Annotated in this window: 225 protein-coding genes, 3 tRNA genes and 1 pseudogene (1 of these 229 only partly in view); 87 read left to right on the top strand and 142 right to left on the bottom strand. The window is 66.2% G+C overall.

What is annotated here, in order from left to right:
- The 8 genes from CEX87_RS05705 to CEX87_RS05670 all read right to left on the bottom strand — a co-directional run.
- Positions 1-19, bottom strand: partial view of a dihydrolipoamide acetyltransferase family protein gene (locus CEX87_RS05705; RefSeq protein ID WP_064427574.1) — the 5' portion only. 1,154 nt of this gene lie to the left of the window's left edge; the window shows 19 of its 1,173 coding nt (coding positions 1-19); it begins with the start codon at positions 17-19; its stop codon lies beyond the left edge, outside the window.
- Entirely contained in the window at positions 16-1,014 is a 999-nt protein-coding gene (locus CEX87_RS05700) for an alpha-ketoacid dehydrogenase subunit beta (protein ID WP_416171887.1), read from the bottom strand. Before CEX87_RS05700 ends, CEX87_RS05705 begins: the two co-directional genes overlap by 4 nt.
- A 61-nt stretch (positions 1,015-1,075) precedes the next feature.
- On the bottom strand, positions 1,076-2,176 hold the full coding sequence (pdhA, locus tag CEX87_RS05695) for a pyruvate dehydrogenase (acetyl-transferring) E1 component subunit alpha (protein ID WP_094286326.1): 1,101 nt from the start codon (positions 2,174-2,176) through the stop codon (positions 1,076-1,078).
- 101 nt (positions 2,177-2,277) lie between these two features.
- On the bottom strand, positions 2,278-3,093 hold the full coding sequence (locus CEX87_RS05690; protein WP_064419669.1) for an HpcH/HpaI aldolase/citrate lyase family protein: 816 nt from the start codon (positions 3,091-3,093) through the stop codon (positions 2,278-2,280).
- A complete protein-coding gene (locus CEX87_RS05685; RefSeq protein WP_094286324.1) occupies positions 3,093-3,596 on the bottom strand; it encodes a MaoC family dehydratase in 504 nt (167 codons plus the stop codon). The genes CEX87_RS05690 and CEX87_RS05685 overlap by 1 nt, the downstream gene beginning before the upstream one ends.
- Positions 3,593-4,756: an acyl-CoA dehydrogenase family protein gene (locus CEX87_RS05680; RefSeq protein ID WP_064426215.1), complete on the bottom strand. Its 1,164-nt coding sequence runs from the start codon at positions 4,754-4,756 to the stop codon at positions 3,593-3,595. Before CEX87_RS05680 ends, CEX87_RS05685 begins: the two co-directional genes overlap by 4 nt.
- Positions 4,753-6,747: an acetyl/propionyl/methylcrotonyl-CoA carboxylase subunit alpha gene (locus CEX87_RS05675; protein ID WP_094286322.1), complete on the bottom strand. Its 1,995-nt coding sequence runs from the start codon at positions 6,745-6,747 to the stop codon at positions 4,753-4,755. Before CEX87_RS05675 ends, CEX87_RS05680 begins: the two co-directional genes overlap by 4 nt.
- Before the next feature lie 4 nt (positions 6,748-6,751).
- Positions 6,752-8,302, bottom strand: coding sequence for a carboxyl transferase domain-containing protein (locus tag CEX87_RS05670; RefSeq protein WP_064419673.1), 1,551 nt, complete (start codon positions 8,300-8,302; stop codon positions 6,752-6,754).
- Between the two features lie 91 nt (positions 8,303-8,393).
- Here CEX87_RS05670 and CEX87_RS05665 point away from each other — a divergent pair, with 91 nt between their 5' ends.
- Positions 8,394-9,026, top strand: coding sequence for an SACE_7040 family transcriptional regulator (locus CEX87_RS05665; protein ID WP_094286320.1), 633 nt, complete (start codon positions 8,394-8,396; stop codon positions 9,024-9,026).
- 27 nt (positions 9,027-9,053) lie between these two features.
- Here the strand turns inward: CEX87_RS05665 and CEX87_RS27330 are convergent, their stop codons facing one another.
- The 3 genes from CEX87_RS27330 to CEX87_RS05650 form a co-directional block, all read right to left on the bottom strand.
- Positions 9,054-9,209 (bottom strand): DUF6131 family protein, encoded by a 156-nt coding sequence (locus CEX87_RS27330; protein ID WP_094286318.1) that lies wholly within the window; start codon positions 9,207-9,209, stop codon positions 9,054-9,056.
- A 33-nt stretch (positions 9,210-9,242) separates the two neighbouring features.
- Positions 9,243-9,452 (bottom strand): hypothetical protein, encoded by a 210-nt coding sequence (locus tag CEX87_RS05655; protein WP_064396951.1) that lies wholly within the window; start codon positions 9,450-9,452, stop codon positions 9,243-9,245.
- A gap of 91 nt (positions 9,453-9,543) precedes the next feature.
- Complete coding sequence (locus tag CEX87_RS05650; protein WP_094286316.1) at positions 9,544-11,385, bottom strand: alpha/beta hydrolase family protein; 1,842 nt, start codon at positions 11,383-11,385, stop codon at positions 9,544-9,546.
- A gap of 125 nt (positions 11,386-11,510) precedes the next feature.
- Here CEX87_RS05650 and CEX87_RS05645 point away from each other — a divergent pair, with 125 nt between their 5' ends.
- Positions 11,511-12,305, top strand: a complete 795-nt coding sequence (locus tag CEX87_RS05645) for an MmpS family transport accessory protein (RefSeq protein WP_064426218.1) — start codon at positions 11,511-11,513, stop codon at positions 12,303-12,305.
- Here the strand turns inward: CEX87_RS05645 and CEX87_RS05640 are convergent.
- Positions 12,302-13,609, bottom strand: a complete 1,308-nt coding sequence (locus CEX87_RS05640) for an MFS transporter (protein WP_064396957.1) — start codon at positions 13,607-13,609, stop codon at positions 12,302-12,304. The genes CEX87_RS05645 and CEX87_RS05640 overlap by 4 nt on opposite strands.
- Positions 13,610-13,635: 26 nt before the next feature.
- Here CEX87_RS05640 and cmrA point away from each other — a divergent pair, with 26 nt between their 5' ends.
- On the top strand, positions 13,636-14,442 hold the full coding sequence (cmrA, locus tag CEX87_RS05635; protein ID WP_064426220.1) for a mycolate reductase: 807 nt from the start codon (positions 13,636-13,638) through the stop codon (positions 14,440-14,442).
- A gap of 81 nt (positions 14,443-14,523) precedes the next feature.
- Here cmrA and CEX87_RS05630 read toward each other — a convergent pair whose 3' ends face one another.
- Complete coding sequence (locus CEX87_RS05630; RefSeq protein WP_094286314.1) at positions 14,524-16,107, bottom strand: helicase HerA-like domain-containing protein; 1,584 nt, start codon at positions 16,105-16,107, stop codon at positions 14,524-14,526.
- A gap of 83 nt (positions 16,108-16,190) precedes the next feature.
- Between CEX87_RS05630 and orn the strand changes: the two genes are divergently transcribed.
- Together orn and CEX87_RS05620 are read left to right on the top strand one after the other, a co-directional pair.
- Entirely contained in the window at positions 16,191-16,838 is a 648-nt protein-coding gene (gene orn / locus CEX87_RS05625) for an oligoribonuclease (RefSeq protein WP_064397416.1), read from the top strand.
- A gap of 41 nt (positions 16,839-16,879) precedes the next feature.
- Positions 16,880-16,952: transfer RNA gene (locus CEX87_RS05620), tRNA-His, on the top strand.
- Positions 16,953-17,133: 181 nt separating this feature from the next.
- Here the strand turns inward: CEX87_RS05620 and CEX87_RS05615 are convergent.
- Complete coding sequence (locus CEX87_RS05615) at positions 17,134-18,351, bottom strand: L,D-transpeptidase (protein WP_064396962.1); 1,218 nt, start codon at positions 18,349-18,351, stop codon at positions 17,134-17,136.
- Positions 18,352-18,509: 158 nt separating this feature from the next.
- Between CEX87_RS05615 and CEX87_RS05610 the strand changes: the two genes are divergently transcribed.
- Positions 18,510-18,582: transfer RNA gene (locus tag CEX87_RS05610), tRNA-Lys, on the top strand.
- Between the two features lie 520 nt (positions 18,583-19,102).
- On the opposite strand, the gene CEX87_RS05605 is transcribed toward CEX87_RS05610, so the two are convergent.
- Positions 19,103-19,330 (bottom strand): DUF3618 domain-containing protein, encoded by a 228-nt coding sequence (locus CEX87_RS05605; protein ID WP_064397418.1) that lies wholly within the window; start codon positions 19,328-19,330, stop codon positions 19,103-19,105.
- A gap of 110 nt (positions 19,331-19,440) precedes the next feature.
- On the opposite strand from CEX87_RS05605, the gene bcp reads away from it, so the two are divergent.
- Positions 19,441-19,914, top strand: coding sequence for a thioredoxin-dependent thiol peroxidase (bcp, locus tag CEX87_RS05600; RefSeq protein WP_064396964.1), 474 nt, complete (start codon positions 19,441-19,443; stop codon positions 19,912-19,914).
- Positions 19,915-19,933: 19 nt separating this feature from the next.
- On the opposite strand, the gene CEX87_RS05595 is transcribed toward bcp, so the two are convergent.
- Positions 19,934-21,328 (bottom strand): MBL fold metallo-hydrolase RNA specificity domain-containing protein, encoded by a 1,395-nt coding sequence (locus CEX87_RS05595; protein ID WP_094286312.1) that lies wholly within the window; start codon positions 21,326-21,328, stop codon positions 19,934-19,936.
- 138 nt (positions 21,329-21,466) lie between these two features.
- Here CEX87_RS05595 and CEX87_RS05590 point away from each other — a divergent pair, with 138 nt between their 5' ends.
- On the top strand, positions 21,467-21,700 hold the full coding sequence (locus CEX87_RS05590) for a hypothetical protein (protein WP_142301070.1): 234 nt from the start codon (positions 21,467-21,469) through the stop codon (positions 21,698-21,700).
- Between the two features lie 231 nt (positions 21,701-21,931).
- Here the strand turns inward: CEX87_RS05590 and CEX87_RS05585 are convergent, their stop codons facing one another.
- The 4 genes from CEX87_RS05585 to CEX87_RS05570 all read right to left on the bottom strand — a co-directional run bounded on the left by CEX87_RS05585 (position 21,932) and on the right by CEX87_RS05570 (position 34,264).
- Positions 21,932-23,266: a dipeptidase gene (locus tag CEX87_RS05585; RefSeq protein ID WP_094286308.1), complete on the bottom strand. Its 1,335-nt coding sequence runs from the start codon at positions 23,264-23,266 to the stop codon at positions 21,932-21,934.
- Positions 23,267-23,369: 103 nt separating this feature from the next.
- Positions 23,370-23,762 carry a holo-ACP synthase AcpS gene (gene acpS / locus CEX87_RS05580; protein ID WP_064396968.1) on the bottom strand — a complete coding sequence of 131 codons (393 nt, stop codon included), beginning with the start codon at positions 23,760-23,762 and terminating at the stop codon, positions 23,370-23,372.
- 43 nt (positions 23,763-23,805) lie between these two features.
- Positions 23,806-33,027 carry a type I polyketide synthase gene (locus CEX87_RS05575; protein ID WP_094286305.1) on the bottom strand — a complete coding sequence of 3,074 codons (9,222 nt, stop codon included), beginning with the start codon at positions 33,025-33,027 and terminating at the stop codon, positions 23,806-23,808.
- Between the two features lie 514 nt (positions 33,028-33,541).
- Positions 33,542-34,264, bottom strand: a complete 723-nt coding sequence (locus CEX87_RS05570) for a DUF1906 domain-containing protein (protein WP_197506138.1) — start codon at positions 34,262-34,264, stop codon at positions 33,542-33,544.
- 165 nt (positions 34,265-34,429) lie between these two features.
- Between CEX87_RS05570 and CEX87_RS05565 the strand changes: the two genes are divergently transcribed.
- The gene (locus CEX87_RS05565) at positions 34,430-35,635 is read left to right on the top strand and encodes an ABC transporter substrate-binding protein (protein ID WP_067386671.1); all 1,206 of its coding nucleotides are present in this window, start codon (positions 34,430-34,432) and stop codon (positions 35,633-35,635) included.
- Here the strand turns inward: CEX87_RS05565 and CEX87_RS05560 are convergent.
- Positions 35,625-36,368, bottom strand: coding sequence for a MerR family transcriptional regulator (locus tag CEX87_RS05560; RefSeq protein WP_308206427.1), 744 nt, complete (start codon positions 36,366-36,368; stop codon positions 35,625-35,627). The genes CEX87_RS05565 and CEX87_RS05560 overlap by 11 nt on opposite strands.
- 298 nt (positions 36,369-36,666) lie before the next feature.
- Between CEX87_RS05560 and CEX87_RS05555 the strand changes: the two genes are divergently transcribed.
- Entirely contained in the window at positions 36,667-38,013 is a 1,347-nt protein-coding gene (locus CEX87_RS05555) for an MFS transporter (RefSeq protein ID WP_082962222.1), read from the top strand.
- On the opposite strand, the gene CEX87_RS05550 is transcribed toward CEX87_RS05555, so the two are convergent.
- The gene (locus tag CEX87_RS05550; protein WP_067386669.1) at positions 37,973-38,395 is read right to left on the bottom strand and encodes a ChaB family protein; all 423 of its coding nucleotides are present in this window, start codon (positions 38,393-38,395) and stop codon (positions 37,973-37,975) included. The genes CEX87_RS05555 and CEX87_RS05550 overlap by 41 nt on opposite strands.
- 424 nt (positions 38,396-38,819) lie before the next feature.
- Between CEX87_RS05550 and CEX87_RS05545 the strand changes: the two genes are divergently transcribed.
- The 3 genes from CEX87_RS05545 to CEX87_RS05530 all read left to right on the top strand — a co-directional run bounded on the left by CEX87_RS05545 (position 38,820) and on the right by CEX87_RS05530 (position 40,771).
- Positions 38,820-39,401 (top strand): AfsR/SARP family transcriptional regulator, encoded by a 582-nt coding sequence (locus tag CEX87_RS05545; protein WP_067386667.1) that lies wholly within the window; start codon positions 38,820-38,822, stop codon positions 39,399-39,401.
- Between the two features lie 249 nt (positions 39,402-39,650).
- The gene (locus CEX87_RS05535) at positions 39,651-39,998 is read left to right on the top strand and encodes a DUF732 domain-containing protein (protein ID WP_067386664.1); all 348 of its coding nucleotides are present in this window, start codon (positions 39,651-39,653) and stop codon (positions 39,996-39,998) included.
- A gap of 65 nt (positions 39,999-40,063) precedes the next feature.
- A complete protein-coding gene (locus CEX87_RS05530) occupies positions 40,064-40,771 on the top strand; it encodes an IspD/TarI family cytidylyltransferase (protein ID WP_231984708.1) in 708 nt (235 codons plus the stop codon).
- Here the strand turns inward: CEX87_RS05530 and CEX87_RS05525 are convergent.
- From CEX87_RS05525 to CEX87_RS05500, 6 genes are all read right to left on the bottom strand, one after another.
- The gene (locus tag CEX87_RS05525; RefSeq protein ID WP_082962223.1) at positions 40,764-41,465 is read right to left on the bottom strand and encodes an IspD/TarI family cytidylyltransferase; all 702 of its coding nucleotides are present in this window, start codon (positions 41,463-41,465) and stop codon (positions 40,764-40,766) included. The genes CEX87_RS05530 and CEX87_RS05525 overlap by 8 nt on opposite strands.
- A gap of 9 nt (positions 41,466-41,474) precedes the next feature.
- Positions 41,475-42,071, bottom strand: a complete 597-nt coding sequence (locus tag CEX87_RS05520; protein WP_067386898.1) for a hypothetical protein — start codon at positions 42,069-42,071, stop codon at positions 41,475-41,477.
- 59 nt (positions 42,072-42,130) lie between these two features.
- Complete coding sequence (locus CEX87_RS05515) at positions 42,131-43,039, bottom strand: hypothetical protein (protein WP_067386662.1); 909 nt, start codon at positions 43,037-43,039, stop codon at positions 42,131-42,133.
- A 144-nt stretch (positions 43,040-43,183) separates the two neighbouring features.
- Positions 43,184-44,659 carry a FadD3 family acyl-CoA ligase gene (locus tag CEX87_RS05510; protein ID WP_082962224.1) on the bottom strand — a complete coding sequence of 492 codons (1,476 nt, stop codon included), beginning with the start codon at positions 44,657-44,659 and terminating at the stop codon, positions 43,184-43,186.
- Positions 44,656-45,846: an amidohydrolase family protein gene (locus tag CEX87_RS05505; protein WP_067386660.1), complete on the bottom strand. Its 1,191-nt coding sequence runs from the start codon at positions 45,844-45,846 to the stop codon at positions 44,656-44,658. Before CEX87_RS05505 ends, CEX87_RS05510 begins: the two co-directional genes overlap by 4 nt.
- A 127-nt stretch (positions 45,847-45,973) precedes the next feature.
- Positions 45,974-47,542, bottom strand: coding sequence for an AMP-binding protein (locus CEX87_RS05500; protein WP_067386658.1), 1,569 nt, complete (start codon positions 47,540-47,542; stop codon positions 45,974-45,976).
- A 93-nt stretch (positions 47,543-47,635) separates the two neighbouring features.
- Between CEX87_RS05500 and CEX87_RS05495 the strand changes: the two genes are divergently transcribed.
- The gene (locus tag CEX87_RS05495; RefSeq protein ID WP_067386656.1) at positions 47,636-48,352 is read left to right on the top strand and encodes an enoyl-CoA hydratase/isomerase family protein; all 717 of its coding nucleotides are present in this window, start codon (positions 47,636-47,638) and stop codon (positions 48,350-48,352) included.
- A 93-nt stretch (positions 48,353-48,445) separates the two neighbouring features.
- On the opposite strand, the pseudogene CEX87_RS05490 reads toward CEX87_RS05495, so the two are convergent.
- The 3 genes and pseudogenes from CEX87_RS05490 to CEX87_RS05480 form a co-directional block, all read right to left on the bottom strand.
- Positions 48,446-48,966 (bottom strand): annotated as a pseudogene (locus CEX87_RS05490) (VOC family protein).
- Positions 48,967-49,010: 44 nt separating this feature from the next.
- Complete coding sequence (locus tag CEX87_RS05485) at positions 49,011-49,775, bottom strand: SDR family NAD(P)-dependent oxidoreductase (protein ID WP_067386654.1); 765 nt, start codon at positions 49,773-49,775, stop codon at positions 49,011-49,013.
- Positions 49,772-50,191: a nuclear transport factor 2 family protein gene (locus tag CEX87_RS05480; RefSeq protein WP_067386652.1), complete on the bottom strand. Its 420-nt coding sequence runs from the start codon at positions 50,189-50,191 to the stop codon at positions 49,772-49,774. The genes CEX87_RS05485 and CEX87_RS05480 overlap by 4 nt, the downstream gene beginning before the upstream one ends.
- 108 nt (positions 50,192-50,299) lie before the next feature.
- Here CEX87_RS05480 and CEX87_RS05475 point away from each other — a divergent pair, with 108 nt between their 5' ends.
- The 3 genes from CEX87_RS05475 to CEX87_RS05465 are packed head-to-tail and all read left to right on the top strand — an operon-like array spanning position 50,300 to position 52,392.
- Positions 50,300-50,722 (top strand): Zn-ribbon domain-containing OB-fold protein, encoded by a 423-nt coding sequence (locus CEX87_RS05475; protein ID WP_197506140.1) that lies wholly within the window; start codon positions 50,300-50,302, stop codon positions 50,720-50,722.
- Positions 50,723-50,736: 14 nt separating this feature from the next.
- Positions 50,737-51,882 carry a thiolase family protein gene (locus CEX87_RS05470; protein WP_067386648.1) on the top strand — a complete coding sequence of 382 codons (1,146 nt, stop codon included), beginning with the start codon at positions 50,737-50,739 and terminating at the stop codon, positions 51,880-51,882.
- 45 nt (positions 51,883-51,927) lie between these two features.
- Positions 51,928-52,392, top strand: coding sequence for a hypothetical protein (locus CEX87_RS05465; protein WP_067386646.1), 465 nt, complete (start codon positions 51,928-51,930; stop codon positions 52,390-52,392).
- Here CEX87_RS05465 and CEX87_RS05460 read toward each other — a convergent pair.
- On the bottom strand, positions 52,386-53,018 hold the full coding sequence (locus tag CEX87_RS05460; protein WP_067386644.1) for a TetR/AcrR family transcriptional regulator: 633 nt from the start codon (positions 53,016-53,018) through the stop codon (positions 52,386-52,388). The two genes, CEX87_RS05465 and CEX87_RS05460, sit on opposite strands and share 7 nt — an antisense overlap.
- A 200-nt stretch (positions 53,019-53,218) precedes the next feature.
- On the opposite strand from CEX87_RS05460, the gene CEX87_RS05455 reads away from it, so the two are divergent.
- On the top strand, positions 53,219-54,499 hold the full coding sequence (locus tag CEX87_RS05455; protein WP_067386642.1) for a cytochrome P450: 1,281 nt from the start codon (positions 53,219-53,221) through the stop codon (positions 54,497-54,499).
- Positions 54,500-55,008: 509 nt separating this feature from the next.
- Here CEX87_RS05455 and CEX87_RS05445 read toward each other — a convergent pair.
- Entirely contained in the window at positions 55,009-55,386 is a 378-nt protein-coding gene (locus CEX87_RS05445; RefSeq protein ID WP_067386637.1) for a hypothetical protein, read from the bottom strand.
- 78 nt (positions 55,387-55,464) lie between these two features.
- Between CEX87_RS05445 and CEX87_RS05440 the strand changes: the two genes are divergently transcribed.
- Positions 55,465-56,007, top strand: a complete 543-nt coding sequence (locus CEX87_RS05440) for an Rv2253/PknI dimerization domain-containing protein (RefSeq protein ID WP_067386635.1) — start codon at positions 55,465-55,467, stop codon at positions 56,005-56,007.
- Between the two features lie 33 nt (positions 56,008-56,040).
- On the opposite strand, the gene CEX87_RS05435 is transcribed toward CEX87_RS05440, so the two are convergent.
- The 12 genes from CEX87_RS05435 to CEX87_RS05380 are packed head-to-tail and all read right to left on the bottom strand — an operon-like array spanning position 56,041 to position 70,637.
- The gene (locus CEX87_RS05435; RefSeq protein WP_067386633.1) at positions 56,041-57,756 is read right to left on the bottom strand and encodes an MCE family protein; all 1,716 of its coding nucleotides are present in this window, start codon (positions 57,754-57,756) and stop codon (positions 56,041-56,043) included.
- Complete coding sequence (locus CEX87_RS05430) at positions 57,756-59,075, bottom strand: MCE family protein (protein ID WP_067386631.1); 1,320 nt, start codon at positions 59,073-59,075, stop codon at positions 57,756-57,758. Before CEX87_RS05430 ends, CEX87_RS05435 begins: the two co-directional genes overlap by 1 nt.
- Positions 59,076-59,080: 5 nt before the next feature.
- Positions 59,081-60,580, bottom strand: coding sequence for an MCE family protein (locus CEX87_RS05425; RefSeq protein ID WP_067386629.1), 1,500 nt, complete (start codon positions 60,578-60,580; stop codon positions 59,081-59,083).
- A complete protein-coding gene (locus CEX87_RS05420) occupies positions 60,564-61,667 on the bottom strand; it encodes an MCE family protein (RefSeq protein ID WP_067386894.1) in 1,104 nt (367 codons plus the stop codon). The genes CEX87_RS05425 and CEX87_RS05420 overlap by 17 nt, the downstream gene beginning before the upstream one ends.
- An 8-nt stretch (positions 61,668-61,675) precedes the next feature.
- A complete protein-coding gene (locus tag CEX87_RS05415) occupies positions 61,676-62,704 on the bottom strand; it encodes an MCE family protein (RefSeq protein WP_067386627.1) in 1,029 nt (342 codons plus the stop codon).
- Positions 62,701-63,900, bottom strand: coding sequence for an MCE family protein (locus CEX87_RS05410; RefSeq protein WP_067386893.1), 1,200 nt, complete (start codon positions 63,898-63,900; stop codon positions 62,701-62,703). The genes CEX87_RS05415 and CEX87_RS05410 overlap by 4 nt, the downstream gene beginning before the upstream one ends.
- Before the next feature lie 9 nt (positions 63,901-63,909).
- Positions 63,910-64,767, bottom strand: coding sequence for an MlaE family ABC transporter permease (locus CEX87_RS05405; RefSeq protein ID WP_067386625.1), 858 nt, complete (start codon positions 64,765-64,767; stop codon positions 63,910-63,912).
- 3 nt (positions 64,768-64,770) lie between these two features.
- Entirely contained in the window at positions 64,771-65,580 is an 810-nt protein-coding gene (locus CEX87_RS05400; RefSeq protein ID WP_067386623.1) for an MlaE family ABC transporter permease, read from the bottom strand.
- Complete coding sequence (locus CEX87_RS05395) at positions 65,567-66,736, bottom strand: thiolase C-terminal domain-containing protein (protein WP_067386620.1); 1,170 nt, start codon at positions 66,734-66,736, stop codon at positions 65,567-65,569. Before CEX87_RS05395 ends, CEX87_RS05400 begins: the two co-directional genes overlap by 14 nt.
- Positions 66,733-67,908 (bottom strand): OB-fold domain-containing protein, encoded by a 1,176-nt coding sequence (locus tag CEX87_RS05390; RefSeq protein WP_067386618.1) that lies wholly within the window; start codon positions 67,906-67,908, stop codon positions 66,733-66,735. The genes CEX87_RS05395 and CEX87_RS05390 overlap by 4 nt, the downstream gene beginning before the upstream one ends.
- 18 nt (positions 67,909-67,926) lie before the next feature.
- On the bottom strand, positions 67,927-69,135 hold the full coding sequence (locus tag CEX87_RS05385; protein WP_067386616.1) for a CaiB/BaiF CoA transferase family protein: 1,209 nt from the start codon (positions 69,133-69,135) through the stop codon (positions 67,927-67,929).
- A complete protein-coding gene (locus CEX87_RS05380; RefSeq protein WP_067386891.1) occupies positions 69,132-70,637 on the bottom strand; it encodes an aldehyde dehydrogenase family protein in 1,506 nt (501 codons plus the stop codon). Before CEX87_RS05380 ends, CEX87_RS05385 begins: the two co-directional genes overlap by 4 nt.
- Before the next feature lie 289 nt (positions 70,638-70,926).
- Between CEX87_RS05380 and CEX87_RS05375 the strand changes: the two genes are divergently transcribed.
- The 5 genes from CEX87_RS05375 to CEX87_RS05355 are packed head-to-tail and all read left to right on the top strand — an operon-like array spanning position 70,927 to position 74,674.
- Positions 70,927-71,625 carry an SDR family NAD(P)-dependent oxidoreductase gene (locus tag CEX87_RS05375; protein WP_067386614.1) on the top strand — a complete coding sequence of 233 codons (699 nt, stop codon included), beginning with the start codon at positions 70,927-70,929 and terminating at the stop codon, positions 71,623-71,625.
- Positions 71,626-71,656: 31 nt separating this feature from the next.
- A complete protein-coding gene (locus tag CEX87_RS05370; protein ID WP_067386612.1) occupies positions 71,657-72,517 on the top strand; it encodes a mycofactocin-coupled SDR family oxidoreductase in 861 nt (286 codons plus the stop codon).
- Positions 72,518-72,536: 19 nt separating this feature from the next.
- Positions 72,537-72,728 (top strand): ferredoxin, encoded by a 192-nt coding sequence (locus tag CEX87_RS05365; protein ID WP_067386609.1) that lies wholly within the window; start codon positions 72,537-72,539, stop codon positions 72,726-72,728.
- 48 nt (positions 72,729-72,776) lie between these two features.
- Positions 72,777-74,165 carry a cytochrome P450 gene (locus CEX87_RS05360; RefSeq protein ID WP_067386889.1) on the top strand — a complete coding sequence of 463 codons (1,389 nt, stop codon included), beginning with the start codon at positions 72,777-72,779 and terminating at the stop codon, positions 74,163-74,165.
- Between the two features lie 32 nt (positions 74,166-74,197).
- Positions 74,198-74,674, top strand: a complete 477-nt coding sequence (locus CEX87_RS05355; RefSeq protein ID WP_369816248.1) for a hypothetical protein — start codon at positions 74,198-74,200, stop codon at positions 74,672-74,674.
- Positions 74,675-75,076: 402 nt separating this feature from the next.
- On the opposite strand, the gene CEX87_RS05350 is transcribed toward CEX87_RS05355, so the two are convergent.
- The 10 genes from CEX87_RS05350 to CEX87_RS05305 form a co-directional block, all read right to left on the bottom strand.
- Positions 75,077-75,289, bottom strand: coding sequence for an amidase family protein (locus tag CEX87_RS05350; protein ID WP_067386607.1), 213 nt, complete (start codon positions 75,287-75,289; stop codon positions 75,077-75,079).
- Between the two features lie 38 nt (positions 75,290-75,327).
- On the bottom strand, positions 75,328-76,536 hold the full coding sequence (locus CEX87_RS05345; RefSeq protein WP_067386605.1) for a DUF1214 domain-containing protein: 1,209 nt from the start codon (positions 76,534-76,536) through the stop codon (positions 75,328-75,330).
- A gap of 8 nt (positions 76,537-76,544) precedes the next feature.
- A complete protein-coding gene (locus CEX87_RS05340; protein WP_067386604.1) occupies positions 76,545-77,309 on the bottom strand; it encodes a sugar phosphate isomerase/epimerase family protein in 765 nt (254 codons plus the stop codon).
- Between the two features lie 2 nt (positions 77,310-77,311).
- Complete coding sequence (locus CEX87_RS05335; RefSeq protein WP_067386602.1) at positions 77,312-78,481, bottom strand: sulfotransferase family protein; 1,170 nt, start codon at positions 78,479-78,481, stop codon at positions 77,312-77,314.
- On the bottom strand, positions 78,478-79,605 hold the full coding sequence (locus CEX87_RS05330) for an LLM class flavin-dependent oxidoreductase (RefSeq protein WP_067386600.1): 1,128 nt from the start codon (positions 79,603-79,605) through the stop codon (positions 78,478-78,480). The genes CEX87_RS05335 and CEX87_RS05330 overlap by 4 nt, the downstream gene beginning before the upstream one ends.
- A gap of 85 nt (positions 79,606-79,690) precedes the next feature.
- Positions 79,691-80,470 carry an SDR family NAD(P)-dependent oxidoreductase gene (locus tag CEX87_RS05325; RefSeq protein WP_067386597.1) on the bottom strand — a complete coding sequence of 260 codons (780 nt, stop codon included), beginning with the start codon at positions 80,468-80,470 and terminating at the stop codon, positions 79,691-79,693.
- A 12-nt stretch (positions 80,471-80,482) separates the two neighbouring features.
- Complete coding sequence (locus CEX87_RS05320; RefSeq protein WP_067386595.1) at positions 80,483-81,781, bottom strand: acyl-CoA dehydrogenase family protein; 1,299 nt, start codon at positions 81,779-81,781, stop codon at positions 80,483-80,485.
- A 22-nt stretch (positions 81,782-81,803) separates the two neighbouring features.
- A complete protein-coding gene (locus tag CEX87_RS05315; protein WP_067386592.1) occupies positions 81,804-82,583 on the bottom strand; it encodes an enoyl-CoA hydratase/isomerase family protein in 780 nt (259 codons plus the stop codon).
- A 5-nt stretch (positions 82,584-82,588) separates the two neighbouring features.
- The gene (locus CEX87_RS05310) at positions 82,589-83,776 is read right to left on the bottom strand and encodes an acyl-CoA dehydrogenase family protein (protein WP_067386590.1); all 1,188 of its coding nucleotides are present in this window, start codon (positions 83,774-83,776) and stop codon (positions 82,589-82,591) included.
- On the bottom strand, positions 83,760-84,767 hold the full coding sequence (locus CEX87_RS05305; RefSeq protein WP_064426248.1) for an acyl-CoA dehydrogenase family protein: 1,008 nt from the start codon (positions 84,765-84,767) through the stop codon (positions 83,760-83,762). Before CEX87_RS05305 ends, CEX87_RS05310 begins: the two co-directional genes overlap by 17 nt.
- A 281-nt stretch (positions 84,768-85,048) precedes the next feature.
- Between CEX87_RS05305 and CEX87_RS05300 the strand changes: the two genes are divergently transcribed.
- From CEX87_RS05300 to CEX87_RS05285, 4 genes are all read left to right on the top strand, one after another.
- Positions 85,049-86,143 carry an amidohydrolase family protein gene (locus tag CEX87_RS05300; RefSeq protein WP_064426249.1) on the top strand — a complete coding sequence of 365 codons (1,095 nt, stop codon included), beginning with the start codon at positions 85,049-85,051 and terminating at the stop codon, positions 86,141-86,143.
- A 37-nt stretch (positions 86,144-86,180) separates the two neighbouring features.
- Complete coding sequence (locus CEX87_RS05295) at positions 86,181-87,323, top strand: amidohydrolase family protein (RefSeq protein ID WP_064426250.1); 1,143 nt, start codon at positions 86,181-86,183, stop codon at positions 87,321-87,323.
- 1 nt (position 87,324) lies between these two features.
- Positions 87,325-87,717 carry a Rieske (2Fe-2S) protein gene (locus CEX87_RS05290; protein WP_064397055.1) on the top strand — a complete coding sequence of 131 codons (393 nt, stop codon included), beginning with the start codon at positions 87,325-87,327 and terminating at the stop codon, positions 87,715-87,717.
- 91 nt (positions 87,718-87,808) lie between these two features.
- Entirely contained in the window at positions 87,809-88,717 is a 909-nt protein-coding gene (locus CEX87_RS05285; protein WP_064426251.1) for an alpha/beta fold hydrolase, read from the top strand.
- An 88-nt stretch (positions 88,718-88,805) separates the two neighbouring features.
- Here the strand turns inward: CEX87_RS05285 and CEX87_RS05280 are convergent, their stop codons facing one another.
- On the bottom strand, positions 88,806-89,279 hold the full coding sequence (locus CEX87_RS05280; RefSeq protein WP_064426252.1) for a hypothetical protein: 474 nt from the start codon (positions 89,277-89,279) through the stop codon (positions 88,806-88,808).
- Between the two features lie 36 nt (positions 89,280-89,315).
- Between CEX87_RS05280 and CEX87_RS05275 the strand changes: the two genes are divergently transcribed.
- From CEX87_RS05275 to CEX87_RS05230, 10 genes are all read left to right on the top strand, one after another.
- Positions 89,316-90,617 (top strand): NADH-ubiquinone oxidoreductase-F iron-sulfur binding region domain-containing protein, encoded by a 1,302-nt coding sequence (locus CEX87_RS05275; protein ID WP_064397061.1) that lies wholly within the window; start codon positions 89,316-89,318, stop codon positions 90,615-90,617.
- 8 nt (positions 90,618-90,625) lie between these two features.
- Positions 90,626-90,925 carry a ferredoxin gene (locus CEX87_RS05270; protein WP_231984718.1) on the top strand — a complete coding sequence of 100 codons (300 nt, stop codon included), beginning with the start codon at positions 90,626-90,628 and terminating at the stop codon, positions 90,923-90,925.
- Positions 90,922-92,577, top strand: coding sequence for a thiolase C-terminal domain-containing protein (locus tag CEX87_RS05265; RefSeq protein WP_064426253.1), 1,656 nt, complete (start codon positions 90,922-90,924; stop codon positions 92,575-92,577). The genes CEX87_RS05270 and CEX87_RS05265 overlap by 4 nt, the downstream gene beginning before the upstream one ends.
- Before the next feature lie 38 nt (positions 92,578-92,615).
- Positions 92,616-93,473: an alpha/beta hydrolase gene (locus CEX87_RS05260; protein WP_064426333.1), complete on the top strand. Its 858-nt coding sequence runs from the start codon at positions 92,616-92,618 to the stop codon at positions 93,471-93,473.
- Positions 93,473-94,291, top strand: a complete 819-nt coding sequence (locus tag CEX87_RS05255) for an NAD(P)-dependent oxidoreductase (protein WP_064426254.1) — start codon at positions 93,473-93,475, stop codon at positions 94,289-94,291. The genes CEX87_RS05260 and CEX87_RS05255 overlap by 1 nt, the downstream gene beginning before the upstream one ends.
- Positions 94,288-95,130, top strand: a complete 843-nt coding sequence (locus CEX87_RS05250; protein ID WP_064397069.1) for an NAD(P)-dependent oxidoreductase — start codon at positions 94,288-94,290, stop codon at positions 95,128-95,130. The genes CEX87_RS05255 and CEX87_RS05250 overlap by 4 nt, the downstream gene beginning before the upstream one ends.
- A gap of 66 nt (positions 95,131-95,196) precedes the next feature.
- Positions 95,197-96,399 carry a cytochrome P450 gene (locus tag CEX87_RS05245; RefSeq protein ID WP_064397070.1) on the top strand — a complete coding sequence of 401 codons (1,203 nt, stop codon included), beginning with the start codon at positions 95,197-95,199 and terminating at the stop codon, positions 96,397-96,399.
- On the top strand, positions 96,396-96,596 hold the full coding sequence (locus CEX87_RS05240) for a ferredoxin (RefSeq protein WP_064397072.1): 201 nt from the start codon (positions 96,396-96,398) through the stop codon (positions 96,594-96,596). The genes CEX87_RS05245 and CEX87_RS05240 overlap by 4 nt, the downstream gene beginning before the upstream one ends.
- Positions 96,593-97,798, top strand: coding sequence for a cytochrome P450 (locus CEX87_RS05235; protein ID WP_064397074.1), 1,206 nt, complete (start codon positions 96,593-96,595; stop codon positions 97,796-97,798). Before CEX87_RS05240 ends, CEX87_RS05235 begins: the two co-directional genes overlap by 4 nt.
- Complete coding sequence (locus tag CEX87_RS05230; protein ID WP_064397076.1) at positions 97,798-98,577, top strand: alpha/beta fold hydrolase; 780 nt, start codon at positions 97,798-97,800, stop codon at positions 98,575-98,577. The genes CEX87_RS05235 and CEX87_RS05230 overlap by 1 nt, the downstream gene beginning before the upstream one ends.
- Before the next feature lie 76 nt (positions 98,578-98,653).
- On the opposite strand, the gene CEX87_RS05225 is transcribed toward CEX87_RS05230, so the two are convergent.
- From CEX87_RS05225 to CEX87_RS05190, 8 genes are all read right to left on the bottom strand, one after another.
- Complete coding sequence (locus tag CEX87_RS05225) at positions 98,654-98,941, bottom strand: DUF1330 domain-containing protein (protein ID WP_064397078.1); 288 nt, start codon at positions 98,939-98,941, stop codon at positions 98,654-98,656.
- 46 nt (positions 98,942-98,987) lie between these two features.
- Positions 98,988-99,179 (bottom strand): ferredoxin, encoded by a 192-nt coding sequence (locus tag CEX87_RS05220; protein WP_064397080.1) that lies wholly within the window; start codon positions 99,177-99,179, stop codon positions 98,988-98,990.
- Positions 99,176-100,465, bottom strand: coding sequence for a cytochrome P450 (locus CEX87_RS05215; protein ID WP_067386587.1), 1,290 nt, complete (start codon positions 100,463-100,465; stop codon positions 99,176-99,178). The genes CEX87_RS05220 and CEX87_RS05215 overlap by 4 nt, the downstream gene beginning before the upstream one ends.
- A 136-nt stretch (positions 100,466-100,601) precedes the next feature.
- Complete coding sequence (locus tag CEX87_RS05210; protein WP_067386585.1) at positions 100,602-101,447, bottom strand: TauD/TfdA dioxygenase family protein; 846 nt, start codon at positions 101,445-101,447, stop codon at positions 100,602-100,604.
- Between the two features lie 13 nt (positions 101,448-101,460).
- Positions 101,461-101,790, bottom strand: a complete 330-nt coding sequence (locus tag CEX87_RS05205; protein WP_064426257.1) for a hypothetical protein — start codon at positions 101,788-101,790, stop codon at positions 101,461-101,463.
- A gap of 2 nt (positions 101,791-101,792) precedes the next feature.
- Positions 101,793-103,064 carry an aromatic ring-hydroxylating oxygenase subunit alpha gene (locus CEX87_RS05200; RefSeq protein ID WP_064417420.1) on the bottom strand — a complete coding sequence of 424 codons (1,272 nt, stop codon included), beginning with the start codon at positions 103,062-103,064 and terminating at the stop codon, positions 101,793-101,795.
- Positions 103,065-103,109: 45 nt separating this feature from the next.
- Positions 103,110-103,853 (bottom strand): SDR family NAD(P)-dependent oxidoreductase, encoded by a 744-nt coding sequence (locus CEX87_RS05195; protein ID WP_064397089.1) that lies wholly within the window; start codon positions 103,851-103,853, stop codon positions 103,110-103,112.
- 30 nt (positions 103,854-103,883) lie between these two features.
- Positions 103,884-104,897 (bottom strand): ferredoxin--NADP reductase, encoded by a 1,014-nt coding sequence (locus CEX87_RS05190; RefSeq protein ID WP_064417464.1) that lies wholly within the window; start codon positions 104,895-104,897, stop codon positions 103,884-103,886.
- Between the two features lie 80 nt (positions 104,898-104,977).
- Here CEX87_RS05190 and CEX87_RS05185 point away from each other — a divergent pair, with 80 nt between their 5' ends.
- A complete protein-coding gene (locus tag CEX87_RS05185) occupies positions 104,978-106,048 on the top strand; it encodes an NAD(P)H-dependent amine dehydrogenase family protein (protein WP_064426259.1) in 1,071 nt (356 codons plus the stop codon).
- Positions 106,049-106,053: 5 nt separating this feature from the next.
- Here the strand turns inward: CEX87_RS05185 and CEX87_RS05180 are convergent, their stop codons facing one another.
- Genes CEX87_RS05180 through CEX87_RS05165 form a run of 4 tightly spaced genes read right to left on the bottom strand, consistent with a single transcriptional unit; the run spans position 106,054 to position 109,394 of the window.
- Entirely contained in the window at positions 106,054-106,506 is a 453-nt protein-coding gene (locus tag CEX87_RS05180) for a MarR family winged helix-turn-helix transcriptional regulator (RefSeq protein WP_064417418.1), read from the bottom strand.
- Between the two features lie 35 nt (positions 106,507-106,541).
- Positions 106,542-107,792, bottom strand: a complete 1,251-nt coding sequence (locus CEX87_RS05175) for a metal-dependent hydrolase family protein (RefSeq protein WP_064426260.1) — start codon at positions 107,790-107,792, stop codon at positions 106,542-106,544.
- Entirely contained in the window at positions 107,789-108,127 is a 339-nt protein-coding gene (locus tag CEX87_RS05170; protein ID WP_064397097.1) for a hypothetical protein, read from the bottom strand. The genes CEX87_RS05175 and CEX87_RS05170 overlap by 4 nt, the downstream gene beginning before the upstream one ends.
- Position 108,128: 1 nt before the next feature.
- Positions 108,129-109,394: an aromatic ring-hydroxylating oxygenase subunit alpha gene (locus CEX87_RS05165; protein ID WP_064417416.1), complete on the bottom strand. Its 1,266-nt coding sequence runs from the start codon at positions 109,392-109,394 to the stop codon at positions 108,129-108,131.
- 195 nt (positions 109,395-109,589) lie between these two features.
- Here CEX87_RS05165 and CEX87_RS05160 point away from each other — a divergent pair, with 195 nt between their 5' ends.
- Positions 109,590-111,035: an aldehyde dehydrogenase gene (locus CEX87_RS05160; RefSeq protein ID WP_064426261.1), complete on the top strand. Its 1,446-nt coding sequence runs from the start codon at positions 109,590-109,592 to the stop codon at positions 111,033-111,035.
- A 26-nt stretch (positions 111,036-111,061) separates the two neighbouring features.
- Here CEX87_RS05160 and CEX87_RS05155 read toward each other — a convergent pair whose 3' ends face one another.
- The gene (locus CEX87_RS05155) at positions 111,062-111,664 is read right to left on the bottom strand and encodes a TetR/AcrR family transcriptional regulator (protein ID WP_064417414.1); all 603 of its coding nucleotides are present in this window, start codon (positions 111,662-111,664) and stop codon (positions 111,062-111,064) included.
- A 104-nt stretch (positions 111,665-111,768) separates the two neighbouring features.
- On the opposite strand from CEX87_RS05155, the gene CEX87_RS05150 reads away from it, so the two are divergent.
- From CEX87_RS05150 to CEX87_RS05140, 3 genes are read left to right on the top strand one after another with little or no spacing between them, the layout of a single operon-like run.
- On the top strand, positions 111,769-112,929 hold the full coding sequence (locus CEX87_RS05150; protein ID WP_064397105.1) for a spirocyclase AveC family protein: 1,161 nt from the start codon (positions 111,769-111,771) through the stop codon (positions 112,927-112,929).
- A gap of 1 nt (position 112,930) precedes the next feature.
- On the top strand, positions 112,931-113,752 hold the full coding sequence (locus CEX87_RS05145; protein WP_064397107.1) for a CbbQ/NirQ/NorQ/GpvN family protein: 822 nt from the start codon (positions 112,931-112,933) through the stop codon (positions 113,750-113,752).
- Positions 113,749-115,440 carry a nitric oxide reductase activation protein NorD gene (locus CEX87_RS05140; RefSeq protein WP_064397108.1) on the top strand — a complete coding sequence of 564 codons (1,692 nt, stop codon included), beginning with the start codon at positions 113,749-113,751 and terminating at the stop codon, positions 115,438-115,440. The genes CEX87_RS05145 and CEX87_RS05140 overlap by 4 nt, the downstream gene beginning before the upstream one ends.
- Positions 115,441-115,465: 25 nt before the next feature.
- On the opposite strand, the gene CEX87_RS05135 is transcribed toward CEX87_RS05140, so the two are convergent.
- On the bottom strand, positions 115,466-116,641 hold the full coding sequence (locus CEX87_RS05135) for an acyl-CoA dehydrogenase family protein (protein WP_064397110.1): 1,176 nt from the start codon (positions 116,639-116,641) through the stop codon (positions 115,466-115,468).
- A 56-nt stretch (positions 116,642-116,697) separates the two neighbouring features.
- Between CEX87_RS05135 and CEX87_RS05130 the strand changes: the two genes are divergently transcribed.
- The 3 genes from CEX87_RS05130 to CEX87_RS05120 are packed head-to-tail and all read left to right on the top strand — an operon-like array spanning position 116,698 to position 119,348.
- The gene (locus CEX87_RS05130; RefSeq protein ID WP_094286293.1) at positions 116,698-117,612 is read left to right on the top strand and encodes an NAD-dependent epimerase/dehydratase family protein; all 915 of its coding nucleotides are present in this window, start codon (positions 116,698-116,700) and stop codon (positions 117,610-117,612) included.
- A gap of 11 nt (positions 117,613-117,623) precedes the next feature.
- The gene (locus tag CEX87_RS05125) at positions 117,624-118,367 is read left to right on the top strand and encodes a hypothetical protein (RefSeq protein ID WP_064397114.1); all 744 of its coding nucleotides are present in this window, start codon (positions 117,624-117,626) and stop codon (positions 118,365-118,367) included.
- Between the two features lie 12 nt (positions 118,368-118,379).
- Complete coding sequence (locus CEX87_RS05120; RefSeq protein WP_064397116.1) at positions 118,380-119,348, top strand: TIGR03564 family F420-dependent LLM class oxidoreductase; 969 nt, start codon at positions 118,380-118,382, stop codon at positions 119,346-119,348.
- On the opposite strand, the gene CEX87_RS05115 is transcribed toward CEX87_RS05120, so the two are convergent.
- Together CEX87_RS05115 and CEX87_RS05110 are read right to left on the bottom strand one after the other, a co-directional pair.
- Positions 119,279-119,746 (bottom strand): VOC family protein, encoded by a 468-nt coding sequence (locus CEX87_RS05115; RefSeq protein ID WP_064397119.1) that lies wholly within the window; start codon positions 119,744-119,746, stop codon positions 119,279-119,281. The two genes, CEX87_RS05120 and CEX87_RS05115, sit on opposite strands and share 70 nt — an antisense overlap.
- 18 nt (positions 119,747-119,764) lie before the next feature.
- Complete coding sequence (locus CEX87_RS05110) at positions 119,765-120,514, bottom strand: SDR family NAD(P)-dependent oxidoreductase (RefSeq protein ID WP_064397121.1); 750 nt, start codon at positions 120,512-120,514, stop codon at positions 119,765-119,767.
- A gap of 156 nt (positions 120,515-120,670) precedes the next feature.
- On the opposite strand from CEX87_RS05110, the gene CEX87_RS05105 reads away from it, so the two are divergent.
- The 3 genes from CEX87_RS05105 to CEX87_RS05095 are packed head-to-tail and all read left to right on the top strand — an operon-like array spanning position 120,671 to position 123,623.
- Positions 120,671-121,249 (top strand): TetR/AcrR family transcriptional regulator, encoded by a 579-nt coding sequence (locus CEX87_RS05105; protein WP_064397448.1) that lies wholly within the window; start codon positions 120,671-120,673, stop codon positions 121,247-121,249.
- Between the two features lie 29 nt (positions 121,250-121,278).
- A complete protein-coding gene (locus tag CEX87_RS05100; protein WP_064397124.1) occupies positions 121,279-122,592 on the top strand; it encodes an acyl-CoA dehydrogenase family protein in 1,314 nt (437 codons plus the stop codon).
- Between the two features lie 38 nt (positions 122,593-122,630).
- Positions 122,631-123,623 carry a phosphotransferase family protein gene (locus CEX87_RS05095; RefSeq protein ID WP_174522789.1) on the top strand — a complete coding sequence of 331 codons (993 nt, stop codon included), beginning with the start codon at positions 122,631-122,633 and terminating at the stop codon, positions 123,621-123,623.
- A 21-nt stretch (positions 123,624-123,644) separates the two neighbouring features.
- Here the strand turns inward: CEX87_RS05095 and CEX87_RS05090 are convergent, their stop codons facing one another.
- The 3 genes from CEX87_RS05090 to CEX87_RS05080 all read right to left on the bottom strand — a co-directional run bounded on the left by CEX87_RS05090 (position 123,645) and on the right by CEX87_RS05080 (position 126,205).
- Entirely contained in the window at positions 123,645-124,148 is a 504-nt protein-coding gene (locus CEX87_RS05090) for a hypothetical protein (protein WP_094286291.1), read from the bottom strand.
- Positions 124,145-124,762: a TetR/AcrR family transcriptional regulator gene (locus tag CEX87_RS05085; protein ID WP_064397130.1), complete on the bottom strand. Its 618-nt coding sequence runs from the start codon at positions 124,760-124,762 to the stop codon at positions 124,145-124,147. Before CEX87_RS05085 ends, CEX87_RS05090 begins: the two co-directional genes overlap by 4 nt.
- 153 nt (positions 124,763-124,915) lie before the next feature.
- The gene (locus tag CEX87_RS05080) at positions 124,916-126,205 is read right to left on the bottom strand and encodes a cytochrome P450 (protein WP_064426263.1); all 1,290 of its coding nucleotides are present in this window, start codon (positions 126,203-126,205) and stop codon (positions 124,916-124,918) included.
- Positions 126,206-126,329: 124 nt separating this feature from the next.
- On the opposite strand from CEX87_RS05080, the gene CEX87_RS05075 reads away from it, so the two are divergent.
- The 3 genes from CEX87_RS05075 (at position 126,330) to CEX87_RS05065 (ending at position 128,915) form a co-directional block, all read left to right on the top strand.
- Entirely contained in the window at positions 126,330-126,944 is a 615-nt protein-coding gene (locus CEX87_RS05075) for a TetR/AcrR family transcriptional regulator (RefSeq protein ID WP_064426335.1), read from the top strand.
- 130 nt (positions 126,945-127,074) lie between these two features.
- Entirely contained in the window at positions 127,075-127,917 is an 843-nt protein-coding gene (locus tag CEX87_RS05070; RefSeq protein ID WP_064426264.1) for a mycofactocin-coupled SDR family oxidoreductase, read from the top strand.
- Between the two features lie 74 nt (positions 127,918-127,991).
- On the top strand, positions 127,992-128,915 hold the full coding sequence (locus CEX87_RS05065; RefSeq protein ID WP_198957159.1) for a TIGR03619 family F420-dependent LLM class oxidoreductase: 924 nt from the start codon (positions 127,992-127,994) through the stop codon (positions 128,913-128,915).
- A 65-nt stretch (positions 128,916-128,980) separates the two neighbouring features.
- On the opposite strand, the gene CEX87_RS05060 is transcribed toward CEX87_RS05065, so the two are convergent.
- The 7 genes from CEX87_RS05060 to CEX87_RS05030 form a co-directional block, all read right to left on the bottom strand.
- Entirely contained in the window at positions 128,981-130,138 is a 1,158-nt protein-coding gene (locus tag CEX87_RS05060) for an acyl-CoA dehydrogenase family protein (protein WP_094286289.1), read from the bottom strand.
- Positions 130,139-130,219: 81 nt separating this feature from the next.
- Positions 130,220-131,365 carry a thiolase family protein gene (locus CEX87_RS05055; RefSeq protein WP_064397141.1) on the bottom strand — a complete coding sequence of 382 codons (1,146 nt, stop codon included), beginning with the start codon at positions 131,363-131,365 and terminating at the stop codon, positions 130,220-130,222.
- Entirely contained in the window at positions 131,358-132,152 is a 795-nt protein-coding gene (locus tag CEX87_RS05050) for an enoyl-CoA hydratase/isomerase family protein (RefSeq protein ID WP_094286430.1), read from the bottom strand. Before CEX87_RS05050 ends, CEX87_RS05055 begins: the two co-directional genes overlap by 8 nt.
- Before the next feature lie 5 nt (positions 132,153-132,157).
- A complete protein-coding gene (locus tag CEX87_RS05045) occupies positions 132,158-133,378 on the bottom strand; it encodes a CaiB/BaiF CoA transferase family protein (RefSeq protein ID WP_094286287.1) in 1,221 nt (406 codons plus the stop codon).
- Positions 133,375-134,133, bottom strand: a complete 759-nt coding sequence (locus tag CEX87_RS05040; protein ID WP_094286285.1) for an SDR family NAD(P)-dependent oxidoreductase — start codon at positions 134,131-134,133, stop codon at positions 133,375-133,377. Before CEX87_RS05040 ends, CEX87_RS05045 begins: the two co-directional genes overlap by 4 nt.
- Before the next feature lie 17 nt (positions 134,134-134,150).
- Positions 134,151-135,329, bottom strand: coding sequence for an acyl-CoA dehydrogenase family protein (locus CEX87_RS05035; protein ID WP_064397145.1), 1,179 nt, complete (start codon positions 135,327-135,329; stop codon positions 134,151-134,153).
- A gap of 140 nt (positions 135,330-135,469) precedes the next feature.
- On the bottom strand, positions 135,470-136,765 hold the full coding sequence (locus CEX87_RS05030; protein WP_064397147.1) for an amidohydrolase family protein: 1,296 nt from the start codon (positions 136,763-136,765) through the stop codon (positions 135,470-135,472).
- 260 nt (positions 136,766-137,025) lie between these two features.
- Between CEX87_RS05030 and CEX87_RS05025 the strand changes: the two genes are divergently transcribed.
- The 8 genes from CEX87_RS05025 (at position 137,026) to CEX87_RS04990 (ending at position 143,835) form a co-directional block, all read left to right on the top strand.
- Positions 137,026-137,565 carry a carboxymuconolactone decarboxylase family protein gene (locus CEX87_RS05025; protein ID WP_064397452.1) on the top strand — a complete coding sequence of 180 codons (540 nt, stop codon included), beginning with the start codon at positions 137,026-137,028 and terminating at the stop codon, positions 137,563-137,565.
- A 5-nt stretch (positions 137,566-137,570) separates the two neighbouring features.
- Positions 137,571-138,899 (top strand): aromatic ring-hydroxylating oxygenase subunit alpha, encoded by a 1,329-nt coding sequence (locus CEX87_RS05020; protein WP_064397149.1) that lies wholly within the window; start codon positions 137,571-137,573, stop codon positions 138,897-138,899.
- Positions 138,892-139,221 (top strand): hypothetical protein, encoded by a 330-nt coding sequence (locus tag CEX87_RS05015; protein WP_064346540.1) that lies wholly within the window; start codon positions 138,892-138,894, stop codon positions 139,219-139,221. The genes CEX87_RS05020 and CEX87_RS05015 overlap by 8 nt, the downstream gene beginning before the upstream one ends.
- A 2-nt stretch (positions 139,222-139,223) precedes the next feature.
- Complete coding sequence (locus tag CEX87_RS05010) at positions 139,224-140,441, top strand: metal-dependent hydrolase family protein (protein ID WP_094286283.1); 1,218 nt, start codon at positions 139,224-139,226, stop codon at positions 140,439-140,441.
- Positions 140,428-140,856 (top strand): nuclear transport factor 2 family protein, encoded by a 429-nt coding sequence (locus CEX87_RS05005; RefSeq protein WP_064417397.1) that lies wholly within the window; start codon positions 140,428-140,430, stop codon positions 140,854-140,856. Before CEX87_RS05010 ends, CEX87_RS05005 begins: the two co-directional genes overlap by 14 nt.
- Positions 140,853-141,974 (top strand): acyl-CoA dehydrogenase family protein, encoded by a 1,122-nt coding sequence (locus tag CEX87_RS05000; RefSeq protein WP_064417396.1) that lies wholly within the window; start codon positions 140,853-140,855, stop codon positions 141,972-141,974. The genes CEX87_RS05005 and CEX87_RS05000 overlap by 4 nt, the downstream gene beginning before the upstream one ends.
- Positions 141,975-142,010: 36 nt before the next feature.
- On the top strand, positions 142,011-142,778 hold the full coding sequence (locus CEX87_RS04995) for an acyl-CoA dehydrogenase family protein (protein WP_064397454.1): 768 nt from the start codon (positions 142,011-142,013) through the stop codon (positions 142,776-142,778).
- A gap of 169 nt (positions 142,779-142,947) precedes the next feature.
- Complete coding sequence (locus CEX87_RS04990) at positions 142,948-143,835, top strand: type IV toxin-antitoxin system AbiEi family antitoxin domain-containing protein (RefSeq protein ID WP_064426269.1); 888 nt, start codon at positions 142,948-142,950, stop codon at positions 143,833-143,835.
- A gap of 92 nt (positions 143,836-143,927) precedes the next feature.
- On the opposite strand, the gene CEX87_RS04985 is transcribed toward CEX87_RS04990, so the two are convergent.
- Together CEX87_RS04985 and CEX87_RS04980 are read right to left on the bottom strand one after the other, a co-directional pair.
- Entirely contained in the window at positions 143,928-144,710 is a 783-nt protein-coding gene (locus CEX87_RS04985) for an enoyl-CoA hydratase (protein ID WP_064346535.1), read from the bottom strand.
- Between the two features lie 12 nt (positions 144,711-144,722).
- Positions 144,723-145,898 (bottom strand): acyl-CoA dehydrogenase family protein, encoded by a 1,176-nt coding sequence (locus CEX87_RS04980; protein WP_064397158.1) that lies wholly within the window; start codon positions 145,896-145,898, stop codon positions 144,723-144,725.
- 122 nt (positions 145,899-146,020) lie between these two features.
- On the opposite strand from CEX87_RS04980, the gene CEX87_RS04975 reads away from it, so the two are divergent.
- From CEX87_RS04975 to CEX87_RS04960, 4 genes are all read left to right on the top strand, one after another.
- On the top strand, positions 146,021-146,737 hold the full coding sequence (locus CEX87_RS04975; protein ID WP_082693919.1) for a TetR/AcrR family transcriptional regulator: 717 nt from the start codon (positions 146,021-146,023) through the stop codon (positions 146,735-146,737).
- A gap of 310 nt (positions 146,738-147,047) precedes the next feature.
- A complete protein-coding gene (locus tag CEX87_RS04970) occupies positions 147,048-148,178 on the top strand; it encodes a cytochrome P450 (RefSeq protein WP_233151298.1) in 1,131 nt (376 codons plus the stop codon).
- Positions 148,179-148,218: 40 nt separating this feature from the next.
- Entirely contained in the window at positions 148,219-149,055 is an 837-nt protein-coding gene (locus CEX87_RS04965; RefSeq protein WP_064397164.1) for a mycofactocin-coupled SDR family oxidoreductase, read from the top strand.
- An 8-nt stretch (positions 149,056-149,063) separates the two neighbouring features.
- Positions 149,064-150,143, top strand: a complete 1,080-nt coding sequence (locus tag CEX87_RS04960) for a phosphotransferase (RefSeq protein WP_064397165.1) — start codon at positions 149,064-149,066, stop codon at positions 150,141-150,143.
- 9 nt (positions 150,144-150,152) lie between these two features.
- On the opposite strand, the gene CEX87_RS04955 is transcribed toward CEX87_RS04960, so the two are convergent.
- Positions 150,153-151,124 carry an NADPH:quinone oxidoreductase family protein gene (locus tag CEX87_RS04955; RefSeq protein WP_064397167.1) on the bottom strand — a complete coding sequence of 324 codons (972 nt, stop codon included), beginning with the start codon at positions 151,122-151,124 and terminating at the stop codon, positions 150,153-150,155.
- Positions 151,125-151,261: 137 nt separating this feature from the next.
- On the opposite strand from CEX87_RS04955, the gene CEX87_RS04950 reads away from it, so the two are divergent.
- Positions 151,262-152,695 carry a WS/DGAT/MGAT family O-acyltransferase gene (locus tag CEX87_RS04950; RefSeq protein ID WP_094286281.1) on the top strand — a complete coding sequence of 478 codons (1,434 nt, stop codon included), beginning with the start codon at positions 151,262-151,264 and terminating at the stop codon, positions 152,693-152,695.
- Here CEX87_RS04950 and fadD12 read toward each other — a convergent pair.
- Positions 152,692-154,299 (bottom strand): acyl-CoA ligase FadD12, encoded by a 1,608-nt coding sequence (fadD12, locus tag CEX87_RS04945; protein WP_066808174.1) that lies wholly within the window; start codon positions 154,297-154,299, stop codon positions 152,692-152,694. The genes CEX87_RS04950 and fadD12 overlap by 4 nt on opposite strands.
- A gap of 3 nt (positions 154,300-154,302) precedes the next feature.
- The gene (locus tag CEX87_RS04940) at positions 154,303-155,109 is read right to left on the bottom strand and encodes a lysophospholipid acyltransferase family protein (protein WP_064397173.1); all 807 of its coding nucleotides are present in this window, start codon (positions 155,107-155,109) and stop codon (positions 154,303-154,305) included.
- A gap of 94 nt (positions 155,110-155,203) precedes the next feature.
- Here CEX87_RS04940 and CEX87_RS04935 point away from each other — a divergent pair, with 94 nt between their 5' ends.
- Together CEX87_RS04935 and CEX87_RS04930 are read left to right on the top strand one after the other, a co-directional pair.
- Positions 155,204-156,289, top strand: a complete 1,086-nt coding sequence (locus CEX87_RS04935; protein WP_094286279.1) for an NAD-dependent epimerase/dehydratase family protein — start codon at positions 155,204-155,206, stop codon at positions 156,287-156,289.
- Positions 156,290-156,307: 18 nt separating this feature from the next.
- The gene (locus CEX87_RS04930) at positions 156,308-157,150 is read left to right on the top strand and encodes an SDR family NAD(P)-dependent oxidoreductase (RefSeq protein ID WP_064397179.1); all 843 of its coding nucleotides are present in this window, start codon (positions 156,308-156,310) and stop codon (positions 157,148-157,150) included.
- An 81-nt stretch (positions 157,151-157,231) separates the two neighbouring features.
- On the opposite strand, the gene CEX87_RS04925 is transcribed toward CEX87_RS04930, so the two are convergent.
- From CEX87_RS04925 to CEX87_RS04835, 19 genes are all read right to left on the bottom strand, one after another.
- Positions 157,232-158,038, bottom strand: a complete 807-nt coding sequence (locus tag CEX87_RS04925; protein WP_064397181.1) for an SDR family NAD(P)-dependent oxidoreductase — start codon at positions 158,036-158,038, stop codon at positions 157,232-157,234.
- A gap of 122 nt (positions 158,039-158,160) precedes the next feature.
- Positions 158,161-160,569 carry a CaiB/BaiF CoA-transferase family protein gene (locus CEX87_RS04920; protein WP_094286277.1) on the bottom strand — a complete coding sequence of 803 codons (2,409 nt, stop codon included), beginning with the start codon at positions 160,567-160,569 and terminating at the stop codon, positions 158,161-158,163.
- On the bottom strand, positions 160,569-161,519 hold the full coding sequence (locus CEX87_RS04915; RefSeq protein ID WP_094286275.1) for an enoyl-CoA hydratase/isomerase family protein: 951 nt from the start codon (positions 161,517-161,519) through the stop codon (positions 160,569-160,571). Before CEX87_RS04915 ends, CEX87_RS04920 begins: the two co-directional genes overlap by 1 nt.
- A gap of 6 nt (positions 161,520-161,525) precedes the next feature.
- On the bottom strand, positions 161,526-162,668 hold the full coding sequence (locus CEX87_RS04910) for a M24 family metallopeptidase (RefSeq protein ID WP_064397187.1): 1,143 nt from the start codon (positions 162,666-162,668) through the stop codon (positions 161,526-161,528).
- A complete protein-coding gene (locus CEX87_RS04905; protein ID WP_198957164.1) occupies positions 162,669-163,844 on the bottom strand; it encodes a M24 family metallopeptidase in 1,176 nt (391 codons plus the stop codon).
- 59 nt (positions 163,845-163,903) lie between these two features.
- Positions 163,904-165,073, bottom strand: a complete 1,170-nt coding sequence (locus tag CEX87_RS04900) for an amidohydrolase family protein (protein WP_064397194.1) — start codon at positions 165,071-165,073, stop codon at positions 163,904-163,906.
- A gap of 36 nt (positions 165,074-165,109) precedes the next feature.
- Complete coding sequence (locus CEX87_RS04895) at positions 165,110-166,348, bottom strand: cytochrome P450 (RefSeq protein ID WP_064397196.1); 1,239 nt, start codon at positions 166,346-166,348, stop codon at positions 165,110-165,112.
- A 10-nt stretch (positions 166,349-166,358) separates the two neighbouring features.
- Complete coding sequence (locus CEX87_RS04890; RefSeq protein WP_064397455.1) at positions 166,359-166,553, bottom strand: ferredoxin; 195 nt, start codon at positions 166,551-166,553, stop codon at positions 166,359-166,361.
- Positions 166,550-167,266 (bottom strand): TetR/AcrR family transcriptional regulator, encoded by a 717-nt coding sequence (locus CEX87_RS04885; protein WP_064397197.1) that lies wholly within the window; start codon positions 167,264-167,266, stop codon positions 166,550-166,552. The genes CEX87_RS04890 and CEX87_RS04885 overlap by 4 nt, the downstream gene beginning before the upstream one ends.
- The gene (locus CEX87_RS04880) at positions 167,263-168,072 is read right to left on the bottom strand and encodes an SDR family NAD(P)-dependent oxidoreductase (protein ID WP_094286273.1); all 810 of its coding nucleotides are present in this window, start codon (positions 168,070-168,072) and stop codon (positions 167,263-167,265) included. The genes CEX87_RS04885 and CEX87_RS04880 overlap by 4 nt, the downstream gene beginning before the upstream one ends.
- Complete coding sequence (locus tag CEX87_RS04875; RefSeq protein ID WP_094286272.1) at positions 168,069-168,908, bottom strand: alpha/beta fold hydrolase; 840 nt, start codon at positions 168,906-168,908, stop codon at positions 168,069-168,071. The genes CEX87_RS04880 and CEX87_RS04875 overlap by 4 nt, the downstream gene beginning before the upstream one ends.
- On the bottom strand, positions 168,905-169,495 hold the full coding sequence (locus CEX87_RS04870) for an NADPH-dependent FMN reductase (RefSeq protein ID WP_064397203.1): 591 nt from the start codon (positions 169,493-169,495) through the stop codon (positions 168,905-168,907). Before CEX87_RS04870 ends, CEX87_RS04875 begins: the two co-directional genes overlap by 4 nt.
- An 11-nt stretch (positions 169,496-169,506) precedes the next feature.
- Positions 169,507-170,502, bottom strand: a complete 996-nt coding sequence (locus CEX87_RS04865) for a cyclase family protein (protein ID WP_064397205.1) — start codon at positions 170,500-170,502, stop codon at positions 169,507-169,509.
- Between the two features lie 30 nt (positions 170,503-170,532).
- Complete coding sequence (locus tag CEX87_RS04860; RefSeq protein WP_094286271.1) at positions 170,533-171,351, bottom strand: coniferyl-alcohol dehydrogenase; 819 nt, start codon at positions 171,349-171,351, stop codon at positions 170,533-170,535.
- 23 nt (positions 171,352-171,374) lie between these two features.
- Positions 171,375-172,715 (bottom strand): LLM class flavin-dependent oxidoreductase, encoded by a 1,341-nt coding sequence (locus CEX87_RS04855; RefSeq protein WP_066808152.1) that lies wholly within the window; start codon positions 172,713-172,715, stop codon positions 171,375-171,377.
- On the bottom strand, positions 172,712-174,484 hold the full coding sequence (locus tag CEX87_RS04850; protein WP_094286269.1) for an FAD-binding protein: 1,773 nt from the start codon (positions 174,482-174,484) through the stop codon (positions 172,712-172,714). Before CEX87_RS04850 ends, CEX87_RS04855 begins: the two co-directional genes overlap by 4 nt.
- Positions 174,477-175,397: a 3-carboxyethylcatechol 2,3-dioxygenase gene (locus CEX87_RS04845; protein ID WP_233151290.1), complete on the bottom strand. Its 921-nt coding sequence runs from the start codon at positions 175,395-175,397 to the stop codon at positions 174,477-174,479. Before CEX87_RS04845 ends, CEX87_RS04850 begins: the two co-directional genes overlap by 8 nt.
- On the bottom strand, positions 175,345-177,045 hold the full coding sequence (locus CEX87_RS04840; RefSeq protein WP_094286268.1) for a bifunctional 3-(3-hydroxy-phenyl)propionate/3-hydroxycinnamic acid hydroxylase: 1,701 nt from the start codon (positions 177,043-177,045) through the stop codon (positions 175,345-175,347). Before CEX87_RS04840 ends, CEX87_RS04845 begins: the two co-directional genes overlap by 53 nt.
- On the bottom strand, positions 177,042-177,941 hold the full coding sequence (locus tag CEX87_RS04835) for an alpha/beta fold hydrolase (RefSeq protein WP_064397457.1): 900 nt from the start codon (positions 177,939-177,941) through the stop codon (positions 177,042-177,044). Before CEX87_RS04835 ends, CEX87_RS04840 begins: the two co-directional genes overlap by 4 nt.
- A gap of 300 nt (positions 177,942-178,241) precedes the next feature.
- Here CEX87_RS04835 and CEX87_RS04830 point away from each other — a divergent pair, with 300 nt between their 5' ends.
- Positions 178,242-178,964 (top strand): IclR family transcriptional regulator, encoded by a 723-nt coding sequence (locus CEX87_RS04830; RefSeq protein ID WP_094286267.1) that lies wholly within the window; start codon positions 178,242-178,244, stop codon positions 178,962-178,964.
- Between the two features lie 29 nt (positions 178,965-178,993).
- Positions 178,994-180,598 carry an FAD-dependent oxidoreductase gene (locus CEX87_RS04825; RefSeq protein ID WP_094286266.1) on the top strand — a complete coding sequence of 535 codons (1,605 nt, stop codon included), beginning with the start codon at positions 178,994-178,996 and terminating at the stop codon, positions 180,596-180,598.
- Between the two features lie 98 nt (positions 180,599-180,696).
- Here CEX87_RS04825 and CEX87_RS04820 read toward each other — a convergent pair whose 3' ends face one another.
- The 4 genes from CEX87_RS04820 to CEX87_RS04805 are packed head-to-tail and all read right to left on the bottom strand — an operon-like array spanning position 180,697 to position 183,130.
- Positions 180,697-180,990: a cytochrome C oxidase subunit IV family protein gene (locus CEX87_RS04820; RefSeq protein ID WP_064417373.1), complete on the bottom strand. Its 294-nt coding sequence runs from the start codon at positions 180,988-180,990 to the stop codon at positions 180,697-180,699.
- Between the two features lie 3 nt (positions 180,991-180,993).
- On the bottom strand, positions 180,994-181,590 hold the full coding sequence (locus CEX87_RS04815; protein ID WP_064397223.1) for a cytochrome c oxidase subunit 3: 597 nt from the start codon (positions 181,588-181,590) through the stop codon (positions 180,994-180,996).
- Complete coding sequence (locus CEX87_RS04810) at positions 181,587-182,426, bottom strand: hypothetical protein (RefSeq protein WP_064417372.1); 840 nt, start codon at positions 182,424-182,426, stop codon at positions 181,587-181,589. The genes CEX87_RS04815 and CEX87_RS04810 overlap by 4 nt, the downstream gene beginning before the upstream one ends.
- Complete coding sequence (locus tag CEX87_RS04805; protein WP_094286264.1) at positions 182,423-183,130, bottom strand: hypothetical protein; 708 nt, start codon at positions 183,128-183,130, stop codon at positions 182,423-182,425. Before CEX87_RS04805 ends, CEX87_RS04810 begins: the two co-directional genes overlap by 4 nt.
- Before the next feature lie 86 nt (positions 183,131-183,216).
- Here CEX87_RS04805 and CEX87_RS04800 point away from each other — a divergent pair, with 86 nt between their 5' ends.
- A complete protein-coding gene (locus CEX87_RS04800) occupies positions 183,217-183,846 on the top strand; it encodes a TetR/AcrR family transcriptional regulator (RefSeq protein WP_064397230.1) in 630 nt (209 codons plus the stop codon).
- Here CEX87_RS04800 and CEX87_RS04795 read toward each other — a convergent pair.
- A complete protein-coding gene (locus CEX87_RS04795; RefSeq protein ID WP_094286262.1) occupies positions 183,798-184,688 on the bottom strand; it encodes an ArgK/MeaB family GTPase in 891 nt (296 codons plus the stop codon). The two genes, CEX87_RS04800 and CEX87_RS04795, sit on opposite strands and share 49 nt — an antisense overlap.
- A gap of 47 nt (positions 184,689-184,735) precedes the next feature.
- The gene (locus tag CEX87_RS04790) at positions 184,736-185,881 is read right to left on the bottom strand and encodes a thiolase family protein (protein ID WP_094286260.1); all 1,146 of its coding nucleotides are present in this window, start codon (positions 185,879-185,881) and stop codon (positions 184,736-184,738) included.
- A gap of 74 nt (positions 185,882-185,955) precedes the next feature.
- Here CEX87_RS04790 and CEX87_RS04785 point away from each other — a divergent pair, with 74 nt between their 5' ends.
- Positions 185,956-186,720: an SDR family NAD(P)-dependent oxidoreductase gene (locus tag CEX87_RS04785; RefSeq protein ID WP_094286259.1), complete on the top strand. Its 765-nt coding sequence runs from the start codon at positions 185,956-185,958 to the stop codon at positions 186,718-186,720.
- 251 nt (positions 186,721-186,971) lie between these two features.
- Here CEX87_RS04785 and CEX87_RS04780 read toward each other — a convergent pair whose 3' ends face one another.
- From CEX87_RS04780 to CEX87_RS04765, 4 genes are read right to left on the bottom strand one after another with little or no spacing between them, the layout of a single operon-like run.
- Positions 186,972-187,739 carry an enoyl-CoA hydratase/isomerase family protein gene (locus CEX87_RS04780; RefSeq protein WP_064397238.1) on the bottom strand — a complete coding sequence of 256 codons (768 nt, stop codon included), beginning with the start codon at positions 187,737-187,739 and terminating at the stop codon, positions 186,972-186,974.
- Position 187,740: 1 nt separating this feature from the next.
- Positions 187,741-188,829, bottom strand: a complete 1,089-nt coding sequence (locus tag CEX87_RS04775; protein WP_094286257.1) for an acyl-CoA dehydrogenase family protein — start codon at positions 188,827-188,829, stop codon at positions 187,741-187,743.
- Entirely contained in the window at positions 188,816-189,628 is an 813-nt protein-coding gene (locus tag CEX87_RS04770) for an acyl-CoA dehydrogenase family protein (RefSeq protein WP_094286255.1), read from the bottom strand. Before CEX87_RS04770 ends, CEX87_RS04775 begins: the two co-directional genes overlap by 14 nt.
- On the bottom strand, positions 189,613-191,010 hold the full coding sequence (locus CEX87_RS04765) for a class I adenylate-forming enzyme family protein (protein ID WP_094286254.1): 1,398 nt from the start codon (positions 191,008-191,010) through the stop codon (positions 189,613-189,615). Before CEX87_RS04765 ends, CEX87_RS04770 begins: the two co-directional genes overlap by 16 nt.
- A 112-nt stretch (positions 191,011-191,122) precedes the next feature.
- Here CEX87_RS04765 and CEX87_RS04760 point away from each other — a divergent pair, with 112 nt between their 5' ends.
- Positions 191,123-191,437 (top strand): 2Fe-2S iron-sulfur cluster-binding protein, encoded by a 315-nt coding sequence (locus CEX87_RS04760; protein WP_094286253.1) that lies wholly within the window; start codon positions 191,123-191,125, stop codon positions 191,435-191,437.
- On the opposite strand, the gene CEX87_RS04755 is transcribed toward CEX87_RS04760, so the two are convergent.
- The 4 genes from CEX87_RS04755 to CEX87_RS04740 form a co-directional block, all read right to left on the bottom strand.
- The gene (locus tag CEX87_RS04755; RefSeq protein ID WP_082693921.1) at positions 191,425-192,477 is read right to left on the bottom strand and encodes a CaiB/BaiF CoA transferase family protein; all 1,053 of its coding nucleotides are present in this window, start codon (positions 192,475-192,477) and stop codon (positions 191,425-191,427) included. The two genes, CEX87_RS04760 and CEX87_RS04755, sit on opposite strands and share 13 nt — an antisense overlap.
- The gene (locus CEX87_RS04750) at positions 192,474-193,430 is read right to left on the bottom strand and encodes an LLM class F420-dependent oxidoreductase (protein ID WP_064417366.1); all 957 of its coding nucleotides are present in this window, start codon (positions 193,428-193,430) and stop codon (positions 192,474-192,476) included. Before CEX87_RS04750 ends, CEX87_RS04755 begins: the two co-directional genes overlap by 4 nt.
- Positions 193,431-193,523: 93 nt before the next feature.
- A complete protein-coding gene (locus CEX87_RS04745) occupies positions 193,524-193,949 on the bottom strand; it encodes a cobalamin B12-binding domain-containing protein (protein WP_064397251.1) in 426 nt (141 codons plus the stop codon).
- On the bottom strand, positions 193,949-195,526 hold the full coding sequence (locus CEX87_RS04740; protein ID WP_064417365.1) for a methylmalonyl-CoA mutase family protein: 1,578 nt from the start codon (positions 195,524-195,526) through the stop codon (positions 193,949-193,951). The genes CEX87_RS04745 and CEX87_RS04740 overlap by 1 nt, the downstream gene beginning before the upstream one ends.
- A 209-nt stretch (positions 195,527-195,735) precedes the next feature.
- On the opposite strand from CEX87_RS04740, the gene CEX87_RS04735 reads away from it, so the two are divergent.
- From CEX87_RS04735 to CEX87_RS04710, 6 genes are all read left to right on the top strand, one after another.
- Entirely contained in the window at positions 195,736-196,587 is an 852-nt protein-coding gene (locus CEX87_RS04735; protein ID WP_094286252.1) for an SDR family oxidoreductase, read from the top strand.
- Entirely contained in the window at positions 196,584-198,092 is a 1,509-nt protein-coding gene (locus tag CEX87_RS04730) for a class I adenylate-forming enzyme family protein (RefSeq protein WP_094286250.1), read from the top strand. Before CEX87_RS04735 ends, CEX87_RS04730 begins: the two co-directional genes overlap by 4 nt.
- Positions 198,093-198,105: 13 nt before the next feature.
- Positions 198,106-198,408, top strand: a complete 303-nt coding sequence (locus CEX87_RS04725) for a hypothetical protein (RefSeq protein ID WP_066808138.1) — start codon at positions 198,106-198,108, stop codon at positions 198,406-198,408.
- Between the two features lie 13 nt (positions 198,409-198,421).
- Entirely contained in the window at positions 198,422-199,888 is a 1,467-nt protein-coding gene (locus CEX87_RS04720; protein ID WP_094286248.1) for an adenylate/guanylate cyclase domain-containing protein, read from the top strand.
- Positions 199,889-199,917: 29 nt separating this feature from the next.
- Positions 199,918-201,216 (top strand): MFS transporter, encoded by a 1,299-nt coding sequence (locus CEX87_RS04715; protein WP_094286422.1) that lies wholly within the window; start codon positions 199,918-199,920, stop codon positions 201,214-201,216.
- Between the two features lie 87 nt (positions 201,217-201,303).
- Positions 201,304-202,638 carry an MFS transporter gene (locus CEX87_RS04710; protein WP_094286246.1) on the top strand — a complete coding sequence of 445 codons (1,335 nt, stop codon included), beginning with the start codon at positions 201,304-201,306 and terminating at the stop codon, positions 202,636-202,638.
- Here the strand turns inward: CEX87_RS04710 and CEX87_RS04705 are convergent.
- The 15 genes from CEX87_RS04705 to CEX87_RS04640 all read right to left on the bottom strand — a co-directional run bounded on the left by CEX87_RS04705 (position 202,555) and on the right by CEX87_RS04640 (position 215,085).
- A complete protein-coding gene (locus tag CEX87_RS04705; RefSeq protein ID WP_064397265.1) occupies positions 202,555-203,130 on the bottom strand; it encodes an isomerase in 576 nt (191 codons plus the stop codon). The two genes, CEX87_RS04710 and CEX87_RS04705, sit on opposite strands and share 84 nt — an antisense overlap.
- On the bottom strand, positions 203,130-204,356 hold the full coding sequence (locus tag CEX87_RS04700) for a cytochrome P450 (protein WP_094286420.1): 1,227 nt from the start codon (positions 204,354-204,356) through the stop codon (positions 203,130-203,132). Before CEX87_RS04700 ends, CEX87_RS04705 begins: the two co-directional genes overlap by 1 nt.
- Entirely contained in the window at positions 204,353-205,522 is a 1,170-nt protein-coding gene (locus CEX87_RS04695; protein WP_094286244.1) for a cytochrome P450, read from the bottom strand. Before CEX87_RS04695 ends, CEX87_RS04700 begins: the two co-directional genes overlap by 4 nt.
- Positions 205,519-205,941 (bottom strand): VOC family protein, encoded by a 423-nt coding sequence (locus CEX87_RS04690; RefSeq protein ID WP_064417359.1) that lies wholly within the window; start codon positions 205,939-205,941, stop codon positions 205,519-205,521. The genes CEX87_RS04695 and CEX87_RS04690 overlap by 4 nt, the downstream gene beginning before the upstream one ends.
- Positions 205,938-206,993 carry an NAD(P)H-dependent amine dehydrogenase family protein gene (locus CEX87_RS04685; protein WP_064397270.1) on the bottom strand — a complete coding sequence of 352 codons (1,056 nt, stop codon included), beginning with the start codon at positions 206,991-206,993 and terminating at the stop codon, positions 205,938-205,940. Before CEX87_RS04685 ends, CEX87_RS04690 begins: the two co-directional genes overlap by 4 nt.
- Positions 206,986-208,035 (bottom strand): NAD(P)H-dependent amine dehydrogenase family protein, encoded by a 1,050-nt coding sequence (locus CEX87_RS04680; protein ID WP_094286242.1) that lies wholly within the window; start codon positions 208,033-208,035, stop codon positions 206,986-206,988. The genes CEX87_RS04685 and CEX87_RS04680 overlap by 8 nt, the downstream gene beginning before the upstream one ends.
- Positions 208,032-209,255 carry a cytochrome P450 gene (locus tag CEX87_RS04675; RefSeq protein WP_064397273.1) on the bottom strand — a complete coding sequence of 408 codons (1,224 nt, stop codon included), beginning with the start codon at positions 209,253-209,255 and terminating at the stop codon, positions 208,032-208,034. Before CEX87_RS04675 ends, CEX87_RS04680 begins: the two co-directional genes overlap by 4 nt.
- Positions 209,252-209,695, bottom strand: coding sequence for a hypothetical protein (locus CEX87_RS04670; protein WP_064397275.1), 444 nt, complete (start codon positions 209,693-209,695; stop codon positions 209,252-209,254). Before CEX87_RS04670 ends, CEX87_RS04675 begins: the two co-directional genes overlap by 4 nt.
- Before the next feature lie 16 nt (positions 209,696-209,711).
- A complete protein-coding gene (locus tag CEX87_RS04665) occupies positions 209,712-210,404 on the bottom strand; it encodes a hypothetical protein (RefSeq protein WP_233151289.1) in 693 nt (230 codons plus the stop codon).
- The gene (locus CEX87_RS27810; RefSeq protein ID WP_256387040.1) at positions 210,392-210,520 is read right to left on the bottom strand and encodes a hypothetical protein; all 129 of its coding nucleotides are present in this window, start codon (positions 210,518-210,520) and stop codon (positions 210,392-210,394) included. The genes CEX87_RS04665 and CEX87_RS27810 overlap by 13 nt, the downstream gene beginning before the upstream one ends.
- 14 nt (positions 210,521-210,534) lie before the next feature.
- Entirely contained in the window at positions 210,535-211,338 is an 804-nt protein-coding gene (locus tag CEX87_RS04660) for a CbbQ/NirQ/NorQ/GpvN family protein (RefSeq protein ID WP_064397279.1), read from the bottom strand.
- A gap of 33 nt (positions 211,339-211,371) precedes the next feature.
- Entirely contained in the window at positions 211,372-212,907 is a 1,536-nt protein-coding gene (locus CEX87_RS04655) for a nitric oxide reductase activation protein NorD (protein ID WP_094286240.1), read from the bottom strand.
- A 157-nt stretch (positions 212,908-213,064) separates the two neighbouring features.
- Complete coding sequence (locus CEX87_RS04650; RefSeq protein ID WP_094286238.1) at positions 213,065-213,667, bottom strand: TetR/AcrR family transcriptional regulator; 603 nt, start codon at positions 213,665-213,667, stop codon at positions 213,065-213,067.
- A 59-nt stretch (positions 213,668-213,726) separates the two neighbouring features.
- Entirely contained in the window at positions 213,727-214,407 is a 681-nt protein-coding gene (locus tag CEX87_RS04645) for a hypothetical protein (RefSeq protein ID WP_094286418.1), read from the bottom strand.
- Between the two features lie 78 nt (positions 214,408-214,485).
- Positions 214,486-215,085, bottom strand: coding sequence for a TetR family transcriptional regulator (locus CEX87_RS04640; RefSeq protein ID WP_094286236.1), 600 nt, complete (start codon positions 215,083-215,085; stop codon positions 214,486-214,488).
- Positions 215,086-215,159: 74 nt separating this feature from the next.
- Between CEX87_RS04640 and CEX87_RS04635 the strand changes: the two genes are divergently transcribed.
- From CEX87_RS04635 to CEX87_RS04625, 3 genes are read left to right on the top strand one after another with little or no spacing between them, the layout of a single operon-like run.
- On the top strand, positions 215,160-215,948 hold the full coding sequence (locus tag CEX87_RS04635; protein ID WP_094286234.1) for an SDR family NAD(P)-dependent oxidoreductase: 789 nt from the start codon (positions 215,160-215,162) through the stop codon (positions 215,946-215,948).
- Positions 215,949-215,965: 17 nt separating this feature from the next.
- On the top strand, positions 215,966-217,039 hold the full coding sequence (locus tag CEX87_RS04630) for an NAD(P)H-dependent amine dehydrogenase family protein (RefSeq protein ID WP_094286233.1): 1,074 nt from the start codon (positions 215,966-215,968) through the stop codon (positions 217,037-217,039).
- Positions 217,036-217,266, top strand: a complete 231-nt coding sequence (locus tag CEX87_RS04625) for a hypothetical protein (RefSeq protein ID WP_066843535.1) — start codon at positions 217,036-217,038, stop codon at positions 217,264-217,266. The genes CEX87_RS04630 and CEX87_RS04625 overlap by 4 nt, the downstream gene beginning before the upstream one ends.
- Positions 217,267-217,299: 33 nt before the next feature.
- Here CEX87_RS04625 and CEX87_RS04620 read toward each other — a convergent pair whose 3' ends face one another.
- Entirely contained in the window at positions 217,300-218,562 is a 1,263-nt protein-coding gene (locus tag CEX87_RS04620) for an amidohydrolase family protein (protein ID WP_094286229.1), read from the bottom strand.
- Between the two features lie 24 nt (positions 218,563-218,586).
- On the opposite strand from CEX87_RS04620, the gene CEX87_RS04615 reads away from it, so the two are divergent.
- On the top strand, positions 218,587-219,450 hold the full coding sequence (locus CEX87_RS04615; protein WP_064417350.1) for an AraC family transcriptional regulator: 864 nt from the start codon (positions 218,587-218,589) through the stop codon (positions 219,448-219,450).
- A gap of 10 nt (positions 219,451-219,460) precedes the next feature.
- On the opposite strand, the gene CEX87_RS04610 is transcribed toward CEX87_RS04615, so the two are convergent.
- Positions 219,461-220,090 (bottom strand): TetR/AcrR family transcriptional regulator, encoded by a 630-nt coding sequence (locus tag CEX87_RS04610; RefSeq protein ID WP_064417349.1) that lies wholly within the window; start codon positions 220,088-220,090, stop codon positions 219,461-219,463.
- Positions 220,091-220,214: 124 nt separating this feature from the next.
- Here CEX87_RS04610 and CEX87_RS04605 point away from each other — a divergent pair, with 124 nt between their 5' ends.
- The 3 genes from CEX87_RS04605 (at position 220,215) to CEX87_RS04595 (ending at position 221,362) form a co-directional block, all read left to right on the top strand.
- Positions 220,215-220,529 carry a WhiB family transcriptional regulator gene (locus tag CEX87_RS04605; protein ID WP_064397467.1) on the top strand — a complete coding sequence of 105 codons (315 nt, stop codon included), beginning with the start codon at positions 220,215-220,217 and terminating at the stop codon, positions 220,527-220,529.
- Between the two features lie 87 nt (positions 220,530-220,616).
- Positions 220,617-220,835, top strand: a complete 219-nt coding sequence (locus tag CEX87_RS04600; RefSeq protein WP_064397300.1) for a hypothetical protein — start codon at positions 220,617-220,619, stop codon at positions 220,833-220,835.
- A 35-nt stretch (positions 220,836-220,870) separates the two neighbouring features.
- On the top strand, positions 220,871-221,362 hold the full coding sequence (locus CEX87_RS04595; protein WP_064426299.1) for an SRPBCC family protein: 492 nt from the start codon (positions 220,871-220,873) through the stop codon (positions 221,360-221,362).
- A 5-nt stretch (positions 221,363-221,367) separates the two neighbouring features.
- Here CEX87_RS04595 and CEX87_RS04590 read toward each other — a convergent pair.
- A tRNA-Leu gene (locus CEX87_RS04590) sits at positions 221,368-221,451 on the bottom strand.
- Positions 221,452-221,534: 83 nt separating this feature from the next.
- Between CEX87_RS04590 and CEX87_RS04585 the strand changes: the two genes are divergently transcribed.
- Positions 221,535-221,912, top strand: coding sequence for a hypothetical protein (locus tag CEX87_RS04585; RefSeq protein ID WP_064417454.1), 378 nt, complete (start codon positions 221,535-221,537; stop codon positions 221,910-221,912).
- Positions 221,909-222,241: a DUF3817 domain-containing protein gene (locus CEX87_RS04580; RefSeq protein WP_064397303.1), complete on the top strand. Its 333-nt coding sequence runs from the start codon at positions 221,909-221,911 to the stop codon at positions 222,239-222,241. Before CEX87_RS04585 ends, CEX87_RS04580 begins: the two co-directional genes overlap by 4 nt.
- Here CEX87_RS04580 and CEX87_RS04575 read toward each other — a convergent pair.
- The 4 genes from CEX87_RS04575 to CEX87_RS04560 all read right to left on the bottom strand — a co-directional run bounded on the left by CEX87_RS04575 (position 222,219) and on the right by CEX87_RS04560 (position 225,972).
- Positions 222,219-223,679 (bottom strand): MFS transporter, encoded by a 1,461-nt coding sequence (locus tag CEX87_RS04575; protein ID WP_269845528.1) that lies wholly within the window; start codon positions 223,677-223,679, stop codon positions 222,219-222,221. The two genes, CEX87_RS04580 and CEX87_RS04575, sit on opposite strands and share 23 nt — an antisense overlap.
- An 81-nt stretch (positions 223,680-223,760) precedes the next feature.
- Entirely contained in the window at positions 223,761-224,369 is a 609-nt protein-coding gene (gene rdgB, locus CEX87_RS04570; RefSeq protein ID WP_094286227.1) for an RdgB/HAM1 family non-canonical purine NTP pyrophosphatase, read from the bottom strand.
- Positions 224,366-225,148: a ribonuclease PH gene (rph, locus tag CEX87_RS04565; protein WP_064426302.1), complete on the bottom strand. Its 783-nt coding sequence runs from the start codon at positions 225,146-225,148 to the stop codon at positions 224,366-224,368. Before rph ends, rdgB begins: the two co-directional genes overlap by 4 nt.
- Before the next feature lie 44 nt (positions 225,149-225,192).
- The gene (locus tag CEX87_RS04560; RefSeq protein ID WP_064397310.1) at positions 225,193-225,972 is read right to left on the bottom strand and encodes a cyclic nucleotide-degrading phosphodiesterase; all 780 of its coding nucleotides are present in this window, start codon (positions 225,970-225,972) and stop codon (positions 225,193-225,195) included.
- Between the last annotated feature and the right edge of the window lie 126 nt (positions 225,973-226,098).

Here is a 226,098-nt window from a genome sequence, read left to right as displayed (position 1 = left end):
AGAAGTCCATCACGGTCATGGCTGCTCCAACGTTCGTTCGACGCAGTCGAGGAGACGGTCCACCCCTGGCAGCCACAACTTCTCGAGACGCGCAGGCGGATAGGGGGTGTCGAACCCGGTCGCCCGCAGCACCGGGGACTCCAGGTCGTAGAACAGCTCCTCTGAGATGCGTGCCGCCAGTTCGGCACCGAAGCCCAGCGTGCGGGGGCCCTCGTGCATCACGACAGCCCGACCGGTGCGCCGCACCGACTCCGAAACCGCCTCGAAGTCCAGTGGATTGAGCGTACGCAGGTCGATCACCTCGAGGCTCCAGCCGTGGTGCTCGGCGGCGATGTCCGCCGCGCTCAGCGCCGTGGCTACCAGCGGGCCGTAGGTGAGCACGGTGACGTCGGCGCCGGGGCGCCGTATCGCCGCCCGCCCCAGAGGAAGACCCGGGGTCGAGGTGTCGACGGGTTCGCGTGCCCAGTACCGGCGTTTGGGCTCGAGGTAGATGACCGGGTCGCGGCTGGTGATCGACTGCCGCAGCAGCCAATACGCATCCGATGGTGTCGAGGGTACGACGACCTTCAGGCCCGCGGTGTGCAGCCAGTGGGTCTCGGTCGACTCGGAATGGTGTTCGACCGCGCCGATTCCACCGAACGAGGGGATGCGGATCGTCACCGGCATGTCGACGTCACCGTGTGTACGCGTCCGGTACTTCGCCAAGTGGCTGACGATCTGGTCGAAGGCCGGGGCGGCGAAGCCGTCGAACTGGATCTCGGGCACCGGGATCAGGCCGCGCACGGCCATGCCGATCGCGATTCCGACGATCGCCGACTCAGCCAGCGGCGTGTCGAAACACCGCTGAGCGCCGAACGTTTCGGCCAGGCCCTCGGTGACCCGGAACACGCCGCCGAGGGTGGCGACGTCCTCACCGAAAACCAGCACCCTGTCGTTACAGGCCATCGCGTCGTGCAGCGCGCGGTTGATGGCCTGCGCCAGGGTCAGCGTCGGTACGACCGGCATCGCGGTCATCAGCGGCTCGGGAGGTTCGTCCTCGCCGAACGTCGACGGGCGCTCGATGATCTGCGTCATCTCACGCCTCCTTCGCGAGTTCCGCGGCGAGTTGCTCGCGTTGGGCGGCGAGGTCCGGTGTGATGTCGTGGTAGACCGCGTCGAACACCTCGGTGACGTCAAAGTCCTCGGCCCCGACGACCGCGTCCCGCAGGTCGGCGCGCAGCCGTTTCGATCTGGCCCTGACCCGCTCCTCGAGCCGTTCGGTCCACACCCCGGTCGACTGCAGATACGTTCGGTAGCGCGCGATCGGGTCGCGGGCGGCCCACTGCTGCACCTCTTCGGGGCTGCGGTACCGGTTCGGATCGTCGGAGGTGGTGTGCGGGCCCATCCGATAGGTGACGGCTTCGATCAGCGTCGGACCGCCACCTTCGCGGGCCCGCTGCGCGGCCTCGGCAGTGACGGCGAAGCACGCGAGCACGTCGTTGCCGTCGACGCGGATACCCGGCATTCCGTAGCCGACGGCGCGGTGGGCGATGGACGGCCCCGCCATCTGTTCAGAAACCGGCACCGAGATCGCCCACTGATTGTTCTGCACGAAGAACACGCACGGCGCCCGGTACACGGCGGCGAAGTTCAGCGCTTCGTGTACGTCGCCCGTGCTGGTGGCCCCGTCGCCGATGAACGCGAGTGTCACCGAGTCCTCGCCCAGGCGTTGGGCCGCCATCGCCGCGCCGACCGCGTGCAGACCGTGGGTGCCGATCGGGATCGCGATCGGGGCGACACATTTGTCGGTGAAGCCCAGCCCGCCGTGCCACTTACCCCGCCACACGGCGGCGATCTGCGCCGGCGCGATGCCGCGCACCAGGAACGCGCCGATCTCGCGGTACTGCGGGAACAGCCAGTCGGTCTTGCGCAGGCACGCCGCCGCGCCGATCTGCGCGGCCTCCTGGCCGCGACAGGACGCGAACAGCGCCAGTTCACCTTGGCGCTGCAGGTTGACGAATTCGCCGTCGAGGTCGCGGGTGACGACCATGGTCTCGTAGAGCCAGGCGAGCGTCTCTGGTGGAAGGTCTCGGCGGTATCGAGATTCGGGGGTCGGCGTCCCGTCGGGGGCGACCAGTTGAACCGGCTCCAGCTCGACGTCGAGCGACTCGAGGGGTGCCGAAACGGTCCCTGCCATACCGCCTCCTAGGGTCACTGGCGGCGGATCGCGCCGTCAGGCGACTGAGGTGCTCAGCACGGAGGCGGGTAGAGCAGAACCTCTGGTGTAGAGGCTGTCGGCTAGTCGCCGGGGTGGGGCGCTAGCGCGACGATGCGCTCTGCTCGCCGCAGTACTGGGGCATCCACCATTATGCCCTCGAACTGGAAGACGCCCCGGGCATCGCGGGCAGCCGCCAGCACGTGTCGCGCCCACTGCACCTGCTCGGCCGTCGGTGTGTAGCCCTCGCGGATCACCGCGACCTGGGACGGATGGATCGCGACCTTCACGTCGAAGCCCACCGCGACCGCATCGTCGACCTCACCGCGCAGACCATCGAGGTCTCGGATGTCGAGGTACACCGAATCCAGCGCGAGCCGACCGTAGGCCTTGGCCGACAGCAGCGTCTGCGATCGCACGTGGCGCGCCACCTCGCGGTAGCTTCCGTCGGGATACCGGTTTGCGGTGCCGCCGGTGACCGCGAACAGGTCCTCGGCCCCCCACATCAGCGCGACCGTGTTGTCCATGCGCGCCAGATCCGTCACGGCCAGCGCCCCGAGCGGCGTCTCGATCAGCACCACGACGCTCAGCGGCGCCAGATCGCGCACCTGCTGCGGGTCCTCGGTCTTGGCCAACATGACGGTGGTGTAGTCGGTCTTCGCGAGCGCCTCGAGATCCAGCGGATGATCGGCCGTGGCGGCGGGGTTGACGCGCACCACGGTCCGGTCCGGGTCCAGGCGCGTCTCGACCAGTGCCGCGCGGGCGGCTTCGCGATCCTTGGCGGCGACACCGTCCTCGAGGTCGAGGATCACGACATCGGCTGCAGCTGCGGCCTTCTCGAACCGCTCCGGGCGGTCGGCCGGACAGAACAGCCAGGCGGGTCCCGTCGCGAGCGCCACTACGCGTCACCCTCCGGTCGCTTGCGCACCATGGTCTTGCGCGACGCGGTGGCCACGATGTCGCCGTGCTGGTTGCGGCCGACGTGCGAGAACGTCACGATGCCCTCACCCGGCCTGCTCTTGGACTCGCGCTTCTCGAGCACCTCGGACTCGGCGTAGAGCGTGTCACCGTGGAAAAGCGGTTTCGGGAAAGCGATTTCGCCGAAGCCGAGGTTGCCGACGATGGTGCCCTGCGTCAGCTGGGTGACCGACAGACCCACCAACGTGGACAGCGTGAACATCGAGTTGACGAGCCGCCGGTTGAACGGCGGCAAGGCATCCGAGAACGCGGCGTCCAGATGCAGTGCCTGGGTGTTCATCGTCAACGTGGTGAACAAGACGTTGTCCGCCTCGGTGATGGTGCGTCCGGGCCGGTGCTGGTATAGCACGCCGGTCTCGAACTCCTCGTACCACAGCCCGCGCTGGACGACTATCTTCTTGTCACTGGGCGTCCCGCCGCTCACAGACCCAGCTCCCGCCCGATCAACATCAGCTGCACTTCGGTTGTCCCCTCACCGATTTCGAGGATCTTGCTGTCGCGGTAGTGCCGCGCCACGGAGTATTCGTTCATGAAGCCGTAGCCGCCGAAGATCTGGGTGGCGTCGCGGGCGTTGTCCATCGCGGCCTCGCTGGCCACCATCTTCGCGATCGATGCCGCCTTCTTGAACGGCTTCCCGGCCAGCATCAGAGCGGCGGCGTCGTAGTACGCCGTGCGGGCGACGTGCGCGCGGGCCTCCATGCGGGCGATCTTGAAGGCGATCGCCTGGTAGCTGCCGATCGCGGCGCCGAAGGCCTCGCGTTCCTTGGCGTATTTGACCGATTCGTCGACACACCCCTGAGCGGCGCCCACCGACAGCGCCGCGATGGCGATCCGGCCCTCGTCGAGGATGCGAAGGAAGTTCGCATATCCCCGGCCGCGCTCGCCGAGCAGGTTCTCCTCCGGCACACGCACGTCGTCGAAGCTAAGCGGGTGGGTGTCGCTGGCGTTCCAACCCACCTTGTTGTACGCCGGTTCGGCGGTGAAGCCGTCGATGGGCACCGGCACCAGAATCGACGAGATCTCCTTCTTCCCATCGGGTTTCTCGCCCGTGACAGCGGTGACTGTGACCAGCTTCGTGATGTCGGTGCCCGAGTTGGTGATGAACTGCTTGGAACCGTTGATGACCCAGTGGCCGTCGTCGAGACGGGCGGTGGTCTTGGTGGCGCCCGCATCGCTGCCGCCGCCGGCCTCGGTGAGGCCGAACGCACCGAGCGCCTTACCGCTCGCCAACAGCGGCAGCCACTCCTGCCTCTGCTTCTCGCTGCCGAACCGGTACACCGGCATCGCACCCAGCGATACCCCCGCCTCGAGCGTGATCGCCACACTCTGGTCGACCTTGCCGAGTTCCTCCAACGCCAGGCACAGCGCGAAGTAGTCGCCGCCCATGCCGCCGTAAGCCTCGGGGAACGGCAGGCCGAACAGTCCCATGTCGGCCATGCCGGCGACGACCTCGTACGGGAACGAGTGTTCCTCGTCGTGTTTGGCGGAGACGGGCGCCACCACGCTCTGGGCGAAGTCGCGGACCGTCTTGGCCAGCTGTTCGTAGTGATCGGGAAGTGTCCCGGTGGCTAGAAAATCAGTCATGCTTCTTCCTTCTCGACGGTCGGGTCCGCGATGACCTTCGCCAGCGGCTGCCCCACCTTGACCTGATCGCCTTCGGCGACAAGGAGTTCCACCACGCCGTCGACCGGCGCGCTCAGCGCGTGTTCCATCTTCATGGCCTCGACGGTCACCACGACGGTGCCCGTCGTCACCCGATCGCCGTCGGCCACCCCCACGGCCACCACGGAACCCGGCATCGGGCTGGTCAGCTCGGCGTCGCCGCTGTGCGCGTCGTCGGGTCGCACGGGCGCTTCGCGGACCTCGTCGACAGCAAGCGTGCGGCCCCCACCCGCCAGCCAGGTCCGGTGGTCGTCGGCGACCACCATGTAGTCCGTGACGATCCCGTCGAAGGTGACCGCCAGCCGGTCGCCTGTCAGCGACACCGCCAGCGACCGCGATTGGCCATCCTCGATCGCCGCACTGCCCGTCGGCGGTGTGCCGGTGAGGTGGACGTGGTCGACTCGCTCGCCGGACTGCAGCCGATACGTCGTCGGCGCGTGGCGGCCCATCCGCCAGCCCGAGGGAACCGCCCACAGGTCATCGACGGGTTGCGGCCATGACCGCAGCCACCGATACGCCGCGGCGGCGACCAGGTCGACGTCCTCGGCGGTCGCCGGGTGAAAGTCCGGGCTGCGACGATCCAGCAGGCCGGTGTCGAGGCGGCCGGCCGCGACGTCGGGATCGGCGAGCAGGAACCGCAGGAACTCGACGTTGGTGGTGACCCCCAGAACCGCGGTGTGCGCCAGCGCCCGATCCAGCGCCCGCAGGGCCGCCGGCCGGTCGCCGGCATGCGCGATGACCTTCGACAGCATCGGGTCGTAGTCGCTGCCGATCACCGAACCTTCAGCCAACCCCGAGTCGACCCGGATGCCGGGGCCTTCTGGCTCGGCGAGGCCCAGCACGGTGCCGCCGGTGGGCAGGAACCCGTGTCCGGGATCTTCGGCGTAGACCCGCGCCTCGATCGCGTGCCCGGTCATCGAGATGTCGTCCTGCGCGATCGCCAGCTTCTCCCCCGCGGCGATCCTCACCTGCTGTTCGACGAGGTCGATCCCGGTGACCATCTCGGTGACCGGATGCTCGACCTGAAGGCGGGTGTTCATCTCCATGAAGAAGAACTCGTCGGGCCGGTCGGCGGAGACGATGAACTCGACGGTGCCCGCACCGGTGTAGTCGACGCTGCGCGCGGTGTCGCACGCCGCCGCACCGATTCTCGCCCGCGTCGCCTCGTCCAGTAGCGGTGACGGCGCCTCCTCGACGACCTTCTGATGACGACGCTGCAGGGAGCATTCGCGTTCGCCCAGATGTACGACGTTGCCGTAGCCGTCGGCGAGCACCTGCACCTCGATGTGGCGCGGGTTCAACACGAACCTTTCCAGGAACAGCGTGTCGTCACCGAACGCGGCGGCCGCCTCCCGGCGCGCGCTGGCCAGCGCGGCAGGCAACTCGGCCGGCTCGTGCACGACGCGCATACCTTTGCCGCCGCCGCCCGCCGAGGGTTTCACCAGCACGGGGAAACCGACCTCGCCGGCGCCGGCGACGAGATCGTCGTCGGACAGGCCGGGACGCGAAACTCCGGGCACCACCGGAACTCCGAACGCCGACACCGCCGCCTTGGCCGCGATCTTGTCGCCCATGGTTTGGATGGCGCCGACAGGCGGGCCGATGAATACGATCCCGGCATCCTGCAGGGCAGCGGCGAATTGCGCGTTCTCCGAGAGGAATCCGTAACCGGGATGCACGGCCTGAGCGCCGGTGCGCCGGGCCGCGGAGACCACGGCGTCGATGTCGAGGTAGCTCTGTCTGGCCGGCGGCGGTCCGACGCGGACCGCGACGTCGGCTTCCGCGACATGGCGGGCGCCCGCATCGGCGTCGCTGAACACCGCAACCGATCGGATGCCCATGGCGCGCAGCGTGCGGATGACGCGGACGGCGATCTCGCCTCGGTTGGCGACAAGGACGGTATCGAAGTTCATGTCCTCACATCCGGAACACGCCGTAGGAGATGGACTCGAGCGGCGCCTGACCGACCGCCGAGAGTGCCAGTCCGAGAACGGTTCTGGTGTCGGCGGGGTCGATCACCCCGTCATCCCACAACCGGGCCGTCGAATAGTACGGATTGCCCTGGTGCTCGTACTGCGCGCGGATCGGCGCCTTGAAGTTGTCCTCCTCCTCGGCGGTCATCTCGCCGCGCACGGTCGCCAACACCGATGCGGCCTGCTCGCCGCCCATCACCGAGATGCGGGCGTTGGGCCACATCCACAGGAACCGCGGCGAATACGCGCGCCCGCACATCGAGTAGTTACCCGCCCCATAAGAGCCGCCGATGACCACGGTCAGTTTCGGCACCCGCGCGCAGGCCACCGCGGTGACCATCTTCGCGCCGTGTTTGGCGATACCGCCCGCCTCGTAGTCACGGCCGACCATGAACCCGGAGATGTTCTGCAGGAACACCAGAGGGGTGTTGCGCTTGTCGCAGAGCTCGATGAAATGGGCTCCCTTGAGCGCTGATTCGCCGAACAGCACGCCGTTGTTCGCGATGATGCCGACCGGATGTCCGTGGATCCGGGCGAATCCGGTGACCAGGGTGCTGCCGTATTCGGCCTTGAACTCGGCGAATTCGCCGCCATCGACGATGCGGGTGACGACCTCGTGTACGTCGTAGGGAACGCGCGAGTCCACCGGCACCACGTCATAGAGTTCATGTTGATCAGCCACCGGGTCCACGGTCGGCCGAACATCCCAGGGCAGCGGCTCACGGGGTCCGAGGGTGGCGACGATGCGCCGCACGATGCGCAGGGCGTCGCGGTCGTCGTGCGCCAAATGGTCTGTCACCCCGGAGGTCTTCGAATGCAGGTCGCCCCCGCCCAGTTCCTCGGCGGTGACCACCTCGCCCGTCGCCGCCTTCACCAACGGTGGGCCGCCGAGGAAGATCGTGCCTTGGTTGCGCACGATCACGGCCTCGTCGCTCATCGCGGGCACGTATGCGCCACCGGCGGTGCAGGATCCGAGCACCGCGGCGATCTGCGCAATCCCCTGAGCGCTCAGGTTGGCTTGGTTGTAGAAGATGCGGCCGAAATGATCGCGATCGGGGAACACCTCGTCCTGTCGGGGCAGGAACGCGCCGCCGGAGTCGACGAGATAGATGCACGGCAGCCGGTTCTGGCCCGCGACTTCCTGGGCCCGCAGGTGCTTCTTGACCGTGATCGGGTAGTAGGTGCCACCCTTGACGGTCGCGTCGTTGGCGACGATCACACATTCGCGTCCCGACACGCGACCGATCCCGGTGATCATGCCGGCACCCGGACACTCGTCGTCGTACATGCCGTCGGCGGCAAGTGGCGACAGTTCGAGGAACGGGCTGCCCGGGTCCAGCAGGCCGTCGACGCGGTCGCGCGGCAACAGCTTGCCGCGGCTGACGTGACGCTCGCGGGCGCGCTCGGACCCGCCGAGGGCCGCCGCGGCGAGCTTGGAACGCAATTCGTCGACCAGCGCGAGGTGCTCCTCGCGATGTGAAGGCCGCGATGCCATCGGAAAACCCGTTCGTTGAGTTAATGACGAATAACTGGTGGTATGTTAGTCACGATTAACTCCAGATGTCCACAGGCGGGCGGGAGGCGCGGTGTCTTCAACTCCGATCCCCGACGTGCCCGCGACCACCAGGCGCAGCAAGGCGAAGTCGGATCGGCGATCCCAGTTGATCGCCGCGGCCGAACGCCTGGTTGCGGAACGCGGCTACCTGGCGGTGCGTCTGGAGGACATCGGCGCCGCGGCGGGGGTGAGCGGCCCGGCGATCTACCGGCACTTCCCGAACAAGGAGGCGTTGCTGGTCGAGTTGCTGGTCGGGATCAGCACCCGCCTGCTGGCCGGCGCGACTGAGGTCGTCGCGCGCGCCGACGATCCGGCGTCGGCGCTGGAGGGCCTGATCGACTTCCACCTGGACTTCGCCCTCGGCGAGTCCGACCTGATCCGCATCCAGGATCGCGATCTCGCGAATCTGCCCGCCACAGCCAAACGTCAGGTGCGTCGCGCGCAACGGCAGTACGTCGAGACCTGGGTCGATGTGCTTCGGCGGTTGGACGAGTCGCTGGCGGAGGCCGATGCCCGGTTGATGGCCCACGCGGCATTCGGTCTATTGAACTCCACGCCGCACGCCCTCAAGCCGGGCGCCACGAAAACGGCCGAGGCCAGACCGCGATCCGTCTTGAAAGCGATGACGGTCGCGGCGCTGACCTCGGCCGCGCGGGACGCCTAAGCGCCTAGCCCGTTAGAACCGGGCCCGTTAGTACCAGGCGCGTCTGCCTCCGACGGGACGGCCCATGGACCCCAGAATCCAGAACACCGCTCCGATGACCATGAGGATGATGCCGATGGTCCAGAGGATGTTGATTCCGAAGATCAGTCCGAGGATGAGGAGAATCGCTCCGAGGATGATCATTAGCATTCCTTTCGAATTGGCAAGTGCCAGTTGTCACTGGCTGGGTTCTGGCAGGTTGCAGGCTTCAACCGTGGGGTTGACGCCCGCGTAGTTCAGCGGACCGGCCACCACCGTCAAAGCGATGCTTCCCGCTGTCGCGCAATTGGTTTCACTGGTTTCGAAATAGCCGCGCTGGTAGGCGGCGAAGGCACCGATCAGCAACCAGACGAGCACCAAAACGCCGAGAATTCCGCCACCTCGCATGCTGCGCCTCCTTTGTCGCGCCGCATCGGCGCGTGCGCAGCGTTTACCCGGCAGACAATTTCGGTAAACGTGGCTACGGAGAACGATTCGGTTACGGAATCGGATTCGGGCTGAATGCGGCAATCAGCCACTCGCGCATGGCTTTGACCAGTACGGCGCGATTCTCGCGCCGGTCGATCTCGTGTCCGTCGTCGTCGAACATCAGCAGTTCCACTTTTCGGTTAAGTGCCTGCAGCGCTTCGAACATTTGCTGAGATTCGGTGGGGGGCACATTGGTGTCGTTGGCGCCGTGCACCAACAGCAACGGCGCGGTCATGGCATCGACACGTTGTAACGGCGATAGCTGCTCGAGCAGTTCGCGATCGCCGATCGGGTGGCCGTACTTCGGATATGCCGCGGCGGCGATCCATGGTTCGGTGTTGCGGTACCAGGTGTTCAGATCGCTCATTCCGCAGATGCTGATTCCGGCGGCGAACCGGTCGGGGTGGAAGGTGAGCGCAGCCTGGGTCAGGTAGCCACCATAGGACCACCCGCAACATGCGATCCGGTCGGCCGGCGCGACCTCACGCGCGACCAGGTAGTCGACCGCGTCGGCGACGTCGTCGATCGCGGCGAACCGTCGCTCCTTGTCGTCGGCGTGCATGAAGGTCCTGCCGAACCCGCCCGAGCCGCGGACGTTGGGCAAAAACACGCTGATGCCCTCTTCGAGCAACGCCGGGAAGAACTCGTTGTAGCCGGGCCTCCCCTGCCCCTCCGGCCCGCCGTGCAGGAACAGCATCGCGCCGATCACCGGGACTCCGTCGCGCGGCCGAAAGAGCCACCCGGTGAATTCCATGCCGTCGCGTGCCGTGACCCGTTCCAGCGTCGGGTCCGGCGACACCGGTCCGGAGCTGGGCTCGCGGTCGACGATCTCCCACTCCCGGGTACGCGGGTCGACCAGTTCGACGGTCGGCGGGGTGGACGGGCCTTCGACGGTCATGGCCAGCATGGAGCCACCGGCGCTGATGCTCAATTGGGTGGCCACCATCCCCGGCAGCGGGATCGGCGGCTGCAGCGTGTGGTCGGTGCGTTCCATGATCTGTAACTCGCTGGCGCCGTGGATGTTCCAGAGAACGGCCACGGTCGACAGATCGTCGCTCACGGTGAACTCGTCGAGCTCATAGCCCGGACGTTCGGCGATGACCTGGTAGGCCACGCCGTCGGCGGTGACCGTCACCTCGAGGAGTCGCGCATGTTCGGTGCCGTTCTCGCTGCGGATCAGGGCCCGGACATAACCTTCGGTGCTGTCGGCGTCATAGGTGCTCGCCGGCTGGTAGAGCTTGGTGAGCTCGCCCTCCAGACCTGCGCGCAGTCGGCGCGCGTAGTGGTCGTCGAGGATGATGCCGGTGTCGGTGGTCGAGCCTGGATCGTATGGCAGCAGCGCGGTTTCGGTGCGTCCGCGCAGCATGATCAGATCCCGGTAACCGCGCGGTCCGACGCGCACGAGCGCGGCGCCTGCCCAGGCGTCGACCAGACGGCCGCTCGAGCGGCGGTCCAGTACGGTGGTGCGGCCGGTGGCCGGGTCGATCAGGCAAGAGCTACCGACACCGTCCTCGCCGGTGAGGATCGCCGCCACCAGGGTGCCGTCCCAGGCGATCAGTTCGGCGGTGCCCTCGGGCGCTCCCGGCGGCCACGAGTCGATGCGGCGGGCGTCGCGGTCGTCGGGATCGGTTGTCACGACCCAGATCTGGGTTCGGGTGCTGCCCTCGGGTGCGACCTCACATGCGAGCCAGTGGCCGTCGGCCGAATGCAGTACGTGCGTCACCGGCCCTTCGACCGGCAGCTCGACGTCTCGCGACGAGCTCGCCCGCCAGCCGCGCAGGAAACGCTGCACTGCGCGCGGAAAGCCACCGTCGTCGACCAGATGTGCGAACGCGGTGGCGTCCGGCGACATGGATGCGCCGTAGACTCTGCGAACCTGCTCTCCCACCGGACCAATTGTGCCTACCCAGGCAAGTCCAGTGACGACCTGCGCCTGTTGGGCGGTCGCACAGGTACCCTCGCACGCATGAGGTGGGTATGACCGGTACACCACAGCCCGGCCGCGACGAGCAGTCGGGTTACGGCCGCGGGGAGCAACCGCAGGGCTACGGCTATTCCGGATACAGCGATCCGGCATACGCCAGCCAGGCGTACGGCCCCACCTATCAGGCGCCGCCCGAACCCGCTCCGACTCAGCATCTGCCGACGTACGGCGCATACGGGTACGAAACCTACGGTTCGGGCCCGTACGGGGCGCCCTACCCGTCGGGCGATCCGCCCCCGCCGCCCGAGGACCCGAAGTCACCCCGCTGGTTGTGGGTCGCCGCGGGTCTCGCGGTGCTGACCGTGCTCGGCCTGGTGATCGCGTTGGTCGTCGTCAACAGTTCGCAACAGCAGACGGTCGTCGCGCCGCCCCCGATGCAAGAGCCCGACTTCAACACGCCGAATCCGACACCGGCGCCGCGCCCGACCGTTCCGCGCACGACGCGGCCCACCGTGCCCGCGGTCCCCACGGTGCCCAGTACGCCAGGCGCACCCGGTGCCCCTGGTACGACGACTCCTGGCGTCACCCAGACCGTCGTCTACGTCGTCAGCGGTTCCGGGCGCGCGATCAACATCACCTACGTCGACACCGGCGGTCTGCTGCAGACCGAGTTCAACGTCATGCTGCCCTGGAGCAAGGAAGTGGAATTGTCCGAGTCCGCGGCGGCGACGGCGAGCATCAGCATCATCAACGTCGGCCGCGAGGTGAACTGTTCGATCTCCGTCGACGGTTCGGTGGTGCAGAAGCGCACGGGGGCCGGCCTGACCATCTGCACGGCCAGCGGTTAGGCGGGCGCACGCCGCGGAACCCGCACGGCGAGCATCGCGATCAGGCCGGCGGCGAGGACCACGACCAGCCCGCCCATCCCCGCTCGGTCGGTGCCGAAGACGGCGATGAAGACCGAGAACAGCATGGGCGCAAGGTAGGAAACAGCGCGGCCCGTGGTGGTGTAGAGCCCGAACGCGACGCCCTCCTTGCCCTCGGCGGACATGCGCAGCATCAGCGTCCGCGCCGCGGACAGCGTCGGCCCGATGAACAAACAGAGCAGCAGCCCGCAGATCCAGAACGCCAGTACCCCGTTGAGCGACATCAAGATGAGGCCGACCGCGATCATCCCGCTCAGCGCGACGACGATGACGGGTTTGGCGCCGAACCGGTCGTCGAGAAATCCGCCGCCGACCGCGCCGAGGGCGGCGACCGTGCTGGCGCACACCCCGAACAGCAGCACATCGGCCTCGGACACGCCGTAGACCCGCACGCCCAGTACCGCCCCGAACGCGAAGATCCCGGTCAGCCCGTCGCGGAACACCGCGCTGGCCAGCAGGTAGTACACCACGTTGTGGTCACGCCGCCATTCGCTGCGAATGTCGGCCCACAACTTGCGGTACCCACCGATGAACCCGACGGCCTGCCGTTGATCCAGCGGGTCGGGTTCGGCGCTGGGTCCGGCGATCAGCACCGGCAGAGCGAACAGCCCGAACCAGATGGCCGTGAAAACCATGGCGGCCCTGACGTTTCCGCCGTCCTCGACCGGCAGACCGAACAAACCGCCGTCGCCGGTGATGAACCCGAAGTACACGACCAACAGCAGGGTGACACTGCCGAAATAGCCCAGGCCGAGCCCGAATCCGGAGATCTGGCCGGAGGTCTGCGGAGTCGACAGTTGGCGCAGCATCGCGTTGTAGGGCACGGTGGCGAGCTCGTTGCACGCCGACGCGCAACCCAGGAGCACCAGACCCAGCGCCAGGTAGCGGTAGTCGTCGCGAACTGCGCTCATCGAGGCGATCAGGACGACCGCCAGCGCGCTGAGAACGGCCAGCACGCGGCGCCGCCGCCACGGCGCGTCGACCCACACGCCCGTCACCGGAGCCAGCAGCGCGACGACCACGCCGGCCGCGCCCAGCGACCAGCCCAGCCAGCTGGTGGCGCTGATGCCGCCGGGCAGGTCGTCGCCGACGGTATTGGTCAGGTAGATCGAGAACACGAAGGTCACGACCACCGCGTTCAATCCGGTCGCACCGAAATCCCACAGCGCCCACGAGATGATCTGACGGCGAGCCGCTGGGGCGCCGGAATCGGGTGGGTGGCTCATGGTCCGCCCACGATATAGTCCGGCGCATGCCAGTACCCGCACCCAGCGCCGACGCCCGCGCCGTGGTCACCGGCGCGTCCCAGAACATCGGCGAATCGCTGGCCACCGAACTCGCGGCCCGCGGACATCACCTGATCATCACCGCGCGCCGCGAGGAGGTGCTGCGGGCGCTTGCCGACCGCCTGGTGCAGCAGTACGGCGTGACGGTGGAGGTGCGACCCGTCGATCTGGCCGACCCCACGGAGCGCACGAAGCTGTGCGACGAGTTGGCGACTCGCAACATCTCGATCCTGTGCGCGAACGCGGGCACCGCGACGTTCGGTCCGGTGTCGTCGCTGGATCCGGCGGACGAGAAGGCGCAGGTCCAACTCAACGTGTTGGGTGTGCACGACCTCGTGCTCGCCGTCCTGCCAGGAATGGTGCAGCGCAAGGCCGGCGGGATCCTCATTTCCGGCTCGGCGGCGGGCAATTCACCGATTCCCAACAACGCGACCTACGCCGCCAGCAAGGCGTTCGTCAACACGTTCAGCGAGTCGCTGCGCGGCGAGCTCAAGAAGGACGGCGTGCACGTGACGTTGCTAGCACCGGGACCCGTGCGCGAGGCGCTGCCGGACCCCGACGAGCAGTCGTTGGTGGAGAAGGTGATTCCGGACTTCCTGTGGATCTCCACGCAGTACACCGCCAAGCAGTCGTTGGATGCATTGGAGCGCAACAAGATGCGCGTCGTCCCCGGTGTGACCTCGAAGGCGATGTCGGTTGCGGCGGGGTACACGCCGCGCGCGATCGTGACACCGATCGTCGGCGCCGTCTACAAGAAGCTCGGCGGTAGCTGAGCGTTTCTCCTGGCGCCGCGAAATTGCATTCCGGCAGTGCCCTTCTCGCACTTTCGCTGCGGGAATGCAGTTTCGGCGCCACTAGCGACGACGACGGCTGCGCCTGCGCCCGGTGCCGAAGATGCTGCGGGTGATCTCGCGGCCGATCACCGTGCCCGCCGAACGCATCGCGCTCTTGAACGCCGGGCTGTTGACCACCTTGTCAACCATCGACGGCTCGGCGGTGTCACGTGAGCTCATGTCGCCGGCGACTGGAGGCAGCGGAGGTGGCAGCGTGTCGTACTGCGGAACGGGCTCGGGTGGCGGGGCCAGTTTCGCGTTGAGCCGTTCGTAGGCCGACTCGCGGTCGATGGTCCGACCGTATTCAGCTTGCAGCACACTGGCTTTCGCGGCGGCGGTGATTGCTTCTGGACCGATGGTGTCCATCAGCGACCGCGGGGCTCGCATCCGGGTCCATGCCACTGGTGTCGGCGCGCCCTTCTCTGACAACACGGTGACGATCGCCTCGCCGATACCGAGCGATGTCAAGGCCGACTTCATGTCGTACACATCGGTTTTCGGGTACGTTCGCACGGTCTTGGACAGCGCCTTGTCATCGTCGGGCGTGAACGCGCGCAACGCGTGCTGGATTCGCGCACCGAGTTGGGACAGCACATCGTTGGGGATATCGGTCGGCAGTTGCGTGCAGAAGAACACGCCGACTCCCTTGGACCGAATCAGCTTCACCGTCTCCTCGACCTGTTCGAGGAACGCCTTGGACGCGTCGGCGAAAAGCAGGTGAGCTTCGTCGAAGAAGAACACCAGCTTCGGTTTGTCGAGGTCGCCGACCTCCGGAAGCGTCGCGAACAGGTCGGCTAGCACCCACATCAGGAATGTCGAGAACATCACCGGACGGGCGGCCTGGCTGCCGAGCTCGAGCAGCGTGATGATGCCGCGGCCCTGCTCGTCGACCCGCAGCAGGTCCTCGGGCTCGAGTTCGGGCTCGCCGAAGAACGTGTCGCCGCCGTCTGCCTCGAGATTAATCAGCGCCCGCAGGATCACACCAGCGGTCGTGGTGGACACCGCGCCGAGCGCCTTGAGTTCGGGCTTGCCCTCGTCGCTGGTGAGGTACTGGATCACCGCGCGCAGGTCCTTGAGGTCGAGCAGCGACAACCCCTGCTGGTCTGCCCAGTGGAAAATAAGGCCAAGCGTCGACTCCTGCGTAGCGTTCAGCCCGAGCACCTTCGACAGCAGAATGGGCCCGAAGCTGGAGATCGTCGCCCGCACCGGCACCCCGATACCCGCGGTGCCCAGCGACAGGAACTCGACCGGATAGGCCGTCGGCGCCCAGTCGTCGCCGGTGTCGGCGGCCCGCGCGGTGATGTTGTCGTTGGCCTCGGCGGGCCGCGACAGCCCCGAGAGGTCTCCCTTGACGTCGGCCATCACGCATGGCACGCCCGCGGCCGAGAGCTGTTCGGCCAGCAGCTGAAGAGATTTCGTCTTGCCGGTCCCCGTGGCGCCGGCGACCAGCCCGTGGCGGTTGACGGTGGCCAGCGGAATTCGCACCTGCGCGGCCGGGTGACACATCCCGTCGACGACGACCGCGCCGAGCTCCATAGCGGCCCCTTCGGCGGCGTAACCTGCGGCGATCTGCTGTGCGGGGGTGGGCGTGGACTCACTGGCCATGGCTGGCACCCTAACGCCCGCGACGCACCCTACGGACGGGGTGCAACGGGCCGCATGCAGCGGCAAGGCTTAATGTGAGCGTCGTGCGTGACGAACTGGTGTGGATCGACTGCGAGATGACGGGCCTGGATCTCAAGACCGACCGGCTCATCGAAATCGCGGTGCTGGTGACAGACGCTGACCTCAACATTCTCGGCGACGGCATCGACGTCGTCATCCACACCGACGACGAAGCGTTGGCGTCGATGATCCCGGTGGTCACCGAGATGCACACCCGCTCAGGGTTGATCGACGAGGTCAAGGCGTCGACCCTAACGGTGCCCGAAGCCGAGGAGCTGGTCCTCGACTACATCCGCACCCACGTCAAACAGGCCAAGACGGCGCCGCTGGCCGGCAACTCGATCGCCACCGACCGCGGCTTCATAGCCCGCGACATGCCCAAGCTCGACGACTACCTGCACTACCGGATGATCGATGTGAGCTCGATCAAGGAGCTGTGCAGGCGCTGGTATCCCCGCATCTACTTCGGCCAGCCCGAGAAGGGCCTCGCGCACCGTGCCCTCGCCGACATCCACGAGTCGATTCGCGAGCTGCAGTACTACCGCCGCACCGCCTTCGTGGCCCCACCCGGTCCGTCGACCAGCGATATCGCGGCCATCGCCCAAGAACTGGGGCCGCCGAACGAGAGCGCCACGGACATCGATTCGGCCGCCGAGCGCTCGAGCGGTTAGTATCGACGTCGCCGCTGTGCCCACCAGGGTTCGCGGCGATGGTGGCTGTAGTTCAGTTGGTAGAGCACCAGGTTGTGATCCTGGCTGTCGCGGGTTCGAGTCCCGTCAGCCACCCCGATATGGGTCAGGGAGCGAATCTTCGCTCCCTGACCCTTTTTCGGACCGTCGGTAGCTTCGAAGCGCTATTAATGTGCTCATGGCGAGGCTTTGGGCGTATCTCCGCCCAGGTTTCACTTTCGGGTGGCGCTGAAGGGCCTTTCGGCGCTGAAGCCCATGGGCCCCTCAGCCGCTCACATCAGAGGTTGGCGTTGCCGGCCTTCCACTGATCCCACGGGATGTTCCAGTCCCCGAGACCGTCGGTGCCCGGCAGCGTCGACCCGACGGTGTTGACGATCTCGACGACGTCTCCGCGCTTGGAGTTGTCGTGGAACCACCGCCCATTGCTCGTGCTGACGTTGATGCACCCGTGGCTGACGTTGCTGTAGCCTTGGCTGCCCACCGACCACGGCGCGGCGTGGACGTAGATGCCGCTGTAGGAGATCTGGGTGGCCCAATCCACCTCGGTGCGATACCCGTTGGCGGAGTTGACCGGAACGCCGTAGGTCGAGGAGTCCATCACCATGTGCGAGCGCCGGTCCCCGACGATGTAGACGCCGTTGTTGGTGGGCGTGCTGTTCTTGCCCATCGACACCGGCATGGTCTTGATCACCTCGCCGTTGCGCTTGACCGTCAGCGTCTTCGTGCTGTCGTCGATGCTGGTGATGACTTCATCGCCGATCGTGAAGCTCGTGCTGACGTTCTCCTGACCGAAGAGGCCGTCTCCGAGGTCGACGCCGTAGGTGTTCACCGCGACGTCGACCTTCGTGCCGGGCTTCCAGTAGCTCGCGGGCCGCCACCGCACCTCTTGGTTGTTCAGCCAGTAGAACGCGCCCTCGACCGGAGGATCGGTCTTGATCTTGATGGCTTTCTGCGCGGCCACCCGGTTGGTGATGCTCTCGTCGAACCGGACGGCGACCGGTTGTCCGACGCCGACCACCTCACCGTTGTTGGGCAGCACATACGGCATGGTCAGGTTCTCGGGCGAATGGGTCTCGAAGGCCATCCGCCGGGTGGTGGCGCCGCCGAGCCCAAGCGATTCGGCGGTGAGCGTGTAGCGCTTGTTGTAGCCGAGTGGTTCGGTGGTCGACCAGGTCAGTCCGTCCGGGCTCAGGACGCCCGCGACCGACTTGCCGGACTCGTTAACCATGGTGACCGATTCGAGCACGCCGTCCTCCGCGCTGACGGTCACCGGTGAGTCCACACTGACGCCCACGGCGCCGTCGGTCACCGACGCGGTCAGCTTCGGGACGAGCAGGTCTCCGAACGGAGTTCCCTTGTCGTCGATCACCTGGGGTTGCGGCGGCGCTGAGTTACCGCCGCATGCGGACAACGCGAGCGCCATGGCGGGGATCAGCGCAACGGTCACCAACCATGCACGTCGACGCGGACGGGCCACTGAACGGACTCGCCACATTGCTACTCCACCTCACAACCAGGGACTACGGGATCGATGATTCTTGGCAACAGTCTAAGGGCAAAATCGGGTCCGGGTTGCGACGCGGACAACGTCGAAGCGAGGTCCGGGCCGGAGATTTCGTCCTGCACAGCAAGTCCTGTTATTGTCGCACCCGCGCGCCGTTAGCTCAGTTGGTAGAGCAGCTGACTCTTAATCAGCGGGTCCGGGGTTCGAAACCCTGACGGCGCACAAGCTTCGTTTGAGTGCGACCGTGACAGTGCGTCACGGTCGCGTTCTTTTTTCCCACGCGGTGACGCGCGCAAACGTCCACGGCGACGTTGCCGGATTACGGTTGCGTAAATTCTGGACATCAATTTGCTGTCGTGTGCGGAATGTGTGCTGTGGACTACATAACGCAGCTTATGGAGACAAAGATCTCACCTTCACCACCGTTGCGGAGACGCTGGTCCACTAGACCTTCTATGGTTCAAGCTGCGATAAAAGAAGCCGGTCTGCTACAGTCACGTTAGCTGATCTACGAGAAGCACCAAAACAGCAAAAAGCCGGAAGGAAAAAGGGACTTAGCTGATGGCGCAGCCTAGCGGTTCATTTGCGGCAGACGGAGCGGGCGCGGGCGCGTCAGCCGAAGTAACTGCCCAGATTCCGGTCGCTGTGCACAGCTGCAACCGGCTCGGCCGGGTCGCCAATCCTCCTGGTTTCTCGTTCTCCGACCTGTTCCGCACGCCGCGACGGCGCTGAGAGCATTCGCTCAGTTCTGCCGGATCCGGCGCACGACGAGCACGAGCGCAACGACTCCGACGCCGGCAAGCGACACCGCCACTGCGGGTTTCGTCACAAATCGGATTGCCGCCGACTTGGCGTCGTCGAGCAACCGACTGGGGTTGGCACGCTCGGCGAGGGTGTCCACCGTCGCCGCGAGTTGCTCCCGAGCCTGGTCGATGTCCTGCTTGATGGTCTCGGGATCGCGGTCTGCCACGTGCGCCTCCAAGCCGTCCAAGTCGGTGCTCCCAGATGGAGCCTGCCGATCTACCCTAGAGCAGCCCGCGCTCGCTGTAGCGCACCGGTCGACAGAAGGGATGCCCGCGCATGCCACAGACTCCGCGACTCGAGGTCGGCGATAAAGCCCCTGCGTTCAGCCTGCCGGACGCCGACGGCAACACCGTCAAGTTGTCCGACTTCAAGGGCCGCAAGGTCATCGTGTACTTCTATCCGGCGGCCTCGACCCCCGGCTGCACCAAACAGGCCTGCGATTTCCGCGACAACCTGCATGAACTCAACGACGCCGGCCTCGACGTCATCGGCATCTCGCCGGACAAGCCGGAGAAGCTGGCCAAGTTCCGCGACAAGGAGAAGCTGACCTTCCCGTTGCTGTCGGACCCGGATCGCGAAGTGCTCACCGCCTGGGGCGCTTTCGGCGAAAAGACGATGTACGGCAAAACCGTTCAGGGCGTGATCCGGTCGACGTTCGTCGTCGACGAGAAGGGCAAGATCGAGGTCGCCCAGTACAACGTGCGGGCCACCGGGCACGTCGCCAAGCTACGACGCGACCTGTCCGTTTGAGCGCTTGTCGCTCAACGCCTCACAGCGCGAACAGCTGATTCATTCTGGGAACTGTTGCCTGCCAACCGAACTCACGGTCCAGGCGCCGGCGCAGGTTGTCGGCTGCCTGCGGCTCGCCGTGAACGACGAACACCTGCCGCGGCGGAGTCGTGAACCCGGAGGCCCACCGGATGAGCTCATCGGCATCGGCATGCGCGGACAGCATCTGTAGGTTCGCCACCTGCGCTTTGATCGGGATCCACTCGCCGAAGATCTTTACGAACCGTTCGCCGGCGGCGATCGATCGGCCGCGGGTGCCCGGCACCTGATAACCGGTCACCATGATCGTGTTGCGGGGATCGGGAGCAAATGCCTTGAGATGGTGCAGGATCCGACCGCCGGTGGCCATGCCGCTGGCCGAGATCACGATCTTGGCCTCCCGGTTGGCCGAGATCCTCATGGACTGCTCGGCCTCTCGCGTGTAGGTGGCCATGGCGCACATGCCCTCGTAGACCTCCGGAGGCAGCCGGTGGTCGCGTTGATAGGTGCCGAGCAGATTGCTGGCGTCGATCGCCATCGGACTGTCCAGGTAGACCGCGACATCGGGCAGTCTGCCCACCGAGCGCAGCTGCCACAGGTGGTAGAGCAGGGTCTGAGCGCGCCCCACCGCGAAGGCCGGTATCAACAGGGTGCCTCCGCGATTCACCGTGGCGTCGACGACCTCGGCGAGAGCTGCGGTGGGATCGCCACGTTCATGCACGCGGTCCCCGTAGGTCGACTCCATCACCAGGTAGTCGGCGGCCGACACTGGGTCCGGGTCAAGCATGACCGGATCGTCGTAGCGGCCCAGATCGCCGGTGAAGACGATCCGGCGGCCGTGCCACGCCAAGTCCACGGTGGCAGCCCCCAGGATGTGGCCGGCGCGGCGGAAGGTCACTGCCGGCCCGCCACCGGGCAGGCCGAACTCGACCCCTAACGGGCGGGTGGTGAACAAGTCGAGAGCGCGCTGGGCATCCTTGCTGTCGTACAGCGGGAGGGCGGGATGGTGTTTGGTGGCCTTGTGCTTGTTCAGGAACACCGCTTCGCGCTCCTGAAGCATGGCGCTGTCCTTCAGGATGATGTCGGCGACGGCGGCGGTCGCTTCAGTGGACACGATCGGCCCGCGAAATCCCTCGCGAACCAACCGAGGCAGGTATCCGGTGTGATCGAGATGGGCATGCGTCACGACGACCGCGTCGATACTGGAGGGGTCTACGGCGAACCGCGTCCAGTTGAGTTCACGTAGATTCTTCACCCCTTGGAACAGCCCGCAGTCCACGAGGATCCGCCCACTGTCGCTTTCAACGAGGTGCTTGGAGCCGGTCACCGTGCTCGCGGCGCCCAGACTGCGCAACGTGAGATCGGGCTCCGACACTTGGTTGTCACTGCGGGCCATAACACCAGTCTCACAGCGGAGCGTGGGCGGTGGTGAGAGTTGTCGGACCCGGCTCGCGGTGACCTAGTGCTCTACCCCGACCTCGGCCATGTGGTCAATCCTGATCATGATGTGTCGCTGACCGGAAGGGGACCTGACATGAACCGCGACATCTTCGAATTCATGGGCGGGGTCATGGCGGCCGCCGGGTTCGGACACGCCGTCTACGCCGCCGAAACGGCCAGAGGCATCGTCTCCGTGCCGATCTGGCGGGGACGCGAGTGGGGCGTGGGGAAGACGCTGGTGGAAGCCGCGATCCACGGCGCCTTCAGTGCTGCCTTCGGCTATCTCGGTTCGGTTCAGCACACTCCGGCTCAGGGGAGGCAGCCGTGAGGAAGCGTGAGGTCTTCAAGTTCTTGTGCGGATTTCTCGCCGGTGCCGGGGTGGTGCACGCGAGTATGGGCTTTGCGATAGCGGCCGGAATGCTCAACGAACCCCACTATTTCGGGACAACATGGAGCGCAGCTTCACCGTGGATAGGAGCAGCGATTTATCTCATTGTCAGCGTGCTGTTCGGTTACCTCGGCTGGCGAACGTCGGGACGCGAAATCCGATAGCTGCCGCTCACCTCGGCGACGCGAGGTTCGCCAGCAGCAGGGCCTCGGACACCGCGGCGCGTTCCAGCACCCCGAGGTGCAGGCTCTCGTTGACGCTGTGCGCCTGTGTCGCAGGGTCTTCCACGCCGGTCACCAAGATCTTCGCCGACGGGAATGCATCGGCGAACTCGGCGATGAACGGGATCGAACCGCCGACGCCGGTGTGGACGGGCTCGGCGCCCCACGCCTCCCGGAAGGCCGCTCGGGCAGCGTCGTAGACCGGGCCGGTGGCGTCGATGGCGTACGGCTGCCCGTGGTCGCCCCGGGTGACGGTCACCTGGGCACCCCACGGGGTGTGCTGCTCGAGATGGCGGGTCAACGCCTCCATGTGCTGTTCCACGTCTGCACCCGGCGCGATGCGCATGCTGACCTTGGCGCGCGCTCGCGGGATCAAGGTGTTGGACGACTTGTCGATCGGCGTCGTGTCGATCCCGATGATGGTGATCGCCGGTTTGGCCCACAACCGTTGCGGTACTGAGCCCGAACCGATTTCGGACACGCCCGCCAGCAGGCCGGTCTCTTCGCGGACACGCTCGGGCGGGAAGTCGACGTCGGCGGCCACACCTTCGTGCAGGCCGGCCACCGCGACGTTGCCGTCGTCGTCGTGCAGGCTGGCCAACAACCGCACCAGCACGCTGACCGCGTCGGGTACGACGCCACCCCACAGCCCGGAGTGAAGGCCGTGATCGAGGGTGGCCACCTCGACGACGCAGTCGACGAGGCCGCGCAGCGACACCGTCAGTGAGGGCACGTCGGTGCTCCAGTTGTCGGAGTCGGCGATGACGATCACGTCGGAGGCCAGGGTGTCGTGGTGCGCGGCCAGCAGTCGCGACAGTGACGGGGACCCCGACTCCTCCTCCCCTTCGACGAACACGGTGACGCCGACAGGCGGATTGCCACCGTGTGCGCGGAAGGCCGCCAAATGTGTTGCGATGCCCGCTTTGTCGTCGGCGGTGCCTCGACCGTAGAGGCGTCCGTCCCGCTCGGTCGGTTCGAACGGCGGCGAAAGCCACTGCGCTGGATCGCCTTCGGGTTGCACGTCGTGGTGGGCGTACAACAACACCGTCGGCGCTCCCGCCGGTGCGGGATGGCGCGCGATGACCGCGGGCGCACCGCCCTCGCTGACGATCTGCACATCACCGAAACCGGCGTCGACCAACAGCTTCGCCACCGCGTCGGCGCTGTGTTGCACCTCGCCGCGCCGCGCCGGGTCCGCCCACACCGATTCGATGCGCACCAAATCTTCCAGATCGCGCCGAACCGCCGGCAACACCTCCCGCACCCGCTGGACCAGATTGCTCATGGCGACGACACTAGCGGGTCAGTCATTCACCGCGAGCGACCGCGAAGTGCCGCAATTCCGCGGCGTGTCGCGTGCCGACACGGTCGCTCGCGGAAGTTCGACGCTAGCGCTCTTCGAGGATGGCGACCGCGGCGGCGGTACCCGCCTCGTGGGTCAACGACAGGTGAATCGTCACGTCCTTCAGGTGCTCAGCGATCGCGCCGGACAGCCGAACCTTCGGCCTGCCCCACATGTCGGTGATGACCTCGATGTCGCGGTGGATGCCTTCGGGCAGCACCGGCCGCTTGGAGAACCGCGACCCCGACCACGCCTTGATGACGGCCTCCTTGGCCGCCCAGCGCGCTGCCAGATGGCGGGCCGCCGACGAACTCTTGTCGGCGGCGTCGCGCCGCTCACCGGGGGTGAACGTCTCGGCGAACACCGTCCCTGGCTGGTCGACCTGTTCGGCGAACTCGGGAATGGAGACCAGGTCGATCCCCACCCCGACTATCGCCATGGGCCGAACGTTATCTCATACCCTTCGCTCGTCGCGCAAGCGCTCATCGCCCGCTTCCGCCGGGGACATACACGTCGTCGTCGCCGAGCCGCGATGCCGGATCGAGAAGCATGTCGGCTTCCTGCCGCTTCTCGGGGGCGTCGTGGCCGAACCGGCGGTCGGCCGGCTTCTCGTACAGCGACTTGCCGCCGGCGATCGCCGATGCCAGCCGGTGCTGGCCTGCCAGCACCCGGGCATCCGCACGCTGCTTGTAGTCCGCGCGCTGCTCGGGGGTCAGCGCGGCCAGGAACGCCTGCGGATGCACCAGCGCGATCAGACCGGACACGTGGCCGAAGCCCAGGCTGGTGATCAGCCCCGCCTTCAGCGGGAACGAGCCGCCGAAGTGCAGGGTCTCCCGCAGCCACACCATGTGCGCGGAGCCGGCGAGCTCGTCGTCGACACAGTCCAGGCTGCGGTTGGGCGGGATGACGCCGTCGCGCAGGATCTGGCACAGCCCCATCATCTGGAACGCTGCGGCGCCGCCCTTCGAGTGACCGGTCAGGCTCTTCTGCGACACCACGAACAGCGGTGCGCCGTCGGAGCGGCCCAGCGCGTCGGCGAGCCGCTCGTGCAGCTCGGTCTCGTTGGGATCGTTGGCCAACGTCGACGTGTCGTGCTTGGACACCACCGCGATGTCGTCGGGTCCGACGCCGAGCTCGGCCAGCGAGTTCGCCAGCTGCGACTTGCGACCGCCGCGGCCGGCGGCCAACGCACCGAGGCCGGGCGCCGGGATCGAGGTGTGCACACCGTCGCCGAAGGACGACACGTAGCCCACCACCGCGAGCACGGGCAGCCCCATCTTGAGCGCGAGGTCACCGCGCGCCAGCAGGATGGTCCCGCCGCCCTGCCCCTCGACGAACCCCAGCCGACGACGGTCGTTGGCGCGGGAGAACTTCGAGTCGCTGATGCCCCTGGCGCGCATCATCTCGGTGTCCGCGGTGGCGGCCATGTCGCCGAAGCCGATGACCGCCTCGAGAGTCGTATCGTCGTACCCGCCCGCGACCACGAACTCGGCCTTGCCCAGTTTGATCTTGTCGACGCCCTCCTCGACGGAGATGGCCGCTGTCGCACACGCCCCCACCGGATGGATCATCGCCCCGTAACTGCCGATGTAGCTTTGGACGACGTGTCCGGCGACGACGTTGGGTAGCACCTCCTGCAGGATGTCATTCGGCTTGTTCCGGCCCAGCAGGTTGCCGTGATACATGGTCTGCATCGACGTCATGCCGCCCATGCCGGTGCCCTGAGTGCTGGCCACCAGGCTCGGATGCACCCAGCGCATCAGCTCGCTCGGGCTGAAGCCAGCCGACAGGAACGCGTCGACAGTGGTGACGAGGTTCCAGATCGCCAGCCGGTCAATGGAGTTCATCATCTCCTGGCTGACGCCGTAGACCATCGGGTCGAATCCGGTCGGAATCTGCGCGCCCACCGTGCGGGACAGCTTGACCTTCCGCGGAACCCGAACCTCGGTGCCGGCCTTACGGGTCACCTGCCAGTCGCCGCTGTCGGGCACAGGGGCGATCACGGTGTGCTCCGGATCAAACCTCAGGAATCCGCGGGCTTCGGACTCCGACGACACGACGAACGTGAAGTCCTTGTCGAGGAAGACCGAAACCAGAAGCGGTGAGGAGTGATCCGGGTCGATCGCTCCGTCGTCGACCCACTCGCGGATGCCGACCCGCTCGACCACGGCGTCGTGGTAGCGCTCCACCAGCTCGCCCTCGTCGACCAGGTCACCGGTTTCGGTGTCGTACCAGCCCGGCGTGGGATCGTCCTCCCACTTGACCAGCCCGGTCGTCCACGCCAGCTCGAGAACGCCGGCGGCCGATAACTCGTTCTCGACCTCCATCTCGAAACGGGTTCGCGAGGAGCCGTACGGCCCGAGTTCGGCGCCGCCGACGATCACCACCATGTCGGCGGGATCGATGTCGAGGTCGGCCCACTCGGGCGCCGGGGCGGACTTGAAACCGCGTGGCGGCGACGGCAGGGCGCGCACGGTGCCCTCGGGATCGGTGTCCTCGGTGAGGCTTTCGGACACCATCTCTTCGCGGGCCTTGGCGGCCAGCTCGGCCATGTCGATGTCCACATCGGCCAGCCCGCCGGTGAAGTCGGCCTGTAGCGGCTCACGCGCCGCGGCGACCTTGGCCTCGATGTCGCACAGCCCGAGCAGCATGTCCGCCATCTCGTCGGTGGTGAACGTGCGCACTCCGGCCTCTTCGACCGCACCGACGATCGCGTCGTTGTGGCCCATCAGACCCGTGCCCTTGGTCCAGCCGATCAGCGCATGCGCAAGCGAAACCCGCTGCGCCCACGACGATTCGGCCTTCCACCGCGAGACCAGAGCGTCGAGCGAGGACTTCGCCTCGCCGTAGGCGCCGTCACCGCCGAACATGCCGCGGTTCGGCGAACCGGGCAGCACGACGTGCAGGCGTGCGGCGATATCGCGCTCGGCGCCGATGTGGGACAGGCCGGCGATCAGCCGCTGCACCGCCCACAACAGCACCTTCATCTCCATCTCGGCGCGCGACCCGGCATCGGACAGGTCGCCCGCCACCCGTGGAGCGGCGAACGGAAACAGCAACGTCGGGGTCTGGGCGTCCTTGATGTGGATCGACTGCGGCCCAAGGCTTTCGGTCTGCTCGGTGCCGACCCACTGAACCAGCGCGTCGATGTCGGTGTAGGACGCCATGTTGGCGGGCACCACCCACAGCTTCGCATTCCAGCGGGCGTGGTCGCGGTAGAGCGTCCGATAGAACGCCAGCCGGTCGTCGTCGAGCTTGGACGTCGTCGCGATGACGGTGGCACCGCCGTCGAGCAACTGCGCGACCACCGACGCCGCGATCGAGCCCTTGGACGCGCCGGTGACGACGGCGACCTCGTGGTGGTAGCGGCCGGTGCCCGGATTCTCGGCACCCGCGGCAGCGCGACCGTACAGCGAGGCGTGGATGTTGCGACCCGCCGCCAGCGCCTTGCCCTGCCACCAGGTGGCCTGTGTTCCGACCACGTGGCCTGCGCCCTCGAAGCGTTCCGAGAGTCGCTGCCAGTCCCTGTCGATCTCGTCCTCGTCGTACAACCACAGGCGAGCCAGGTCCTCGCGGGCGCTGGCCCAGCGGTCGTCGAAGAGCACCGCCTTGCGGCCGTCGAACACCGGCGCCACCAGACGCGGCCAGTCCGAACCCAGTTCGGCGGTGACCAGATCGATGAGCTCGGCGTCGGTGGCCTCCGGCACCGGGACCGGGGTGTCCAGGCCGAGCTGACCCAAAATCATCCGCGCCGCCGAGGCGAGCACGCCGTCGCGGCCGGTGACCCGTTCGGCGAACTCGGTCAGCGCGGCGGAATCCACCACGCCCCCACTGCTTCCCGCGGCCGACGGCAGAGACACGGCCACACCGCGGCGAGCCGCTACCGAGGCGACCGCGCTGTCGATCACCTTGTCCACGGTCGCGGCGTCGGCCAGCGCGCCCTCGTGCAGACCACCCAACTCGCCGCCGCGCACGCTGGTCCCCTCGCGGGTTCCCAGCGCCACCTCGACGGTGACGTGCTTGATCCAGCCCGGGCCCAGCTCCCAGGTCTTGGTGACCCGCTCGCCGATGTAGGCCGGACGCTTACCGGACGGCCCGAAGACCGTGCGTAGCTGGTCGTTGACCGCGTCGGACAGCACGGGCCCGAACGGCTTGTAAGTCCTGGCCAACTTGGTGACCTGCCCCTTCAACGCGGCCAGGTCGGCTTCGCCCGCCCCGTCGATGGCGCCGAGGTTGAGCTCGGAGCCGAGGTCGACCAACAGCTGGTTACGACGCGACGACGCACCGTCGGTGATCGACTCGATGGAGTCCAGCGGCTCGATCTGGTCGATGCGCATCTTGGCCGACAGCGCGATCAGCGCCATGGTGGCATCGGCGGCGTCGAACGTCAGGTCGTCCGGGCGGGGTCCGCCGGCGGGCGCTGCCGGTGCGGGGGCGGCCGGTGCGGCCATCTCGACGGGCGCGGCGGCTTCGGCCGCGGGAGTTGGGGCCGGTGTGTCCTCGAGTTCGGGCTCGGGGTCGGTGTCGGTGGCGAACAGCACCGCGGCATCGCGCTCGGAGTTCAGCACTTCGGTTGTGCTGTGCGAATACTCGGGAAGCTTGAGCGTGTTGGCGGCCAGACCGGCGACCGTCGGCGCGGACTTCACACCGATCTCGACAAAGCGCTCGATCCCCAGACCGCCCGCGGCTTCCTCGATGAACAACAGGTCCTGCGTCTCGATCCACCGCACCGGGCTGGCGAACTGCCACGCCAGCAACTCGATGACGATCTTGCGGCATAGCTCGCGCGGCTTCTCGTTACGCCAGGTGTCGTAGTCGGCGAGGATCTCATCGAGCGGCTCGGCAGGCACCAGATCCCGGATCTCCTCGATGAAGTCGCGATCCAGCGTGAACGGCCGCGGCACCAGGTTCGGGATGTACTTGCCGACAATGAGATCCGGATCCTGATCGCGCGGCATCACCCGCTCCAGGGAGCGGCGGAAGTCGGCCACGCCGACCCGCAGCACCGAGGAGTGGAACGGCACGTCGATACCGGGCACCAGAATGAACGACCGCTTGCCGCCGCTGATCTCGCGGCGCCGCTCGACCTCCTCCTCCAGCGCCTCCAAGCCGCGCACCGTGCCGGCGATCGCGTACTGCGAACCACGCAGGTTGAAGTTCACGATCTCAAGAAATTCACCGGTGCTGCGCGAGACGTCGGCGACAAACTCCTTGACGTCGGCGTCGTCCAGGTCGATTTGGGACGGGCGGATCGCGGCCAGCCGGTAGTTCGACCGGCCGAGGTGATCGCGCGGCACGATGTCGTGCATCTTGCTGCCGCGGTGGAACACCACCTCCAGCAGCGCCTCGAGTTCGTAGACACCGCTGACGCAGGCGAGTGCGGTGTACTCGCCGACGGAGTGACCGCAGGCGATCGCACCCTCGACGAACGCGCCCTGCTCACGCATCTCGGCGACCTGGGCCGCGGCCACCGTGGCCATCGCGACCTGGGTGAACTGCGTCAGGAACAGCACGCCGTCGGGATGGTGGTAGTGCACACCGCTGGCGATCAGGCTGGTCGGGTTGTCCCGCACCACGTGCAGCACCGAGAAGCCCAACGTCTCGCGGGTGAACTTGTCGGCGGTGTCCCACACCTTGCGGGCGGCCTTCGACCGCGCCCGCACCTCCATGCCCATGCCCTTGTGCTGAATCCCCTGCCCGGGGAACGCATACACGGTCTTCGGCGCGGCCAACTGCGCCGTCGCCGACATCACGAGTTCACCGCCGACCTTGGCGCTCACCTCGAGAATCTCTGCACCGCGGTCGATTCCGACGCGGTCGACGCGAAAGTCGATGTCGTCGCCCGGCAGCACCATGCCCAGGAACCGGGACGTCCAGCCGACCACCCGGGCCGGCGGGGCGGCCCTGCCGTCGGTCGCGGCCACCACGTGCTGTGCGGCGGCCGAGAGCCACATACCGTGCACGATAGGCGATTTCAAACCCGCGAGCAGGGCCGCGGCGCGGTCGGTGTGAATCGGGTTGTGATCTCCCGACACGACGGCGAACGCGCTCATGTCGGTGGGTGCGGTGACGGTGACGTCGCGACGGCGGCGACGCTCGGTGTCGGTGGCGTTGTCGGTGACAGCGCCGCCCGCACGCGGCGGATCGGCCAGTTCGGCGGCGCCGGTGCGGCCGCGGATCGCGAAGCGCTCCTCGAGCTTGGCCAGCAGCGTGCCGTCGGCGTCGCGAATCTGCACCGACACGGGCACGACCCGGCCGTACTCGGTGTCGGTCGCCTCGGAAGCCGTTGCGGTGACGGTCAATTCGGCACGCGTCTTGGGCATCTGCGTCAGCAGGTGCGCGGCGTGGTCGAGGTGCACCAGGCTCAGCAGGCCTTCGACGACGGGGAAGCCGTCGTCGGTGACGGCGGCGCCGATCGCCGAGAACACCGCGGGCCAGCAGTGTCCGACGAGCGCATCGGGCACCAGCGTCAGGCCGGGTGCGAGCGGGGCGCCGAACGTCGCGGTAACACCGGTGTGGTCGGCGACCCGCTCCGGGTCCCAATCGGCGGTCACCGTCGCGGTGTTGTCCTGTACCGGCGGCATCGCGTCGGGTCCGTCCACGCCCGCCGCGATGGCGAGCACGGAACGCATTGCGGCCGAGGCATCTTCGACCGTGACGACGGGCATGCCACCGTTGACGGTGCACGACGGCAGGGTGAACGGGATGTCGATCCAGATGTCGGACAGCGGTACGCTCAGGGTCACACGGTCGCCGCTGAGCTCGAGGCGGGCACCGGTCGACGGATGTGTCGCGTTGCGATTCTCGTTGGCTTGCCACTCGCCGGGAGCGCCGATCCGGTGCACCGGGTTGATCGCGACCCGACCCGCCCACAGCACGTCGGGCGAGTCGAGCACCACCGCGAGCGGACCGGTGACGTCGGCGCGCGCCTGCCGGCGCGACACCACCGGCACGGGGTCACCGTCGACGGCCAGCGCCTCGTCGATCGCGGCTTGTTCGAAGCGGTCCAGCAGTTCACCGACCGGCTCGTCGACACGGGTGATACCCGCCACCGCCTGGGTGCCGGGGATGATGCACACCTGGTCGGCGCTGTAGCGAGCGTCGTGGGCCTGCCACAGTGAATCGCTGCGCCACCACCGCCGCACGTCCTTGTCGATCACCGGCACGAAGTTGACGGGCTTGCCCGGCGTCTTGCACAGCGTGACGAACCACGGCACGTCGGCCGGATGCAGCCGCAGCGTCTCGGCCTCGGGATAGCGCGACACCAGCGTGGCGATGGCGCGGTCCGGATCGTCCAGCAGCGCGGCGTCACCGAACAGCGTCGGGATCGGACCCGAATCCTGCGGGTGCAGACGGGCTTCTGCACGGTGCAGCATGTCGGCGAACCGGTCACGCCAGGTGTCGGCCAGCCACTCGCTGTTGGGCAGCTTGGTGTCGGCGGTGCTGTCACCGTCGCCGATGGCCAACTCGACATAGCGCTGCAGCCACTGCAGGTAGGTCATCTCGCCGATGTCGCCGTAGTACGGCTTGCAGGTGGCGGCCATCGCGGTGATGATCTCGTCGCGGCGCGCGGCCACGGCCTCGGCGTCGCCGGCGACCTCGTCGAGCAGCCGACCGCAACGCGATGCGGCGTTGTCGATCTCGTGGATGTCGGCTCCGAGTTGGCTGCGGCTGGAAGCCATGCCGCCCGTTGCTTTTCCGGCGCTGATCCAGTGGTCGGTTCCGGTGGTCTCGACCAGCATCTGCTTGACGGCCGGGGAGGTGGTCGCCTCCAGTGTCGCCATCGCCGCGGTGCCGACCAGGATCCCGTCGACCGGCATCGCGGGGAAGCCGTACTCGCTGACCCAACGCCCGGACAGGTACTGCGCCGCGCGCTCGGGGGTGCCGATGCCGCCGCCGACGCACACTGTGATGTTCGGCAGCTTGCGCAGTTCGCCGTAGGTGCTCAGCAGGAGGTCGTCGAGGTCCTCCCAGGAGTGGTGCCCGCCGGCGCGGCCGCCCTCGATGTGGACGATGACGTCCTTGTTCGGCACCTCGGCGGCGATCTTGATCACGGACTTGATCTGGTCGACGGTGCCCGGCTTGAACACGACATGGCTGATGCCGACGGTGTTGAGCTCGTCGATCAGCTCGACGGCCTCCTCGAGTTCGGGGATGCCGGCCGACACGACGACGCCGTCGATCGGCGCTCCCGACTGACGGGCCCGCTGCACCAGGCGCTTGCCGCCCAACTGCAACTTCCACAGGTAGGGGTCGAGGAACAACGAGTTGAACTGCACCGCGCGGCCCGGCTCGAGCAGGGTGGTCAGCTCGGCGATGCGGTCGGAGAAGATCTCCTCGGTTACCTGACCGCCGCCGGCGAGCTCGGCCCAGTGACCCGCGTTTGCGGCGGCCGCGACGATCTTGGCGTCGACGGTCGTCGGGGTCATACCCGCGAGCAGGATCGGAGAACGCCCGGTCAGCCGGGTGAACTTCGTCGAGAGCTTCACCGAACCGTCTGGCAACTGCACGGTGGCGGGCGCGTAGCTCGACCACGCAGGCGGCACATCGGGTTCGGCCCCGACCGTGAACAGGTTGCGCTGCCCGACCCGGGTGGCGGCGGGCACGATGCCCACGCCCAGCCCGCGGATGATCGGGGCGGTCAGCCGGGTCACGGTGTCACTTGGCCCCAGGTCGACGATCCACTTCGCGCCGGCCTCGTGCAGCCGCTCCACCTCGGCCACCCAGTCGATCGGGCGCACGAAGATCGCTTCGGTCATCTCGTGGGCGAGGTCGGGGTCGATGCCGCACTTGGCAGCCCAGCGCTCGACCACCTCGACGCCGTCGGCCAGCCGCGGCGTGTGGAATCCGACCTCGACCTGCACGCCGTGGAAGACCGGGCTGAAGATCGCGCCGCCGCGGATCTTGTTCTTGCGCTCGGCCTCTTCCTTCTCGGTGATCTTGGAGCAGTACAGCTCGAAGCGGCCCAGCTGCTCGGGGGTGCCGGTGATGACGACTGAGCGCCTGCCGTTGCGGATCGAGAGCACCGGCGGCAGCACGGTGCGCACGTCGGAGGAGAACTCCTCGAGCAGTTCGGCGATGCGGTCCGGATCGACGTTCGTCACCGAGACCATCGGGGACTTGTCTCCGCGGCCGACCATGCCGCGACGGCGGGACACCAACGACCCGGCCGCGCCGATCAGCTGCAGCAGCGCCAGAAGTTCGGCGTCCTTAACACCTCGCGACCGCAGCGACTCGCAGGCGATGACGCCCTGAGAGTGCCCGGCCATCGCGACCGGCGGCGCGTCGTACAGGTCGAGACCCTGGCGGATGGCGGCGCGGATCGCGGCCATCTGCGCCAGCAGGATGCCAGGTCCCGAGATGGCCGCGGTGATGAGTTGTTTCGTCGCGGGCAGGGGCTCGTCGGCGGCGAGCGCACGCACCCACTGCAGCGGCTCGAAGCCGATCGGGCGCACCACGACCAGTTCGCGTGCCACCGGCTCGAGGAGGAGCGCGGCCTCCCCGACGATCTCGCTGAGCTCCGACTCGATGCCGGCCGAGCTGACCAGCTCCTCGAGGTTCTCCAACCACGAGCCGCCCTGGCCGCCGAAGGCCACGGCATAGGGCTCACCGGAGTTCAGTCGATCGACGAGGGCCTGATTACCGGCGGGGGCGGCTCCTGCGGTGCGGTCGGTAGACACCCTGTGCTGCTCGTTGATCGTCACGTCTTGTTCTCTCCTCTGTCCCGCGTCATGCTCGTCGTCGGTTGTCGTCTCAGAAGCTCCGATGGCTCCCGGCTGCCCGCCGCGGCGCCACGCGATTCGGCGTCGAATCCCACTGGTTCGGTCGGGCGGTTCTGAGTCGTTCCGCGACTTCCTGCGAACCGCCTTCCGTGCACTCCAGCCGCACTAAGCGTGTCATAAGAACACGCCTCGATTTCGCGCCCGAAATGGTTACTGAAGAGTTCTACGCTCGGGTAACCACCCGTTGCATAACGCGCAGTTCGGCACGGGCCGAAGGCTTTCGGGACAAACGTCCTGCATGCAGGTGGTTACGGTCGAGTAGGCAGAAGTGCGCTGATCACGGCAGTTTTGTTATCAAATCGTTATAGAGAAATTTTCGATGCGTCTCACCAGCGATGCCACCGCGCCCCGACGAGACAAACGCGCGTGATTTGTCTTCTCGAGGGCCCCGGCCACCCGAAAAAGTTTGCTGTGGTTACTTACTGATCGGTAAGGTTTAATCCCACTGCCCAAATTGAGGCTTGAGGATGTGGTTGACGTCCACGCCGATCCCGGCCACCGACCGTTCGTCGATCTCGACCTGGTGCAGGTGCGCGGCGGGATGCGCGAGCTTCCCCGGCGATCCCCAGTTGTGCTGCCAGAAGTACGTGCCGATGCCGTCCTGGATCGCCCACTCGATCGTCTTCGAATTCGCGTAGACGCCGACGCGCTGCCTGCCCAGCACCGACTCCCAGCCGCGCAAATACGGCGCCACCAGCTGCTTGTACTGCTCGTAGGACGGGTTGTCGTCGATCGACGCATAGATCGGCGCGCCCTGCGACCCGCCGGCGGCGACATGCAATTCCCAGCCTCGCTTCGCGTGCGCGACCCCGGCGTTCTGCCCGCCGAGCCAGTCGGCGGTGTCCTTCTTGCCGTACTGATAGCAGGACACGATCTTCAGACCGCTCTGGTACAGGTCGCGCGCCTCGGCCAGCTGGATCGGCTTCCCCAGCATCCAAGCCCCGCCGGGCCGGCGGTCGGAGACGTAGCGAATGGCGCCCAGGGCGCCCGCCGCACGAATGTCGCTGGCCTTGAGCACTCCGGCCGCGTAGTCGAGAAGTATGCCCAGCGGCGCCGCTGCAGCGGGCGCGGTGGCGGCCGATTGCACACCGGCCCCGACGGTCAGCGCCGCGGGCGCGGCCAACGCGGCCCTCAGAACGGTGCGCCGAGATATTGACACGTGGCACAGGATACGACAGCTGTCACACGATTCCCCTCAATTCCACTGGTCACGGCCGTATCACCGGCGTCGCACCGGCGCGGCGTTGCCGAGCTAAGCCGAAACGGGGAATCATCGCAGGAGCACGGTTCGACGATCCGCCGATCGAACGAGGAGTTGGAATCCATGGCGCGCTGGCCGTCCACCGTCGTGCGAACCGGTTGGGCCGTCATCAGCTGTGCCGTGCTGATCCTATCGCTGACTTCCGGTTGCGCGGCTGAGCGAAGCTCCCCTGACGGCAATCCGCCGGAGATCGAGCCGCTCGGCGCGGTCGGCGAGGGTGAGGGGCAACTCAACCTGATCGCCTGGGCCGGCTATGCCGAGGACGGCACCAATGACGCCAAAGCCGACTGGGTGACGCCGTTCGAACGGCAGACCGGTTGCCAGACCGAGGTGACGCTGGGCAACACCTCCGACGAGATGGTCCAGTTGATGCGCAGCGGTCGGTACGACGGGGTCTCTGCGTCCGGCGACGCGACGCTTCGGCTCATCTACGCCGGCGACGTCGCGCCCGTGAACACCGCACTGGTCCCGAACTACGAATCGATCTCACCCTTCCTCAAGGATCAGCCGTGGAACTCGGTCGACGGCCAGATGTACGGCATCCCGCACGGATGGGGAGCCAACCTGCTGATGTACAACATCGAGGTCGTGCGCGACGCGCCCAATTCCTGGGCAGCGGTCTTCGACGACGCCGCCAAGTACCGCGGCAAGGTCACCGCATACGACTCGCCCATCTACATCGCCGACGCGGCGCTGTATCTGTCCAAGAAGGACCCCGCGCTGGGCATCGACGACCCGTATTCGCTGACAACCGAACAGCTCGACGCCGTGGTGCGACTTCTCGACAAGCAACGCGAGAACATCGGCCAGTACTGGTCGAACTATCTCAAGGAGGTGGAGGCGTTCGAGTCCGGCGCCTCCGTCATCGGCACCACCTGGCAGTTGATCGCCAACACAATCGGCGCGCGCAACAGGGTTCCGGTCAACACCGTGGTGCCCAAAGAGGGCTCCACCGGCTGGTCGGACACCTGGATGATCTCGTCGAAGGCGGCGCACCCGAACTGCATGTACAAGTGGATGAACTGGATCTCCTCACCGGAGGTCAACGCCCAGGCCGCCGAGTTCTTCGGTGAGGCGCCCGCCAACGTGAAGGCCTGCGAGCACACCAGCGAGCGCGATTTCTGCGACATCTACCACGCCACCGACGCGACATTCGCCGCGAAGATCCACTACTGGACCACGCCGCAGAAGAAGTGCGTCGACGGCGGCGGAGACGACTGCACCGATTACGACGAGTGGGCCGCCAAGTGGCGACAGGTCACCGGGTGAGCGGCGGGGTCCGTTCGGAGTCCGTCGCAGGCATGTGACGCTGGAGCGCCTCCTCCAGGCGCCCGGACACCACCCTGGTCCACAGGTCGCGGTGCTCGCGTGCCGCTTGCGTGAGTTCGTCGACGTTGTCCGGCGTCGGCGCGTGGTCCGCGCCGAATTGTGCCGCCATGCACTCGCCGAGGCTCTGGACGAACTGCGCCGCCAGCGCGTCGACCGCGCCGCGGGTGCCCTCGACGATGTGCAGCAGCGCGCGGACGGCGACGAGGTGGTCGGACGCGCGCGCCACCACCTGCCGCACCGCGGGATCGGTCAGCACCACGCCGGCGTCGACCACCTCGGCCAGCCCGTACTCGACCAGCCGCCGTGTCTCGTCACTGTCGGCGCCGATCCCCGACGCGTCGGCCGTGGGCTCCGCCCCGGCGACCGCTTCGGTTCTCGGGCTCAGCACCGCGCGCTGGATGCCGAGGATGTCGGCGAGGTCGGTGCCCTCACGCAGGCTGGTGAAGAACTCGGCGATATGAACGGTGTTGAAGCCGCGGCGATGCAACTGGTTGATGGTGCGCAGCTGCGACAGGTGGTAGTCGTCGTAGAACGCCGAGCGGCCGACCCGTCGCGGTGGGTCCAGCAGCCCGCGCTCCCGGTAGGCGCGGATGTTGCGGGCGCTGACACCGGAGATCTCCGCCAACTCGTCGAGGCGATACTCAGCCACCGCCGCGACCCCCAACGGCGTCACGGGCCGAGGGCAGAGCGCGACGCTTCATTCAATCACTGTAACTGCCGCGAAGCTTGCGAGCGAATTTCTGCCCCACTGACTTTAGTCGGCTAACAAGCCGCTAGTACCCGCATTTATCAGGGATAATCAAGAACAGGTCCTGGACAACCATGCACCACGCGTCGATTACAGCCAACTCCGCGGTCCCGCCGGATCGCCGCGGTGAGCGAACTCACCGACGTGGGATTGGCGCCGCCGCACCCGCGTGCGGAACCATGGAAAAGTCAGACTTATTACTCGTCAGCGGGAAAGGCTCGGTGTGCGTCCCTGGATCGTCTGGGCCACCGGACTGTTCGCATACATCGTCGCCGTTCTCGACCGCACCACGTTGGGGGTCTCCGGCCTCGATGCGGCAGACCGGTTCCAAGCCAGCCCGAGCGTGCTCTCGACGTTCGTCGTGCTGCAGGTCATCGTCTACGCCGCGGCTCAGGTACCCGCGGGCGTCCTGCTCGACCGTTTCGGTTCCAAGACGCTGATCCTCGCCGGCGCCGCGCTCATGTCCGGCGGCCAACTCACGCTCGCGTTCACAGAGTCACTGCCCATCGCCATCGGTGCGCGCGCGGTGTTGGGTCTCGGCGACGCCTTCACCTTCATCTCGGTGCTGCGGGTCGTGCCGCACTGGTTCACCCCGCGTCAGGTTCCCCTGGTCACCCAGCTGACCGGCATCTGCGGGCAGCTCGGCCAAGTGCTTTCGGCCGTTCCTTTCTTCGCCGTCCTCGACGCGATGGGATGGACGACGGCCTATGTGTCCGTGGCGGCCATCGGTGTGTTGTCGATGGTCCTGACCGCGGCGCTGGTGAAGAACACCCCGCACGGCGACGCGGTGGAGGTTCAGACCGTCTCGGTGCGCGAGACGCTGGCCAGCGTCAAGACCGTCTGGTTAAGACCGGGCACCAGGCTCGGGTTCTTCACCCACATGGGCACCCAGTTCTCCGTCACGGCGTTTGCGCTGATGTGGGGCGTGCCCTACCTGACCAATGCTCAGGGCCTCTCGGCGGGCGTGGCGGGGTTGATGTTGACGGTGTCGGTGCTGGCGGCCATCTCGGTGGGTGTGTTGATCGGTATCTTCACCGGGCGCCGCCCGCACCGGCGCTCGCGGCTCGTGCTGGGAATCATCGCGAGCAGTGCGTTGATGTGGACGGTGGTGCTGGCACTACCTGGCAGGGCGCCGCTGTGGCTGCTCGTGACGCTGATCGTGGTGATCTCGGTGGGCGGCCCCGGCTCGATGGTGGGCTTCGACTTCGCCAGGACCTTCAATCCGAGTGCCACGCTGGGCACCGCATCCGGCCTGGTCAACATGGGTGGCTTCATCGCCTCGCTGCTGGTGATGCAGTCGATGGGCGCCATCCTCGACGCGGCCGGCGGATTCTCCTTCGACTCGTTCCGGGTGGCCTGGACCGTGCAGTACGCGATCTGGACACTCGCCGTCGTCGGCATCCTGATCACCCGCCGCAAGGCCCGCAGGCTGATGCGGATCGCCGCGCTGAACCCCGAGGTGGCAGCGAGCACCTGCTCATGGAGGGTGTGGAGCCCCAGCCCGCGGGCCGTGCCTGAGGGGCCGTCGGTCAGCGGTCGCGGGCGGACTGCCTGCGATTGGCTTTCTTGATCGCGGAAACCAGCTCATCCTTGTTCATCGTCGACCGCCCCGAGATGTCCAGGCGCCGGGCCACCTCGACCAGATGCTTCTTCGAGGCATTGGCGTCGACACCCTCGGCGGTTTCGCCCTTGGCGTTCGGGCCGCCGCTGCGGGCGCGCTGATCGGACGGGCCCTTCTCGGACTTGGCTTCCCAGTGGTCGCCGACCTTCTCGTAGCTGTGTTTGAGCGCGCTGTAGGCCACGCGGTGGGCACGCTCTCCTTCGCCGTACTCCTCCTTGGCCGCCGCGTCGTGGGCCTTCGCGAACGTGCGCTGGGCCTTGGCGGAGGATTTCTGCAGTGTGCTCGGCAACTCGCTCTTGCGTGCGCTTCCGCTCTTGGTCGTCTTCGGCATCGTCGACCTCCTCGTTTGCACCGCTGAGACGTAAACATCCGCCGAGGCGACATCGGCGAGTTCGCCGACGGGTAACGGGCGAACCGGGGCCGCTTCTTGACCGCTCGGTTCGGGTTTGCTCGCGGCTTGGCGGGCGATGGCGCGGTGAATCGTCCGCTGCCACCTCGAACGGCTGACGGTGAGATACCCGGACGGCGTTTGGCCAAACCGGCTCAGCAACTCATTCCGGCGTCCGGCCCGACCGCACGGCCTTTGGCAGGGCATCGCCATCGGTTCGCGGTGCGTCTCGCTCATCGCTCCATTCCCACCCGCGCCGCGCCGCCGCGCGCCGCCGGTCGGTATCGGGTAGCTCGGTGTGCTGTCGCGACAATTGAAGTAGTGGACTATGCATGTCAGCGCGCGTACGCCGACCGACGATCGGATCGTGAACCAGTTGTCGCTGCACCTCCTCGGTGGATTCGCCGTCCACCGCGATGGCCGGCCCGTCGAGCTGCCGCCCGCGTGTCAGCGGCTGATCGCGCTCGCCGCGCTTAAACGCAAGCCCGTACACCGACTCTGGGTGTGTGCCACGCTGTGGCCCCACGCGCAGACGCGACGGGCGGTCGCGAGCCTGCGCTCGGCGATGTGGCGGCTGCGCCCACTGGGCGTCGAGGAACTGCTGACCGTCGACCCGCAGTACCTCCGGCTGAACCACGACGTCTCGGTCGACTGGCACGACTCGGTCGACCTGATCGAGAAATTGCTAGTGGGAGGGATCAACCGTCGGCTCGTCAGCGACCTGCTGCCGTTGCTGCGCGCCGGGGAACTGCTCGACAGGTGGACCGAGCCGTGGGTGAACGGCGAGCGCGGCCGCTACCACGGAATCCGGATGTCGGCCTTCGAGATGCTTGGTCACGGAGTCGACAGCCGTGCGCCGAACACGTCGTGTGCGGTGCGACGGACCGCGCACTCCCGGCGTGCGCAGGTGTCATCGCGCCACGACGCCGACGAATCGAGAGAGCGATGACGGCGCTACTGGTGGTCGTCTGCATGACCGTGGAGGCACCGCTTGCGGCGCTGTGCATCCACGACCTGCAGGCCCGCCTCGAGCGCTGGGACCAGAACCGCCACGCCGAAGACTGATCTCGAACGCGGACGTCCCGCCAACTCGACGCGCACCGTAGGCGACTGACACGTTTCAGAGTGAGTGCGCTCGGATATCATTACTCTGGCTGGGATCGGCGTCGCGTGTCGGTTCGACTGAGGAGTCTTCAACATGATCGTTCGCCTCATCATCAAATGCGTCGGCACGGCAATAGCGCTTGTCAGCCTGGGTGTCACTATCCCCGGACACGCCGCAGCGGACGCGACCGACGACGCATTCAGTCGCAAGCTCTTCGACGACGGGATCAATTTCGGGGGGCAGGAGCGTACGATCAATAGGGCCAAAGAGACATGCGCGCATTTCGACGCCGGCATGTCGCCTGCGGAGGTTCACGACGCCATTCTGAACGGCACCTTGCAGCACGAAGGGTCGGCCTTCTCGCCGAGGCAGACCGCGATCTTCATTGCGGACGCCGTGCAGTTCTATTGCCCCGAGTACGCGAGCCAGTTCATCATCTAGCGGCGGGCGACCGCCGGGTGCGCCCCGTAGCGGTTCAGCCCTTCGACCGGTGCCAAGATACAGAGGTGAATGCGACGCCGGATCCCTCCGCCGTGGCTGTGGTGCTGGCCGCGGGAATCGGCACGCGGGTGGGCGCCGACGGCAACAAGGCCTACCTCCCGATCGCCGACCGCCCCATGGTGTTCTGGTCATTGAACACCTTGACTGAGCTTGCCGAGGTCGGGCGAATCGTTCTGGTTCACCGGCGAGGGGAGCGAGGCCTCGCCGAGGACCTGACCGAGCGGGAGTTGGCTGGCGCTGTAATCGAACTGGTTGAGGGTGGCGACACCCGCCACCGCTCGGAACTGAATGTGCTGAGCTATCTGGCCGACGACATCGAAACGGGTTCAACCGACGTGGTCCTGATCCACGACGCTGCCCGGCCCGTCGCGGGCCCCGACATGTTTCTTTCCGCGTTGCAGGTGGCCCGCGAGTTCGGCGGCGCCGTTCCGGCCCTGCCTCTGCCAGACGTGCTCACCGACGGGCGCGAGGCGGTCGAGGCGCCCGCGCTGGTCCGAGTCCAGACGCCACAAGCGTTCCGCGCTGCGCCGCTGCTCGAGGCGTATCGAGCAGCGGAGAGGGAACAGTTCGAGGGCACCGACACATCCTCGTGCATCGAGAGATTCACCGACATCGAGGTCCGCACTTTTCGCGGCGAACACCGCAACATCAAGGTGACGTACCGCCGTGACATCGCCCTTGCCGGGCACTTACTTCGATGCAGATTCAACTGAGGCGGTGCGTCGCGATGAGCGTCTCCAAGAACGGCGCGTCGCGAGGCAGTTCGCCGACAAACGCCTCGCTGTCGCCGTCAACCAGGGTGATCGGCCCGCGCGCCAGAACTGTCGCGTCGAGGTCCTCTACTTCCGGTTCGACGGTCGAGCGTAGCAGCTGGGCGAGCCGGGAGACCGCGAAACCTCGCGGATACTGCACCGCATGCAGCGTCGACCTGTCCAGCGTCGCAATCACGATGCCGCGTTCGTCGACGGCCTTGACGCTGTCAGTCACCGGCTGGGCGGGCAGCACGACGGGATCACCTTGCCGCAACCGGGCAAGCACCCGATCGACCACCTGAACAGACGCAAGCGGCTGGCGGAGATCGTGCACGAGCACCCACCGGCCGGCTGGGTGCTCCCGCACAACCTTTTCGAGCCCGGCGGCTAGAAACCGCATCGGTGTGGCCGGCTCCGGGACAGCCACCAGTTGCAACGCCGCGTCGTGTTCTGTGAGCACGCCGCGGACCGCATCGGCGATGGCTTCACCGGTCACCACCACGATCCGCTCGACCGCAAGCTCGAGCATCGTGTCGATGACGCGCAGCAATGGGGCCTGCCCCGCCAGCGACTCCAAGCCGGCCGCGGCACTGTCCTCGGCTTTGGTCGGCAGCTGCACAATCGCCGACGGCTGTTGGTCGGGCGGCGTCACCACCGCGCTACGCTACACGGGTTCGAAGGCGTTGATCAGCCAACGGTCATCGACCTTCGTTAAACCGACCTTGACGGCGCTCGCGGCGAAGGCGCCGTCCGGATTCTCTTTGCTAGTGGTGTTCTGGTTGACGAAGACCAACACCTCCGCAGAACTCGGCTCCATTTTCGAAACGGCGGCCTGCACCACGGCTGCGCTTGTCTTGACCTGTTTCTGTTTCGCGGCGGGCGTGACGATCTCTTGGGTGAACTGCGTGTAGTAGTTCAAGAAGTCGCCGGTGAGATTCGACTTGGCTGCCGCGAAGTCCTTTTCCAGGGTGTCCGGCGAGTAGGACAGCAACGCGTTGGTCCCCGATGTCGCCGCATCCAGCACCACTTGCCGCGACTGGGCGTCCGTCTGCTGGTCGGTCCGATATTCGCCGAAGTAGAGCCATGCCGCGATACCGGCTGACGCCAGCAGCAGGACGGTCAGGACAATGGCGCCCACGCGTTTGCGCGCCGCCTGCACCGTTCTGCGACCGGCACCGGGAGGCCTTCCGGTCATCGTCTCGTCCGCGGCGGCCGAGTCCGACCCTTCAGCGGTCGAGTCAGCCCCTTCGGAAATCGACATGTTCTCCCTTGTCGCGGCCTCGGTCAAGGTGTCTTCGGCATTTGTCTTCGCGTCGGCGGTCACGGCACGAACTCGACTTTCGACATCTTGATCTGATCATCCTCGCGGACCAGATCCACCAATAAACGCCACGCGCGCGGCTCCTGGTTGGCCCCCGCGCTATTGGTGACGCGCGAGGTGGCCGACACGATCGCGGTGGCGCCGGTGTCTGTCATCGACTTCACCGCCGCCACATTGACCGTGACCTCAGTGACGACCTTGGATTCCTGCGCCACCTTCGCGAAATCCTCCGCCTGGTCCTGGAAGTCCTGTTTGAATTCCCCGGTCGAATTGTCGATGATGCGCTGCACGTCTTCCTTCGCCTTGTTGAAGTCCAATGACATCAACGTGACGACACTCTGACGCGCCGCGGCGACGTACTCGGCGGTGCGCTGCTGTACCTGTTGTGCCTGCCGGTGCTGCCACACCATGTAACCGCTCGCGGCGCCGAACCACAGGATCAGCAGGACAGCGACGACCGCGGCGACGATCTTCCATCGAATCCGCGGCATCCGCAGGCGGCGCTTCGACATCTCGGCTGCCTCGGTCGCGGCAACTTCGTCGCCGACCGCTTCGTCGCGGGCCGCATCGTCGTCGGACGCAGCATCGGTATCGCCCGCCGCCTCCGCTTCGGTGTCCGTCGCGACGTCCGGGGTCTCCCCGGCCGTGGTCTTCGAGTCGGCCGACTCAACAGTCTCTTCGGCTGCTGGGGAACCTTTCGCCTCGGCAGCCTGCCGGCGCAACCGGATGGCCTTGGCTCGAGCACGGGCGGCGGCGGCGATCGCCTCCGCCTCGGCCGCTTCGGCCTCCGCCTCCTCCGCGAGAGCGAGCGCCTCGTCCGCACCTGCCGACCGCTCATGATCTTGCTGAGGCGGTTCGGTGACGCGATCCGCGTCGATCACCGACGCGCGGCGCCTGAATGACGGCACAGCAACCTCCTTGTCTATGACGTGTCCACTCTGCGAGAATGCCGTTATCAATTTTTGACTACGGCGGCGACGATACCTGCCGCCGCACCTCTACGGCAAAGCCGTCTTTCCTGCGGAAATGTTATTCACACGCTGTGCGCTTGCTCAGCCGTGATTGTGGTGAAGGCGGTCTTTCATGACCTTGCCGGTGGCGTTCAACGGCAACTCGTCGAGAAACTCTACATATCGTGGCACCTTGAAACCGGCCATTTGCTCGCGGCTCCACGATATGAGGTCGTTATCCGTGACAGAGTCGTGATCCTGCTGGCGGACGACGAACGCCATACCGACCTCTCCCAATCGGTCGTCGGGCACGCCGATGACCGCCGCTTGGGCGACCGCCGGATGCTTCAAGAGGAGTCCCTCGATCTCCGCAGGGTAAGCGTTGAAGCCGCCCACGATGAACATGTCCTTCTTGCGCCCGACGATCCGCAGCCGGCCCGTGTCGGTGAATTCACCGAGATCGCCGGTGTGCAGCCACCCGTCAGCGTCGATCGCCTTGGCCGTCGCGTCGGGGTCGTCGAGGTAGCCCTGCATGACGTTGTATCCGCGCACCAGCACCTCGCCGTCGTCGGCGATGCGGACCTCCACGTCCTCGCACGGCACGCCCGCCGTGGTCGCGACGTCGGCGAACGAATCACCGGGCCGTGACAGCGTGACATTGCCCGCCTCGGTGAGCCCGTAACCCGTCATCAGCGTCTGGAACGGCAGTTCGTCGTGGATGCGCCGGATCAGCTCGACCGGGATGTCGGCCGCTCCTGTCACGCCCGCCCGCAGGCTCACGAGCCGGTCCTTGTCGGCGACTGTGAGCAGTGAGTGGTAGAGCGTCGGTGGGCCGGGCAGCACCGTGATGCGTTCGCGATCGATCAGGTCCACGACGAGGTCGACGTCGAAGGCCGGCACCGGCAGCATGGTCGCGCCGCGCAGGAACGACGCGATGAGCCCGGCCTTGAGCCCGAACGTGTGGAAGTACGGGTTGATCATCAGGTAGCGGTCGCCCTCGCGCAGGTCTGCGAGCGTCGCCCACTCCTCGTACGCGCGCAGGGTCTGCCGATGGTTCATCATCGCGCCCTTGGGTTTTCCCGTGGTTCCCGACGTGAAGATCACGTCGGCGATGTCGGCGCCGTCGACCTCCCGCTCGAACGGTGCGCCGCTGGACAGGAAGCCGGATTTGAGGTCGATGACGGGCGGGCGTCGGGCCGGCTCCGGGAATGGCAGCGAGTAGTCCAGACCGAGGAAGTTCTTCTGGACCAGCACGGCCTTGGCCCCGCTGCGGCCGATGATGTCGGCGGCCTCCTCGGACTTGAACCGGGTGTTGACCGGCACCAACACGCCACCGGCCGTCAGCAGCCCGAAGGCGGCGACGATCCAGTCCGCGGAGTTCGGTGCCCAGAGGGCGACGCGCTCGCCCTTGGCGATGCCGAACTCGTTGAACGCGCCTGCGGCGCATCGGATTCGATGCACCAGTTCGGTGAAGGTGAGGCGCAGCGGACCGTCGACGACCGCTTCCGCGTCGCCGAAGCGGTCCGCCGCGCTCAAGACCATCTCGGGGATGGTCCGGTAGATCTCCCGGTAGGTCACACCGTGACGAGGCGGCCCAGGTTGCCGCCCATGATCTTCGCTTGATCCTCGACAGACAGATGCTCGAGCGCGGTCACGTAGTGGGTCGGCTCCGCGAGACCCTCAGGATGCGGCCAGTCCGAACCGTAGAGCACCTGGTCGACGCCGATCAGGTTGATCAGATCGTCGATGCCCTCCTCGTAGAACGGGCTGACGAAGATGCGGTTCTTGATCTCTTCGATCGGGTTACCGAGGAACGCCTCGGGTGCTTTCTTGTACACCTCGGCCATCGAGTCCAGCAGCGGGAACATCCACTTGGAGCCGGCCTCGACGATGCCGACCTTGAGCTTCGGGTGTCGGAACAACGCGCCGTGAATCACCCACGAGGCCACCGCATCCTGGATCGGGCGCCACTCGTTGAGGATCGACATCGCGTTGGTCTGGAACGGCAGCATCTCCTGCGCGGCGCCGTCCCACTCCGACGTGTAGCGCGAGTAACCGCTGTCCGAGGAGTGCATGCCGACGAACACGTCGTACTCGACGCACTTCTCCCAGAACGGGTCGAACTCCGGCAGCGCGAACGACCGCGGTCCGCGGAATCCGGGCACCGGAGCGGGGCGGACCAGGATCGCGCGAGCACCGCGCTTGACGGCCCAGTCCAACTCCTCGATTGCCTTCTCGACAATCGGCAGTGTGATGACCGGGGTGGTGAAGATGCGGTTCTGGTAGTTGAAGCCCCAGACCTCGTCGAGCCATTGGTTCAGCGAGTGGATGATCACGTGGATGGCGACCGGGTCGTCGCGCAGTCGCTCCTCGATCAGGCTGGCCAGGGTCGGGAACATCAGCGAGCGGTCAACGCCCAGCTGGTCCATCAGCTCGAGGCGGGGGGCGGGCTCGAAGAACGCCGGGATGGACCGCATCGGCTCGCCGAACAGCTCGCGCTTGCTCTTGCCGTCGGGGTTGCCGAACTTGAAGTACTCCTCCCAGGCCCCCGGCTTGGCGACCACCGAGAACGTCGGATTGGGGATGTAGTTGCTGATCTGGCCCTTGATCGCGATCTTGGTGCGGCCGTTGACCTCGACGTACTGGACGACGTCGGCGTACTCCTTCGGGAGGTACTTGGTCATCGCCTCGGGCGGCTCGTAGAGATGGTTGTCCGCATCGAACAGCGGAAACGGGATGTCGACCCGGTGTGAAAGTTGCCCCATGGAACGCTCCTTATCCTCTCGGGAGAATCCTATTCTCACAAACGTCGGGTTCGCAACGTCCCTCGGCCCGCACGGCGCGCCAATCCAGCTCGCAAGTGGTGCCCCAGGCCTGTGGGCCACCCTCGAATCACGACCCTGGTGTACGGGCGGCCGCGCTGTTCGCTCGGACCTCTTCCCGCACGCGGAACTTCTGGACCTTGCCGCTGGCCGTGCGGGGGTAGTCCTGCCCGGCCGGTACCTGGTGCAAATCTTCGGGCCACTTCTGGACCGCGATGCCGGCGGCCTTGAAGTGCGCACGGACATCGTCGAGCGTGGGTATCGCGTGCCCGTCACGGATGCGCAGCACCGCCGCGGTGCGCTCACCGAGCCGGGTGTCGGGCGCGGCCACCACCACCGCCTCGGCCACGGCCGGCATGCTCAGCAGCACCTCCTCGACCTCGAGCGCGGAGATGTTCTCGCCACCGCGGATGATGACGTCGGCCTTGCGGTCGGTGATCGTCAGGTAACCGTCCTCGTCGAGCACGCCGATGTCGCCGGTGTGATACCAGCCGTCGTCGTCAAACGCGCGCCTGGTCAGCTCGTCGTCGGTGTAGCCCAGGCATAGGTCCGGGCCGCGGGAGAGGATTTCGCCTTCCTCGGTGAGCTTGATCTCCACGCCCGGACGAGGGTCCCCGTCGGTGTAGAGCCGCTTGTCCTCCGGCGCCGTGGGCCGCGATCCGGTGATCGACGGATGCTCGGTGCTGCCATAGGAGCGGAATACGAAGAAGCCCAGGTCGGCGAGCCGGCGGGTGACCGCTGCCGGGACGGTCGAACCGCCGAGTCCGACGGTGGTGAACTTTGACCGGTGCGCGTCGGTGCAGTCGGGGTGGTCGAGCAGGCTGGTGACGAAGTACGGCGGGCCGCCGCCGATCGACAGCCCCTCGGTCTCGATGAGTTTGAGGACCTTGCCCGGATCCCACACATCGCAGAGGTCGATCGGGGCACCCTCGAGCACCGGGATGAGGAAGGCACCCAGCATGCCGATGAAGTGGCCGATCGGCGTCGCGGTCAGCTGCCGGCCCCGGTTCTCGGGATAGTTCGCGAGCAACTGGCGCGTCTCGAAACCCAGCGTCTGGTGGCTGTGGATGACGCCCTTGGGGTTGCTCGTGGTGCCCGAGGTGAACGCGATCAGCGCCGGGCTGGCCGGATCGGCGGGCAGCGTGCCCGCGAGCGGCTCGTCGTCGAGGAGCTCGGCGAAGTTGTCACCGACCAGGCCGACGATCGGGACATCGGCAGCCAGGTCGGGCTGGAATTTCATCCGGCCGAACTCCTCGGCGGTGATGAACACCTTCGGCCGCGACGTCGACAGGATGTGGCCGAGTTCCCTGCGGCCGTAGAAGTGCACGATCGGCACGACGACCGCGCCGAGGAACGCCGCCGCCCAGAACGCGACGGCCGCTTCCATCCAGTTCGGCAGCTGCAGGGCGACCACGTCGCCGGGGCCGACGCCGCGCCGGTGCAGCCCCGCCGCGAGGCGACGGGCCTGCAGTTCGACATCGGCGAACGTGCCCGCGAACGGGCGCACATCCGAGTGCACCCAGAAGCCGGTGTCGGGATTGGCCGTCAGGTGCCGGGCGAGCAGTTCACCGAGCGTGTCGCGGGTCCACCAGCCCTCTTCTTCGTAGCGTTTCCTCAGCTCGACCGGGATGTTTCGCATGGGCTCCCAACACCTCCGGGGGACGGCTCCAACACGGAGGCGATGCTATTCTCTGTTTCCGAGAATGCCAATATCGCATACGGAGAATGTTTGATGGTGGACCTCGAGTGGGACGACGGCCTCGCCGTCATCACCATCGACCGGCCGCAGGCGCGCAATGCGATTGCGCCCGAGACCATGGAGCAGTTGCACACCGCGCTCGACGGTGCCCGGGGTGCCACCGCGCTCGTCGTCAAGGGCGCCGGCGACCGGGCCTTCGTCTCCGGCGGTGACCTCAAACAACTCGCCGCGTTGCGCACCGAAGAGGACGCCGCCGCGATGGCGCGGCAGATGCGCTCGGTGTGCGACCGGATCGTGCAGTTCCCGGCGCCGACGGTCGCGGTGCTCAACGGGCATGCGCTCGGCGGCGGTGCCGAGTTCGCAACCGCCGCCGACATCCGACTGGCCGCCGCCGACATCAAGATCGGCTTCAACCAGGTGGCGCTCGAGATCATGCCGGCGTGGGGCGGCGCGGAGCGACTGGTGGGGCTCGTCGGCTACAGCCAGGCGCTCTTGTTGGCGGGCACCGGCACCATCCTCGAGGCCCCCGAGGCCCATCGCCTCGGCCTGGTCGACCGCGTGCTGCCGCGCGAGTCGTTCGACGACGATTGGCGCGCGATCGCCCGCAAGCTGGCCCACCGCGCGGCCGGCGAGATCAAGCGGGTGATGAAAGGCGCCTCGACCGACGAGGCCGTCGCCGCGTTCGCGCGGCTATGGGTGTCCGACGAGCACTGGGCCGCCGCCGACAAGGCCATGAACCGCGCCAAATAGTTTTCCGCGTGCGTCGCCCACGCTCCCGCGAAACTGTATTCCAGCAGCGGAAGTTCGAGAAGACGCCTGCTGGAATACAGTTTCGCGAAACCATTAACCGCCGAGGACGCGGATCGGGTCGCTGCCGTCCCAGTTCGCCGCGCTGTCGCGGACGTAGTGCGCCATCCCGGTGGTCGTTTCGGTCAGCTCCATCACCTCGATGATCGTCGCCGGACTGTCCGGCGCCTCGAGGTAGGCGAAGCGCGCCCCGACGTCCTCACCACCCGACCAGACGACTGGCCAGCCCGCCTCACGTGCCGACGCCATCGCGGCGTCGAATCCTCGGCCCAGTAAGCCAACTGGTGATAGCCCGGGCCTTTCGCGGCCAGGAACTCGGTGTAGATGCTCGGGGTGTCGTCGTCTTGCTGGATCAGCTCGACCTGCAGCTCACCGCTGTTGGCCAGCCCGAGCGTCATCGAGATCTCGCACGGCGCGCCGCGGTAGACCCCGCGAAGCGGCAGGTTGCGCATCACGAACCAAGGTCCGACGCCGAGGTCGAGCCAACTCGCCATCGCCCGGTCGATGTCGGTGACGATGTATCCGATCTGACGAATCGGCCCAGGCACGACGCTCATCTACTGCTCCCTCTTGGCGGCGAAATCGGTTGAGGCCGCGCTGATCATCTCGACCAACACGCGCCGGTCGACGGTCCACACCTGCGATGCCATTGCGCGATCCGTCTCGCCGACGACGAAACTAGGCCCGTTGCCGATGTTTTCGACGATCTCGGCCGCCACGTCCTCCGAGCGCATCTGAGTCTGGGGTCGTAGGCCACACCCATCCGCGCCAACGCCGGTGTGTAGGTCATACCGCGCGGCGTGCAGCACACGTCCACGCCGTGTGGCCGCAGCTCGGCCCACAGGCCCTCGGCGAAGGTGTGCTGGAAGGCCTTGACCGCCGAGTAGACGGCCAGTGTCGCCGAACCCGCCAGGCAGGCCAGCGATGCGACGATCACGATGCCGCCGCGGACCCGTTCGGTCATCGCGGGTGCGAAGTGGTGCGTCAACGCCATCGGCCCGACGCAGTCCAACGCCACCTGTATGAGCGAATAGTCGAACTCGTTGTCGAGAAACGTCGAGGTGCGGTCGGAGGCACCCGCGTTGTAGATCAGCAGCCCGACCTCGAGGCCGTCGGTGGCCGCGGCGATCTTGACCACCACATCGGGGTCGGTCAGGTCCTGCACGACGGCACGCGCCTGCACGCCGTGCGTATCGCGTGCACGGGCGGCGACCTCCTCGAGCAGTGGACCATTGCGTGCGATCAGCACGAGATCGATTCCGCACGAGGCCAGTTCATCGGCCAGCGCGGCCCCGATTCCCTCGGATGCACCCGCGATCACCGCCCACGGTCCGTATCGCGCGGCGAACCCCTGGCCGTCGGTCACTGCGCGACGCCCGACGCGCTCATCACGCGGCTGATGTGCGTCGACCGCTTGCCGATCCGCCACCCCTGCGGGGTGCGGACGAGTTCGTCGTCGTAGCGGCCGACGGCGTCGATCCAACTGTTGGAGTCTCCCGGCACGGCCAGAAGCACGGCGTGGACGTACGACCGCGCCGTCGCCCGATCCCCGTCCACGTCGATCACCACGTTGGAGATGCGGTGGAACGTGTCGCCCATCGAGTCGTGAATCTGGTTCATCAGCGAGGTGAACGCGTCGGCATCGGTGAACGTGCCGAGGTCGCCGTAGTCGATGTCGACGACATCGGTCCAGCAGGTGCGAAACAACGCCCAGTCCTTGGCGTCGATGCCGGTGGCGTAACGGATGAGTACCTCGGAAATCTGCGCCTTGTCGTCGTCCACATCCGGAGGCTAGCTGATGCCGATCGGCCTCCGGACGCGTTCCCGGAAGCATCCGACCACTCTTGTTCTCTCTAGACGAGAACGCTATTTCCGATTAATGTCAGCGGCGTGTCGACACAACAGATTGCCCTCGCGCCTGAAATCTCGACCTGGCCCGCCGACAATCCCGAGCTGATCGGGAGCCGGTGCGGCGCATGCGGCGCGACCACCTTCCCGATCCAGCAACGGTGCCCCAAGTGCAGCGCGGACGCGATGTCCGAGGTCAAACTGCCTCGGCGCGGCACGCTGGTGGCCTGGACGACGCAGGGGTTCCCGCCGGGCCCGCCGTACAAGGGGCCGACCGGTAAGGATTTCGTCCCGTTCGGCGTCGGCCTGGTCCAGCTCGAGGACGTCATCCGGGTCGAGGGCCGGCTCACCGAGAACGACCCGGCCAAACTCCAGTTCGGTCAGGAAGTCGAGCTGACGATGATCCCGTTCACCACTGACGACGAGGGCAACGAGGTCGTCACGTTCGCGTTCAAGCCGGTCTAGAGGAGAAACCGACCATGACTAATGACGTCGCGATCATCGGGGTGGGGCTGCACCCGTTCGGCCGGTTCGACAAGACCGCGATGGAGATGGGCGCCGAAGCCATCCAGTCCGCACTGACCGATGCGAAGGTGGACTGGAAGGACATCCAGTTCGGGTTCGGCGGCAGCTATGAGGTGTCCAACCCGGACGCGGTGACCCGGTTGGTCGGGCTGACCGGTATCACCTTCACCAACGTCTTCAACGCGTGCGCCACCGCGGCCAGCGCCATCCAGCAGACCGCCGACACCATCCGGCTCGGCAAATACGACATCGGCATTGCGATCGGATTGGACAAGCACCCGCGCGGGGCGTTCACCGACGATCCCGCCAAGCTCGCGCTGCCGCAGTGGTACGCCGAGAACGGTCAGTTCGTCACCACCAAGTTCTTCGGGATGAAGGCCAACCACTACATCCACAAGCACGGCATCTCGCAGGAGACGCTGGCGCGGGTGGCCAACAAGAACTTCCGCAACGGCGCGCTGAACCCGAACGCCTTCCGCCGCAAGGAGATTCCGGTCGAGGAGATCCTCAACTCGACCGTGCTGAACTATCCGCTGACGCAGTACATGTTCTGTGCACCCGACGAAGGTGCGGCCGCGGTGATCATGTGCCGGGGTGACATCGCGCACCGCTTCACCGACAAGCCGGTGTACGTGAAGGCCACCGAGATCCGGACCCGAACCTTCGGCGCCTACGAGGTGCACGCCACGTCGGCGCCGCTCGACGAGGACGCCTCGCCCACGGTGTACGCGGCGAGGGCCGCCTACGAGGTGGCGGGCATCGGCCCCGAGGACGTCGACGTCGCACAGCTGCAGGACACTGACGCCGGCGCGGAGGTCATCCACATGGCCGAGACCGGTTTGTGCGCCGACGGGGAGCAGGAGAAGCTGCTCGCTGACGGAGCCACCGAGATTCACGGATCCATGCCGATCAACACCGACGGCGGTTTGATCGCCAACGGTGAACCGATCGGGGCGTCGGGCCTGCGCCAGGTGCACGAACTCGTCCGCCAGTTGCGCGGCGAGGCCGGTGACCGCCAGGTACCCGGGGAGCCGAAGGTCGGGCTGGCCCAGGTCTACGGGGCGCCGGGGACGGCGTCGGCGACCATTCTGACGGTCTGAGGCGAATCGGGACCCGGCCGTGAAACATCGTTCTAAGATTCGGAAATGAAATTTTCGCGGGCACGCGGGCGAGCGCTGAAATCGCCGTTGCTGTCACTCGCGTCGGCAACGGCCGTCACGGCTGGCGGCGTACTAATCTCGGTGGCGCCGGTGGCGGCACAGCCACCTCCACCGCCGCCCGCACCCCTGCACAACGTCAAGTACACGGTGTGGGCCGAACAACCGTTCTTCGTCGACGTTTACTACCGGGACGTCGATCCGCCGAACTGGGCGGCCTACAGCCACAACCCGTACCAGTTCAGCCCGAAGGTCGAGGCCCAGGTCGGGCCGGATCAGCAGTGGAACCTCGACGTGCAGTTGGCCAACCCGGAGAGCTGGGCAATGGTCACGGCGACCAGCGGACCGGGCGTACAGAACCCGAACATCCATTGCGCGCTCGCCGTCGACGGGGTGGTCGTCAAGACCCATCAGGGTCCGAAGGGTGCGCTCTGCTCGATCCGGAGTTACTGAACGTCGGGCGACATCGCCTCGTCGGCTGGAATCGGTTCGCCCTCCAGCCGACGAATCCATCTCTCGCAGAACGCGAATGTCTCCGCGTGGCCGGTCGTCATGCCCAACGCACGTTCGACGGTCAGCGCTTGAGAAACGCTCGTCGCGAACACAGTCCACACCACCGGCGGCACGTCGGCCGTCTCGAAACCGTAGCGCCGCAGAGCCGTGGCGATCGCCTTGTTCTGTTCAGCTCTGAACCGTTCGGCCATGTGGACGATCTCGGCTCGCAGCGCCTTGCGGTGATTAGCCAGCCCCATGAACTCCATCGTCAGCCTGGTGGCCTCCGGCTGCGTGCTGAAGTGCCACAAGGCCCACAGTGGCTGCTGCGAAGCCAGCGCCTTCGCCAGCACATCGAATCCGGTTTCAGCCATCCGGCGAAAGACTGCCAGGTACAGGTCTTCCATGGTGCGGAAGTAGTAGTGCACAAGTTGCGGTTTGAGGCCGGCGGCCTCAGCCACGCGCCGCGACGTCACCGCGGCGTAGCCGTCTTCGAGCAGCAGCTTCTCGGCGGCGTCGAGCAGCACCCCGCGGTTCTTCGCGTCTGGCGCTCCGATGCGCCGCGCCTGGCCGGCGCGCGTAGTCATGCGATCACTTCACTTTCCCGACATGAACCGTTCCGACACGCCGATCGTAGTGGCGGCCCGTCCCGAATCCTTGACCCTGACCTTAGCCCCATGCTAAGCAGGTGCTCAGCATATTCGATCAACAGATTTCCGCGAGCGGCACCGTCTGCTCATCACCACCATCAGCACGCGCCAGCGTCGACCTTGGAGGGTTCCCGCACATGACCACAGATTTCGATTCGGTCGACTACTTCACCGATCCCTCCCTGGTCCCCGACCCGCATCCGTACTACGACCACATCCGCGGCAAGGACCCCGTGTGCTGCCCCATCAACAACGGTGTGCTCGCGGTGACGGGCTGGGAGGCGGCCAACACCGTCTACAAGGACTCGGAGAACTACTCGTCGTGCGTCGCGGTGATGGGCCCGTTCACGCCCATCCCGTTCACACCTGAAGGCGACGACATCTGCAAACAGCTCGAAGAGCACCGCACCGAGATCCCGATGTACGAGCACATGGTCACCATGGACCCGCCGCAGCACACCGACGCCCGCTCGATCCTGGCGCGGCTGCTGACCCCCAAGCGGCTCAAGGAGAACGAAGACTTCATGTGGCGGCTGGCAGACCGCCACATCGACGAGTTCATCGCCGACGGCAAGTGCGAGTTCCTCGCCGCGTACGCCAAGCCGTTCTCGCTCCTGGTCGTCGCCGACCTGCTCGGTGTTCCCGAGGAGGACCACGAGGCGTTCCGTGAGTCGTTCGGCGCCCAGCGTCCCGGATCCAACATCGGCGGGCTCGACCACGAGGTGATCGCCGCCAACCCGCTGGAGTGGGCCGATGAGAAGTTCTCCCGCTACATCGAGGAGCGTCGCGAGAACCCACGCGACGATGTGCTGACCTCGATCGCCACGGCGAAGTACCCGGATGGTTCGACGCCCGAGGTGGTCGACGTGGTCCGCACCGCGACGTTCCTGTTCGCGGCGGGTCAGGAGACGACGGCCAAACTGCTCGGCGCGGCGATGCGGGTGCTCAGCGACCGCCCGGACATCCAACAGCGGCTCCGCAACGACCGCAGCCTCATCCCGGTCTTCATCGAGGAGTGCTTGCGCATGGACAGTCCGGTGAAGAGCGTGTTCCGGATGGCGCGGAAGACAACCAGTTTGGGTGAGACCCCGGTGCCCGCGGGCACCACGGTGATGGTGAGCCCGGGCGCCGCCAACCGCGACCCCAAGCGGTTCGACAACCCTCACGAGTTCTCGCTCGACCGCAAGAACGTCCGCGAGCACATCGCGTTCAGCCGGGGTATCCACTCGTGCCCTGGCGCCCCCCTGGCGCGGGTGGAGGGCCGCGTCTCGGTCGAGCGCCTACTGGACCGACTGAGTGACATCAGGGTCAGCGAGGATAAGCACGGCCCGATCGAGGCCCGCCGGTATGTGTACGAGCCGACGTTCATTCTGCGCGGGCTGACCGAGATCAACATCGAGTTCACTCCCACGGGGTAGCCAGCCCGGCGGGTCGCCGTCGTACGGTTCATCGACTCAGAACATGGCCCGAAGCTTTGGTGACAGCGCTAGGCTGGACATCCGAGGAGCGACTCGATTTCCAAAGGGGGCCAAAGGTGCTTAAGATCCTCGCGGCACCGGTCATCGCTTGTGGATTGATGGCCGCCACAACGATTCTCGCCGATGAGGTGTCGGCAGCTTGTGACTCGGCGGACTGCGTCCCGAACGTCGCTCATAACGTCGTCGAGGGCACGCCCTGTCAACCTCGCCCTTCCTTCGTCTTCGGCTTGGACGCCAACCGCGGGACTCTCATCTGCGCCGCGCATGGCGCGTGGGTCCGTGTCGGACCGTTGATCGGCACACGCGAATTGGCGCTGCCCTGCGAAAGGCCGGGTGATACCGCGCAGGAACCCCTAGCCGGCAATGACTTGCAGCCGCGTACCCCCGGTGTCCCGCTCAAATGCGCGCACATCAACGGTGCGACGCGGTGGGTGCACTTCCCCTGAGATCTACAGGTCGCCGCGAACCCAGCGACTGGCGCCATTGTTGCCCACGCACGTCAAGAACAGCCCATCCGGCGCCTGAGCCACCTCGCCGTCCAAGGCGGGGCACAAGTCGCCCTCATTCTTGACGCCGTGCATCTCAGGCGAGCGGAACCAGCGGGGTTCGTAACGCCTAGGTGAACCACAGAAGACCAGTCGGCCCCACGACGTCACACCGAACGCGTAGTAGGTGGGATTACTGCAATAGGAACCCAGCACGATGTTGGGGACGATGCCTGGGGTGCAGCTGGAATAGTTGCACTCGGGTTGTCCCGCGGCGGGCGGGGCGGCCGCCACCGAACCTGCGGTCACGATGGCGGCAAGCACTGCGACGACGGATCGCACGCCCCCATTTTCGCACACGGGGAAACCAAATTCTCACTTTCGCAGAGGATGGCTGCCGGCAGCGATAGTCTAGGAAGCATGCGCGGAGTTGAGTTGGCCGCTGGCGCCGTAGCGTCAATCGTCGTGATCGGAGGTTTGGTATCCGCGCCGTCGGCGCATGCCACCGATTACGGAGTTGCACTCAATGGCACGTATCGAGCTTTTTCGAACGGCGACTGGGCGCAAACCAGCGCGGGTCCGCACGGCGCGGGTGGAGCCATGGTCTACATAGACCAGCCGTCGAAGCTGGAGACCTGGACTGTGACCTCGGACTGCGTCAGTCCGATCGAATGCTACGGCGAGGTCAGAAGCGACGCCGGCTGGACCGGCGTGCTCAACTGGAACGGCGACTCCTGGAGGATGGACCGCGACATCCCGAACTGGCAGCCGTGCCCCGACGGCACCGCAGCCCCCGGTCACCAGCACTTCGCCTTATGGGGGTGGACTCCCGACACAAGTGAGAAGAATAAAAACCGCGATCTGATCGTGGGTTATGAAAGGACGCAGAGTCCGAGCGGCGCCTGCGGTTACAACAAGTCGGTTGTCACCCAATTGCCGGTGCGGCTGGAACGGATGTCATAGTCGCGCCTCAGGTCCGATCAGATCGTCAGCTGCTCAGATCGGTAATAAGTCCTTCCACGTCTTGAGGTGTGGCCCGGCAGCCTCCGTCGTAACCCGCTGTACCTGACCATTGGGTGCGAGATAGCGCCCCGTGCGTGGGTCATACTCCGCGACGGCGACCGACGGTCCGCCGGCGCGTCCAGAACCGTTGCTGCCGAACGCACTTGGTGCTGCCGGAACCGCGCCGCCGTCCGGCGGCACCACGGGAACGGGTCCTGGCGGCGGCCCCTGCGGTAGCTGGCCGGCGGCCGGGGCGACCGGCGCTGCCTCCGGCGGTATCGGCACACCGTTGAGGGAATTGCCGACCGGCGGCGGCGGTGACGAGGGCGTCGGCGGTAGCGGAGCCGTCAGAGGGTTCGGCGGCCCGGGCTGGGTCCCGACCGGTGGCCCCCCTGGCGGCAGGGGTGTTCCCTCTAGCGGCGCATGGATCCGGTCGTTGAAGTCGACGCGGTCGTCGACCGGCACACCTTGGGCGATCAGATTAGGGTCGAACGGAGACGGCCCAAGTGTGTGTTGGCGCACGGCCAAGGGCACGAACCCCTTGGGGTCGTTGCAGAGTTCCACTGTGGGAGCACGCTTTCCAGGATGTCCCATGCAAGGGTAATTGCGAGCGCCCCGCACTGCGAGGGGCGAATCCTGCGGGAGTTTGCAGTACAACCCGTTCGGCGTGTCAACGCTGGTGAGGTCTGCGGGGTTGCGCCACTGTGACGGTGGCAGGTAGCCGACCGTGCACGAGTTCGGATCAGCGATGGTCAACGTGAAGTCGCTGAGGGGCAGGCCCGTCGGGTTGTTTTTCGGTAGCCCGAATTCCGATTGGGCTGCGATTACTCCCGGCAGAAGCACGAGAATTTGTTCGAGCGACGGATTGTAGGTGACGAGAATCTGACCCAGTGTGGTCAGGTTCGCCAACAGAACCGGCAACGTGGGCTTCACTTGGGCGAGAAGCTGTGACACTTCCTGCGCGAAGGCCGGTCCGCGCTGCAGTATGGTCCGCAGTTTCGGGTCATCCTGCTCGACCTGCTCGGTGATACCCGCTAAACTGCGCGCCCACGTCCGGATCGCCTCCGCACTTTCGGCCTGCGACTCGAGAAGTGGCCCACTGTCGTCGATAAGCGCTCGACTCTGGTCGGATACGTCATTGAGGTACTCGGTGATGTTCGACGACGAGTCGAGCAGCGATTGAAAGTCCTCACCGGCGCCGTTCAACCCCTTGAACGACTCATCGAGCAAGTCACTGAGCCTGTCTCCGGGAAGGCTCTCTACCAGTTTGCTGACCTGATCCAACATCGGACCCACCTGCTGCGGCACAGTGGAATTCGCCATCGGGATAACCGACCCATCCTCCAGGAACGGGCCGGAATCGGTTCGTGGACGCAGATCGACGTACTGCTCACCCACAGCCGATACGCTACGGACCTCGGCCTGCAGGTCTGCGGGAATCTTCGGCGAGGTGCCCAGCGTCAGCGTCGCTTCCGCTCCGTTCTCGGTGAGCTTCACCTCCCGCACCTCACCGACCTGCACACCCCGGTAAGTGACATTGGAGAAGCGGTACAGACCACCGGCGGCCGGCAATTCCAGCGTCACCTGGATGTGGCCGATTCCGAGCAGGGCCGGCAGTTGCATGTAGGTGAACACCATTACCGTCACACCGACGATCGACGCGATGGTGAAGATGATCAACTGATTTCGGACGAACCGCGTGAGGAGCATCAGCCGCCGCCTCCCGGCATCGGTGGCACGGGCATAGCGGGCGCCGTCCCTGCGGGTTCATATGGTCCGGCGAATACTTGCACGGACGTGCTCACCTCGGCAGTGTTCGCCGGTGGCACCACCGGAACCACCGGCCCGCTCACCGGCGGCATCGGCCCGCTCGGCCCAGCTTGTGCTGGCGGCAGCCCCTGCGTGACGGCCTCATCCTCCGGCGGAGGCGGCGTGACACCGATACCGAGCGGGTTATATGAGTAATTCAGATAGTAGGGATCTCCGGGCGCTGGAATGAGTTTGGCGTCCTGGTCGCCCCACCGAGTACCGAGGAACAACGTCCGCTTCAGCCGCGGATAGGTGATGTCGAACACGGCGAACAGGTTTATGTAATCGCCCTTGGCGACTCGGTCGGCGAAGGTCGGACCGTACGGGAAGGAGGTGGCAAACCGAAGTCCGATCGTGAGGTCCGGTCCGACGTCGGCGAGCGCCTTGATAGTCGGCTCGAGGTTCTTGAGATCGGTGACCAGGTCGTCCCCGGCGTCGTTGACCAAACGGGTCGCGGTATCGCTCAACTGCCCCAGCTTCTGCAGGGCGGTGGTCAGCCGGGGCCGCTCCCTGACCAGCACATCCAGCGCCGGCGGAATGTCGGTTAGCGCGCGGTCGATCACATCGCGTTGAGCTGCGAATGTGCCGGCAACTCGCCTCAATTGCTGGATGGTGGTGACGATGTTGTCACGCTGCTGGTCGAGCACGCCGACGACGTTGTCGAGGCGGGTGAGTAGCTCGCGAATCTGCGGCTCACGTCCGGACAGCGCGATTCTGGAGTTGTGGATGATGTCACCGATTTGTCCCAGACCGCCTCCGTTGGCGATCACGGACAGCGATGAAAGTGTCTGTTCGGTAGTCGGATAGGTGGACGAGCGGTTCAAGCCGATAGTGGCGCCCGGCCGCAGTCTGCCGCTCGGCTCTTGGCCCAGCGGCGGGTCGAGAGCCAGGTGCATCGACCCCAGCAGGCTGGTCTGCCCAACCCTGGCCACCGCATTGGCGGGCACGACAACGTCCTCTTTGACCGAGATCTCCACATTCGCATGCCAGTTGTCGACGGTCATCTTGCCAACGCTGCCGACGACCACGTCGTTGATCATGACCGGCGAATTCGACTCCATCGTCGAAACATTGGGAATCTCGACGTGGTAGGTAACGGCATTTGGCCCACGCCCCACCGCTCCCGGCAACGGCAGCGAGTTCAACCCCTGAAAGGAGCAGCCCGTCATCGCCACCACCAGACATGCGCCGCCGATGGCCAACGACTTGACCTTCCTCATACCAGTCATGGTTGTGTCCCCCCTTCTGCGGGCAGCAGCGGCGTACCAGGTGGCACGGGCGGCGGCGCCTGATCCGCGGGCACCGCAGGGGACTGCGGGAGGAGCATCCCATCCACCGTGGGAGGCGGTCCCGGAAGAACGGTGGGCGGCCCTGGAATCGGGGCACCCGGATACAACGCCGGGGACGGAATCGCGGGTACTTCTCCGCCCGGAGAATACAACCCCGGTGGGCCGGGCGGCTGACCCCAACCCGGGGGCGGTGGGATATCGCCGGCGCCGAGGTAGGCCGACACCGATGGGAAGGGCTCGGGCGGGTCGCCCGGCCCGGCGCCTCCCGGCGCAAGCTTCGGGTCGGTGTAGATGATGTTTTCTGGTTTGGGGGCAGGCCTGAGGTAGGCGTTTATGGGGAAAGGCAGGTTGTTGAAGTTGAGCAATCGCAGAACCGGCCCAAGATATTGCGCGCAGAGTTTCGCTGTTTCGGGGGCACTGGTGTTCTCGATGGCGCCGATGAGGCCGCAAATGAAGTACACCGGATTCGCGAAGTTGGACAAATTGAACGCGCCACTCACCCCCCCGGAGGGGGGGTAGTAGATGTTCCCGTAATTGGCGATCGCGTTCGGCGTGATATGGAGGACGTTTTCGATAGACATGTGATTGTCGACCAAGACCTGGGTAACATCGGCCAAGCTCTTGACTTGTTCCGACACCTGCTCGCGGCTGCCCGCGACGAAGCGCTGCACCTCGCCGAGTGCAACCGACAGGTCGGACAACGCCGCGTCGAGATCCGATCGGCTGTCGTTCACGACGCTGGTCAGACTGGCGAGACGGTCCTCGAACATCACGATCTGGTCTTTGCTGTCGCGAAGCGCGGTGACGAAGGTCTGCAGGTTCTTGATGATATCGACGATGTTGCCGCCACCTTCGGCGAAAATGCGTGCCGCGCCGGACAATTGAGCTAGCGTCTGCCGGAGCTTGTCGCCGTTGCCGTCCAGTGCGTTGGCGGCGCTGTCGATTGCCCTGGAGATGGACGTACCCGACACTCCAGTCTGCGGGCCCAACTCGGTCGCCAGGCGCATCAATTGATCTTTCACCTCATCCCACTCGACGGGGACTGCGGTTCGGTCGCTGGGGATCACCGCGCCGTCGTCCATGACCGGTCCGTCGCCCTTCCGGTACGCCGGCGTGAGCTGGACGTAACGCGCCGCGACCAGATTCTGGGCGACGATCACCGCCTTGGCGTCGGCTGGAACGGGCACGTCGTGATCGACCTTCAAGATCAGCTTGGTCTGCGTGCCTTCGGCCTGGATGGAGTCGATCTTGCCAACCTTGACACCCGATACGCGAACCTCATCGCCAGGGTAGATCGCTGTGGCAGTCGGGAAGTACGCGGTGATCGTGTTGGGCCCGAAGAAGATCTGACGGACCAGCACTACCGCGCCGACAACCAGCACGACGGCCAGCAGCACAGCGGTGGTGACCGCGAGTCGCTTACGGGTTGCCATCATTGGGCAGATCTCCTGGTTGCGGGATGCCGTTCACCGGGAAAGGCAGCTCGGCGCGTGGCCCGGCATTGTCTGGCGGCTGGCCCGCATCGACTCCGCGGCGGAACCCGAAGGCGTAGTCCAGGAACGGCTGCAGGATTTGTGCCGGTGAGATGTTGGGTATGAATGCGTTGTAATAAGCGCCGCTAGCCACAAGTTCGCCCTGCGTCAATTCGTACTTGGCCAGGCCGGGCAGAGCCTTCGAAATGTTGTCCCGGTTCTTGACCAACATCGCGTTGACCCTGTTGAGCTTCTCCAGCGTCGGCGCCAGCTCCTGCTCGTTGTCGGCTACCACACCGGTCAGCTGCTGCGACACCGCTGACGTGTTCGCGAGCAAGCTGACGATGGCCTGTCGCCGCTCGTTGAGTACTGCGAGCAGATCGTTGGCATTGAGGATGAGCGTGTTGACCTGCTGGCTGCGTTCGGACAGGATGCCGGTCACGTCGCCGGCGGTTCTCAGCAACTCGGCCAGACTCTCGTTGCGGTCATTGAGCGAGCGCGACAGCCGGGACAGGCCGTCGAATGTCGGGCCCAGCTCCGGTGAAATCTGGTCGAGCGTCGTCGCCAGAGTATCCAGTGACTGGTTCAGTGTGTCGGTATCGGTCGCAGCGGTATTCGCGGTGAGTTCACTGACGGCGTCGGTCAGGGAGTACGGCGACGACGTGCGCGTTACCGGAATCACCTGATGATGGTCCAGCGTGCCACTTCCCGAAGACTCCAGGGCCAGCACACGCTCGCCGAGCAGCGTCCCCGTGCGAATGTGCGCGGTGGTTTCCGAGCCGAGCGCCGCCGTGCCCGCGATGGTGAAACCGACGAGTGCGTCCCCGTTTTCGAGTTCGACCGAGGACACCGAGCCGACCTTGATACCCGACACCGTGACGTCGTTGCCCACGGCGAGACCGCCCGCCTCAAGGAACAGGGCCTGATACTTGATGGCGGTCGCGTACTGCAGCAGTCGTTCCGGCTGAAGGCCTGCGACGATGACCAGAATCATCAGGGTGACGCCGATGACGCCCGCTTTGATGAGTTGCGAACCGCGGTATCTGTCCATGAGTGCCATTAGTTCTCCGCACACCTCCCCGTCTCTTGCTTGACCCAGGGGAACACCACGGTGCGGCCGGTCAGGTCGGTGGCTCGGAAGGTGATACCGCAGATGTAGTAGGGGAAGAACGAACCGTAGGCACCGATCCGCGCCAGTTTTCGGTAGAGCTCGGGCAGGCGCTGCAGGGTAGCGTCGAAATAATCCCTATACTTGCCGTCCAGCAGTGGCGCCAGCCTCGTCAACTGGTCGACGGAGCCGGCCAGCGGTGGGCGCGCCCGACCGAGCAAGTCGGCCAGCGAGGCGGTGCCGTTGTCGAGGGATGTGATGGCCTCCCCGATCGGATCGCGGTCGGCCGACAGGCCACTGACAAGTCGCTCGAGGCGGTCGATCGCACCGGAGAATTCATCGCCGTCTTTGGACAGCGTATCCAGCAGCGTACGCAGGTCATCGATCAACTCCTCGATGACCTGGCTGTTGTCGGCCAACGAGTTTGAGAAGGACGATGTCTTCGAGAACAGCGATTCGAGGGTTCCTCCCTGGCCCTGCAGGATCTGGATCAGCGAAGAGGTGAGAGCGTTCACGTCTTGCGGATTGAGGCCTTGAATCACAGGTTTGAGCCCGCCGAGTAGGAGATCGAGGTCCAAGGCGGGTGCCGTGCGATCCGCGGGTATCTGCGAGCCGGCAGCCAGTATTTTCGTCGATCCCGGGCTGTCGGCGAGTTCGAGGAAGCGATCGCCGGTCAGGTTGAGGTAGCGAATTTGAGCCTTGGTCGCCGTGGTCAGCACGATGTCGCGATCTGCGTCGAATTCGACGAGCACATTGCGGTCCGACTGCAGCGACACCGCTTTCACCGTCCCGACCCGGATGCCCGCAACACGCACGGTGTCACCAGTCTTGAGTCGCGAAGCGTCCGTGAAGATCGCCGAGTATCCGTTCGTCGACCCGGTCCTCATATTGCTGAAGATCAGGAACAGGAAAGCAGTCAGGACGGCCATCACGAGCGCGAACGCGGTGAATTTGATGAGTGTGCCTGTCGGGCGGGTCATCCTGGCATTCCGATCTGTGCAGAGTTCCGCGGTGGGCCAGGAATCGGCCCGAAGAGCCAGTCCTTGAGTCCCGCGGAGTTTAGCAGGATGCCCTGATTGCCGTACTGGAATGGGTTAGCGCCGACATCAGCGACGACCGCAGGCACCCGGAACTCAGGGGGAACATTTGGCAGACCCAATTCCTTGCAGTAAGGCCGGCCCTTGGCGGCGACTTTCGGCAGGTCCTGCGGATAACGGTATCGTTCGGTACCGAGCGTAAGGCCGGCAGATACCACCACGGCGCTGTTGTTACCCGGAAGTGGCGGCGAATTCGCCTGCACGGCAAGCCCGCCGATAGAGCACGTCAGCGACTCGTGATACCGGTTCAACACGTCGGTGGTGGGCACGAGCAGACGCAATGTTTCGGCCAGCGCCGGTTCGTTGCCGCCGATCACCTCGTTTCCGATGTCCGCCAGACCGATGGAGCTGACCAGGAACTGGTCGAGTTCCTGCTGCTGGTCGACGATGGTATTGCTGATCTGCGTGGCGCTGCGGACGGTGCTGACGAGGTCGGGCGCCGCGTCGGCATACGCACTGAACATCGGTGCCGCGACTTCGAGGTCTCGGCTGAGATTCGGCAGGCTCGGTTCGATCTTGGCGAGAAATGCGTTGAAGTCGGTCAGCGTCTTGCCGAATTTATCACCCCTGCCGTTGAACGCCTTGGCGATCGCTCCCAGGGTCTGATTGAGCTTGGCGGGGTCAATCTTGTCCAGCACCTGCACCAACTGCTGGAACACGGTGTTGATCTCGACCATGACGTGCTCGCTCTGAATCACCTGTCCCGGACGCAGCGGCTGCGGTGAAGGGTTGTCCGGGGAAACCATGTCGACAGACTTGGCGCCGAACACGGTTGACGATGCGATGTCGACCTTTACGTTCGACGGGATGAGATGCAGCTGCGACGGATCCATCGCGAGGTGGAGCGCTGCCGTGCCGTCGGACCGGTACTCGATCGATTCGACCTTGCCGACCTGCACGCCACGCATCTTGACCTTGGCATCGTTGTTCATCACCAAACCGGCCCGATTCGAGATGACCGTCAGGGGTTCGGTCTTGGTGAAGCTGCCCTGAAAAAGACCGATGGCCAGGGCGATGATCAAACCGAGGGCGACTATCAGCGCCAGGCCTGTAAGCGGGCGAACCGCACTACTCTTCATCAGCGCCACCTATCCCGACAAGTTGAAGTTGCCGTTGGAACCATAAATGGACAGCGACACCAACAGGGTGACCGAGACGACCACGACCAAGGAGGTGCGCACCGCGTTGCCAACAGCGACGCCCACGCCTGACGGTCCCCCGGATGCGAAGTATCCGAAATACGTATGCACCAACAAGATCGTGATCGCCATCAGGATCGCCTGGAGGAACGACCAGAGTAGGTCTATCGGATTGAGAAAGGTGTCGAAATAGTGGTCGTATAGGCCGCCCGACTGTCCGAACAACACCACCGTCGTGAATTGGGAAGCCAGGAACGACAACACCACGGCGATCGAGTACAGCGGGGTGATTGCGATCATGCCGGCGACGATCCGGGTGGAAACTAGGTATTCCACCGGACGGATCGCCATGGACTCGAGCGCGTCGATTTCCTCGTTGATGCGCATCGCGCCCAGCTGCGCTGTCACACCGGCCCCGAAGGTGGCGGCCAACCCGATGCCGGCCACCACCGGGGCAGAGATGCGGACGTTGATGAACGCCGCCAAAAATCCGGTCAGGGCTTCTATGCCGATGTCCCCCAGAGAGCTGTACCCCTGAACAGCGAGCGTTCCACCGGCCGCCAGGGTCAAGAATCCGACGATGGCCACCGTGCCGCCGATCATTGCCAATGTCCCTGCGCCCATAGAGATCTCGGCGATCAGCCGGACGATCTCCCGGCGGAAGTGCACGGTCGCATGGGGCACACCGGCTAGGGCCCGCAGATAGAACAACAAGTGATCGCCGATGTTGCCCAGCACGTCGATCGGCTTCTGGATCGCCCGGGTCAGCCGCGGGAAGTTATTCTGAAGTGCTGTTCGTGTCCCCATCGCTCAGTCCTGCGTCATCTGGATACCAATGGCCGTCACGACCACATTGATCACGAACAGTGCCATGAACGCATACACCACAGTCTCGTTGACGGCGTTGCCCACCGCTTTCGCGCCACCACCGGAAACGTTGAGTCCGCGGTAGCAGGCCACCAATCCCGCTATCAACCCGAACAGCAAGGCCTTCACACAGGAGATGATCACCTCGGGCACACCGGTCAGCAGGGTGATGCCCGCAGCGAACGCGCCCGGATTCACGTCCTGAATGAACACCGAAAACGTATAGCCGCCGAGAATCCCGATGATGACTACCAGACTGTTCAGCAGGAGCGCCACCAGTCCCGAGGCGAGCATCCGAGGAGTCACGAGACGTTGCACTGGGTCTATGCCCAGCACTTCCATGGCATCGATCTCTTCACGGATTGTGCGCGAACCCAGATCCGCACACATGGCCGTGGCACCCGCGCCTGCCACGATGAGCACGGTCACCAGCGGACCGACCTGGGTCACGGCGCCGAATGCCGCACCGGCACCGCTCAAGTCGGCTGCACCCAATTCGCGAAGCAAGATATTGAGGGTGAAAGACACAAGAACGGTGAACGGTATCGCCACCAACAACGTCGGTGCCAACGATACCTTCACCACAAACCACGACTGCTCCAGGAACTCGCGCCACTGAAACGGCCGCCGAAAGACGTTTCGTACCGCGTCCTTCGCCATTGCGAACAATCCGCCGACGGCCTCCATCGGCTTGGAACCCCGCCCTAGCGATATGCCGGTCGACCATCGTTCCGCTCCGCTACCGCGCGCCATTGACTGATCCCTCCAGGATCGTGACGGCGGAAACCGCCGTCGGTCCACCGATATTGTGGGCTAGTCCGATCCGAGCACCGTCAACCTGATTGACGGCTTCACCGCGAAGCTGGTCGAACAGTTCCACACACTGTGCCACACCCGTTGCGCCGGGCGGGTGACCCTTGGCCTTGAGCCCCCCACTGGGGTTCACCGGCAAACCTCCGCCGATAGTCGTAACCTCCGCTTCGACGAGTTTGTGGCCCCCGCGCCGTTCGGCGAATCCTAGATCTTCATAGCTGATCAGCTCGATTCCCGTGAAGAAATCGTGAACTTCAGCAACATCCACATCGCTAGAAACAAGACCGGCCATCCCAAAAGCCTGTTTGGCGGCACGCGTCGTCGCGGGGAATGTTGTCATGTCGCCCTTGTGTTGGTGCATCACTGAGTCGAGGCCGAGGCCGACGCCGCGGACCCAGACCGGACGGTTCGTGAACCGGTCGACGACGTCTTCTGCCGCGAGTACGAGGGCGGCCGCGCCATCACTCTGCGGCGCACAGTCGTAGACACCGAATGGCGTGACAACGATCGGCGCTTCCAGTGCCTGCTCCATCGTGATCTCGAACCGCAGTCGAGCCTTGGGGTTTTTGACGCCGTGGCGGTGATTTTTCACCGCCACCATCGCCAGGTGTTCGCGGGTCGCGGGCGACTCGTGCAGGTACCGACGGACGTGCAGCGCGAACCCGGCGGGCGAGACCACCCCGAGCGGGTAATCCCACGCCATGTCGCGGGCCATCGCCTCCCATTTCCACAGCATGTCGCGCGACGTGGTGTCGCGCAGCTTGTCGGCGCCCATCACCAACGCGACGTCGAAGGCCCCCGAGGCGATGCCAAACAACGCGTTGCGTATCGCATCGTTGCCTGTGGCACAGGAGTTCTCGATGCGAGTGACGGGCAGGTCCGGCAGCCCGAGGCTGTCGGCCAGGATGCCCGCCGGGAACCCGTCGGCGGTACCCATCGCGCCGAACCAGGCACCCTGCAGATCCGACTTCTTCAACCCCTTGTCCACGCTGGCCGCGCACTCGGAGAACGCCATCGGCAGCAGGTCTTTCAACCCCAGCGCGAAATGTTCGCCGAACGCGGTCATTCCGGCGCCGACGATGGCCACACGTCTCATGCCGCCACCGCTTCCGGCTCGAACATGTAGCCGTAGTCCGGGACACCGGACCGCACCGCGACCCTGCGCAGCGCCAGCCGCCCGCGGGTGCCGATGTCCACCGATCCCGGCTCGGCACCGGTGACCTTCACCAGTGCGCGCACCCCGACGCCGTCGAGCTCGACGATCACCAGCGAGTACGGCGAACGCAGGCCCGGCACCGGAATGTTCACCGTCGTCTCGGTGTACACCGTTGCGGTGCGCGGCAACGGAATGAGTTCATATCCGGTCGACAGCGTGCCGTCCTCGGCCACCCGGTATCGGGGCGGGAAGTCCAGTTCGTCGGAATCGGTGAAACGGCCTGCCTCCCAACGCACTTTGGCTTCGAAGGCACGTTCGTAGGCCGCCAGGGAGATGGGAATCTCGGCATCGCCGACGACCGTCCCCTCGGGTAGTGGACGGGGCGCCGGCTCGCGCCGGTGCAGCTCGGCGACACCGCCGATGACCGTGATACCCGACAGGCTGGCCTGCTCGACGGCTACCAGGGGTCCGGTGGTTGCCCGCCCGGCCATCCCGGCCAGTGCGAACAACCCCGAGCTTGCGCCGATGGTCGGCAACGGGAGCGGGTCGCCGAGGGTGAGTTCGCTTGCGCGAGCGTGATCCACCCCGGCCACGGCGGCCGGGGTATCGAGCCACGCCGCTTCCAACGAGGCGATCAGTCCTCGCTCGTGCAGCAGCCGGGGATCGCCGTAGTCGTGCACGTCGCCGGTGGCCTTGCGCGTGCGCACCGGCAGGCTCCGCGCCACCCGCGCCGCCGTCCGGACCTGCAGTCCACGTTCGGCGGTCAGGATCGCGGCCGCGCCCGCGGGTTCCAGATCGGTCCCGATGATCAGCGTTCGCGGCCTGGCCGAGCTGACCGCGTCGAGTGTCGCGGGTGCCCCGCCGAGCCGCTCGTCGACCTCGAGTTCCGGATCGAGCCCGAGACCGGCGAGCAGCACCGCGGCGTTACTACTGTCGAGCAGCGGCAGGTCCCGACTGACCAGCACGACGCGTTCCACCGCGCCGCTGGCGATCAGTGCCGCGCGGCCCGCCTCCACGGCAAGGGTGACGGCGTCCTCGTCATCGCCGGGCACGCGGTGCTGGGGGTCCCCCCAGCACGGCAGGTACGTACCGATGGACGCGACGTAGGGCATCGGGACTCTCTTCCGAACCTAGGTGGCGGCGCCGGCCGTCTTGAGCTCGATGATGCGGTCCCAATCCAAGCCGATTTCCAGCAATATCTCGTCAGTTTGCTCAGCGAAGCCCGGAGCGGGACCGGTTTGGGGTGCCGTGACATCGAATTGCACCGGGTTCGCGACCAACTCGAGTTCCCCGGCCTGCACCATGTACTCGTTGGCGCGGATCTGCGCGTCCTCAGCGGCCTGAAGGGTGTCCTGCACCGGCGCCCATGGACCCAACAGCGTCGAGAACCGCTCATTCCATTCGGCGAGCGGTCGCTTGGACATCGCTTCCTTGAGAATTTCCGCGGCGGCCTCGGTGTTCTCGGCGATCGACTCCACGGTCGCGAACCGGGGATCGTCGGCGAGGTCGTCAAGGTCCATGTGCTTGCAGACGTCCGCCCAGAACTTGGTCGGTTGCATCATCACGAACGAGATGTAGCGATCGTCGGCCGTCGGATACAGCCCGACGAGCGGATTGATCGGTGAGCCGTGCACGCCGGGCGGAAACGCCTCCATCCGCTGGCCGAGGTGTCTGGTCAGCGCGACGGTGTGGCCCAACGACCACAGACCACTGCCGAGCAGCGACACGTCGACCACCGGTGCCTCGCCGGTGCGCTCGCGCTTGAGCAGCGCCGCGGCGATCCCGCCTGCCAGGTTCGTGCCGGAGATGGTGTCGCCGTAGGCCGGCCCGGGCGGTCCGACCATCCCGGGCGTACCGGGCGGGGTGATGGTGGCTGCGGTCCCCGCGCGGCACCAGAACGCGGTCATGTCATAGCCGCCCTTGACCGACTCCTCGCCCCGCGGCCCCAACGCACTGCCCCGGGCGTAGACGATGTTCGGGTTCACCGCACGGATGTCGTCGACATCGATGCCGAATTTCTGGCGGTGGCCCGGCAGGAAACTGGTCAGGAAGACGTCGGCGCGGCGGGCCAGTTCCAGCAGCACCTCTTTGCCCTCGGGGACCGACATGTCCAGGCCGATGCTGCGTTTGCCGCGGTTCGCGTGCTCGATGTTCGGGTTGGGGTCGCCCTCGACGCGCAACAAGCCCGTTTGACGCAGCCCACGCTGCGGATCACCGGTGACCGCGTGCTCGACCTTGATCACATCGGCGCCCCACTCGCGCAGCACGGCACCCGCCGAGGGAACGAACCCGTACATCGCGACCTCGAGGACCCGGATACCGTCCAGCGGCCTGCTCATGCTGACTCCTCCGTGACAACCGTCGCGTAGGTCTTCGACTCGAGGAACTCCTCGAGACCGGCGGTGCCCATCTCACGACCGATGCCCGACTGCTTGTATCCGCCGAACGGGCTGTCCGGGCTGAAGTAGTTGCCGCCGTTGATGGAGAACGTGCCCGTGCGGATTCGCCGGGCGACGGCCAGGGCGCGCTCCTGGCTTCCGAACACCGCCCCGGAGAGCCCGTAGATGGAGTTGTTGGCGATCCTCACCGCATCGTCATCGTCGTCGTAGGCGATCACCACGAGCACCGGGCCGAACACCTCCTCCTGGGCGATCTCGCTGTCTGGGTCAACGCCGGTCAACAGCGTCGGCGTATAGAAGTAGCCGGGGTCTACCTTCTCGCCGCCGGTGACCAGCGTGGCGCCGGCCTCAACGGCGCGCTTCACCATGCCGTCGACCTTGTCGCGCTGCCTCTCGCTGATCAGCGGTCCCATGTACGTGCCGGGATCGGCGGGGTCGCCGTACCGCACCAGGCCGAAGTTGTTCTTGACCATCTCGACGATCTCGTCGTGGTGTGCGCGGGGCACCAGCAGCCGCGACGTCAGCGCACACCCCTGGCCGGCGTGCGTGACCATGCTGAACGCACTGAACAGTGCCGCGGTACCGAAGTCGGCGTCGTCGACGACGATCGCCGCCGACTTACCGCCCAACTCTAGGAAAACCTTCTTCAACGTGTCGCTGGCGGCAGCCATGATCCGCCGTCCCGTGGGGGTCGAACCGGTGAAGGTCACCATGTCGACGTCGGAACTGGTGGTCATCGCGGCGCCAACCTCGGGATCGGCTCCGCTGAGCACGTTGACGACCCCGGCCGGGATATCGGTGTGCAGCGCGATCAACTCACCGAGTGCGAGCGTGACCAGCGGGGTGTCCGGTGCCGACTTGAGGACCACCGTGCACCCGGCGGCCAGCGCCGGCGCGAGCTTCGCCAGCGCCAACTGGTTCGGGTAGTTGTAGGCGATGATGGCCGCGACCACCCCGCCGGCCTCCTTCTCCACCCAGCGGTGGTGCTGCTTCCCCCGGGCCTCGATGTTCCCGAGATCCTCGGTCATCGGATAGGTCTTCAGCAGCTCGGCGTAATAACGGACGATCTCGATCGGCTGGTCGAGCTGCGCCCCTTGGCACAAGGCCTCGGTGGCGCCGACCTCGGCGATGGTCAGCGCGGCCAGCTCATCGCGGTGGTCGACCAGTGCGCGGTGGAATTGTTCGAGGCAGCGGATGCGCAACTCGGTGTTGGTCGACCAGGTGGTCTGGTCGAACGCCCGGCGCGCGGCCGCGACCGCCGCTTCGGCATCGGCGACCGTGGCATCCGGCGCATAACCGAGCACGTCGCCGGTCGCTGGATTGACGGAAGGAAACGAACGAGAGGTCTCGAGCAGCTCGCCGCCGATCAGCAACCGCCGCTGCACACCGTGTGTCGGAGTTTCGGTTGCGGCTGGCTCCGAGATGGTGGTCGCTTCCTGCATCATCCTCCTCAGCAATGGTTGCCGTGGTCGCTAGTGATGGAAACTTCATTCTCATCACCGGCGAATCATACATTCGCCAAGGGAGAACTCAAGAAAATGGTGAGGACTTCGACTGCCTGGGGATTGCGGTGCGACACTCATCCGTCGAACGTCTCACCACTGCGAACAGCGGAGCCTTTGCGTCTTGCTAGAGTGCAGTACGCGAGAGTACGGTTCTCATAATCGGAAGGACGATTCTTGATAGCGCCGCGCCAGCGAGGAGCGACATGACGAAGGCCAACGCGAGGGCATGAAGAACGCCGTCGTGACCGGGGGTGGTTCCGGCATCGGATTGGCCGTCGCGCACCGCTTGCGCGCCGACGGCATTCATGTGGCCACACTCGACATCAACCCGTCGGACGCCGAGTTCGCCTTCACCGCCGACGTGACCGACCGGGCTCAGGTCGAGGATGCGCTGAACGCGATCCGCGCTCAACTCGGTCCGGTGACGGTTCTGGTGAACGCGGCCGGTCTGGAGAAGTTCAAGCGGTTCACCGACTTGAAGTTCGAGGACTGGCAGCGCGTCATCGACGTCAACCTCAACGGCGTCTTCCACTGCGTTCAGGCGGTGCTGCCTGACATGGTCGAGGCGGGTTGGGGCCGCATCGTGAACATCTCGTCGTCGAGTACGCATTCCGGCCAGCCGTTCATGTCGGCGTACGTCGCCGCGAAGTCGGCTGTCAACGGGCTGACCAAGTCCCTTGCTCTGGAGTACGGCCCGAGCGGTATCACCGTCAACGCCGTTCCTCCGGGGTTCATCGACACCCCGATGCTGCGTAAATCCGAGGAGCGCGGCTATCTGGTGGTGCAGAAGAACATCGACTCGACACCGGTGCGCAGGATCGGCAGGCCCGAGGACATCGCGGCCGCGTGCGCGTTCTTGGTGTCCGAGGAGGCCGGTTACATCACCGGACAGATCTTGGGCGTCAACGGCGGCCGGAACACGTAACAGAGCCAGGTATAGAGGAAAGGGATCTCCAGTGGGACGCGTACAGGGAAAGGTCGCATTCGTCACAGGCGCGGCACGGGGGCAGGGTCGCAGCCACGCGGTTCGGCTGGCCGAAGAAGGCGCCGACGTCATCGCCGTCGACTTTTGCGAGGACATCTCGACGATCGGCTACCCGATGGCCACTCCGGAGGACCTCGAGGAAACCGCCGCACTGATCGAGAAGACCGGTCGGCGGGCCGTAACCGCGAAGGCGGATGTGCGGGAAGCGACCCAGCTCAAGACCGCGTTGGAGGACGGTATCGCCCAGCTCGGCGGACTGGACATCGTCGTTGCGCAGGCGGGGGTGGCCGGTATGAAAGGCCAGCCGCCGCTGCAGGCCTGGATCGACGTCATCAACACCAACCTGATCGGGACCATCAACGCCATCCAGGTCTCGCTGCTGCACCTCAAGGAGGGCGCCTCAATCATCGCGACGGGCTCCACCGCGGCGCTGATGGACACCCACCAAAAGAACGACCCCGGCAACGATCCCGGCGGCATGGCCTATGTGCACTCCAAGCGCGCGCTGTCGGCCTACGTCCACGACCTTGCCACCGAGCTTGCGCCACGCGGGATCCGGGCCAACGTGGTGCATCCCACCAACTGCAACACCAACATGCTGCAGAGCGAGCCGATGTACAAGTCGTTCCGGCCCGATCTGGAGAAGCCCGAACTCAAGGACGCCGAGCCGGTGTTCTACGTCCAGCAGGCCATGAAGGTGCCGTGGGTCGAACCCGAGGACATCAGCAACGCGGTGCTGTGGCTGGCCTCCGACGAGGCGCGCTTCGTCACCGGTGCGCAGCTGCGCGTCGACGCCGGCGGCTACCTCAAGTGGTACGACTACCACAACTGAGCCGAAAGGAGACTTGCCAGTGAGGGTTTCAGTAGATGGCACACGCTGCCAGGGCCACACCCTGTGCTCGATGATCGCGCCCGACATGTTCGTGCTCGACGACGTCGACGGCCATGCCTCACCGGTCACCGAAGAGGTGCCGGCCGACCAGGAGGAGCTGGTCAAAGAAGCCGCCCACTCGTGTCCGGAACAGGCCATCGTCATCGAATGACGTCGGCACCCAGGCCGACAAGGAAGCAATAGGAGACATGCGTTGCCTATCGAAAGCGATGAGCCGCTCGCGCGAAGAGCCGATGAGAGTGTCGCGACCGACGACGACCGCAAGAAGAACAGGTACCACTTCGACCGGCACACACCGGAATACCGGCTGCAGTTCGAGAAGATCACCGAGGAGATGCAGTCCCGGTGCCCGATAGCGTGGACGGACACCTACAACGGGCACTGGGTGGCCGCCGACAGCAAGCACGTGTTCGAACTCGCGCGCTGTCCGGCGGTCTCCAATCATCACGACCTGACCGGCGAGACACCATATCAGGGCATCACAATCCCGAAGGCGCAAAGGGCCACGGTGGTCCGCGGCGGCATCTTGGAGATGGACGAGCCTGAACACAGCATTTACCGCGGAGTGCTGAACCCCTATCTCTCCCCCGCGGCGGTCAAGCGCTGGAAACCGTTCGTCGACGAGATCGTACGCGCGGCGCTCGATGAGAAGATCGAGTCGGGCCGCATCGACTTCGTCGACGACCTGGCCAACATCGTGCCCGCGGTCCTCACGCTGGCGATGATGGGCATAGAGCTCAAGAAGTGGCCGGTCTACAGCGAGCCGGCGCACCTGTCGGTGTCCACCCCGGAGCACTCACCCGACGCCGCCCGCGTCGCCGAGATGAACCGGCAGATGGGTATCGACATGATCAACACCATGATGGAGGTGCGGGAGAGCCCGCGGCCGGGACTGGTGAACGCGCTGCTGCAACTTCGCATCGACGGCGAACCGGCACCCGATCTGGAGATCCTGGGCAACCTCGGGCTGATCATCGGCGGCGGGTTCGACACCACGACGGCGCTGACCGCGCACTCGCTCGAGTGGCTCTCCGACCATCCCGACCAGCGCGAACTGCTCAGCCGCGAGCGGGCCACCCTGCTCGATGCCGCCACCGAAGAGTTCCTGCGCTACTTCACTCCGGCTCCCGGAGACGGTCGCACCTTCTCAGACGACGTAGTGGTCGAGGGCATCCGGTTCAAGGAGGGCGAGCGGCTCTGGATCTCCTGGGCCATGGCCAACCGCGACCCGTCGGTGTTCGAGAAGCCCAACGAGGTGGTGCTCGATCGAAAAGGCAACCGGCACTTCAGCTTCGGTATCGGCGTGCATCGCTGCGTGGGTTCAAACGTCGCGCGCACCGTTTTCAAGTCGATGGTCACCGCCGTTCTCGACCGGATGCCCGACTACGTCTGCGATCCCGAAGGCACCGAACACTACGAGACCATCGGGGTCATCCAGGGCATGAAACACCTGCCGGCGACCTTCACCCCGAGCAAGCCGCTCGGTCCGGGACTGGACCAGACGCTGGAGAAGTTGCAGCGAATCTGCGACGAGCAGGAGCTAGCGAGGCCGATCACCGAGCGCAAAGAGGCTGCCGTCATCGACTGATTAGCATATCCGACGACCGCAGAGGTGATTGGATGTGCAGCGGGTACGGGGTACTGGGAGGACCGACGTTGAAGCGCTTCAATCTTCTAATTGCTGCCGCCGGCCTGATGGTCGTCGCGAGTTTCGTCGCACCGCCGCCGGCCCAAGCCAAAATGCTCGTCGGGAACTATGACGTGCTGTCTAACAGGTACGAGCGGGCCTCGTGGGTGTGGTTCATTTCGAATTGCCAACCTCCGGACGACAACTGTCTGGACATCAGCGCCATACCGCGGCTGAAGTTCTATGCCTATTACGACGGTGATGCACACCTCAACAACGGTCGGTATACGTTGACGGTCGACGTTCCAGACGGACTGCAGTGCCTGCCCGGTTACGCCATGCCGACGCATGAGACGTGGACTTGGGACGAGGTGTCGCTAGCCGGCACCATCGAGTCACGCTACGACGTGGGGTGTTTCAACGGCCCGCCGGGCGTTCAGTTCTGGACGTTCGCGCTGCAGCGACTCTGACTTTCTGCGCGAGTAGACGCAAAAGCCCCTCTTTCAAGGCGTGTCGGGGCCATATGCGTCTGCTGACTGAGTGATTCGCCCCGGCGCCTCGCGGTTAACGCAGCCCCAGGATCCGGCAGGAATCCATCCCGCAATACCGCTACCGAGTTCGAGGCCGTGAGGCCGCCAGCCAGGGCAGCGGCCGCCCCACCCGGCGACCCCGGTCGACCGCGAAGTGTCGACGGGTTGTTGATGAGCCGAAGATCGGATTGTCAATCTGCCAATCGGTCGCCATGCCTTACCAATAATGATTGCGCCCGCGGCGCATAGGCCGCCGACCGCGTCGGCGGCGAGTTCTGCACCCCCGCGGGGCGGCACGCCGCAGGTCGTGGATACCTGCTGTCTCGAATGAATCCTTGACCGTCACAGGGATTCGTGCAGCGGCCCGACCGCCTCGTCGCAGGCGACTGCCGCATCTGCGGCGTCGGCCGAGTGGCGGGCACCGTCGACGTCGAGCGTCACGACGGCCTTCAGCGGTGGGTTCAGCCGCGCGATGCGGTCCAGATACAGGTCCAGCAGTTCGCGATTGGAGAAGTCACGACGACGGATAGCCCCGCCAGCCGATGTGCCAGCCACAGCGCGCCGTCAGCCGTCGTATTCCAACGGTAGTGGCTTCAGCAGCCGTAGCGCTGTCGTACTCCCCGGAAACGCTCCCACATCCGCGCGGTGCGCTCGGCCGGCGTGACCGTCGCGGTGTCCGGCGGCAGCACCGTCGCGAGCTCGGTGCGCTTGACCAATCGGGTGTGCAGTTGCACCGGTGCACCCTCTAGCATGTGCCGGTACGTCACGTTGCCGCGCTCGAACCCCTGGGTGTCCATCCAGTTGTGGTAGCCCGGATCGTCATGGCACAGCACGATGCGGATCTTGCCGTCGGCGTCGACGGCCGTTCGACTCGGCGTGTAGCTCACCGGCCGGTACAGGAAATCCATGCTGGTGAAAAAGGCGCCCATGTTGGTCAGCATCCACAGCCCCTCATGCGCGTCGAACTCGAGGATCAGCGCATCGTCGGCAGCCAGCTCCCAATGCATGTTGACTGCGGCACGGCCGCGTTTCGCGTCGGCGCCCGTCGCGTCGATGTCCGGGAACCGGTTCGACCGATCGGCATCGACACCGCCATGGGCGAACGGGAACTCGGGCCAGTCGTCCATCATCGCGGTGAGGAATTGACCCGCCCAGTCGATCGCTGCGGTCATCACCGCAGTGCCCGGCAGTGGCTTGGGCGCGTTCATGTCGACGCGTTCGATCCACATCCGCGCCGGCCTCTCATCCCACGAGTCGAAGCCTTGACGGATGAACAGTTTGCGCGAACCGGGTGTGGTGGGCAGCCAGTTGCGGTCGCGTGGCGGGCCGCCGATGTGGATTTCGAAGGTGCCGTCGGAGGCCGTCTCCAGTTGATGGTCAAGCAGATTCACCTCCGGTACATCACCGAAGGGTTCGTGTAACACCCCAGGACGGTCCGGCCGCGGCCCCTGCACCGTGATGTTGAAGAACCGGGCCGTGCCGCGCTCTCCGGTGATCCGGTACGTCGATTGCCCGTCGATCCAGGCTTGCTGATAGGTGAAGTCCGCGCAGTCACCACCCAGCTTCCGCGTCGGGTGACAGAAGGTGTGCAGCAGCGGGTAACGCGTGTCGCGGGTTTCCAGCGCGAGATCGAAGGCCTGCCCGAGGTTTTGGGTGAGGAACCGGAACCCGTCGACACGATGTGCCGCCGACGCGGGGTTGTGGTCCTTGAAGACGCGCTCGCCGGCCGTCTTCAGCCGATCGCAGAACTCGTCCCACGCCGCCTTCAGCGTGGCGTCGTCCGCGCCATCTCCGAACGCCATCGCCCCTCCTAGGACTCGAGTCGGTCCAGCATCGTCGAGATCGCGTCGCAGGCCCGGTTCGCGGCGGCAAGCGGACCTTCCTGTTGGATGCGTGGCCCGATAAGTTCGAGGTCGAAGCCGTGCGGATAGCCCGCCGCGAGAGCCTGCGCGAGGAACGGCTCGATCGGAATGGCGCCGTCGCCGGGGACGGCGCGTGCCGGCAGCGCTCGGTCCCCCAAGACGTAATCGCTGACCTGGATCTGTTGGGTGCGCGGCAGCGCGCGCTCGACGAGCTCGGGAAAGCCGGCCTCGGCCCAGCAGTGGAAGAGATCGATGCACACGTCGAGACCCGCCATCTCCGCCAGCGTGACGGTGTCGCGCAACGTGTGTGCGATGTGAATGTCTGCGTACAGCGCGGACGCGTTCTCGACGGCCAACCCGACCCCGGCCCGGGCGGCCTGTTCGACGCCGGGAGCGACAGCGGAGCAGAAGCGTTCGGCTGCTTGATCCCACGTCAGCGCGCCTCGTCCACCGGTCAGCATGTAGACGACGCGGGTGCCGACCGCGGCCGCGGCGTCGATGACGCGACACAACTCCTCTGGCGTGGTGAACAGGTGGTAGACGGTGTCCACCGAATACCCCTGTCGCTCAATAAGTTCAGGAAGGCCGTCTTCGCTCAGCTGAGAGTCGATCAGGCTGAGCCGGGTGACCCCGAGCGCCTGCCAGTGATCGTCCAGCTGCGGCAGCGGCGCGCCGTAGAACGTCACACTGTGGACCGACAGCCGCTCGCGCACCTTTAGTTCCGATTCTCGATCTGGACGCCGAAACGCTCACGGAAGGGCCGGAACTCGTCGTGCAGTGCACCGATGTCCTCACCGATGTCGGTGAGCAGGCTCGTTGAATAGCGGAACTTGCCGTGCCGGTCGCCGGGGTTGTCGGCGAGGTAAGCGCGCATCGCGGCCTCGGCCTCCCCGCTGAGCGTCGAGCCGCGGAACTCGTAGTACCGGCGCACGGTGCCCACCTGGTCGGCGATGAAGGCGGTGTAGCGCACGTGCAGGATTCGCGGGTCGTCCACCAGCGGGTTGCTCATCGTGTTCGCGATGCTCTCGCGGGTCAGCTGCAAATGCATCTTGGCCGCGGCGCGCAGGTCGACCGGTCCGACGATGCCCTCGAGAATGTCGGCCATCATCATCGTGCGCGACGCCGCGACCTGTACCGGATCGCGGTGCAGCCACATCAGCGTGGCATCGGGATAGGCGTTGAAGAGCTCCTTGAGGCGAAACCCGTGAAAACCCTTGAGCACCCACTGTTTTTTGGGCCGCCGGAACTGGAACTGCTGCAGCATCGCCTTGTGGATCGCGTACTGGGCAGCGGCATCGGTGGGCAGTCCCCCGACCACGGTCTGCATCGGCACCCGCCACCACGCCGTCGGTGTCAGCACCCGGAAGTCGAACGCCCACGTCCGCTCGTCCTCGGGCAGGCCGTCACCCAACATGTCGTTGTAGGGGTGGCTGTGCAACCACTTCGGCAACTTGGCGTTGATCTCCCGCCAGTCGGCATCGGCGCGTGCGCGGCGGGCATCGTCTCCGGCTGCAGTGCCCGGCGGCGGCGACGGATACATCACCTCCCAGAACCGCAGTGCGCGCGCGGCCGGGTCGACCGACATCAGCGCGTGCATCAGCGTGGTGCCCGACCGGGGTTCACCGGTGACGAACATCGGCCGCTCGATCACCTCGTCGGCGACCGGGAACCGGCGGCGGTCCTCGAAGAACTCCAGCCGCGACGCCAGCAGCCAGTGACACACCTCCGCGGCGCGCCGCCTGCCGTCGGCGTCCATGCCGACCTCGTTCAGATGCTGCACCACCAGAGCGAACCGCTCCGGCAGCGTCGGGTCCCCGTAATCGTGCAGGCCGGTCGCGGCCTCGGCATGCGCCAGCAATTCCGCGGCGTTCAACAGGCCGGTCACTCGACGTCTCCACACAAGCGCATCAGTTCGTCCTCCGCGTCGCGCACATTCTGCGCCGACGTGGCGGCGTATTGAATGCCGGCCATTCCCCCATAGTCGAGGATCTTTGGCACCCGCAGCCCGGCGTCGACGTAGTCCTTGATGGTGCGGGCGACCTGTGCCGGGGTGCCGTGCGGGATGACGGCCAGGATCATCTCCGGCCGTACCGCGTCGAGGAACTCGACGATCCGCTCGCGCGTCAGCACGGCGGGGTCGATGTCCTGATAGCCGCGCCAGTCCCGGCCCATCGGGTGCTCGAAACCCAAGCCGCGCAAGAACTCCGCCGACACCTGCAGCAGGAAGGACTTCACCAGAGGCGCAGCGAGGATCTCCTCGACTGCGGCCTCGTCGCGACCCATCACGCAGATCTGGATGTAGCACGGCGTGATCGCCGCCGGGTCGCGGCCCGCCCGTTCGGCCGAACGCCGTACGGCGGTGAGCTTGTCGGCATAGTCCTCGGGAGTCCACGCGCCCGTCGGCCACCAGCCGTCGGCGTAGCGACCGACGATGTCCAGCGTCCGCGGGCCGCTGCCGCCGATCCAGATCCGCGGCGGCCAACCCTCGAATGGCTCGGTGTCGAGCCGCGCGTGGTGCAGCCGGTAGAACCGGCCGTCGTAATCGACGGGCCCCTCGCTGTCCCACAGCAACCGGATTACCTCCAGCGCCTCCTCGAAACGGCTGACGGGCCGGTCGAAGTCGAACCCGTAGGGCACGGTGTTCTCGGTCTCACCGCTGCCGAGACCCAGGATGAAGCGGCCATTGGCGAGGTGGTCGATGGTGAGCGCACTCTGCGCCAGCATCACCGGATGCCTGCGCACGGTGTCGATCACGCTGGTCACCAGCGGGACGCTATCGGTCAACACTGCGGCGGCCGCCGCGACCGCCATCGCGTCCAGGTGGCGGTGCGGGGACGGCGAAACGGTTGCCAGATCGGTGAATTCGGGGGTCCAGATCGAGTCGGGCCAGAAGCTGACCATGTGATCCGGCATCCAGATCGAGTGGTAGCGACCGCTGTCGAGAGTGTCGAGCACCGACAGATCCAGCGGCAACGTGGTGCGCAGATACGCTGCGGGCTGGACCTTCACTTTTCTGGCCCGAGTGTGGGCTTAACGCACGCTTCCTGGCGAAAAGCGTCGATCAATCCCACACTCGCGGGGCAGGTCCGGTGCGTCACGGCAGCTTCCCCACCTCGCGCAGGAAGGTCTGCGTGTGCGCGATGTGGCCGGTCAACGTTCTCGGCTCGCCTGTGCACAACAGGTACGCGGTCTCGGTGATCAGCGAGATGTCCTCGGTGTCGGTCTTGGCGAGGTCGAGGGTCCCCGCGCCGGGCGTGGCGACGGGATTCGTCGGCGCCGCGGCGTTGACCGCGATGCCGTCGTCGTACAATTCGGCCGCAAGGCTTTTCGTCAACCTGTTCAGCGCTGCCTTCACGGTCCCGTACACGCCGAACCCCGCGCTGCGGTCGAAGTCGGAGAACGGCGGCCCCTCCGGCAGGTCACCGCACACCGACGTCACGTTGAGCACCCACCCGCGACCACGCTCGCGCATGGCGGGAATGGCCAACTGAGTCAGATGCAACGGCGCCATCACATGCATCTCGATCATCAGCTTCACCCGACGCTCGGGAAACTGGTCGAGTGGACGCAGGAACGTGACGGCCGCGTTGTTGACCAGAATGTCTGGGGCGCCGACGTGGTCGACGACCTCGGCGAAGAGACTCTCCCGCTCTGCGCTGTCGGACAGGTCGGCGGGCACCGCGATCGCCGTGCAACCGCCGGCCTGGATCTCCTTGAGCGTCTCACGCAGCGAGCCTTGGTACTTCGGGTCGGGCTCCATGGTGCGCGCGGTCAGCGCGACGGTCGCCCCCTCCTGCGCCAGGCGCTGCGCGATCGCCTTGCCCAGCCCCCGGCTGCAGCCGGTCACCAACGCGACCTTGCCGTCACACGACATCGATCGACCTCCTCAGGTGCGCGGTATGCCCGCGAGTTTGTCGGCGAACTTGGCTTCCGCTGCGGCCCGCTTGCGCAGCAGGTGCTCGGATGGGAACACGTCCGGCGCCGGCTCGACGTTTTTGAGCAGAAGCCGCGCCAGCGTTACCTTGTGCACCTCGGTCGGCCCGTCGGCCAGACCCAGGACGAAGGACTCGGTCAGGTACTGCACGAACGGCATCTCGTGCGACGTGCCCAGCGAGCCGTGGAGTTGCAGTGCCCGCGCCGACACGTCGTGCAGCACCTTCTGCATCATCGCCTTGACCGCTGAGATGTCGGCCCGGACGGCCTTGTAGTCGTTGAACTTGTCGATCTTCCACGCGGTCTGAAGTGTCAGAAGCCGGAACGCCTCAATCTCCATCCACGAGTCGGCGACCATCTCCTGCACCATCTGCTTGTTGGCCAGCACCTCGCCCTGGCTGTAGCGCGAGACCGCCCGCTCGGTGAGCATGTCGAAGATCCGCCGGACCAGGCCGACGGTGCGCATGGCGTGGTGGATGCGACCGCCACCGAGGCGCGTCTGAGCCACCACGAACGCCCCGCCCCGGGGGCCGAGCATGTGGTCGGCGGGCACCCGGACGTTCTCGTAGCGGACGTAGCCCTCACGTCCCCCGCCGCCGAGCGGCTGGTATCCCAGCCCGACGTCACGCAGCACGTTGATGCCCGGCGTGTCGCCCGGCACCACGAACATCGAATACCGTTGGTAGGGCGGGGCATCCGGGTCGGTCATCGCCATGACGATGATGAACGACGCCATCGAGGCGAAGGAGGAGTACCACTTCTCGCCGTTGATCACCCAGTGGTCACCGTCCTGCGTCGCGGTGGTGGTGAACACCTTCGGGTCCGCGCCGCCGTGCGGTTCGGTCATCGAGAAGCAGGACACGATCCGGTTGTCCAGCAAGGGCTCGAGATAGCGCTCCTTGAGTTCGGGTGTGCCGTAATGGGCGAGGATCTCGCTGTTACCGGAATCCGGTGCCTGCGAACCGAAGACGATCGGCGCGCTTTCCGACCGGCCGAGTATCTCGTTGAGCAACGCGAGCTTGACCTGGCCGTAGCCGGGGCCGCCGAGATGGGGGCCGAGGTGAGTCGCCCACAGTCCGCGTTCCTTGACGATTTCCTGCAATGGCGGGATCAGCGCCTGGCGCACCGGATCGCGCAGGTCGTGCGACTCCTTGACGATATAGTCGATCGGCTCGCACTCGTTGCGCACGAAATCTTCGACCCACTCGAGTTGGTCGGCCCAGTCCGGGTCGGTCGAGAAATCCCAGGCCACTGCTCGTCCTTCCGTGTGAGGCTCAGCCGCCGGACCACTTGCGGCGGCGCTGCGCCGCGTCGTCGGTGGCATGGCTGAGCACCTGGTTGCGGTTTTCCAATTCCATCGCGGCGGCCGGTCCGGGCGCATCGGTGTTGGCCTGCAGCGCCCGCTTGGTCAGTTGGACCCCCAGGGGTGCGTGTTCGGCGATGGTCGAGGCGATCTGCACCGCACGGTCGACCAGGCCGTCGGCTTCGACGATCTCGCTGACCAGGCCGCGGCGGTCGGCCTCCTCGGCCGATACGGTACGGCCGGTCAGCATCCAGTCGGCCGCGACGCTGGTTCCGACGATCCGCGGCAGGTGGTAGCTCATGCCCATCTCCGCACCGGACAGTCCCAGCAGGATCGCGGCGTTGCCGAATGTGGCGACATCCGAACAGATCCGGATGTCGGAGGCCAACAGCAGCGCGAGTCCCGCACCCACGCACGGCCCGTTGACCGCGGCTACCACGGGCTGTGGCAGGTCCCAGATCGCCTGTGGCAGAGCAGCCATGGCCTCTTGGAATCGCAGCCGCTCGATCGCGGGCGCGGACTCGTCCACGGCGTCGGGACCGAAGTTGCGCATGTCGATGCCCGAGCAGAACCCCCGGCCCGCGCCGGTGAGCACGACGGCGTTGACCGTCGTGTCTGCGGCGATCTCGGCGAAGGTCCGCCTCAACTCGTCGCGCATGACCGCGTTGATCGCGTTGAGCTGCGGGGGCCGGCTCAATTGCAGCACAACGATTCCGGGGTGGCCCCGGTCGATGTCGAGCGTCTCGGGCACGATGGTCAGCGCCGCGGCAAGCCGAGCACCTGGGTGGCGATGATGTTGCGCTGGATCTCCGAGGTGCCCCCGGCGATCGTCCCGCCGAAGCTTCGGGCGTAGCGCTCGAACCAGCTGGCGAAGTAGTGGTCGAGGTTCATGTGGGCATACGGCCCGCTCAGCGAGGGATGGGTGAGCCCGTCGGCCCCGGCGGCCGTCAGCGCGTTCTCCATCGCCTGCCGCTCGGCCTCCGACCCGAACAGTTTCAGCACCGACACCGACGCGGTGTCCGCCTCTCCGCGTGATGCGCGGGCCAGCGCCGCCGAACCCATCGCCCGCAGCGCCTGGTAGTCCATGATCGTCGTGGCGTACTGGTCGCGTTCGAGCGCGGTACGGGGCCGGAAGTCGGCGATCATGTTGTCGATCCGGTCGGCGAAGCCTAGCCACATCATCGTGCGCTCGTGTCCGAGTGAGCCGTTGGCCACGCCCCAGCCGCCGTTGAGCGGGCCGACGAGATTCTCGGCCGGGACGCGGGCGTCGGTGAAGAAGACCTCGTTGAAGTCGAGGTTCTCCTGGCCGGTCATGTCGGCGAAGGGCCGGCACACCACACCGGGGGTGTCCGTCGGGATGATCAGCGCGCTGATGCCCTTGTGCTTGGGCGCATCCGGGTCGGTGCGCACGAAGGCCAGCAGGAAGTCGGCGTCATGCGCACCCGAGGTCCACACCTTCTGGCCGTTGACGACGAAGTAGGGCCCGTCCGGGCCGTCGACAAACTCAGCGCGAGTCCGTAGCGACGCCAGGTCCGAACCCGCGCTCGGCTCGCTCATCCCCAGCGACGCCGTCTTCTCGGCGCGCAGCACCGGCACCGCCCAGCGGTGCTTCTGCTCGTCGGACCCGAACGAAATCAGCGACGCGGCAATGATGTTGACGCCCTGCGGGTTGAAGCTGTGGTAGATCCGTCGCCGGCACAGCTCGTCGAGATGCACGAACTGTTGCAGCACGGTCGCGTTGCGGCCACCGAACTCCGGCGGCTGAGCGGGCAGCAGCCAGCCGTTGTCGAACAGCAGCCGCTGCCAGTCGCGCGCCCACTGCGGCATGTGCGACACCGACTTCGGCCGATCCAGCGTCTGCGCCTCCGAGGGCAGAAGCTCGTCGAGGAAGGCGGCGAACTCGGCGCGGAACTCCTCGACGTCCGTGTCAAAGGACAGCTGCACTGTTACTCCTGTATTCCTCCGCGATCATCGCGCGATGCTCGGCGGCGCCACCGAGGAGCAGCTCGCCGGCCTTCGCCCGCTTCAGCGCGAATTGAAGGTCGTTCTCCCACGTGAATCCCATGGCGCCGAACAGTTGCAGCCCGTGCCGGAACACGATCGCCTGCGCCTCCCCCGCCGACGCCTTGGCCATGGCGGCCGCCAACCGTCGGCGCGGATCGTCTTCGGCGATGGTCAGCGCGGCGAAATAGGCCAGCGCCCTGGCGCGTTCGATGGCGACATGCATGTCGACGGCCTTGTGCTGCACGGCCTGGAAGGAACCGATCGCGACCCCGAACTGCTGGCGCTGCTTGACGTGCTCGAGCACCAGATCCAGGATGCGCTGGCAGGCGCCGACGGTGCTGACGGCCATACCGGTCAGCGCGACATGGCGGGCGCGTTCGGAGTCGGCGCGGACCCGCACCGTGTCGGGCACCCGAACATCGTCGAACGACACCTCGGCGACGTGCAGGACCGGATCGAAGACCGGGCTGCGCCGCGACGTGACCTGGTCGGCGTCGACAATGAAGACGCCGGCATCGGTGACCACGGCGAAGCGCTCGGCACGGTCACCGTCGAGCACGTGGTGAGCGGTGCCGTCGAGTACCCACCCGTCGGCGACCCGGTGGGCGGACACGCCGTCGTACACCGCCGTGCCGGCCTGTTGCGCATCGAAACGGTCGCCGGCCAACGGCGCGAACTGGGTCAGCGTCGCCAGAAACGGCGTGGGGTCGGTGGCCCGGCCCAGCTCCTCGAGCACGATCGCGAGTTCGACCGCGTTCTCAGCGTCGGCCAACTCGGTCCACCCGGCGTCGACGTAGGTCTTCCAGAGTGGCGCCGGGTCCACCCCGTTCTCGGCGATGCCGCGGATCAGCGAGGCCGGGCACTGCTTGCTCACCGCGTCGCGCACGGTCCCCTGCCAGAGCCGCTGATCGGCGTCGAACTCCAGTAACACCAAGCCTCCCGGGGCCTCGAAGATGGGCAACGCGTCGCAGCGAGAATAACATTCTCCAATCGCGGCGTAACCGTTCTCACGACGTGACTACCACGTTTCGCATAACGTGTGTCATGCAGCTGACCAGCAGACACCCTGACCTGCGCAAAAGTAAGCGTTTTGTCGAGAACTAGATTCTTGCGATTGAAGAACAACGCTTTACACTGGGAGGTGTTCGGCGCTCGCGCAGCGCTCTTCTGCGCCTGCCGACGGCCGGATGACATCGGAGGACAGCCTTGGTGATGCATATTCAGGACGGGACCCCGCCTGGTTACGAAACCCCCGTCATCGATGCCAGCGTGCACATCTTCAGCAAGTCGAACAAGGACTTCCGCAGCTTCCTTCGCGAGCCCTTCAAGAGCCGCGGGTTCCCCGACTACGAGATGGACTGGTACGGCGCTCCCGGCGGCGAGTACGCCCCCGGCACCGAGGATGACCGCCGCTACCCCGGCTCGGACCCCGAGTTCGTCGGCGGGCATCTGTTCGACGAGCGCGGCGTCGACGTCGCAATCCTGCATCCGATGACCCGCGGCATCATGCCGGACCGGCATCTGGGCACCGCGATCGCGGCGGGCCACAACGAGATGCTGGTCAGCCGCTGGCTCGAGGACAACCCGTACGCCGAGAAGTTCCGCGGCACCATCCGGGTCAACCCCGACGACATCTCCGGTTCGCTGCGAGAGATCGCCAAATACGCCGACCATCCCCGGGTCGTGCAGATCGGTGTGCCCCTGCAGTCCCGCGAGTTGTACGGCAAGCCGCAGTACTGGCCGCTGTGGGAGGCCGCCAACGAGGCCAACCTGCCGGTCGCGGTGCACATCGAAGTGGGGGCGGGTGTCCAGTACGCGCCGACGCCGTCGGGCGTGCCGAGGACCTACGAGAACTACGTCAGCTTCATGGCGCTGAACTACCTGTACCACCTGATGAATCTCATCGTCGAAGGGGTATTCGAAAGGATGCCGACGCTGAAGTTCGTCTGGGCCGATGGGGCGGCGGACCTGTTGACGCCGTTCATCTGGCGGATGGACTGTTTCGGGCGCCCACATCTGGAGCAGACCCCGTGGGCGCCGCGGATGCCCAGCGACTACCTGCCCGGCCACACCTACTTCGTGCAGGGCGCGATGGACGGGCCCGGCGATGTGGACTACGCCGGCGAGTGGTTGAGCTTCACCGGCAAGGACGACATGGTGATGTACGGGTCGAGCTATCCACACTGGCAGCTCAACGAGCTGACGGTGCCCTCCGCTTACACCGACGAGCAGCGCGACAAGCTGTGCTGGCGCAATGCCGCCGAGCTCTACGGCATAGACGTCGGTGCCGCAGTGGGCGCACAGTGATAGGGCGTGAGACGCAGTTGAAAGGCAGGGAGCCACGATGACGGTGACAGTGACAGAGCGCAAGCCCGCCGCGGAGCGCGTCGCGGTGCGCTGCGTCGACTCCGACGTTCACCCCACGCCGAGGGCGGGTGAGCTGACGCCGTACATCCCGGAGCCGTGGCGCAGCAAGTACTTCCTGACGCGGCGGATCGGCGACCAGATCTACTACGACGCACCCGACTACGCCCACGCGTACGCGATGCGGGTCGACACCTTCCCCTCGGACGGGAACTTCGCGGGCAGCGACCCCGAACTGGCGTTCAAGCAGCTGATCATGGAGGCGGGCGCCGACATCGCGATCCTGGAACCCGCCGCCTACCCGGCGCGCTTCCCCGAGGTCAACCACGCGATGAGCGTCGCGCTCAACGACTGGCAGGCCAATCACTGGCTCGACAGCAAGAACAACTGGCACGAGCGGTGGCGCGGATCGATCTGTGTGGCGATCGAGGCGCCCGAGGATTCGGCCCGCGAGATCGAGCGCTGGGCCGGCCACCCGTACATGGGCCAGATCCTGATCAAGGCCGAACCCCGCCCGGCGTGGGGTGATCCCAAGTACAACCCGATCTGGGAGGCCGCGACCCGCAACGACATCACGGTGAGCTGCCACCTGTCCCGCAGCCATCACGAGGAGCTGCCGATCCCGCCGGTCGGATTCCCCAGCTACAACCACGATTTCATGGTCACCTACTCGCTGCTGGCCGCGAACCAGGTGATGAGCATGGTCTTCGACGGGCTCTTCGACCGGTTCCCGACGCTGCGAATCGTGTTGGTGGAACACGCTTTCACCTGGATTCTGCCGCTGATGTGGCGGATGGACGCCATCTACGAGGCCCGTAAGTCGTGGTTGGACATCAAGCGCAAACCGTCCGAATACGTCAAGGACCACATCAAGTTCACCACCCAGCCGCTGGACTACCCCGAGGACAAGACCGAGCTGTCGCGCGCGTTCGAGTGGATGGAGTGCGAGAAGATCCTGCTCTACTCGTCGGACTACCCGCACTGGACGTTCGACGACCCACGCTGGCTGGTCAAGCACCTGCCCGAGCATGCCCGGGAAGCGGTGATGTTCAAGAACGGCATCGCGACGTATCACCTTCCCGACACGGTTCCGGCCCTCGAGGGCCAGGTGCGGGTGTTCTGAGTTGAGCGAACAAGAGAAGACGCCCCGGCTGGCCCAGGGGCGTGAGCACGTCGTCGCCACGGTCGACGAGATCCCGCCGGGCAAGCACAAACTGGTGCCGATCGGACGCCACGGCGTGGGCGTCTACAACGTCAACGGCACGTTCTACGCGATCGCCAACTACTGCCCGCATGAGGGTGGACCGCTGTGTTCCGGACGTGCCCGCGGCCGCACCGTGGTCGACGACAGCGTGCCCGGCGATGCGGTGATGGTGCGCGATCTGGAGTACATCTACTGCCCGTGGCACCAGTGGGGTTTCGAACTGGCCACCGGCACCACGGCGGTCAAGCCGGAGTGGAGCATCCGGACCTACCCCGTGCGGGTGGTCGGCAACGAGGTGTTGGTCCAGGCATGATCACAGGTCCCCTTGTTGGCGTGAGCGTGCGTGTTTGCACACGACACGCCGCGAAAATTCAGCAGTTTGCGCACGTTCGCGGAGGCTCAGCATGACCACCACGGAGGCCGCGGGCCCCACTCTCAAACCGGGCGAAGAGACCGTCGAGATCAACGGCGGCCACGTCGTCTACGAAATCCTAGGCAACGAAGGCGAATTCATCGCACTGACGCCGGGCGGCCGATTCAGCAAGGAGATTCCCGGCCTACGGCCACTGGCGGAGGCGCTGGCATCGGGCGGTTACCGCGTGCTGCTGTGGGATCGGCCGAACTGTGGCAAGTCGGACGTGCAGTTCTACGGTAAGAGCGAATCTCATATGCGCGCCGAAACGCTGCACGCGCTGATCACCGGTCTCGGCATCGAGCAGTGCATCATCGCGGGCGGTTCCGGTGGGGCGCGGGACTCGATGCTGACGACGATGCTCTACCCCGAAATCGTCCGAAAGCTGGTGGTCTGGAACATCGTCGGCGGCGTATACGGGTCCTTCGTACTGGGCGGACACTACGTGGTGCCGAGCATCCTGGCCGCCCGCGGTGCGGGCATCGACGGACTGCTGCACGTCGCCGAGTGGAAGGAGCGCATCGGCGAGAATCCTCGCAACGAGGAGCGGTTCAGAGCCCTCGACGTCGACGAGTTTCTGAAGGTGATGTTGCGTTGGCTCAACGCCTTCGTGCCCAAGCCCGGTCAAACGATCCCCGGTGTCGAAGACGAGATGTTCGACAACATCACGGTGCCGACATTGATCGTCCGCGGCGGCGAGAACGACTGGGATCATCCGAAGCGCACGTCGCTCGAGGTCAGCTGCCTGATCAAGGGCTCAACGCTGATCGACCCGCCCTGGCCCGAGGATGCCTGGGAGCGTGCCGGTGAGAAGTTCGCGGCCAGCGGCGGAAAGGACTTCTGCCTGTTCGACACGTGGGTGCAGGCGGCGCCGGCAATTCTGAAGTTCCTGGACAGTTGATGAGCGGATCCACCACAACCGTGAGGGCACATCCTCGTACGCCGGCTACGGCGCTTCGTGTTCGAGACTGCGCGCTCGCCCGGAAGCACTACGTCGTACGGATGTGGACCTCGCAGTTGAGTGAGGCCTCCAGCGCGGTGTGCACCCGACTCTCCGGAACGCGTTCGAGGTCGGCCCTGCGCAACGTCACATATATGACGTCCCAGCCGTCGTCGCCGGGTACCCGTTCGATCTCCCCGGACAGCCCGAGCCCGGCAAGGACGCCGTGCGCATCGTCGTCGGTGCCGCGGCTGATGAACGTCACCACGCCGGGCACCGGTGTGGTGCCGAATGCCTTGTCGCACAGGTCGACCGCGAGCCGACGGAGTTCGTCCTGGTCGTCGCCGGCGATCAACAACTCGACCTCACGGCGTTTCGGCGGCAACCCGGCCAGATCGTTGGCCACCACCTCGATACCGTGCGCAGCCGCCGAATCCCTCAGCCGAGCAAGGCCGTCGTCGAGTTGGGCCGGGCCGAGTTCGCCCGCCGTGTCGACACCGACGCGCACGACCGCAGTCCTCATGTCCGTCAGCCTATCCGCGGGCCGGAAGGACCAGCCATGACCTCTACTGCCACCGATCTCGCCGTCGCCGCCTGGCCGGATTGCGCGCCGCGGCTGTTGCGCCCGTCGGAGGCGGGCACGGAGGACTACGCCGAGTACACCCGGGCGGGCGGATACCGGCCGCTGATCGATGCCGATGCGCTGCTGACGCAGGTCGACCTGTCGGGGCTGCTGGGCCGCGGCGGCGCCGCGTTCCCGATCGGCACCAAACTGCGCACGGTGCACAATGCCCACCAGCGCGGCTCGGAGACCGTCGTCGTGGCCAACGGCGAAGAAGGTGAACCCGCGTCGGTCAAAGACCGCTGGCTCCTGCGTAACCGGCCCCATCTCGTGCTCGACGGTCTGCGCTTGGCGACGGCCGTCGCAGGCGCCCGCCGGGCATACGTCTACGTCTCCGACTCCCCCGCCGCGAACGCCGTCACCGCCGCGCTCAGCGAAGTGCCACCAGAAACGTTCGGCGCGACCGAGATCACCGTCGTCACAGTCGAACCCGGGTACGTGGCCGGAGAAGAGACCGCCGCGGTCCGGCGCATCAACGGCGGACCCGCCAAGCCGACCGACAAACCGCCACGGCCCTTCGAGGAAGGCGTGGCCGGCGTCCCCACCATGGTCAGCAATGTCGAGACGCTGGCCAACCTGCCCTACATCCATGAGCACGGCGCCGAGAAGTTCCGTTCGGTCGGCACGCCGATGTCTCCCGGGACGTTTCTCGCGACCATCACCGGCGGCGGACGACCAGCCGCGCTGTACGAAATCCCGCACGGTGCATCGTTCTCCGATCTGCTGCACCTGCACGGGGTCACCAGCGACGCGGTCACCGGCGTCTTGATGGGCGGCTACTTCGCCGGCCTGGTCAACACCGACATCCTCGACGCGACGCTCGACCACGAGTCGGTTCGCCGGCTCGGCAGCGGTCTGGGATGCGGGGCCATCTCGATCCTCACCGACGACTGCCCCGTCGCCGTCGCGGCCGCGGTGATGTCGTACTTCGACCGGGAGAACGCGGGCCAGTGCGGATCCTGCTTCAACGGCACCGCCGCCATGGCCGCGGTCACGTCGGCGCTGCGCGACGGCGTAGCCACCCAGGAGGACGTCACCCGCCTGGAGCGTTGGTCGGTGGTGCTTCGCGGGCGTGGCGCCTGTGGCACTCTCGACGGCGCCACCAACGTCGCCGCGAGCCTGCTGCGACAGTTCCCACAAGTGGTGGCTCGCCACCTCACCGACGACTGCACGGCCTGTCGCGCCGACGCGTTCGCCGCCGTGCGGCCTTACGAAGTGGAGGCGGTGGCTCAATCATGAGTGAGGGCTTGCGGATTCGGCTCGACCGGACGCTGTGCGACGGCTTCGGGATATGCGCCAAGCACGCCCCGGGGTACTTCTCCCTGGACGACTGGGGGTACGCCTCCCTCATCGGCGACGGCACGGTGCCGGAGAAGGACAGGGACGCGGTGATGCGCGCACTATTGGACTGCCCGGTGCACGCGATCATCTACATGGGCGAACACCGGCCGTCCGACGACACCGCCGTGCATCAGGAGGCACACGAGGTGCCCGAACCCGAACCCAAAACCGATGACAACGAGGCGATCTCGGGATTCGTGCGGTGACAAGACCACTACCCGAGCTGACGGTACTCAACGAGTTTTTCTGGACCGCCGGCGCCGACGGTGTCCTGCGTATCCAGGAGTGTCGTGACTGCACGGCGCTGATCCATCCGCCGCAACCCGTGTGCCGGTACTGCCGGAGCCACAACATGGGCATTCGCGACGTCTCCGGCAAGGCCACGCTGTCGGCGTTCACCGTCAACCACCGGTTCGGCTTCCCGGACCTGCCGCCGCCCTACGTGGTGGCCCAGGTGGCGATCGTCGAGGATCCGCGAGTTCGACTGACCACCAACATCGTCGACTGCGACCCCGACGACCTGAAACTCGGTCAAGTCGTCGAGGTGACGTTTCAACAGCTCGGCGATGGGGCCGGAACTGTCTGGCTGCCCGTCTTCACACCCGGCGCCGACGAACAGAGTGGCCCGGTCGCCGAGGACGAGATCGCACCACAGGACTTCGCCCGTCACGTGAGCCAGCCGCTGACTCGCCAACGGTTCGAAGAGCATTCGGCGATCACCGGAATCGGTGCGTCGCGGCTCGGTCGGCGATTGATGGTGCCGCCGCTGTCGCTGACGATCGAAGCGTGCGAGGCCGCCGTCGCCGACGCGGGTCTGACGTTCGACGACATCGACGGCCTGTCGACCTATCCCGGGTTGGACATCGCGGGCATGGGCGAAGGCGGCGTCGCCGCGCTGGAGGGCGCTCTCGGTCTACGCCCGGCGTGGATCAACGGCGGCATGGATACCTTCGGACCCGGCGGCTCGGTCATCGCGGCGATGATGGCGGTGGCCACGGGTATGGCCCGGCACGTGCTGTGCTTCCGCACATTGTGGGAGGCGACGTTCCAGCAGTTGATGAAGGAGGGCAAGGCGTCACCGCCGGGCGGCGCCCGAACCTCGAGCTGGCAGATGCCCTTCGGTGCGATGTCGGCCGCGCACACGCTGGCGCTCAACGCCCAGCGCCACTTCGAGCGCTACGGCACCACGCGCGAGACGCTCGGTTGGATCGCGCTCAACCAGCGCGCGAACGCGGCGCTGAAACCGACCGCCATCTACCGCGACCCCATGACGATGGACGACTACCTCAACGCGCGGATGATCACGACCCCGTTCGGGTTGTACGACTGCGACGTTCCCTGTGACGGCGCCGTCGCGGTCATCGTCTCGGCCGTCGAAACCGCAGAAGACATGCCCCACAAGCCGGTGTTGTTCGAGGCGGTCGGCACGCAGATCGTCGAACGCACCGACTGGGACCAGAGCACGCTGACCCACGAACCTCAGGTACTCGGTCAGGCCGCCCATCTGTGGACTCGAACCTCGTTGCGGCCCAAGGATGTCGACGTCGCAGAGCTGTATGACGGCTTCTCGTTCAACTGCCTGTCGTGGCTGGAGGCTCTCGGCTTCTGCGGTATCGGCGAGGCCAAGGACTTCCTCGACGGCGGCAAGGCCATCGCCCGCGACGGGGTGATCCCGTTGAACACCCACGGCGGTCAGCTGTCGCACGGCCGGACACACGGAATGGGCCTGATCCACGAAGCCGTCACGCAACTTCGCGGCGACGCGGGCGAGCGCCAGGTGAAGGACGCCAAGGTCGCGGTGGTCAGCAGTGGCGGGCTCACGCCAAGCGGGGCGATCCTGATGCGGACCGACGGGTGAGCCCGCGCCCCCGCGTCGTCCTCGTCGACGGCGTTCCCATGTCGGGCCTTGTCGCACATGCCGACAACCCGGCCGCCGTCATCGTCGCCCTCCACGGAGGTGCCAGCACCGCAGCGTATTTCGACTGTCCCGGCCATCCTCAGCTGTCGCTGCTGCGCGCCGGTCCGGCCCGAGGAATCACGGTGGTGGCGTTGGACCGACCCGGCTACGGCAGCTCGGCGCCCTATCCCGAGGCGATGCACCAACCCGACCAGCGGGTCGCGCTCGCCTATGGTGCCGTCGACAAGGTGTTGGGCCAGAACCCGCGCGGCGAAGGCCTGTTCCTGCTCGGCCACTCGGCAGGCTGTGAACTGGCGGTGCGCATGGCCGCCGACGACCGTGCCGCTCAGGCGGGGGTGCTCGGACTCGGCCTGGCCGGTACCGGGTTGCGGTATGCGGACTCCGCGGCCCAGATCCTGAAGACGACGACGGCCACCCGGCGGCCGGTGGGGCTTCGCGACCTGCTGTGGGAACCCGCCGACCTGTATCCGCCCGAGGTGCTCTCGGGTATCACGAACTCGTCGACGGGCGCGCCGTACGAGGCGGACATGACGAAAAACTGGCCGCGGCGGGACTTTCCGGCGATGGCTGCGCGGGTCGAGGTGCCCGTGCAGTTCACCGTCGCCGAACACGAGCGGGTGTGGCGCACCGACCCCGAGTCGCTGGCCGACATCGCCGCGGTGTTCACCGCCGCGCCCCGCTTCGTCCTCAACGAACAGGCCGGCGCAGGTCACAACATTTCGCTGTCCTACGCGGCCGCGGACTACCACGACAAAGTGTTGTCGTTCGTCGAGGAATGCGTCGCGGCCCGAAGAGGCGCCGAGGACAAGGCCGAGCAGAAAGTGGAGGCGGATTGATGCGCGTCGGATTCATCGGACTGGGCAGCCAGGGCGGCCCCATGGCCCGCAAGATCGTCGAGGGCGGGTTCGAGACGACGCTGTGGGCGCGTCGGGCGGCCAGCCTCGAACCGTATGCCGGCACGGCAGCCAAGTCCGCGAGCACGCCTGCGGAGTTGGCCGCGGCCAGCGATCTGGTCTGCCTGTGCGTGGTCGGCGACGACGACGTGCGCGAAGTCCTCAACGGTGAGAGCGGTGTGCTCGCCGGCCTGGCCTCCGGCGCAACCATTGCCATCCACAGCACCGTACATCCCGACACCTGCAGGGAGATCGCCGAAGCCGCTGCCAAACAGGGTGTTTCGGTCATCGACGCGCCGGTGAGCGGCGGTGGGCCCGCCGTCGAAGAGGGCAAGCTGCTGGTGATGGTCGGCGGCGAGGAGGACGTCGTCGAACGCTGCCGCCCGGTGTTCGCGACCTATGCCGACCCAATCGTGCATCTCGGCCCGCTGGGCAGTGGACAGGTCACCAAGATCCTGAACAACCTGCTGTTCACCGCCAATCTCGGCAGCGCGCTGAGCACTCTCGATCTCGGTGAGTCCCTGGGTATTCCGCGCGTGCGCCTTGCCGAGGTGCTCAACGGTGGATCGGCAACCAGCAAGGCGTTGGGCAGCATCGCGATGTTCGGCGGCACGGTCGAGGCACTGGCGCCCATCGCAGGCGCGTTGCTGCAGAAGGACGTTCGGCACGCGGCCAGCATCGCGGCCACCGCATCGGCACCGGAGGGATCGGTGTTCACCGTGGCCGACACGGCGCTGCAGAACATGGACCACCCGCGGTGACGCGGGTCGGTTTCGTCGGGGCGGGGCGCATGGGCGCGCCGATGGTGCGCCGCCTTATCGAAGCCGGTCACGAGGTCCGCGCACTCGGCAGGACCGACGAGAAATGCGCCGCGCTACGCGATATCGGCGCGCAGCCCGTGACCCGTGCGGCCGACGTCGCCGACGGGGCCGACGCCGTGGCGATCTGCGTGTTCACCGACGAGCAGGTCAGCCAGGTGTGCCTGGACGACGGCCTGGCCGCGGCCATGCAACCGGGCGGTGCGCTGATCATTCACACGACGGGCAGCCCGGCCACCACGCGAAGGCTGGCGGCCGAGTTCACCGACATCGACGTCGTCGACGCGCCGGTCAGCGGCGGCCCGCACAACATCGCGGCCGGCGAGGTGACCCTGTTCGTCGGCGGCGCGCACGCCGCGGTCAACAAGGTCCGACCGGTGCTGGCCAGCTACGGCGACCCGATCCTGCACGTCGGCGAGATCGGCGCGGGCCAGGCCGTCAAGCTCGTCAACAACAGCCTGTTCGCCGCCCAGATCGGTCTGCTGCGCACCGCCGTCGACCTCGGCGCCCGCCTCGGCGTCCAGGAGGCCGAGCTGCTCACCTCGCTCACCCACGGCAGCGGGACCAGCCGGGTCGGCGAGTTCATCGCCGCGCGGGGCTCGGTTCAGGGCTTCGTCACCGACGTCGGCGAGTTCATCGGCAAGGACGTCGCGGTGGTTCGCCAGACGGCGGGCGAGCTGGGCAGTGACCTTGGCCTGCTCGACGAGGTCATCGATGCCGGGATCCTGGCCATAAACAGCGGCGATTCCCCTTACCAGGAGGCATCCGGTGAGGCATACTAGAGGCGTTACATTATTGCGGCCTCGCGTAACGGAAGCGGTCGACAGCCCGCCGCGAAAGAGGAGACCATGACCAAGCCCAAACTCGTGTTCGACCCGGTGTCGCAGGAGTTCTTCGACAACCCGTACGAGATCTACCAACGGATGCGCGACGAAGCGCCCCTCTACTACGACGAGGAGCAGGACTTCTACGCGCTGACGCGGCACGCCGACGTGGCCGCAGCGCTCAAGGACCACGAGTCGTTCTCCTCATCTCGTGGTTGCGACCTGGCGATGGTGCGCTCGGAGGAAGGCCCGCACAAGTCGATCATCTTCATGGACCCGCCCGAGCACCGGCACATGCGCAGCCTGCTCAACAAGGCCTTCACCCCCCGGGCCATCCAATCGCAGCGCGAGAACATCACCGAACTCGTCGAGCAGTACCTCTCGAAGGTCGATCCCGACAACTTCGATGTGGTGCAGGATTTCTCGGGTCCGTTCCCGGTAGAAGTGATCACCCGGATGGCGGGGGTGCCTGAGGAGTTTCGTCAACAAGTCCGGCGCTGGATCGACATCAGCCTCCAGCGCAAGCCCGGCCAGCTCGAGCTGTCCGAAGAGAACATGCAGGCCAACATCGACTCGGGCATGTACTACTACGGCCTCGTTCAGGAGCGGCGGCAGAACCCTCTGGACGACATGATCGGCCGGCTCATCCGCGCGGAGATTCCCGGTGAGAACGGTGAGATGCGCCAGCTCGACGATCTCGAGATCACCGGATTCCTAGCACTTCTCGGTGGCGCCGGCGCGGAGACGGTCACCAAGCTCGTCGGCAGCGCGGTGGTCGAGTTCGCCCGCCATCCCGAACAGTGGCAGATGCTGCTCGACGACCGCAGCCTGGTGCCGGCCGCCGTCGAAGAATTGCTGCGCTACGTCGGGCCGGTGCAGTACAACGTGCGCTACACGCTGAAGGAAGCCGAGGTGCCCAGCGGCACCATTCCCGCGCACAAGCCGGTGTTCCTGATGAAGGCGGCGGCCAACCGCGATTCCCGCGCATTCGACAACGCCGAGACGTTCGACATCACCCGGGATCGCACGCAGTCACCGAACCTCGGACTGGGCTACGGCATTCACAGCTGCCTTGGCGCTGCGCTGGCCCGCCTGGAAACCACGATCGCGCTCGAGCACCTGCTCGATTTCATGCCGCGTTACGAGGTGAACTTCGACGGCCTCGAACGCGTGCACATGCAGAATGTGGCCGGATACCACCACGTCCCGGTGAAGGTGTTGAAGTGACTCAAAAGATCATCGTCGACTTCGGGCTCTGTGAGAGCAACGGAGTGTGCATGGGCATCATCCCCGAGGTGTTCGATCTCGACGAGGAAGACTACCTACACGTGCTTCAGGAAGAAGTGACGCCCGAGAACGAGGAGCAAGTCAGGGAAGCGGTGCGACAGTGCCCGCGCCAGGCGATCTCGATCGAAGACGCATGACCACGTCGAAAATCGTCTTCGACCCGTTCTCGCAGGAGTACTTCGACGGACCGTGGGAGATCTACCGGCGCCTGCGCGAAGAAGCACCGGTCTACTACAACGAGGAACTCGACTTCTACGCCTTGTCGCGGCATGAAGACGTATCCGCGGCTTACAAGGACTTCGCCACCTACTCGTCGGCATACGGTCTGGATCTGGCGACCATTCGCTCTGACGAGCCGATGCCGGCCAAGATGATCATCCTGATGGATCCGCCCGAACATCGCCACATGCGCAGCCTGGTGAACAAGGTGTTCACCCCCCGGGCGATCGAGGCGATGCGGCCGATGGTGACCGAGACCATCGACAGGTACATCGCCAAGGCCGATCCCTCCCACTTCGACGTCGTCAGCGACTTCTCCGCATTCTTCCCGGTCGAAGTCATCACCCAGATGCTGGGCGTGCCAGAGGAACATCGGCAGCAGGTCCGAGAATGGGTCGACGCGTCGCTGCATCGCGAGCCCGGCCAGGTCGACATGTCCGAAGAGGGTATGCAGGCCATCGGCGAAGCCATGGGGCTGTACTTCCAACTGATCCAGGAGCGGCGCGCTGACCCGAAGGACGACATGTTCAGCCGCCTGGTGGCCGCCGAGATCACCCGCGAGGATGGTGAGAAGGAATCACTCGACGACTTCGAGATCGCCGGATTCGCAACGCTTCTCGGTGGTGCTGGCGCCGAGACCGTCACCAAGCTGGTCGGCAACGCGGCGGTCACGTTCGCCCGTCACCCCGACCAGTGGCAGAAGCTTCTCGATGACCGCAGCAAGATTCCCGCCGCAGTCGAGGAACTGCTGCGCTACGAGCCGCCGGTGCACTACAACGTGCGGCGCTCGATGCGCGATGTGGAACTGCACGGCGTGACGATCCCCGAGGGCAAGCCGGTGTTCCTCCTGCAGGCCTCGGCACACCGCGATCCCGAGGCATTCACCGACGCCGACACTTTCGACATCGACCGCAACCGCACCGAGGCGCAAAACCTGGGCTTCGGCTACGGCATTCACAGCTGCCTCGGTGCGGCGTTGGCCCGGATGGAGACGGCGATCGCACTCGAGCGGCTGCTCGACCTGATCCCCAAATATGAAGTGCTGTGGGATGACTGCCGTCGGGTGGCGATGCAGAACGTCGCGGGCTGGTCGCATGTTCCGGTGCGCGCCCTGAGTTGATGCGATTCGTCTTCGTCCACGGGGGCTTTCACGCCGCCTGGTGCTGGGAGCGCGTGATCGACGAGCTGACGGCGATGGGCCACGACGCGGTCGCGGTGGACCTCCCGGGACACGGTGCACGCGCCGACGAGGAGTCGACACTGGCCAACCGGCGCGACGCGATCGTGGAAGCGTTGCGGGCAGCCGGTTCGGCTAGCAGCGTTCTCGTCGGACATTCGGGCGGCGGCTTCGACGCTACGCTGGCGGCCGACGCCGCGCCCGAATTGGTCAGCCACATCACCTACCTCGCGGCGGCGCTGCCCCGTGAAGGTCGCACCTACCCCGAAGCGATGGCGATGCGCGACGACGGCGACGAACTAGGCGAGGATTTCGACGCCGACGTCGGAGAGATGTTGGGCTACCTGAAGTTCGACGACGATGGCGCGATGTGGTTCGCCGACTTCGAAGGCGCGTGGCGGTACTTTTACCACGATTGCGACGAGGCCACCGCGCGCTGGGCGTTCGAGCGCCTCGGTCCCGAACGCTTCGGCGACACGACGGTGACGCCGGTATCCGTGCCGCGGTTCTGGGAGGCCGATCTCCCCCGCAGCTTCATCCGTTGTCTGCAGGACCGGTCGATGCCGCGCTGGCTGGCCGACACGGTGAGCCGTCGCCTCGGCGTTGAACAGTTGACCATCGACGCCTCGCACTCGCCGTTCCTGAGCCGACCGCGAGAACTCGCCGAGTTACTGGTACACGCCACCACGACGACGCCGACCGGCCCGCTGGTTTCCGCCTGAAGTCGCGCCGAGACCAACGATTTGGCGGCTTTTGCTCGAATTCTCCCGCCAAAACGTCGGTTTGGGCGACAGCGAATCAGCCCAGCCCGTGCAGGATGACGCCGTTGCAGTCGGCGGCGGCCTGACGCAGCTTCGCGGCGGCCTGGTACTCATCGGAGTAGTACCACGCCTTGGCCGCTTCCTCGGACTCGAACTCGAGCAGCACGGTCTGCGTGCCGTGCCAGGTGCCCTCGATCACCTCGGCCTTCTGATCGAATGCCAGCAGCGTCGCGCTGGCCATCGTCTGGCTGGCCACCTTGCCGTACTCCGCCATACCGTCGGGATCCTTGACGTCCTCGGTAATGAGGATGTACGCCTTCGCCATTCGAGCTCCTTCGTGTTGGATGCCGGCACCGCGCCGACGTCGCTTGTCAGTCGATCTCGCGGATCGCGCGTTCCGGGCAGTTGTCGATCGCTTCGCGCGCCGCGGATTCCAGTTCGGCCGGAACCTCTTCCGGGTTCGCGACCGCCCAACCGTCGTCGTTGAGCTCGAACACCTCGGGGCACAACGTCAGGCACATGCCGTGTCCTGCGCAGCGATCCTCGTCGACGGTGACCTTCATTCGGCATCACCCGAGACCACGTCGAACTCCAGATGAAGTTCGGTCAGCCCGCGCAGGATGTACGTCGGGATGTAGTTGTAACGACGCTCCCCCGCGGGGCCGTGATGGGCTTCGCTGATCCGAATGTCGGTGGTGCGGTCCAACAGTCGCTCGAGCCCGACACGGGTCTCGGCCCGGGCCAGCGGCGCGCCCGGGCAGCTGTGGATGCCGCGGCCGAACGCCAGATGCTGGCGGGCGTTCTTGCGCTCGGGATCGAAGTTGTCCGGATCCTCGAAGCGGCGCGGATCGCGGTTGGCCGCACCGTTGATCACCATCACGGTGCATCCGGCGCCGAGGGCCTGGTCGCCCACCGTCGTCGGCACTCGCGACAACCGGAAGTCGCCCTTGACCGGACTCTCGATGCGCAGGCACTCCTCGATGAAGTTCGGCAGCAGGCTGCGATCGTCGCGCAGCTTGCGCTGGATGTCGGGCCGGTCGCCGAGCACCTTCAGCGCGGTCGACAGCAGCCGCACCGTCGTCTCCTGGCCTGCGGAGAACACGTTGGTGGCGACGCGGACCACGTCGGCCACCTCCGGCACCGTGCCGTCAGGGAACGTCGCGGTCGCCAGCCCCGTCAGCACGTCGTCGCGCGGTTCGCGACGACGGTCTTCGATGTACTCGGCGAACACCTCGTAGAGGTACTCCAGCGGTGTCTTCGTCAGGGTCTTGTCAGCGTTGCCCAGCCCGCCGCCGTGCGTGCCGCGGGCCAACCGCTCGAGCAACTCCGGCCGGTCCTCGTCGGGCACCCCGAGTAGATCGGCGATCACCCGCAGGGTGAACGGAGCGGCGAAACCGCTGATGAACTCGCCTTCACAGGATGCGAGGAAATCGTCGAGGATGTCGTCGGCGAGCTGCCACATCGCGTCCTCATTCTCCTTGAGGCGCTTCGGCGTGATCAGCCGCATCAGCAGGGCGCGGTGGTTGGTGTGCGTCGGCGGGTCGAGCGTGGGCAGCTGGTCGCTGAACGGGATCTCGTCGCGGTGTTCGACGATCAGGTCGGTGACGTCGTCCCCTTCGAGCGGAACGGGGAAGCCCGGGAACGGACCGGTCACGGAGATGCACGACGAGAACGTCTCGGCGTCGTTGTAGACATCCACGGCCTCTTGCCAGCCGGTCACCATCGTCACGCCGTAGTGGTCCTCACGGGCGACCGGGCACTTGTTGCGCAGCGCCTCGTAGAACGGGTACGGGTCGTCCGTCAGGCGCCCGTCCCGGAAGAAGTCGACCGTGGTGAGGTCCTCGGTCATGCGCCCTCCATTTCGACGATCTCAACGTACGAGAACGTGATTCTCATATCTGGGTATCAGATTTCCATAGCGGCACGCCCTGCGTCAACGCGCGGGCGCGCGAGTCCGGTGCTCAGCGCCTATGCGCCGACGCGATTCACTGGATCGGCTCGTCACCCAGCACCGTCGTGCGCAGCATCTCGCGGGGTGAGTTCGGGTCATAAGGCGCGGCGCGGTGCAGAACTCCGTTGTTGTCCCAGATCACCGTGTCGCCGACGGTCCAGCGGTGGCTGTACACCAGCTGCGGCTGGGTGGCGCGGTCGAGGAGTTCGGCGAGAAGCGCCCGACCCTCGTCGACGTCCATACCGACGACGTAATCCGCCGACGCACCCAGCACCAGCGACTTGCGGCCGCTGCGGTGAGTCCACACCAACGGGTGCTCATGGGTGGGTCGCGACCGCCATTTGGCGACCAGCTCGGGCGACGGGTCCGGCGTGACCCGGCGTTGGGAGGCCTCCAGCGAATGCACCACCCGCAACGCCCCGAAACGCTCCTTTTCTTCGTCGGTGAACGCCTCGTAGGCCGCATATGAGTTCGCGAACTCGGTCTCGCCGCCGGTCTCGGCGACCTGCTTGGCCGAGAGCACGGTGGCCTTCTGCGGGCACTCGTCGTTGGTGGGCGTGCATCCGTCGATGTGCCAGTCGAACGTGGCCCGCAGATAGTCCGCCGAAGCGTTCTTCGACTTGTCGAGCGTCACGGGGTAGATGCCGGCGACCGGATGGTGGCCGTCCGACGAGTGGTCGATCTCGCCGAGCCGCCGGCAGAACGCCACCTGCGCCTCCGGCGTCAGCCCGAGCCCGGGAAACACCAGTACGCCGTTGTCCTCCAACGCATCCAGAATCGCTGCGCCCAGCGCGTCGTCGTGGGCCAGCGCGTCGGAATCGACGTCGGTCACCTCCGCGCCGACCGATGCGGTCAGCTTGGTGATGGTGAGCAGGCTCATGGTGTCTCCTTCGTCATGGCACCGGCGCGCTGACGCGGTTCATCACCGCGTCGGCGGAGTCGGCGGGTTTCTGGGTACCGAACACCTCGACGGCCATCGACACCATGATCATCGAGTAGATGAGATGCAGCAGGTTCAGCACGTCTTCGGGCAGGTCGTCGAGCGGGAACTTGTCGCAGTAGTCGATCGCTTCCTCGAAGCGCGGCGTGAACGCGTCGTAGAACTCCCGGATCTGCGGCATCGGGGTGGCCATCCGGGTGGCCCACCTCTCGGCTTCGGTTGGCAGGCACCACGTCTCGGCGAACGACTCGAACTCCGCGAACGCACTGGGCAGACGCGTCATGGTCACACCCCCACCGGCGAGCGCTCGGCCTTGTACTCCTCGACCCACTTGACGGCCTCGTGGTGCAGGTGGCGCACCAGGATCTCCTGGTCGCTGAGCGGATAGTCGTCGACGATCGGCTCCCCCAGGCCGTACTCCAGCGCCGCCTGCGTGCCGCCGAGCATTCCCGCGTCCTGCAGCGCGAACTCCTTGAGCACCACCGAAGCGACCTCGTGTTCGATGCGCTCGCGCACGGTGCGGGCGGGATGGAATGCGTTGTAGGCCTCGAACTTATGGGTGTTGTGCGACGTCGGCCAGTACCGATACAGCAGATACCAGCCGTGATAGATGAGGATCTCCAGGTTCGGGAAAATCTGGAAGTTGGTGATGCCCCAGGGTTCGATGCCACCGGGGTTCAGGCCGGCCGACTGATGCGTCTCGGGGGTGCGCCACGGCCCCACGAGCCCAGAGCGCGTGACCCGTTCGACCGGGTACATGTATTCCGGGTCGAGCAGCCAGCGCCGGGTGCCCGCCGTCGACACCAGGCGGTGTGGTCCGTCGATCTGGAAATGACCGCATTCGAACGTCGCGTTCGGCTGGCGCACCGCGCTGGGCACCTGCTGCGAGTGCAGCGAGGGCACGTGGTAGTACTCCTGGAACGCGTCGGCGAAGATCTTCCAGTTGCTGTTGTTGCGCGCCTCGAATTCGTAACGCTCGGTCATCAATTCGAACGGATAGTCGTCGAGCGCGGTGATCATCGGGCCGAGGAACTCGCGCAGCGTCCACCGCGGCTCGGGATCGAAGTTGATGAAGATGAACCCATTCCAGACATCGCACTGCACCGGCTTCAACCCGTGCCGCTGGTGGTCCAAACCGAAGAACTCGCCCTCCTGCTGCACGAAGGTCAGATCGCCCTTGAGGTCGTAGCGCCACCCGTGATACTTGCAGGTGAACTGTCGGCAGGTGCCCTTGACCTCTTCGTGAGGAAAGTCGTTCCACACCAATTTGTTTCCGCGGTGACGGCAGATGTTGTAGAACGCGCGGATCTGCTGATCCTTACCCCGCACCACGATCACCGACGTCTTGGCGGCGTCGATCTCCTTGGTCAGGTAGCTTCCGACGCGCGGCAGCTCCTCGACACGCGCGACGTTGAGCCAGGCGCGTTTGAAGACCGCTTCGCGTTCGAGCTCGTAGAACTCCGGCGAGATCGAGTCACGGAACGAGATCGGTCCGGTCCCCAGCTGCGGATAATGCTCAGTCCAGCTACCCTCGGCGGGCTTTGGCCACTTAGCCATGGAAACCTCCGTGTCGTGTTCGGTATGCGGAAAACGGGGCGGCCATCACAGCACCGACCCGCCGTTGACGCCGAGAATCTGACCGGTGATGAAACCGGCCTCCTCAGAGCACAGGAAGCCCACGGCCGCGGCGATGTCCTCGCCGGTGCCGAGGTGGCCGAGCGGGACCGTCGCGGCCATCTGCTCGTTCGACGGCAGGTGTCCGGACTGCTGACCGGCATGCTGCATCGGTGTCTCGATGGCCGACGGCGGGATGTTGTTGACCGTGATCCCGGCCGGTCCGTACTCGCGCGCAAGCGATTTGGTCAGCGAGAGCAATGCACCCTTGGACGCGGCATAGTGCGCCATCCGGGGAGAGCCGCGCTGCGCACTGGACGACGAGATCATCACGATGCGACCCCAGCCCGCGTCGAGCATGTCGGGCACGGCCACCTGACAGCAGTGGAATGTTCCGGTGAGGTTGACGTCGATGAGCCGCTGCCACGCCTCCGGCGTGATGTCGGTGAAAGCCGCCCAGTCCACGGCACCGGCGCTGGTGACCAGGATGTGCACCGGCCCCAGCTCGCTCCGCACTTTCGCGAACGCCTCCTCGACCGCCGGACGATTGCTCACGTCGGCGGCCACTCCCAGAGCCGTCACGCCGTCCGCCCGCAGCTTCTCGGCGACCCGTTGGGCCGCTTCGCCGTTGACGTCGAGTACGGCCACCTTGTGCCCACGACGGCCGAGCTCGTGGCACGTCGCCTCCCCCATGCCCGAAGCACCGCCAGTCACCACCGCGACCCGAGTCATCGCGTCCGTCCCATCAGCCGACCTCGTCTTCTACTCATAGATCATGTGGACCGTTCGGCTCGTCGGCAGCGACTGGCATGTCAGCACCCAACCTTCGGCCACTTCGTCGTCATCGAGCGCATCGTTGTTGAGCATGCGAGCGCTTCCGGACACGATGCGCGCCATACACGTTCCGCATGAACCCGTCTCACATGACGAGGGCGCACGCAACCCCGCCATGCGCGCGGTCTGCAGCAGCGTGTTACCCGACCGGTAGGGCGCGATGGTGGACTTGCGATCGAGTTCGATGACCACCTCCTCGGTTTGCTCCGAGGTGGCGGCGACCTCGTCGGAAACCGGTGCCACCGTGAACCGTTCGAGGTGAAGCCGCTCGCGCGGCACGCCCATGCTCAACAGCGTGTTCTCCACCGTGTCCATGAACGGCCCCGGACCGCAGATGTAGTAGTCGACGTCACCGCTCGCCGATGCGAATGCCTCGACCGCCGCGGCCTGCACGACGCCGGCTTCGTCGTCGAAGTGGTTGGTCACCGACAGGCGCTCGGCGTTGGCGGCGGCCAGCGCTGTGAGCGGCTCGCCGAAGATCACCGAATCGCGGCTTCTGTTGGCGTAGAACAGCCTGACCCGCCTGCGGGTGCTCACCAACGCCGAGCCGATCAGCGAGAAGATCGGGGTGATACCGCTGCCGCCGGCGAACGCGACGATGTCGCGCTCGGTGTCGCCGAGCAGGAATCGACCGTCGGGTGGCGAAGCGTGAATCTCGACACCCACCTGCGCGGTGTCGTTGAGCCAGTTCGAGACCAGCCCACCCGGGTCGCGCTTGACGGTGATCTGCAGGTCGTTGCCGTTGTGCGGGCACGATGACATCGAGTAACACCGGCGGTGGTCGTCTCCGTCAACCCTGACCTGCAGCGTCAGGAACTGACCCGCCTTGTAGACGAAGCGATCAGAGCAGTCCGCCGGAACATCGAGAACCAGCGACACGGCGTCGCTGGTTTCGTGCACCACGCGTTTGATGCGCAGTCGGGCGAACTCGTCATCGGACATCGTCACCACAGTATCAAGTACTTGCGATTGATCTCAAGCACTTGATGCGGCCCCGTGTGCCGATGACGTAGCGTGACCGAATGCAACGGCATCGCGTCATCGCATGGGGCACCGGCGCCGTGGGCGTCGAGATGATCACCGCGGTGCTCGACAACCGGTCGGCGTTCGATCTGGTCGGGGCGCGTGTGTATTCCGCGGATAAGGACGGTGTCGATGTCGGGACCCTGGCCGGCCGCGACCCGATCGGCGTCGCCGCCACCACGGACGTGGATCGGATACTCGCCCTCGACGCCGATTGCGTGCTGTACACGCCCCGTAACACCGAAGTCGACGAGGTGTGCGCGATCCTGGCCAACTGCAAGAACGTGGCCACGACCGCATTCTTGTTCCACCCGCGTCGCATCCGGCCTGCGGACCGCGATCGGTTGCTCGACGCGTGCAAGACCGGCAACAGCACCGTGCACGGAAGCGGTCTGAATCCGGGCAACCTGTCCGGCGTGCTGCCGTTGGCGTTGTCGGGGATGAGCCGCACCATCGACAGGGTGACTCTGCAGGAGCGCGCCGACTGGTCGGTCTACGACAGCACGGCGATCACGTTCGACAACATGTGCTTCGGAGAACCCGTCGAGACCATCAGCCCCACGGGCACCGACTTCCTCGCGTTCAACAGCGCGATCTTCAGCGAGCAGGTCTGGCTCATCGCCGATGCGCTCAACGCGGGCATCGACGAGGTGACCGCCTCGGTCGACGCCGTCGCGGCCACGTCCGACCATCAGATCTTCGACCGCGTCCTGGCCGCGGGAACGACGGCGGGCCAACGGTGGACGTGGTCGGGCCGACGCAACGGTGAGACACTGGTCGAGATCGAGACGCTGTGGACGGTCGGCAACGAGTACCCCACGCATTGGCCGAAGCCACAACACGGCTGGACGCTGACCATCGAGGGTGATCCGTCGATGCGCACCCACTTCTTCTCCCTCGCCAGCTTCAGCCGCGATGCGAGCATGGCCGAGCACGTGCGCTCGGCGAACGTGGCGACGGCGATGCAGGTGCTCAACGCGGTGCCCGCGATCGTCGCCGCGCCCGCGGGATTCGCGACCATGGCGGATCTTCCGTTGATTCGCAGCCACATCGGCTTCGGCAACGGCTGAGTCGATCAGTCGCCGATGTGGTCGTCGGCCATCGTGTGCCCGGTACCCTTCACGACCACCCGGGCCAGCAGGTCACGCAGCGTCTGCTGCTCTTCTTGAGTGAGGACGCCGAAGACGGCCTCGTGGGCGGCGATGGCATCGCTGACGACCGCGCCTGCGACCTTGCGTCCCTCAGAGGTCAGGTACGCCTTCAGGATTCGCGCGTGGTGCGGATCGGGTTTACGTTCGACCAGCCCCCGCTGCTCCAGAGACTTGACCGCCAGTTGCACCCCCTGCGGGGTGATCAGCAATCGGCGCGCGAGTTCGGCTCCGGACAGGCCCGGCTCGTTGGCCAGTTGCCGCAGCACACCGATCTGGGCGGTGCTGACGCCGTGCTGGCCGACCGCGTCGTTGACGGCGGTCAGCGCGAAGTACCAGGCCTGCTTCAGATGCCACAGGATGTTGTCGCCGAGTTCCATGCCCAGTTCTGCGTCTGTTTCCCCAGCCACCACCGTCACCCCTCTTCGTGCTTGTAGACGTGACCGTCCTTCATCACGAAGCACACATCGAGGGTGGCGGCGATGTCGGTCAGATCCCCGGGCACCGCGATGATGTCGGCGAGGTAGCCGGGCGCCAGGCGGCCCAGCTCGTCGTCGGCCTCGATCAGCTCGGCACTGGTCACGGTGGCGGCGCGGATCGCCTGAATCGGCGTCATGCCCCGTTCGACGAGCGCACACAGTTCTTTGGCGTTCTGGCCGTGCGGAATCGCCGGGGCGTCGGTACCGCAGGCGATGCGCACACCGGCCGCAATGGCCTTGGGCAGCATGGCCTGTGCGCGGGGAAACACCTCCTCTGCCTTCTTCCGAAGCTCGGGCGCGATGCGGTCGATCGCCATCGCCTGGGTCAAGTAGGTGGTCGAGACGAGGAAGGTGCCGGTGTCGGCCATCTGTTGGATCGTCTCATCGCTGGCGAGGAATCCGTGCTCGATGCAATCGATGCCTGCCTTGATGCACGCACGGATCGCGCTGTCCCCGATCGCATGTGCGGCGACGCGGACGCCCGCACGGTGCGCCTCGTCGGCGATGGCGGCGAGTTCCGCGTCGGAGTACTGCTGCGCGCCGGGAGCGGTGCTGTGCGACATCACCCCACCGGAGGCCGATACCTTGATCAGCTTGGCGCCGTGGCGGACCTGGTAGCGCACGCACGCGCGCACGTCGTCGACGCCGTTGGCGATGCCCTCGGCCACCGACAACGGCATGATGCCCGGAGCCAGCCGCTGGAACACCGTCGGATCGAGATGGCCGCCGTACGGAGTGACCGCGTGCCCGGCGGGGTAGATCCGTGGGCCGACGTGCCAACCCTGGTCTATCGCCCGCTGCAACGCGACGTCGAGCAGGTAGCCGCCCGTCTTGACCATGAGGCCGAGGTTGCGCACGGTGGTGAAGCCGGCCTCCAGCGTCCTGCGGGCGTTGACCGCCCCGCGCAGCGTGCGATAGACGGGATCGTCCTGCACACCGTGCATGGGGCTGGGCAAGCCCTCCGGCCCGCCGGGCCCTCCGATGAGGAGGTTGAGCTCCATGTCCATCAGGCCCGGCAACAGCGTGACATCTCCGAGGTCGATCTCGGTCACCGAATCGTCTTGCGGTTCCGCTGGATTGACCGCGACTATGCGGTTGCCTTCGACGACCACCACGGCCGGCGAGCGCACCTCACCGGCCACGACGTCGGCCCAGCGCGCAGCGCGCAGGACGATTCGATCGGTCACGGAACCGGTTCGGAAACGCAGTCGAGCGTTGTGGCACCCGAATCGGGCACCTTCGGCTGCTTCCAGCACTCGACCGGGAAGGACACCTGAATCATCGAGTACAGCAGATGCATCAGGTTGAGCACGTCCTCGGGCAGCTCGTCCAGGGAGAACTTGTCGCAGTAGGCGATGGCCTCCTCGGCGCGCGCGGTGATCGCATCGTAGAAGGCCTGCATCTCGGTCATCGTCGAGGACAGCCGCTTGGCATAGCGTTCGGCCTCAGACCCCAGGCACCAGTCCGAAAACTGTTCCAAGTCGGCGAATTCCGGTGGCAACTTGGCCGTCGTGGTCGTCATCTCACACACCCGCCGTCTTGCGTTCGTAGTTCTCTACCCACGCCGCGGTCTCCTTGTGCAGGTGGCGGATCAGCACCTCCTGATCGCAGAGCAGGAAGTCGTCGAGCACCCGCGACTCGATCATCGACTGGGTGGCCTCCAGCGTGTTGGCGTCCTGCAGCCCGTATTCCTTGAACGACACCGCGGCCAGTTCCTGCGCGATGCGTTCTCGGGGAGTGCGCGGCTGCGGGAAATACACGGTGCCCTCGAACAGGTGCGTGTTGTACGACGTCGGCCAATAGTGGTAGGTCAGGTACCAGCCCTGCCCCCAGAACAAGATCACGAAGTTCGGGAACAACTGGAACGAATCAAGGCCCCACGGATCGCATTTCGCCGGGTTCAGGCCGGCGGGCATCTCCCCCAGATCCGGCTTGTCCCATGGCCCGAACAATCCACTTTGGCAGATGTCCTCGATCGGCTTGCGCATCTCGTCGGCCATCTCCCAGGCGCGCACACCCGAGGTGCTGACCAGTCGGTGCGGACCCTCGATGCGGTAGTGCGGCGCCTCGAAGCCGGCCTCGGCGGCGGCCTTCGAGTAGGCGGTCGGCGACTGGTTCGCGTGCAGTACCGGCGCGTGGTAGAACTCCTGGAACGCGTCCATGTAGAGCTTCCAGTTCGCCTTGACCTCTGACCGGTAGTGGAACCGCGACGTCATCTTGTCGAACGGGTAGCCCTCCAGGTTGGTGATCATCGGACCGAGGAACTCACGCAGCGACTGTTCGGGTTCCTTGGCGAAGTTGACGAAGATGAACCCTTCCCAGACCTCGCAGTGCACCGGCACCAGCCCGTAGCGGCTCTTGTCGAGGTTGAAGAACTCCTCCTCCTGCTGCACGAAGGTGAGGTTGCCGTCGAGGTCGTAGCGCCAGGCGTGGTACTTGCAGGTGAACTGCCTGCATACCCCGCTGGTCTCTTCGAGCGGCATGTCGTTCCACACCAGTTTGTTGCCGCGGTGCCGACAGATGTTGTGATACGCCTTGACCTCACCGGAGGTGGTCCGCACCACGATGATCGACGTGCCTGCGACCTTCAACTCCTTGGTGAAGTAGCTGCCTTTGCGCGGAACCTGTTCGGTCCGGCCGACATTCAGCCACGCGCGCTTGAAGATCGCGTGGCGTTCCTTCTCGTAGAACTCCGGACTGATGGAGTCCTCGTAGGAGACCGGATCGGTTCCCAGTTCGGGGTAGTGCTCCGTCCAACTTCCTTCTGGCGGTTTGGGAAAGCGAGCCATTGCCTTACTCCTGTCCGCCCGGCCTGGACCGTGCCGGGAGCTGCAGCGCCGACGGTATATGCTCCATGTCACAATCGCAAGTAGTTGATATAGACCGGCCGGGGCCGGGCAGCGACACCGATTACGCACCGCGGTCGGACCTCCATTCGGACCACAACCGTGGTGCAGACATCGGCGCGGAAAGGTGAGCAGACAATGCGATCGGACGAGTTGTTCATCGGCGGCCAATGGTCGCCAGCGAGCGCCGGGGACCACATCGAGGTCATTTCTCCTCACACCGAGGAACCCGTCGCGCGCGTCGCCGCCGCCGGACCCGCGGACATCGACAGGGCCGTCGCCGCCGCGCGCTCCGCGTTCGACTCCGGTCCGTGGCCGCGTCTGGCCCCCGCCGAACGCATCGCCGCCGTGCGCCGGCTGGCCGAGCGGTACGGCGAACGGCGCGGCGAGATGGCCGAGACCATCACCGCCGAGATCGGGGCGCCCATCAGCTTCGCCCAGCGCGCGCAGGTCGGACTGCCCACGATGATGATGTCGGCGTTCTGCGATCTGGCCGATACGTACCCGTGGGAGGAATCCCGCCCGGGAATGTATGGAACCGATATCCGTATCCGCCGCGAGCCGGTGGGTGTCGTCGCCGCCATCGTGCCGTGGAACATGCCGCAGTTCCTGATCGTCACCAAGCTGATTCCCGCGCTGCTCGCCGGCTGCACGGTCGTGCTCAAGCCTGCGGCCGAGTCACCGCTGGACGCACTGCTGCTCGCCGACATGATCGCCGAGGCCGGGCTCCCCGACGGCGTGGTCAGCGTGCTGCCGGGTGACCGCTCCGCGGGCGAGTACCTCGTGAAACATCGCGGGGTCGACAAGGTCTCGTTCACCGGGTCGACCGCGGCGGGCAAGGCGGTGGCCGCCGCGTGCGCCGTCGATCTGCGCCGCGTCAGCCTCGAACTCGGCGGCAAGTCGGCCGCCATCGTCCTCGCCGACGCCGATCCCGCCGCCGTCGCCGCCGGCGTCCGCTCGGCAAGCCTGTCCAACAGCGGTCAGATCTGCAACGCGCTCACCAGGATTCTGGTGCCTGCGGCACGTTCGGCTGAGTTCACCGATGCCCTGGCCGCCGAGATGACGTCGCTCGTCGTCGGGGATCCGACAGATCCGGCCACACAGGTCGGACCGCTCGTCGCACAACGTCAGCAGCAGCGAGTGCGCGACTATATCGAGAAGGGCCAGTCCGAGGGCGCCCGCCTCGTCGTCGGGGGCGCCGACATGCCCGACGGGCTCGACCGTGGCTGGTATGTGAAGCCGACGTTGTTCGCCGACGCCGACAACGACATGACCATCGCGCGCGAGGAGATCTTCGGGCCCGTCCTGACCGTCATCGCCTATGCCGACGAGGACGAAGCGGTGGCGATCGCCAACGATTCCGACTATGGCTTGGCTGGATCGGTGTGGACGACTGACACCGAGCGCGGAGTCGCCGTCGCCGAGCGCATCCGCACCGGGACATTCGGCGTCAACCAGGGCTACACGATGGATCCGTTCGCACCGTTCGGCGGCGTCAAGGACAGCGGCTACGGCCGCGAACTCGGACGCGAAGGCATCGACGGGTACACCGACACCAAATCCATATCGATTGCCACGGCCTAGGTTTCGGTCCGTTCCAGTGGCTCACGTCATGGGAATTTGATCGCCGAGACGTACATGTCGATGATCGGCCGGTACAGATCGACGTCGTCGAGTTCACTGCCGAGCACGACGGCGTCGCTGGTGGCGATCAGCACCTGGGCGAACGTCAACGGCGGGATCACCAGGGTTGCGCCGAGCCGATCGATGCCGTCGACGATGAATTTAGCCAACGCCTCGACCACCTCCGCGCGCTTGCCGACCACCCGTTCTCGCGCATCCGGATTGCGCAGCAGGTACAGCGTGAACTCGTGGCCGAGGGCAGCATGCTCGGCACCGCGGTCCTGGCTCAGCTGGCGCCACCGTTGCGCGATGTCGTCGCGCTCGCGGGCGCCCACCTGTTTCGACGACGACATCACCTCGGCGAAGTTGTCGAAGTAGCGCCGCCAGTAGCGGTCGCTGACGGCCAAAAACAGCTCTTCTTTGGTGGCGAAGTGCTTGTATATCGCGCCCTTCGTGTAACCGGCCTCGTAGGCGATGTCGTCGACAGTGGCTGCCGTGAAACCCTTTTCGGCGAACACGTTCTCGGCCGCGTCCAGCAGCAGGGACCGGGTGTGCTCGAGCCGCCGCTCCCGGGTCCACCGCTCCGCCATGCCGGAAGTCTGCCATAAGAATCTGAGATCCCATTGAGTTCTCCAGATACCGACCGGTATATTTTCTCGAGATCGCGATGACGAGGCGCGATCGAGGAGGCGTCGTGAGCGAACTGTCGAACAAGCCATCCACTGAGTCGCTCAGCACAGTGGGACGACTCGAAGAGGCGTCGCCTCGGCCGTCGAACCGGGTCAAGATCTGGGCGACCTTGGGCGGCGTGATCCTGGTCTTCCAGATCTACGTCTGGATCCGGTGGATCACCGGCCCGTACTTCACGCCGGTCGATCCCGGTCCGACCGAGCCGCCGACCTTCATGAAGGTCGCGCTGATGATGTGGCAGATCGGTTCACCGGTGCTCTTCCCGGTCGCGATCTGGTGGTTCATCGTCCGGCCCTGGCGTCGCGAACGTCGCATCACGTTGGACGGCATGATCATGGTGTCCACGGGCCTGTTCTTCTTCCAGGACCCGCTGCTGAACTACATCAACACGTGGTGCACCTACAACGCGTGGGCGTTCAACATGGGGTCGTGGGCTCCGCACGTCCCGGGATGGCTCTCACCCGAGAGGCCTGGCGCCCAGGTGGCAGAACCGTTGGGCATCAACGTTTCCGGATACGCATACGGCGTGCTGCTGTGCACGATCCTGGGCTGCTGGGTCATGCGAAAGGCCCAGCAGCGGTGGCCGAATCTCGGCACCAAGGGTCTGATCGGCGTCGCCTTCGCGTGGGGTTTCGTGTTCGACTTCGTCATGGAGGGCCTGGTCCTGATGCCGCTCGGGATGTACACGTTCCCCGGTGCCATCCAGGCGCTGTCGATCAACGCGGGCACCTACTACCAGTGGCCGATCTACGAGGGCCTGATGTGGGGCGGCGTGCAAGCCGCGCTGTGCTGTCTGCGGTTCTTCACCGACGACCGCGGCCGCACGGTCGTCGAGCGCGGCCTGGACAACGTCCGGGGCGGATTCGCCAAACAGCAGTTCGTGCGTTTCCTCGCGATCTTCGCCGCAATCAGCGCATCGTTCTTCGTCTTCTACATCATCCCCGCGCAGTTCATGGCGACCCATGCCGATCCGTGGCCCGAGGATGTGCAGAAGCGTTCGTACTTCACCTCGGGTTTGTGCGGCGAAGGTACCGACCGGCCGTGCCCCGACCCGTCGCTGCCGATTCCGACCAGACACTCGGGTTACATCAACACCGACGGCGAATTCGTGCTGCCGGAGGGCGTGGAGATGCCCGCCGTCATACCGCACGAACGGAGCGAATGACGTGTCGGCGAACAACCACGCGGCGACACTCGAAAGCCGGTCGCGAGCACCGTTTTACCGGCCCATCGGCGATGAGGTCGAGGTGTTTCGTGCCGCGGCGCGGCGAGGTTCGCCGGTGCTGCTCAAGGGTCCCACCGGATGCGGTAAGACCCGGTTCGTCGAGGCGATGGCGCACGATCTGGGCCGCGAGTTGATCACCGTCGCCGGCCACGAGGACATGACGTCGGCCGATCTGGTGGGCCGGTTCCTGCTCAAGGGCGGCGAGACGGTCTGGGTCGACGGACCGTTGACCAGAGCAGTTCGGACAGGGGCGATCTGCTACCTCGACGAGATCGTCGAGGCACGCCAGGACACCACCGTCGTGATCCACCCACTGGCCGACCACCGCCGCGAACTGCCGGTCGACCGGCTCGGTACCACCCTGTCCGCGGCGCCCGGGTTTCAACTGGTGATCTCGTACAACCCCGGCTACCAGAGCGTGCTGAAGAACATCAAGGAGTCGACGCGCCAACGGTTCATCGCGATCGAACTCGACTTCCCTCCGCCCGAGGTGGAAACCGAGATCGTCGCGCACGAGGCCGGAATCGACGCCGAGATGGCACGGACCCTGGTGGCGATCGGCAATGCGATCCGCGGCATCGACGGCTCACCGCTACGCGAGGCGTCCTCGACGCGGATGCTCATCCTGGCCGGCGGCCTGGCTGCCGAGGGGCTCGGTCTGCGGCGCGCCGTGCAGGCCGCGATCGTGGAGGCGCTGTCCGACGACAGAGACGTCGTGCGCGCGCTCGGCGAACTCGTCGATGCGCTGCTACCGAGCCCGTGAGTGCCTCGGGCGCAGCCGAACTCGATCGGTTCCGGTTTCTGGCGACGTTCGTCGCCGGTCGGTCGATCGACATCGCGGCTGCGCCGGAGGGCCAACCCGCCCACACCAACGGCACGGCCATCTTCGTCACCGGCAGCGGTTCGGACGAGCAGATTCGGCGGGAAGTGGTGTTGCACAGCGCGCTCATCGGAGCGGGTAGCCTGCAGGAGCCGCTGGTCCGGCCGTTGCGTGCGCGTCCGGCCCTCGCGCGTCGCTACCTGGCGGTCGAGGGACGCCGGGTGCTCGTCGACCTGGCCCAGCGGCTGCCGCTGGCCGCGACGCTGCACCCCGAGGATCCGCATGGCTCCACATCGGCCGCCCAGTCCCTCGAAATCGCGCGTAGCCGAACACGAGTCAGCGATGCGCCCGACTTTTTCGGCATCCTCAAACCGTCGGCACTGCTGAGCACGGTCCCCGAACCGGGCACCCGCGCCTCCGACGCCGACCTGAGATTCACACCCGATCCTGCCGCCATGCCGGTGGAGGACGGAGACGATGACGATGACGAGGGGCCGTCGGAGGAAAGCAAGATCCTCAAGATGTTCGACAACCCGCTGTTCAACTCGAAAACGGTCGGGGACTTCCTGCGCAAACTGCTCGGCACATCGGGGTCGTCCGGCAACAGTGCAGGCGGGGATCCGCAGGCCGAAGCCGTGCGGCGGGTCCGCGCGGGCGGCCCGCACGCCAGGCCGCTGCCCCACCGGATCCACTTCACCGACGACGAACGCCCAGGTGCCGCCGTCGGGGTGGGCGGAGCGCTGCATCCCGAGTGGGACGTCTTCCGCCGCCGGTACCGGCCGGACTGGTGCCGGGTGATCGACTACCCGCTGACCACGCCCGCCGACGTCAACGCTGCCGCCGTCGCCCGCGACGACGTCCTGCGCCGCCGGCTTTCCCGGATCGGGTTGGGCCCCAGGGTGTTGCGGCGCCGGCCCGACGGCGACGAACTCGACATCGAAGCCCTCGTCGATCTGTCCGTCGACCTGCGTTCCGGATTCTCCCCGCCCGAGCACATCTTCACCGAACACCGCAAGGTCGCCAGGAACCTCGGGGTGCTGATCCTGCTCGACGCGTCCGGCTCGGTGACCGACGCCGACCCGGACGGCCTGGCCGTACACGAGCACCAGCGGCGAGCGGCCGCCACACTGGCGGCCACGCTCGAGGACCTCGGCGATCGGGTCGCGGTCTACGCGTTCCGGTCCCGGGGCCGCCATGCTGTCCACCTTCCGGCGATCAAGAAGTTCGATCAGCGCTTCGGGGCGGTCGGACGCGCTCGTCTCAACCAGCTGCAACCGTCGAGCTACACCCGCCTCGGCGCGGCGATCCGCGGCGCGGCCGAGATCCTCAAGGAAGAGGCGGGCACCCCCAACAAGCTGTTGCTCGTCTTGTCCGACGGACACCCCTACGACGACGGTTACGAAGGCCGCTATGCGGAGGCCGACGCGCATAAGGCCCTCGAGGAACTCCGCGCCGACGGCGTTGCATGCCTGTGCCTTTCGATCGGTTCTTCAGCTAGTGCCGATGCGCTGGACCGCGTCTTCGGTTCCGTCGGCCATGCCGGTGCCGCCTCGTTGGCGGAGCTCAGCCCACGGATGGACGAGTTGTTCATGGCGTCACTACGGGAACTGGCGGCCCCGGCGCCGCGCTGAGCGCCGGTTTTTCTTCCGGGACTCGTCAGCGGGCGGGCAACCCCAGCACCCGCTGGGCAATAATGTTGCGCTGTATTTCCGACGCCCCGCCCGAAATCGTCCCGGCATAGGTGCTGATGTAGCGGGTGAACCAGTCGGCGGTGAAAAGGCCTGGGCTGTAGGGATTGTACGGCGCGGTGAGCCCCGGACTGCGTAAGCCTCCTGCGCCGGCGGCGTCGAGCGCATACCCGAGCGCCTTCTGCTCGGCCTCCGATCCGAACAGCTTCAACACCGATACGCCGGGGATGTCGCGTTCACCCCGCGCCGCCTGCCCCAGCGCGACGGAACCGAGCAGGCGCAGCGCCTGATAGTCCATCGCGATGGTCGCGTAGCGGTCTTGGTTCACCGCTCCCACCGGGCGGAAGTCCTGCAGTAGTTGATCCAGCCGGTTGGCGAACGCCATCCACATCATGGTGCGTTCATGGCCTAGCGATCCGTTGGCCACGCGCCAACCCTCGTGCAAAGGACCGACGAGATTCTCGGCGGGCACCCGCACGCCGGAGAAGAACACCTCGTTGAAATCCAGGTCCTCGCGGCTGTAGACCGAAGCGAACGGTCTGCGCTCGACTCCGGGTAGGTCGGTGGGGATCAACAGCGCGCTGATCCCCTTGTGCTTGGGCGCATCCGGGTCGGTGCGCACAAACGCCAGGATGACATCGGCGTCGTGTGCGCCCGAAGTCCAGACCTTCTGCCCGTCGACGACGAAATCGTCACCGTCGCGCACCGCTCGCGTCGCCAGGCCCGCCAGGTCCGAACCGGCCCCGGGTTCGCTCATGCCCAGCGATGCGGTCATGTCGGCCCGCAGAATCGGCACCGCCCACCGCTGCTTCTGCTCGTCGGTGCCAAAGGTCAGCAGCGACGCGGCGATGATCCCGACGCCCTGCGGATTGAAGGCCGGATAGATCCGGCGCCGCGCCAGCTCTTCGCGGTGGACGAACTGCTCGAGCACGCCCGCGTTGCGGCCACCGAAGTCCGGCGGATTTCCCGGCAGCAACCATCCGTGGTCGAACAGCAGCCGCTGCCAACGGCGTGCCCACTGCGGCACATGGGCCGTCGATCGGGACCGCTCCGCCGCCTCGGCCTGCGGCGGCAGGTGCTCGTCGAGGAAGGCGACGAACTCGGTGCGGAACGCCTCCACCTCGGCATCGAAGGTGAGCTGCATCCCGCCAACATATCAAGTACTTAACATTTGAGGCGTGGTGCGCTAAGACTTAAGGGATGCTCGACGGCGAGAAGATCCTCATCACCGGCGCCACCGGCAAGATCGCGTTCCCCTTGGCGCGGGAGCTGGCAGGCAATAACGAGGTGTGGGGCGCAGCCCGGCTGCGCGAGCCGGCCAGCCGCGACAGGCTGAGCGCCGCCGGTGTCATTCCGGTCGCCCTCGATATCGGCGACGGCGACTTCTCCGCGCTCCCCGACGATTTCACCTACGTGTTTCACGCCGCGGTCGATCCCGGAGCCGGAGACTGGACGCGCTGCCTGGAGACGAACGCTCAGCGTTCGGGCGGCCTGCTGCACCGGTACCGCGCCGCAAAAGGCTTCGTACTCTGTTCGACCGGCTCGATCTACGCGTACCAGGGTCAGCGGCCGCTGACCGAATCCGATCCGCCCGGGGTGCCGTTGCGGGCGAACTACAGCTTCTCCAAGGTCGCCGCCGAGGCGGTCTGCACGTGGGTCGCCAGACAGTACGAGATTCCGTTGACCATCATCAGAATCTGTTCCACCTACGGGCCCGAAGGCGGCGCCCCCGCCGACCGTCTCGACGCGATCCTGGCTCGTAGGCCGATAAGGCTGCACCCGGACCGGCCGAACAACTACAACCCCATCTACGAGGACGACTATGTCGCACTGGCAATCAGGGCGATGGAGGCAGCGGACACGCCGCCGGTCGTGGTGAACTGGGCGGGCAGTGAGACGGTCAGCGTCGAGGAGTACTGCACCTACATGGGTGAACTGGTCGGCGTCGAACCGATTTTCGAGTACACACCCGAAGCCCACACACCGCTGTGGCCCGACGTCACCCGCATGCACGAGGTGCTGGGCCGCACGACAATCGGATGGCGTGACGGCTTTCGCCGCATGGTCGAGGCCCGCCATCCCGAAATCCCGTTGGCACAGCCGGATTCGGTGTAGAGGAGACGAGGATGCAACTACCGGGCAGACCGTCGGACGAGGTTCCCGAGGTGCTCGCCAACGGAGACGGGGACATCACCACCATGTTCGTCTCGATGGCGCGACGCCACCCCGACGGCGCGGACGCGGACTATCTGCGCTGGCACACCCTCGACCACCGCCCCGAACAGCACCGGATGCGGGCGGTGCGCGCATCCCTGCGCCTGGTGTCCACGCCGCAGTGCCGGGCCGCACGAGGGACGGGTGAAACTCCCTACGACGAAATCGATCACGTGATGACGTACTTCTTCACCGGGGTCGAGGGCATGGAACCGTTCCTCGCGCTATCCAAGGCGCTCGGTGATGCGGGCCGCAAACTGCCACTGCTGCCGCCCGTCGAACGCGGTGTGTACGACGTGCGGCAGCGCGCCGCAGCGCCACGGATCAAGGTGGGCGCCGACGTGCTGCCGTGGTGGCCGAATCGAGGCGTGTACCTACTGCTGGAACGAGGCACAGGTTTTCCGGACGAACTGGTGGACGTCGACGGGGTGGCAGGCGCGTGGGCGGCGATGTCGCTGCCCGTCGAGGGCCGATTGGCCAGTGCCCCTGCAGGGCAGACGATTACGTACTGCTTCCTCGACGACGACCCTGTGGCGGTCGCGGAGCGGCTCCGGCCGCTTCTGCGGTCCCGATGGCAGCAGGACGGCGTCGAACCGCTTTTCGCCGCACCGTTTCACACCGTCGTCCCCTACGAATGGGACCGCTATGTACCGTGACCGGAGGTATGAATGCGCATCGGTCTGATGGTCGGCTCCGACAAGGAGCGCCCGCGAGCTGAGCGACTGAGTGGGCTGATCGACGACGGAAGAGCCGCCGAGGAGCAGGGTTTCGCGACCTTCTGGATACCGCAGGTGCCTGGATATCTCGATGCGATGACGGCCGTGGCGTTACTCGGAAACGCCACCGACCGCATCGAGATCGGAACGGCCGTGGTGCCGATCCAGACCCGCCATCCGCTCATCATGGCTCAGCAGGCGCTGACCACCCAGATCGCCTGCGAGGGACGGTTCACCCTGGGCATCGGCCCGTCGCACCACTGGATCATCACCGACCAGCTCGGCCTGCCGTACGACAAACCCGCGCGGCTGGTGCGCGACTATCTCGAGGTGCTCGACGCGGCGTTCAGCGGACCGGGCGCGATCGCCGTCGACAACGACACGTATCACGTGAGGTCCCCTGTCGACGTCACTGAGGACTTCACCGTGCCGGTGTTGGTGGCGGCGCTCGGCCCGACGATGCTCCGGATCGCCGGCGAACGCACCGGCGGAACCATCCTGTGGATGGCCGACGAACGTGCGATCGGCGACTACGTGGCGCCGCGGATCTCGACGGCGGCCAAAGAGGCGGGCCGAGAAGACATCCGCATCGTCGCCGGTGTCCCCGTCGCGCTCTGCGCCGACGATGAGGTCGACGATGCCCGGGCGTACGCCAGCGAGGTGCTGGGGCATGCCGACTTCTCCCCCAACTACGTGCGCCTGCTCGAACACGGCGACGCCGAGGACGTCGGCGACACCATGGCCGTCGGCGACGAAGCAACCGTCGCGGCGCGGTTGCGCCGCTACCGCGACGCCGGCGTCACCGATCTGGCAGCGCGCGTGGTTCCGCTCGGGCAGGATGCCGCCCAGCGTCAGGCGTCGCGCAGCCGCACTGAGGCGTTCGTCGCGTCGCTGGTATCGGAGCTCGCCTCGGGGACATAGCTTCCCATGAACTCGATGGGTACCCCGCCCATCGTGCAGAAGAACAGGTCCACGCCAGGCACACCGGTGTCGAGCATCGTGACGTCGTTGGCGAAAGCGCTGGCCTTCGCGCGTGTTTCGGCGAAGTGGGGTGCCATGAACGACAGCGCTGCCAACCCCTCGGGCACGACGTCACGAAGGTGCTCGGGAACGTCGAGCACCTCGATGAGCCCCGTGTCGCCGGTGCCGAGCATGGTGACCTCCGCCCCGTCCGACGTTGGCCATCCGAGCGTTCTCTCCAGCACCTCACCGGGCACGTGCATCTGGAACTGCACCGCCATCCCCATCACCTCGGTCAGAAACGCCGTGAAGATGTGCGCGGAATGGCTGCGCATGACAACGTGGTGCAAGTTGGGCATGTCTCGCCTTTCGTGGGCCTATCCGAGCATGATCAGGCCGCCGTCGACGGCGACGAGTTGTCCTGTCATGAAATGTGATCCCTCGCTGCAGAAGAACACCAGTGCGGGGCCTAGATCGCCGACGGGATCACCGAGTGTTCCCCCGAGCGGAATCGAGGTTTTGAGCTGTTCGTCCAGGAACTCCGCTGCCGGCCCGAGGAATTGCCGCAGCCGGTCGGCACCTGGCGTCTGTACCGCGGGCGCCAACGCGATCACCGACACCTTCTCGGCGGCCCAAGCCCTGGCCGCCGAGCGTGTCCACGCGGCCACCGCTCCCTTCGTCGCCGCGTACACCGCCGAGAGAGGGCTGCCCATGACCGCCTCGGCGGACCCGAAGTTGATGATGCGTCCGCCGCCGTTGTCGCGCATCACCGCGTACGCCGACTGGTTGGTCAGGATCGTGGCTTTCACGTTGGTGTCGAACAGGATCTCGATGTCATCGGAGGTGATCTGACCGGGGATGCCCGGCTGCCACAGTCCGGCCGCATTGAGCAGTACGTCGAGCCCACCCATCTCCTCGGCCGCGGCCCGCACGGTGTGGTCGACCGCTTCGGCGTCACGCACGTCGCAGTGCACCCAGGACACGCCCGCCACGTTGGGTGGCGCCGTGGTGTGACGGGTGGCCACGACGTGGGCGCCCGCCTCGGTGAGCACGTGCACCGCCGCCGCGCCGATGCCCGTGGCCCCACCGGTCACCAAGATGCGCCTACCGTCCAGTGTCGTGCCCATCCCTAGATAGTTGGACAAACGTCAACTATTTGCAAGCCTCAATTGCCCTGTTACAGTGCCGGAGTGTCCAAGGCCAACGGCGAAGCGATTGCTGACGGTGGTCAACGACGCGCTTCGTTTCAGCGGGCTCGTTCGCATGAGACGAAGCGCGCGCTCGTGCAGGCGGCCATGGCGTTGTGGCGCACGAACGGGTATGCGAAGACGACCGTAGCCGACATCTGCCGGGCCGCCGGCGTGTCGAGGGGCCTGTTCTACTTCTACTTCCCCGCCAAAGAGGACATCCTCTTCGAGGTCGGTCTGCTGTCGACCCGGGCGGCGCAGAATAAGGTGCGCGCGCTGTTGCGGGCCGACTACGACGTCGAGGCGGTCATCGGTGAGGCGCTGCGCAGCCTCGAACGGTCGATGGCCCGCAATCCGCGCGAGCTGATCATCCAGACGATCCTCGAGGGCTACCGGCATGAACACCGGATCCTCGCGGGTGAGGCCGTCGACGACACGGCCGACGCCGACATGTTCGGCGAACTGTTCACCCGCGCGCAGCGGGACCGGAAGATCGGTGCGCACGTCGACGTCGAACACCTCTCCCGCTTGGCCGGCATGCACGTCAGCGAAGGCGTCCGGCATTGGGCGAGCGGCACTTTCGGTGACCGGTCGTTCGCCGACGTCGTCACCGACGACATCGCGGCGCTGATCGTCGGGTTCAACACGAGGAAGACCGACGCCGCACTCAGCTGAAGATTGAACCAGCGCGAAAGGAGACCACGATGGCGTGGGATTTCGAGACCGACCCCGAATATCAGAAGGTGCTCGACTGGGCCGACGAATTCGTCAGGGAGGAGGTCGAACCGCTCGACTTGGCGTTCCCCGATCAGCAGTTCGTTCCTTTGGACGCCAACCGCCGCAAGGTTATCGACCCACTCAAGGATGAAGTGCGTCGACGAGGGCTGTGGGCCACCCACCTCGGCCGCGAACTCGGCGGACAGGGTTACGGCCAACTCAAGCTCGCTCTGCTCAACGAAATCCTCGGCCGTTCCCAGTGGGCACCGATCGTGTTCGGCTGTCAGGCGCCCGATACCGGCAACGCCGAGATCATCGCCCACTACGGCACCGACGCCCAGAAGGAGCGCTATCTGCGCCCGCTGCTGAAGGGCGAGATCTTCTCGTGTTACTCGATGACCGAACCACACGCCGGTGCAGACCCGACACTGTTCAACACCACCGCGGTCCGTGACGGCGACGACTGGGTGATCAACGGCCAGAAGTTCTTCTCCTCCAACGCCAGAACCGCGTCGTTCCTGATCGTCATGGTCGTCACCAACCCCGACGTGAGTGCCTATCAGGGCATGTCGATGTTCCTGGTGCCGACGGACACGCCCGGCGTCAACATCGTCCGCAATGTCGGACTGCACGGCGAGCGTGACGACGAAGGCTCGCACGCTCTCATCCACTACGACAACGTGCGGGTGCCGGCCGATGCGCTGCTGGGCGGCGAGGGCCAGGCATTCGTCATCGCTCAGACCCGTCTCGGTGGCGGCCGTATCCATCACGCGATGCGCACGATCGGGCTGTCCCGCAAAGCGCTGGACATGATGTGCGAACGCGCGCTGAGCCGCGAAACCCAGGGCAGCAGACTGTCGGAGAAGCAGTTCGTCCAGGGCTATATCGCCGACTCGTACGCGCAGCTGCTGCAGTTCCGGCTGATGGTGCTCTACACCGCGTGGGAGATCGACAAGTACAACGACTACAAGAAGGTCCGTAAGGACATCGCCGCGGTCAAGGTGGTGATGCCGACGGTGCTGCACGACATCGCCTGGCGTGCAATGCAGGTCCACGGTGCGCTGGGTGTCACCAACGAGATGCCCTTCCTGGGCATGGTCACCGGCGCCGCGGTGATGGGGCTGGCCGACGGGCCCACCGAGGTGCACAAGACGACGGTGGCCAAGCAGGTGCTGCGCGACTATGCGCCCAGCACCGGCACGTGGCCGAGCGAGTGGATTCCGGCCAAGCGGGAGAAGGCCAGGGCCAAATTCGCCAGATACCTGGGCGCCACCATAGAGAATGAAGTGGGGAATCTGTGAGCGATAACGCGATAGACGTTGCGCGCCTGACTGATTGGATGGACGCAGCCGAGCTGCCCGGTAAGGGTGAGCCGCTGCAGACCCGGTTCCTGTCGGGCGGTACCCAGAACGTCATCTACGAGTTGCGGCGCGGGGAACACAGCTGTGTGCTTCGGATGCCGCCGCCCGACGCCCCGCCCGATCGCGACAAGGGAATTTTGCGGGAGTGGCGCATCATCGAGGCGCTCGACGGCACCGACGTTCCCCATACCGAGGCCGTCGCCGTCTGTGAGGATGCCGCGGTGCTCGGCCGCCCGTTCTATTTGATGGGTTTCGTTGACGGCTGGTCGCCGATGGATCTTGAGGATCGGAAGTGGCCCGAACCGTTCGATTCCGACTTGTCTGCGCGCGGGGACCTGGCCTATCAACTCGCCGAGGGCATCGCGCTTCTGTCCCAAGTCGACTGGAAAGCAAAGGGGCTAGACGATTTGGGTCGGCCCGATGGCTTCCACGAACGCCAGGTCGATCGCTGGACGGCGTTCTTCGAGCGGATCAAGGGCCGCGAGATCGAGGGCTTGGAGGTCGCCACCGACTGGCTGCGCACGCATCGCCCGCTGGATTACGTTCCCGGCCTGATGCATGGCGACTACCAGTTCGCCAATGTGATGTATCGGCACGGGGCTCCCGCCCGGCTCGCGGCGATCGTCGACTGGGAGATGGGCACCGTCGGGGACCCGAAGCTGGACTTGGGCTGGATGGTGCAGAGCTGGCCGGAGGACACCGCGGCGCCGGCGGACTCGGAGATGGGTTACGTCGACATGCGGGGAATGCCTTCGCGCGCGGCCGTCGTCGAGCACTACGCGAAGGTGTCCGGGCGTCAGGTCGACGACCTCGACTACTACCTGGTGCTGGCGAAGTGGAAGCTTGCCATCGTGCTCGAGCAGGGTTTCCAGCGCGCGGGCGACAACCCGAAGCTGCTCGCCTACGGCCCGATCATCGTCGAGCTGATGCGCTCGGCCGCCGACTTGGCCGAATCCAGCGACTACCGCTGACGCCGCCGGCGCCCGCCGAAATCAGCTGGCGGGCACCAGATCCGCGGCGACGGAGACCGTCATCCCGCAGCGGAACATCTCGCAGCCGCCGACCTCGGCGGCTCCGGGATCGCCGGCCGCGGCCAGCGCCTTGGCCTTGAACGCCCTGGCCGCCGCGCTCAGGCGGTGCTCGACGGAATCGACGCTGCTGTCGAGCTCGGCGGGCATCCGCTCACCCCACAGCGTCACCTCGGTCGCCCCCTGATCGAGCGCGTTGCGCACATGCTGGAGAACCCGCGCGTCGCGGTCGATCATGTTGGCCGCGACAGCGACGGTGGCCGGATGCGGCCGTTCCTCCCACTCGGCGAGAACCGTTTCCAGGTCGAGGGTCTCGGCTCCGAGGATCGTCAACGGGCGAACGTCTTCGTCACCACCGACGAGCACGGTGACGTCCCACCCGGCCATCACCCGGTCGTAGATCCAGCCGCCGGCATACTTCACCGCGTCCGTCACCGTCGGGGCGACGATGTCGAGCCGGTACCTCATGTCGAGCTCCGCGGCGCCAATTCGCGTCCCAGCGACTCGGCGTACCCCTTGAACACCTCGGCCAATTGAATCGATGGGTCGAGTAACCATAGGGTCTCCATTCCATAGGTGAAGGCGAGGATTTCCACGGCCTTAGTGGCCGCGTCGAGGTCTTGGCGATACTTGCCGCTGCGCTGACCGCGCTCGATGATCGCGGTGATGATGTCGACCGCGTCGCGGTAACGCTTGACAAGGCGGTCGTGCAGCGGCGCGTCGGGCGCGATGTTCTCCACCAGCAGCACGGTGAATGTCCCGACGAGTTCGGGCGCGCGGTCGAAGCGTTCGGGGACCCGGCCGAGCTCGGTGACGAGGTCGCCGGAGCGGTAGTCGGCGTGGATGGCGTCGTCGGCGTCACGGGCGTCGAGCACCGCGTTGAGGAGCTGCTCCTTGGACTCGAAGTGGTGCAGCAGACCGGCGGGCGTGACCCCGGCTTCCTTGGCGATCTGGGCCAGCGAGGTGTTGCGCCACCCATTGCGTGCGAGCAGGCGTTCGGCCACCGCGAGGATGCGCTGACGACGATCCTCGCCCTTGGCGAGGAGCGTGGCATACGGCCGCGCGGACTCCGTGGCGGACACCGAACTCCTTCGTTCAACCAACCTAGTGAACACACAGTAGGTAGGTTTGAGCGCTGTGACAAGCGTCTCAGCCAAATTGGGTTTAGACCGCTGTCACATCGCCAGGTCAGCGGCCATTTCGGGCACGGCCGGGCGCTGGGCGCGCCGGAGTTTCTATCGCCGTGTGAACTCGATGTGCAGCTCGGTCAGCCCGCGCAGCAAAAAGGTCGGCTCGTAGGCGTAGCGGCGCTCACCTTCCGGACCGTGGGCCGACTCGCTGATCCGGATGTCGCGCATGCGTTCGAGCAACCTCTGCACGGTGATGCGGCCCTCCACTCGCGCCAGCGGCGCGCCCGCACACGAGTGGATCCCCCTCCCGAACGCGATGTGCTCGCGCACGTTCTTGCGGTCCGGTCGGAACTCGTGCGGATCGTCGAACTTGCGCGGGTCTCGGTTGGCCGCGCCGAGGCACAGCATCACGATCGTGCCGGCCTTCAGCGGCACCCCGCCCAGCGTGGTGCTCCTGCGGACGAGCCGGAAGTCGACCTTTGTCGGTGAGTGCATGCGCAGCGCCTCTTCGATGAACGCCGGTATCCGCTCGGGGTGCTCGCGCAGCATCTGCTGGAAGTCCGGCCGGTCCCCGAGGGTCTGCACCGCCGCGCTGAGCAGCTTGGTGACGGTCTCCTGCCCCGCGGCGAACAGGAACGTCGCCGGCTTGACCACCTCGATCAGCTCCGGCGTCGAACCGTCGGGGTACACCGCCGTCGCCATCCCGGACAGCACATCGCCGCGCGGTTCGCGGCGACGCGCGGCGAGATAGCCGGCGAACTTGTCGTCGAGATACTGGAGTGGGTCGCGCCCCACCGGGGCGCCGTCGAGTGCACCGACGCGCGTGCCGTAGCGCTCCTCGACGCCGAGCGCGGCCAGAAACTCCGGACGGTCCTCCTCGGGCACGCCGAGCAGGTCGATGATCGCCGACGTGGCGAAGGGCTTGGCGTATTCGGAGAGGAACTCGCAGCGCCCCTGTTCGGACTCCGGGCCGATGATCTGGTCGATCTGCCTGTCGACCAGCTGCCACATGTAGTCCTCGTTCTCCTTGAGCCGCCGTGGTGTCAAGAGTTTGGTCAGCAGCGACCGGGCCCGCTCGTGGGCCGGCGGGTCCATCACGACCATGTGTTCGTAGATCGGAAACAGGTGGCGGTGCGCCTCGATCTGCTCGGTGATGTCGTCACCCTCGGGGACGAACGGCAGCGGCGGGAACGGCCCGCCGATCGCGTTCACCGCCGAGAACGAATCGTGATCCTTGAAGGCGGCCACCACTTCGGCGTAACCGGTGACGGCGACGACGCCGTAGTTCGGTTCCCGAAACACCGCGCCCTGCTCGCGAAGGCGGTCCCAGTAGTCGTAGGGATCCTGACTGATCGCATGGTCGGAGAAGTAGTCCACCGAGGCGAGATCGGTCATCAGCGGCCGTCCTTTCGGTCCTGGCGTCCACAAGCTTATCTGATCGATCGATCAAACTGTTAGGATGCGCCATGCCTATCACGGGCCGCGACAGAGGGTCAAGCATTCGGGCGGAGGGTCGTTGATGCCGCGCGCCGAGAAGGTGAAACCAGCCGAAGCGGGAGCACGGCAACGCCTCATCGAGGCCACGGCGAAGGTCATGCGCGACGAGGGTTACGCCGCGGCGACGTCGCGACGCGTGGCCGCCGAAGCCGGGGTCAAACAGGCGCTGGTCTACTACTACTTCCCGACGATGGACGATCTGTTCGTCGAGGTGTTGCGGGCCGGCGCGGAGGCGTCCCTGGAGAACATGCGCGCGGCGCTGACCGACGACGACCCGTTGCACACGCTGTGGCTGATCAACAGCGATCTGCGTCGGACCGGCCTGAACACCGAGTTCATGGCGTTGGCGAACCACCGCAAGGTGATTCGTGCCGAACTGAAGACGTATGCGGAGCGCGTCCGCGACATCGAGACCGCCGCGGTCACCGTGGCCCTGCGTGCTCACGGCGTCGATCTCGACGACTATCCGCCGGTCGCCGTTTCGATGCTGATCGTGCAGATCGCGCGCAGCCTGTGCAACGAGGACGCGGTCGGCGTCACGCTCGGACACGACGAGATGCGCGACTTCATGCGGCGCTGGATGCAATCGCTGAAGGAATCGTTGACCACCGGCGGGTCGCGGCCTCCGCCTGGCTGACGCGGCACCCACAGGGCACAACACCGCTCGATGTGCCATCTCATGGGGGCCGAATGTTGACACGTGGGCCGATCGGTGCCACCCTCCTGATCGATCGACCAATCAATTCGAGCGGCCAGAAGGTGGACACATGGGTGGTGGACGAGTCGAGGGCAAAGTCGCGTTCGTGACCGGCGCGGCACGGGGTCAGGGCCGCAGCCACGCGGTGCGCCTCGCCGCAGAAGGCGCCGACATCATCGCCGTGGATGTTTGCAAGCAGATCTCCAGCAACGACGACATCCCCTGGGCGACACCGGACGACCTCGCCGAGACGGCCGACCTCGTCAAGAACCTCAACCGCCGGATCGTCACCGCCGAGGTCGACGTACGTGACTACGACGCACTCAAGGCGGTCGTGGACGGCGGCGTCGAACAGTTGGGCCGACTCGACATCGTCGTCGCCAACGCCGGCATCGGCAACGGCGGCGCAACGCTGGACAAGACCAGCGAAGACGACTGGCGCGACATGATCGACGTCAACCTCTCCGGCGTGTGGAAAACCGTGAAAGCCGCGGTCCCCCACATGCTTTCCGCCCGGCGTGGCGGTTCGATCATCCTCACCAGCTCGGTCGGCGGACTCAAGCCCTACCCCCATACCGGCCACTACATCGCCGCCAAACATGGCGTGATCGGCTTGATGCGCACATTCGCCGTCGAACTTGGTCAGCACTCGATCCGAGTCAACGCCGTCTGTCCCACGAACGTGAACACGCCGCTGTTCATGAACGAAGGGACCATGAAGCTGTTCCGCCCCGACCTCGAGAACCCCGGACCCGAGGATCTCGCCGTCGCCGCACAGTTCATGCACGTGCTACCGGTCGGCTGGGTGGAGCCCGAGGATGTCAGCAACGCCGTTTTGTTCCTCGCATCGGACGAGTCGCGCTACATCACGGGCCTTCCCGTGACGATCGATGCCGGCAGCATGCTCAAGTAGCCCGGGGCGATTTCGGTGCACTACGTATCGCTCAGCGACTCGAAGTGCACCCAAATCCCGTAATAGGAGTCCGTGTGAAGCTTGTGTTCAACCTCCCGCACATGCTGCGGCTCAAGGCCATGATGCAGCCGTGGGAAGCATCGGTGACGGGTGCCGACCAGACGCGGATGGCCAAGTGCGCCGACGAGTGGGGCTACGACATGATCGCGGTGCCCGAGCATTTCGCGATCCCCAACGACCACGTCGAACTGTCCGGTCCGCACTATCTGCAGTCGACTGTCGCGCAGGCATATCTGGCCGGTGCCACCCAGCGCATCATGCTCAATTCGTGCATCACCCTACTGCCGCTGCAGCATCCGATCGTGCTGGCGAAGTCGCTGGCCACCGCCGACTGGATGAGCAGCGGCCGCATGATGGTGACGTTCGGAGTGGGCTGGCTGGAACGCGAATTCGACCTGCTCGGTGTGCCGTTCCGCGAACGCGGCCGCATCGCCGACGACTATCTGGCTGCGATTGTCGAATTGTGGACCAGTGACTCGCCCAGCTTCGACGGCACGTATGTGTCCTTCGATGACATCGCCTTCGAGCCCAAGCCGATTCAGAAGCCGCATCTGCCGATCTGGATCGGTGGCGATGCCGACGCGGCCCTGCGCAGGGCGGCGAAGTACGCGTCGGGTTGGTGGTCGTTTCTCACCCCGCCCGACAAGATCGCCGAGCGCCTCGACTTCATCAAGTCCCAGCCGGGCTACGACGGACGCCCGTTCGACGTGGTGCACGGGCTGGGAACGAACCGGGTGGGCGAAGGCCACACCGTGCAGGACGACCCCGATGGCCGGCCGGGCATGAGCGCCGCCGAGATCGTCGACCGCTTGGGCTGGCTCGCGCAACAAGGCGTCACCGTCAGTGCGGTTCCCCTGCCACCCGTGAGCGGCGTCGACGAGTACCTCGACTACGCGCAGTGGGTCATCGAAGAGATCAAACCGCAGCTTCCCCAGTGATTTCGGTGCACTACGTATTTCGGTGCACTACGTGTCGCTCAGCGACCGGTAGTGCACCGAAATCGCTAAAGGCCGAGCGACTTGGCGATGATCACCTTCATCACCTCACTGGTGCCGGCGTAGATGCGGGCCACGCGGGCATCGGTGTACAACCGCGCAATCGGATACTCCATCATGTAGCCGTAGCCGCCGAACAACTGCAGACAGCGGTCCACCACCCGCTGCTGCATCTCGGTGCAGAACAGCTTCACGCGGGCCGCATCCGCGCCCGACAACTCGCCGTCGACGTGCAGGGCCACCGCGCGGTCCAGCATCGCCTGTGCGGCTTCCACCTCCGCCGAGCAGGCCGCCAGCTCGAACTTCGTGTTCTGAAATGACGCCACCGGAGTCCCGAACGCCTTGCGGCTCTTGGTGTACTCGATGGCAGCCGCGATCGCCGAGCGCGCCTGCGCGACCGATCCGACCGCGACGGTGAGCCGCTCCTGGGGAAGATTGTGGCCGAGGTAGCTGAAGGCCTCGCCTTCTGCGCCCAGCATGTTGGCCGCGGGCACGCGGACGTCGACGAACGAGAGTTCGGCGGTGTCCTGGACCTTGCAGCCCATCTTCTCCAGCTCGCGGCCTCGGGTGAAGCCCTGCATTCCGTCCTCGACGACGAACAGCGTGAGCCCCTTGCGCCGGTTGTCCGGGTCGGTCGAGGTCCGCGCGACGACGATCACGAGGTCGGCCTGCATACCACCGGTGATGAACGTCTTGGCGCCGTTGAGAATCCAGTCCCCGTTCTCGGAGCCGTCGCGCACCGCGGTGGTACGCACACCGGCGAGGTCAGATCCGGTGCCCGGTTCCGTCATCGCGACGGCGGTGAGAAGCTCACCGGCGGCGAGCCCGGGAAACCACCGCTTCCGTTGCTCCTCGTTGGCGTAGTGAAGGAAGTACGGGAGGATCACCTCGAGTTGGGTGCGCACGGTCGACAGCGTGACCAGTGCGCGAGCCGCCTCCTCTTGCAGCACAACGTTGTAGCGGTAGTCGGAGGTACCGCCTCCCCCGTACTCCTCAGGGATGGCCATGCCGAGCATGCCCAGCGACCCCATCTGTTTGAACACCTCGCGAGGCATGCGCCCGCCCTTCTCCCACTCGGGATAGTGCGGGACCACTTCCTTTTCGACGAAGTCACGGGCGAGTTCGCGAAACGCCTCATGGTCGTCGGTGAACAGGCTTCTCTGCACGCGGGTCCTCCCGTGAAGTCAGGCGACGTGTTGGGTCACCATCGCCAGCGATGGGTTCATCAAGCCGCTAGGCGATGGTCGCTAGGCGATGAGTTCGACCAACGTCGCGTTGGCGGTTCCGCCGCCCTCACACATGGTCTGCAGGCCGAACCGAAGCCCGTTGTCGCGCATGTGGTTCAGCATCCGCGTCATCAGCACCGCGCCCGAAGCCCCGAGTGGATGTCCCAATGCGATCGCCCCGCCGAGCGGGTTGAGTTTGTTTTCGTCGGCGCCGGTCTCGGCCAGCCAAGCCAGCGGCACCGGCGCGAACGCCTCATTCACCTCGAACACACCGACCTCGTCGAGGGCCACTCCGGCCTTGTGCAGAACCTTCTCCGTCGCCGGGATCGGACCGGTCAGCATCAGCACCGGGTCGGCGCCGGTGACCGCACCAGCGCGGTAGCGCGCGATCGGGTTCAGGCCCAGCGCCACTGCGTTGTCGGCGGCCATCACCAGCAGTGCTGCGGCACCGTCGGAGATCTGCGACGAGTTGCCCGCATGGATGACGCCGTCGTCCTTGAACGCCGGCTTGAGCCCCGCGAGCTTCTCGACCGTGCTACCCCGCCGCACACCTTCGTCTGCCACTACGGGCTCACCGTCGGTGAACACCGGCATCAGCTGCGATTCGAACGCGCCCTTGTCCTGCGCGGCGGCGGCCAATTCGTGTGAGCGCACCGAGTACTCGTCGAGCCGAGTGCGCGAGAAGCCCCACTTCTGGGCGATCAACTCCGCCGAGATGCCCTGGTTGAAGGTGAAGTCGCCGTAGCGCTCGAGGACCTTGGGCCCGTAAGGCATTCCGGTGGCGCGCGCCGAACCGAGTGGCACCCGGCTCATCACCTCGACCCCGCCGGCGACGACGACATCCTGCTGACCCGACATCACCGCGTGGACGGCGAAATCCAGCGCCTGCTGGCTCGACCCGCAGGCGCGGTTGACTGTGGTGCCGGGGATCGTCTCGGGCCAACCCGCCGCCAGCACCGCATAGCGGCCGATGTTGCTGGACTGGTCGCCGACCTGAGACACGCAACCCCACACCACGTCGTCGACGATCTCGGGGTCGATACCCGCACGCTCCACCAGTGCGGTGAGCACAATCGCCGACAGGTCGGCGGCATGCATCTCCGACAATCCGCCGTTGCGCTTGCCGACCGGCGTGCGCACGGCCTCCACGATCACGGTTTCACGCATTGTTCTTCTCCGATCCGGGCCCCAGCGCCCATCGACCAGTAAATACGGCCTCACGTTTGGCGGCGAACGCGGCATAGGCCTCCGTCGAATCCGCGGTGGCGAAGTTGGCCGGTTGGGCGCGGGCCTCGTTGGCCAGCGCCTCCCGCAGTGTCGCGTTGGCTCCGTCGTTGAGCAGCGCCTTGCTCTGCGCCAACGCGACCGGTGGGCCCGCTGCGAGCCGTGCCGCCAGATCCGCGACGAAGCCGTCGATCTCGTCCGTGGGTCTCACCCAGGTGACCAAGCCCAGCACGCGGGCCTCCTCGGCGTCGATCATGTCGGCCAACAGCACCAGGCGCTTCGCTTGTTGCAGACCCACCAGCTTCGGCAGCAGCCATGATCCGCCGAGGTCCACCGACAGGCCGCGCTTCGAAAAGATCTGGCAGAAGCGCGCTTCCGGTGTCGCCACCACGAAGTCACAACCCAGCGCCAGGTTCCAGCCGGCCCCGACCGCGACCCCGGTCACCTTGGCGATGGTGGGCACGGACAGTTCGTGCAGCGCGAGCGCGACGTCGGTGAGCCGACGCAGCTTGTGCCGCGGGTGGATGTCCTCGGGTACGCCGATGTCGGCGCCCGAGCAGAACGCCCCACCAGCACCGGTGATGACCAATGCGCGCAGTGCGGTGTCACGGGCGGCCACCCGCAGCGCATCGGCCAGTTCCTCCCACAGCTGCGCGTTGATCGCGTTCTTACGGTCCGGCCGGTTCAGCGTCAGGGTGCGCACCCCGTCGCTGTCGGAGGTCAACAGCACATCGCTCACGAGTACGCGGGCCCGATCACTCCGTCCGCGCGTAACCGCGCGAGATCCTCCGCCGTGAGGCCCAATTCGCCGAGGACGGCGTCGGTGTGCTGACCCAGACCGGGCACCGCCCCCATCGGTTGTTCGAAGCCGGTGATCACCGGCGGTGGGCGCAGCGCGCGGATGTCGCCCTTGGGGGTCACGACCGTGCGCCACCGGTCTCGAGCGGTGAGGTGGGGATGCGCGACGACCTCGCTGGGCACGTTGTACCGCGAGTTACCGATTCCGGCGTCGTCGGCGATCTTCTGAATTTCGGCGAGATCACGTTGAGCGCACCAGGTTCCAATGGCCTCCTCGAGGATCTCGCGGTGGGCGCACCGGTCGGGGTTGGTGGCGAAGCGGGGATCGTCGGCGAGGTCGGGGCGGTCGATGATCTCGCGGGCCACCCGCTGCCATTCCCGGTCGTTGGTGGTGCCGAGCACCACCGTCTGACCGTCCCGCGTCGGGAACGCCCCGTAGGGCGCGACCGCGGGTGAGCCGACGCCGAGCGGTTCCTGGTCGATGCCCGAATGCTGGGTGTAGGTCAACTGATAACCCATCACGTCGGTCATCACGTCGAACAGGCTCAGCGCCACCGACGGACTCGTGGCCGCGTCGTTACCCCTGCCTCGTCCGACCAGCAGCGCCAGGATGGAGATCGCCGCGTACAGGCCCGTCGAGAAGTCGGCCATCGCCGGTCCCGGTTTGGCCGGCATTCCCGGGTAGCCGGTGACCGCGCAGGATCCCGACTCCGCTTGTACGAGAAGGTCGTACGCCCGCTTGTGGGAGATCGGCCCACCGGGTCCGTACCCGTCGATCTCGACCGGAATCACGTTGGGATGACGGGTGGCCAGGTCGGCGGGGGCCAGGCCCATCCGCGCGGTGGCGCCCGGCGCGAGGTTGGACACGAACGCGTCCGCCCGATCCAACAGGCGGTGCAGAAGGTCCATGCCCTCGGGCGCCTTGGTGTTCAGCGTCACCGACTCCTTGCCGCGGTTGCACCAGACGAAGTGCGCGGCCAACCCACCGGGGCCATTGACGACGTCGTCGTAGTCGCGGGCGAAGTCACCACCGTTGGGGTTCTCCACCTTGATCACCCGGGCGCCGAAGTCGGCGAGCACCCGGGTACACATCGGCGCCGCCACGGCTTGCTCCATCGCGACGACCGTGACGCCGCTCAGTGGCGCTGCGGCGTTCACATCACCATTCCGCCGTCGACCGGCAGCACCTGTCCGGTGATGTAGGACGCGGCGTCGGACGCCATGAACACGAACGCGCCGGCGACCTCCTCGGGATCCGCCCACCGCTTCATCGGGATGCGGTTCATCATGTTCGCCGAGAACTTCTCGTTGGTGCGGATGGTCTCGGTCATCGGTGTCGCGGCCAGCGGAGCCAGCGCGTTGACCATGATCTTCTTGGTCGCCAATTCGCGCGCAAGGGATTTGGTGAATCCGATGATGCCCGCCTTGGCCGCCGAGTAGTTGACCTGGCCGAGCGTGCCCGTCAGGCCGGCCGCCGAGGTGACGTTGACGATGCGGCCGGTGCCGTCGGTCGGGATGTGCGGCAGCGCGGCCTGCGTGACGTTGAACGCGCCCATCACATGGATGTCGAACAACAGGCGGAACGACTCCTGCGTCGTCTTCTCGAACATCGCCGGCTTGGTCACGCCCGCGTTGTTGATCACGATGTGCAGGGCACCGTCGGCCAGAGCGGCCGCCTGTGCGGCAGCCGCGTCGGCGGACTCCCGGTCGGCGACGTCAAGGGCGGCGGCCTCGGCGCGCCCACCGCCGGCTGAAATGCGTTGCGCCACCGCAGCTGCGGCGTCCTTGTCGATGTCGGTGACGAGCACCGCGGCGCCCGCGTCGGCCAGGGCCTGCGCGACGGCCGAGCCGATACCGCCGGCGGCGCCGGTCACCAGGGCCGACCTGCCCGACAAGTCGAAATAGTTGACCATCAGTCAGGACTCCATCGTCAGTAGCTGCGCGGCAGCCCGAGAACGTGCTCGCCGAGGAAGTTGAGGATCATCTCCTGGCTCACGGGTGCGATCTTCATCAGCCGCGACTCGCGGAAGTAGCGGGAAACGTGGTACTCCTCCGAGTAACCCATGCCGCCGTGCAATTGCAGGGCCCGGTCGGCCGCGCCGAAACCGGCGTCAGCACACAGGTACTTGGCCGTATTGGCTTCGCGCCCACACGCTTTGCCGTTGTCGTAGAGCCAGGTGGCCTTGCGCAACACCAACTCGGCCGCATCGAGGCGGGCCAGCGAGTCGGCCAGCGGGAACTGCAGGCCCTGGTTCATGCCGATCGGCCGGTTGAACACATGCCGCTCGTTGCCGTACTTCACGGCCTTCTCCAGCGCGACCCGACCAATGCCCAGCGCCTCGGCCGCGATCAGCATCCTCTCGGGGTTGAGGCCGTCCAGGATGTACTTGAAGCCCTTGCCTTCTTCGCCGACCCGGTGCTCGACGGGCACCATCAGGTCGTCGATGAACACCTCGTTGGAGCTGACCGCGTTGCGCCCCATCTTCTTGATGGGCCGGATGTCGACGTGGTCGGGATCGAGGTCGGTGAGGAACAGGGTCATCCCGTCGGTCTTCTTGGCGCCGCGTTTTTCTAGGTCGGCCGGCGTCTCGGTCCGAGTCAGCAGCAGAATCTTCTCCGACTCCAGCGCTTTGGAGATCCACACCTTGCGCCCGTTGACCCGGTACTTGTCACCTTCGCGCTTGGCGAAGGTGGTGATGCGCGAGGTGTCCAGCCCCGCACCCGGTTCGGTGACGCCGAAGCACACATGCAGATCACCGTTGACGATCCGCGGCAGCGTCTCGGCTTTGAGCTCGTCGGAGCCGTGCTTGACGACGGGTTGCATCCCGAAGATCGACAGATGGATGGCGCTGGCGCCGTTCATCGCGGCCCCGGAGCGCGACACCTCCTCGAGCAACAACGTCGCCTCGGTGATACCCAGGCCGTGCCCGCCGTACTCCTCGGGGATCGTCATCCCGAGCCAGCCGCCCTTGGCGATCGCATCGTAGAACTCCCGCGGGAATTCGTGCGCGAGGTCCTTTTCCATCCAGTAGTGGTCATCGAACTTGCTCGCCAACTCACGGACGGACTTGCGGATCAGCTCCTGGTCCTCGGTCAGCTCGAAACTCATCCCGCCGGGCACGGTGGTTCTCCTCTTGTCATCGTCTCGCAGAGCAGTGCGCCGGCGCGTGAACGCAGCTTCCGCACCGGCGCACTGATAGACGCTCCTTCCGGCCCCGCGGCCGGAACTTCCGATACTTGCAGACCTCTTTAGTCCTTGTTGCCCGTCACCTGCTTGGCGCTGGCCGCGAAGTCCGCGAACGACGCGCCGGTCTTTTCCTTCTTCGACAGGGCCTGGATCGAGACGTCGTGGCCCTCGGCGGCTTTGCGCAGGGCACCCACGGTGGCTTGTTCGCGGGTGATGTGGGTGAACGGATCCCAGTGATACCAGCGCATCGCGTTCTCGAACGTCATCTTGTTGATCTCGTCGTCGGGCACGTTGTTGGCGGTGAGCACCTCGTCGAGCTGCTCGGGCGCGCCGGGCCACATCGAGTCGCTGTGCGGGTAGTCGGCCTCCCAGCAGATGTTGTCGATCCCGATCGCGTTGCGGGTGGCCACCCCGACCGGATCGGCGATGAAACAGGTCAGGAAGTGCTCGCGGAACACCTCACTGGGCAGCTTGCCCCCGAAGTCCTGCCCCGTCCACGTCGAGTGCATCTCATAGGTGCGATCGACCCGCTCCAGGAAGTATGGGATCCAACCCGTCCCGCCCTCGCTCAACGCGATCTTGAGCGTCGGGTACTCCTTGATCGGGCGCGACCACAACAGATCTGCGGCGGCTTGGACGATGTTCATCGGCTGCAGCGTGATCATCACATCCATCGGCGCATCCGGAGCGGTGATCGCCAACCGCCCCGAAGAACCGATGTGCACGTTGAGCACGGTCTCGGTGTCGACCAACGCGTCCCACATCGGCTTCCAATGGTCGAAATCGTGGAAGCTCGGATACCCCATGGCCGAGGGGTTCTCGGTGAACGTCAACGAATGCACACCGCGCTCAGCGTTGCGCCGGATCTCGTTGGCGCACTCCACCGGATCCCAGATCACCGGCAGCGTCATCGGGATGAACCGCGCCGGGTAGGCCCCGCACCACTCCTCGACGTGCCAGTCGTTGTAGGCCTTCACCAGCGCCAGCGAGAACTCCTGATCCTCGGTGGCGAACAACCGGCCCGCGAAGCCGGGGAACGAGGGGAAGCACATCGAGCCAAGGATGCCGCCGGCGTTCATGTCCTTGACTCGCTCGTCGACCTGCCAGCAGCCGGGCCGGATCTCGTCGAGACCCTGCGGTTCCAGGCCGTACTCCTCTTTCGGACGGCCCGCTACCGCGTTGAGCGCAACGTTCGGGATCACCGTGTCGCGGAACTGCCAGGTGTCCGAACCGTCGGGGTTGTGCACCAACCGCGGGGCCTCGTCGATGTACTTCTTGGGCAGGTGGTTCTTGAACATGTCGGGCGGTTCGACGATGTGATCATCAACGCTGATCAAGATCATGTCGTCCTTGTTCATGCCCGTTCCTTTCGTCGCGTCCCCCGAGGCTAGCTATCCGGACTGTGCCCGATGTGAGGAAACTATCTTCTCACCCTACGAGAATCAATGTCCGAAAACCACCCTATGGCCTCCTGTCAGGGCAGTTAGGTTCGGAGAGGCAGCCTCGTGACCACCGTCGATGACCTCCGGCGTTGACCGTCGGCGCGAAAGGTGGAAATCTATTGGCGAAATATGAGAACCTGATTCTCATCGCCGAGAGCACACAGGAAGGAGGCGCCTTGCGCGTGCCGCCGCTACCCGCACAGGAGTGGGACGATGCCGTCGAGCAGGCACTGTCGAGCATGTCTCCCGAACGGCGCAATCCCGAACGGGCGGGCAATCTGCTGGCGACGATGGTCCGCCATCCGAAGCTGACCCGCGCCTTCCTGCGTTTCAACTTCCACCTGCTGTACGGGTCGACACTGCCGCCGCGGCTGCGCGAGTTGGCGGTCCTACGCGTCGCGCATCTGACCGAGTGCGAGTACGAGTGGCGACACCACGTCGAAATGGGGCGCGACGAGGGCCTGACGGACGACGTCATCGACGCCGTCCAACGGGGTGAGGCATCAGATGAGCTCGACCGGGCCGTACTGCGTGCGGTCGACGAACTTCAGGACAGCGCCAATGTCTCCGACGCGACGTGGGCCGCCCTGTCCGAACACCTCGAGGAACGTCAGCTGATGGACCTCGTCTTCACCATCGGCTGCTATGGCGCACTGGCCATGGCCATCAACACTTTCGGCGTAGAACCAGACGCCGAAAATCTCGCAGAGAGGTAGACATCGTGGCATTTTTCCCGAAACCAGAAGAGGGTAGCTGGACCGAGCACTGGCCCGAACTGGGCACCGCACCGGTCGACTACACCGATTCGATCGACCCGGAGCAGTGGAAGCTCGAGCAGCAGGCCATCTTCCGCAAGTGCTGGCTCAACGTGGGACGAGTGGAGCGGCTTCCCAAGAAGGGCAGCTACTTCACGCGCGAGATGCCGTCGGCGGGCGCGGGCACCTCGGTGATCATCGTCAAGGACGGCGACGAGGTGCGCGCATTCCACAACATGTGCCGCCATCGCGGAAACAAGCTGGTGTGGAACGACTACCCCGGCGAAGAGGTCTCGGGCACGTGCCGCCAGTTCACCTGCAAGTACCACGCCTGGCGCTACAACCTCAAGGGTGATCTGACCTTCATCCAGCAGGAGGGCGAGTTCTTCGACGTCGACAAGGCCGACTACGGGTTGGTGCCGGTGCGTTGCGAAGTGTGGGAAGGCTTCATCTTCATCAACTTCGACAACGACGCCGAACCCCTCACCGAATACCTGGGCGACTTCGCCAAGGGGCTGGAGGGTTATCCCTTCCACGAGATGACCGAGACGTATTCCTATCGGGCCGAGGTCAACTCGAACTGGAAGCTGTTCATCGACGCGTTCGTCGAGTTCTATCACGCTCCGATCCTGCACATGAAGCAGGCGGTCAAGGAGGAGGCCGAGAAGCTCGCCAGCTACGGCTTCGAGGCACTGGCCTACGACATCAAGGGCAGGCACTCCATGGTGTCCTCGTGGGGCGGGATGAGCCCGCCGAAGGACATAAACATGGTCAAGCCCATCGAACGGATCCTGCACAGCGGCCTGTTCGGACCGTGGGACCGGCCGAAGATCAAGGGCATTCTGCCCGAAGAACTTCCGCCTGCGGTCAACCCATCGCGGCACCACGCCTGGGGTCAGGACTCCTTCGAGTTCTTCCCGAACTTCACGCTGCTGCTGTGGGCGCCGGGTTGGTACCTGACCTACCACTACTGGCCCACCGACGTGGACAAGCACATCTTCGAGTGCACCCTGTACTTTGTCCCCGCGACGAACACGCGCGAGCGGCTCGCCCACGAGCTTGCGGCCGTGACGTTCAAGGAGTACGCGTTCCAGGACGCCAACACCCTCGAAGCCACCCAGACGATGATCAACACCCGTGTCGTCAAGGACTTCCCGTTGTGTGACCAGGAGGTGCTGTTGCGTCACCTGCACAAGACCGCGTGGGACCACGTCAACGCCTACAAGAAGGAAAAGGGCCTCACCAATGGACAGGCCGCCGCAACCGCGAGCGAGAAGGACGCGATCAATGCCTAAGCTGCCGGAAGAATTCGCCGACCTGGAGCGGTTCACCGACTGGTGCCTGCCCACCGAAGAGGAGCGCTACCAGAAGCGCCTGTCCTCGACGATGGAGGAGATGCAGGAGTTCTACGACGCCGGCATGGAGCGACTCGAGGCCGTCATGGAGTACTGCGACGCCCGCTTCCCGCTGGACGGAATGCCCGATGACGCAAAGGCTCTCATCCACATGATGCAGTCGCTGGTCAACGTGTCGTTCCCGATCGAGGTGTGGAAGCAGCCGCGCGTGCTCGACAGCGGAGCCACCTACATCACCTGCATCCGGGAGCCGGTGGTCTAGGAGTGCTGACCCTCAAAGCCGCGGGTCTGCTCGACGTCGACGCCGGCGAGATCGTCCGGCCGGGAATCGTCCGGATCGACGACGACCGCATTGTGGGCGTCGGTGGCTCAGCCGAGGGCGACGTCATCGATCTCGGTGACGCCATCCTGCTGCCCGGTCTGATGGACATGGAGGTCAACCTCCTGATGGGCGGCCGGGGCGAGAACCCCGGCCTGTCCCAGGTCCAGGACGACCCCGCGACGCGGGTGCTGCGGGCCGTCGGCAATGCGCGACGCACCTTGCGAGCGGGTTTCACCACGGTTCGCAACCTCGGGTTGTTCGTCAAGACCGGCGGGTACCTGCTCGACGTCGCGCTGGGCAAGGCGATCGACGCGGGCTGGATCGATGGTCCGCGGGTGATCCCGGCGGGCCACGCGATCACCCCGACCGGGGGGCACCTCGATCCGACGATGTTCGCCGCGTTCATGCCCGGCGCGCTGGAACTGACGGTCGAGGAGGGCATCGCCAACGGCGTCGACGAGATCCGCAAGGCGGTGCGCTACCAGATCAAGCACGGCGCGCAGCTGATCAAGGTCTGCGTATCCGGCGGTGTGATGTCGCTGACCGGAGAGGCTGGCGCACAACACTATTCGGACGAGGAACTGCGGGCCATCGTCGACGAGGCACACCGGCGTGGGCTGAAGGTGGCCGCGCACACCCACGGAGCCGAGGCGGTCAAGCACGCCGTCGCATGCGGTATCGACTGTATCGAGCACGGCTTCCTGATGGACGATGAAGCCATCCAGATGCTCGTCGACAACGACCGATGGCTGGTGACCACGCGCCGCCTCGCCGAGGCCATGGATGTGTCCCGGGCTCCGAAAGCGCTGCAGGACAAGGCCGCCGAAATGTTCCCCAAGGCGCGTACGTCAATCAAGGCCGCATACGAAGCGGGCGTGAAGATCGCGGTCGGCACCGACGCCCCGGCCATTCCGCACGGCAAGAACGCCGACGAGCTCGTCACGTTGGTGGACTGGGGTATGCCACCCGCCGCCGTGCTACGCGCGGCGACCGTCGTCGCCGCCGATCTGATTGGCGGAACCGACCTGGGTCGCATTGCCGAGGGGTACCTCGCGGACATCATCGCGGTCCCCGGTGATCCCCTGACCGACATAGGGGTTACACAGGATGTCAACTTTGTAATGAAGGGCGGTAAGGTCTTCCGACATGACTCGAACTGACGATCTCGTCGAGATCCAGCAGCTGCTGGCCAAGTACGCCGTCACCATCACCCAAGGCGATATCGAGGGCCTGACGTCGGTGTTCACCCCCGACGGGACGTACAGCGCGTTCGGCTCCACCTACACGCTCAACCGGTTCCCCGAGCTCGTCGAGGCCGCACCCAAGGGCCTGTTCATGACCGGCACGTCGCTGGTGCATCTCGACCCCGACGACGCCGACAAGGCGTCGGGCACTCAGCCGCTGTGCTTCATCGAGCATTCCAAGCACGACATGCGCATCGGCTATTACAACGACACTTACGTCCGCACCGACGAGGGATGGCGGCTGAAAACCCGTGCCATGACGTTCATTCGGCGCAGCGGCGACCACGACTCCGGCCGACCTCACGCGATCGGAAGGCCGGAAGCAGGATGACAGAGCTCTTCGAGCCGGCCGCGTTCCGTACCGCACTGCGGGAATGGCTCGACGCCAACGACCTGACCCCTTCCGACGACGACTCGCTCGACGCGCATCAAGCCCAGCACCTGCGAGTGCTCAAGGCGTTGTACGACGCGGACTGGATGCGCTACGGCTGGCCGGAGTCGGCCGGCGGGCTGGGCGGCCCCGACATCCTGCGCGCCATCGTCGGCGAGGAGGTCGTCGGACGCGGTCTCGACCATCCGGGCCCGTACTCGATGCTCGACGTGCTGACACCGACCATGATCGATTACGCGCGGCCCGAACTGGCCGCCGAGATGGTGCCGCGGTTGCTGTCGGGTCAAGAGTCATGGTGCCAAGGCTTTTCCGAACCCGGTTCGGGCAGTGACCTGGCGTCGTTGACGACCCGCGCTGTGCCCCAAGGTGACAACTGGGTGATCAACGGCCAGAAGGTGTGGACCAGTTTCGCGCAGTACGCGACGCGGTGCATCCTGCTCACCCGCACCGGCGACACGAACACGCCCAATCACGAGGCGATCACCGCGTTCTTCGTCGACCTCGATTCCCCGGGTGTCTCGGTGCGCCCGTTGCGCACCATGCACGACGTCGACGAGTTCTGCGAGGTGTACTTCGACGACGTCGTGGTGCCTGCGGATCGCATGCTGGGTAATCCCGGGGACGGTTGGAAGCTGGCGATGGACCTGCTCCCCTACGAGCGTTCCACCTGCTTCTGGCAGCGCATCGCCTACCTGTACTCGCGCTTCGACGATCTCGTCAACGAAGTCAAAGGCCTTGGCACCGCGTCGGATTCCGACCTCGGCGAGGTGTACCTCGCGCTGCACACAGTGCGTTGCCGTTCGCGCGCCACCCAGCACCGGCTGGGCGAGGGACAGAAACTTGGCGCGGACACCTCGATCGACAAGGTACTGCTGGCAGGCGCCGAACAGCGGCTCTACGACACCGTGCGCGATCTGCTGCCCGGGCGCATCGAACTCGACGACAACACCTGGCGGACCGAGTACCTGTATTCGCGAGCGGCAAGCATCTACGGCGGAACCGCCGAGGTGCAACGCAACATCATCGCCCGTCGCCTGCTCGATCTCGGTAAGGAGTGAGGAGTGGAATCCGGTTTGGACGCCGAATCACTGGCGATGCTCGAGGACACCCTGCGCAAGACGATGCTGTCGGTCTCCGGGGCGGAGTTGGACGCGGCACTCGCGGAACTCGGTTGGGCCGAGATGCTGGCCGACACGCCCGACCAGGCGATTCCGCTGGTGTTCCGGCTGCTGGGCGAAACCGGTTCGCACGCTTCCGTTCTCAACGATGTGCTGCTGGAGACCATCGGCGGACTGCCCGGCGGCACACCGCCGATGCCGTACACCGGCGGTGGCTGGGTGGTGTGGGAGCGCACGGCCAACACCGAGCCGACGCTGGGTGACCTGCCGCTTCGCCGCGTGCCCGACGGCGAGTTGATGCGGATGGGCGAGGCGCGTCGCGCGGTGGGCTGGTGGCTGGTCGGTTCGGCACGCGGAATGCTCGCACTGGCCCGTCAGCACGCACTGGATCGCGTCCAGTTCGGTAAGCCGATCGCGTCGTTCCAGGCGATCCGGCACCGGTTGGCCGAGACGCTCGTGGCGATCGAAGGCGCCGAGGCGACGCTGGGCCTGCCGGGAACGGAGAGTGCGGACCTCACGGCGATGCTGGCCAAGGCGGCGGCGGGTAAGGCGGCGATGACGGCGGCCAAGCACTGCCAGCAGGTGCTCGGCGGCATCGGCTTCACCGCCGAACACGATCTGCACCGGCACATCAAGCGGGCCCTCGTGCTCGACGGATTGCTCGGTAGCTCACGCGAACTCACCAAGAGGGCCGGAGCCGGCCTGCGGGCCAGAGGCTCAGTCCCGAGACTCGCCCACCTGTAGCCCGCCGGTCTCCTCGTTCCGCGAGCGTGCGTGTCTGCACACGACACGCCACGGAATTTCGACGCTTCGCGCACGCTCGCGAACCACCGACCGTGCACAACACCAGATTCATCCACAACCGTGTTCTTCGCGGCCGAGGTGTTGATGCGTCGGCGCGACGATTGCGGTCATGGATACCGCCCTGAGGCAGTTGTTCGATGAGCAAGGTGGCGTGGCGACCACCGGCCAGATTCTGGCGATCATTCCCAGGTACACGTTCGAATCGATACTGAAAGCCAAGTATCTGGAGCGACTCTGTCACGGTATCTACTGTCTCGGCGAGCCGACGGACGACCTGCGGCTGCGCGGCCTGGACCTCTCGTGCGGCACAACCGTTCCGGTATGCCTGTCGACTGCGGCCGCGCTGTTCGGCTTCGACACCGAGGAACCCGACGAACTTCACGTCCTCAATCCGCCCGGTCACCATTTGCGCAAGGCAGACGGTCTGGTCGTGCACCGCCGCGACGGCGCGCCGCTGGTGCAGGCCGCCGGGCGGCTCGCCACGTCCCCGGCGTGGACCGCGATCGAAGTGGCCCGCGCCTTGCGACGGCCGCGTGCGCTAGCAACACTCGACGCCGCGCTCCGCTCAGGCACCTGCAACCGGGCGGAGTTGTGGCGCGCGGCAATTCGACAGGCCGGTCGGCGCGGCATCGTCGCGGTGCGCGACCTTCTGCCTCTCGCCGACGCGCGCGCCGAGTCGCCGATGGAAAGTGAAGCGCGACTTGCGATGATCGACGGTGGCTTGCCGATGCCCGAACTGCAGTACGAGGTTGTCGACGGCAACGGACAGCTACGGCGTCTTGACTTCGCCTGGCCCGACTTCGGCGTCGCGGTCGAGTATGACGGCATCGATTGGCACACCGAACCCGACGTTTTGCGCAACGACCGTCGGCGTCAACTCGCCTTGCAGGACGTCGGCTGGACCGTCATCGCGATCGTCTTCGACGATGTGCGACACCGGGCGTCGGAATTTGTAGCGAGGATCGACCGACAACTTCGTCACGCTCGCGCCGCGTGAGCGCGCGCAAAGTGTCGAAAATCCGCGGCGTGTCGTGCGCAAACACGCACGCTCGCGGCACAAAGGTAACGCGCGCTCCGCGTCACAAAGGGTTACTGGATGCTGGCTTTCATCTCGTCGAGGTTCACCAGCACCGGCCATCCACCGACACTCAGCGCGTTTCCGTGGCCGGTCTGGTGGATGTCGAACACCGACTGGATGGCGGCGTAGAACCCCTGCACGTCAAGCGTCTGGTTCACCGCACGCTTGGCTTGGCGCAGCGCGAACGGTGACATCTTGGCGATCTGCTCGGCCATCGCCCTGGTCTCCGAGTCGAGCTGGTCGCGAGGCACCACCTTGTTCACCATGCCGGTGGCCGCGACCTCCTCGGCCGTCATAGCGCGGCCGGTGAACAGGATCTCCTTGGCCTTGCGCGGTCCGAGTTCCCAAGTGTGTCCGTGGTATTCGACGCCGCCGATGCCCATCAGCACCACCGGGTCCGAGAACTGGGCGTCGTCGGCGGCGATGATCAGATCGCACGGCCAGCACAACAGCAGGCCACCGGAGATGCAGCGGCCCTGAACGGCGGCGATCGACGGCTTGGGCACATTGCGCCAGCGCAGCGTGTACTCCAGATAGCGCTTGGCCTCGTGCTGGATGATGAACTCCAGCGTGATCTTGTCCGGGACCGGTCCCCCGCCGCGTAAATCGTGCCCGGCCGAGAAGTGCTTCCCATTGGCGCGCAACACGATCACCGACACCTCGGGATCCTCGGCCGCGCGGGTCCACGCCCCGTCGAGTTCGTCGAGCAGTTCCGGGTTCTGCGCGTTGGCGGCCTCTGGCCGGTTCAGGGTGATGGTCGCGATGCGGTCGGCGACCTCGTATTCGATGTACACGGTGCAGTCCTTTTAGTTTCGAGGCAGTCCCAGCAAGCGCTGGGCGATGATGTTGCGTTGAATCTCTGAGGTGCCGCCGGCGATCGTGCCGCCGAAGGTGCGAACGTAGCGTTCGAACCACCCGCACCGGTACAGCTCCAGATGCTGTGCGCTGTATGGGCCGGAAAAGTTCGGCGCGGGCAGCGCGTCGGTCCCCGCGGCGGCCAGCGCGTACTCGGCCGCCGACTGCGACGCCTCCGAGCCGAGCAGTTTGAGCACCGACAGGGCGGGCACATCCTCATCGCCGCGCGCGGCACGGGCGAGTGCCACCGAGCCGAGCAGGCGCAACGCCTGGTTGTCCATCACCAGCTCGGCATACCGGTCGCGATCGAGTGCGGAGATGGGACGGAAATCTTCGACCAGTTCCTGCAGGCGGTCCGCATAGCTGAGCCACAGCATGTTTCGCTCGTGCCCGAGCGAGCCGTTGGCGACCCGCCAACCCTCGTTCAACGGTCCCACCAGGTTCTCGGCGGGCACCCGGACGTCGTTGAAGAAGACCTCGTTGAAATCCAGGTCGTCGTTGCCGCACAGCGACGCGAATGGACGTCGCACCACCCCCGGCAGGTTCGTCGGGATCATCAGCACGCTGATGCCCTTGTGCTTGGCCGCTTTCGGATCGGTACGAACGAATGTCAGCAGGACGTCGGCGTCGTGTGCCCCCGAGGTCCACACCTTCTGCCCGTTGACGACGAAATGGTCCCCGTCGCGCACCGCGGTGGTGCGCAGCGACGCCAGGTCCGATCCCGCGCCCGGTTCACTCATCCCCAGCGACGCGGTGATCTCCGCGCGAAGGATCGGCACCGCCCAGCGCTGCTGCTGTTCGGGTGTCCCGAACGAGATCAGCGATGCCGAGATGATCCCGACGCCCTGCACGTTGTAGGTCAGATACACCCGCCTGCGCGCCAGTTCCTCTTGATGGACGTACTGCTGCAGGATCGTCGCGTTGCGCCCGCCGAACTCCGGCGGGTAGCCGGGCAGCAGCCATCCGTTGTCGAACATCAGCCGTTGCCAGTCCCGGGCCCAGCCCGGCACGTCGCTGCTGGACCGCGACCGCTCCAGGGCGACGGCATCGGGGGGAAGATGTTGGTCGAGGAAGGCGTTGAATTCGGCGCGGAACGCCTCGACATCAGCATCGAAGGTGAGCTGCACGGGACTCCCGCCGGATCAAATCTTTGGTAGGACTATTGTTATCTCCAAAATGAGAATACTATTCTCATCGTGAGAAAGTTACAATCTCTGACACGTTGGCCGCGAGGGGGTCGAGGACCGCAATGGCGAGACGTTCTCCGGTACAGTCAGTTCATGTTCTCCCCACCCGGCCGGCGTCTGAGCCGCCGGTGACAAGCCCCAGCGAGGAGCCTGCCTGGAAGCAGCGCGCGGTCGAACGGTCGATCAAAACCGCGAAGCTACGGGCCGCGCAACGCGTACAGCGCTTCCTGGACGCCGCGCAGGCGATCATCATCGAAAAGGGCAGTACCGACTTCACCGTCCAAGAGGTCGTCGATCGCTCGCGGCAATCGCTACGCAGCTTCTACCTGCAGTTCGACGGTAAGCACGAGTTGCTGTTGGCCCTTTTCGAGGACGCACTGAGCCGGTCGGCGGACCAAATCCGCGCAGCCACCACCACCGAGGACGAGCCGATCGAGCGGCTGAAGGTCGCCGTGCAGTTGCTCTTCGAATCCTCGCGTCCGGACCCGACGGCCAAACGCCCGCTGTTCACCGACTTCGCCCCTCGGCTCCTGCTCTCGCACCCCGCCGAGGTCAAGATCGCACACGCGCCGCTGCTCGCGCTGCTGACCGAGCTGATGGAAGAGGCCGGTGAGGCAGGCCAGCTGCGGGAGGGCATCAACCCGAAGCGGATGGCGGCCATGACCATGCAGACGGTCATGTTCGTGGCCCAGTCCAACGGTGCCGAGGACGGCACCACGCACCCGATCACCGCCGACGAGGTCTGGGACTTCGTCTCGCACGGATTTGCCGCCAAGTAGGCGGAGAACTCCGTTCTCACCTCTGGCGCGAGAATCGCGTTCTCGTTCCCACCGCGCCCCGAAACCGAGCCTGACAACTCGTGCGGAGAATCGTATTCTTCTGAGCGAAGAGCTTAAATATTCCGTTTTGAATCCCGTATTGACACTCCTTCGGAGCGAATGCCAGAGTTGTGAGACAAATGCCAGCCCACTGTCTTATGCGACCTGACCGGCGAGAGGCGATCCGGTGACGATCAGCGCTGAAAATCCCGACGTACACGATGCGGAACAGGACGAGTTGTACTACGACCCGTACAGCGTCGAGCTCAACATGAACCCGTACGCGGTCTTCGCGCGCCTGCGCGAAGAGGCCCCGCTGTACTACAACGCCAAACACGACTTCTACGCGTTGAGCCGGTTCGAGGATGTCAACAAGGCCGTCATCGACCACCAGACCTTCATCTCGGGTCGCGGCGCATTGCTCGAGATCATCAAATCGGGGATGGAGATCCCCCCGGGCACACTGATTTTCGAAGATCCCCCGATCCACAACATCCACCGCAACCTGCTGTCCCGGGTGTTCACCCCGCGGAAGGTGCAGGCGCTGGAACCCCAGATCCGCGAGTTCACCGCCGGTTGCCTGGACCCGTTGACCGGCACGGACAAATTCGACTTCGTCAACGATCTCGGCGCGCAGATGCCGATGCGCGTCATCGGAATGCTCTTGGGCATACCGGAAGCCGACCAGCGCCGCGTCACCGAGCACGGTGAGGCGACGTTGCAGAGCGACTCAGTCGATCTGATGGCCAGCGGTGAGGTGTTCGCCGAATTCATCGACTACCGCACCGAGCATCCCTCCGACGACATCATGACCGACCTGCTCAACGCCGAGTTCGAAGACGAAACCGGCACCCGTCGCAGACTGCGCCGGGAAGAACTGCTGATGTACCTGACGGTCATCGCCACCGCGGGCAGCGAGACGACCACGCGCTTGATCGGTTGGGCCGGCAAGACACTCGCCGACTACCCCGACCAGCGCGCCGAATTGGTCGCCGACCCAGCGCTCATCCCGCAAGCGATCGAGGAGATCCTGCGCTGGGAACCGCCGGCGCTGCAGATCGCCCGGTACGTGACCCGCGATGTGGAGTACTACGGCCAAACGGTCCCCGAGGGATCGGCGATGCTGATGCTGGTGGGCGCGGCCAATCGCGACCATCGCCGCTTCCCGCCGAACGGCGACGTCTTTGATATCCACCGAGAACTGCACTCGCACATGACGTTCGGTGCCGGAACCCACTTCTGCATGGGTAACGCGCTGGCACGCCTGGAGGGCCGGATCGCGCTCGAGGAAATCCTCAAGAGGTTCCCGACCTGGGAGGTCGATTGGCCCAACGCGCGCCCATCGCCGACCACCGCGGTCCGCGGCTGGGAAACCATGCCCACCTTTGTCAACTCGAAGTAGAACCCAAACCCCCTGTTACGACAACGAATTGAGGTAACCGATGACCGGACGCGTTGAAGGCAAGGTCGCTTTCATCACCGGCGCCGCCCGCGGCCAGGGCCGCGCCCATGCCGTACGGCTGGCGCAGGAAGGCGCCGATATCATCGCCGTCGACATCTGCAAGCAGATCGACAGCGTGCAGATCCCACTGTCCACGCCCGAAGACCTCGCCGAGACCGCCGATCTGGTGAAGGGCCTCAACCGCCGCATCTACACCGCCGAGGTCGACGTCCGCGACTTCGATGCGCTCAAGTCCGCCGTCGACACAGGTGTTGAGCAGCTCGGCCGGCTGGACATCATCGTCGCCAATGCCGGCATCGGCAACGGCGGAGCCACGCTGGACAAGACCAGTGAAGGCGACTGGACGGACATGATCGACGTCAACCTCTCCGGCGTCTGGAAGAGCGTCAAGGCGGGCGTGCCACACATCCTGGCCGGCGGCCGCGGCGGTTCGATCATCCTGACCAGCTCGGTCGGCGGCCTGAAGGCCTACCCGCACACGGGCCATTACGTTGCCGCGAAACACGGTGTGGTGGGCCTGATGCGGACGTTCGCGGTCGAGCTCGGCGCACAGAACATCCGCGTCAACTCCGTGCATCCGACCAATGTCAACACGCCGCTGTACATGAACGAGGGGACGATGAAGCTGTTCCGTCCCGACCTGGAGAACCCGGGCCCCGACGACATGAAGGTCGTCGCGCAGATGATGCACACGCTGCCGATCGGCTGGGTGGAGCCCGAGGACATCGCCAACGCCGTGCTGTTCCTGGCCTCCGACGAGAGCCGCTACATCACCGGGGTGACGCTGCCGGTCGACGGCGGCAGCTGCCTCAAGTAGGCACCCAGATGACCGCTGCCGAGCTGTCGCTTCCGCGCAGTTGGGAGGAGATCACACCGGGGTGGATGACGGCCGCGCTCGGGAAGCACTTCCCGGGCGCCACCGTCGAGGACGTCAGCGTCGCGCTGCGCGACGACGGCACCAATCGCCGGGCGCGGCTGGCACTGAAGTATTCGACGGGGTCGGGCCCGAAGACGGTGTTCGCCAAGGCCGTCGACCCCGACCACGCCGAGCTGGTCGCTCTCACCAGCGGCTTGTTCCACGAACCGCGGCTGTTCAGCTCGGGTGTGTTGCTGCCGCTTGACCATCCGACCGTCTACGCCGCGTTGATCGACGAGCCCGGCTCGAACTTCGTGATGATCATGGAGGACGTCGTCGCGCGCGGCGCCGATCCACGCGACTCCACCCGGCCGATGTCGGTCGAGCAGGTCGCCAACGGCGTCCGTGGGTTGGCACGTATGCACAGCCAGTTCTGGGGTGAGCGGCTGACCGCGAACCCGGCGCTGGACTGGCTCGAGCCGTTCGTGGCGTTCGAAGGACTCGAGCATGCGCCGCTCGACATCGCCCGCGATCGACTGGGCGACACCGTCTCCTCTCAGATACTCGGCCTCAGCGGCACCGATTTGTTCGTCGACATCTGGGCCCGCTACATCGGCACCCTGACTGGATCCTCGACGTCCGCCCCGACCCTGCTGCACGGCGATCCGCACATCGGCAACACCTACGTGCTGCCCGATGACGAGGTGGGGTTCCTGGACTGGCAGATGGCGCGGCGCGGCAACTGGTCCCTGGATCTCGGCTACTTCCTGCAGGGGGCGCTGACGATCGAGGACCGCAGGCGGGCCGAGCGCGACCTGCTCGACGAGTACCGCGCAGCGCTCACCCTGCCCGCCGCCGAGCTCCCATCGGCCGAGGAAGTGTGGCTGCGGTACCGCGCGTCGGTCGCACACGGGCTGGCCATCTGGATGGCGACGCTCTCCGGCGGCGACGCATGGCAAGGCGCCGACATCTGTCTGGCGCTGGCGCAACGGTATTCGGCGGCGTTCATCGACCTCGACACCCGCGCCGCGCTGGCTGCTCTGGACTAGGCGCACGACCTAGATGTCGATGACGACCTTGCCCAATGCCCTGCGCTCGGCGACGTGACGCAACGCGGCCGCGGCGTCCTCGAGCGCAAACCGGGCGCCGATGTGGGGACGGAGCTTGCCCTCGGCGTACAGGGCGTGTAGTTCCTCGTCGTCGCGTACCACCTCTTCCGGGTAGTCCGACGCAAAGGTTCGGATCTCCATGCCGCGGACTGTAATACCTTTCAGTAGAACCAGATTGAGCGGAACAGATGGGATCTCGCCGGCCGCGTAGCCGAGCGTGACGAAGGTTCCGCCCCGCCCGAGGCCGCGCAGCGCGGGCAGGGAGTACGGTCCGCCGACGGGGTCGACGACGATCTGGGCGCGGGCCCCGCCGGTGATCTCCTTGATTCGATCACGCAGACTTTCGCGGTCGTAGTCCACACACGCTTCGGCGCCGCGCTCGCGGCACAGATCGAGCTTCTCTTGACCCGAAGCCGCCGCCAGCACCCTGCCGCCGAGCAGTCGCGCGATGTCGACCGCGGCGAGTCCGACGCCCCCCGCGGCACCGAGCACGACGACCCAGTCACCCGGTTGCACCGGCGCGACGGTACGCAGGGTGTAGAACGCGGTCTTATAAGTGACGCCGAACGCGGCGGCTACGGCGTACTCGACGCCGTCCGGAATCGGCGACACCGCGCGTGCGTCCACCACCGCCTGCTCGGCGAAGGCCCCGACGAATGTCGTCGCCGTCACTCGGGAACCGACGCGGCAGTCGACGCCGTCACCGACGGCGATCACCTCTCCTGCCATCTCGCTGCCGGGGCTGAACGGTGGCGGCACCTTGACCTGGTAATTGCCGCCGATCAACAACACGTCGGGATAGTTGACCGCGGCCGCGCGCACCCTGATCACAACCTGGCCGGGTTCCGGTGTCGGATCGGGAAGTTCGTCGAGCACCAGATCTTCGGGCTGGCAGTACTCCCGGCACACGATCGCCCTCATCGGCCCACTCCAATCGTTCGACCTACTAACAATAGCCAGGGACAGGCGCTGGCTGCCCGCTTACCGAAACCCCCCGATCATGACCTTCGGAGTGGTTCGATGGACACTTGGGCTCCGAGGCTGCAGGGGGTGGGGATATGAAGCGACTCAACGGTATGGACGCCATGCTGCTCTACAGCGAGACGCCCAACCTGCACACGCACACGTTGAAGGTCGCCATCATCAACGCCGCCGACTTCGACGGCGAATTCACCTTCGACTTGTTCCACCGCACCATCGCCCGGCGGCTGCACCTGCTCGACCCGCTGCGCTACCGGCTCGTCGACATTCCGTGGAAGTTGCATCACCCGATGTGGCTCGAGGACTGCCCGGTCGACCTCGACTACCACCTGCGCCGCGTACACGTGCCGAGCCCAGGTGGCCGCCGCGAGCTCGACGAGGTGATCGGCAAGATCGCCAGCACACCGCTCGACCGCAGCCGCCCGCTGTGGGAGTTCCACTTCGCTGAGGGTATGGCCGACGACCGGTTCGCACTCATCGGGAAGGTGCACCACACCCTGGCCGACGGTGTGGCGTCGGCGAATCTACTTGCGCGGCTGATGGATCTCGCGGACGGTACGCAGAACGAGCACGAGGACTACGCCCTCTGTGACGCCCCGGGGCGATCCGATCTGGTGAAGGTCGCGATGCGCGACCACGCGTCGAACGTGGCCGCCCTTCCTACGCTCGCTCGCGACGCGGTGCGCGGGTTCACCAAGTTGCGGCGCCGCGCCAAGGAGCGCGCCGATCAACCGGAGCTTGCCAAGATGTTCCGCACACCGCCGACGTTCCTCAACCACGTGGTCTCGCCGGGACGCACATTCGCCACGGCGTCGCTGTCGCTGGCCGAGGTCAAGGAGACGGCCAAACAACTAAAGGTGACGTTCAACGACATAGTGCTGGCCACCGCGGCGGGCGGGCTGCGCGAACTGCTGTTGCGATACGACGGGCGCGCCGACCGGCCTCTGATGGCGTCGGTCCCGGTGAGCACCGATCTGTCCCCGGACCGGATCACCGGCAACAAAATCGGTGGCCTGTCGGTATCGCTCCCCGTCCATATCGACGACCCGCTCGAACGAGTGCGACTGACGTCCGTGGCGACGGCGCGAGCCAAGGAGAACTACGAACTGCTCGGCCCCAAGTTGCAGGGCCAGTTGATGGAGTACCTCCCTCCCCCACTGACACCGACGCTCCTCCGCTGGCAGAGCCAACGAGCCAAGCACAACCCGCTGATGAATGTCGCGGTGTCGAGCGTGCCCGGACCACGCCGCCGCGGCCACATCGGCGGCGCCCCGGTGAGCGAGATCTACTCGATCGGCGTGCTGTCGGCCGGCAGCGCGTTCAACATGACGGTGTGGAGTTACGTCGACCAGGTGGACATCTCGATCCTGTCCGACGACAGAACGTTCGACGACATCCACGAGGCCACCGACGCCATGGTGCACGGCCTCGACGAGATCCGCTCCGCGGCAGGGCTTCCCGCGTTGTCCGTGGTGGGCACGGCGATGGCACCGGCCCCTGCGGCCCGCTAGTCGACCAGGTCGAGCAGGTCCTTCCGAGCCACCTTGCCGGTGTTGCCGCGTGGGAGTTCGTCGAGGACGGTGATCTGCCGCGGCACCTTGTAGTTGGCGAGGTTGTCACGGACGTGCTGCTTGAGGTCGTCGGGGCCGGCGCTTCCGCCGTGGTTCAGCACGACGAAGGCGACGAGGCGCTGACCGTACTGCTCGTCGTCGACGCCCAGCACCACCGCCTCCTTGACATCGGAGTGCTGGGCCAGCGTCTTCTCGACCTCGATCGGGTAGACGTTCTCGCCGCCGGAGACGATCATCTCGTCGTCGCGGCCGACCACGAACAACCGCCCGGCTTCGTCGAGGTAACCGACGTCTCCCGACGCCATGAAACCGTCGTGAAAGTCCTTCGTCTGGCCGGAGGTGTACCCGTCGAATAGCGTGCCGCTGCGGACGAAGATCTGACCCGTCTCGCCAGCGGGGAGTTCGTTGAAATCAGCGTCGTAGATGCGGATCTCGGTGCCGTCGGCGGGGGTCCCGGCCGTGTCGGGAGCCGCGCGCAGGTCGGACGGCGTCGCGGTGGCGATCATGCCCGCTTCGGTGGCGTTGTAGTTGTTGTAGATCACGTCGCCGAACCGGTCCATGAACTTGATGACCACGTCGGGCCGCATCCGCGAACCTGACGCCGTCGCGAAGCGAAGTGACTTGCCGCTGTAGCGGTTCAACACCTCGTCGGGAAGGTCCATGATCCGGTCGAACATCACCGGCACGACCGCCAGACCGGTTGCCTTGTACCGGTCGACCAGCTCCAGCGTGGCCTCGGGGTCGAACTTGCGGCGGGTGACGATGGTGCAGGCGAGCAGCGCGGCGAACAGCAGCTGCGAGAAGCCCCACGCGTGGAACATCGGCGCGACGATGACGGTGGCCTCCTCGGCGCGCCACGGTGTTCGGTCCAGCACCGCCTTGAGATCGCCTGCGCCCCCACTGCCTTGACCGCGTTTGGCGCCTTTCGGGGTTCCCGTGGTGCCCGAAGTCAGCAGGATGATGTCGCTGTTGCGTTCGGTGGCGGCGGGTCGCTTGCCGAGATTGGACTCGATGAGCTGATCGAGGGTCAGGCCGTCGGTAGCTTCGTCGGTCCAGGCGAGGATCCGCGTCGCGTCGGGTTTGTCGGCCATGGCACGGTCGACGATCTCGGCGAACTCCTCGTCGAAGATGACGACGTCGGCGCCTTCTCGATCAACCACCTCGGCCATGGCCGGACCCGCGAACGAGGTGTTGAGGAGTAGCACGTCGGCGCCGATTCGGTTCGAGGCCACCAGGGACTCGATGAAGCCGCGATGGTTGCGGCACATCACGGCAACGGTTTTCGGTGTGCCGCCGGGAAGGGCTTGCAGCCCGGTGGCCACCGCGTCGCAGCGATCGTCGATCTGCTTCCAGGTCAGGGTGCCGCGCTCGTCGACGAGTCCTGGGCGGTCCGGGCAGCGCTGCGCGGCCGCGGCGAAGCCGACCGTCGCGGTCATGCCCACGCGACGCATAGCCGCGCCCATCCGTAGGTACTTATCGGGCCGCAGCGGCGCGATCAAGCCGGCCCGCCACAGCGTCTGCACGAGTCCGAGAACGTCAGCCATCGGTCAGCCCAGAACCGGGAATCGGCGTTCGGCGGCCAGTTCGTCGAGCGCGGCTTGCATCACGGAGCGCACGTGCGCATCAACCTCCTTCACGTCGGGGTCCTTTCCGAACTGCTCGACCACATTGATCGGCGGCAACACCCGCGTGGTGATCTTGGCGGGCAGCGGGAGGTTCGGCGGGAAGAACACCGACACCCCGAACGGGAATCCGACACTGATGGGCAGGATCTCGGCGCGTAGGCGCTTGAGTCCGATGCGTCGGGCGATCGAGTCGCCACGCGCGAGGAACAGCTGTGTCTCCTGAGCGCCGATCGACACCATGGGCACGATCGGCACGTCAGACTCGACAGCGGTCCGGACGTATCCCGTGCGGCCCGCGAAGTCGATGACGTTCTCGTTGAACGTCGGCCGGTAGGAGTCGTAATCCCCGCCGGGGAAGACCAATACGACGGCGCCCTCGCGCAACGCTTTGGCGGCGTTCTCCCGATTCGCCCCAATGACACCCGCGCGCCGCAACAATGTGCCGACCGGCCCGACGAAGATCGCGTCGTGTCCGAGCGTGTAGACGGGCCGGTCGAAGCCGAACGTCTCATAGAAGGCCGGAGCGAAGACCAGCACGTCGGGCGTCAGCATGCCGCCAGAGTGGTTCGACACCAGCAGAGCGCCGCCGGCAGCGGGCATGACGTCCACGTCGCGCACCTCGGCGCGGAAGTAGCGTTTGATAAGCGGGCCGACCGTGTTGACGATGCCCCGGGTGAACGCGGGATCCCACTTGGCGACTTCCGGCTTCTGCGCCCCGTTGCTGTTCATGGCGTACCTGTCATACCCCGCGCCGCCCCTCCCCTAGACCTGAACATGCTACTTTCGTAAAAAGAGAATGTCATATTCGCAGGTGGGAGGCGCAATGACCGGGGCGATATTGGTGACCGGCGGCTTCGGCCTGGTGGGTTCGGCGACCGTACGCAGGCTGGCCGAACTCGAACGCTCCGTCGTGGTGGCCGACCTGGACACCCCTGCGAACAGGAAGGCACAGGCGAAGCTGCCACGGGGCGCCACCGTACGGTGGGCCGACCTGACCGACGAGGCTTCGGTGCAGCGGCTGGTCGCCGACGTCTCGCCCGACGCGATCATCCATCTGGCCGCGGTGATCCCGCCGGCGATCTACAAGAACCCCGGGCTCGCGCGGCGCGTCAACGTCGAGGCCACCGCGACGCTGGTGCGCATCGCCGAACAACAACCCACGCCCCCGCGCTTCGTCCAGGCGTCGAGCAACGCGGTCTACGGTGCGCGCAACCCGCACAGGTCGACCGCTCCCGTGCGGGCCGACGATCCGATGCGGCCGTGCGATCTGTACAGCGGCACCAAAGCGGAGGCCGAGGCGATCGTGCGCGCCTCGAGCCTGCCCTGGGTGGTGCTGCGCCTGGGTGGTGTGCTGAGCACCGACCCCAACGCGATGCCGTTGAGCGCCGACGCCCTGTACTTAGAGAGTTTGCTTCCCACCGACGGCCGCCTGCACAGTGTCGACGTCCGTGACGTCGCGTGGGCCTTCGCCGCCGCCACCACGGCCGACGTCGTCGGGGAGATCCTACTGATCGCCGGCGACGACTCGCACCGCATCCGCCAGGGCGACGTGGGCACGGCGCTGGCTGCGGCCCGCGGCCTTCCCGGGGTGCTGCCGCCCGGCAGGCCCGGAGACCCCGACCGCGACGACACCTGGTTCGTCACCGATTGGATGGACACCACCCGCGCGCAGGAAGCGTTGCGGTTCCAGCATTACTCGTGGCCGGACATGCAAGCCGAGACCGCCGCCAACGCAGGCTGGACGCGTTACGCGGCGCGATTGCTGACACCGCTTGCGCCGCTTGCGCGTGCGCTCCTCGAGCGTCGGGGCGCGTACCGCGATACGCCCGGCCGGTATGCGGACCCGTGGGCGGCGATCCGGGCCCGGCTGGGCGAGCCGGCATGGGATCGCCCTCGCGATCTGAGCTGACCGCCTAGTCTTCGGCGGGTGGATACGTTCAACGGACGCACGGCGGTCATTACCGGCGGCGCAAGCGGAATCGGTTTGGCCGCCGCACGCGAATTCGCCGGGCGCGGAGCCCGCATCATGCTCAGCGACATCGACTCGGCCGCACTCGACCGTGCGGTGGCCGATCTGCGCGCCGACGGCGTCGACGCCCGCGGCGTGGTGTGCGATGTGCGCAAGTTCGACGATGTCAACCGGTTGGCCGACGAGGCGTTCGACGTGTTCGGCGACGTGCACCTGGTCTTCAACAATGCCGGGATCGCCTACGCCGGCCCCATCGCCGAGACCAGCCATGACGACTGGCGGTTCGTCATCGACGTGGACCTGTGGGGACCGATCCACGGCGTCGAGGCGTTCCTGCCGCGGCTGATCGCGCAGGAAGCCGACAGCCACATCGCGTTCACGTCGTCGTTCGCCGGACTGATTCCGAATGTCGGCCTGGGCCCCTACTGCGTCGCCAAGTACGGCGTCGTCGCGCTCGCGGAGACGTTGTCGCGCGAGGTGCGCGCCAACGGCATCGGTGTGACGGTGTTGTGCCCGATGATCGTCGACACCAACCTGCTGGCCAACACCGAACGCGTGCGCAGCGAGGATTACGGTCCGGCCACCGCGTCGGGGGCGGACTCGGTTCAGCAGTTGGCGTCGGATCCGAGCGACGACTCCGTGCTCAACGTCGACGAGGTGGCCCGCCTGACCGCCGACGCGATCGAAGCCAACCGGCTCTACGTGCTACCGCACCGCGCGGCACGCGGCTCGATTCGACGCCGCTTCGAGCGCATCGACCGCACCTTCGACGACCAGTCCGCCGCGGGCTGGACCCACTGACGGGAACTCCGCCGAGACGGCGGTTTCTGACGAAAACCGTGCGAATTTCGTCAGAAACCGTAGTCTCGCGACGCGACCGGGCTAGACCGGACCCAGCGTCGGCCTTCCCGTCTGCGGGTGGTGATACCAGCCGCCCGCCGCGTGGGTCCCGCCGTCGACGTGGATCGTCTGACCGGTGATGTAGCTCGCCATGTCGGAGGCCAGAAACACTGCCGCCGAGGCGATTTCGTCGACATGTCCCGGTCTGCCCATCGGTATGCCAGGAGCGACGTCGTGGTTCAGCGTGCCGCCGGAGATCTGCATGAGCCCCTCGGTCAGGGTGAGGTCCGGCGCGAGGGCGTTGACGCGGATGCCGTGTGGGGACAGTTCGAACGCCGCGGTCTGGGTGTAGTTGATGACGCCGGCCTTGGCCGCGGCGTATGCGGCGTATCCCGGTGCGGCGCGCACACCCTCGATCGACGTCACGTTGATGACGCTGCCGGGCCTGCCGGCCTCCACGAGACGGCGCGCCACCCGCTGGGTGCACAGCAGCACGTGGCGCAGGTTGGCCTTGTACAGCGCATCCCAGCCGTTCTCCGTGGTTTCGAGCATCGGCGAGAAGAAGGTGCCGCCGGCGTTGTTGACCAGGATCGACACCTCGCCTAGCGCATCGGCGGTCTGCTGAAGCGCCGCGTCGACCTGCGCGCTGTCCCGTACGTCGACCACAATCCCCAGCGCACCGAGACTTTCGGCGGTCGCGGCACAGGTTTCCGGGTCGCGCTCCCAGATCGCGACGGACGCCCCGAAGGCGGTGAGCCCTTCAGCGATTCCCTTGCCGATGCCCGCGCCACCGCCGGTGACGACCGCAACGCGGCCGGTGAGCAGAATGTTCGACGGATCGATGGCCATCGGTCGAGGCTAGCGACTCGCTGCGCGCCTAGCACCGACATTGCGGTGAGGGTCGTTCACCGGCCCACAGCCCTGGTTGCAATCTCGGTGATAGGCGCCCGTTGCGGTCATTCCTGCGCCCGTCAACCGGTCTTCGTCGTGCGAATGGTGAGACCCGCGGGCGCGTTTCCGATGACCCCCTCCTCCTCGAGCGCCGTGATCTCGTCGCCGCTGAGCCCGAGCGCGGTCAGCACCTCGTGGTTGTGCTGTCCCAGCAGCGGTGCGGGACTGCGATGGTAACTCCGGACGGACGCGATGCGCATGGGCAGCGTGCTGTGTCGGGCCGGAGGGTTGACGGGATGGTCGACCTTCTCGTAGAAGCCGCGGTGCACCAGCTGCTCGAGGTCGCCGACGCGGTGCGGTTGCATCACCTTGGCCACCGGAACCCCGGCCGCCCAGAGTGTTTCGACGATATCGTCACCGGTGCGGTCGGCGCACCACGCGCCCAGGTGCTCATCGATGGTGTCCTGGTTGCGCCGACGGCCGTCGGCCGTGGCGAGCTCGTCGGTCGCCCATGCCGGCCGCCCGAGGGCATCGACCAGGCCCGCCCACTGCTCGTCACTGGCCACCGCGATCGCGACCCAATCGTCCGGGCGGCCGAACTCGTCGAGCTCGCCGGTGCGGTAGAGGTTCTGCGGCGCCGCGGTCGGCCCGCGGTTGCCCTGCCGCTGCAGCAGATTTCCGTAGGCCGAGTATTCGATGACCTGCTCGGCGGCGACGTTGAGCGCGGCGTCGACCATCGCGGCCTCGATCCGGACCCCCTGTCCCGTCCGTCGCCGGTGCGCCAGCGCGAGCAACAGCGCGTTGAGACCGTGCACCCCGGCGTTGGGATCGCCGACCGAATAGGGCTCGACCGGGTTCTGATCCGGATGCCCCGTCAGCCAGGTGATTCCGGAGCAGTCCTCGATCACGTAGGCGAACGCGGGCTTGTCGCGCCACGGCCCGTCGAGCCCGAATCCCGGCATGCGCATCATGATCGCGTCGGGTCGCAGCCGGTGCAGGGCATCGAAGTCCAGACCGATCTGGTCGAGCACCCGCGGGGTGTAATTCTCGACGATGACGTCGCAGGTCGTGATGAGCCGGCGCAGCAGCTCCACGCCGCGCTCGGAACGGATGTCGAGCGTGACGCTCTTCTTGTTGGTGTTCAAGCCGGAGAAGATCGGCGAGCGCTCCCACCACTGCTCCTCGGTGATCGGCACCCCGGCGATGAGCCGCGTGCCGTCGGGTCGCGCGGTGGACTCGATGTGGATCACCTCGGCGCCCAGCAAGGCCAGCATGTGGGTGCACGACGGGCCAGCCCAGAAGCTCGTCATGTCGAGCACCCGTAGCCCCTCGAACATTGTTCGCGAAACCCCACCCAGGGTCGTGATCTCGGCGGAATCGCGACCCTGGTGTACCGTTCGCGAACGGTACAGGGCGGTGTGCTCGCCGAGCCGGGGCGCGGGTAGCGGCGCGCGCAGCAGCGACGGCGTGGTGCGGTACGGCGGCCCGGGCTGGGTGAAGCCGTCGCGCGGATTGGTGACGAACGTGCCGCGTTCGACGAACTGGTCGAAATCCGTGACAGTGGCGCCGTTTCCGACCGGTGCGTTCGGAATCCGAAAGGCGCTGGACAGCTCGAGGATGTCCTCGACGCGGTTCTCTTTCACCCACTCGTAGATCTGCTCGGCGTGGATGTTGGCCTGTTCGGTGATGGACAGGTCACCGCCCTCATCGATCCATTCGTCGTGGCCGACCATCGCGCACAGGTCGAACCACTGTTGCGCGGTGCCGCACCCCAACGCCACCAGCCCGTCGGCCGCGGACGCGACACCTGGCACGGTCAACCGGCGGCGGTCGCGGAACGGGCGCCCGAGAGCGTCGTTGAACGACACCGAATAGTAAGTCAGGCAGAGGATCTGGGCCTCGAGGATCGAGACGTCGACCAGACCCGACGCCGCCGTCGTACCCGCCGCCGCGTATGCGCCCGCCAGCCACTCCCCGATCTGGCCCCCGACGAACAGCGGCGCGCGATACTGTGCGCCCCGGCCCAGCCCGATCACGCCACCCGACCACGCCTGCAGGGTGAACTCCGTGGCGGGCTTGTCCGCCCACGGCCCCTCGAGCCCGAAAGGGGTGATCGCTGTGACGGTCAGATGACCGTATGCATCGGCGAGTGCGGCGGGGGTGAACTCGTCGACTTCGGCGACCGCCGATCCGCGCGACCACACCACCGCATCGGCGGCTGACAGCAACCCGCGCAACATGTCCAGGTCGGCGGCGACGTCCGGGTCGACGACGACGCTGTGTTTCGAGCAGGCCAGGAAGCTGAATAGCGCACCGTCCCTTTCCGGCTCGATGCGTGCACCCGACGCGGACCAGGTTCGCAGCGGATCACCGTGCGGCGACTCCACTTTGACCACCGTGGCGCCACCGTCGGCGAGTAGTTTGGTGGCGTAGCCGCCCGCGATTCCGCTCGACAGGTCAACGACGGTGTACTCGTCCAGCGCCGGCACTAATCCTTCTTTCTGCGGTTGGCCTTGCTCAACCGGAACTCGGGCGGAAACCTGTCGTCGTTGTCGTTGACGGCGTCCGCAAGGCCCACATCGATCGCGTCGGCAAGCATGAAGTCGTCGCCGTCGGGTCGCGCCGCGCCGCCCATCGACTCGAACATCGCCGACAGCAGGCTGCCGAGGTATTCGCCCTGGAACTGCTTGACCACCTCGAAGAACATCTTTTGCTGAAACACACTGTCCACCGGTCGGTTCCGTGCACACGCGTGGGCGTACTTCGCGACCTCGGCCTCGAGCTGGTCGCGCGGAACCACCTTGTTGAGGAAGTTGCACTCCTTCATCTCGTCTGCGGTGAACGGGCGACCGGTATAAACCATCTCCTGGAACGGTCGCAGCCCCATGGTCATCACCCAGGTCCACATCCGCGGGCCCCAGCCGAAGTACCGGAACGACGGATGGCCGAACAGCGCGTCGTCGCTGGAGATCACCAGGTCCGCGTCCGCGCACTGGTAGAAGTGCCAGCCGTAGCAGTACCCCTTGGCCTCGACGATGCTGATCTTCTTGAGTTCCTGCAACGCCCGGTTGCCCGCCGCGACGTTGGCGTACCACTGCCCCATCGTTGCGCCGTGCCGGAACGATCCCTTTGGTGGATAGGTGACGTTCGGATCGTCCACCCGCAGCTCGGCCAGCCGCGCGTCGTCGTCACCCGCCATGAACTCCGGCAGATCCGCGCCGCTGCCGAGATTCTCGCCGACACCGCGGATCACGACAACCTTCACGTCGTCATCGACGGTGGCGCCACGCAGAAGGTCGGCGTACCGCAACCGTGCAGCCGACGTCGGTGCGTTCAGGTATTCGGGCCGGTTGAACGTGATCGTCGCGATCTTGGTCGCCGGGTCCTTCTCGTAGAGGACGATTTCCTCAGGGGCGGGCCGACTCCCGGGTTCCGACATGTCGCGTCAACCGATTCCGACGCCCGCACCACTCCAGAGCGGGCTGGAGGTCAGCACCTCGGCCCCGTCGGCGGTGACGTGCACGGCGTCGCGGGTGAAGACCGCGCCCACGCCCTGCTGCCAGACGTAGCCGCTGACCGCGAGCACCATGCCGGGTTCGAGCAGTTCGTCGGCGATGGTGGCCCGCAGGGCCGGGGTGACGACGGGCGAGTCGTAGCCCAGACCGAGGCCGTGGGCGACGGGCATCGCGGGCAGCGGCTCACCGGCCGCCTCGTAGGCGGCGAGCAGGCCACTCGCGGGACGACCCGGCTGACAGGCGTCCAAAAGACTGTCCCACAGACGGTTCCAGCGATCGTAAAGCTGTGGGACCGCAGACCCCTCGACCTCTCCGACCGGCCATGTGCGGCCGACTTCGCCGACGTAGCCGTCGGCCAGCGCACCGGCAGAGAACGCCACCAGGTCGCCGTCCTCGATACGGCCGTCGGTGCGAGCGCGCCGCCACGGGTGTTCCTTGCTGGTCACCCAGGCTCCGTCCTGAGTGGCGGGCGTGGTGACCCCACCGGCGGCCATCGCCTCCATCAGCGCACCGGTCAGCGACTTCTCGGTCGTCCCGGCCGCCAACTCGGCGCGCGCGGCGTCGAGCGCCGCCTCGGCCACACTCAGCGCACCGCGGAGCACCGCGATCTCGTCGGCGGTCTTGATCCGGCGCGCGGCCCGCAGCGCCGGTTCGGCGTCGACGATTTCGGCGTCGGGGAACGCCATCGGCAGCAGCTGCGCGAATGTCGGTGTCAGCGAATCGGTTCCCACCCGTTTGGCGGTGGCGGCCCCGGGCAGCGCCTTGAGCACGTCAACGAGCGTCATCGGGTTCCACGCCAGCCCGTACAGGTGGTCGTGGGGAATCTCGTCGGGGATGCCCTCGTCCCAGGTGCTGTTGAGGTGGATCTCACCGGTCGAGCGGACGACCTCGCAGATTGGTCCGAACGGCCGGGTACCCGCCACCCACAGCTGCGGGGCGCCGGTCACGTAGCGCACGTTGGCCTGCCGCCCCAGCACCAGGATGTCGATGTCGCGTTCCTCCATCTGGGCCAGCGCGCGCTCGCGGCGGCCCCGTCGCAGATCGGCTGCGTCAGGGAGAATCTGGAGTGCCATTCAGTTCCGTCCGTAGGGGGCGTAGGGGTAATCGGTGATGGACTGGTATCCGTCGTCGGTGATGACCACGATCTCCTCGCTCCGGTAGCCACCGGTGCCGTCCTCCCACACCACGGGTTCGAGCACCAGCAACATCCCGGCAGGGAACACGAAATTGTCGTCGAACTCCTCGCCCAGATCCGTTCCGATCATGGGCATTTCGGCGGCGTTGGTGCCGATGCCGTGCCCGAGGTAGAAGTGTGGCAGCCACGGCTTGGTGCCACCGTTGGCGGCGATGCCCGCGCGGGCCAGGTCACCACTCGTCGCGCCGGCCTTGGTGACCGACAGCACGGCAGACAGGATCTCCCGCCACTTCTCGAACTGCGCGTGCTGGCGGTCATTCGGCTCGTCGCCGACCAGCCAGGTGCGCCCGAAGTCCGAGCAGTACCCGTTGTAGGTGATGCTGACGTCGGTCCACAACACGTCACCGCGTTCGAGTTCGCGTTCGGTGGTCAACAGCGGCAGCGCCAGGTCTCCGGTGGTGGTCCACACCGAACCGCTGGTCTTCGTCGTCGGCATCACCTGCCAGATGGCCTCGAGCATGTTGGCGGTCGCGCCGAGTTCGAACGCACGGCGCACGAACGCCGCCGAGAGGTCGACCTGCCGCACACCGGGGGCCAGCGCCTTCTGCACGTCGACCATCGCCTCTTCGGTGATACGGCAGGCATGGCGGACGCATGAGATCTGGTCGGGCGTCTTGACCAGCTTGGCAGGCCCTACGACCTGCGCGGCGTCCGACGGCGGACCCGAAGGGAACAGCGCTGCGGATGCGCGGCGCATGGCGCCGGTCAGCTCGTCGACCGCGATCTTGCCGCCAGCGGGAACCAGGTCGGCCAGCACCTTCGCGAATTGTTCGACGCCCTCGTCGAATTCGAGGTAGAGCGGGCCGTGCACATGGTCGTCGGGCACTTCGCACTGCGACGAGGACCCCTCCCGCAGCGGCATGAACAGGTGCGGGTGTGGGTCGTCGGCGAGCACGATCGCCACCGGACGTTCCACGTGTGAGAGCCCGGCGTCGAGCAGCGGCCAGCTGATACCGGTCGCATACACGACGTTGCCGTTGCCGAGCAGGACCAGTGCGTCGACACCCTTGTCCATCATCGAATCACGCAGTCGCGCCCCGCATTCCCGGTACATCCGGGCGAGGTCGGGAAGGTCCGGAATGTCGATCGACGCTGACTGTGGTGCGAATGTGGTCACGAAATCCCCAGGAAGTTCTTGATGTTGGTGCTGACGATCTTCACGGCGTTCTCGGGTCCGACCGCATCGACGACCGTCTTCAGCGATTTCTCCGAGTATCCGAACGTGGACTCGTTGTGCGGATAGTCCGACGACCACATCACGTTGTCGACGCCGATCTTGTCGATGAGCTCCAAGCCGAGCGGGTCGACCATGAACGACGCGCACATGTGGTTGTCCCAGTAGTGGCGCACGGGATGCTCGAGCTGGTGGTTGAACATGTGTCGGTACGACGCAAGCATGTGCTCGGCGTCCTGCAGAGCCGTTGGCACCCAGGCGATACCACCTTCGAACCACCCGATCTTCAATGCCGGGTGGCGGTCGAGGATGCCGGAGAACACGTACTTGGCGAACTGCTCGCGGAACGAGTCGACGTTGACCATCATGCCGACGACGACGCTGTTGTGCTGGCACGGCGTCTTGGGTGGCGTCTCACCGATGTGGTGACTGACCGGCACGCCGGCGGCCTCGATCTCGTCCCACACCGCGTCCATATCGGTGCTGCCGTAGTCGTAGATGTTGCCGTCGTCGTCCTTGCCGGGGTTGAGGGGCAGCAGGAACGTCCGCAGGCCCAGTGACTTCAGCTCCTCCAACGTGCTCCTGGTGCCCTTCGGGTCCCACCAGTTGATCAGGCCGACACCGTAGAAGTGTCCGTTGCTGCGCTCCTGCAGATCGGCGATGTGCTCGTTGTAGATCCGGAAGACACGCTCGCGCAGCGCCTTGTCCGGATAGTGGAACAACGCCAGCACCGCGTTGGGGAAGGCCAGTTCCTTGTCGATGCCGTCCTCTTTGAGCTCACGGACGCGGGCCTCGATGTTGTTCGACGCCGCTCCGGCGAGGTCGTCGTACTGCATCAGCACCCGCCCGAAGTCGCCGCCGGTCCAGGCCTTGCCCTTCATGCCGACCATGTAGGCGCCGTCCTCGTACCAGATGCGCGGCGCGGCGCCCTTGAGCTCCTCGGGGAAGCGGTCGTAGAAGATGTCCTCGGCCACCGAGATGTGGTTGTCCGCCGAGAAGATCTCGGTGCCCTGGGGAAGACCGAAGTCGCCGGTGGCATGGCCCTTGCGGTGCTTGGGCGCGCCGAAACCCTCAGGCGGATAAAGGGCGGGAGTTGTTGGTGCTGACATCGTTGACACTCCAATCGGGCTGAAGAATGGACCTGACTACCAGGTCACCGGAAGTTCGTAGACGCCGTACGCGAGTCGGTCGTGCTTGAAGGGCACGTCCTCGAACGGCACGGCCAGCTTCAGCGTCGGTATGCGCCGCAGCAACGTGTGGAACACGATCTGCAGCTCGGCACGAGCGAGCTGCTGGCCGACGCACTGATGCCTGCCGTAGCCGAAGCCGAGTTGCTGGCCGGCATCGCGGCCGAGGTCGAGCTTGTCGGGTTCGGGATAAGCGGCGGCATCCCAGTTGGCGGGTGCCAGGTCGAGGATGATGCCCTCGCCGGCACGGATGGTCTCACCGGCGATCTCGATGTCTTCGATCGCGACCCGACGCTGGCCGTTCTGGATGATCGACAGGTAGCGCATCAGCTCTTCGACCGCGTTGGCGATGAACTTCGGATCGTCCGAATCCCGTAGCAGCGCGGCTTGTTCGGGGTTTTCGAGCAGCGCCAGCACCCCGATGCCGATCATGTTGGCGGTGGTCTCGTGACCGGCGATGAGCAGGCCGGTGCCCAGCTGTGCGGCCTCTTTGACGGTGATCTCCCCGGCGTTCACCCGCTCGGCGAGGTCGGAAACGGCGTCTTCCGACGGGTTCTCCATTTTGGCCTTGACCAGATCGCTGAGGTACTTGGCCAGGCTCATGGCGCCCTTCTGGCCGTCCTCGGCGGAGGCGTAGCGCGCGAGGCCGACATTGGCGTGGTGCTGGAAGAACTCATGGTCTTCGTATGGCACACCGAGCATTTCGCTGATGACCCGGGTGGGCACCGGCAGCGCCAGTTGGGCGACGATGTCGGCGGGTTGCGGACCGGCGAGGATGTTGTCGATGCACTCGTCGGTCACCTCTTGAATGGCGGGCCGCAGCCCCTCGACCCGTTTGAAGGTGAAGGGCTTGGACAGCATCCGGCGAAACCGGGTGTGCTCCTCGGCGTCGGAGGTGAACACCGAACGCGGCCGCTTGTACACCGTGGACAGCATGTGCTCGTTCCAGTGCGGAAAGCCCTCGATGCGGTCGTCGACACTGACCCGGGAATCGGCGAACAGCTCGCGCGCCACCGCGTGCCCGGTGATCAGCCACGGCGTGGTGCCGTTCCAGATCCGCACCCGCGAAAGCGGTTTGGCCTCACCCATTTCGAGCATCTGCGGCGGTGGGGCGAACGGGCACCGAGCGTCGCGCTCCATCGGGTATTCGGGGACATCCGAGGACACGTCGGGCGTTCCGGTCAAGGTTTCAGACATATGGTGGATCTCATTCCTCGATGTGGATGGCGAGTGCGGGGCATGCCGCCGCCGCCTTGCGGGCGTCGTCGGCCTGGTCGTCCGCCGGGCTGTCGTTCAGCAGGACCACGACGCCGTCGTCGTCGCGCTGGTCGAAGATGTCGCTTGCGTTGAGCACGCACTGACCCGATGACACACACTTGTCTTGGTCGACAGTCAGTTTCATGATGCCGGGCGCTCCGTGATCGGTGCCTGCCACAGCCCGACGATCGCGTCGATGAGCCCGGACGCCGCGGAACTCCAGGTCGTCCGCGGCATGTCGGCCCCCTCGGCGAAGGCACGTTCGAAATCGGCGCAGGTGTGCATCATCAGATTGCGAGCCATGATGTTTCGCTCGGTGACCACCGCAGGCGGTAGGTCCGGCAGGCAGCGGGTGATGCCGTCGACGACGCGTTTCACCGACGGCGACTCCAGAGCACCCTTGACAACGATCTTGTGGTACTCGGGGTCGGCCAGCGCCTGCGCGGCGAAGCGCGCGTACCACGTCGGGGTCCCGATCTGTGCCAGGTGCTCGGTCAGCGAGCGCACCAGGCAGGCAACCCAGTCACGAAGTTCGGTCGAGTCGCCGATCTCGGCGACCATCCGCGACAGCAGACGCTCGGTCGAGACGCGGTGCTTCTGCTCGATGGCCCGCACCAGGTCGGCCTTCGTGCCGAAGTGGTAGCCGACCGCGGCGTTGTTGCCCTGGCCTGCTGCCTCGCTGACCTGCCGGTTGGATACCGCATAGACACCGTGCTCGGCGAACAGCCGCTCGGCGGCGGCCAGGATCGCTTCGCGTGTGGTGCTCGCCCGTTCGGTGCGCACGCTTCTGGCAGTGGTCACCGTCACAGTCAACCGCTCCCAAGCGCTTAAGTCAAGCGACTGATTTAAAGTCGTCATGGCTTCGACTTGCGGACGATCACCTTCCCCGCACTGGTGCCGCCGTCGATGGGAAGGATCGTTCCGGTGACATACCGGGAACGGTCCCCGGCGAGGTACAGCGCGGCCTCGGCGACGTCGTCGACGGTGCCCTCCCGCTTCAACGGGCGGTCGTTGCGCATCTGTTCGCGGATTTTGGCCTCGAACGCCTCGAGGCGCTCGAGGTCCTCTCCCGTCGCCGATTTGCGCACGATCGCGGTCCGGATGTTGCCCGGGGCGAGCGCGTTGACGCGAACCTCGTAGTGGGCCAGATCGATGGCCGCAGACTTGGTGAACTGGATGACGGCGGCTTTCGACGCCCGGTACGTCATCACGCCACCGCCGGCCTGGATGCCGCCGATCGACGTCAGGTTGATGATCGACCCGCCGCCGTGTTTGGACATGTGTCGGGCGGCGTCGCGCGTACCGGCCATGACGGCCAGCACGTTGATGGCCATCACCTGATGAAAGTCGGCCAGGTCGTCGTCGAGGAACTTGGGGAACATCTTTCCCGACACGCCCGCGTTGTTGACCATCACGTGCAGGCCACCGAACTCCTCGACCGCCGTGGAAACCAATCGGGTCACCTGCTCGACCTGGGCCACGTCGGTCTCGACGAAGCGGACGGCGTCACCGAGGTCGGCGACGAGTTGAGCGCCGCCCTCGCGGTCGACGTCGCCGACGACGACCTTGGCCCCCTCGGCGCAGAACCGCCGCACCAACCCTTCACCAAGTCCGGAAGATCCGCCGGTGACGACCGCGACCTTGCCCTCGAGTTCGCCGGTCATGCCGCCCCTTCGTGTGAGTCGGCCAGGAAGCCGAGCAATAGTTCATTGACCGCGTCGGGTTGTTCGATCTGCGGGCAGTGCCCGGCCGCATCGATCACCGCGGACCGGCCACCGCGGATCTGGCCCGCGATCTCGCCCGCCCACCCGCGGGGTAGCAGTTTGTCACCGCCGCCCTCGACCACAAGTGTCGGCACGGTGATGCGCTCGTAGGCGCGGACACTCGACGGCAGCGGTGGGGCCTCAAGGCCCGGACGCCGAAACCGCGCCGCCGCCAACGCCTCCCACGCGCCCGGCGCGATGCTGGCTTCGTAGCGGCGCTGGACGTATTCCTCGTCGGCGGGGTAGGAGGCGTCGTAGAAGAGCGCCGTGACGATCCGGCGCATCCCCGCGAACGTGGCGTCATAGTCGTACAACGCGGCCGAATGCTCGTTGCGCTGGATCTCGCCGCCTCCGCAGATGGTCACCAGGCTGCGGGCAGGCAGCACCGGCGCTTCGGAGGTGGCGTCGACGAACATGTTCACGGCCCCCATCGAGTTGCCGATGAAATGCGCGGATTCCACCCCGAGGACTTCGCAGAACCGTGCGATGTGCCGAATCCGCATACCGCGGCCGTCGTTGAAGTCGATGACCTTCGCCGATTCGCCGAACCCGAGCATGTCGAGCGCGAGCACGCGATAGCGCGTGGCGAGCGCGGCGATGTTGTGCTCCCAGCCGATCTCGGCGCCGGCGCCGAACTCCCCACCGTGCAGCAGGACGACCGGATCGCCTTGTCCTGCTTCGAGATAACCGGTCACCAGCCCGTCGACCAGAACCGATTTGCGTTGGAGCTCGGTCACGCGGTCTCCCGGGCGGCCTTGGCGAAGAACAGCACTTGGGTGGCGAGCATGTCCAGTTGGTTCTGGGTGGCGTCGTGGATCAACTCCCCTGCCTCGTCCCAGATCTGGTCGGCGGAGTTGATCGCCACGCCCAGCGGAGTCGGCCACGCGCGCAGCGCGTGCCCGATGGACCTCAACTGCCCGAGTGTATTGACCGCAGCCTGCCAGCCGTAGGCGCAACTGATGCAGCCCCACGGCGTGTTGTCCAGATAGACGCGCGGGTCCTCCCGCAGATCCTCGATGTAGTCGAGCGCGTTCTTGACCAATCCAGAGATCGCCCCGTGGTAACCGGGTGAGCCGACGACCACGGCGTCCGCATCGCGCAGCGCACTGACCAGTTCGAGAGCCTGGGGCGTGCGTTCCAGCGAGTGCGGGGCATACATCGGCAAATCCAGGTCGGGTCCCGCGAACAGCCGCGTCCGCCCACCCTGCTGCTCGACCGCCGCGAGGCAGTAACGCAACGCGCGCTCGGTCGACGAATTCGCCCGAAGCGTGCCGCCGAGTCCCACGACGAACGGCGCACCGCCGGTTCTGGTGCTTGCAGTCATATCCTCACCCACTACTTGATTGCGATCGGGCTGACGGGTGCGCCCACCGCGCCAACGACTTTCAAAGGCGGTGCGATCAACTGGAACTCGTAGACACCGTCGGCGGCGCAGTCGGCCGCCAGGCCGGTGAGATCCCAGTACTCGCCGAACATGAGGCCCATGTCGCGCAGGCAGACCATGTGCATGGGCAGAAACGTGCCCTCGACTCCGTTGGCCGGATCGGGGTCCTCGACCATGAGGTTGTCGGCGGCGACCGCGGCGACGTCATGGTCGTGCAGCCACGATGCGCAGGTCCAGTCCAGACCGGATCCTGGTTCGGAGCCGTCACCGGTAGACAGGAACCTCGTCCACCACCCGGTGTGTACGACGACGATGTCCCCCGGCGTGATCGTCACGTTCTGGGCCTTGGCGATATCATCGAGTTCTGCTGGTGTGACAGGGTTTCCGGGTTCGAGGAAGACGTCGGCGCCGCGGTGCCGGACCGCGTCGAGCAGCACTCCTCGGGAGGTGATGCCCTTGACGTCGACCTTCTCAATGCCCAGATGGACGGCCCCGAAGCTGGTCACCGAGTCCGCGGGAAAGCCGTTGTAGAGCTTGTCATCGTAGTAGACGTGGGAGATGGCGTCCCACTGCGTGGCCGCCTGCAGCGGCATCACGATCATGTCGTCGTTGAAGCGAAACGGGTTGTCCACGAAGAACTCGCTGACCTGGTGAGCCACTGAGTTCCGCAGCCACTGGGGACCGTACCGCGCCAGGGTGTTCGCGTCGCCGCCGTCCACCGTCATCACATGGGTGGGGTTCGGCCGGAATTGGAACGCGCCCTGCGGGCCGTTCGAGCCGAAGTCGCCTCCGAGCGGGATCACGGTCCCTTTCTTTACGAGCGCGGCCGCTTCGGCCACCTTCTCGGGCGTGATGAGGTTCAGCGTGCCCAGCTCGTCGTCGTCGCCCCAGCGGCCCCAATTGCGCACGTCGTCGGCGACGCGGCGGAACTCGCTCATGCTGGCCATGGATTACCTTTCACTGTGCCGACTTTCACGTCAACGCCGCCGTACCGATCCCGCGAGGTCCGTCTCCCCCGTGGTGCCTCCGTCCACCCAGATCACCTGGCCGGTGAGATAACTGGCCGCCCTGCTGTTGAGGAAGGTCAGCACGCTGGCCTGCTCCTGCGGTTCGGCGGCCCGGCCCAGCGGGGTCCGGAAGGAGTCGAGAAACTCCTGCCCGTACGCGCTGCGCAACTGGTCGAGGATCGGCGTGTCGGTCACCCCGGGCGCGGTGCAGTTGATGCGAATCCCCCTGGCGCCCAACGCGCTCACCTGTGCCATGCCGTAGAGGATGATGGCCTCCTTGGACAACCGGTAACCGCCGCCGTCGGCCAGCGCCTCGGGATGGCGTCGACACCACTCGATGCCCGCCTCGACCGAGTCCGTGTCGACCAGGCCGGCGGTGACCGGCGCGTTGTCCCGGTACGCCGACGCCGCCAGCGACGACACGTTCGCGATCGCCGATCCAGCGCGCATCCGGGGCACCAGCGCCTCGGTAAACCGCCGGGTGCCCAGGAAATTGATCGTCACGACCCGCAGTGGGTCCTTGATCCCCGACGACACCCCGGCGACGTTGAACAGCGCGTCGACCGAGTCGCCGACGGCGTCGGCCGCCCGGTCGATCGAGCCCTGATCCGACAGATCGAGTTCGACGAACTCGCCGACACGCTCGGTCGGCGGTTTGATGTCGAGTCCGATCACCTCGGCGCCGAGGTCGGCGACCTGACGGGCGACGTGGGCACCGATGCCCGAGGCGCATCCGGTGACGACCACACGACGCCCGTCATAGCGCCACAGTTCGTCAGTTCGGCCCATGGCTCATCTCTGGCCGGCGTTCGTCACTGCGCGCTCTTGGCGTCCGCTTCTGGGTTGCGGCTCGCCCACCCTTCTCCTGACTTGAGTTTGGCCGCCGCCGCCTCGATGCCGGCGTTCATCTCGTCCATCGCCAGCGACACCTCGTTGGCCGTGTAGTTCTGGCGGCCGGTGGGCAGTCCGCCGAACGCATAGCTCTCGTCGAAGACGGGTGCCTGCGACGGTTGCCGCCGCGCTTCGACCTTCTCGATGATCGGCTCGAGTCGTTTGGCCTTCTCCGCCTGCGCCTTCTCGTCGCGTTCGATGAACTCGGGCAGCACCTCCTTGCCCATCAACTCGATGGACTCCATCGTCTCTTCGTGCCTGCGCGGGGTGAGCAAAAGGATCAGTTCGTCGACACCGCTTTCCTCGTAGCCGCGCAGGAAGTTGCGCACCGTGTCCGGGCTTCCGATCGGACCGCGGTCGGGTCCATAGACGATGCTGGGGTCCTTCTCGATCTCCTCGAGGTGCCGCTTCCACACCCCGGTCCGGCCCGGTGTGTGCATCCCGGTCATGTAGTAGTGCATGATGCCGAACGCGAAGAAGCCGCCGCCCTTGCCGAGTCGTTCGATCGCCTGTTCGTCGGTGGGGGCCACCATCATCGACAAGTCACCGCCGATGGCGAGGATGTTCGGGTTCATCTGCGGGGTGACCGGCGCGCCGTTCTCCTCGAACTCCTTGTAGTAGCCGTTCACCCGCTCGGTCAGCGGTCCCGGGCCCGTGTAGGCGAAACTCAGTGCACCGAGGCCTTTCTGGGCCGCCATGGCCACCGACGCGGGCCTCGTGCACGCCACCCAGACGGGCGGATGCGGCTTCTGCAGCGGTTTGGGCACGACGTTGCGCGGGGGCATCTCGATGTGCTCTCCCTTGAAACCGGTGAACGGCTCCTCGGTCATACAGCGGATCGAAACCTCCAGCGCCTCTTCCCACATCGCGCGCTTGTCGGCGGGGTCGACACCGAACCCGCCCAGTTCACCGACCGACGACGACTCGCCGGTGCCGAACTCCACGCGCCCGTTGGAGATCAGGTCGAGTGTCGCGACCCGTTCGGCGACACGTGCGGGGTGGTTGACGACCGGCGGCAGGTGCATGATGCCGAAGCCCAGGCGGATGTTCTGGGTTCGCTGGCTCGCTGCGGACAGAAAGATCTCGGGCGCGGTGGAGTGGCAGTACTCCTCCAGGAAGTGGTGCTCGGTCAGCCACACTGTGGAGAAGCCGGCCTTGTCGGCGAGTTCCACCTCGTCGAGACCGTCCTGAAAAAGCTTGTGCTCGTCGTCTTCGCTCCACGGCCGCGGCAGTGGAAACTCGTAGAACAGCGAGATCTTCATTTCGTTACCTTCCGATGTGTATCGAGTGTCGAATCGGTACTAGTTCCGGTCTGAACTCCAGAGCCGGACAGCTGCTCGGCGATGTGCTTGGCCGCGACATAGCCGAAGGTCATCGCCGGGCCGATGGTGGCACCGGCGCCCGCGTAACTGCGGCCCATCACCGCGGCCGACGTGTTGCCGACCGCGTAGAGGCCCTCGATGACGCGGTCGTCGGCGCGCAGCACCCTGGCGAACTCGTCGGTGCGCAGACCTCCGGAGGTGCCCAGGTCGCCCAGGATGATTTGGAACGCGTAGTAGGGCGGCTTGCCCAGCGGGTGCAGGTTCGGGTTCGGCAGGGTGGGGTCACCGTAGTAGTTGTCGTAGGCCGAGTCCCCGCGGTTGAAGTCGTCGTCGTGGCCGTTGCGCGCCAGTTCGTTGAACCGCTCGGCGGTCTGGCGCAGTTGTGCCGGCGGAACACCGATCTTGGCCGCGAGTTCCTCGAAGCTGCTTCCCTCATGCACCACACCGGATTCCAGCCACGCCTTGGGCACCTTCCAGCCGGTCGGCACCGGCGCGAATGGAATCTTGGGGATCGGCAGGTGCCCGGCGACCACGTACCGGTGAAACGACCGGATGTCGGTGATCAGCCAGCACGGAATGTGTGTGACCCCGCTGTTCTGTCCCTCGATCATCGCGTGCGCGAAGTCCATGTAGGGGGCGGCCTCGTTGATGAATCGCTTACCCTCGCCGTTGACCACGAACTGCGACGGCATCATGCGCTCATTGAGCATGAACTGCAGCCGTCCGTCGGGCCAGCAGATCGCGGGAAACCACCAAGCCTCGTCGAGCAGATCGGTCGAGCCGCCCACCTTCTCCCCCGCCCGGATGGCGTCGCCCATGGACGCCGGATTGCCGAAGCTCCAATCCTTTTCGAGCAGCGGCAGGTGCTGGCGGCGCCACTCCATGTCGTGGTCGAATCCACCCGCGGCCAGGATCACGCCGTGCCGGGCTCCGATGCGCTGCTGACGACCGTCACGCTCCACCACCGCCCCGATCACCGCTCCGTCGACGTCGGTGATCAGTTCGCTCATCGGCGCGTTCAGCCACAGCGGGACGTCGTGCTGCTTGAGCGCCAGCCGCATGCGGGCGGCCAGCGACTGGCCGATGGCCGCCATCCGGTCACCGAGAACCCGGGCCCGGAACATCCGCCAGATCAACTTGACGAGAACGGCCTTGCCGCGCCAGTTCTGGCGAACCTGGTAGAACAACCGAAGGTCCTTGGGCGCGAACCAGATTCCCTTCGGCGCCAGCGCGAGTGGCTGCAGCAGATGCTGCTCCGCGTCGCCCAGCTTGCGCAGGTCGATGGCGGGCACATTGATCGTGCTGCCCTGTGCCGACCCGCCCGGCAGCTCCGGGTAGTAGTCCGCGTAGCCCGGCTTCCACACGAATTCGAACCACGGGCTGCGCTTTTCGAGGAACTCCATCATCTCCGGAGCGGCATCGACGTACTGGCGCAGACGCGCGTCGCTGACCAGTCCTCCGGTGATCTGGCGTAGGTACTCCACGACGCCGTCGGGATCCGGCACGTAACCCGCCTTGCGCTGTGACGGTGCGCCGGGCACCCAGATGCCGCCGCCGGACAACGCGGTGGACCCGCCGAAGTGCGCCGACTTCTCGACGATGAGCGTGTCAAGACCGAACGCGTCAGCGGCCAGCGCCGCGGTCATTCCGCCGCCACCTGACCCGACGACAAGCACGTCGACGGTGTGGTCGAACTTGTTGTCAGACATCCAGAACCGCCGTCCTGATCGCGAACCCTGCGATCAACTCCGGTGCCGCCCGGTAGAACCGCTGTTCGGTGCGGTACGGGCCGTGGGCGGCAAGAGCGGCGAAAGCCGCGATCCACGTGCGTACTTCGTGTGCCGAATGGCCGGCCTCGCGCTCGATCGACTCGTTGGACCAGCCGTCCACCTCGGCGAGCCGGTTGTTGTCGATCAGCTCGAGGAAAGCCGCGTCCCACTCCGGGTTGAGCGGCTGCAACGGGCTCTCGCCGTGCGCGAACGCCTGCGCGGCGTCCATCACCGCGACCTGGCGGGCCTGCCGCTGCTCCGCTGTCATGGGCGCACCGTGCACGATCCGTTCCAGTGCGGTGGGCGGCGCGGTCGCCAACGTGGGCACCGGCGGATCGTGCGACAGCCCACCGGAGCCCACGACGAGGACACGTTGGTCGAGGGTCGCGAGGAAGGTGCCGAGCGCCGCGCCGAGCGCCCGCACCCGGCGCACCGGCCCGAGCGGGGTGGCCACCGAGTTGATGAACACGGGGATCGTCGGCACCGACGTCGCATCTCCGAACAGGTTCTGCAACGGTTGGACCGTTCCGTGATCGACGTCCATGCTCGCCGAGATGGCGACGTCGATTCCCGACTCCAGAACCGCTCGGGCACAGTCGGTCGCGACGTCTTCGGGCACGTTCAACGGGCCTGCGTGCGAGCCGTAGTCACCGACACCCTGGGCGGCCGTGCCGATGCAGAACGGCGGCATCGTCCGGTAGAAGAACCCGTTGTAGTGGTCCGGGGAGAATATGACGACGAGCTCGGGGTCGTAGTCGGCGACGAACCGGCGTGCACCCGATATCGCCGTCTCGATGTCGTCAAGGAGATCCCGTGACGGTCCCGGAAGGTTCAGTAGCGGGCTGTGCGACATGCAGCACAGGGCCAGTGTGCCCATGAGAACCGGTGCCTCCTCCCTGGGTCAGACACAGAACGTCGAAAAGAGATTCGCTCAGTTCGGCGGCGCGCTGGGCGATGCAGGCGCCGGCGATGCAGCGGTCGGGCCGCAGGAACAACACCGAGTCGGTGTAGGTGTCGAACCACGCCTTGAGCGCACCGGTCCTGTCACCGATCACCACCACATCGTCGTCGTCGTGACCCGGCCAGTGCAGCTGAGTCATCGGACGCGCCTCGATGAACTCCGCACCCAACGCCTTCCATCGGTTGAACGCGTTGTCGCCCAGGATCGCTCGCAGGTTGTTACTCCAGCACAGCACCGCGAATCCCGGCCCGAGCACGTCGTCAAGCAACGCGTTCTGCTCAGTGCGGGTGTCGACGCGCGGCTGGATGAACAGCGTGCCCGTCGGCGAGACCGCCCCTGCCGCACCGGCACCCGGTGCGGAATGGAACACGGCGCCCTGTTGATAGCGCGGCATCGGCTTGAAACGCATCTCGAGGATGTAGCGCTTCAGCGAGGGAACCACGGAAGCGGCGTGAATGATCCGGTCCCGCAACGCGGCGACCCTGCGGTTGGTCGGCGATATCACGCGGCCGACCATGGTGGACAGGTCGATCATCGCGCGGGCGTGTTTGCGACGCTCGACGTCGTAGGTGTCCAGCAGGGCGTCGTCGGCCTGCCCGGTCACCACCGTAGCGAGTTTCCAGCCGAGGTTGGCCGCGTCCCGGATACCGCTGTTGTATCCCTGCCCCTGCCAGACCGGCATCAAGTGCGCGGCATCACCGGCCAGAAGCATCCGGCCCTTGCGGAATGAACCGGCGATGCGGGAATGGTGCGTGTAGACCCGGTGCCGGATCATGTCGACCTGCTCGGGATACGGGACTCGTTGCGCCAGCATTCTTCTGACGAACGCCGGATCGTCGGCTTCTGCGTCGGTCTCGTGAGGATGGATCAGGAATTCGAAGCGGCGGATGCCGTGGGCGATCGAGATCGACACATAGGGGCGCGCCGGGTCGGCGCCGACCTCACTATTGGGATGGCCGAGTGGGTCGTTGGCGACGTCGACCACCAGCCAGCGGGTCGACGACGTGGTGCCGTCGAACGACACGCCCATCAGCCGGCGAGTGGCGCTGCGGCCGCCGTCGCAGCCGACCACGTAACGAGCCGTGACCGACGGCTTGTCGCCGCCGAACTGTACCGTCACCGCGTCGTCGGTCTCGACGCAGGACTCCATCCGACACCCGAACCGGACCTCCACATTGTCGAATCGGTCCAGGCCGCCGAACAATTCGGCATCGACCTTCGGTTGCACGAAGCCGTTGCGTTTGGGCCAGCCGAACCGGGCGTCGGGCGGTGCCATCTCGGCGAGCAGCCTTCGGTTGGCGTCGAAGAACCGCAGGATCTGGTTCGGCACGGTGTGCGGCAGAACCCGGTCGACCAGGCCGATCGACTGGAACGTCCGCAGCGCCTCGTCGTCGAGACCGACGCCGCGGGGGTAATCGATGAGCGTGTCGCGTTCCTCGACCACCAGCGTCCGGACCCGGTGCAGCCCAAGGATGTTGGCCAGCGTCAGACCCGACGGGCCTGCCCCGACGATGACGACGTCGACGTCGGTCGTCGTCATAGCCGCCCCAAAAGGAAGTCCAGGTGCAGGCGGTTGAACGTCTTGGGATCCTCGTACTGGGGCCAGTGGCCGCATCCGGGCATCACCTCGAAGCGGGCGCCCGGGATCATCGAGGCGATGCGTCGCCCCTCGGTCACGTCGGCCGTGGGGTCGTCACTGGTCCACACCACCAGGGTCGGCGCAGTGATCGATCCGTACTCGTCGGGCCCGAGGAGGTTGCGTGCGCGGATCTCCGGGTCCTGCAGCGCCATGATGTCGCGCATCGCCGCGACGAACCCCGGCTGCCGGTACACCCGCTGCCTGCTCGCGACGATGTCGTCGTAATCCTTGGTCTTGTCGGCCATCAGCCACTTGATGCGGGCCTGCACCGTCTCCCACGTCGGGTTCTCGGCGGCGGCCATGGACAGCGTGATGATCCGCTTCATCACCTCGGGATCGGCCTGCGAGCCGCCCGCGGTGTTGAGCACCAGTCGGTCCAATCGGTCGGGGTGGTCGACCGCGAATCGCGCCGCGACCCAACCACCGAGCGACTCACCGCTGATGTGGGCGCGGTCGGTCCCGACGGCGTCGAGGAACGCCATCAGATGGTCGACGTAGTGGCCCACTTCCAGCGGATGGCCGGGTTTGTCGGTGTAGCCGTGGCCGAGCATGTCGATCGACCAGACCGAGAAGTGCTCGGCGTGCGCCTGCAGGTTGCGCACGTAGGCCTCCGCATGCCCACCGGAGCCGTGCAGGAAAACGAGCACCGGCTTGTCGGTGTCACCGGCGTGCAGATAGCGGGTACGGGTCCCAGCGGCGTCGAGGTAGCCCTGAGCGAACGAGACGCCCTGCAGATCGCTCCAGACGCTCTCGAATTCGATTGCCTCCGAACGCCCATCGGCCGCCGCGGACGCCACCAGCGAATCCGATTCAGACACGCTTACCCTCTCTTGACCGCGAGAATCGAATTCTCGTATTTTGTAAGCACTCTGCTCATTTATCGCACACCCACGTGCACTATAGTCAGAGCATCACTCTCACGGCAGCTAGATGTCAAGGGAAGTCGAGGAAGGGACGCCATGCCTTCGGAGGGCGGAGCCCGACATCGGGTGGAGCAGGGCGGAGCCCGACATCGGGTGGAGCAGGGCGGAGCCCGACATCGGGTGGAGCAGGGCGGAGCCCGACATCGGGTGGAGCAGGGCGGAGCCCGACATCGGGTGGAGCAGGGCGGAGCCCGCCCGGGGCCGGAGCCGATCGGCGCCGTGCCGAACGGGGCGCCCGGCTCGCAGACGCTGGCCAGAGGGTTGGCCGCCTTGCAGCTGGTGGCCAGCTCCCCCACCGGCCTGACCGCCCAGCAGGTCGCCGACGACATCGGTGTGCACCGGACCATTGCCTACCGGTTGTTGTCGACGCTGTCGCAGTTCCGGTTGGTGGCCAAGGGCGAGGACGGCCGCTACCGCTCGGCCGCGGCGCTGGCGGTGCTCGGGGCGTCCTTCGACAACAACGTTCGCCAGCTGAGCCTGCCGACCCTGCGGGGTCTGGCCGACGAACTCTCGAGCACGGTGTCGCTTCTCGTCGCCGAGGGCGATCAGCAAGTCGCGATCGCCGTTGTCGTGCCGACCAACGTCTTCTATCAACTGTCCTTCCATGAGGGCAGCCGCTATGGGCTGGACCGCGGCGCCGCCGGAATCGCGTTGCTGGCGAGCATGCCGCCGCGCCCCGGCGAGCGTGATCTGGTGCCGCAGACGCGGGAGCAGGGGTGGGTGATCACCCACGGCGAGATCGAGCCGGACACCTACGGCCTCGCGGTCCCGGTGCGCCGACGGCCACCCGCGCCGCCGACATGTATCAACCTCATCTCGCACCGCGAGGACGTCCTGACGCGCGGCAGAGACGCAGTCATCAGGGCGGCCGACGAGTTGTCCACGATCCTCAACTAGAGGGTCACTCCAGCCGGAAGGAGCAGCACGTGACGGATTGGGATCATGACGTCGACGTGGTCGTACTCGGTAGCGGCGGGGCCGGTCTGACCTCGGCGCTCGCCGCGGCGGCCAATGGCGCTTCGGTGGAAATCTACGAGAAGGCCGGGACCGTGGGTGGCACGACGGCGGTGTCGGGTGGGATCATCTGGATACCCGCGCACAACCGGGCCGCCGCGGGTGAGCTGAGCGTCGATGACGCGATGGCCTACCTGCGCGCCCAATCGCTGGGATACATGGACGACGACCTCGTCGAGACATTCGTGCGCACCGGCCCCGAGATGCTCGATTTCGTTGAGGCACACAGTGATCTGCGTTTCGAGGTTGCCGAGGGGTTCCCCGACTACAAGCCCGAGCTGCCCGGTGGGCGGCCCTCCGGTGGGCGTTCGCTCAACGCGAAGCCTTTCGACTTGAGCCTGCTCGGTGAGTGGCGCGACCGCATCACGTCGTTTCCGGCGGATTTCAGCAACGTCGGCATCGACGCCGAGACCCGTGCGCGCATCCACGCCTCGGTCGACGACGAATCCGGCGACTACTGCGTGGCGGGCACGGCGCTGGTCGCCGGGCTGTTGAAGGGGCTGCTGAACCTCGGTGTGACGCCGCGGACCAACACGCGCGCGGTCGAACTGCTCTCCGACCCCCTCGGCATCACCGGCGCTCGAATCTCGCAGGACGGCAACGAGTTCACCGTGCGGGCACGTCGAGGCGTGATCCTGGGAACCGGCGGGTTCGAGTGGGACCGCAAGCTGGTCGAGGCGTACCTGCGGGGGCCGATGCGCGGACCCGTCTCACCGCCCAACAACACCGGAGACGGCCTGCGGATGGCGATGGCGCACGGCGCCGACCTGGCCAACATGGGCGAGGCGTGGTGGGTGCCGATCGTGCAACTTCCCGGAGACACGTTCGGAGGTCAGCCGCGCAGCCGCAGCGTCCGTCTGGAAAGGACCCGTCCGCGCAGCATCATCGTCAACCGGGCGGGTAAGCGCTTCCTGAACGAGGCCGGCGAGTACAACTCGATGGCGGGGCCGTTCCACTATCTCGATCCCAAGCTCGGGTATGCCAACGATCCGGCGTGGATCGTCTTCGACTCGCTGCACCTCAAGAAGTACGGATTCCTCGGCATCGAACCCGATGGCCCTGCCCCCGACTGGTTCTCACCGTCGAAGGACCTGGTGGAGCTCGGCGAGAAGACCGGCATCGACCCCGACGGGTTGGCACGCACGCTGCAATCCTGGAACGACGGCGTCGCCCACGATCGCGATCCGGATTTCGCGCGGGGCTCGAGCGCTTACGACGGGTACTGGGGCGACGACAAGGCGGCGACACCCGCCGGCCGCACCCTCGGCCCGATCGACACGCCGCCCTACTATGCGGTGCCGGTGTCGATCGGCGCGATGGGCACCAAGGGCGGCCCTCGCACCGACAGCGACGGCCGGGTGCTGCACGTCAACGGGTCGGCGATCCCGGGTTTGTTCGCTGCGGGCAATGCGATGGCCGGGGCAACCGGCAAGGCGTACGGCGGTGCCGGTGGAACGATCGGCCCCGCAATGGTGTTCGGCTACCGTGCGGGCCTTGCCGCCTCCGCGCGCGTGTAGCTCATGGTTCGAACGCCCGCCGGTGCTCGACTGTGCGACCCGATACGCTCATCGCGGCGTGTTGCGTATCGAACCGCACACTCAGCGTCGAGTGCCGCTCAGGCTACCGCCATTCCGATGAAGTAGCTGCTCAACAGGCAGGTGGCGACCAGAACCACCCAGCCGTCGGTGAGGCGGCGCAGCCAGTCCGGGGCGTGGCGTACCTCCATGAACTCCCGAAAGATGATGCGCACCTTGATCAGAGCGATCACGATCGCGCTGACGGTGACCACGGTGCTGGCCTTCAGGGTGCCGTTCTGATCGACCGCCCCATCCATCCAGACGTAGACGAGCGTCAGCAAGGTCAGGATCGCCCAGGCGATGACGAGTCTCTTGTTCATGGTGTTGCTCACCGGTCACCTCACGATGTAGAGCATTGCGAAAATCAGCACCCACAGGAAATCGACCGTGTGCCAGTACGTTGCCCCCGTTTCGACGAGTTCCTGCGAGCGTCGCGCCGGGCTGCGCAACTGGTAGAGGACCACACCCAACACGATGAAGCCGATCAACACGTGGATGCAGTGCAGCGACGTGAGGAAGAAGTAGTGCTGGAAGAACTCGGCGCTGGTGAACGTGTTCCCCATGCGGATCTCCAGAATCCACTCGAACACCTTCGACACCACGAACGTCACCCCGAGACCCACGGTCACATAGGCGTACGTCGTCGCCGAACGGTACGAACCGCCGCGCGCGGCTTGCACGCACCGGGCGATCGCCCACGAACTCGTCAACAGGACAATGGTGTTGAAGACTCCGATCCGCAGGTCGAGATCGGCTTGGGACTGTAGGAAGAGATCCTCGTTCTGCGTGCGCAGAGCCAGGTAGACCGAGAAGTAGCCGGTGAACAGCAGCGCCTCGAACAACACGAACAGCCACATGTCGGGCTGGCCGGGCACTCGCCGTTGCGGCTGATCCTCGAGCGGTTTCGGCGCGGCGCCAACGACGTCAGTCATCGAGCCGCCTCCACCGCTTCGGTGGCTTCGGTTGAGTCTTTCGGCGGCAGATCGGGCAGCGGTCCCGTGCCGAAATCCTCCCGCTCGATCATTTTGCGCAGCAGCATGATGAACGCCGCGGTGTAGGTGATGAAGACGACCATGTTGATCCACCACGCGATCGCACCGTTCCACGCGAATGCGCCGCGTTGGAAGATCCAGGCCGGTGCGACGACGACTTCGGTCAGCGCATTGCACAGCCCCAGATACGCGAACCATTTCGGGAACACGTTGTTCTTGTCGAGCAGGATCGCCACCAGCCAGACCACCGAGCCGACCAGGAAGACACCCATCGTTCCGCTGAACGACAGGAACGCGAAGTCATACATCCACACGATCAGTTCGGGGTCACGGTCCGGCCGGAGCGCGCCGACGGTCATCGCGATCGCCATCACGAGCATGCCGGGCAGCGCAGCGAGCGAGTACATGATCAGGTACGAGTAGGCGAAGACACGACTTACCGACATCCGCCACATCGAGTATGCGAGAAGCGCATTCATCGGCGCACACATGCCCGAGATCAGGAACACGACGCCGAACCCGCTGAGCAGACCGAGATGGCGATCGGCGAACCACTGCACGATCAACGGCGTGTCCCAGTCGGGGCTCGGCGGCGGTTGCACCCTTGTGACGAGGAAGAACAGCACGCCGTACAACTGGTAGAAGACCACCATCACCCACCACGCGAACCACAGCTCACGCTTGGGGTGATAGCGGAAGTTCCAGACCAGCCTGCCCCACCGTGAATCGTTGGGCGGGTCGGGCGCCGTCACCGGTTCTGCGCCCAACGCGCTCATGCGGCGACCGCGGCTTCGGCACGTTGGCGGCGGATGTTCTGGGCGAGAACGACTCCCATCACCACGATCCAGACGGCGATCGCGATATTCTTGAGCCAGAACGACAGCACGCCGTCCCACGCGAACGGGCCCTCGAACGTCACCGCCCCGAATGCCGCGGGCACCAATGCGGCGGCGATGAGCAGGTTGAAGTGCGCCACCCATGGCCGGAAGACCGGTTGGTCTCGACGATCCCAGTAGATCGCCAGGGCGAGCACCAGGCACTGGGCGATGAGATAGGGCACCAGCACGGTGAAGGTGACCCAGGCGAGGTCGTTGAGCAGTTGAGTCAGATCGGGGGAACGCTCGGGCCGGAACGATCCCAACAGCCAGAACATGTTGGCGATCAGGAACAGCGTCGGTGGACCGCCTGCGCACGCGATCAGGCAGTAGGACAGGATCGGCGTGCGGTGCGCCATCTTGCGAACCTGCATCGCGATCAGGATCACCGTCGGGATCAAACCGACCCCGAACCAGTTGAACAGGATCATGCTGTAGCGGATTCGGGCTGTCTCGTCGCGGTAGAAGTCTGCGACCTCCTCCGCGGACATCGTCGGAGACATCGGATGCAGGAAGCCGGGAAACAAGAAGAACGCGGACGCCCAGATGATCACCATCGCGGGCAGCGCCCACAGCATGATCAACTCGCCATCAGTTCGTCTCATGTGCTCTCCAAGTTAGTTGCCGATCGGCTACTCGAACGGTAGCCGATCGGCAACCAGGCGGTCAATGCTGGGCTACCCTCGACGACATGGCCGTGGCAGAGCAGAAATTCAGTGCGATCACCCGCACCGCTGCCCAGACCAGGGTCTTGGACGCCGCGCTGGCCTTGATCGCCGAACACGGGGTCAGCGGCACCTCGCTACAGATGATCGCCGATGAAATCGGGGTCACCAAGGCGGCGGTGTACCGCCAGTTCAAGACGAAGGAAGAGATCGTCATCGCGATCACCGAACGAGAGATGGGCTATCTCGAGGACGCGCTCGAAGCTGCCGAGGCGGCCGACCACGGCCTCAAGTCACGCGAGATCCTGCTCGACCGGATGATCGACCAGGCCGTCGAACGACGCGGAGTCGTCAGCGTGCTGCAGTTCGATCCGGTGATCATCCGGCTTCAGGCCGAACATGAGCCGTTCCAACGGTTCATCGAACGCCTGTATGCCGCGCTGCTGGGCACCCAGGCCGGACCGGAGGCCCGGCTGCACGCGGCGGTGCTGTCTAGCGCGATCAGCGTGGCCGTGATGCACCCCCTGGTTTCCGATCTCGACGCCGAAATGCTTCGCGCTCAGTTGATTCGGATGTCCCGCCGGCTACTCGACCTACCGGAGCAGGCTCAGCGCCGCTCCCGCTCGACGACGAAGAGGCGCTCGGCGGCGGTGTAGGGGTCGTCGGTGCCGTCGGCGACGGCCGCCGCCAGCCGGTCCAGCTCCGGATGCGTGCGCAGCAGCGTCTGCGCGAGCGACAAGATCTGCGTCCTGGCGCGCGCTGCGCGCCGTTGCGGGCTGTCGGAGCGGTGATGCGCATCGATCGCGTCGACGAGTTCAGGAAGGCCGTCACCTTGTGCGGCAATCAGTTTCAGGACAGGGGCGCTGCTCTCGGCGCGAAGGTCGCGCACGGTCTGGTCGGCCCCCTCACGGTCGGCCTTGTTCACCACCACGATGTCGGCGACTTCCAGCAGGCCGGCCTTGGCCGCTTGTACGGCGTCACCGGCGCCGGGATTGAGGATGACGACGGTGGGGTCGGCGACCGCGGCGATTTCAATCTCGGACTGTCCGACCCCGACGGTCTCCAGCACCACCAGCCCGTAGGACAGCGCCGCGAGAACGCGGATCGCCGCGGGCACCGCCGCGGCCAGCCCACCGAGATGCCCACGGGCGGCGACGGATCGGATCAGCACGTCGGGATCGTTGATGTGGGCGGCCATGCGGATCCGGTCGCCGAGCAGCGCTCCCCCGCTGTATGGCGACGACGGGTCGACCGCGAGCACCGCGACGCGCACGCCTCGCTCACGGTACGCGCCGACGAGCGCACCGACCGTCGTCGATTTTCCCGCACCCGGCGGCCCGGTCACTCCCACCACTCGCGGCACCTCGACGGACCCCAGCGCGTCGAGAAGTTCGCTGCGCCGGGGACTCTCGACAATGCTGAGCAATCGGCCGGTCGCGCGGGCCGATCCGTTGCGTGCCGTCTCGATGAGCTCCGCAATATCGTTTGAGGTGGTCATCGTCTGGGAGTCTACGGAGCGCCTGCTTGATGTCGCCGCCGGGCGGCTCAGGCCACCTCGATGACCGTGGCCGATCCCATACCGCCGCCCGCGCACATCGCGGCGACCCCGATCCCGCCGCCGCGCCTGCGTAATTCGTGAACGAGCGTGACGAGCATGCGCGCGCCGGTGGCTGCGACCGGATGGCCGAGTGAGCAGCCGCTTCCGCTGACGTTGACGCGGTCGGGGTCGATGTCGAGCAGTTTGACGGTGGCCACGCACATCGCCGCGAACGCTTCGTTGATCTCGAACAGATCGACGTCGGCGAGCGAAATGCCCGCGCGCTTGAGAGCTTTCGGGATCGCCTCGACGGGCGCCAGCCCGGTGAAGGCGGGATCGACGCCGACCGATGCCCAGGCCTTGACGGTGCCGAGCGAGGGAAGCCCGAGCCGCTCGCTGGCCAGGGTCAGCACGGCGGCTCCGTCGTTGGCGCCGCAGGCGTTGCCTGCGGTGATGGAGAAGCCCTCGATCTCGGGATGCAGCGGCTTGAGCGCAGCAAGCTTCTCGATGCTGGTGTCGCGACGCGGATGCTCGTCGGTGTCGAACTGTCCGTAGGGCGTCTCGATCGGGACGATCTCGTCCTTGAAACGACCCTCGTCGATCGCCTGGATCGCCTTGCGGTGTGAGCCGAGCGCCCACTCGTCCATCTCCTCGCGGCTGACGCCCGCGCGCACGGCGGCGTTCCAGCCGACCGTGATCGACATGTCCATGTTCGGCGCGTCCGCGCGGTCGGGGTGCGTCGGGGGGAACCAGTCGAGCATCGCGGCGTCTTTCGCGCTGCTGGCGCGGCGGGTGAAGCGCGGCGTGGTGGAGGCGGAGTTCACCCCACCGGCGATCACCACCTGATCCATGCCGGCGCGGATGCTGGCGGCGGCGCTTTGGACCGCGGCCTGCCCGGCGGCGCAATGCCGGTTGTTCGACAGGCCGGGTACCGAGGTGAGACCCGCGGTGATCGCGGCGTGGCGCGCGATCACGCCGCCGCCGTAGAGTCCCTCGCCGAGGATGACGTCGTCGATGGCCAGCCCGTCGACCTCACCGGCTGCCGCGCCGACCACGTGCTCGGCCAGCTCGTAAGCGTCGGTGTCTCGCAACGTGCCCTTCATCGCGGTGCCGATGGGGGTGCGCAGGGCAGAAACGATCACGGCTTCAGGCATAGGTATCTCCGTCTCGACGTATGAGAATGTTATTCTCTCAAGCCGAGAGTGCCAGTTGCAAGAAGGGGAACCATATGCAAATCGCGGGTAGCTCGGCAATCGTGGTCGGTGGCGCCGGCGGCCTCGGCGAGGCGACGGTGCGGCGGCTGCACGGCGCGGGAGCCAAGGTCGTGGTCGCGGACATGGCCGACGACAAGGGCAAGAAGCTGGAGAGCGAACTCGGTGTGCGCTACGTCCGTACCGATGCGACGTCGGAGGACTCCGTCAACGCGGCGATCGCCGAGGCCACGGCGCTGGCTCCCCTGCGGATCTCGGTGGACACCCACGGCGGTCCGGCCAGCGGCGGCCGGCTCATCGGCAAGGACGGCTCGCCGCTGGACCTCGACGGCTTCAAGACGACGATCGAGTTCTACCTGACCGCGGTCTTCAACGTGATGCGGCTGGCGGCTGCCGCGATCGCGAAGTCCGAGCCGCTCGAGGAGGGCGCCCGCGGCGTGATCGTCAACACCGCGTCGATCGCCGGTTACGAGGGTCAGATCGGTCAGCTGCCGTACGCCGCGGCCAAGGGCGGCGTGATCGGCATGACGCTGAATGCGGCCCGCGATCTCTCGCCGCTCGGTATCCGCGTGGTCACCATCGCGCCGGGCACCATCAACACCCCCGCGTACGGACAGGCAGCCGACCAACTCGAGCAGTACTGGGGTCCGCAGGTGCCGTTCCCCAAGAGGATGGGCCGATCGACGGAGTACGCGCAACTGGCACAGAGCATCATCGAGAACGACTATCTCAACGGCGAGATCATCCGCCTCGACGGAGCGTTGCGGTTCCCACCTAAGTAGCCTCTCCCCCCTGTGCCGCGAGCGTGCGTGTCTGCACACGACACGTCGCGTTTTTACAGCAGTTTGCGCACCGTCGCGCCAGCGTGACGGTGCGCGTTTGCACATGAAATCGCGTGCCGCTGTGCTATTCCCGCTTCGAGGCACCATTGTGTGCACGCTCGCGCGTCACGAGCGTGCCCAGAATGCCGACAAAGAGCGGCGTGTCGTGTGCAGACACGCACGTTCGCGCGGCTAGTGGGGTGCGCTCGTGCCTACTTCTTCTTGGCGTTCAGGCGCGTGACGATCTCGCGGAAGTCGTCCGTCTTGAACGACTGCTCCTCGGCGGTGTTGGCGTAGTCGAGCACCGCGAGGACGGACCGCTCGAGATGAATGTTCAACAGCCGCTTGGTGCTTTCGACCGCTTGACGCGGCAGTTCCATGATTTTCTTCGCGCAGGCGATCGCCTCGCTCAGCGGGTCCTCGACGACGTGATTGGCCAGGCCCAGTTCGGCGGCGCGCTGTGCCGAGATCCGCGCACCGGTCAGCGCGTACTCCTTGGCGTGCAGCAGGCTCATCTCCAGCGGCCACACCAACGGTCCACCGTCGGCGGCCACCAATCCGACCTGAACGTGTGGATCGGCAAGGTAGGCATCGTCTTTGATGTAGACGATGTCGGACAACGCCACCAGGCTGCAGCCCAGGCCCATCGCGGGTCCGTTGACGGCCGCGACCACCGGGATCCGGCAGCGCGCCATACCCAGCACGATCTCGCGGCCGTGCAGGATCGTCTTTGCGCGCAGGTCGGCGTCCTGGCGCAGCTCCTCGAGATAACCGAAGTCACCGCCGGCCGAAAACGCTCTTCCCGCGCCGGTGATCACCGCCGCGCGAGCTTCGCGGTCCTCGGCCAGCCGCGGCCACAACCACGCGAGCCCGCTGTGCAGGTCGTCGTTGACCGAATTCAAGGAGTCCGGCCGGTTCAGCGTGATGATACGCAACGCGCCGTCGGCCTGAACGTCGATCTCCGGTGGTAGGTCGTACAACTTAGACTCCTAATCCGAGAATGCGCGAGGCGATGATGTTCTTCTGAATCTGCGATGTACCGCCCATCACGCTCTGCGCGCGGCTGTACATGTAGGCGCCGAACAACTCGGGATCACCGGTGCCGACGGTCGCCAGCGCGGCGTGTCCGACCGACTGCTCGGTCCAGGTCATCAACAACTTGTCCAGCGAGCCCTGCGGCCCGTGTGTCATCCCGTCGAGCTGTTCGGACAGCCGCCTGCGCACGTGCAGCCGCAGCATCTCGGTCTGCACCCACGCCCACGCCAGCTCCTCGGGAGCCGGTCCCTCGACACGGGAGGCCAACTGGCGCACCAGCTTTCCGTAGCGGGCCGAGAACCCCAGCGTCGACGGCTCGCGCTCGTGGCTGACCACGGTCATGGCCAACTTCCAGCCCTCACCGGGCGAGCCGACCATGTTCTCCGCCGGCACCCGGGCCCCGTCGAACAGCACCTGGCCGAACTCCTTGGTGACGCCGCTGATCATCTTCAACGGCCGCTGTTCTATGCCCGCCTGGTGCATCGACACGATGAACGCCGAAATGCCCTTGTGCTTGGGGACGTCCTTGTCCGTGCGGGCCAGCAGCAGACACCAGTCGGCCACGTCGGAATAGCTGGTCCAGATCTTGTGACCGTGAATGACGTACTCGTCGCCCTCGCGCACGGCGGTGGTGGTCAGCGACGCCAGATCGGAACCCGCGCCGGGCTCGGAGAAGCCCTGGCACCACCGCTCCGTGCCGTTGATCATCCCCGGCAGGAAGCGTTGCCGAAGCTCCTCGCTGCCGTGGTGTGACATTCCGACGACCAGATAGCCCAGGCTGGGCCGCGCCGGCGCCCCCGCCTTGGCGATCTCCTCGTCGACGATCACGTCGTAGACCGGCGGCAGGTCCTGTCCGCCATACTCTTTCGGCCACGACGTGCCGAAGAAGCCGGCCTCGTAGAGCGCCTGGTGCCAAGCTCCCTGGGCGGCCCAGTACTCGTCGCCCGACGTCGGGAACCTGCCCTTCTGTTCGGTCAGCCAGCCGCGTAGACGCTCGCGGAACGCGGCTTCCTCGGGTGAGTCACGAAAGTCCAATGGACAGCTCCTCCAACTTCACGGGCCACGTCTCGGTGGCGGCCAGCACCCGGCGCAGATAGACGTGGGCCAGGCACTCCCAGGTGTTACCGATGCCGCCGTGCACCTGAATCGAGGTCTCGCAGACGCTCAAAGCCGAGCGCGCACAGTAAATCTTGGCGACCCGCGCCGCCTCGATCGCTTCGGTGGGCGGCAATTCGTCGACCGCCCACGCGGCGTGCCGCAGCACGCTGACCGAGCCCTCGATCAAGGCGAGGCTCTCGGCCAGGAGATGACCGACCGCCTGATAGGAGCCGATCGTCGAACCGTACTGTTCGCGCACCTTGGCGTATTCGACGGCGAGATCCTGCGCTCCCCTGGCCGCGCCGACCAGGTCGGCGCACGTCACCGTCAACGCCAGCGCGCGCCACCGGCCCGCGTCTTCCTCGGACAGACCGTCGAGTTCGGCAGGCGACTCGACCACGCCGTCAAGGCTTTTCGTCAGGTCCACCGACTCCGCCGCCTCCCCGACAACCGGCACACGACCGCTGCGCATCTTGAGGTCGTCGGCGAGCACGGGCCCGATGAACGGCACGTCGACAAGCTTTCGGGCGAACTCCTCGGCTACGATCGCGACTTCGACACCCGATGCGCCGTCCGAGCGAAGCGTACGAAAGCCCGTGGCGTCCACGGCCTTCTCCAGCCTGGCGACCCGATTCGCATCGTCGAGGTCGGCCACCGATCCGGGACCGAGATCGTCGGCCAGGCTCGCGGCGGCGGCCCTCAACTGTTGTTGTTCACTGGTCAGACGGACGTCCACAGACGCTCCTTCAGCACTCGACGCAAGACCTTGCCCGACGGCAGGCGCGGGACCTCGGGCACGACGAAGACCCGGCTGGGTCGCTTGTACGACGCCAACCGCTCCCCGACCCACGACACCAGATCATCTTCCAACACCGGTGTATTCACCTTCACGGCGGCGATGATCGCTTCGCCGTTGACGGTGTCGGGCACACCGAACACCGCACAGTCCTCGACGGCGGCGTGCCCGTGCAGAATCGCCTCCACCTCCGCGGGTGCGACCTGAAAACCGCGCACCTTGATCATCTCCTTCGACCGGTCGGTGATGCGCAGCCACCCGTCGTCGTCGAGGAAACCCACGTCACCCGTGCGATACCAGCCGTCGTGGAATGCTCCGGCGGTCGCGGACGAGGGCAGATAACCCGCCATCACCGAATCCGATTGCACCTCGATCTCGCCGGCTTCACCCACCCCGAGGACCGCACCGGTGTCCAGCGACACCACCCGCACGCGCACGCCAGATACGGGCCGGCCCACGGTGTCCAGGTGTTTGCCGTCGATGTCGTTGCACGAGATCACCGGCAACTCGCTGGCGCCGTATGCGGTCACCCACTTCACCCCGGTCCTGGCGGTGACGGCTTCGGCGACGCTGGCCGTGACAGGGGTCGCGCACCACATGATGTAGCGCAGCGACGAAAGGTCGTAGGACTCCAGATCGGGATGTGCAGCAAGCGCCAAAGCGATTGGGGCCACGGCCATCTCGATGGTGATCCCGTCGCTCTCGATATGTCGCAGCATGAGCTCGATGTCGAAGCGCCGATGCAGTCGGATCCACGTACCGGTGTCGAGCGCCATCACGATGTTGAGCAGGCCCAGAATGTGCGAGGGCGGTGTCATGATCTGCATGCGATCCGACGCAGACAGCTGCAGCGCGTCACGCCAGTGCCGCACCGCGACATCGAACGCCGCATGGGTATGACGTACCGCCTTCGGCATGCCGGTGGTGCCCGAGCTGAACACGAACAGCGCGTCGCTCTGCGGATCGGGTGGGTGGATCTCGCGCCGCCCCGGCTCGATCGGGTCGTCGAGCGACAGCATCGGCATGAGTTCGGCGAGCACGGGGTGGTCGCCGACCGCGTGCGTCGGTCGGGTCAGCGCGAGGGCGTGCTCGATCTCTGCGCGCCGCCACGCCGGGCTGAGCAGTACTGCCGAAGCGCCCAGCTGCCAGACGGCGCGCAGCGCGACGACGAACTCCGGGCGATTGGACGACATGAGCGCAACTCGGTCCCCGGCGTGCACACCGCGCCGCTCCAGGTTGGCCGCCATGCCCGCGGCCAGCGCATCCAGCTGCGACAGCGTGTACTCACGCTGCTCGAAGGCGAGCGCGATCGCCTCACTCACACTCTGTCCTCACTAGTGTCAACCGAGCCGGATTTCGCTTTGAGAATAGCGTATCATTTAACGAGAATGGTATTCTCGCCCAGTTAGAACCGATATGCCAGGAGAGCTATAGATGAGGGCGGATCCGATGCCTGACCAGCCAGCACAGGGTGGCGGACAGGTGACGATCGTGCTCGACCGCAAGAAGGTATCGGTATCGCGCGTCGCCAACGAGACGCTACTGGAAAGCGCCAGGCGAGCCGGATTGTCGCCGCCCTTCTCGTGCGAAGCCGGCAACTGCGGCACCTGCATGGGCAAGCTGACCGAGGGCCGCGCCACGATGCGTATCAACGACGCTCTCGACGAGGACGAGGTCGAAGAGGGATACATCCTGACCTGCCAAGCGATCCCGGAAACCGACACGATCAGCGTGACCTACGACGACTGAGCCGCGACATCGCCGTGTTCGTCGACGCGGGGTGCCGGTCGGTATTCGGGGTCGTAGCCGACAATCTGAATCGGGCTGCGCACCAACCGGAAATCCCCCGCGGTGACAACCACCTCGGGCGTCTGTTCCAACGCTTCGGGCAGTGTGCGCACCGCGGCGACGGGAATTCCCAGCGGACGTAACCGCGACTCCCAACTCGCGGCGGTGTCGGTGGCCAACGCCTCGGCCACCACCGCCAGCACCTCGTCGCGCTGGGCTGCCCGTTCGGCCATGGTCGGAAAGCCCTCGATACCCGCTTCGGCCGAGAACGCCCGCCAGAACCCGTCATGGGTGATGAACAGCGCCAGATAACCGTCCGCCGTCGCGAACAGTTGCGCCGGAACGTAATACGAGTGCGCCCCGAACGGATAGCGCAGCGGTTCCGCGCCGTCATTGAGGTACGCCGACGCGCGGTAGTTCAACTGGGAGAACATCACGTCCCGCAGCGACACGTCGACCTGACCACCACGGCCCGACACGATCTGCGCCAGCAGCCCCAGTGCGGCGGCCAGCCCGGTCGAGTTGTCGGCCGACGAGTATCCCGGCAAGGTCGGCGGTTCGTCCGGATGTCCGGTCATCGCCGCGACGCCGGTTGCGGCCTGGATGACGTAGTCGAACGCCGGATCGTCGCCGCCCTCGAGCCCGAAGCCCGTCATCGCCACACAGACGATGCGTTCGTTGAAGCGCTTGAGCGAGTCATATGTCAGGCCGAGCTTCTTGATCGCCGACGGCTTCATATTCACCAGCAGCGCATGGGAATCCGCGACGAGCTCGCCCAGGCGCTGTCGCCCGGCGTCCGACCGCAGGTCAAGCACGACGCTCTTCTTGTTGCGGTTGAGACTGGCGAAGTAGCTGTCGCCGACCTGCCGCGAGATCTCGCCACCCGGCGGCTCGACCTTGATGACCTCGGCGCCGAGGTCCGCCAACAGCATGGTGGCGTACGGCCCGGCCAGCATGACGCCGACCTCGATAATGCGAATACCGGCCAGCGGGCCGTTCACCGCACAGCCTTGGCCAGTTCGCCGATCACCTCGCGCGTCCTGTATTTCGACGCGATGAGTTCGTCGCGGTTCTCGCCGATCGGCAGCAGGCGCACCGACAGGTCGGTGACTCCCGCGTCGGCGAACCGCTTGAACCGCGCCAGGATGGCTTCCTCGTCGCCGGCCGCACACAAGTCACCCACGTCACGCGCGTCACCACGGTCCAGCAGTCGCTGGTAGTTCGGCGACGTCTCGGCCTCGGCGAGAATACGGTTCGCCCGCTCTTTGGCCGTCTCGATCTCCGAATTCGCGCACAGGCACACCGGAATTCCGGCGACGATGCGCGGAGCGGGCCTGCCCGCCTCGGCGGCAGCCTTGTTGATCTTGGGCGCGATGTGCTCGCCGATGGCCTTCTCGTCGGCCATCCACAGCACGGTGCCGTCGGCGCGCTCCCCGGCGATCTGCAGCATCACCGGGCCCAACGCGGCCACCAGCACCGGCAGCGGGCGCTCCGCGCCGAGGACGGTGGGGTTGTGCACCGTGAAGGTGTCGTTCTCGACGTCGACGTCGCCGGGGCCTGCGAGCGCGGCGTTGAGCACCTCGAGATAGTCGCGGGTGTAGGCGGCCGGCTTCTCATAGGGGATCCCGAGCATGTCGCGCACGATCCAGTGGTGCGACGGTCCCACCCCGAGCGCCAGGCGCCCGCCCGCCATCGCATGCACCGACAGGGCCTGACGCGCAAGTGCGATCGGGTGCTGCGCCTGCAGCGGCACCACCGCGGTACCCAGCTCGATCTTCGAGGTGTGGGCGGCCATCAGCGCCACCATGGTCAGGCAGTCGAAGTCGTTGGGCACCTGCGGCATCCACGCGGTGTCCATTCCCGCCGATTCGGCCCACTCGATATCGGAGACCAGCTTGTTGACCTTGCGCGCCATATCGCCGCGTTCGGCCCCGATCATCACACCAAGCCGCATGTCAGTCCATCCTCCGAAAGTTCAGCGCCGAATGTGAATCCTTGGCGAAAAACGCCCGGAAAAATCGCCGACGTTTCACATTCGGCGACACCCTCATCCGTCCACCTGCGACCCAGCGGTCAGCTTGCGGACCTCGTCGACAAGGGTGTCGAGCGAGGTCCCCGTTGGGAACACCGCAGCCGCGCCGGCGGACAGGAGCTTGGGCACGTCGCCCTGCGGGATGGTGCCACCGACGACGACCGCGATGTCGCCGGCGTCGGCCGCGCGCAGGGCCTCTACCGTGCGCGTGGTCAGCGCCACGTGCGCACCGGAGAGGATCGAAAGTCCCACCAGCGCAACGTCTTCCTGTAGAGCGATCGACACGATGTCCTCGATGCGCTGACGGATTCCGGTGTAGATCACCTCGAAACCCGCATCCCGCAGTGTCCGTGCGACGATCTTGGCGCCGCGGTCGTGCCCGTCCAGCCCGGGTTTGGCGACCAGGACCCGCACCGGGCCGGCCGTCGAAGAGTCCGCCATCAGAACACCACCGGCTGCTGGAACTCGCCCCACACCGACTTGAGCGTCGAAACCATCTCTCCCACAGTGCAGTAGGCGTTGGCGCAGTCGACCAGCTTGTGCATCAGGTTGTCGTCGCCTTCCGCCGAACGCGCCAGCGCCGCCAGCGCCTCCTTGACCGCGGTGGCGTCGCGCTCGGCCTTGACTTTCGCAAGTCGCTTGAGTTGCAGATCGCGGCCCTCGGCGTCGAGTTCGTAGGTCGCGATCTCGGGCGGCGGCTCATCGGAGACGAACTTGTTGACCCCCACCACCGGTCGCGTACCGGACTCGATCTCCTGGTGGATCTTGAACGCCTCGTCGGCGATCAGCCCCTGCAGGTAGCCGTCCTCGATCGCACGGACCATGCCGCCGTGGGTCTCGAGATCGTGCATGATCTCGATGATCTTCTCCTCCGTTGCGTCGGTGAGCGCCTCGACGAAGTACGACCCGCCGAGCGGATCGGCGACCTTGGTCACGCCGGTCTCGTAGGCGAGGATCTGCTGCGTGCGCAACGCCAGCGTGGCCGACTCCTCGCTGGGCAGGGCGAACGGTTCGTCCCACGCCGCGGTGAACATCGATTGCACGCCACCGAGTACCGCGGCCATCGCCTCATAGGCGACGCGGACGAGGTTGTTCTGGGCCTGCGGCGCGAACAGCGATGCGCCGCCGGCCACACAGCCGAACCGGAACATCGACGCCTTGTCCGACGACGCCCCGTAGCGCTCGCGCACGATCGTCGCCCAGCGCCGCCGGCCGGCGCGGTACTTGGCGATCTCCTCGAAGAAGTCCCCGTGGGTGTAGAAGAAGAACGAGATCTGCGGCGCGAACTGGTCGATGGTCATGCGCCCGCGCTCGACGACGGTGTCGCAGTACGTGACGCCGTCGGCGAGGGTGAACGCCATCTCCTGCACCGCGTTGGCGCCCGCGTCGCGGAAGTGCGCCCCGGCCACCGAGATCGCGTTGAACTTGGGCACCTCGGCCGCGCAGAACTCGATGGTGTCGGCGATCAGGCGAAGCGACGGCTCCGGCGGCCAGATCCAGGTGCCGCGCGACGCGTACTCCTTGAGGATGTCGTTCTGGATGGTGCCGGTGAGCTTGGCCCGCGGCACCCCCTTCTTCTCCGCGGCGGCGACGTAGAACGCCAGCAGGATGGCGGCCGTACCGTTGATCGTGAAGCTGGTGCTGATCTTGTCCAGCGGAATGCCGTCGAAGAGGATCTCCGCGTCGGCGAGGGTATCGACCGCGACACCGACGCGGCCCACCTCCTCGCCGTATTCGGGGTCGTCGGAGTCGTAGCCGCACTGCGTGGGCAGATCAAGCGCCACCGACAGCCCGGTGCCGCCCTGGTCCAGCAGGTATCGGTAGCGCCGATTGGACTCCTCAGGCGTACCGAACCCCGAGTACTGGCGGAACGTCCACGTCTTCCCGCGGTACCCCGTGGCGAAGTTCCCGCGCGTGAACGGATAGGAACCGGGCGGAGGCGGCTCGGTCTGCCTGTCCGCAGGCCCGTAAACCGGCTCGAGCGGGATCCCCGACGGGGTCTGTACTGGCTCGCTCATCACGGATAACGTACTTGCAAAAAATGAGAATGCCAATACCGCAGGCCGGAAATGTGCACCGAGGACGGGGCGTCACCCGGCAGTAAAAGATGCCGAAGGCGCGGTACACAGCGAATATGGCACTTGCGTAAAATGAGAACGCTAATACCGGTCACATCCGGTGTCGGCTAGCATCGTGGGGCGACGCTGGTCGCAGACAAAGGAGGTCCATGTCCGCCTTCACTGACCGCACACTCGTCGTCTCCGGCGGCAGTCGCGGCATCGGTCTCGCGATCGGCCTCGCCGCGGCCAGGCGCGGCGCCAACGTCGTCCTGCTGGCCAAGACCGCCGAACCGCATCCGAAGCTGCCGGGCACCGTGCACACCGCGGTCGCCGAGGTGGAGGCCGCCGGCGGCAAGGGCGTGGCGGTGGTCGGCGACGTCCGCAAAGAAGAGGATGTGCAGCGCGCGGTCGACGCGGCGGTCGAGCATTTCGGCGGGGTAGACGTCGTCGTCAACAACGCCAGCGCCATCGCCACCGAGCCCACCGAGCAGCTGGCGGCCAAGAAGTTCGACCTGATGATGGACATCAACGTGCGCGGCACGTTCCTGCTCACCAAGGCAGCGCTGCCGTATCTGCGCAAGTCTGCGGCGCGCGCCGAAGGGGCGGAGCCGGCGGGAGCGCACGTGATAACGCTGGCGCCGCCGCTGAACATGAATCCGCACTGGCTGGGCGCCCACCCCTCCTACACCCTGTCGAAGTATGGGATGACCCTGCTGTCGCTGGGGTGGGCCGCCGAGTACGCGGAAGCAGGCATCGGATTCAGCTGCCTGTGGCCCGAGACCTACATCGCGACCTCCGCAGTCGCCAACGCTCCCGGCTTCCAAGAGATGCTGGAGCGGTCCCGCGACCCTCAGATCATGGGCGACGCAGCCGCGCTGATCCTGTCCCGACCTGCGGCCGACGTGAACGGCAAGTGCTTCATCGACTCCGAACTGCTCGCTGAATCCGGCGTGACGGACCTGTCGCGCTACGGCGGTGGGGACCACCCCATACTTGATATCTTCGTCGACAAATCATGAGCATCTCACTGCTGCTCGAGATGGCCTCGAGCAATCCGGACCGCACCGCCGTGGTGTCGGGCGAATTGCGGCTGACCACAGGTGAGTTGAGCGCCCTGGCCGACGGCGGCGCAGGCGTCATCGCCGCGTCGGGCGCGTCCCACGTCGCATACGTCGGCATGGGTGGGGCGATGCTGCCCCTGCTGCTGTTCTCGTCCGCGCGCGCCGGGGTGCCGGTGACGCCGCTGAACTACCGGCTGTCCGCCGACGGGCTTCGTGAGCTCATCGATCGCCTCCCCCAGCCCCTCGTCGTCGCCGACGCCGAATACCGCGAGATGGTGGCCGGCGCGGGCAAGCAGGTGATCGGGTCCGACGAGTTCCTCCACGCCGCGCGGAATAGCGAGCCCGGCCCCGATGTCCCTGTGTTCCCCGACCCCGAGGACGTGGGGGTCGTGCTGTTCACGTCGGGAACCACGTCGCGGCCGAAAGCCGTTGAGCTGACGCACAGCAACCTCACCAGCTATATCACCGGCACGGTGGAGTTCGACTCCGCCGAAGCCGGCGACGCCGCGTTGATCTGTGTCCCGCCGTATCACATCGCCGGTGTCAGTGCGGCGCTGTCCAACCTGTACGCCGGCCGAAAGATGGTGTACCTGCCGCAGTTCGACGCCCGCGAATGGATCCGGTTGGTGCGTGATGAGGGCGTGACGTCGGCGACGGTCGTGCCGACGATGCTGGACCGCATCGTGGCTGCCCTGGAGTCGGACAACGTATCGCTGCCGACCCTGCGCAGCCTGGCCTACGGCGGCTCGAAGGTGCCGCTTCCATTGGTGCGCAAGGCGCTTTCGCTGCTGCCGGAGGTCGGCTTCGTCAACGCCTACGGCTTGACCGAGACCAGCTCGACCATCGCCGTGCTCGGACCCGATGACCACCGCGAGGCGCTCGCCTCGTCCGTCGAGTCCGTGCTGCGCAGGCTGGGCTCGGTCGGCCAGCCGGTGCCGGGGATCGAGGTTCAGATCCGCGACGCCGACGGCGAAGTGCTGGGCCCCGGCCAGACCGGCGAACTCTTCGTCCGCGGCGACCAGGTGTCCGGCCGCTACACCGAGATCGGATCGGTGCTCGACGCCGACGGGTGGTTCCCGACCAAGGACATCGCGATGCTCGACGAGGACGGCTACCTCTTCATCGGCGGGCGTTCCGACGACACGATCATCCGCGGTGGCGAGAACATCGCACCGGCCGAGATCGAGGACGTCCTGGTCGAGCATCCGGCGGTGCGCGACTGTGCCGTGGTGGGGCCGGAGGACCCGCAGTGGGGACAGATCATCGTCGCGGTCGTGGTCCCGGCCGACACTCCGGACGGCCCGGCCACCCCGGACGCCGACGAACTACGTGAGCATGTTCGCCGCCAGTTGCGTGGATCGCGAACGCCCGACCGCGTCGTGTTCCGCGACGAGTTGCCGACCAATGCGACCGGCAAGGTGCTGCGTCGAGAACTGATCGCCGAGTTGACAGCCACCAAATAGCAAGGAGCCCAGCATGATCAAGAACGGCACGCGACTGCAGAGCCAGGTGTGTGACACCCAGGTCATCGTCGTGCGCAGCTCGGACAGCCTCGACGACCTGCGTGCGGGCGGCGTTCCGATGGTGCCCCTGGACACCGAGAAGTCCGCCGACGCCCAGATGGACCCGGAACTTTCCGGCGGCAATGCGATGGGTAAGCGCTACGTCGACGAGAACGGCGCCGAGGTCCTGGTGACCAAAGCCGGGGCCGGAACACTGAGCGTGGGCACCACGCCGCTGTCTCTCAAGGAAGCCAAGCCGCTACCCGCGAGCGACTGATACCTTCCACGGGGTGAGGCCACGCCGCCTGCTCACCCGGTACGTGGCCGGCCTTGCGTCCGCCTACCTGCTGACGGCAATCGAGGTCATCGCGATCGTCGGCCTGCTGGCCGGGCGCAGCGTGGTCACCCTCGGCAATGTGATCACCGCGGCGGCACTGCTCGCGGTCGGCACCGCCACGGTCGGGCTCAGTGCCGCCTATATCCTGCTCCCGGCGCTGCGGTATCTGCGCTCGGGGCGCCCTCCCACCACCGACGAACGCCGCTGGACGCTGACGATGATGCGCCGGCAGGCCGCGGCCACGGTGACGCCGTGGATCCTCACCGCCGCGGTTTTGGTACCGCTGAACCTCGACGCCGGATCCGAGGTGCTGGCGGTGATCGGATCGGCCATGCTCTTCGGGGCGATCGCCACGGTGTGCACCGGTTTCCTGTTCACACTGCGGACACTGCGGCCGGTGTTGGCCAGCGTGGCAATGGATTCCAGCACGCAGCGGTTAACGGCGCCCGGAGTCCGGGCCCGGCTGCTGCTGATGTGGATGGTGTGCACCGCGCTGCCGGGCGTGGCGATCGCCACCCTATTGGTCATGCGGAACAACGGATGGCTGATCGAGGAGACCGCCGCGATCGAGTTGGCGTTGATCGTGCTCGCCTTGGTCGCGGTTGTGCTCGGTCTGCGCTCGCTGATCCTGACCTCGATGTCGATTTCGGACCCCGTACAAGAGGTCGTGCAGGCGATGGGAGAGGTCGAGCGCGGTCACATCGAGCGGTCCGTCGAGGTCTATGAGTGGTCCGAGATCGGCCGCCTGCAACGCGGTTTCAACAGCATGGTGGCCGGGCTGCGCGAGCGTGACAGGCTGCGCGACCTGTTCGGCCGCCACGTCGGTGAGGACGTGGTCCGGCGAGCCGTCGAGGAGAATGAATCGTTGTCAGGCGACGAACGTGACGTCGCGGTGCTGTTCATCGATCTGGTCGGGTCGACCCGGTTGGCGGTCACTCACGAGCCCGCCGAGGTCGCCGAGCTGCTCAACGAGTTCTTCCGTATCGTCGTTGCGGCCGTGGATCAGCGGCACGGCTTGATCAACAAGTTCCAAGGCGATGCGGCGCTGGCCGTGTTCGGCGCTCCCCTGCGCGTCGATGATCCGGCGTCGGCGGCGCTGGCGACCGCACGCGAACTGGTCGCCGACCTGCAGCGCCTGCAGCTCGACTTCGGGATCGGGGTCTCGGCCGGCCCGGTGTTCGCAGGCAACATCGGCGCGGAGAACCGTTACGAATACACCGTTGTCGGGGACGCGGTCAACGAGGCGGCCCGGCTGGCCGACCGCGCCAAGGAGTTTCCCGCGCGAGCGCTGTGCTCGGGCCGCGCGCTCGAGCGTGCCGGCGGACCGGAACGACGGTGCTGGGAGGCGCACGGGTCGGAAACACTGCGCGGTCGATCTGCTCCCACCGACCTGTGGACACCGACCGCGGGCCCTGGTTGAAGACGCAGGCGGTCGGGGAATACAGCGGCATGGCTGTGCGCACCGCGGAACCCCGAGCCGTTCGCAAAGCGGTTACCGGCGCGTCGATCGGCAACGCCGTGGAGTGGTTCGACTTCGCCATCTACGGGTTGTTGGCGACTTACATCGCCGAGAAGTTCTTCCCGCCGGGCGATGAGACCGCCGCGCTGCTCAGCACTTTCGCCGTCTTCGCCGCCGCGTTCTTCATGCGGCCGTTGGGCGGCTTCTTCTTCGGTCCGCTCGGCGACCGGATCGGCCGTCAACGCGTTCTCGCGCTGGTCATTCTGCTGATGTCGGCCTCGACTCTGGTCATCGGCCTGGTCCCCAGCTTCGACTCCATCGGCGTCGCGGCACCGCTGATCTTGCTGTTTCTGCGGTGTCTGCAAGGGTTCTCGGCGGGCGGCGAATACGGCAGCGGGGCTTGCTTCCTCGCCGAGTACGCCACCGACAAACACCGCGGCTTCATTGTGTCGTTCCTGGTGTGGTCGGTGGTCGTCGGTTTCCTTCTGGGGGCGCTGACGGTCACCGGTCTCGAAACCGTCCTGTCCGAGCCGGCGATGGATTCCTACGGTTGGCGGATCCCCTTCCTGATCGCCGGTGTGCTCGGTGTCGTCGGCCTCTACATCCGGCTGCAGTTGAGCGACACACCCGAGTTCGAAAACCTGCGCGAAAAAGGCGAGGTTGCCACGTCGCCGCTGCGCGAGGCGCTGCGCACCTCGTGGCGCCCCATCCTGCAGATCGCCGGCCTGGTCGTCATCCACAACGTCGGCTTCTACATCGTGTTCACCTATCTGCCAACGTATTTCACCGAGTCCCTCGAGTTCACCAAGGTCGACGCCTTCATCTCGATAGCCGTCGCCAGCATCGTGGCGATCCTCTTGATCCCGCCACTCGGCGCGCTGTCCGACCGGATCGGACGCAAACCGCTGCTGTACTCGGGTGCAATCGGTTTCGCCGTCTTCGCCTATCCGCTGTTCCTGCTGTTGAATTCGGGCGCGCTGGCCGCTGCCGTCATCGCCCACGCCGCCCTGGCGGCGCTGGAGTCGGTGTTCGTGTCGGCATCCCTGGCCGCCGGTGCCGAGTTGTTCGCCACCAGGGTCCGCTCCAGCGGCTACTCCATCGGATACAACGTGTCCGTGGCCATCTTCGGCGGGACCGCGCCGTACGTGGCGACATGGCTCGTCGACCGCACCGGCAACCAGATCGCCCCGGCTTACTACGTGATCGCCGCGGCCGTGATCAGCATCGCGACACTCTCGACGATGCGGGAAACCGCCCGACAGCCGTTGCGGGCGACGGTGCACACATAACGCACACAGGCGGGGTGATTTCGGCGTATTTGATCGCGCTCATCGCAACCGGGTGCACCGAAATCGGGCATGGCACACAATCGATGCATGTCGACGGTGTCTTCACCGGTCTCGCCGATGCGCGTTGGACTGGCCAGTTTCATCGGAACAACGGTCGAGTTCTACGACTTCCTCATCTACGGCACCGCCGCCGCGCTGGTGTTCCCGAAACTGTTCTTTCCCGCAGTGTCACCTGCCACGGGATTGCTGTTGTCGTTCGCCACCTTTGGCGTCGGGTTCGTCGCGCGCCCCCTCGGCGGGGTGGTGTTCGGCCACTTCGGCGACCGCGTCGGGCGCAAGAAGATGCTCGTCTACTCGCTGCTCGTGATGGGGATCGCGACGGTGCTGATGGGGCTTCTGCCCACCTATGCCCAGATCGGCCTCGCCGCCCCGATCCTGTTGACCGTGTTGCGGCTCGCGCAGGGTTTCGCGGTCGGAGGAGAGTGGGGCGGTGCGACGCTGATGGCCGTCGAGCACGCCTCGGACCGACGCAAAGGGCTCTACGGGGCGTTCCCTCAGATGGGTGCGCCCGCCGGGACGGCATGCGCGACGCTGGCCTTCTGGGCGGTGTCACGGCTCCCCGACGACCAGTTTCTGGCGTGGGGGTGGCGCATCCCGTTCGTGGCCAGCGCCCTGCTCATCGTCATCGGCCTGGTGATCCGGCTGTCCATATCGGAAAGTCCGGACTTCGCGGCTCTGCGGCGGCGCGAACAGGTGGTGCGCATGCCGATCGCCGACGCGTTCCGCAGGCACTGGAAGCAGATACTGCTGGTCGCCGGGGCGTACCTGTCTCAAGGGGTGTTCGCATACATCTGCGTCGCCTACCTGGTGTCGTACGGCACGACCGTCGCCGGGATCGACCGCACGCAAGCGCTTTTCGGGGTGGCCGTGGCGGCGGTGGTAGCGGTCGCGACCTACCCGATGTTCGGGGCGCTTTCTGACCGGCTGGGCCGAAAGCCCGTCTTCCTGGCAGGCGTGATCCTGATGGGCATCTCGATCGGCCCGGCGTTCGCTCTGATCAACACGGGCAGCGCGCTACTCTTCGGTGCCGCGCTCCTGCTGGTCTTCGGCCTCGCGATGGCGCCGGCCGCGGGCGTGACCGGCTCGCTGTTCAGCCTCGCGTTCGACCCCGACGTCCGCTACAGCGGCGTGTCGATCGGTTACACCCTGTCTCAGGTGGTGGGCTCGGCGTTCGCTCCGACAATCGCCACCGCCCTGTACACGGCGACCAGAACGAGCAACTCGATTGTGGCCTACCTCGTTGCGGTTTCGGTGATCTCGGCGATATCGGCCTGCTTCCTACCGGGCGCGTGGACGCGGCCGGCGACGGATCAACCGCGAGAACTCGACCGTCGAACGGCGGACCGAGTCCAGTTCGAGTGACACCAGCAGCGTGTCGACCATCGCGAACGGCAGAGTCGTCGCCACTGCACCGCGCCCGTATTCGAGGTGCCACGACCCGGGATGGATGGTCAGGCCCCGCGCCTGCCCCTTCTCCAAGCATGTTCGCTCACCCGGAAGCAATGCCATTGCGGTGTTGTCGTCGGATTCGAGGTCGTAGGAGTCGATGCGGCCCGCCATCAAGAACTTATGGATCTGCACCCGCTTGTAACGACCGGAGAAACCCTGCGTGCCCGTCGGGGAACCGAAGATCACGATGTACTCACGCGGGCTGAAGTACACGAACCGCACCTTGCCGAGGATGCCGCCTGCTTTGCTCGCCACCCACCGTCCCGGTGCCGCATCGATGAGGTCGGGGTACGCGTCGGCGAGCAGTTCGACGGCGCGCGTGGTGAGTTCGCCGCTGTCGACGGGCAATCCGACCACTTGCTGCGCGACCCCGTGCAGCACATCGGGGTCGATCCTGTACCGCATCAACCGAACTCTATCGGCAGGCTCGTCGGTCCGCTCATACCCAGCAGCGGCTTCCATGGTGCCGGTCCGGCAACGCGCGGATTCGGCATGCGTCGCGCGATGATGACCAGGGCCTCGCAGAGCTCGCGCCGGGCGAGGTTGGCCCCCAGGCAGTAGTGCGCGCCGCCACCGAAGGTGAGGATCGGCGGCGGATCGCTACGGGTGATGTCGAAGCGGGCCGGGTCGTCGTAGACGCTCTGATCGCGGTTGGCGGCGTAGGTGTTGACGATGATGAACGTTCCGGCGGGAAACGTGACTCCACCGACCGTGACGTCGTCGAGCGCACTTCGGACGGTGCTGCACATCGACGGTGAATGTCGCATCGTTTCTTCGACGGCGCGCATCGCCAGGCCGGGGTCGTCGCGTAGCAGTTCCCACTGCTCGGGGTGCTCACACAACACCTGCATGGACGCCGCGAGCTGGCTTCGGGTGGTGTCGGTTCCGGCGATCAGCACGCTGAAGGCCAGCATGCGCAGCTCGCTGGCGTCGAGCCGGTCGCCGTCGTCCTCGGTGCGGATGAGCTCGGAGAGCAGATCATCGGTGAGGTCCTCGCGCCGGTCGGCGATCATCTGGTCGATGTAGCCGTCGAACTCGTCCCAGGCCCGCAGAATCATCGGTTCCTCTTCGACGAGATCGCAGTCGAAGCTGACGATTTTGAAGATGTCCTCGGCCCAACGCGAAAACCGTTGCCAGTCCTGCCTGGGCGCACCCAGCAGGGCGCAGATGACCGGGATCGGGTAGGGCCTCGCGATGTCGTCGACGAACTCGCACCGGCCGAGGTCCGCGACGCGGTCGATGAGCTCGTTGACGACGGTGTGGATCGTGGGGTCCATGCGAGCGGTCGCCCGCGGTGTGAAGGCCTTCGAAACCAGACCGCGCAACCGGCGGTGTTCATCGCCGTCCATATTCAGGATGCTGCGAGTCACCCTGTCCCACAGCTCCCCTGAGGTGATGCCGTGCGCCGACAGGTGAATGCCCCGCGGAATCCCGAACCGCGGGTCGCGCAGAACGGTCCTGGCCAGTTCGTAGGACAGCACCTCCGGTCCGATCGGGCCGAGCGCGACCGGCGCTTGCTTCTGCGCTGCCTGGAACTGCGGGTAGATCTCCTGAGGTGTCGCGGTGATGTCGTAGGTCAACGTCGGCAGCCCGGCATCGAAGACGCTCGGCTTGGCCGCCTCGACAATCATGGTGTCCTCTCGATCCTCAGCGGCAGTTCGCGCAGTGCGCACGTCGCCGAAGGCCACGCGATCTCGGGAACGTAGCCGGGGACGAGGTCGAACCGGGGTATGCGCGACAGCCATTCGGTCACGACGAGTCGCAGCTCCATCCTGGCCAGGTGGGCGCCCAGACACCGGTGCGGGCCACCGCCGAAGCCCCAGTGCTTGTGCAGTTTTCCGTCCATGACCAGATCGTCACCGGAGAGCGGATCGCTTCCGTCGCGGTTGATGGCGCCGACGCAAAGCCGCACCTGCGCCCCGGCGGGCAACGTGACCCCCGCGACCGTCACCGGTCGGGTGGTCACCCGCCCGAGCACCGGCGCGGCGGGTTCCAGCCGGATCACCTCCTCGACGAAGGCGCCGACGTCGTCGGGGCTGTCCCGCAGGTGCCGGCGCAGATCGGGGCGGCAGGCCAGCTCCAGCATCGCGGCGCCGATCGAGGCGGTGACGGTGTCGAGGCCCGCGAGGACGAAAACCAGCGACATCCCCGTCGCTTCGGCATCCGACAGCGCATCCTCGGCGTGCAGAACGTCAGACAGTATGCCGTTGCGTGGCGACTCCCGCTGTGTCTGAACGGCTTCGGTGAGATAGCCGAAGAGCTCGGCCGCCGGGGTCAGAACCACACTGGTCGGATCCGTGGCCAGGCTGACCGCGATGATCGCATCCTTCCAGGCGATCAGGCGTTCGCGGTCCTCGAGCGGAAGGCCGAACAACGTGAGGAACACCTGCGACGGGTACGGGACTGCAAGATCGGCCATCACTTCACACTCGGTGCGCCCGGCGATCTCGTCGATGATGTCAATCACCTGTGCCTGCAGCGTCGGCAGCAGCGCGCTCAGTGTCTGCGGGCTGAGATACGGATGCAGGAGCCGGCGGTAACGGGTGTGCTCGGGGGGATCGAACCCGAGCGGTACCAGGGGCACCGGGCTGATCATGTCGTCGTAGTCGGTTCTCGACGAGAACGTCTCCGGATCACGCAGTGCCGTGAGCACATCGTCGCGCCGCGTGAAGTAATACCAGCCCTCGCCGTGGAGCACCGGGCCGAGGCCCCGCAGCTTGGCCCAACCCTCACCGCGGTCGCGCGCCATCGGCAGATCCTCGTAGAGGACCTGCGTCAACCCCGGTACCTCGGTCATGACACGTTGGTGGCCAGAAGCGTCACTGGGAGCCCCAGAACCGACAGATCGATCTCGTCGAGATATGAGCCCTCTCCCGAGAATCCCTGTCGAAAACGGATACTCGATCCGTAGCGCTGCGCGACGGATTCGGCGGCCGCGGCATCCGGCACCCGCAGCACGACGGTGTACACCCCGTCGCCGTGTCGCTCGAGGAAATCGTTGACGTGCGCTGCCACCGAAGCGGTCGATCCGGGTACCGGGCTGATCAATTCGATGCCGCGATCCCAGTCCAGATGTACGCGCACACCGAGTTCGGTCAGTTCGGCCTCCTGAAGGGCGAACCCGAGCTCGGTGAACAACGCGGCCGCCTCGCCGCGACGTTCCGGCGCCACCGCGAACACGACGTGGTGCAAGCGCGGCTCCGCACTGGCCGTCATCTGCGCACCAGCCCGCGCGGTTGGATCAGGCCCAGGTCCAAATGGGTCAGCCAGCCCGGCGCCGCATCGCAGACATCGGGGATGGCGTTGATCGCGCCCATCGCCGTCCAGGTGTATCCGGGGTGGGTCATGGTGCCGTCCGCGGCCACCCGCCCGTGCATCGTCAGCTCGGTCGGCGGATCTCCCTCGATGACGATGCGGTACCGCGTCCGTCCCCAGTCCCACGGCGGATCGAGTTCGTCGGGTCCGCCGGTCAGGTAGATGGCGTGGAACACGATCAGCGGCGCGCCGTCAACCATCGCGGTCCACGTATGGTGTTGTGCGGCCACGGTTCCGCGCGGGATGGCGCCCTCGTCGTGCGGGATATCGCGGGTGGCTGTCGCGGCCTTGACGTCTGCGGTCACGTCGTCGATGGTCACGCCGAGACCGTCGGCGATCATGTGCATCGACTGGGCGAAGAAGGGGACGCCGAGCCCGAGGATCGTCGGCTCCGAGAGGAACTTGTCCTTGTCCTTGCCGAAGCCCATCCAGTCGATGTGATCCATCGGGGCGTCGGTGAGCACGTTGACGACCTCCCACACTTCGACCCTGTCGACGCGGGAGGCGACCCGAGCGAGCGTGAGTGGCAGGATGTCACCGGCGTAGCCGGGGTGGATGCCGCCAGCGTGAAACGACGTGCCGCCGTCCACGCACGCGGCGCGGATCTTGTCGCCAGCTTCGCGGAAATGTTCTGTGGGATGGAAGAATCCGCTTGTGGTGACGATGTTCTTGCCCGACCGCAGCAGTCGGCACACGGTGTCGACGTCCATGATCACCGGGGTGTAGAAGACACAGTCTGCGTCGAGCGCCATGACCGCCTCGACGTCGTCGGTGGCGATGACCCCGGTCGCCCCGATGCCGGCGATCTCCCCCGCGTCCTTGCCGACCTTGTCCGTGCTGTGCACCAGTACACCGACAAGCTCGAACACCGGGCACTGGGCGAAGTGTCGAACTCCGACCTGGCCGACGTCGCCGGTCATCCACTGGATGACGCGATACTTCCGTTCAGACATTGAGGACTCCTCTCGGGAGCAGCAGCGGCAGATCGGTGTAGGTCGCGATGCCCGGGGGAGCGGCCACGACGGCCGGGATCGCGGTGATCGCGGGCATCGCGACGATCGACAGGCCCAGCATGATGTAGTCGTCGATGGTCTCACCGACGAAGCCTTCCGGGGGAAGGAAACTCAGGGTGGTCTTGATCGTGGGTGTGCCTTGAACCTCCACGGTGTAGCCCATGTCGAGTTCCCAATCCGGTTCGAGTGTCTGCCCCTTGCGCCACCGGCCGCGGATTTCGATGACCTCCTTGCCGCCGACGATTCCTTTCCAGCCGACATCGACTCCGGCGACACAGCCTTTGGCGATCAACCAGTCGCCGGGCAGTTGGAGGTCAGCGGTGGTCTGGGCGTATGCGACGTCGCATCGGACCTCGTCGAGTTGGACGCCGAGTGCGTCAGCGACGAGCAGGACACCGTCGCGGAAGATGGCCGAACCCTTCTCGGTGATCGACTTGAGGTCGGGATGGTCGATCGGATACCCGAAGCCCATCGGCTTCTCGGTGTCCGGCGAGTTGTAGATGGTGGTGTCGATGGCCTCCACGACCGAAACCTTGTCCACGCGTTCGGACAGCCCGGCCGAAACGACGGCGAAGAGTTGGATGAACCCGGGGTTGATCCCGCTGCCGAAGATGGTCGAGCCGCCGTCCCGACAGGCTTCGACGATGCGGTCGCGGTCGTCGCCGAAGAAGTGTCCGGTGATGAACTCGGACGTGGAGACGATGTCGACGCCCGCGCGCAGAATCCGGACCATCTCGTCCACATCGGCGAACATCGGGTTGTAGACAACGCAATCCGGCTCCAGCGCCAGCAGGGCATCGACGTCATCGGTCGCGGACACGCCGAGCGCGTCGATGCCGCACAGCTCCCCCACGTCGCGACCGACCTTGTCCTTCGACCACGCGTAGCACCCGACCAGTTCCAGGTGCGGGTTGACTGCGACCGCGCGGACGGATCGCTTGCCGACGTTGCCGGTGGTCCACTGGACGATGCGATAGGTCATGCGGCCGAGGTTTCGGCCGGGTCGAACATGACGGGAAGTGAGCGGAAGCCGCGGGTGATGGAATTGCCGGTGAACACAGGTGATGTCGCCTGGTCCAGCGTGAAGTTCGGCATTCGCGTCAGCACCTGCTCCAAGCCCACCTGCAATTCCAGCCGGGCCAGGTTGGAGCCCAGGCACCGATGCACACCGGCGCCGAAGCCCAGATGGCGGTTGTCCCGGCGGTCCAGGATGCAACGGTGTGCATCGACGAACGCCTCTTCGTCGCGGTTGGCCGAGGCGTAGTTGACGATCACCGAGTCGCCGGGGCGGAAGGTCCGCCCGCCCAACTCGACTTCTTCGGCCACGGTGCGGGGTATGCCGTGGATCGATCCGCCGAAACGGATGAACTCCTCCACCGCGCGCGGCAGTAGCTCCGGCTCGCCGATCAGCCGGTCCCGCTCGGCGGGGTGGGTCGCCAGATAGTGGAACGACCACGACATCGCGCTGGCAGTCGTCTCCAGACCGGCCTGGACAAGCAGCATGGCGTTGGCCACCACGTCGTTGAACGGCAGTCGCTCCCCGTCGATCTCGGCGCTGCGCAGCACGTCGATCATGTCGTCGCGGGGCGGTGCGTCGGTGCGCGCGGTCACCGCGTCGTGGATGTGTTGATACAGCCCGCCCCAGGCGGGTGCCCGTTCCTCCTCGGTGGCGCCGTTGAGCGCGGTATCGGTGAGTTCGATGCACAACGGCACGTCCTCGACCGGCATGCCGAGCACATACTTGAAGAACACGATGCCCGGCTGACGCCACGCCACCTGCGCGAGATCGCCGCGCCCGGTGGTGATGAAGTTGTCAATCAGCCGATCGGTCTCATCGCGAATCTGGGGCCGTAGAGCCTTCATCCGCGCCGGCGAGAAGTAGGGGTTGAGCACCTTGCGGAACTTCTGCTGCCGGGGCGGATCAAGCGTGATCACCAGATCACCGCCGAACGCCTCGGTCGCATCCGGAGTCGGATTACTCGAGAAATGCTGCCAGTCCTGCAGGATTCGGTAACACTCGGTGTACCGCGCCGCCACCCACGCGCTGTCCGGCATGGTGGTGAGAAAAGGGGTGTCGGTGTGGGTGAAAGGGGCTTTCCGCCGCATCACCGTGTACACGTCATAGAGGAGATCGTCGTCGTTGAAGTCCTCGTGGCGCAAATCCCAGTTCTCCGCGTGTTCTGCCGCCGACTTACCGCTCACGGAGCCGAATCTTCCTGCTGCTGTTGGGCGGCCTTGCGGGCTTCGCTCTCTTCGTGAATACGCACCAGTTCGCGGAACCCGATCCGGTCGTACTTCGGCACCGGCTGGATCCCCCATTCGTCGCGTGCGGTGTCTTTGCCTTCGGCACCCTCCGGGGGGCCTAGCGGCGGATACGGAACCTTGCACTCGAGCGTGTCGTCGGAGTAGCGGACCTTGAGCAGGCCGCTGCAGATCTCGGTCAGGCTCAGGGTCGGGTAGCCGTACCACACCGCCATGAAGGGCAGCGTGAACGCCCCCTCGATGACAAGGGCGATGAGGCAGACGAGCACCGCGCGCTTGATGTACTTGTGCATGCGCGCGTAGTACGGCGTGGTGCCCGGGGGAAGGTCTTCGGCCGGGTCTTTCTCATCGGTTGTCGATGAGCCCGCAGGTGGTGTCATGACGTGCTCCTTTTGTTCAGTCCGAGAAGATTTCGCGGTTGACCGTGTGCAGATACGGGATCGCGAGGAACGGGGTTATGTAGAAGATGTCGTAGAGCCACCACCCGATGACCGGGAACAGCACACCGGCGTACCGGGCGTCGGCATACATCGTCATGTTGAACACGTAGGCACACCAGATCACCACGCCCATCCAGCAGGTGATGATCATCCACTGGTGGCCCCAGCGTTTCATCTGCAGGAAGCCGATCGCCGCGGCGCAGCGCATCGCGAAGACGGTCAGGATCAGCCCGGCGACATACGCCTTCTCGCCCGGCACCGCGGAACCGCCGACCCACGGCTCGTTGTAGTGCCAGAAGTAGGCGGCGTCGAACATGTGGCCCCAGCCGATCATCAGCACCCGGTTGATCAGCGTGTGGTTGGCCACCAGATCCAGCGCCCAGCCGAGGCTGTTGAGCATGCCGTCGATCAGCACCAGGTAGCCGATGAGCGTGACAATCATCGGCCGCACCGACAGGCCCGCGCGTGCAGCCTGCCGTTGCAGCCAAACCCCGCGCATGAAGATGGGGAATCCGATCAGCCCGGGCGCCCACATGCCCATCAGCGCGGCGCCGATGATCATCCACTTGTCGGCTCGGCGTTGCGCGACCCGAGATTCTTCGTGGTGGTCTTCGAGACTGACTGTGGCGGTCGCGGTCACAGTGACCACCAGCCACGCTCGATCGACATGTAGAGCTGAATGAGGAACATCGCCAGCAGATAGCCGTAGATGACGATCTGCAGGATGATCAGCGCTTTCTTGCGCTGCTTCTCCTTGGGGTCCATCTAAACTCCCTTTCTCACTGGGGGTTGCTCGAGTTGTTGGCGGCGGCCAGGCTGGCTACGGCCACTTCGCGCAGGCCGTCGGTGACCGCACCGTCGCTGGACAGCGGCGCAAGGATGCAGGCTTCGGCGGCATCCAATTCGGTTGCGCCCGCGGCGATCAAGTGTGCGGCGGTGACCAGCACGCGGGTGGACGGCGGCTCGAAGTGAAACGCTTCGTCGGCGGTACGGATCGCGGTGGCGCATGCGACGAGCCGGCTCGCCGCCGGAAGCGGTATGCCCGTTTCGGCGACGATCACCTCGGCCTCGCGGTCGGGCGGCAGATATCTCATCGGCAGGGTGACGAACCGCTGCCGAAACGACGGCTTGAGTTCCTTGAGCGAGCTTCGGTAGGCGGGGTTGTACGAGCACACCAGCATGAAGGACTCCGGCGCCTGGACGATTTCGTCGGCCCGGTCGAGGTAGAGCGTGCGGCGGTGGTCGGTCAACGAGTGCAGCACGGCAAGTGAGTCGTGGCGCGCCTCGACGACCTCGTCGAGATAGCAGATCGCGCCGGCCTTGACCGCCCGGGTCAGCGGTCCGTCGGTCCACACCACGTCACCTCCGGTGACCATGAACCGGCCGACGAGATCCGAACTGGTCAGGTCGTCGTGGCAGCTGATCGTGACGACTGGGCGGCGCAGCAGCGCCCCCATGTGCTCGACCAACCGCGTCTTACCACAACCCGTCGGCCCGGTGAGCATGACGGGCAGGCGCTGGTGGTAAGCCTGCTCGAACAACTGGACCTCGTTGTTGTTCGAGTAGTAGGTGTCGTTGGTCATCCGTGCTCGAGCTCCTTCGGTTGGTTTGTGCGCTCAGGCGGCGACAAGTTCGCGGTGGACATGGGCGAGCACCCGCGGCAGGTCTTCGACGCGCCGGATGCGTTGGGAGCGGCGAGGTCCGAAGACCTCGGGCAGCGGGTCGACCCGGGTGGGTCCGACACCGACGTAATACATCGAGACGCCGGCGTCGTTGGCTTCCTCGACCGCGTGGGCGGCGTCGGCCCATGCGTAACGGCCTTCGTAACCCTCGTCGGAGATCAGCCCGTCCCCGATGACGATCAGCAGGCGACGTTCCGAGGGCTGCGCCAGGAGGCGGCTCGTCAGGTGCCGCAGCGGTGCACCGAGCCTGGTGTAGCCACCGGTCGACAACCCGAGGCGGCTGGGCGGCACGAAACGCCGGTCCTCGAAGTCCTTGAGGCAGTTGACCTCGACCCGGTGTCGGGTGTTGCCGGTGAAGACGAAGATGCCGTGTCGTTCACGGGCGAGCGTCATCGCGCGTGACAGTGCGTCCGCGCAGGCCAGTTCGAGTTTGAAGATCCGGCCGCCGTGCACCCCCAGCGACGAACTGCCGTCCAACAGCAGCGCGGTGGTGACGTCGCGGCTGCTGGGGAGCAGTTCGCGGAAGATGCGCGGTTCGATGGCCTCCCCAGTGGTGAGGTCGATGTAATGGTTCACATACTGCTCGACATCCAGATCGGACCCGTCTTCGAGTCGGTTCTTCATCGAACGGTGGGTGTGTTCGCTGAACCACTTGCGCAGATCGGCCGACACTGTTCCGGGTTGCCGGTTGCGGCTGGACTGAGCGCGTTCCAGCACCGCGACGTGGTCGCGCATGAAACTCTTTGTCCATTCGTTCCATTCCGGATACGGAATGCCGGGCCGGTGATCCGGGGTTAGATCGAGGTCGTTGTCCTGGGGGCGGCTGGGCGGCGGCAGGTTGGGGTTGCGGACTCCCCCGTCGCCGCCGACGGGAACGGAGTACGGACGCGGCAGCCTCTTTTGCGTCGTGGTCCACGGCATCCGGCCGAAGCTGCGCCGTAGTTTGTCCGACAGGCCCTGCGGCACCGTGTACGCCAGCGGCAGCCTGCCCACCACACCCGGGACGTCGCCGACCGGCTGTCCGTTGCGCGACAACGAGATCGCGTGTTCGAGCATCGCGTCGGCTGTCATGTCATCGGGCAGCATTTCGAGATCGGGTAGCAATCGCCGCGCTTCGACCACCAGCCCGGGCCAGTTGGCCGCGACCCAGCCCAACGCGACGCCGGCTTCGACCAGCGTGAGCGCACGAAGCTCGCGCGCGGTGAGTTCGTTGAGCCGGTAGTGGGCCAGGCGCTCCTTGGAAGGTGAACATTGAAGCGCGACACCGCATGTCAGCGTTCTGCGGGTCCAGTCGCGGCCCAAAGACGGGTACGGCACGAGCACGTAGTCCAGTCCCGGGTTCAGACTGAATCGGCGATGCTCACCGGTCACCAGGCGCACCCCTTCGCGGCGTTGGCCGCTCAGAGCGACAGCGGTGACGGCGCAACTGCGTTCGACCGCCAGTGCGTGAGCGTCGGACAGATCAGTCATCGCTGCCCTAGAACGTGCCGAGGCTGGAGAACATCCAGTACCAGAACCAGATGACCAGCGCGGCGCCGCCCCATGCCCCTACATAGCGCAAGATCTCCCATATCCAAGCCCACACGTCGAACTCCTCGGTTGTTGTGTCGTTGCCTGTACGAACCCGTCATCGCACTTCCAAGCCGCGCATGGCGGTCGAGACCAACTTGGCCAGCATGATCTCTCGGGTCTTCGGGTTGTCGGTGGTGGTCAGCACGCCGTAGATGCCGAGCAGAAAGAAGGTCGCGCTGTAGAAGGCGTCGACCTCCGGATGGACCTCGCCGTCGCCGCGGGCGCGTTCCAGTTCGCGCACCAGCAGGACGACCACCGGATGGTCGGTCCAGTCGTCTTTGTGCGGCCTCGTCGGCGAGAAGTGCAGCGCCAGCAGTTCCTTGAAAAGCACAGGGCCGAAGCGGTGTTCCAGATCGGTCACCAGGTCGACCACCGCGGTCAACGTGGTCACCAGATCGTGGCGGCACTCAAGGAAGTCGGCGAACTCCGCGGCGATGCGCGCCTCCTGGCGGCTCTCCAACTCGAGCAGTACATGTTCCTTGCTGGGGAAGTGGAAGAAGAACGTGCCGTGTGCGACACCGGCCGACGCCGCAATCACATTGACGTCGGCACCGGCCATACCGGACTTCGTGAACTCGGTGATCGCCGCGGCGAGGATGCGTTCGCGCGTCTGCAGCCGTTGAGCTTGACGCGCCGACACCTTCACCTGTGACGTCATGGTCCGCTCTTTGTAACGCACATGCTGACTGAAGTCAATGAGTTCAGTCAGTCGTGAAGTTAGTCGGAGAAGATTTCCCTGTTCACCGAATGCAGGTACGGAATCGCCAGGAACGGGGTGATGTAGAAGATGTCGTAGATCCACCAGCCGACGACCGGCAGGATAACCCCGGCGTAGCGAACATCGGCATACATCGTCATGTTGAACACGTACACACACCAGATCACCACGCCCATCCAGCAGGTGATGATCATCCACTGGTGACCCCAGCGCTTCATCTGCAAAAAACCGATGCCGGCGGCGATGCGCATACAGAAAACGGTGAGGATCAGGCCGACTTCGAGCGCCTTCTCCCCCGGTCCGGCCGCACCGCCGATCCACAGTTCGTTGTAGTGCCAGAAATATCCGGCATCGAACATCGCGCCCCAGCCGTTCAACAACACTCGGGCCAGTATCGTGTGGTGGGCGACCAGGTCCAGCGCCCAGCCGAACACGTTGATCGCGGCATCGACGATCACGCAGTATCCCAGCAGCGTCACCAACATCGGCCGCACGGACAGCCCGCTACGGGCAGCCTTGCGCAGCAACCACACACCGCGGAGAAACAAGGGGAGCCCGAAGATCCCCAGCGCTGCGGTGCCAATGAGCACGCTGCCCGAGATGAGCCACTTGTCGGCCTGACGTTGCGCCAGTCGCGAGGCCTCTTCATGTTCGTCGAGCCCGCTTGCGGTTGCGGTCATCGCGGGCGGATTCACAGGCACCTCCTGTAGCCGGTAAGTGCCATGAGCTTGTCAGTGGAATTGACTCAAGTCAACCGATCAGCGCACCTCGATGCCTCGCAACGTCCTGGCGATGTAGTCGTCGAGCATCGCGCTCTGGGTCGGCCACTGGGTCGTGGTGGTCAGCAGGGCGTACAGGCCGAGTAGGAAGAACACCGCGCTGTTCGTCGGATTGACGTCAGGGGCCACCCGGCCGGCTTTCTGGGCGCGTTCGATCTCGTGGGCCACCCTGACGATGACCGGGTGTTCCTGGCTCTCGTCAGCGGGTCGGCTCTGCGAAAAGTGCAGTGCGAGGAAGTCTTTGAACAGCTCCGCGCCGAGACGACGTTCCAGCCCCAGCACCAACCGGACCGCCTCTTTGAGAATCGCGGGCAGGGTGCGTTTGGAATCCGCGTACCGGCCGAGTTGTTTGGCGATGCGCTCCTCCTCGCGGCGCTCCAACTCGAGTAGCACATGTTGCTTGGTCGGGAAGTGGAAGAAGAAGGTGCCGTGGGCAACTCCGGCAGCAGCGACGATCGCTCCCACGTCGGCATCCGCCATTCCCGCTCGCTTGAACTCGGCGATGGCCGCGCCCATCAGTCGCTCTCGCGTCTGTAGTCGCTTGGCCTCGCGTGCCGATGGCTTGTCTACCACTGCCATACGTCGACGATATCAATACTTTCGTTGGCTTCACATTTGTGATTGACTGCGGTCAGTTTGACGGAGGAGGCTCAATGGCGTTGGAGCAGTTCAATCTCGACGGTCAGGTGGCGATCGTCACCGGAGCCGGCAAGGGTGTCGGACAGGGCATCGCGAGAGTCCTCGCCGAAGCGGGCGCCACCGTCGTCGGCACGGCTCGCACCGAATCCGACATCGTCGCGACGATCAAAGGCATCGAGGATTCCGGCGGTAAAGGACTGGCCCTGGTGGCCGACGCGATCAGCCGTCCAGACGGCGAACGTGTGGTGAACACGGCGATGAATGAGTTCGGGCGCATCGACATCCTCATCAATAATGTGGGTGGTTCGACATTCGGCTCGTTTCTCGACATCACCGACGAGGACTTCCGGCACACCTTCGACTGGTGTGTCACGTCAGCGTTCATCATGAGTCAACTCGCCGCCCGTCACATGATCGAGGCCGGACATGGCAACATTGTCAACATCTCCTCGGGATCAGCACGTTTCGGCATCCGCGCGCTTACCGCGTACTGCGTCGCGAAGGGTGGGCTCGAAGCGCTCACCCGGGCGATGGCCCAGGAGTTGGCGCCGAAGATCCGCGTCAACGCCATCGCACTCGGCTCATTCGCAACCGAGGGACTGCAAAGCGGCCTCGATATGATGCCAGGGGCACTGGACACGATGCTCTCGCTCACTCCGCTGCATCGGCTCGGCGACGTCGAGGATCTCGGTCGGCTCTGCGTCTACCTCTCGACCAAGGACTGCTATGCGACCAACGCCATCTTCCACGTCGACGGCGGAATAGACTCGAACAACCTGCCGCTGCCCATCCCCGACTACTGACCGAGAACGGATACCAGATGCGCAGAGTAGTCCAGTTTTCCACCGGCAACGTCGGACAGCACTCGTTGCCCACGCTCATCGGCCGGCCCGACATCGAACTCGTCGGTGTGCACGCCGCCAGCCCCGACAAGATCGGCAAAGACGCGGCCGAGCTATGCGGCCTGACCGAACCAACCGGGGTGATCGCGACCGACGATATCGACGCGCTCATCGCGCTGAAGCCCGATTGCGTGGTCTACACCGCGCTGGGCGAGCCGCGCCCGATGGAGGCCATCGCCGAGATGTCGAAGTTCCTGGCCGCGGGCATCAACGTCGTCGGGACGTCGATGGTGTGGTTGGTGACACCGAATCAGGCCGACGACTGGCTGCGCAAGCCATTGGAAGAGGCCTGCGCGGCGGGCAATTCGTCGCTCTACATCAACGGCATCGACCCCGGCTATTCCGGTGATACCGCGCCACTGGCCGCGTTGAGCCTGGTGACCCGCGCGGAATCGGTCACCGTGGCCGAGGTCTTCGACTACGCGAACTACGACGACTACGAGTACACCGGCACCGCAATGGGTTTCGGTGCATTTCCAGGCGACGAGTTGCCGATGGCGTTTCAGCCCGGCGTCATCACGTCTATCTTCGGCGGCCTGGTGCGCAACCTCGCCCGCCATCTCGGTGTCGAACTCGACGAGGTCCGCGACCGCTACGAGCCGTGGTACACCGACAAACAGATCATCTGCAAACTGATGACCGTCGAACCCGGGGGGTTGGCCGGGATTCGTTTCGCCGCAGAAGGTGTGCGCGGCGGAGTTCCCGTGATTACCGTGGAGCACACCACCCGCCTCACCCCCGCAGCCGCTCCGGACTGGGAGTATCCGCCCGACGGCCACTCCGGCGTACACAAGGTGATCGTGGAGGGGGAGCCTCGCGTCGAGGTGAACACGCTGCTGTCGCACCCGACGTTGGACGTCACTGAAGCCGGTTGCGTCTCCACCGCGGCACGGGCGGTGAACGTGATCGACTGGGTCTGCCGTGCGCCGCAGGGCATCATCGCCGTGGAGGACATTCCGCCGCCCGAGATGGTTCGCGGACTGATGTGGTGAACAGCCTGGTACCGCCCACTGTGCGCCAGGCGCGGTGGCTGATCCTCGGCGGGATATTTGCCCTCGTGCTCGGTGTGCTGCGCGGATACGCGTTCTTCGCGCACGGTGGCCTGATATTTCTGATGCTGAGCGTACTTTTCGTCGGCATCGGGGCGGCGTCGATAATCGCCTCGGTGCTGAGGCTGCGGCTGGGCGACCCGCCGCGTGACGGTGACGCACGCCGCTGACCGAACGCCAGCGGTGTGCGTGCACGCCCGGTCTCACGCCTTGGCGAGTTGTTTCTGCTCGTAGAGCCGAGCCCACTCCTTGCGCGGCCGGATCGACACGTCGACATCGGTTGCCTTGGCGCGCAACGCACCCGCGGTCGCCTGCTCCTTCGGTGTGAGCTTGAACGGATCCCAGCTGAAGAACCGGCAGGAGTTCTCCCACGTGATCTTGTTGATGTCGGAGTCCGATGCGCCTGCCCCGTTGAGTTCGGCGAGCACCTGCTCGGGCGCGTCGGGCCAGAAGCAGTCCGAGTGCGGGTAGTCGCATTCCCACGCGATGATGTCGATGCCGATCTCGTGACGCAGCTTCAGTGACGTCTTGTCGGTCACGTAGCAGGCCAGCGAGTGTTCGCGGAACACGTCGGACGGCAGCTTGTCGCCGAAGTCGCGCCGCAGCCACTTCTGGTTCGTGTAGTGCCGATCAGAGCGGTCCAGATAGAACGGTATCCAGCCGATACCGCCTTCGGAGAAGGCGAATTTCAGGTCCGGGTAGTTGCGCATCGCCGGCCCCCAGAGCAGGTCCTGCGCGCACATCGCCGACACCTGGGTGGCCAGGATGATCAGGTTGTCGATCGGGGCGTTGGGCGCCATGCTGATCGCACCGAAGCCGGTCCCGATGTGCAGGCACATCACCACGTTCTCTTCGGAGAGGGTGCGGAACACCGGGCCCCAGTACTCCTCGTCGTGATAGCTCGGAAGGCCCTCGAGGTGCGGCAGTTCCGGCATCGTCACCGCACGGCAGCCCTTGGCCGCGACACGACGAATCTCGTCGCACATGGCTTGCGGGTTCCACGTCGGCATGATCGCGATCGGGATGAACCGGTCCGGATACGAACCCGCCCACTCGTCGATGTGCCAGTCGTTGTAGGCCGAAACCATCACCAGCGTGGTCTCTTCGCGGTGCATGTTCAGATGCCGGGCCGAGAAGCCGGTGAATGTCGGGAAGCACATCGACGCGAGGATGCCGTTGCGGTTCATGTCGCGCACGCGCTCGTGCACGTCGTACACGCCGGGACGCATCTCGGCGAAGCCCGCGGGGTCCCGTCCCCACTCCTCGGCCGGCCAGGACACCACGGCGTTCAGCCCGCTGACGCCCTGTGGGCGGCCCTGATACATCCACTGGTCGACACCCTTGTCGTCAGTCACCACGATCGGCGCCTCGTCCTTGTACTTGGCCGGAACATGCCGAAGGAACATGTCGGGCGGTTCCACAACGTGGTCGTCGATGCTCACCAGGATCAAGTCGTCAACGTTCATACCCCAGTAGTACCGTCTAGCCCTGTGACCGTCTCTGCGCTATCGGACAGAGGGTTTGCCCGACCGGCCAACCTGGCAGCCGGCGCGAACCGACGCGTCATCGACCTACGGCGCGGTGGTCGGGCGTTGGGCGGCAGCTACTTGTACGAGGGCGATGCGCTGATCACCGGTTGGCACTCACACGATGTGCACCAGATCGAGTACGCGCTCGGCGGAGTCGTCGAGGTGGAAACCGACTCGGCGCACTACCTGCTGCCGCCCCAGCAGGCCGCGTGGATTCCGGTGGGTCTCGAACATCAGGCCACCATGAATCCCGACGTCCGGACCGTGGCGGTGATGTTCGATCCGCAATTGATCGCGCACGCGGGCGATCGCGCGCGCATCCTCGCAGTGTCCCCGCTGATCCGCGAAATGATGATCTACGCGTTGCGTTGGCCGATCGACCGGCGGCCGGGGCCTGCCGAGGACGAGGAGGTCTCCGAGGCGTTCTTCCGCACATTGGCCAACCTCGTGGCCGAGGCGCTCGACCACGAGGCACCGTTGAGCCTGCCCACGTCCGAGCATCCGATCGTCGCCGCCGCCATGGCCTACACCAAGGAGCATCTCGACGGAGTGACCGCCGAAGAGGTGGGCAGGGCGGTTTCGGTGTCGGAACGCACGCTGCGGCGGTTGTTCCAGAATTCGGTCGGATTACCTTGGCGCACATACCTTCTACACGCTCGCATGCTGAAAGCGATGGCGTTGCTGGCCGCACCGGGTCAGTCGGTGCAGGAGACGTCGTCGGCGGTCGGCTTCGACAGCCTCAGCTCCTTCACCCGGGCGTTCGCCCAGTTCTGTGGGGAGACGCCGACGAGCTATCGAAAGCGGGTCGGCGGCACCTCGCTGTAAGGAGGGAGCGTCACGACTCGTCGCGCATCTGGCCACCGCGAAGCAGCGCGTTCACCGCGCTGCTCCATCGCTCAAGTTGTGCGGGGGTGTCGAACGGTTCGGGGAGGTGACGCTCGATGTGTTCGCGCAGGATCCAGGCACCCAGCGCCAACACCAGCGGGTTCAGTGCGCCCCATGTCCGGTCGAGGTCGGGTCGGGTCAGCCCGGCGTTCCGGCGCGCCTCCCACCGCTCGGCGCCGAGGTCGGCCAACGAGTCGAAGACCTGGGTGCCGAGCGAGCTGCCATCGGTCAGCGCGCGTACGACATATGCGACCACGTCGGGTTCGTCGGCGACCAGGGACGTCACCCGGTCGCCGACGTCGGTGATCGAGTCGACTGCCGCTTCGGGCATGCGCTGCACGAGGGCGGTGTTCATCACGCCGAGCACGTGATCGTCGACGGCCTTGATCAGGTTGGCCTTGGTCTCGAAGTGGTGCTGTACCAACCCGAGCGATACGCCGGCTTCGGCCGCTACCGCGCGCAGCGACGTCGCCGACGTGCCCCGGGCCGCGAAGCATTGCAGAGCCGCATCGCGGATCCGTTCGACACTCGAACGCTGATAGTCGCCGGAGCTGCGTTGCTCCGTCGGCGCCGCCGTCATCGATACCCGCAGGTCTGAAAGCTCACCCCCACACAGTAGCCAATACGCCTGTATCGTAGATAACCGATACACGTGTATTGTCGCCCGCGTGGCGCAGAACCGTCCCGACCGAAAGGAAACGCAGATGCCCGTCGATGAGCGGCCGAACGGCCGGACGGCGCGCCCCGTTCCGGTCAACGCAACCCAGGACACGGCACTCGGCGCATGCATTCAGGACCCCGACCGGTGGGCCCTCGGAGCCGACGAGGGCGCCAAGGAACTGTGCCGGACCTGTCCTCGCCGGTGGCTCTGCGCCCAGGAGGCGTGCCAGACGCCCGGAGCGGTCGGGGTGTGGGCCGGCATCTACATTCCCGACACCGGCCGAGCACGCCAGTTCGCACTGCGGCAACTGCAGTCGCTGGCCGAGCGCAACGGGTTCACCGTCCGAAAGGCGGGCTGAGCCGCATCTTCGAAGCCGCGGGTTTCACCGGCGTTGCCAGCGGGCAACCTCTGCGCAACCGATTCCGCGAGCCACCAGGAGACCTCGATGCGCGAGCGCGCTCTCGCCCCCGCCGACGACCCGACCGCCGAGGCGATCGCCACCACAGGCCTCTTCCTCATCTTCATCGCGATCATCGCGGTGGCCGTGAGCTTGTCGAGTTGGGGCGCCTCCGACGCACCGCTGGCCGCCGCCGCCGGACTGGTCGCCGCAATCAGCTTCACCGCCAGCTTGGTCTGCTTCGGCAAGCAGAGCGCAGACGACTGACGCGCGCCGTTACAAGCCTGCGATGATTGCCACTTATGGCCCGCTGGTTTCCGCTGCTGTCCGCCGACGCTGACTTTCTGGCTTCGGCGCCCCACGTCTTCCGCTACGAGAAGCGCTACGCCGCCACCCCGGAGCAGGTGTGGGAGTCGCTGACTTCGGACGAGTCGCTGGCGGCGTGGGGACCGGCAGTAAAGAACGTCACGTGGACCTCACCGCGACCGTTCGGAGTCGGGACCACCCGCGACGTGACCGCCCTCGGCGGCGCCGTCCTGCGTGAGCGCTTCTTCGGTTGGAACGAGGGCCATCAGAAGTCCTTCTACGTCTATGAGTCGACGATGCCGCTGTTCAAACGCTTCGCCGAGGATTACATCGTCGACGCCGACGGCGGTCAGACACGGTTCACGTGGGTGGTCGCCATTGAGCCGAAGAACGCGATGAGCCTGCCGGTCAAAGTGTTGGCGCCGCTACTCAAGGCAGGCTTCGGGCGGATCCCCAGCGGCGGGCAGCGCTACTTCGCTAGCAAGTGAGTTTGTGCGGGCGGTGGGACTCGAACCCACACGTTCTTTCGAACACCGGCACCTAAAGCCGGCGCGTCAGCCGATTGCGCCACGCCCGCGACGCGTATCGATGCTACCTGCCGCCGGTCGGCCCGCCGCGATGAGTTCGTCGGGCCGAAGGACGTCGCGGTACCGTTGGAAGGTGTCCACTACGCAACGTAGGAGGCCGGCGCTCATCGCTTTGGTGATCGTCGGCGCCGTCGGCTGCCTTGCGCTGGCCTGGTGGCAGTGGACCCGCTTCGAGTCGGCCTCGGGCAGCTTCCAGAATCTCGGCTACGCGATGCAGTGGCCGCTGTTCGCCGGCTTCGTGGTGTACGCCTACTACAAGTTCGTGCGCTACGAGGAAGCACCACCCGAGCCGGTCAGAAGCGACATCACCGAGATCCCCGAGGACCTGCTTCCGCAAAAGCCCTCAGCCGCAACCCCATCCGACGATGACGTCGACGACCCCGCACTGCGCGAGTACAACGCCTACCTGGCCGAACTCGCCGAGAAGGACAAGGAACACCCGGCCACATGACCGAACCGCCGATCACCTCCGCCGACAACGTCCGCAAGGCACTTCTGGGCTACCGGGTGCTGGCCTGGACGACGGGCATCTGGCTCATCGCGCTCTGCTACGAGATGGTGATGAAGTACGTCTACCACGTCGAGGGTCTGAACTGGATCGCGGTCGTCCACGGCTGGGTGTATTTCGTGTACCTGCTCTTCACCGCCAACCTCGCGGTCAAGGTGCGCTGGCCGATCGGAAAGACCATCGGCGTACTGCTCGCAGGGACCATCCCGCTCGTCGGCATCATCGTCGAGCAGGTCCAGACCAGGGAGATCAAGGACCGCTACGGTCTGTAGCCAGCACCAGATCGGGTGCTGACTCATTCACCGCACCGGCCTTCGGAATGGCCAGCGCGGTGAGCGCGGCGACGACGGCCGCACCTGCGGCAATCAACAACGCGACCCGCAAACCGGCTAACGACGGCACGTCGTGTCCAGCCACCGTCGTCGTCATCACCGTGAGCACCGCACCGATCACCGCGCTGGAAATCGATGTGCCCAGCGAGCGCGCGAGCGCGTTGATTCCGTTGGCAGCGGCCGTTTCCGAGACCGGGACGGCCGCGTTGATCAACGCGGGCAACGACGAGAACGCGAAACCGACGCCGATGCTGACCATCACGTTGAACACGCACAGCTGCCACGCGCTGTTCATCAGCACCAGACCCGACAAATAGCCGGCGGCTACCACCGTCGACCCGACGAACAGGGTGAACCGCGGACCGCGCACATCGGCGATCCGCGCCGCCACCGGAGACGTCAGCATCATCGCCAACCCGCCGGGCGCCATCCACAGACCCGTCTGCAACAGCGACTGGCCGAGGCCGTAACCCGAGCCCGCCGGTAGCTCGAGAATCTGCGGCGCGATCAACGACATCGCGAACAGCGAGAAGCCCACCGCGATCGAGGCCAGATTCGTCGTCAGCACCGGCCGTTTCAGCGTCGTGCGCAGATCGACGATGGGGGCGACGGTCCGGAACTGCCATAGCGCGAACAACCCGAAGACCACCACCGAAGACGCGAACATCGTCACGGTGATCGCGCTGGTCCAGCCCCAGCTTCCGCCCTTGGAGATGCCCAGCAGCAGCGTGATGAGCCCGCCCGCCAGACCGATCGCGCCCAGCGCGTCGAAGCGGTCGGCCGACACCGAGGGCAGCCGCGGTACCAGTGCGGCGAACGACACCGCCGACAGCACCCCGAGTGCGGCGCCGAACCAGAACAACGCGTGCCAGTCGAAGCGATCGGCAATGATCGCCGACAGTGGAAGGCCAAGCGCCCCACCGACACCCAGCGATGCGCTCATCAGTCCCATCGCGGTGCCGACCCGATGAGCCGGCACCGATGCGCGCATCACGCTGATGCCCAGCGGGATGATCGGCATCCCGAAGCCCTGCAGCCCGCGGCCCACGATCACCGGGACCAGCGATGTCGTCGTCGCCGCGATCAGCGATCCCACCGTGAGCAGTACGGCGCAGATGATCAGGATGGGCTTGGGCCCGTACATGTCGCCGAGCCTGCCGAACATCGGGGTGGCGACGGCTGCCGTCAGCAACGTCGCGGTGATCACCCACGACGCGTTCGATGCGCTGGTGTTCAGCAGTGTCGGCAGTTCGGGGATGAGCGGGATCACCAGCGTCTGCATCAGGGACACGCTGATGCCCGCCGCCGCGAGCACCGCCACGACAATCGCCGGGTGTCGCGTCCTGCCGACGTCGGCTTGGGCGGAGGGGCGGCGCACCCCGGGGATGCTACCGCTTAGTTGAGCTATACAAAATCGGCGTGAGCCGCCTGAGGTGGAGTGGCCATCTCGGATTCGCGCTCAGGTTCGGGCGGCCAACTCGCGCAGTGCGGGCAGCAGCGCCGTCAGGGCGCGGCCGCGATGCGAGGCCGCATCCTTCTCGGCGGCGTCGAGTTCGGCCGCGGTCCGCGTCGACCCGGCGGGCAGGAACACCGGGTCGTAGCCGAACCCGCCGTCCCCGCGCGGCGAGCGCACGATGCTGCCCGGCCACTCCCCGCGCACCACGACCTCGCCGGCCGAGTGCACCAGCGCGCAGGCCGATACGAACGCCGCGCTGCGCCGCTCGTCGGGTACGTCCGAAAGCTGCGCCAGCAGCAGCGCCGTGTTCGCGGCGTCGTCCCCGTGCCGGCCCGCCCACCGCGCCGAGAGCACCCCGGGCATTGCGTTCAACGCCGCGACCTCCAGCCCGGAATCATCGGCGATCGTCGCCAGGCCCGTCGCGCGATGAGCATCACGCGCCTTGGCCAACGCGTTCTCTTCGAACGTCGTACCGGTTTCTGGCGCCTCGTCGAAGGCGGGCACGTCGTCGAGCGAGAGCAGCGTCAGCCCCGACACCCCCGCCGCCGCGAGCACCCGGTGCAACTCGGCCAGCTTCTTCGGGTTGCGGCTGGCCACCAGCAGCTCGGTCAGCTTCCGAACGCCTTCTTGGGCGGGTCCTTCGGTTCGGGCAGCACCCCGGGATAGGGCAACTCCAACGCCTCGCGCTGGATCTCGAAGATCTGCTCACACGCCGTCATCGCTGCGTCGAGCATCTTGTCCAGCGTCGAGCGCGGGAACGTCGCGCCCTCGCCGGTGCCCTGGATCTCGACGAGGGTACCGGTGTCGGTGGCCACGACGTTCATATCGACCTCGGCGCGCGAGTCCTCGGTGTACGGCAGGTCGACGCGGATGCGCCCGTCGACAACGCCGACGCTGACCGCGGCGATCGCGCACGACAGCGGTCGCGGATCGGAGAGCTTGCCCGCCGCCGACAGATAGGTCACCGCGTCGGCAAGCGCGACGTAGGCCCCGGTGATCGCGGCCGTTCGCGTACCCCCGTCGGCCTGCAGCACGTCGCAGTCGATTGCGACCGTGTTCTCGCCCAGCGCGGCGAGGTCGATGCACGCCCGCAACGACCGGCCGACCAGCCTGCTGATCTCCTGGGTGCGGCCACCGACACGGCCCTTGACCGACTCGCGATCGGACCGATCGTGCGTTGCGGCGGGCAGCATCGCGTATTCGGCTGTCAGCCAGCCTTTTCCGGAGCCCTTGCGCCAGCGCGGCACACCCTCGGTGACGCTTGCCGTGCACATGACGCGCGTCTCGCCGAATTCCACCAGCACAGAACCGGCGGGATGGGTGGTGAAACCGCGGGTGATGCGGACCGGCCTCAGCTCGTCGTCAAGCCGGCCGTCTTCTCTTCGGGACACGAGCCAACCCTATCGGCTGACTCCGACCCCATCGCTTGAGACCATCAGGCCGTCGCGCGCACGATGTCGAACGTCTCGTTGCAGACGACCGCGTGCACCGGACCGTCGAACTCGGCCTTGGCCTCGCTGATGACGTCCTCGCGCGACGTCCACGGCGGAATGTGGGTCAGCAGCAACTCGCCGACGCCGGCCTCGGCGGCGGCACGGCCCGCTTCCGTGCCCGACAGATGCAGTCTCGGCGGCCGGTCGGGCGAGTGCGTCCAGGACGCCTCGCACAGGAAGACGTCGGCGCCGCGGGCGAGCTCGATGAGTTGCTCGCAGTAGCCGGTGTCGCCGCTGTAGACGAGCGTGGCACCGTCCTGGTTGGTGATGCGCATGCCGTACGACTCGGTCGGGTGGCAAACCAATTTCGGTGTCACGCTCAGCGAGCCGATGGTGACCGCTTCGTTGTCGACCCAGTGGCGGATCTCGAAGACATCGGAGAAATCGTCGATCTCCCCACCCTCGGGCGACGACGCCGCACCGAGCCGGGCCCAGGTGTTGGCCGGGCCGTACATGATTCCGCGTTCCTGCGCCGGCGACGGGTGGTAGCGCCGCCACACGAACAGGCCCGGCAGATCGAGGCAGTGGTCGGCATGCAGATGCGACAGCAGCACGTGAACGTCGTTGGGATCGGCGTGGCGTTGCAGCGCACCGAGCACGCCACCGCCGAAGTCGAGCACCAACGGCGGGGTGTCGGGTGCGGTGACGAGATATCCGGACGCCGGCGAATCTGGCCCGACAACACTGCCGGAGCAACCGAGTACGGTGATTCGCACAGTCACTAGCTGTACTGACCACGGACGTTAGGTACGGCGTGGCGTGGTGACATAACGAAGACCTCCGAGTGAAGTGCGAGCTGCTGAAGAACGCACAACTCACTCTGGAGGTCTTCGTGTCCCACCGTAATG

This window comes from Mycobacterium lehmannii (assembly GCF_002245535.1).
Taxonomy (GTDB): Bacteria; Actinomycetota; Actinomycetes; order Mycobacteriales; family Mycobacteriaceae; genus Mycobacterium; species Mycobacterium lehmannii.
Note: the sequence above shows the minus strand (reverse complement) of the source record. Positions and strands in the feature narration are given on the sequence as shown.

What these genes read in the sequence shown, in the direction of transcription:
- CEX87_RS04600 (WP_064397300.1), top strand. Translation starts at nt 220,617, where the DNA reads ATGCGCGAGCGCGCTCTCGCCCCCGCCGACGACCCGACCGCCGAGGCG.
- CEX87_RS04815 (WP_064397223.1), bottom strand. Translation starts at nt 181,590, where the DNA reads ATGACTGACGTCGTTGGCGCCGCGCCGAAACCGCTCGAGGATCAGCCG.
- CEX87_RS05465 (WP_067386646.1), top strand. Translation starts at nt 51,928, where the DNA reads ATGAAATTTTCGCGGGCACGCGGGCGAGCGCTGAAATCGCCGTTGCTG.
- CEX87_RS05100 (WP_064397124.1), top strand. Translation starts at nt 121,279, where the DNA reads ATGGCGTGGGATTTCGAGACCGACCCCGAATATCAGAAGGTGCTCGAC.
- CEX87_RS05030 (WP_064397147.1), bottom strand. Translation starts at nt 136,765, where the DNA reads ATGAACAAGGACGACATGATCTTGATCAGCGTTGATGATCACATCGTC.
- CEX87_RS05005 (WP_064417397.1), top strand. Translation starts at nt 140,428, where the DNA reads ATGACTCGAACTGACGATCTCGTCGAGATCCAGCAGCTGCTGGCCAAG.
- CEX87_RS04855 (WP_066808152.1), bottom strand. Translation starts at nt 172,715, where the DNA reads ATGAAGATCTCGCTGTTCTACGAGTTTCCACTGCCGCGGCCGTGGAGC.
- CEX87_RS04710 (WP_094286246.1), top strand. Translation starts at nt 201,304, where the DNA reads ATGTCGACGGTGTCTTCACCGGTCTCGCCGATGCGCGTTGGACTGGCC.
- CEX87_RS04630 (WP_094286233.1), top strand. Translation starts at nt 215,966, where the DNA reads ATGCGCAGAGTAGTCCAGTTTTCCACCGGCAACGTCGGACAGCACTCG.
- CEX87_RS05385 (WP_067386616.1), bottom strand. Translation starts at nt 69,135, where the DNA reads ATGAGCAGGCCGCTGGACGGTATCCGGGTCCTCGAGGTCGCGATGTAC.
- CEX87_RS04745 (WP_064397251.1), bottom strand. Translation starts at nt 193,949, where the DNA reads ATGGCGGACTCTTCGACGGCCGGCCCGGTGCGGGTCCTGGTCGCCAAA.
- CEX87_RS05630 (WP_094286314.1), bottom strand. Translation starts at nt 16,107, where the DNA reads ATGGCCAGTGAGTCCACGCCCACCCCCGCACAGCAGATCGCCGCAGGT.
- CEX87_RS04705 (WP_064397265.1), bottom strand. Translation starts at nt 203,130, where the DNA reads ATGCGGTACAGGATCGACCCCGATGTGCTGCACGGGGTCGCGCAGCAA.
- acpS (WP_064396968.1), bottom strand. Translation starts at nt 23,762, where the DNA reads ATGGCGATAGTCGGGGTGGGGATCGACCTGGTCTCCATTCCCGAGTTC.
- CEX87_RS05680 (WP_064426215.1), bottom strand. Translation starts at nt 4,756, where the DNA reads ATGACTGATTTTCTAGCCACCGGGACACTTCCCGATCACTACGAACAG.
- CEX87_RS27810 (WP_256387040.1), bottom strand. Translation starts at nt 210,520, where the DNA reads ATGGACCCCAAGGAGAAGCAGCGCAAGAAAGCGCTGATCATCCTGCAG.
- CEX87_RS05185 (WP_064426259.1), top strand. Translation starts at nt 104,978, where the DNA reads ATGCAACGGCATCGCGTCATCGCATGGGGCACCGGCGCCGTGGGCGTC.
- CEX87_RS04645 (WP_094286418.1), bottom strand. Translation starts at nt 214,407, where the DNA reads ATGACCGCAACCGCAAGCGGGCTCGACGAACATGAAGAGGCCTCGCGA.
- CEX87_RS04970 (WP_233151298.1), top strand. Translation starts at nt 147,048, where the DNA reads ATGAACCCGTACGCGGTCTTCGCGCGCCTGCGCGAAGAGGCCCCGCTG.
- CEX87_RS05000 (WP_064417396.1), top strand. Translation starts at nt 140,853, where the DNA reads ATGACAGAGCTCTTCGAGCCGGCCGCGTTCCGTACCGCACTGCGGGAA.
- CEX87_RS05235 (WP_064397074.1), top strand. Translation starts at nt 96,593, where the DNA reads ATGACCACGTCGAAAATCGTCTTCGACCCGTTCTCGCAGGAGTACTTC.
- CEX87_RS05455 (WP_067386642.1), top strand. Translation starts at nt 53,219, where the DNA reads ATGACCACAGATTTCGATTCGGTCGACTACTTCACCGATCCCTCCCTG.
- CEX87_RS05415 (WP_067386627.1), bottom strand. Translation starts at nt 62,704, where the DNA reads ATGACCCGCCCGACAGGCACACTCATCAAATTCACCGCGTTCGCGCTC.
- CEX87_RS04905 (WP_198957164.1), bottom strand. Translation starts at nt 163,844, where the DNA reads ATGTACCGGGAATGCGGGGCGCGACTGCGTGATTCGATGATGGACAAG.
- CEX87_RS04740 (WP_064417365.1), bottom strand. Translation starts at nt 195,526, where the DNA reads ATGAGCGAGCCAGTACAGACCCCGTCGGGGATCCCGCTCGAGCCGGTT.
- CEX87_RS05255 (WP_064426254.1), top strand. Translation starts at nt 93,473, where the DNA reads ATGCGCGTCGGATTCATCGGACTGGGCAGCCAGGGCGGCCCCATGGCC.
- CEX87_RS04940 (WP_064397173.1), bottom strand. Translation starts at nt 155,109, where the DNA reads ATGAACAGCAACGGGGCGCAGAAGCCGGAAGTCGCCAAGTGGGATCCC.
- CEX87_RS05055 (WP_064397141.1), bottom strand. Translation starts at nt 131,365, where the DNA reads ATGCGTGAAACCGTGATCGTGGAGGCCGTGCGCACGCCGGTCGGCAAG.
- CEX87_RS05035 (WP_064397145.1), bottom strand. Translation starts at nt 135,329, where the DNA reads ATGAGTTTCGAGCTGACCGAGGACCAGGAGCTGATCCGCAAGTCCGTC.
- CEX87_RS04950 (WP_094286281.1), top strand. Translation starts at nt 151,262, where the DNA reads ATGAAGCGACTCAACGGTATGGACGCCATGCTGCTCTACAGCGAGACG.
- CEX87_RS05410 (WP_067386893.1), bottom strand. Translation starts at nt 63,900, where the DNA reads ATGAAGAGTAGTGCGGTTCGCCCGCTTACAGGCCTGGCGCTGATAGTC.
- CEX87_RS04725 (WP_066808138.1), top strand. Translation starts at nt 198,106, where the DNA reads ATGATCAAGAACGGCACGCGACTGCAGAGCCAGGTGTGTGACACCCAG.
- CEX87_RS05425 (WP_067386629.1), bottom strand. Translation starts at nt 60,580, where the DNA reads ATGATGGCAACCCGTAAGCGACTCGCGGTCACCACCGCTGTGCTGCTG.
- CEX87_RS05210 (WP_067386585.1), bottom strand. Translation starts at nt 101,447, where the DNA reads ATGAGCCTGCTCACCATCACCAAGCTGACCGCATCGGTCGGCGCGGAG.
- CEX87_RS05650 (WP_094286316.1), bottom strand. Translation starts at nt 11,385, where the DNA reads ATGTCGCCGGACGCCACCGCGTTCGCACATCTGGTCGACGACGGTGGC.
- CEX87_RS05205 (WP_064426257.1), bottom strand. Translation starts at nt 101,790, where the DNA reads ATGACGCGTCTGCCCAGTGCGTTCGCGGAGTTCGAGTCGTTCGCCGAG.
- CEX87_RS04885 (WP_064397197.1), bottom strand. Translation starts at nt 167,266, where the DNA reads ATGACGACTTTAAATCAGTCGCTTGACTTAAGCGCTTGGGAGCGGTTG.
- CEX87_RS04680 (WP_094286242.1), bottom strand. Translation starts at nt 208,035, where the DNA reads ATGACCTATCGCATCGTCCAGTGGACCACCGGCAACGTCGGCAAGCGA.
- CEX87_RS05565 (WP_067386671.1), top strand. Translation starts at nt 34,430, where the DNA reads ATGGCGCGCTGGCCGTCCACCGTCGTGCGAACCGGTTGGGCCGTCATC.
- CEX87_RS04730 (WP_094286250.1), top strand. Translation starts at nt 196,584, where the DNA reads ATGAGCATCTCACTGCTGCTCGAGATGGCCTCGAGCAATCCGGACCGC.
- CEX87_RS04795 (WP_094286262.1), bottom strand. Translation starts at nt 184,688, where the DNA reads ATGACCACCTCAAACGATATTGCGGAGCTCATCGAGACGGCACGCAAC.
- CEX87_RS04760 (WP_094286253.1), top strand. Translation starts at nt 191,123, where the DNA reads ATGAGGGCGGATCCGATGCCTGACCAGCCAGCACAGGGTGGCGGACAG.
- CEX87_RS04750 (WP_064417366.1), bottom strand. Translation starts at nt 193,430, where the DNA reads ATGCGGCTTGGTGTGATGATCGGGGCCGAACGCGGCGATATGGCGCGC.
- cmrA (WP_064426220.1), top strand. Translation starts at nt 13,636, where the DNA reads ATGCCAGTACCCGCACCCAGCGCCGACGCCCGCGCCGTGGTCACCGGC.
- CEX87_RS05015 (WP_064346540.1), top strand. Translation starts at nt 138,892, where the DNA reads ATGCCTAAGCTGCCGGAAGAATTCGCCGACCTGGAGCGGTTCACCGAC.
- CEX87_RS04715 (WP_094286422.1), top strand. Translation starts at nt 199,918, where the DNA reads ATGGCTGTGCGCACCGCGGAACCCCGAGCCGTTCGCAAAGCGGTTACC.
- CEX87_RS05645 (WP_064426218.1), top strand. Translation starts at nt 11,511, where the DNA reads ATGACCGGTACACCACAGCCCGGCCGCGACGAGCAGTCGGGTTACGGC.
- CEX87_RS04935 (WP_094286279.1), top strand. Translation starts at nt 155,204, where the DNA reads ATGACCGGGGCGATATTGGTGACCGGCGGCTTCGGCCTGGTGGGTTCG.
- CEX87_RS05420 (WP_067386894.1), bottom strand. Translation starts at nt 61,667, where the DNA reads ATGGACAGATACCGCGGTTCGCAACTCATCAAAGCGGGCGTCATCGGC.
- CEX87_RS04690 (WP_064417359.1), bottom strand. Translation starts at nt 205,941, where the DNA reads ATGACGGCCAGTGCGGAGCCGCGCTTGCACCACGTCGTGTTCGCGGTG.
- CEX87_RS05160 (WP_064426261.1), top strand. Translation starts at nt 109,590, where the DNA reads ATGCGATCGGACGAGTTGTTCATCGGCGGCCAATGGTCGCCAGCGAGC.
- CEX87_RS05520 (WP_067386898.1), bottom strand. Translation starts at nt 42,071, where the DNA reads ATGTCGATTTCCGAAGGGGCTGACTCGACCGCTGAAGGGTCGGACTCG.
- CEX87_RS04640 (WP_094286236.1), bottom strand. Translation starts at nt 215,085, where the DNA reads ATGGCAGTGGTAGACAAGCCATCGGCACGCGAGGCCAAGCGACTACAG.
- CEX87_RS05170 (WP_064397097.1), bottom strand. Translation starts at nt 108,127, where the DNA reads ATGACGACCACGACGGCCAAGTTGCCACCGGAATTCGCCGACTTGGAA.
- fadD12 (WP_066808174.1), bottom strand. Translation starts at nt 154,299, where the DNA reads ATGGCTGACGTTCTCGGACTCGTGCAGACGCTGTGGCGGGCCGGCTTG.
- CEX87_RS05295 (WP_064426250.1), top strand. Translation starts at nt 86,181, where the DNA reads ATGACGGTGACAGTGACAGAGCGCAAGCCCGCCGCGGAGCGCGTCGCG.
- CEX87_RS05275 (WP_064397061.1), top strand. Translation starts at nt 89,316, where the DNA reads ATGACCTCTACTGCCACCGATCTCGCCGTCGCCGCCTGGCCGGATTGC.
- CEX87_RS05495 (WP_067386656.1), top strand. Translation starts at nt 47,636, where the DNA reads ATGGTGGACCTCGAGTGGGACGACGGCCTCGCCGTCATCACCATCGAC.
- CEX87_RS05195 (WP_064397089.1), bottom strand. Translation starts at nt 103,853, where the DNA reads ATGACTCGGGTCGCGGTGGTGACTGGCGGTGCTTCGGGCATGGGGGAG.
- CEX87_RS04595 (WP_064426299.1), top strand. Translation starts at nt 220,871, where the DNA reads ATGGCCCGCTGGTTTCCGCTGCTGTCCGCCGACGCTGACTTTCTGGCT.
- pdhA (WP_094286326.1), bottom strand. Translation starts at nt 2,176, where the DNA reads ATGGCAGGGACCGTTTCGGCACCCCTCGAGTCGCTCGACGTCGAGCTG.
- CEX87_RS04955 (WP_064397167.1), bottom strand. Translation starts at nt 151,124, where the DNA reads ATGAGGGCGATCGTGTGCCGGGAGTACTGCCAGCCCGAAGATCTGGTG.
- CEX87_RS05280 (WP_064426252.1), bottom strand. Translation starts at nt 89,279, where the DNA reads ATGAGGACTGCGGTCGTGCGCGTCGGTGTCGACACGGCGGGCGAACTC.
- CEX87_RS05220 (WP_064397080.1), bottom strand. Translation starts at nt 99,179, where the DNA reads ATGAAGGTCACCGTCGACGAGGATCGCTGCGCAGGACACGGCATGTGC.
- CEX87_RS05075 (WP_064426335.1), top strand. Translation starts at nt 126,330, where the DNA reads ATGCCGCGCGCCGAGAAGGTGAAACCAGCCGAAGCGGGAGCACGGCAA.
- CEX87_RS04685 (WP_064397270.1), bottom strand. Translation starts at nt 206,993, where the DNA reads ATGTCTGAACGGAAGTATCGCGTCATCCAGTGGATGACCGGCGACGTC.
- CEX87_RS04960 (WP_064397165.1), top strand. Translation starts at nt 149,064, where the DNA reads ATGACCGCTGCCGAGCTGTCGCTTCCGCGCAGTTGGGAGGAGATCACA.
- CEX87_RS05700 (WP_416171887.1), bottom strand. Translation starts at nt 1,014, where the DNA reads ATGACCGCGATGCCGGTCGTACCGACGCTGACCCTGGCGCAGGCCATC.
- CEX87_RS04695 (WP_094286244.1), bottom strand. Translation starts at nt 205,522, where the DNA reads ATGACCGAGGTACCGGGGTTGACGCAGGTCCTCTACGAGGATCTGCCG.
- CEX87_RS04650 (WP_094286238.1), bottom strand. Translation starts at nt 213,667, where the DNA reads ATGACGTCACAGGTGAAGGTGTCGGCGCGTCAAGCTCAACGGCTGCAG.
- CEX87_RS05405 (WP_067386625.1), bottom strand. Translation starts at nt 64,767, where the DNA reads ATGGGGACACGAACAGCACTTCAGAATAACTTCCCGCGGCTGACCCGG.
- CEX87_RS05500 (WP_067386658.1), bottom strand. Translation starts at nt 47,542, where the DNA reads ATGCGAAACATCCCGGTCGAGCTGAGGAAACGCTACGAAGAAGAGGGC.
- CEX87_RS05080 (WP_064426263.1), bottom strand. Translation starts at nt 126,205, where the DNA reads ATGACCGATCTCGCCTCGGTGGACTACTTCTCCGACCATGCGATCAGT.
- CEX87_RS05590 (WP_142301070.1), top strand. Translation starts at nt 21,467, where the DNA reads ATGAACCGCGACATCTTCGAATTCATGGGCGGGGTCATGGCGGCCGCC.
- CEX87_RS05470 (WP_067386648.1), top strand. Translation starts at nt 50,737, where the DNA reads ATGACTAATGACGTCGCGATCATCGGGGTGGGGCTGCACCCGTTCGGC.
- CEX87_RS04865 (WP_064397205.1), bottom strand. Translation starts at nt 170,502, where the DNA reads ATGGCCAGCATGAGCGAGTTCCGCCGCGTCGCCGACGACGTGCGCAAT.
- CEX87_RS05260 (WP_064426333.1), top strand. Translation starts at nt 92,616, where the DNA reads ATGTCGGGCCTTGTCGCACATGCCGACAACCCGGCCGCCGTCATCGTC.
- CEX87_RS04660 (WP_064397279.1), bottom strand. Translation starts at nt 211,338, where the DNA reads ATGACCAACGACACCTACTACTCGAACAACAACGAGGTCCAGTTGTTC.
- CEX87_RS05165 (WP_064417416.1), bottom strand. Translation starts at nt 109,394, where the DNA reads ATGGCTCGCTTTCCCAAACCGCCAGAAGGAAGTTGGACGGAGCACTAC.
- CEX87_RS04890 (WP_064397455.1), bottom strand. Translation starts at nt 166,553, where the DNA reads ATGAAACTGACTGTCGACCAAGACAAGTGTGTGTCATCGGGTCAGTGC.
- CEX87_RS05395 (WP_067386620.1), bottom strand. Translation starts at nt 66,736, where the DNA reads ATGAGACGTGTGGCCATCGTCGGCGCCGGAATGACCGCGTTCGGCGAA.
- CEX87_RS04845 (WP_233151290.1), bottom strand. Translation starts at nt 175,397, where the DNA reads ATGTCGCACAGCCCGCTACTGAACCTTCCGGGACCGTCACGGGATCTC.
- CEX87_RS04810 (WP_064417372.1), bottom strand. Translation starts at nt 182,426, where the DNA reads ATGAGCGCGTTGGGCGCAGAACCGGTGACGGCGCCCGACCCGCCCAAC.
- CEX87_RS04800 (WP_064397230.1), top strand. Translation starts at nt 183,217, where the DNA reads ATGGCCGTGGCAGAGCAGAAATTCAGTGCGATCACCCGCACCGCTGCC.
- CEX87_RS04605 (WP_064397467.1), top strand. Translation starts at nt 220,215, where the DNA reads ATGCCCGTCGATGAGCGGCCGAACGGCCGGACGGCGCGCCCCGTTCCG.
- CEX87_RS04850 (WP_094286269.1), bottom strand. Translation starts at nt 174,484, where the DNA reads ATGTCTGACAACAAGTTCGACCACACCGTCGACGTGCTTGTCGTCGGG.
- CEX87_RS05435 (WP_067386633.1), bottom strand. Translation starts at nt 57,756, where the DNA reads ATGCTCCTCACGCGGTTCGTCCGAAATCAGTTGATCATCTTCACCATC.
- CEX87_RS05155 (WP_064417414.1), bottom strand. Translation starts at nt 111,664, where the DNA reads ATGGCGGAGCGGTGGACCCGGGAGCGGCGGCTCGAGCACACCCGGTCC.
- CEX87_RS04670 (WP_064397275.1), bottom strand. Translation starts at nt 209,695, where the DNA reads ATGACACCACCTGCGGGCTCATCGACAACCGATGAGAAAGACCCGGCC.
- bcp (WP_064396964.1), top strand. Translation starts at nt 19,441, where the DNA reads ATGCCACAGACTCCGCGACTCGAGGTCGGCGATAAAGCCCCTGCGTTC.
- CEX87_RS04895 (WP_064397196.1), bottom strand. Translation starts at nt 166,348, where the DNA reads ATGTCTGAAACCTTGACCGGAACGCCCGACGTGTCCTCGGATGTCCCC.
- CEX87_RS04635 (WP_094286234.1), top strand. Translation starts at nt 215,160, where the DNA reads ATGGCGTTGGAGCAGTTCAATCTCGACGGTCAGGTGGCGATCGTCACC.
- CEX87_RS05135 (WP_064397110.1), bottom strand. Translation starts at nt 116,641, where the DNA reads ATGCAGCTCACCTTCGATGCCGAGGTGGAGGCGTTCCGCACCGAGTTC.
- CEX87_RS05200 (WP_064417420.1), bottom strand. Translation starts at nt 103,064, where the DNA reads ATGGCTAAGTGGCCAAAGCCCGCCGAGGGTAGCTGGACTGAGCATTAT.
- CEX87_RS05070 (WP_064426264.1), top strand. Translation starts at nt 127,075, where the DNA reads ATGGGTGGTGGACGAGTCGAGGGCAAAGTCGCGTTCGTGACCGGCGCG.
- CEX87_RS05180 (WP_064417418.1), bottom strand. Translation starts at nt 106,506, where the DNA reads ATGGAACTCGGCGACAACATCCTGTGGCATCTGAAGCAGGCCTGGTAC.
- CEX87_RS05300 (WP_064426249.1), top strand. Translation starts at nt 85,049, where the DNA reads ATGCATATTCAGGACGGGACCCCGCCTGGTTACGAAACCCCCGTCATC.
- CEX87_RS04990 (WP_064426269.1), top strand. Translation starts at nt 142,948, where the DNA reads ATGGATACCGCCCTGAGGCAGTTGTTCGATGAGCAAGGTGGCGTGGCG.
- CEX87_RS05345 (WP_067386605.1), bottom strand. Translation starts at nt 76,536, where the DNA reads ATGGCGTTCGGAGATGGCGCGGACGACGCCACGCTGAAGGCGGCGTGG.
- CEX87_RS05090 (WP_094286291.1), bottom strand. Translation starts at nt 124,148, where the DNA reads ATGAGGTACCGGCTCGACATCGTCGCCCCGACGGTGACGGACGCGGTG.
- CEX87_RS05670 (WP_064419673.1), bottom strand. Translation starts at nt 8,302, where the DNA reads ATGGCATCGCGGCCTTCACATCGCGAGGAGCACCTCGCGCTGGTCGAC.
- CEX87_RS04840 (WP_094286268.1), bottom strand. Translation starts at nt 177,045, where the DNA reads ATGACGACGACCGACGTCGACGTCGTCATCGTCGGGGCAGGCCCGTCG.
- CEX87_RS05215 (WP_067386587.1), bottom strand. Translation starts at nt 100,465, where the DNA reads ATGACCGAGGACCTCACCACGGTCGACTTCTTCCGGGACGGGCGCCTG.
- CEX87_RS04870 (WP_064397203.1), bottom strand. Translation starts at nt 169,495, where the DNA reads ATGACTGCAAGCACCAGAACCGGCGGTGCGCCGTTCGTCGTGGGACTC.
- CEX87_RS05125 (WP_064397114.1), top strand. Translation starts at nt 117,624, where the DNA reads ATGCAACTACCGGGCAGACCGTCGGACGAGGTTCCCGAGGTGCTCGCC.
- CEX87_RS05615 (WP_064396962.1), bottom strand. Translation starts at nt 18,351, where the DNA reads ATGTGGCGAGTCCGTTCAGTGGCCCGTCCGCGTCGACGTGCATGGTTG.
- CEX87_RS05440 (WP_067386635.1), top strand. Translation starts at nt 55,465, where the DNA reads ATGCGCGGAGTTGAGTTGGCCGCTGGCGCCGTAGCGTCAATCGTCGTG.
- CEX87_RS05285 (WP_064426251.1), top strand. Translation starts at nt 87,809, where the DNA reads ATGACCACCACGGAGGCCGCGGGCCCCACTCTCAAACCGGGCGAAGAG.
- CEX87_RS05380 (WP_067386891.1), bottom strand. Translation starts at nt 70,637, where the DNA reads ATGCAGGAAGCGACCACCATCTCGGAGCCAGCCGCAACCGAAACTCCG.
- CEX87_RS05390 (WP_067386618.1), bottom strand. Translation starts at nt 67,908, where the DNA reads ATGCCCTACGTCGCGTCCATCGGTACGTACCTGCCGTGCTGGGGGGAC.
- CEX87_RS04860 (WP_094286271.1), bottom strand. Translation starts at nt 171,351, where the DNA reads ATGGGCCGAACTGACGAACTGTGGCGCTATGACGGGCGTCGTGTGGTC.
- CEX87_RS05225 (WP_064397078.1), bottom strand. Translation starts at nt 98,941, where the DNA reads ATGGCGAAGGCGTACATCCTCATTACCGAGGACGTCAAGGATCCCGAC.
- CEX87_RS05550 (WP_067386669.1), bottom strand. Translation starts at nt 38,395, where the DNA reads ATGCCGAAGACGACCAAGAGCGGAAGCGCACGCAAGAGCGAGTTGCCG.
- CEX87_RS05245 (WP_064397070.1), top strand. Translation starts at nt 95,197, where the DNA reads ATGACCAAGCCCAAACTCGTGTTCGACCCGGTGTCGCAGGAGTTCTTC.
- CEX87_RS05460 (WP_067386644.1), bottom strand. Translation starts at nt 53,018, where the DNA reads ATGACTACGCGCGCCGGCCAGGCGCGGCGCATCGGAGCGCCAGACGCG.
- CEX87_RS04785 (WP_094286259.1), top strand. Translation starts at nt 185,956, where the DNA reads ATGCAAATCGCGGGTAGCTCGGCAATCGTGGTCGGTGGCGCCGGCGGC.
- CEX87_RS05655 (WP_064396951.1), bottom strand. Translation starts at nt 9,452, where the DNA reads ATGCGAGGTGGCGGAATTCTCGGCGTTTTGGTGCTCGTCTGGTTGCTG.
- CEX87_RS05120 (WP_064397116.1), top strand. Translation starts at nt 118,380, where the DNA reads ATGCGCATCGGTCTGATGGTCGGCTCCGACAAGGAGCGCCCGCGAGCT.
- CEX87_RS27330 (WP_094286318.1), bottom strand. Translation starts at nt 9,209, where the DNA reads ATGATCATCCTCGGAGCGATTCTCCTCATCCTCGGACTGATCTTCGGA.
- CEX87_RS04620 (WP_094286229.1), bottom strand. Translation starts at nt 218,562, where the DNA reads ATGAACGTTGACGACTTGATCCTGGTGAGCATCGACGACCACGTTGTG.
- CEX87_RS04900 (WP_064397194.1), bottom strand. Translation starts at nt 165,073, where the DNA reads ATGTCAGCACCAACAACTCCCGCCCTTTATCCGCCTGAGGGTTTCGGC.
- CEX87_RS05675 (WP_094286322.1), bottom strand. Translation starts at nt 6,747, where the DNA reads ATGAACTTCGATACCGTCCTTGTCGCCAACCGAGGCGAGATCGCCGTC.
- CEX87_RS04655 (WP_094286240.1), bottom strand. Translation starts at nt 212,907, where the DNA reads ATGACTGATCTGTCCGACGCTCACGCACTGGCGGTCGAACGCAGTTGC.
- CEX87_RS04995 (WP_064397454.1), top strand. Translation starts at nt 142,011, where the DNA reads ATGCTCGAGGACACCCTGCGCAAGACGATGCTGTCGGTCTCCGGGGCG.
- CEX87_RS04880 (WP_094286273.1), bottom strand. Translation starts at nt 168,072, where the DNA reads ATGACCGGCGAACTCGAGGGCAAGGTCGCGGTCGTCACCGGCGGATCT.
- CEX87_RS04610 (WP_064417349.1), bottom strand. Translation starts at nt 220,090, where the DNA reads ATGACGGCGGCGCCGACGGAGCAACGCAGCTCCGGCGACTATCAGCGT.
- CEX87_RS05640 (WP_064396957.1), bottom strand. Translation starts at nt 13,609, where the DNA reads ATGAGCCACCCACCCGATTCCGGCGCCCCAGCGGCTCGCCGTCAGATC.
- CEX87_RS05190 (WP_064417464.1), bottom strand. Translation starts at nt 104,897, where the DNA reads ATGTCCGATGACGAGTTCGCCCGACTGCGCATCAAACGCGTGGTGCAC.
- CEX87_RS05230 (WP_064397076.1), top strand. Translation starts at nt 97,798, where the DNA reads ATGCGATTCGTCTTCGTCCACGGGGGCTTTCACGCCGCCTGGTGCTGG.
- CEX87_RS05535 (WP_067386664.1), top strand. Translation starts at nt 39,651, where the DNA reads ATGATCGTTCGCCTCATCATCAAATGCGTCGGCACGGCAATAGCGCTT.
- CEX87_RS04925 (WP_064397181.1), bottom strand. Translation starts at nt 158,038, where the DNA reads ATGGCCATCGATCCGTCGAACATTCTGCTCACCGGCCGCGTTGCGGTC.
- CEX87_RS04700 (WP_094286420.1), bottom strand. Translation starts at nt 204,356, where the DNA reads ATGATTGTCGAGGCGGCCAAGCCGAGCGTCTTCGATGCCGGGCTGCCG.
- CEX87_RS04580 (WP_064397303.1), top strand. Translation starts at nt 221,909, where the DNA reads ATGACCGAACCGCCGATCACCTCCGCCGACAACGTCCGCAAGGCACTT.
- CEX87_RS04805 (WP_094286264.1), bottom strand. Translation starts at nt 183,130, where the DNA reads ATGAGACGAACTGATGGCGAGTTGATCATGCTGTGGGCGCTGCCCGCG.
- CEX87_RS04910 (WP_064397187.1), bottom strand. Translation starts at nt 162,668, where the DNA reads ATGGCACTCCAGATTCTCCCTGACGCAGCCGATCTGCGACGGGGCCGC.
- CEX87_RS05375 (WP_067386614.1), top strand. Translation starts at nt 70,927, where the DNA reads ATGAAGAACGCCGTCGTGACCGGGGGTGGTTCCGGCATCGGATTGGCC.
- CEX87_RS05040 (WP_094286285.1), bottom strand. Translation starts at nt 134,133, where the DNA reads ATGGTCAACTATTTCGACTTGTCGGGCAGGTCGGCCCTGGTGACCGGC.
- CEX87_RS05115 (WP_064397119.1), bottom strand. Translation starts at nt 119,746, where the DNA reads ATGCCCAACTTGCACCACGTTGTCATGCGCAGCCATTCCGCGCACATC.
- CEX87_RS05095 (WP_174522789.1), top strand. Translation starts at nt 122,631, where the DNA reads ATGGACGCAGCCGAGCTGCCCGGTAAGGGTGAGCCGCTGCAGACCCGG.
- CEX87_RS04735 (WP_094286252.1), top strand. Translation starts at nt 195,736, where the DNA reads ATGTCCGCCTTCACTGACCGCACACTCGTCGTCTCCGGCGGCAGTCGC.
- CEX87_RS05585 (WP_094286308.1), bottom strand. Translation starts at nt 23,266, where the DNA reads ATGAGCAATCTGGTCCAGCGGGTGCGGGAGGTGTTGCCGGCGGTTCGG.
- CEX87_RS05130 (WP_094286293.1), top strand. Translation starts at nt 116,698, where the DNA reads ATGCTCGACGGCGAGAAGATCCTCATCACCGGCGCCACCGGCAAGATC.
- CEX87_RS05505 (WP_067386660.1), bottom strand. Translation starts at nt 45,846, where the DNA reads ATGGGGCAACTTTCACACCGGGTCGACATCCCGTTTCCGCTGTTCGAT.
- CEX87_RS05355 (WP_369816248.1), top strand. Translation starts at nt 74,198, where the DNA reads ATGTGCAGCGGGTACGGGGTACTGGGAGGACCGACGTTGAAGCGCTTC.
- CEX87_RS04915 (WP_094286275.1), bottom strand. Translation starts at nt 161,519, where the DNA reads ATGTCGGAACCCGGGAGTCGGCCCGCCCCTGAGGAAATCGTCCTCTAC.
- CEX87_RS05595 (WP_094286312.1), bottom strand. Translation starts at nt 21,328, where the DNA reads ATGGCCCGCAGTGACAACCAAGTGTCGGAGCCCGATCTCACGTTGCGC.
- CEX87_RS04790 (WP_094286260.1), bottom strand. Translation starts at nt 185,881, where the DNA reads ATGCCTGAAGCCGTGATCGTTTCTGCCCTGCGCACCCCCATCGGCACC.
- CEX87_RS04965 (WP_064397164.1), top strand. Translation starts at nt 148,219, where the DNA reads ATGACCGGACGCGTTGAAGGCAAGGTCGCTTTCATCACCGGCGCCGCC.
- CEX87_RS05400 (WP_067386623.1), bottom strand. Translation starts at nt 65,580, where the DNA reads ATGGCGCGCGGTAGCGGAGCGGAACGATGGTCGACCGGCATATCGCTA.
- CEX87_RS05110 (WP_064397121.1), bottom strand. Translation starts at nt 120,514, where the DNA reads ATGGGCACGACACTGGACGGTAGGCGCATCTTGGTGACCGGTGGGGCC.
- CEX87_RS05430 (WP_067386631.1), bottom strand. Translation starts at nt 59,075, where the DNA reads ATGAGGAAGGTCAAGTCGTTGGCCATCGGCGGCGCATGTCTGGTGGTG.
- CEX87_RS04975 (WP_082693919.1), top strand. Translation starts at nt 146,021, where the DNA reads ATGGCGAGACGTTCTCCGGTACAGTCAGTTCATGTTCTCCCCACCCGG.
- CEX87_RS05325 (WP_067386597.1), bottom strand. Translation starts at nt 80,470, where the DNA reads ATGTCGTGTGACGGCAAGGTCGCGTTGGTGACCGGCTGCAGCCGGGGG.